Source organism: Flavobacterium sp. GNP002 (genome assembly GCF_054343795.1).
The window spans coordinates 1,211,101-1,441,786 of record NZ_JBTGUW010000001.1; the positions used below are offsets into that span (position 1 = coordinate 1,211,101).

Sequence of the window (230,686 nt, forward strand, 5' to 3'; positions counted from 1 at the left end):
AGTCAGGGATTCTGAAGGATGTTTTGGAGTCATGTTTTTTTATGTAAAAAGGAAATTGTTGTTTTTAAATAATAGTATGGTTTTAGTTTAACCAATAAACTGCTAATATTGCAGGGATAAAATAGATAACAATTGTTCTGGCACCATCGTAATCTTTTGCTAATCGCTGTCCGAAAAGCAACATTAATAAAGTGATACAAGAGAAGACAGCCCCGTAAAAACCGAATATTCTGCCATTATTTACGAATAATTCAATGCAACCCACTACGCATAAAATACCAGAAATTAATTCTAATATTAAAATGTTAAGCAATGCTAACGGAACATGGTTTTTTAATGGAGTTTTGGCAAAATGACCTTTCAGCCAGTCGACATTATCTTTCCAATAAAACAGTTTGTCGTAACCAGATTGCAGGAAAGTAATGGCCAGAAAAATTAAAATTAAAATCGAAGTAATGTTGTTCATTTTTTTATTTTTTGTGAATTAAACGGGTAAGTTTTATAGATAAATCGGTTAAAATAATTTTTGCGTTTCCGTTGCGTTCAATGTGATACATAGCATCCGAAAGTTCTTTGAAAATATCATTTATGTTGTTGCCATTCACGAAAGGGGCAAAATTCTCCAATTTGAATTTTTCCACTTTTGGCTCTATGTAAACTAAACTTGCGGTTTGATAATTCAACAACAAGGCCTGACGGAACATATCGATACAAAAATGTAAAAATTTCTTTTGTGTCTCTCTTCCTAAACCGGCAATTTGCTCACTCCATTGAATCAAATCCTGAATAGCCGCTGCGTTTCCTTTGGCTCTAAAAGCAGCTCGAACCCAATCAACAAACCATTTTTCAAAAAAAACCGATTCGCTGTCCGGTTGTAATAATTGCAATGCTTTGTTATAATTTCCTTGTGCTTGATGCGCTATTTTTAAGGCTTCTCTTGATTCCGTATTTTCTCTTGAAACTAAGGCTTCAGCGATGACGGTTTCACTTAATCCGTTGAAATGTAGGACTTGGCATCGGGAACGAATGGTTTGGATAATATCTTCTTCATTTTCTGAAATCAGAATAAAAACCGTTCTGTCGGTAGGTTCTTCGAGTAGTTTTAATAATTTATTAGAAGCTGCAATGTTTAGTTTATCAGCCATCCAAATGATCATTACTTTGTATCCGCCTTCGTAGGATTTCAATGCTAACGATTTCAAGATTTCCTGTGCATCATCAACCCTAATTTCTCCTTGTTTGTTTTTAACACCTAATATTTGATACCAATCAAACAAACTTCCGTATGGATTTAGGTTTAAAAAGTCTCTCCATTCCGTGATAAAATCGATACTTTTTGGTTTCGTTTTTACATCTTCGGTACTTACGGTTGGGTAAATAAAATGCAAATCGGGATGGGAAGTTTTCTGGAATTTGATGTTGCACGCTTCATTTGAACCCGAGTTTTCTGCGTTTTGATTGTTGCAAATGATGTATTGTGCATAAGCAATAGCCATGGGTAAAGTACCGCTTCCTTCAGGACCAACAAACAGTTGCGCATGTGGAATTCTTCCCAAATTAGCACTTCTTGTCAAATGACTTTTAATGTGTTCTTGTCCTAAAATTTCTGAAAATTGCATAAAGCAAAGATAGCAGAAAATGGTTTAGTCTAAAATTTTCGGATGCAAAGTTTTGTAGTACGAATTTTCAAATTTACAGTTGGATCAGGATATTTTTTAAGACATTTAATTTAACATATTTCAGAATTAAAAACAGTTATACTAATAAAAAGACACATTGTTTATTAATTTACATCGATTTCGTTACTAAAAACGGGATTTATTTGATTTCATCAAATTTATTAATAGTCTAAAAGTTCTATATTTGTTATCATTTTACAAATAAACAAACTAAAAATAGACCTAATGAAAACTTTAAACGATTTTGATTTCAAAAATAAAAAAGCCATAATCCGCGTAGATTTCAACGTGCCTTTAGATGAAAACTTCAATGTAACAGATGCAACTCGTATCGAAGCGGCAAAACCTACAATTGATGCTATTCTGGCTCAAGGCGGAAGCGTAATTTTAATGTCACATTTAGGCAGACCAAAAGGTGTTGAAGAAAAATATTCATTGAAACATATCTTGAAAACAACTTCAGAAGTACTTGGAGTTCCTGTTCAGTTTGCTTCAAACTCTGTTGGTGAGGAAGCTAAAACTGCTGCAGAAAAATTACAAGTTGGAGAAGTTTTATTATTAGAAAATCTACGTTTTCATGAGGAAGAAGAAGCTGGTGATGTTGCTTTCGCAAAAGAATTAGCGTCACTTGGTGATATTTATGTAAACGATGCTTTTGGAACTGCACACAGAGCGCACGCTTCGACTACAATTATCGCTCAGTTTTTCCCAACAGAAAAATGTTTCGGATTGTTATTGGCTAAAGAAATCGAAAGCTTGAACAAAGTTTTGAAAAACAGTGAAAAACCGGTAACAGCAGTTCTTGGTGGATCTAAAGTTTCTTCTAAAATTACGGTTATCGAGAATATTTTAGACAAAGTAGACCACATGATTATTGGGGGAGGAATGACTTTTACTTTTGTAAAAGCATTAGGAGGTAAAATTGGAGATTCTATTTGTGAAGATGACAAACAAGAATTGGCATTGGAAATATTGAGATTGGCTAAGGAAAAAGGAGTTCAAATTCACATTCCAGTTGATGTTGTAGCTGCAAATGCTTTCTCAAATACTGCCGATACTCAAATAGTTGATGTAAAAGAAATTCCTGATGGATGGCAAGGATTGGATGCAGGACCAAAATCTTTGGAAAACTTCAAAAAAGTAATTATGGATTCTAAAACTATCCTTTGGAACGGACCATTAGGTGTTTTTGAAATGGAAAGTTTTGCTAACGGAACCATTGCTTTGGGTAACTTCATTGCTGAATCTACTGCAAACGGAGCGTTTTCACTTGTAGGTGGAGGAGATTCTGTAGCTGCAGTAAAACAATTTGGTTTGGAAGACAAAATGAGCTACGTATCAACAGGTGGTGGTGCCATGCTAGAAATGCTTGAAGGTAGAACATTGCCAGGAATAGCAGCTATTCTTGACTAATACCGTATTGCTAAATAAATATAAACCAGTTTGATTTGTAATGATTTCAAATTAAAAACCGGTAACAAAATTCAATAAAAACCTTAGCGATACTATTTATCGCTGAGGTTTTTTTTTAAAATTTCAAGAATTGATTTTTTAAAGGGATTTTTACCTCTAAAACCTCTGAAAATTCTTTATAAAAGAACTAAAGATTACATTTTTAACAATATTTATAGAATTTTTTAGTTTAAACCTGTTAAGTTTGTAAAAACAAGCTTTGTAATCATTTGAAATATAGGTCTTTGATCGTAAAAATATGAATATAAAAAATACCACCCTATCGTTTTTTCTATTAGCATCCGTGCATTTATTTTCGCAAGAAACAGTTGTAAATAAAGACGTTGTAAAAGTAGAAACAAAATTATCCTATTTAGATTCCATCAAGAAAACCTTCATAAAAGATGACTTAGCATCTTGTGTTGACAGTTTGTGGATGAAAGAATTAACAAACCTAGATTTATACAACAACCTGTCGGATGATATTAAGAACATTAATATTGACCAAATAGTCGATTATGAATTGCCTACTGCCCTTTTGAAAGAAAGATTGGCGGCAATGGATGCCAAATCACCTTTCAATATCGAATACAATCAAGGTCTGGAAAATATCATTAAATCATTTTTAAAGTACAGAAAAAAATCTTTTGAGCGCTTGATGGGCACATCAGAATATTATTTTCCGCTTTTTGAAGAAGCTTTGGCGAAACAAAATGTTCCTTTGGAGATAAAATATTTGGCTATTGTGGAATCGGCTTTGAATCCAAAAGCAGTTTCTAAAATGGGTGCCACAGGACTTTGGCAATTTATGTATCAAACCGGAAAACAGTATGGTTTGAAAATCGATTCTTATGTTGATGAGCGTAGTGATCCATTGAGAGCCAGTGAAGCCGCAGCACAATACATGACAAATATGTATAAAATATTTGGCGATTGGGATTTAGTTTTGGCGTCTTATAATTCTGGTCCGGGTAATGTTGCAAAAGCCATTAGACGTTCCGGAGGGCAACAAAACTATTGGAACATTAGAAAAAATCTTCCTAAAGAAACACAAGGATACGTACCCGCTTTTCTTGCTACAATGTACATTTATGAATACCATAAAGAACACGGAATTGTTCCTAACAGAGCATCAGTGAAGCATTTTGCCACAGATACTATTATGATCAAGAAGCAAATGACGTTCAAGCAAATATCAGATTTATTAGATGTTCCTGTGGCACAATTGCAGGTTTTGAATCCGTCATACAAGCTAAATGTGATTCCGTTTTATCATGATGAAAATCATTATTTGAGGTTGCCACAAGAAAAAATTGCCGTTTTTGCGTCTAATGAAGCTCAGATTTATGCTTACACTCAATATGAATCAGACAAACGTGAAAAGCCATTTCAGATTGAAAAAGCCCTGGCTGTAAAGGACACTGCGAATTACACGATTCAGAAGATTGCACTGCCAAAAACAGCGTATTATAAAGTAAAACGCGGAGATAATCTGACTATGATTGCCAGTAAATATGACGTTGATGTTTCAGACATAAAAAAATGGAATAAACTTAAAAGTAATGCTTTGGCTTATGGAAAAAGTTTAAAAATAGTTATTGGTGCTGATTTGACAACTCTAAAGAAGGAACCTAAAATGGAATTGGTCCCATCAGAGAAAATTTCGAGCAATCAAAGAATAGTTGCTTCTGAAGTGAAAGCCAATAAGGATGAAAAAACTAAAAAAACAACGCAACAAGAACCGATAATATCTAATGCATCTGCATTTTATGTGGTTCAAAAAGGAGATAATTTAGGAAGTATTGCTAAGAAATATGATGTTACTATTGCGGAAATCCAAGAATGGAATCACCTTTCCAATGATAATGTGCAATTAGGAGCTTCATTGCAAGTTGTAAAAAAAGAGTTTGACCGTAAAGAAGAATTAGTTTCAGCTCCAGAGCGAAAAGACATTGAATATGTTGTTTTACAAGGAGATAATTTAGGGAATATCGCTAAGAAATTTGGCGCATCATTAACGGATTTAAAACAATGGAATAATTTACAGGACAATACGATTGGCGTAGGCGCCACTTTGATTGTTGCCAAAGATGAAATTGTGATTAATACCAATAAAGCAACCGTAAGTTCGTTTAAGAAAAAAACGAATATCACCGATTCTTCTAAGAAAGAAGCGATTGATTACTATGTTAAAAAAGGAGATTCCTTGTATAGTATTTCTAAAAAATATCCAGGAGTAACCATTTCTGACTTAAAAAAATGGAACGGTATTCGCAATGAAGAACTCAAGCCTGGAATGAAGTTAAAAATAAACGGATAATACGATAAACTTCTATAAATTTGGGTTTTATTTTATAATTGAATAGCAATGAATAAAGCCCATTTTTTATTTCTTCTGATTTCTCTGATGTTGTTTTCCTGTAAAAAGGAAAATGAATCTTTGCCGCGAAAAACTTCGGGGAAAATCAATACTATTTCAGTTATTATTGACGATCAGTTATGGAATGGTGATGTAGGAGACAGCATTCGAAACAAGTTTGCATCTCCGGTAATTGGATTACCACAGGAAGAACCACTTTTCAACATCAATCAATATCCTGTTAAACTTTTGGAAGGTTTTATGACTGATACCAGAGCGATTATTGTGGTAAAGAAAGGCGATATAAACAAATTTGAGATTGTAAAAGATCAATATGCATCCCCTCAGAATGTATTTCATATTTCCGGTAAAACAAGTGCAGATATTATAGCAAGCATTGAAAAAAATGCGCCCAAAATGATTCAGCTAATCAAGCAGGCAGAAATAGCTGAAACACAGAAGATCAACAGTCAATCCCATATTGACCCTAAGGTAATTTCGAATAAATTCCACATCACATTGCAGGTTCCTTCCGGTTATGCATACGTGCTTCACAAAAGTAATTTTATGTGGTTAAAAAAGGAAATTATCGGTGGAAACACGAGTCTTTTAATTTATCAGGTTCCTTTAAGCTCGATAAAAAAAGATGGGGATTTAATCTCCAGTATTATAAAAATGAGAGATTCCATTGGGAAATTATACATCAGCGGAACCGAACCTAAAACTACTATGATTACAGAGGAGGCCTATGCGCCATACCTTTCTAAGATTACTCTTGACGATAAGGAAACCTTTGAAACGAAGGGAACTTGGGAGTTAAATAATGATTTCATGTCGGGTCCTTTTATCAATTATGCCATTATCGATAAGGAATACAATCGAATACTGGTTTTAGAAGGTTTTTGTTATGCGCCGTCTAAAGAAAAACGCGATCTGATGCATGAATTGGAATCTATTATAAAATCAGTAGATGTATTGAAAAGATAATCTTATTTTCTTTTATTTGTACAATACAAAAAACATAAAAAGAGGCACGATGTTACAATGGAAAATTAAGGCGTTTGACGCACTAACGGTTCACGAACTATATGATTTGTTGCAATTAAGAAGTGAGATCTTCGTAGTGGAGCAAAATTGCGTTTATCTTGATCTTGACGGGAAAGATAAGGTAGCGTTACATCTCATAGGTGAATTTGACGGTAAAATTGTGGCTCATTCCAGATTATTCAAGCCCGGAATCAGTTTTGACAATGCTTCTATCGGAAGGGTAACTGTCGATGCTAATTATCGCGACAGAAAATGGGGGCATGACTTAATGCGAGAATCAATTACCGGAATCGCTCATCATTTTGGCGAAAGTAAAATCACCATTGGAGCACAGTTGTATCTAAAAAAATTCTATGAAAGCCATGGATTTGTACAAACCAGTGAAATGTATCTGGAAGATGATATTCCACATATTGAGATGAAAAGAGAGTAATTAAATTTTCACAATAAGAAATTCGACTCTTCGGTCTAGTTCTTCTCCTAAACCCGTAGGAAATTTATTTCCACACCCTGTGTATTTCATTCTAAGGCTGTTTATACCTTTAGACATGAGGTATTTGTACACATTTTTGGCTCGATTCAAAGAAAGTTTTCTTTCGTGGCTGTCTTTATCGATGGCATCATCGTAATAGCTTGGAGTGCAACATACATGTCCTTTAATCTCGAATTGTATGTTCTTTTGTTTTTGCAAAATTTTTGAAATTTTGTCTAATTCCATTTTGGATTGTTCCGTTAATTTGCTGCTTCCCAAAGGAAATAAAATAGTTTCTAGATAAACTCTGTCACCAACTTTATGATTGTCCTGAAAAGAGTTATAAATTCCTTTTCCAAAACTGTTTTTCTTTACAATTAGTAAATCAACACGCCTATTTTTGGAACGGATTTCCGTTAAATTATCAAAAGCATCATTTGTTAAAATCACCCGCCCTTTCCCTTCGATAATAACAATTTTGTTTTTATTAAAACCATTAGAAGTCAGGATATCTTGAACTGTTTTTACTCTGTTGTCTGATAATTTATAATTGTAATCATTATCCCCTCTATCGTCACAATACCCATAAATCTGAATGGATTCGACTTTTGCAGTATCGACTGTTTTTATAAAATTGACTATAACTTGTACTTGATGGTTATCAAGGTTGTATTTATCAAATTCAAAATATACGGTTTCTGCGGTTTTAATCTGAGCGGTTAAATAACTAAAAAAAAACAAAAAGATTAGACTAAATAAGTTCTTCATTATATTTTTAAAATAGTCTTATACTCAGAGTTGTTGTTCAAAATGCTCACTGCTTTCTTAATCTCCGAATTGTTTTTTATGTAATATTGATACAATCCTTCTTGGTATTGATAACGTTTAATGATTTCATCCAAAATCAGATTTTTAATTTCTTTTTGGTTTTTATCTAATAAAGCATTCTCACTTTTCTGAAGTGCAGTAAGCAATTGTTGGTATTCTACAAGGATGGATTCCTCTATTTTTTCTTTTTTGGCTACAGCCAAAGTGTTTTTCAAAGCGAGTTCCGTTTCGGTATCAAAAGAAAATTTTTGCACTTTTAAAAACTGTTTAAAATCTATAAAATCCGCATCAGTAACGGTAGGAATGCGATTTCCTAAATCGGGATTTTTATAATAATAGCTGGTTACGTAATTAAAAATTCCATCATTTTTTATCAAGGCATCCGTTATTGGACTTGATTTTGCTTCTTCCAGTTCCACATCGGGTTGAATGCCACCGCCATCATAAACCGTCCTTCCTTTTCTGGTTTTAAAAGCATTGAAGTTCTTCTCTTCTGTTTTTATCGCCTTTCCATTTTTGTCTTTTCGGGTGTAATCTAATGCTTGTATGCATCTTCCAGACGGCGTGTAATAGCGAGAAATTGTTACTTTTAGTTGTGTTCCGAAAGTTAAATCTACAGGTCTTTGTACCAATCCTTTTCCAAAACTACGGCTACCTACGACCACTGCACGATCTAAATCCTGCAATGCGCCAGCTACAATTTCTGAAGCAGAAGCACTTCTGCCATTGACAATAATAATCAAAGGGATTTCAGTGTCTACAGGATCTTTGCTTGTTTTATAGGTGCTGTTGTGTTTTTCTATTTTTGATTTTGTAGTAACAATAATCTCGTTTTTCGGAACAAATAAATTACAGATATTCACTGCTTCATTCAAAAGCCCGCCCGGATTGTCTCTTAAATCCAATATAATTCGTTCCGCACCGTCTTTTTTTAATTGTTCCAATGCTTCTTTGGTTTCAAATGACGCTTTTTTGTTAAAATGAGACAATACAATATATCCGGTTTTATCGTCTATTTTTGCAAAAAACGGAACCGATTTAATTTCGACTTCGTCCAGAATAATTTGAGTGGTGCTCATTTTCCCTTGTCGGATGTATTTAATGTCGATTTTAGTGTTTTTAGTACCTTTAAAAAGCTGTGAAGCATCTTCTTTAAAATCGGATAATAATACATCGCCTATTTGAGTAATTTCGTCACCCGCTTTAAGACCGGCTTTATCCGCAGGGAAGTTTTTATAGGCTTCCTTGACGATTAATTTATCTTCTTTTCGAGTCAATAAAGCGCCTATTCCGGTATATTCTCCAGTGTTGTTTATCTTGAATCGCACCACATCCTGTTCGTTGAAATAAACGGTGTAAGGGTCTAAATTAGCCAGCATTCCTTTGATGGCTTTATCCATTAGTTCCGCAGGATTCGTTTCATCGACATAATTTCGGTTCAATTCCTTGAAAAGAGTAGTGAATATCTCGATTTGCTTGGCAATTTCAAAAAAATCATCTTTGAAACTGGCACCAATAAACAGAAATGCCGAAGCAACAACGGGAATTATGAATTTTTTTTTGAAGAAGTTCATAGTTTTAATTAACTAAATTTGAGGCCACTAAAATAACAATAAATCATCAAATAATTAGGCAGGACTAAATCTAAACGCAACTTTGTTTAATTAGAATATATCAAATGTTTAAATTTCAGAAATAGAATCGCTTTCTGATGCTGGTTTTTTAATGTTTTGAGCAATAAACTTCTCAAATAATTGAATGGTTTTGGTATTAATTTCCTCGTACGTCAATCGGTCTTTAGTTTGATAAAAAAACATAAAGGAATACGGTTGGTCCAGATTGTCAATCAATAGGTGTTTATTCAAACGATAGGTTTCGCGCAGTACCCGCTTGAAGTAATTGCGGTCTACGGCTTTCTTAAAATTTTTTTTGGAAACAGAAACGCCCATTTTTATTTTTTCACTCGCGTCAAAAGAACCGGCTTTATACACCAATCGCAACGGATATTTAGATACTGATTTTCCTTCGGTAAATAATAATCCAATGGTTATTTTGCTTTTTAGCTTTTCGTTTTTTGGGTAAGTGAAGTTCATTTTAATATAAAAAAGACATAGATTTTGACTGGCAAAGTTACGATTAAACGTTGAGCCAGTATATTGTTTCGGATTTAAATACCGCTAAAAATATATTCCTTACTTTTGTGACAAATTTTTAAAGCATGCAAAAACTGATTTCGTATCCCATTTCCGTAATTTATTATTTGTGTTTCGGTCTTACATTGGTTATTTTTCACCCAATACAATGGGTTTGTTTCCATGTTTTTGGCTATCAAGCCCATAAAAAAAGTGTGGATTATTTGAATTTTTTCTTGTTGAAATGCACGAATCTTTTAGGAACTACATACAAATTTGAAAATATGGAGTGCATTCCTAAAGATGTACCATTAATTTTTGTGTCCAATCATCAAAGTATGTACGATATTATTGCGATGATTTGGTTTTTCCGCCGTTTTCATTGTAAATTTGTCAGTAAAATAGAATTAGGAAGCGGTATTCCAAGTGTTTCTTTTAATTTACGTCATGGAGGCTCTGTTCTTATTGACCGAAAAGATCCCAAACAAGCCATTCCGGCCATCAAAGGTTTAGCAGAATATATTGAAAAACACAATCGTTCGGCAGTTATTTTTCCGGAAGGAACCCGAAGCAAGACGGGAAAACCAAAAGAGTTCTCGCAAACTGGTCTTAAAATTTTATGCAAGAACGCACCATCGGCATATGTGGTTCCAGTAAGTATAAACAACTCTTGGAAAATAGTTAAATACGGGTTTTTCCCATTAGGTTTAGGAAATCGCCTTACCTTTGTTGTACATAAACCTTTAGCGGTTAAGGATTATGATTTTGCTGATTTAATGGAGAAAACAGAAACAGCAGTAGTTCAAGGAATAAAAATTTAATTTATATATAATGTCAATAAAAAACATTCGATTAGAAGTAATGCAGTTTTTGGAAAAAAACGTAGACAGCTTTGTCGATCAGTATCTAATTCCAGTGGAGAAAATATGGCAACCAACTGATTTTTTGCCTAATTCCCAAAGCGATACTTTTTTTGATGAGGTCAAAGAATTACGCGAAATTGCAAAAGAATTACCGTATGATTTCTGGGTAACTTTAGTAGGTGATACCATTACTGAGGAAGCTTTACCAACTTACGAATCCTGGTTAATGGACGTAGAAGGAATTGATAATGTAGAAAGAAACGGTTGGTCTAAATGGATCAGACAATGGACTGGTGAGGAAAATCGTCACGGTGATTTACTGAACAAGTATTTGTATTTATCAGGTCGTGTAAACATGCGCGAAGTTGAAATGACAACGCAACACTTGATCAACGACGGTTTTGATATTGGAACCGGAAGAGATCCATACAAAAATTTTGTGTATACCAGTTTCCAGGAATTAGCAACGTATGTGTCTCATAACAGAGTAGCGCAAATGGCTAAGAAATACGGGGATAACAAATTGTCTAAAATGTGCAAAATGATTGCTGGTGATGAGATGCGTCATCATCATGCATACAGCGAATTTGTAAACCGAATTTTCCAGATTGATCCAAGTGAAATGATGCTTGCGTTTCAATACATGATGAAAGCAAAAATCGTTATGCCGGCACATTTCTTGAGAGAATCCGGTGAAAAAATAAGCACTGCTTTCGAACAGTTTTCTGATTCGGCACAAAGAATTGGGGTTTATACTGCAGCGGATTATGTGGATATTATGCAAAAATTAATTGACAAATGGGAAATTGATAAGATTTCCGGTTTGACAGATGAAGCAGAAAAAGCCCGTGATTATTTGATGAAATTACCAGGAAGAATGGCAAAAATTTCAGAGAGATTAGTCATTCCACAAGAATCACATATCTTCAAATGGGTTGAGCCAGCTTTAGTACGATAGATTTCTGAATTCTAAATAAAGAATAAAAATGTTGGATTTTGAAGTTGGAGAACTTTGAAATTCAACATTTTTTTTAAAATATAATAAACAATGACAAACCCTGATTTAATAAACAAAACGATTCTTTTTGTAAAAGAAAAATTAGAAAATGCCGAAGGCGGACACGACTGGTTCCATATCGAAAGAGTGTTTAAAAATGCTGTTCTGATTTCAAAAAATGAAGTTTGTGACGTTACGGTTGTGAAACTTGGGGCTTTGCTTCATGATGTTGCTGACAGTAAGTTTCATGATGGTGATGAAACCGTAGGTCCAAGAATTGCTCGAGAATTTTTAGAATCAGAAAACGTTGATGAAGAGATCATCATGCATGTGGTAAATATCATTGAAAACATCTCATATAAAGGCGGTAATTTCGAAAAGAAATTCTCATCGATAGAATTAGATGTGGTTCAGGATGCAGACCGTTTAGATGCGATTGGCGCTATTGGAATCGCTAGAACATTCAATTACGGCGGATTTAAAAATAGAGCGCTATATGACCCTAATATCGCCCCAAATTCCAGTATGACAAAGGAAGAATACAAAAAGAATGATTCTCCAACGCTCAATCATTTTTACGAGAAGTTATTGCTCTTAAAAGATAAGATGAATACCCAAACCGGAAAACAAATTGCACAAGAAAGACATCATTATATGGAAGGATTTCTGGCGCAGTTTTATGCGGAATGGGAAGGGGAAAAGTAATATTTTTGATTGTGAAGACGCACGATAGTAGAGACGCACTGCAGTGCGTCTCTACAATGCAAATTGTTTTTTAAATTCCTTTTTCTTTCATCTCCAGAATAACATCCGAAGCGTTTTTAAAAGTGGGCGCTTGCTCAATAATGGTTCCCACTCTTTTTTTATTGAGTTTAAAGGTGATATCATTCTCCGTTGTAAATAGCAGCGCTGTCAAAAAAGGATTATTCATATACGGAGCCAATATAATAAAAGCTTCATCAAGGGTATGAAAACTTTCTACTTCTTCGGTTTTGTAGCGCGCCGTAACCGAAAGACTAAATACGTCATTTTCCAATAAAACGGGACGCACATAAATATTTTTCAGTTCCGTATCACCAATGGTTTTGGCAAGCGTAAGTTTAGCGTAGGTATGGTTTTCGATACTTTCTTTTACCTTTTCCCAGAAAAGTACAAATACAGGTTGGAAGGACATATGTTGATTTTTAGATGATGTGTTATATTCCGAAACGGGTCTGTAAAATTAAGTGTTGTAAACCAAACAATCTCTTTTAAGGAAAGATTATTTTAAATGATAATCACTTATAAACAAAAAAGAGAACCAATGTGGCTCTCTTTTGTTATTATTTTCCAGTAAAAACTGCTTTTCTTTTCTCTAAGAAAGCCGTTGTTCCTTCTTTAAAATCTTCGGTTCCAAAGCATTTTCCAAAGGCTTTTATTTCGGCTTCATACCCATTTTTTCCTTCTTTGAAATTAGCATTGACTGCTTTTATGGCTTTACCAATAGCATATGGAGAGTTCTTCATTATTTTATTCGCCACACTCACACAATAATCTAAAAGTTCGGCTTCTGGAACTACGTGATTTACCAATCCAGTTCTGTAGGCGTCTTGTGCCGTTACCATTCCTGCGGTCATAATCATTTCCATCGCACGCCCTTTTCCTATTAACTGTGGCAAACGCTGTGTTCCTCCGTAACCCGGAATTACGCCCAGTGAAACTTCAGGCAATCCCATTTTTGCATTTTCTGAAGCGACTCTAAAATGACACGCCATCGCTAATTCTAATCCGCCACCCAATGCAAAACCATTTACGGCTGCAATTACTGGAGTTTTTAAATTCTCTATGAAATCAAATAATTTTTCTTGCCCTTCTGCCGCTAATTGCGTTCCTTCTTCAATTGAGAAATGAGCAAATTCAGAGATGTCAGCACCGGCTACAAACGCTTTTTCACCGCTCCCAGTTAAAATAATAACACGAATTTCATCATTTTTTCCTAAGTTTTTAAACGCTTTGTTCAAATCTGAAATAGTAGCAACATTCAACGCATTTAGTTTTGTAGGACGATTAATGGTAATCGTAGCAATGTTATTTTCGGTTGTAATTAAAAGATTTTCGTAGTTCATAATTGTAATTTTAAGAGTTAATTATTGGAAGTGAAACCGTAAAAGTAGTTCCTTTTCCAAATTCAGTTTCAAAGGTAATCGTTCCTTTATAATTTTCGATTATGTTTTTTATTATTCCAAGACCAAGTCCCATTCCGCTGCTTTTAGTGGTAAATTTAGGTTCGAATATACGGTCAATGTCTTTTGGCTGAATACCAATTCCGTTATCTGCAACAGTAATTAGAACGTTGTTTGATTCTTTCTTTACGGATACAATAATGGACTTGTTTTCCTGCTGTTCCGGAATGGACTGAATGGCATTCTTCGCTAAATTTGTGATAATTCGAATGAGTTGTGTTCGGTCAATTTTCGAAATAATTTCGGGAGAATCACTGTGAAATTCAATGTATTCTTCGTTGAAAATATCCATGGCGAGTTCTACGACTTCCACCACATTCAAGGTTTCATTTTGCTGTGCCGGCATCGATGCAAAATTTGAAAAAGCAGAAGCTACCGCACTCATGGTATCAATTTGTTGAATCAACGTTTCGGAGTAATCGTTCATTTTCTGCTTTACATTGGGATCAGTCGGGTCAAATTTTCGCTGAAAACTCTGTACCGTTAGTCGCATTGGCGTAAGTGGATTCTTGATTTCGTGCGCCACCTGTTTCGCCATTTCGCGCCAAGCTTCTTCACGTTCGCTTTGTGCTAGTTTGATGGCACTTTTCTCGAGTTCATCCACCATTCCGTTGTATGCCTTTATTAAAAGATTAATTTCTTTGCTACTGGCTTCCAAAACAATTTTTTCGTTTTTTTGATTCAAACTCGTTTCGCTTAACTTATCTGAGATTGTTTTTAAGGATTTAGTGATGTAAGAAGAGAGAAAATAGGCTAGTGCAAACGCGACGATAAGCATAAAGGAATACACTTGTCCCAGTCGAATAAGAAAGCTTTTAAGCTCGTTTTCATAATAGCCATCGTCTTCTACATAAGGTAGGTTTAAGATTCCTAATGGTTTAAATTTGTCGTCTTTAATTTGGCTGAAAGCAGAACGATTCTTTTTGCCATCAATAGTTTTAATGTCCACGTATCTTTTTTCAATCGAAGAGCGAACCAGTTTTAAAATGTATTTGGGAATTGGCGGGGCTACTTTATCAACAGAAAATGATTCTTTGGAAGACTTTAGCAACTTTCCGTCCAGACTGTAAATGTTAATTTCAATACTGTGGATTTGAGCTAATTCGTGTATTTTATCTTTGAAAATTAAATCTAAATTTTCATTTGTTAAAGGATATGTCGTGGTCGAAAGCACATAATTGATGTGTTCTTTTATCGCATCTTCTTTTCGTTCTAAACGCTCTTGGTGGTATTCTTTGGCTTCGTTTTTAAACTGAATAATAGAAATGGAAGCCAATAAAACCGAAGCCATTACTATCAATACAATCATCGAAAGGAAAATCCTGATTCGTAATGATAGCATTGATATTTTGAAGCTTTTAAACATATTAAGATTGATTTCTTTCTCTAATTTTTTTATAAAATTTAAACCCAAGCATTATCAAAATGGAAAATAAGAAAATCCCAATCACGCCATAAATCCAGTTGACCGCATTTTTTAAAATTACTAAAAAAACCACTGCAAAAAGTATAATCGTTGCGCCTTCGTTCCACAACCGCATGAAAGTAGTGGTGTATTTTACCTCGTCATTTTGCAATTGCTTGAATATTTGTTGGCATTTGGCATGGTATAAATACAACACAAATACGAAGCCAAGTTTTACATGCATCCACGGCATTTTTAACCACGCTTGCCCTAAATCTGTGAAAAACAGCATCCAAAAAGCAAAAATACTGGCTAAAACTGCTGAAGGCCAAGTGATAATATACCACAAGCGATAGGTCATTATTTTGTACTGTTTTTGTAAAATTTCTTTCTCTGGCGAAGGTTTTTGAGCAGCCTCTATTTGGTAAACAAATAAGCGAACAATGTAAAATAATCCTGCAAACCATGTGATTACAAAGATGAGGTGTAAGGATTTAAGGTAATTATAGTATTCCATCGTTAGTTTGAATCAGTTTTGTATTCATTTCTTTTTTTAGAAAATAGCCAGTTAATAGCGTTGATAAAATATCCGCGATTGGGAATGCAATCCACACGCCAAAAATACCTAAAAAATTTGGTAGAATCAGCACTAGCGGAATTAGGAAAAATCCTTGTTTGCTTAGCGTCAAAAGCAAAGCTTTTTTTGCGTTTCCAGCAGCTTGAAAATAGGCTGCGCCAATCAGTTGAACGGCAATAATTGGCGAAGCCGCAAAAACCCAGCGCAACGCTTCCGGAGTTTGGTCGATTACAAGTGGGTCAGTTGTGAAAACAGCAACAATAGGTTTAGCAAAAATTAGAATTATCACAAAAATCAGCGAGGCTAGAATTGCTGCATATTTTATTGAAAGCAGTACACTTTCTTTTACTCTTGAATAATTTCCCGCGCCATAATTGAATCCGGCAATTGGTAGGAATCCCTGCGTAATTCCCAGAATTGGAAACAAGGCAAACATCAACATTCGGCTGATAATTCCATAAATAGCAACAGAATGTTCTCCTCCATACGTGTATAAAGTATGATTCAAGATTATGGATAAAATACTCACGACTCCTTGTCTCGAAAACGTGACAAAACTCAATTCGGTTATTTCCTTTACAATGGGAATGTTGAATTTAAAATGTCTTGTTTTTAATTTTAGTTCGCTTTTAAAAACAAAAAACCAAAGCACAAACAAAAAGCAAGTAAAATAGGATATGGCGGTTGCTAGAGCAGCGCCAAACATTCCTAAATCTAAGTATTTGATAAAAAGTATGTCCAAGGCAATATTGACAAATGCAGGGATAATCATGGCGACCATTGCAAATTTTGCCTTGCCTTCTGCACGAATCACGTTATTGCCCATCATGCAAAGTGCCAAAAATGGTACACTAATAATTATGGGAATAAAAAATTCTTTGGCGGGTTCCACAATAGCTCCTTTAGCACCAAAAAGCATTAGCATTTCGTCACTAAAAAAAAGACCAAATACCACAAAAACTGATGCCAATAAAAAAGTCATCATTATTTGATTACCAAAGGTATGCAATGCTTTTTCTTTGTGATTGGCTCCCAATGCTCTGGAAAGTACTGAGCCTCCGCCCACACCAATCGCCATTCCCAAAGAAGAAATCAAAAAGGTTATGGGCAAAACTACGGTTACCGCCGCAATGGCCAAAGAACCAATCCATTGACCCACAAATATGGTGTCAATTAAAATATTAACCGACATGAATAAAATCCCAATAGAAGACGGAACTGCTTGTTTTATCAAGAGTTTTTTGATGTCCTGAGTTCCTAACTCATCGGCGGTAACAGCCATTTAAGCATTAATTTTTTCAGAGTCAACTTTAACGGTTGAAGAGGCGTTTGACCAATTTGAAATCCAGTTACTCACGGTTTTACACCAGTCATCACCGTCATTTAAACATGGAATTGCTTTGAAGTTTTCTCCTCCGTGAACTTTAAATTCATGATTGGCTTCCATGGCAATTTCTTCCAAAGTTTCCAAACAATCAGATACAAAAGCAGGTGTTACAACAGCAAGATTTTTAATTCCTTTTTCGGGCATTTTGTTTACTTCAACATCCGTGTAAGGGGTCAACCATTTGTCACCCGCTAGTCGCGATTGAAAAGTCTGGCTGTATTTTCCTTCTGGGATTCCCAGTAATTTTACCACTTGTTTGGTCGTTTCGTAACATTGGTGACGGTAACAAAATTCATGGGCCGGCGAAGGCGTGTTGCAACAAGAACCATCAATTTTACAATGTGATTTCGTAATATCCGTCTTGCGTATGTGACGCTCCGGGATTCCGTGGTATGAGAATAATAAATGATCGTAATCAAAACCTTCTAAATGCCCTTTGATAGAATCAGCCAGGTTTTGTAAATAATCAGGTTTGTTATAAAAAGCAGGAACAATCGTAAATTTCATTTCTGGGAAATATTTTTTACGGTGTTCTTCAGCTAATTCTAGTATAGTAGTCGTAGACGCCATCGCATGTTGTGGGTACAAAGGGAAAAGCAGCACTTCGGTTACGCCTTTGTCATGCAGTTCTTGTAGACCAGATAATAAAGACGGATTTCCGTAACGCATGGCTAAGGAAACGGGAACGTCAACTAATTTTTGTACTTTTTCGTGCATTCTTTTGGAAATAACAACCAATGGAGAACCTTCGTCCCACCATATTTTCGCGTAAGCTGCAGCTGATTTTTTAGGTCTTGTTTGTAAAATTATTCCACGAACTAGTAATGCTCGCAATAAAAACGGAACATCAATTACGTATTTGTCCATTAAAAATTCATCTAAATATGGTTTTACATCTTTAGCAGTTGGACTTTCCGGAGAACCTAAATTAACTAATAATACACCTTTCATGTTGTCTTTTTTTGTTGGTACAAAAGTAATTAAACTTACTTTTTTATAAATTGCGATTAACTATTTTTTATTTATTGTTTAATATAAGAAATCAATTGTTTACGGCATATTTGGGTTGATTGACATCAAATATTTTTTGGGCGTAGTGGCAAATTTCTTTTTGAATGCCGCTATGAAATGACTTCCGGTGCTGTACCCAATTTTCAGTCCTACTTCATTTACGTTATAGGAACCGCTGTCGAGTAATTTTCGGGCAAAATCCATTTTGTAGTCAAATAGAAAACCATAAACCGTATCGCCATAAATTTGTTTGAAACCCATTTTTAGTTTCTTTAAATTCAAGCCTATTTCATCTGCTAATTCCTGTAATCCTGGTGGTTCGGCCATGTTGGCAATGATGATTTCTTTGGCTTTTCTAATTTTCATTACATTTTCCTCGTCTATTAAAAACGGACATTGTTCTGCGTTTGGATCTTCGGTTCTATTGAAATACAAGCTCAATAATTCGTATCCTTTTCCTTTGTAATACAGGTTTTTAATCGACGGATGCAAGCTATAATGGAACAGTTGCGATAAAACAATTGCCATCGATGGACTGATGTTTCCTTCGTTATAATATTTTTTGTCTTTATTATCGGCACTTAAAAAAGTAATATAGTCCGCTTCTGTTGAAAATAAAGCATGAAACTTCTTTATCGATATAATCACAGAAATCACCCAGGAATTTGGGGCTAATTCCAAATTTAAAGGCAATTCCTTTTGTGGGTTGTATAAAAGCAACGATTTTTCCTCTTTCAGTTCCAAAGCATAATTCCCTTGATTAAAGATGAATTTGGCGCTTCCTTTTAATCCAAAATGAAACTGAATCAGGCCACTGCTGACTTCACGTTGGGCGTTAAAATTTTCGATACCGTCATTTTGAAAACGGATAAGCGTAAAGTCATCTTCAATTTTTATAATTTCCTGAGAACCCATAGCGATATTTTTTTAATATGAAAATCATAATTATCAAACCTTTTTATTTAGAACAACTCTAAATAACTTAATTCAAATGACTTGAATTCATTACAAAAATAGATTTTTTTACCATAAAATAAGCCATTAGAATTAAAAAATCACGAAGCGATACAAAAAGAACTTCTAGCGTTACTTTTATAAAAACTATAATGATAATTTTGTTCCACTTTCTTGAAAAGTGCAAATATGGAAAACAATAACACATCAAAGCATCACTATTTTTACGCAGTTGGATTGAGCTATAAAAAAGCAGATGCTGAGATTAGAGGTAAGTTTAGTTTAGACGCTGCTGCAAAAACGCGTTTGCTGGAACAAGCTAAGAATGAAGGAATAGAAAGTTTAATAGTTACTTCTACCTGCAACCGTACTGAAATTTACGGTTATGCGGAACATCCCTTTCAATTAATCAAATTAATTTGCGAGAATAGTCAAGGCTCTGTTGAAGCGTTTCAAAAGGTAGGTTTTGTCTATAAAAATCAAGAAGCCATCAGCCACATGTTTCGTGTAGGAACTGGTTTAGACAGTCAGATTCTGGGTGATTTTGAAATTATCGCACAAATAAGAAATTCCTTTTCACAGTCAAAATCGTTGGGTTTAGCCAATGCTTTTATGGAAAGATTGGTGAATGCCGTTATCCAAGCCAGTAAAAAAATAAAAACAGATACAGAAATTAGTTCTGGCGCTACTTCGGTTTCATTTGCCGCAGTTCGTTATATTATTAACAATGTGCAAGACATTGGGAACAAAAACATTCTTTTGTTTGGTACCGGAAAAATTGGTAGAAATACATGTGAAAATTTAGTAAAACATACTAAAAACGAACATATTACCTTAATCAACAGAACCAAAGAGAAAGCAGAGAAATTAGCCGGAAAATTGAATTTAATCGTAAAAGATTATTCTGAACTGCATTTGGAACTACAAAAAGCAGATGTTGTTGTGGTAGCAACCGGTGCACAAAATCCAACTATTGACAAAGCAATTCTGAATTTGAAAAAACCAATGTTAATTTTGGATTTATCAATTCCGAAAAACGTGCATGAAAACGTGGAAGAAATTGAAGGTGTTACGTTAATTCACATGGATTATTTGTCACAACTAACAGACGAGACTTTAGAAAACAGAAAAAAACACATTCCTGCTGCTGAAGCCATCATTGAAGAAATAAAAGAGGAATTTATAACTTGGACTAAAGGCAGAAAATTTGCACCGACAATCAATGCTTTAAAAGCGAAATTGAATGCAATAAAAACATCCGAATTAGATTTCCAAAGTAGAAAGATTTCAAATTTCAATGAAGAGCAAGCGGAGATTATCAGCAACAGAATTATCCAAAAAATAACGACTCATTTCGCTAATCATTTGAAAGATGATGATACCATGGTAGATGAAAGTATTGAATGGATTGAAAAAGTTTTCAAAATAGGAGCGACTACAAGATAATGAGCAAAACAATACGAATAGGAACTCGCGATAGCGAACTCGCGCTTTGGCAAGCCCATACCGTCGAAAAAAAGCTAAATGATTTAGGCTATAAAACCGAAATTTTAGCGGTAAAATCACAAGGAGATATCATCCTTGACAAACCACTTTACGAATTAGGAATCACAGGAATTTTTACTAAAACGCTAGATATTGCCATGATAAATGGTGATGTTGATATTGCGGTACATTCCATGAAAGATGTTCCTACGGCTTTGCCAATAGGGATTGTTCAGGCAGCAGTTTTGGAAAGAGCGAATACCTTGGATATTTTGGTACACAAAGGAAACCTTAATTTTCTTAGTGGAGAAGGAACAATTGCCACAGGAAGTTTGCGTCGTCAGGCACAATGGCTCAACAAATATCCCAATCACAAAGTAGTGGATTTACGTGGAAACGTGAATACAAGAATGCAGAAATTGCAGGAAAGCGATTGGAACGGAGCTGTTTTTGCAGCAGCAGGATTAGAGAGAATCAACTTGAAACCTTCTAATTATATCGATTTGGATTGGATGATTCCAGCGCCGGCTCAAGGTGCTATGGTTGTTGTTGCTATGGCAAATGATGAATTTTGCAGACAAGCGCTAAACGAACTTAACGATATTGATACTGAAGTTTGTACACATATTGAAAGACAGTTTTTAAAAACCCTCGAAGGCGGTTGTACGGCACCAATTGGCGCTTTAGCAGTTTTTGTAGAAGATGATATTTTGTTTAAAGGTGTTCTGTTTTCTATCGATGGAAAGCAAAAAATAGAAATCGAAAAAACCGTTCCGATGCAAGAATGGAAGAAATTAGGCTTTTATTGCGCCAAAGAAATTTTAGAAAATGGCGGAGCAGAATTGATGACAGCAATTAAAATTAATTTGAAGAAATAATGAGCCAAACAAGCATTTTATCCACCAAAACATTGTCGGCAGAACAAAGACAAGTATTTCTTGATGCTAATTTTGATCTTTTAGAACAGGATTTCATCGAAATCAAAAACAACCTTTTTGAACTGAAAACAATCAACAACAACTTGATTTTTAGTAGCCAAAATGCTGTTTTAAGTTTGATAGAACAAAACGGTTGGGAAGTTTTAAAGACGAAACCTGTTTTTTGCGTAGGCATTAGAACCAAAGAATTACTAGAGTCGCATGGATTTACAGTTGATGTTTATTTAGATTATGCATCTGAATTAGCTGAAATAATCACTTTAATTTACAATAAGGAAAGCTATACTTTTTTGAGCGGAAATTTGCGTAAAGAAACGTTACCACAAGCACTAAAAAGCGCAGGAATAACTTTTAACGAAATTGAAGTGTATCAAACCAAGTTAGCACCTTTTAAAATATCCGACCAAGAAAAATTTGACGGAATTCTATTTTTTAGCCCATCTGGCGTTGAAAGTTATTTGACAAATAATAAAATAAAGAACGAAGTATGTTTTTGCATAGGTACCACTACAGCATCAGCATTAGAAACAAAGAAAATTAAAAACATAGTAATTGCCGAAACGCCAACTATCGAAGAGGTGATTGAGGAAGTTATTGAATATTATAAAACGGAAAGCATCTAGCAATCTGCTAAAATTTAAATACATGATTAAGAACGACCTATTTTTAAGAGCACTAAAAGGAGAAACAGTACAACGTCCACCAGTTTGGATGATGCGTCAAGCCGGAAGATATTTGCCGGAATTCATCGCTTTGCGTGATAAATATGATTTTTTCACCCGTTGTCAAACTCCAGAATTAGCTGCTGAAATCACTGTACAACCCATTAGAAGAATTGCTCCGGATGCTGCGATTTTGTTTTCGGATATATTAGTAATTCCACAAGCAATGGGGATTGATGTGGAGATGAAACCTAATTTTGGTCCGTATTTACCAAATCCTATTCGTACGATTCAGGATGTGGAGAAGGTAATCGTTCCAGATGTAAATGAAACATTAGGTTACGTTTTTGACGCTATCAAATTGACTAAAGAAATGTTGAATGATGAGGTGCCGTTAATTGGTTTCGCAGGTTCTCCTTGGACAATTATGTGTTATGCAGTAGAAGGGAAAGGTTCTAAAAGTTTTGATATGGCTAAAGGATTTTGTTTCCAACATCCAGAAGCAGCGCATGTTTTATTGCAAAAAATTACAGACACTACCATTTTATATTTAAAAGAAAAAGTAAAAGCGGGAGTAAATGCCGTTCAAATTTTTGACTCTTGGGGCGGAATGTTGTCTCCAGTAGATTATCAGGAATTCTCTTGGAAATACATCAACCAAATCATTGAAGCCTTGGCAGATGATGCACCGGTAATTGTTTTTGGAAAAGGATGTTGGTTTGCGTTGGGCGAAATGGGGAAAAGTAGAGCTTCAGCACTAGGTGTTGACTGGACTTGTTCTCCAAGAAATGCAAGATACTTGTCTGGTGGAAACATCACATTACAAGGGAATTTTGATCCATCTAGATTGTTATCTCCAATTCCGGTAATCAAGAAAATGGTACACGAAATGATTGACGAATTCGGAAAAGACAAATACATCGTGAATTTAGGTCACGGAATTTTACCAAATATTCCTGTGGATCACGCAAAAGCGTTTATTGATGCAGTGAAGGAGTATAATCAGTAATATTTATTTTACTATATTTCCTGCAAGGTTTCTTTTGAACCTTGTAGGTGTTTTTTAAAATTTTGCTGACATGGGTTATACCTACAAGGTTAAAAAACCTTGCAGGATCAACTTAAAATGTATAATATGAAATTAGAAGTTTTAGAAAAAGATTGCTATTATCATATTTACAATAAAGGAATTAATGGTGCTCCTATTTTCGAAAATGATGAAAATAAAATTTTCTTTTTAAAACAACTTTCAAAATATTTATTGGGTAAAATCTCAATATTTGGATATTGCTTAATGGATAATCATTTTCATTTAATTATCCGATTAAATGAAGATGAGAAAATAGTGACACAGGCATTTTCTAATTTTTTTAATTCTTATGCTAAAGCTTTTAATAAACATATAGACAGAACCGGAAGCTTATTTGAAAAACATTTTAAGAGGATAAAGCTAAACGATGAAAATTATTTAAAACAATTGATACTATATGTGCATTTGAATCCGAAGCATCATTTAGATTTAAAATTTCAGGATTATAAGTATTTTTCCTATCAAGCTTTTATTTCAAATAAAGAAACAAAAATAGAGAAAGAAGAAGTGTTGAAGCTGTTTGGAGGTATAGAAAATTTCGTTTTTTGTCACAATCAAAAAAATGATTTTTTAACTGAAAAATACACATTTGAGTAATATTGTTGCAATCTTGTAAGGTTTTTTTAACCTTACAGCTAAGTTAGATTAGGAATATCATCACTAGTTATACCTACAAGGTTTTGGAAACCTTGCAGGAAAGCGAGATGTTTACGTTTGAAATATTTAATAAGTTAGTTGCTGCAAAGCAAATTTATAATGAAACAACAATTCTACAACTACATACAAAACCTCCAAGACCAAATCTGTAAAGGATTGGAAGCTGTTGAAGGTCAAGCCAAATTCCGTGAAGACCTTTGGGAACGTCCGGAAGGTGGTGGCGGAAGAACCCGCGTAATTGAAAACGGAACTGTTTTCGAAAAAGGCGGAGTAAATATTTCCGCAGTTCACGGGAAATTGCCCGAAGCCATGCAGAAAATGTTCAATGTAGGCGAAGCTGATTTTTTTGCCTGTGGATTGAGTTTGGTTTTGCACCCAAAAAACCCAATGACACCAACCGTTCACGCAAATTGGCGTTATTTCGAAATGTACGATGAGAACGGAAACGTAATTCAACAATGGTTTGGTGGTGGGCAAGATTTAACACCGTATTATTTGTTTGAAGAAGATGCAATTCACTTTCATCAAACGTGTAAAACCGCTTGCGACAAACATAATCCGGAGTTTTATCCAAAATATAAGAAACAATGTGATGCCTATTTCTGGAATGCTCACCGCAATGAGGCTCGTGGACTAGGCGGATTATTCTTTGATTATTGCAAAGCAACCGAGCAAATGTCGATGGAAAACTGGTTTAACTTTGTAACTGAAGTAGGGAATAGTTTCCTGCAAGCTTATGTTCCAATAGTAGAAAAAAGAAAAGATTTACCGTATACTCCAGAACAAAGAACGTGGCAGGAAATCCGTCGTGGTCGTTATGTGGAGTTTAATTTGGTGCACGATAAAGGCACTTTATTTGGACTAAAAACTAACGGAAGAATCGAAAGTATCCTGATGAGTTTGCCGCCACATGTACAATGGGTATACGACCATCATGCTGAAGCCGGAAGCGAAGAAGAAAAATTACTTAAAGTGTTAGAATCACCAGTTGATTGGATTTAGAAAAAACAAGAAAACATCAAGAGTTAAAACAAGTGTAATAAGATTTAATATTAGTGAAATAAAATATAAAGATTTGATATTAAACTTTTCTTTATAAAAATTATAAAAGCTTACTGTAAATAAAATAAGTGAAACTAAAACGAAGAAAGGCACACCAACATAAATTAAAATTGTAGCTGAAGCTACGTTGCATGTTTCAAAATCTGTTATTTTAAAAATACAAATATAAATAAGTGCAATTACACTAAAAAAAAACTTTTTTTTCATAAGACAAATATATAGTAATTATGTTCCCATTACAAAGAGGACGTCGTTTAAGAGTAAACGAATCCATTAGAAGTTTAGTTCGTGAAACTAGTTTGAGTCCAGCGGATTTTATGTTTCCTATGTTTATTGCCGAAGGCGAAAACGTACAAGTCGAAATTCCATCCATGCCAGGAATTTTTCGTCGTTCTATTGATTTAACGGTAGAAGAAGTCAAAGAAATATTTGCATTGGGAATTCGTGCGGTGAATATTTATGTAAAAGTAAGTGAGGATTTAAAAGATAACGAAGGAAATGAAGCTTGGAATCCAAACGGATTAATGCAAAATGCCATTCGTGCCATCAAAATGGCTTGCCCAGAAATGATTGTAATGCCTGACGTAGCTTTGGATCCGTATTCTATTTATGGCCATGACGGAATCATTGCAAACGGTGATGTTGAAAATGATTCGACGAACGCAGCCTTGGTAAAAATGGCCGTTTCTCATGCACAAGCCGGTGCCGATTTTGTAGCGCCATCAGACATGATGGACGGACGTGTATTGCGTTTGCGTGAAGGTCTGGATGCTGCCGGTTATCATAACGTAGGTATCATGAGTTATTCTGCTAAATATGCTTCTGCATTTTATGGGCCGTTCCGTGATGCATTAGACAGCGCTCCTGTTGACGCCACTGAAATTCCAAAAGACAAAAAAACTTACCAAATGGATTATGCCAATCGCATCGAAGCCATCAAAGAAGCGTTGTGGGACGTGGAAGAGGGCGCCGATATGGTTATGGTAAAACCTGGAATTGCGTATTTAGACATCGTTCGCGAAGTTAAAAACGCGGTAAATGTTCCGGTAACGGTATACCACGTTTCGGGTGAATATGCTATGATTAAAGCCGCTGCCGAAAGAGGTTGGTTGGATCATGATCAGATAATGATGGAACAATTAATGTGTATCAAACGTGCTGGAGCCAGTTTAATTTCGACTTATTTTGCCAAAGAAGCCGCAATACTTTTAAACAAATAAACATGAAAAAATGTTTAATAATAGCGGTTTTATTGCTTTCCAATAGCATTTTTGCACAAGTTGAGGTTGTTGCTACTTTCATCGAGAAATGGGATAATTCCAAAGATTATTTAGTAGCCGTTGCAGAAGCTATGCCTGAAGATAAATATGATTACAAGCCTGCTGCTCGTGAAATGTCGTTTAGAGAACAGTTATTTCACATACAAGACAATATGAATTGGTTGAGTACAACGCATTTTTCGGAAGAGAAATATGATAAAAAAGAAGTTGTAAAAGGACTTTCGAAAGCGCAAATAATCCAAGAAATAAAATCCTCTTTTGATAAAGCAAAGGCATTTGTACAAAAAACCAATGATGCTGAATTATCCCAAAAAGTAGATTTTTTTGCTGGTCCAAAATCAAAATTACAGATACTTAATTTGATGCAAGATCATGTTACCCATCACAGAGCACAAATTTTAGTATATTTGAATCTGAATCAAATTCAGCCACCCAAATATATAGGATGGTAATTTTTAGCAATTTAAATACTTAAAATTAAAGAAATTAATATGAGAAAGACGTTGTTTTTATTTGCCGTTTTAGCCTTTGCTTCTTGTAAAAAAGAAGAAGTCAAAAAAGAATCTTTATACCCAACCACTACCGAAGAAGTTGCCCAAACTCCAGAGGAATTAGGAGAGGAAATTTTCAAAGGAAAAGGAAATTGTGTTGCCTGTCATCAAGTAGACAAGAAAGTGATAGGGCCAAGTCTGCAGGATATTGCTAAGATATACAAAGATAAAAATGCAGATATCGTAACGTTTTTAAAAGGTGAAGGCGAGCCAATCGTTGACCCAAGTCAGTACGAAGTTATGAAAACAAACTTTGCGGTTACTAAAGCGATGTCTGATGAGGAATTAAAAGCATTAGAAGCTTACGTTTACTCACATTTGAAATAATCCTGATATTTTTCAGGAGCTAATCCCGCTATTCGCTGTATTCCCGATAAACAAAAACTACGGCTATAAAGCCTCGTTTTTCTAAATCGGGAGATGTCGCTGCTATCGGGGCTAAAATACAAGAACCATTCGTGTCTGCGAGTGGTTTTTTTATGTTCAAAACGTTCTGATTTTTATTTCTTTCTGAACTTTGTTACTTCTTTGGGAACAATGTGGTTAATTTTTTTATCTTTAAAATATGGAAACAGTATGTATCAAAACACCTTTAGGAATTGCCACAATAATCGGTGATGAAAACGGAATATCCGTAATTTCAGTTTCGGATGAAGGAGAAATTTCAACTGCAATTCCTGCTGTTTTGAAAGAAGCCGTTACGCAACTCAACGATTATTTTGAGGGGAAACGAACCGATTTTGACTTTGCACTGAATCCAAAAGGAACTGAATTCCAACAAAAAGTTTGGAAAGGATTGCTGGAAATTCCATTTGGCAAAACCTGTAGTTATATGGATTTATCTAAAAAACTGGGTGATGTCAAAGCCATTCGAGCCGTTGCTTCTGCTAATGGGAAAAATCCGCTTTGGATTGTTGTTCCTTGTCACAGAGTCATTGGAACAGATGGTTCATTGACCGGTTATGCAGGAGGTTTGTGGCGTAAAAAATGGTTATTAGAACACGAAAACCCAACGAACCAACAAAGTCTATTTTAAAAATAGACTTCTTAGATTTTTAGAAGGTTAGACACATTAGATTTCTTTGATTGTTAGAATTTTAGATTGTCTCAGATTCAAAAAAATCGATCAAGTTTACTAATTTAGGTTTTTGTATTTAATCTAAAAATCTAAGAAGTCAAAAAATCTAACAAATCTAGCTGATGATAGAAAAAATAAACCTCAATAACATCCTGTTTCTCGATATAGAAACCGTTCCGGAAGCCGAAGATTTCAATGCGTTAGATTCTGAAATGAAAGACCTTTGGGAACACAAAACCCAATACCAGCGCAGAGATGAATACACGCCTGAGGATTTTTATGATCGTGCGGGAATTTGGGCCGAGTTTGGTAAAATTGTCTGCATCTCCGTAGGATATTTTACCATCAAAGGCGATATTCGGAATTTTAGAGTGACTTCTTTCTTTGGAGAAGAAAAGAAAATATTGTTGGATTTTAATAATTTATTGAACAATCATTTCAATCAGCCACAACATGTTTTGTGTGGTCACAATGCTAAGGAATTTGATATTCCGTTCCTCGCCAGACGCATGATTATCAACCAAATTGCCATTCCGAACAAGCTGAATTTATTTGGAAAAAAACCTTGGGAAATCCCGCATTTGGACACTTTGGAATTATGGAAATTTGGCGATTACAAGCATTTCACTTCTTTAAAGTTAATGTGTAAAGTCCTTGGAATCCCTTCTCCAAAAGGCGACATCGACGGTAGTCAAGTAGGACATGTATTTTATGTGGATAAAGATATTGATCGTATTGTTACTTATTGTGAGAAAGACACCATTGCGGTAGCACAGATTTTCCTGAGATTACGTAGAGAAGAATTGTTAATTGAAGACGAGATTATTCATGTGTAAGTAACTTCAATGGCAATATTAGTATCAAAATTCAATGGCAAATACAATTTTAAAATTCTTTTATTGAAATTGACATTGCAATTGTTATTGATATTGATTTATTACATTTACAAAAATTATAGATTATGGTATTGAGTAGATTTTGGTTGGTCATTTTTATTTCAGCAATTGTGTTTGTGGTGTTTAGTTTGTTTTCTGGAGACAGTTATACCATTGACCACGTTTTGAATGGAAAGAAAGATGATCCAATTCTGGTTTCGGAGAAATTTGCCGAAGAACTTCCTGCTTTTATAAAAGACAGCATCAAAAAAGCCCCAGAACAAACCATGATTATCAATCGTGATACGTTAAATGCGGACACAACTTATGTTTTTAAAAACAAAACGGTAAAAATCTACAGTGGCGTTCAAAAATCAGATGGTTTATTGCCAACGTGTAAAAGTACTTTGTTAGATTTAGTCCTGCCGTTGATGGCTTATTTGGCTTTTTTCTGTGGATTAATGGAACTGTTAATTATTTCTGGAGCTTCTGGAAAATTGGCTAAAGCTTTGAGTCCTGTTTTTGTAAAAGTATTTCCGAGCATTCCTGAAAACCATCCATCTATTTCTTATATGACCTTAAACTTTGCTGCTAATTTCTTAGGATTAGATTCTGCCGCAACTCCTTTTGGTCTAAAAGCTATGGAGAGTTTACAAGAGATAAACCCAGATAAAGACAAAGCCAGTGATGCGCAAATTATGTTTATGTGTTTGCACGCATCAGGTCTTACTTTAATCGCTACATCTATTATAGGTTATCGTGCTGCGGCTAATGCCAGCAATCCAGCGGATGTAATGTTGCCTTGTATTATCACTTCTTTTATTGGTACTATTGCAGCCTTTTTAATTGTTGGAATCAAACAAAGAATCAATTTCAAAAGCGCTTCTCTAGTTATTGTATTGATGGTTTTAATAGCTGCTATTGTTGGTTTGTTGATGTATGTTAATCATTTGGATTTAATTGGAAAAAACTATTTTACCTCTAATCTTTCGGCTTTAATTTTAATTGGAATTATTGCCTTTACCTTGATTTTTTCGTTCATCCATGAGAAAAAATTTACGGAAGCATCTACAACAGTTTTTGAAAGCTTTGTAGTGGGAGCCAATAATGGAGTGAAAACCGGAGTGACTATTTTTCCTTATGTTTTGGGAATGTTAGTTGCTATTTCTTTATTCAGAAACAGTGGTTTATTTGAAATTATCAGTAATTGGATTGCTTTTATTTTTTCTAATATGGGAGTAAGTAAAGAAATCACTGATGCTTTACCTGTTGCGTTGCTTCGTCCTTTTAGTTCTGCCGGTTCAAGAGGGTTTTTGATTGATTCGATGAATACTTTTGGCGCTGATTCCTTAACGGCACGATTGGCCAGTATTTTTCAATGTAGTGCCGAGAGTACTTTTTATGTGATAGCTGTTTATTTTGGTTCTGTAAACATTAAAAATACCCGCTACGCTCTAGGAACAATGCTTATTGTGGATGTCATTTGTGTGATTACTGCTATTTTTGTGGCGACCTGGTTTTTTTAAAATATTGTGTTGAGCCTATCTCTCTGTGAAATATTTGTATAATTTCCGTAGGAACGATTTATTTTGCAGGAACGGAATTTAATCTGTTAATGAAATTAAATCCTAGGATTTTTAATCAATTTTTCATTCATTTGAAAAGCACAAAAAACGATTTAAAACAACCCTTAAATTCATCAAATATGTCAAAGTATACCAAGTACATCGCGATAGGATTAGTGATTTTATTTTTAGTAACAAGCTTGCTAACATAAAATACTTCTACGATAAAAGAAACACTTTTTAAGAATCCTTTTCATGGTATTTTTTTACAGCTATGAAACGGAAGTTAAGAAGTGTTTGTTATTTAAACCAAATCCGTTTAAGTACTAGCTCCAGCAAATATTTTTTATCTTTGTAAAAACAACAAAACAATGGACTTTATATACCAGGATCCTTATCCAATTTTAAAAGATGATACACAGTATCGAAAAATCACATCTGATTTCGTAAAAGTAGAGCAATTAGTTGACAGAGAAATCTTAACCGTTGATCCCAAAGGTTTGGAGTTGCTTTCGCAAGAAGCCATGAAAGACGTTTCTTTTATGCTTCGTACGTCACATTTAGAAAAATTACGTGCTATTTTGGATGATCCAGAAGCAACCGATAACGACCGTTTTGTGGCGTATAATTTATTGCAAAATGCCGCAGTAGCTATTGATGGACAATTGCCATCTTGTCAGGACACAGGAACAGCGATTGTAATGGCTAAAAAAGGAGAAAATGTATATACAGGTGTCGATGATGCCGAGTGGCTTTCAAAAGGGATTTTCAACACCTATCAAGAGAAAAACCTGCGTTACTCTCAAATTGTTCCGATAAGTATGTTTGAGGAAAAGAATTCTGGTTCTAATCTTCCAGCACAAATTGATATTTATGCCAAAAAAGGAAGTACGTACGAGTTTTTGTTTTTAGCAAAAGGTGGAGGTTCAGCTAATAAAACATATTTGTACCAACAAACAAAATCGCTTTTAAACGAAAAGTCTATGGACGCTTTTGTACGTGCAAAAATTATGGATTTAGGAACTTCTGCTTGTCCGCCATATCACTTGGCATTTGTTATTGGAGGTACTTCGGCTGAGGCTAATTTGGCAGCAGTGAAAAAAGCTTCTGCTGGATATTTTGATCACTTGCCTACCACAGGAAACATGGCTGGTCAAGCATTCCGCGATTTAGAATGGGAAAAAAGAGTACAGCTGATTTGTCAAGAAAGCGCTATTGGAGCACAATTTGGAGGTAAATATTTTACGCATGATGTACGTGTGATTCGTTTGCCGCGTCATGCCGCTTCTTGCCCAGTAGGTTTAGGAGTTTCGTGTTCTGCTGATAGAAATATAAAAGGAAAAATTACTAAGGATGGTATTTTTGTAGAGCAGCTTGAGGTTAATCCAGGACGTTTATTGCCTTCTACTCCACCACATTTAGAACCTGCCGTTGAGATTGACTTGAACCAACCTATGGCTGATATACTAAAAAAGTTATCTCAATATCCTATAAAAACACGTTTGAAACTGAACGGAACTTTAATTGTAGCGCGCGATATTGCACATGCTAAGATCAAAGAATTATTAGACGCAGGTAAACCTATGCCAGAGTATTTTAAAAATCACCCCGTGTATTATGCTGGTCCAGCTAAAACTCCAGACGGAATGCCATCGGGAAGTTTTGGTCCAACCACGGCTGGAAGAATGGATGTGTATGTAGAAGAATTTCAAAAAGCCGGAGGAAGTATGATTATGCTTGCCAAAGGAAATAGAACCAAACAAGTAATGGATGCTTGTAAAACTTACGGTGGTTTCTATCTAGGATCAATAGGTGGTCCAGCGGCTATTTTGGCTCAAGATAACATCTTAAAAGTAGAAGTAGTAGACTTTGAAGAATTAGGTATGGAAGCGGTACGCAAAATTACAGTGAAAAACTTCCCTGCTTTTATTATTACAGACGATAAAGGAAATGATTTCTTTGAAAATTTATAATGAAGATACTAAGTTGCTGAGACTCTAAGATACTTAGCATACAATCATATAAACCGCTGTTTTGCAAATTCAATTTGTGAAACAGCGGTTTGTTTTTGGAGTTAACACCTGCTATACATTACAAGCATCGCTATTTTAAACCTGTTTTTCTAAGCTCTGGCAGGAGCTTCCTTTGGTCGCTCTGCCAGTGCAAGAAAAACGGGTTTTCAATTCGCAATGGCTTTACGCTGCTATCAGGACTAGCAGTTGTCTAGAATTAACAATACGATTTTTCTATTAAAAAATATAACCAAAAAGTTTTGTTGGTAGAAATCGCAATCAAAAATTAAAAAATGAAAACAAAGAATTTGTATTGGGTCTTTATCCTAAATAGATCAGATTAACTACTCTCTTTTTTTATTATTCGTTTCATTCTAAAGACCAATAGTTAGAGTGTGGCCATCAATTGGGCTTTATTTTTTAAAAATGAAAGCACCTAGTTAAAAAGAAGAAATATCTGTCAATATAAATTTAAAAACTAGTTTTACGTAAATTTTTGTTAAAAAATGTCCGAATGGGCTATCGATTTGTCCGAATGGGCTAGTCATATTCAATCAAAAGCAATTATTTTCGCGCCTTAATTTAATTTTCGCCTTCACAAAGGGGTAATAAAACGCAATACAACGAATAAAAATAAACTTAAAATCAATTCATTATGAGAACAAAATTACTTTCATTTTTAATGTTGCTTACAGTAGCAATCAATTACGGGCAAATAACAGCTACATCCTCTAGTGTAGCGATACAAGGAATTGCGAGAGATGACAATGGAAATGCCCGTGCAAACACACAAATTCCGCTTACGCTACAATTGTATTACAAACTGAATGGTACAAACACGACTATTTCTACCCAAACAATAAGCAATGTAACTACCGATGCTTTTGGCGTGTTCTCGACTTTTTTAGATATTGATAAAAACAAATACCCAACTATAGCTGCAAATCAAACTTTTTTAAAGATTAGTGGGAAGAATACTAGTAACCAAGATGTAACAATCTCAGACCAAGCATTTACTCAAGTGCCTTATGCTATAATGGCAAATAACGGAGTACCTACGGGTTCTATTATGCCATACATAGGGACAACAGCTCCTGTTGGTTGGGCTTTGTGTGACGGAGCTAGATTATCTACAGATGGTTCAGCAGCTGCATTAATAACACTTGTTGGGGATTATGCTCCAGATTTACGAGGAATGTTTTTAAGAGGTGCTGGAGAAAATGTGGCTAATGCCGCTGAAATAGAACCAAACACATTAAAAGGTGTACAAACATCAGTGAATAAATCACATAAGCATACAGGTACAACTAATGCTGCAGGTAATCATGATCATAAATATCAATATTATGACAAAAGTACAAATGGTGGAGGTTTTTCTGGAGGGAACAATTGGCTAGGTCTTAATACGTCAGGTCGTACAGATACTACAGGAGATCATACCCATCCTTTTACAACAGATCTTGATGGGAATGCGACAGAATCTCGTCCTATTAACTTCGGTGTGAACTACATAATAAAGCTATAAGCACTTGTTTTTTTCATAAGTAAAGCAATTAAGTACTCACGAAATATGTAGAGTATTGCTTTACTTCTAAAACAGCACTAAAAACATAAATTATGAAATTAATAAAAAAAATAGGCTTTTTTTGCCTGCTGTGGCTTTGGGCTATACCCAGCTTGCATGCCCAAGTGCAAAGCACTGTATCGGGAAGTGCTAGCAGCAAAAGTTATGGCTACACTTTGCAAGTCGGTGTACCTTATTTGGTTCCACAAGCACAAACACAAGGTAATTATAGTATTCGCTTTCCTTGGGAGACACTGTACTTGAACGCCACTTTTAGTAGTCAACTAGTAGTGTCGAAGGGATATTATGGTGATAAAATTCATTTACAATGGGAGGTTACAAATAATTATAACGCAATTCGGTCTTTTAAAGTATTTAGAAAATTACTGGGTTCTCAAGTGTATGAACAAATAGCCAATTTGTCGGCTTCAACCACCAGTTATGAAGATCTTTTGGTTAATGGCGGGCAATTGTATGAGTACAAATTGCTTGCCGTTGGAGTGGTAGATAAGGATAAAGAAATTAATTTAGGAAACACTATTACAGGTATTGGGTATCGCAACCCAACGGCTATTGTTTCAGGTAGAGTTACCTACAGTGGTGGTGGCCCTGTGGCCAATGTAAAAGTAAACGCCAACCCTGAGGGGGCAGTTACTAGTTTAGGATCTTCGGTTTTGTTAAGTAATGGCAAGCAATTGTCAACTTTTTTAGATCCAATTAGCTCACCAATCAACGAGACGCTAATGCTGCAAGCTTGGGTGAAACCAAGCAATGCCAGTGGACAAAACATCACACTTTTTACGGTCAAAGATAATGTGGGTGGAGCAAAAACAGTAACTGTAAATACTATAAATAATACATTAAGAGTTAACATTGCGGGACAAACATTTGTACTCGGAAAACGTTTTCCAACAGGAGAAGTGAATGATAAGGGTATCGAGACATTTTATGATATTGCGGAAGTAAATAGCCAATACACACACTTCACAATTGGTATGCAAAATAACAGCACGCCAGTGCTATATATCAATGGACGAGCGATTACAGCAACCTATATTGATGAGGTAACGAAACAATATAAAAATGATGCAAGCTATTTTACAGCAAGCCTCCCAACCGGAAGTATTACATTAACAAATAGTATAAACGCGCTTGAGGTTGGTGGTAGTACTGATCCGTTTTATATCGATGAATTACGTTTGTGGAATGCTAGTTTAGATGACGCTACGATTCAAAAAGATTATTTACGTTATATTGATGGTAATCATAAAAACTTAATGGCTTACTATCGTATGGACGAAGGAGCTGGGAATTATTTATATGATTTATCACGTACAGGATCTTCCTATCATAAAAATGATACCAATCTTAATACAGCAATTCAATGGGAAAAGGGTGTGACAGCCGTTCCTTCTGCTCAACAATTTGGAATTTTAGGGGTTACTGATGCTCAGGGGTACTATACTATTACGGCTATTCCGTATTCAGGAGCAGGTGAAAGTTTTCGTATTACCCCTTTGTATGGACAGCATTTGTTTGATCCTAATCAACAAAGTGTGTATTTAGGAAAAGGATCTGAAGTAGTCAATAAAATAGACTTTGTAGATAAATCTTCTTTCAATTTTAACGGAGTGGTACGGTATGATACACGTGGTGTCTTTAATGATATAAATGATGCCAATTCTCCAGCTGTTTCACTAGGGACTGCTCCATTAGAAGGCTATAATAGCTATATTGTTGGAGATAAGACTTATGAAAAAGGAGAATATTGGTATGAAGAAACTACAAGGGAAATTAAATTATACCCAAAAATAGGTCTTAAAGGAGCCAATATTTATATTGACGGCCAGATAGTTTTAGACAGCAAAAACATGCCGGTTGAAACAAATGCCGAAGGGGAATTTAGTATTTCGGTACCTATTGGGAAGCACATTATTACAGTAGCCAAAAAAGGGCATACTTTGGAACACCAAGGGAATTACCCCGCTACAGGTGAACAGGAATTTGTAGAAAACCGTGACGATGTTGTTACGTTTATTGACAACTCCCGTGTAACCCTAGTTGGTAAAGTAGTAGGAGGATCAGTAGAAGCTGCGAAAACTATTGGTTTTGGTGAAGTAAATAAAATACGAGAAGTAGCCTATTTTGAAGAAGGTTCAACCGTAGAAAGTAAAGTGCGTATTAGTGCTAAAAACAATATTGGAGTAGCCTCTATATCATTGGGATACGAACCACCATCGGGTACTATTACGCCAAAAACGACTTTTACCTTTTCAACAGATACAAAAACGGGTGAATACCGTGTACGTGTGTTGCCTTTGGAATATAAGCTATCGGAAAATGATGTAAAAGTTAACGATCCTAAGATCAAACTATTGACAGGAAGTGAACAATTAAATTTAGAAGAAATTAAAGCTCTGATTACGCCTGAGTTTACAATGCCAGATACTAACGCTACAATTGTAAAAGGAGAGCCGTACCAATATGTAAAAAACTTTATATATCGTTCTACGCCTGAACTCACCACGATACAGCAAACAAATGATGAAACTGTAACTATTGGGGACAAAACCTTTAATACCAATGGGATTAAAGTGAGTAATGAACCGGTTTATATCTACACGCAAACAAAACCGTATACCATAAAATTAAAGTCTTTGGAGCGTTATGTAAATCAAGATGTAGTTAATAGTCCTATAGAAGATTTGGTTCCCATTACGGATGGTGAATTAAGCGTAACCAATAATTTGGCTTTACCTAATTTCGAGACTTTTAGCAAAGATCCTAAAGACGCAAGTGTTTATATTTATACTTTTCGTGGAGGTTATCCTACTATTTCGTCTCCTTTTACAAAAACACTATCCATTAGTTTAGTGATCAACGAGATATCTTATCCAGCAACGGCTTATGTAAGCAAAGGAATAGTATTAGGAGCATTATCTGATGGTAGTCAAACCTTTGTGACTAATGCTCCGGAACGTCCAGACATTATACTACGTGATCCACCAGGTTCTAATAGTTTTGCTTCTATAGAAAAAGGAGAAAGTATTAGTATAACCAATAGCACAACGATTAGTACCTCAAACAATGCAGGGGTAAATGTGAAAGTTTTAACAGGGGCGAAACTTGAAACAGGAGGATCAATAACAGGTCCTGTCATTTCAGCTGAATCTAGAGCAAATGTAGAGATGGGGCTTGGCGTAACGGTGACTACAGATTATGGAAAATCGAATACTACAACCTACGACTTTAATAAGACCATCAGCACTAGTGATAGTCCTGATTTTGTAGGGGCAGATGGCGATTTGTATATTGGGAATTCGCAAAATGTTTATTATGGTTCCTATGATGATTTAGGAGCGTATGCGGAAGCAAAAGCAGGAACTGATAATTTAGAAATTAAAACCACTGACAATAAGTCTTTTTATATAAGTAAACAAAAAGCGATGTTTTTTGATAAACAACCGTCTAAAACATTTTTTATATATTCACAGCACCATATTTTAAACACCTTAATACCAGAACTAACTCTTATTATTCAAAATATAGAAGATCGTATTATTTTGGAAACTAGCCCAGGAGTACAAAAAAAGAGTTTCTATGTAAATCAAAGAAACATTTGGAAAAAAGTTATTCAGCAAAATGAAAAGACAAAATACACGGCTTTAAATGACAAAAAAGCTATAAAAGATCAGGCGCTAAAATCCTTAGGTGATTTTGATGAAAAAGTAGGGACTTTTAATTTTTACAAAGACATCGAAAAATTGATCGAAGAAAAATACTATGACAATGTATCGTTTGATGCTGGAGTAGGAGAATACACACAAAAAACAGAAACAATCACAGTAAGTCAAGAAAGTTTTGAGGTTGCATTTGATTTTGAAGAATCGGTAAAAGCTGAAGTAGGATTTATTGCCAATGAATCTGTTGGTGTTGTTGTTAGTCCTTATTTAACGCTTAACCAAGGAAGAAGTGATGGTAGTGAAAGTGAAAATGTCAAAACAACTGCTATTTCTTATACATTAAAAGATAACGATCCTAGCAACTTTTTCAGTGTAGATATAATTAATGCTTTTGATGGAAATGGTCCTGTGTTTAGTACTCAGGGTGGACGATCTTCTTGCCCATATGAAGGACCAGAATTATCTAATTTCTACAATAAATCAGATTACGATGCAGCCGCTACGGAAATACCTTTATTAGCAGAAGTTAAACGTGAAAGGCTAAGCTACGCCACACAAGCGGTAGAAAAACCAGTTATTTCGGTAAAAGTAGCTGAAGTATTTGATGTACAAGAAAGTGATAAAGCTGAGTTTGAACTTATACTAGAAAACAACGGCGCAGCAGAGGGTATAGATGCCAACTATCTTTTGGTGGTTGATAACATCTCTAATCCAAACAACGCTATTTTTAATATAGAACAAAACGGAACAGTAGTAAGTGTTCCTTATGGCAAAAAAGTACCTTATCGTTTAACCATGCAAAAATCAAGTGCCAATGTATTTGACTATAAAGATATTATAATTCGTTTGCAATCTTTATGCGATGGTGCAGATATTAGTGCCCAAGTACCCGTAACAGCTCATTTTGTACCAGCGTGTTCTATTGTAAAAGTAGAAGAGCCTAAAGAGAACTGGGTATTCAATAGAACGGTTTCTAAATTCTCAGGGGCATCTGCACGAGATCCTTTGTCTATTAAGTTAGGTGCTTATAATAAAAACTATACAAACTTTAGTCGTATGCAATTGCAATACCGACTAGCCACTTCGACTACGTGGAGTAATTTACATACCTATTATAAGAATCAAACAGATTTAGATCTTGCGGTTTCAAATGGAGCTGATGTAACTACGTTAAGTTTGATAAGTATTGATGAAAAAAATAACCAAGTACCTTTTGAGTGGTATGTTGCAGGGAAAAAAGACGGAGACATTCCGTTACAAGATGGTGCTTACGAAATTAGAGCGATAAGTTATTGTAGTAATAATACACAATACATATCCCCTGTAATAGCCGGAAAAGTAGATTTTACCAGTCCAAGACGTTTTGCTTCTCCAGAACCTACCAATGGTATTTTGAATGCAGGGGATGATATAAAAGTAAGTTTTAACGAACCTATTTTTTACAATTCAGCTATCAGTCAAATTGAAATTTCTGGACGTACGAACCAATTGCCAATAGACAATAATGTTTCCCTACAATTTAGTGGCGCAACTAGTTCTGCAGTTATTGAAAAACCAAATGTTAGTTCAGGTAACATCACTTTTGAATGGTGGATGCTTAACAAAACTCCTATTAACACAGGAGCTACTATTTTGAAACAAACAAATAATTTTCAAGTAGGTCTAACGGCAACAAATAAAATTTATTTTGAACTTGCAGGTAAACGTATTGAAACGGATCTAAATACAAGTGATTTATTTCATCATTATGCGGTTACGTATCGTGCTAGTGATGGTTATATGGGTATCTATAAAGATGATGCGATATTGGTAGAAAACCAATTTGCTAATTTAAAATTTGATTCTAATGAAAGCCTAATTGTGGGTAATAGTGCATTTCAAGGAAATATACATAGTTTACGTTATTGGAACAAATACATCTCAAGTGTAGATGCTGCAGCCAACATGCGTACACAAACACTTGGAAACGAAGCTAACTTGTTAGGTTTTTGGTCTATGCAAGAAGGAAAAGGGATCGTAGCCAAAGATGCGGCACGTTTTAAACATGCAAAAATTACCGCTAGTTGGGATATTAAACCTAAAGGCGAATCATATGCATTTACGGGTCAAAATTATTTGGCAATGGATCAATCAGGTTTTGTTGTATTAAACAAAGAAATGGATGCCACGATAAGTTTTTGGATGAAAGCCAATGCTGGAAATTCAGGAACCCTATTCTCAAACGGTAAAGGGGATGGTACTGATTTGAATCAAGCCAATGGCGGAGACGGTAAGTGGGCTATTACTGTAGATTCAAGTACAGGAAAATTACAGTTTTTGAGCGAAGGAAATAAATTTAACCTTACTGAAAAAGCTGTTAATAATGATGCTTGGCATCATGTAGTAGTGGTATTAAACCGTTTGGGGTCATTAAACACGTATCTAGATGGAGAAAAAGTAACGGCGCTGTCGCCAAAAGGAATCGGTGCGTTTTCTGGAAATAAAATATGGTTTGGTGCACGTGCTTTTACAGATCAAACGGGTTCCGAAACATTTAGTGATCATTACACAGGATTATTGGATGAGTTTACATTTTGGAATTCTGCCAGAACACAAGAGCAATTTTTGCGTGATCAATACTCAGAAATTGATAGAGAGCAATTAGGATTGGTGTTTTATTCCCGTTTCAATAAAGCAACAGATGGTAGTAATAACGCAATAGCGCCTACGTATACAAGATTAATTGCTGGTAACAATGTAGAAGATACAACGGCTAGATTAAACCTTGGTGGAACACTAAGTTATAGTAGCGAAACGCCTGCTTTAATTCCACAACGTCCTCTTATTAAGTTCAAGGTAAATCATGTGGTCAATCAGGATCAAATGATTTTAGAACCGGACGTGACTAATTGGGCGTCTTTAGAAGGACAAGTTTTAGATATTACGGTCCATCGCATGTATGATGCATTAGGAAATGAGCAAAATTCTCCTATAACTTGGACAGCTTTGATCAATAAAAATGATGTTTCATGGTTTGCTGATAAGGCAAATGACGGTGTCTTGGATATTGTAAAACCCCAAGATGAAACTAGCGAGTTTAATATTACTCTTGTAAATAGAGGAGGAAAAAGTCAACCTTATGAAATAACAAACATACCAAACTGGTTAACGTTAAGTAAAAAATCGGGTGTCTTGAATCCAAATAGTACACTTGTAATCAAGGCAACTATATCTGATTTAGTTGCTACCGGTAGCTATTTTGATAACCTGCATCTAAAAACAGATTTTGGTTTTGATAAGTTATTGCAATTAAACTTACGTGTTCTTGCAAAAACCCCAGATTGGACTATTGACCCTACTAAATTTATTTATAGTATGAACATTGTTGGTCAGATCAAAGTAGATGGAATACTATCAGACGATAAGTATGACATGGTTGCAGCTTTTGTAGGAAATGAATTAAGAGGTGTTTCTTCATTAAAAAAAATAGCTAGTGTTGATAAATGGATAACTTATTTTACCATTTACAGTAATGACATAAACACTACTGAACAATTAAGTTTTAAAATTTGGGATGCCTCTAGCGGGCTTGTATTGTTAGCAAATGCAGATACCAAATCAACGATTCCGTTTGAAGAAAATGAAATTCTAGGTAAACTTAGTTCGCCTGTTATTTTTGAAAACTCTGCAGTTGTAGAGCAAAAAATCAATCTTAATTCGGGTTGGACTTGGTTGTCGTTGAATGTGAATGATCCTAATTTTGCTAATCTTAATGTATTGACTAGTGCATTGAAATTAGAAACTTCTGATCGTATGTTGATCAATTCGCCAGCGCGTTTGGAAACCTACTTTAAGAATGAAGCGATACCGGCTAATAGTGGTTGGTCTGGAACTATTTCAGCTAATGGTGGTTTAACTAATTCTAAAATGGTAAAAGTATACTTAACGCATGGGCAACCTTTGACTATTAAAGGAACTGCCATTGATGTTAATAATTGGAGTTTCTCAATGCAAGAAAAATGGAACTGGCTTCCGTATACTTTAGGAGGAAACCAGCAAATAAATGAAGCTTTAGCCTATTTTGAAGCAGCAGATGGAGATGTGATTAAATCACAAAACTTGTTTGCTATTTACGATCCGCTTATTGGATGGAACGGAACCCTTACTTACTTAGAATCTGGTAAAGGTTACATGGTGAAATCTACGAAAGCACAAACGTTTAAATATCCAAGTTATTTAGCAAGTATGAGTAAAATCAAAACGGCTAAAAAGTCGGACAATGCAAATGAAGTTAGTCAAGAACCTATTAGAGCTGAGTTTAAGCAATATGCTGACAACATGAATGCGGTGGTTTTATTACCTGCAGGATACAATGAATTGTTTGTTTATGATGCTCAAGGTGTCTTAAAAGGGTCAGCGACTAATCAATCTGTAAATGATAGTAAACTGAGTTTTATAACGGTTTATGGCGATACTACTGAAGAGCTAGCATTTTACATTGGTAACGGAGTAAGTACTAAGAAAACATCGAAGAAATTTACTTTCAAAGGAAACGATATACTAGGAACAATTTCGAAACCAATCATGTTGGAAGAGATGACAGAGGGTGTTAGTGTCTACCCAAGTCCTTTTGATAATGAAATAACTATAAAAGCGAACGCAGTTCAAGATCAAAATATTAGTATCATACTGTATTCATTATCTGGCAAAGTAGTACTAGATGTTAAACAAAATGTTGTCAAAGGGGAAAATATATTGAAAATCCAACCAACTGTTGCATCTGGTGTTTATGTACTTCAAATTAATATAAATGGAGGAATCATCACTCATAAAGTGATGAAGAACTAGTATTAAATGAATTTAGATGCCAAGACACCATTTTAGGTGTTTTGGCAATTTAAATCAATTTAAAATTTAATCTATGAAAAATTTTATATACAGTACTATTGTACTGTTTCTAGTGAGTTTTAGCACTTTTGGTCAGTCTCCGTCTTGGACTTTGAAGGAAAATAATTTTCAATATACAATGTCTTTTGTTGGATCTTTAAATATTGATGGAGTTCGATTAGCTAATGTTAATGATAAAGTAGCTGCATTTGTAAACGGAGAATGTCGCGGTGTAACTAATTTGATTTATGTAGCAACCGAAAACAAGTACTATGCTAATCTGATTGTTTTTTCGAATACAAATAATGAAACGATAAGTTTTAAAATGTATGATTCGGAAAAAAACGTTGTTAAAGATGTTTTTAAAACAGCAAGTTTTACATCTAATGCCAATTTTGGAAATCTGTCTCAAATGTATATTTTTTCAAACAAAGCTTTACGTCAAGGTGCAGATCTTTTAGATGTTGGTTTTGTTGGCGTGACTCGCAATGACATAACTATTGTAGGTAATAAAGTAACAGTGTATCTAAATCCAGGACAATCGGTAACAGCATTAAATACTACTTTTACAAGTAGCCCTGGGTCTACCGTCTATATTGGAAATGTGCAACAAACTTCAGGTTCAAATAGTTTGGATTTTAGCAATCCGGTTGTTTTTAAAGTCTATTCTGAAGATCTAAATGTTGTGAAGGAATGGACTGTTGCGGTGCAAATGCCCACCTATCCTGTTACCTTACCAACTGTTTTTACTTTGTCAAAATTAACGATAAACGAAAACCAAGCTGTGGGAACTGTAGTAGGCGATTTTAATGTACTGATAGAAGATAGAGTCGTTTCGGATCTTTCGCTTGTTGCTGGTGATGGAGGTTTTGATAATTCTTCATTTGAAATCATAGGAAATAAACTAGTAGTGAAAAGCATCTTCGATTTTGAAACCAAAAGTATTTATAAAATACGTGTTCAAGGGATAAGTAATCGTAAAGAAGTTGTCGAGAAAATTTTTGAAATAACGGTTCTAGACGATAAATTACCAACAGTTTTTACTTTATCTAAATCAACTATCGAGGAGAACAAACCCGTTGGAACTGTTGTAGGTGATTTTACAGTTGCTAACGAAGATAGAACTGCATTTGCCTTGACATTAGTTGACGGTGCAGGCGGTGAGGATAATTCTTCATTTGAAATCACAGGAAATAGTTTGAAGGTGAAGAGCATTTTTGACTTCGAAACTAAAAATATTTACAAAGTTCGTGTTCATGCAGTGAGCAGTCGTGGAGATGTTTTAGATCAAAATTTTACGATCACGGTACTAGATGATAAGTTACCAACGGTTTTTACTTTATCTAAATCAACTATTGATGAGAACAAACCCGTAGGAACTGTTGTAGGAGACTTTACAGTCGCTAAGGAAGATAGAACTGCATTTACCTTATCATTAGTTGACGGCGCAGGCGGTGAGGATAATTCTTCATTCGAAATCGCAGGAAATAGATTGAAGGTGAAGAGCATTTTTGATTTCGAAGCAAAAAGTATTTACAAAGTTCGCGTTCAAGCAGTGAGCAGTCGTGGAGATGTTTTAGAGCAAAATTTTACGATCACGGTACTAGATGATAAATTACCAACGGTTTTTACTTTATCTAAATCAACAATTGATGAGAACAAACCCGTAGGAACTGTTGTAGGAGCCTTTACAGTCGCTAAGGAAGATAGAACTGCATTTACCTTATCATTAGTTGACGGTGCAGGCGGTGAGGATAATTCTTCATTTGAAATCACAGGAAATAGTTTGAAGGTGAAGAGCATTTTTGATTTCGAAGCAAAAAGTATTTACAAAGTTCGCGTTCAAGCAGTGAGCAGTCGTGGAGATGTTTTAGAGCAAAATTTTACGATCACGGTACTAGATGATAAATTACCAACGGTTTTTACTTTATCTAAATCAACAATTGATGAGAACAAACCCGTAGGAACTGTTGTAGGAGACTTTACAGTCGCTAAGGAAGATAGAACTGCATTTACCTTATCATTAGTTGACGGTGCAGGCGGTGAGGATAATTCTTCATTCGAAATCACAGGAAATAGTTTGAAGGTGAAGAGCATTTTTGATTTCGAAGCAAAAAGTATTTACAAAGTTCGCGTTCAAGCAGTGAGCAGTCGTGGAGATGTTTTAGAGCAAAATTTTACGATCACGGTACTAGATGATAAATTACCAACGGTTTTTACTTTATCTAAATCAACCATTGACGAGAACCGAGCTATTGGAACTGTTGTGGCTGACTTTACGGTCGTTAAGGAAGACCGAACAGTATTTGCCTTGACATTAGTTGACGGCGTAGGCGGTGAGGATAATTCTTCATTCGAAATCATTGGAAATATTTTGAAGGTGAAGAGCATTTTTGACTTCGAAACTAAAAATATTTACAAAATTCGTGTGCAAGCAGTAAGCAGTCGTGGAGATGTTTTGGAGCAAGCTTTCACCATTACGGTACTAGACGATAAATTACCAACGGTTTTTACTTTGTCAAAATTAACCATCAACGAAAACCAGCCCGTTGCTACTGTAGTGGGGGATTTTACGGTGATTAAGGAAGATAGAAAGGCATTCGTACTGACTTTGATCGAAGGTGTGGGTGCAGATGATAATGCTTCTTTTGAAATTACAGGGAATAGTTTGAAAGTGAAAAGCGTTTTCGACTTCGAAGCAAAAAGCATTTACAAAATTCGCGTGAAAGCAGTAAGTAGTCGTGGAGATATTTTGGAGCAATCTTTTACCATCACGGTACTAGACGATAAATTGCCAACGATTTTTACCTTGTCTAAAGCAAACATTGATGAAAACCAGCCTATCGCTACTGTAGTGGGGGATTTTACGGTCATTAAAGAAAACCGTACTGTATTTGCCTTAACATTAGTTGATGGTGAAGGCGGAGAGGATAATGCCTCATTCGAAATCACAGGAAATAGCTTGAAGTCTAAAGAAATGTTTGACTTTGAAACTAAAAACAGTTACAAAATTCGTATTAAGGCACAAAATACCTTAGGCGAACTACTGTTTGCTAACTATGTAATTACTATCAATGACATCAATGACACCCCTGTTTTAATCACAATAAGTAATGATAAAATCAATGAAAATCTACCTGCGGGTACTGTCATAGGAACATTAAAGACAAAGGACCAAGATAAGGATTCTAGTATCTATCGTTTTTCTATAAGCGGTTCTGATTATTTGAACTTTGTTCTTGTAGGTGATCAGCTGGTGTTAAAGAAAAGTTTGGATTTTGAAAAGCAAAAAGTTTTTCAATTTGAGCTTATTAGTAATGATCAAAGAGGTGGTGAAGTAAAGGAAAAAATGACTATTTACGCCCTAAACGTAAACGAAAATCCAGTAATCACTAAAAATGTTGGATCAAATGCAGTAGATTTTGTGTTAGCAGGTTTGTCTAATAATGCTACTGATCTTGGTAAAGTAGAAGCAACAGATGTGGATGCAAATAGCGTCCTAAGTTGGGAAATAAGCCCGGGTCAGCAAGTTCCTTTTACCATTACTAAAGACGGAATTATAAGCTTTGATGGTACAATTGATCCTAACAATAAAACGAGCTATAGTTTTACCGTTAAAGTAACAGATAATGGAACTCCTAAACTGTCTGATACCGTTACTGTAAATGTAACTATTGAGTTTACAGTTGATGATACTTTAATGTACAACAATTTGGTTTCGCCAAATGGAGATGGTCTCAATGATCGATTGCTCATTAATAATATACAGTTGTACAGTAATTATGTTTTGGCTATTTATAATTCTAAAGGTCAAATGGTTCTCAGTACGAGCAATTATAAAAATGACTGGACGGGTAATGGCTTAGCAGAAGGAGAGTATTATTTGTATTTTACAGGAATGGACCCTGGCAACAAAGAACGTGTTTACAAAGAGCTTGTTAGGTTGGTTTATAATTAGTGTAACAACCCCAAATAACCCTAAGTTAAACTTTGTAAATGATCAATAATTTAAAAATAAATGAAATATATAGCAAAAAAAATAGTGTACAGCGTAGTTCTTGTCTTGTTCATTATCTCTTCGGGTAAGGCCCAATACCAATTAAACAATCGCTTGATTCAGCAAAATAAGTTGGGTGTCAATGTTGCCTATGCTGGTGAGCTCGATAAAATGCGCATGTCACTAGTAGCAGGATCAACTCCAAACAAAGTCGAAGATGCTAATACACTCAAATGGCATCAACTAACCCTTGATTTGCCACTGGGCAGTAAGTTATCAACAGCAACGGTGTTTACTAAAATAACTGCGGGTAGTTTTTCGCAAATGCAAGTTAAACAAGCCTTCGCTTATCGGGTGGATTTATCCGAAAACCAAACGTTATCCGTTGGTTTTGGACTGAGTTTTAATCAGCAAAATATCGATTTCAAAACTGGCTTTACGCCAAATAGTTTTGTGGATTTAAATGATCCTTATTTGTCTGGAGAGAATTTCTATGAAAACAAACTGGGCTTAGAACTTGGTTTTGTGTACAAGTTTAAAAACTTCCAATTCTCAGTAGCGCTTCCTTCTTTAGGTAAAGAAAAACCGTATAACAATGAAGTCACAGCCTACACAGAGTACAAGTTTAAATTAGGTAAAGAACTTGATCTTGTTCCGTCCATTTTGTATGCACAAACACAAAGCAATCGATATGAACTAACCAATAGTTTGAATTTGAATTATCAAAAAAGAGGTTGGCTACAGGTTGGTTATGTAGATAATGGCCAGATCAATATGGGCTTTGGATTGAATATAAAAGGGCTTGGAGTTGGTTACAATTTCGGCTATGTTCAGCAAGACAAAGTCAGTGCCATTTTTGGAAACAGCCATCAATTTGGCCTGTTCTTCAATTTGTAACTGTAAATGATGGGCTAACATTAGTCTTATCAACTTTTAACCACAGATATTCAAATATTTATTATTTGTGTGTCTGTGGTTTTTTTTAGCATTTTTTCCTGCTCCTCTATGTACGTCTAATGCTCCATTTTCTTTGTTAACATTTTTGAATTCTGCAGCAGTCTAATTATTTGCTGTATCTACAAAGTTGATAGTAGTAGAATAATTTGTTCCTTTTTTCATGTTGTAAGTGATTATTTGGCATCCGTGTGCAGCCTCCGTTAATATGCAGATAGCTCCGCTTAATGTAGTTCTGATGGATTGTTTCCCGGAATTTCGGGTAGCTGCAATAGCTTCGCTTGTATTTTGAGTTTTATTTACTGCTTTATTTTCAGTTGGTGCAAATTTTAAGAAAACTCACGTTTGTCAGGCTAATTCTTTTGTGTTACGGTTTTTCGTTGTAATAAAGTGTAGTAATTAGATTGAAAACAAAAAATGCATCCTGATTAGGGATGCATTTTGTTGTAAAATATTTTCGTTAATTACTATTAATCTATTGCCATTTCTGGAATTTCTCCATCAATGATTAGTATTGCTTCGGTAGAAGCGATGATGTGTTCCACTGTAACGTCTGGCGCACGCTCTAAAAGCTTAAAACCTGCTGGAGTAACTTCTAGTACTGCAAGCTCTGTTACTACCTTTTTAACGCAGCCTACACCCGTTAATGGCAAAGAGCATTTTTTTAGGATTTTTGATTCGCCTGCTTTGTTTACGTGCATCATCGCAACAATAATATTTTCGGCAGAAGCCACTAAATCCATTGCGCCTCCCATTCCTTTGACCATTTTACCAGGGATTTTCCAGTTGGCAATATCACCATTTTCGGCCACTTCCATAGCGCCAAGAATTGTTAAGTCAACATGCTGTCCGCGTATCATTCCAAAACTGAATGCGGAGTCAAAGAAACTTGCTCCGGGCAAAGTAGTGATGGTTTGTTTTCCTGCGTTGATTAAATCAGCGTCTTCATCTCCTTCAAAAGGGAATGGACCCATACCAAGAATTCCGTTTTCGCTTTGAAATTCAACGTCAATTCCTTCTGGAATATAATTAGCCACTAATGTTGGAATTCCGATTCCAAGATTTACGTAATAGTTATGTTTCAATTCTTTTGCAATACGTTTTGCAATTTGGTTTTTATCTAAAGCCATAATTAGAAAATTTTTCTCACGGTTCTTTGTTCAATTCTTTTTTCATATTTCTCGCCTTGGAAAATTCTATTTACAAGTATTCCCGGAATATGAATTTCGTTTGGATCTAAACTTCCTGCAGGCAATAATTCTTCTACTTCGGCAATAGTGATTTTTGCTGCTCCGGCCATGCAAGGGTTGAAGTTTCTTGCTGTTCCTTTGAAAACAAGGTTTCCAGCTTCGTCACCTTTCCATGCTTTTACTATTGCAAAATCAGCGTTGAAAGCGTGTTCCATAACATGCATTTTTCCATTGAATTCGCGAACTTCTTTACCTTCGGCTACTTCAGTTCCATAACCGGCTGGTGTGAAGAAAGCGGGAATTCCTGCTTGTGCTGCACGACATCGCTCTGCTAAAGTTCCTTGAGGAATAAGATCTACTTCGAGTTCTCCAGAAAGCATTTGGCGTTCAAATTCGGCATTTTCGCCTACGTAAGAAGAAATCATTTTTTTGATTTGGCGCTTTTGCAAAAGCAATCCAAGACCAAAATCATCAACACCTGCATTGTTTGAAATACATGTTAAATCCGTAGTTTCTTTTTTTACTAATTCGGCGATGGAATTTTCTGGAATACCACATAATCCAAAACCGCCAAGCATAATAGTCATCCCGTTTTCAATTCCTTGAAGGGCATCCTGAACGTTGTTTACTTTTTTGTTAATCATAAAAATGAGTTGCTATTTGTCGAATTTTATTTAATGAAGAAGTAAGTCTGCTTGTAATACTAAAGACAACAGAATTTCATTTTGAGAACCGAATCCCTAGCCCAGATAAAAGCGACATCCTTTCTAGTCCTGATTTTTTTCAGGACCAGAAAGATATAGCGGTTAGCTGGATTAGCTCCAGATGAAAATTTTACAATTCAAACTCTTCGGTATCTTGTTCTACAGCCGTCGTGTCTACTACTTTTCTAGGTACATAACAGTCTACTTTTATAGAAAGATTTGCAGGTCTTTCAAAGCCTTCCTTAGAAACTTTAAGAGCTGGATCAGCATAACAAAGTTTCATAAAATAACCCCAAACCGGTAATGCGGCTGTGGCTCCCTGACCATAAGTAATGCTTTTGAAACGGGCTGAACGATCTTCACAACCTACCCAAACTCCAGTTACCAGATTAGGAACCATTCCCATGAACCATCCATCAGATTGGTTTTGAGTAGTTCCTGTTTTTCCTGCAATAGGATTTTTAAACGAATATGGATAACCCGTCCAGCGGTTGTCTCCATTACCGCCACCAGTAGTTCGCAAGCGATCTCCAGAACCACCTTCGGTTACACCTTCCAGTAATTTGATGACTGCATAAGCAATGTCTTTATTTAACACATCGTGCGATTCAGGTATTGGTTCGTAGATGATAACACCACTTTTATCTTCAATTTTAGATATAAATTGAGGTTTCATATAAACACCTTGATTGGCAAAAGTGCTGTAGGCTGCAACCATATCTTCAACGGTTATTTCTACAGCTCCTAAAGCAATGGATGGTTGGTTTACAATTTCGGATTTTACGCCTAATTTATGGGTTAAATCGATTACGGCTTCCGGCCCAACTTTATCAATTAATTTTGCTGATACTGTATTTATGGAATTCGCCAAACCTCTTTTCAAGGTAACCATTCCGCGGTATTTGTTGTCTGAATTTCTAGGTTCCCAATCTTCGGTAACATGATGGCGTCCTTTTCTGATTACAAATGGTCCGTCAATAATCGAGTCACATGGAGACATATTCAACTGCTCGATAGCGGTTGCGTAAACAAATGGTTTGAAAGTCGAACCTACTTGTCTGGCGCCTTGTCCTACGTGATCGTATTGAAAATATTTGTAGTTGATACCACCAACCCAAGCTTTTATATTACCGGTTTGTGGTTCCATTGCCATCAACCCAGATTGTAAAAAGTGTTTGTAATACCGAATAGAATCCAATGGTGTCATAATGGTATCTTTTTCTCCTTTCCAAGAAAAGACAGTCATTTTTGCTTTTTCACTGAATGATTTTATAATTTCTTCCTCGCTTTTATCCATTGATTTCATCACAGCCCATCGGTTAGATGATTTCATTGCCTGATTCAGAATTCGTTGTGTTTCTACCGAAGAAATATTGACAAAAGGAGCGTTTTTATTATCCTTAGATTGACTAAAAAACTCTTCTTGAAGGTTTGCCATGTGGGCAGTAACCGCTTCTTCAGCATGCAATTGCATTCTGGAATCAATCGTGGTGTAAATTTTTAGACCGTCTTTATAAATATCATAATCAGAACCGTCCGGTTTTTTATTTTCTTCAGCCCATTTTTTCATGTAATCACGTAGATATTCTCTAAAATACGTAGCCGTTCCGTCTTTATGTGTTTCTAATTTGAAATTTAATTTGATCGGTAAACTTTGCAATCTTTCTTTCTCTTCTTTTGAAATGATTTTCCCTTTTTCCATTTGCAAAAGCACGACGTTTCTACGGTTTTTTACACCTTGTGGGTTTCTGATAGGATTGTATAAACCGGAATTTTTAAACATTCCCACTAATATTGCAGATTCACTGATGGTTAAATCCTTAGGTTCTTTGGAGAAATAGGTTTTTGCCGCTGAACTTACTCCGACAGAATTATTTCCAAAATCATATACGTTACAATACATGGCAATGATTTCATTTTTAGTGTATTGTCTTTCTAATCGAATGGCAATAATCCATTCTTTTATTTTTTGAACGACTCTAAAGGGTAAAAACTTAGACCCTTCACCGTGGAATAATTGCTTGGCTAATTGTTGTGTTAACGTACTCGCTCCACCGCTTGTTCCTAAACTAGAAATCGCTCTTAAAGTTCCTCTTCCGTCAATACCTGAATGCTCATAAAAACGAGCGTCTTCAGTAGCTATTAATGCTTGTACCAAGTTTTTTGGTAAGTCTGAATAGCGTAATTGAGACCTGTTTTTTTCGAAATATTTACCTAAAACTACTCCGTCTGCCGATATGATTTCGGTGGCTAAGTTTGAATCGGGATTTTCTAAATCTTCAAAAGAAGGCATCGAACCAAAAAGTCCCCATGAAGCAAATAAGAAAAACAAACCAACAGCACCCATTCCATAAAAGAAGATTTTCCAAAATTTCTTTTTGTAGTAAGTGATGTCCTTATCAATGTTTTTTGTCTGATTGTTATTTTTTTTGATAGCCATAATACTATTTTATTCTTTTTTTTCTATTCTAAAACCTACCTCTGTAATTCCGTCTAAAGCCGTTACGCCGGGAACTTTACCGTTTTCTCTAACCGCTTGTTTGATATAGACTTTGTATTTTGATTTGAACCGTACATTTTCCTTATAAAAGAGTTTGCTTTCTTTTATATCCGAAAATCCATCGCCTAATAGTGTTCCGTCCGGATCTGCCATTTGGTATTCAAGCGTGTCCACTTTTGTGAAACCATTTGGTAATTCCAATGCCACAATTAAAAACAGATTATTAAATTGATAATTATTATTGGCTCTCAAATTTACAAATAGATTGTATCGTTTTGTAGAATCTAATTCCGGTAAATTGAACGTTACAATGCTGTCTTTGTGCCAAGCACTTCCAACAGATTTATAGTCATCAAAAACTCTTTTTTTATCACATGAAGAAAAGAGAATCACCACTAAAAGAAGTAAAGCGCTATTTTTTATCCACATTTTTAGTAATAATTATAGGTTTTCTTGGCTCGGCAGGCTTTTTGTTATTTGGATTCTGACGGTTATTATTGTTATTGTTTGCGGGCTTGTTGTTTGCTACAGTTACATTTTCACCGGCCGGTTTGCGTTTTTTATGCTGTTTTTTCTTTGGTTTTGGCTGATCAAAACGAGTTAAACTTTCCTGACCCATTGCGTTATTGAAGTTTTTCTCTGGCTCAGCAATAATCTCGATAGCGTAATCTTCTAACGAAGAAACTTTATTTTTTAGTTTGTTTTCGGCAACAATTTCTTTGACTTGTTCGATTTTCAGTACATGCCAATTAGCGAAATTATTGGTGTACGCAAACCACATCAATCCTTTGAAAATATCTTGTTTCTGGCAAATAGCATCTCCTTTTTCAGTCACTAATTTTGTTTCGAAATCAGGGAAATGTTTCAAGGCATCCATGTACGTATCAAGCTCGTAATTCAAGCAGCATTTTAATTTCCCGCATTGTCCAGCCAGTTTTTGTGGGTTTAATGACAGTTGTTGGTATCGTGCCGCTGAGGTGTTTACACTTCTAAAATCCGTCAACCAAGTTGAACAACACAATTCTCTTCCGCAAGAACCTATTCCGCCTAAACGAGCTGCTTCCTGACGGAAACCTACTTGTTTCATCTCGATACGAGTACTGAATTCTTTTGCGAAATCTTTAATTAAGGCTCTAAAGTCAATTCGGTCATTTGCTGTGTAATAAAACGTAGCTTTTGATCCGTCACCTTGAAATTCAATATCCGAAATTTTCATTTCCAGTTTTTGAGCAATCGCCAGTTCACGAGCGCGAACCTTCATTGGTTCTTCACGATCTCTTGCGGTAGACCAAATATCAATATCTTTTTGGGATGCTTTTCTGTAGATTTTTGGAATTTCATTACCCAAGTAATTCGCTCCTTTTTTCTTCATTTGAATTTTAACTAATTCTCCTGTCAAAGTAACAATTCCTATATCATGACCAGGAGAAGCAACAGTAGCAACTATGTCACCCATGCTTAACGTTAATTTCTCAGTATTGCGGTAAAATTCTTTTCTTCCATTTTTGAAACGTACTTCAACACAGTCAAAAGGTGCGTCGCCATTAGGCAAACTCATATTAGAAAGCCAATCGAAAACCGTTAATTTATTGCAGCTATCGGTGCCGCAAGTCCCATTATTTTTACAACCCTTAGGTGCGCCACCATCAGAAGTTGAACAACTTGTACATGCCATAATCTTATATGTAGTGTTGCGACGAGCACAACTTAAGTTCTTAAAACGTTTAATGTGTAAAGATAGTATTTTTTAATTTTATGGAACAACGCATAAAAGCACCAATAAATCATAAAATTTTAATAAAAAAACCCATTACAAATCAGATTGTAATGGGTTAATTTCATAGGATTTTGTCCTAAATATTTATTCGATAATTTTATATAATTTATCAGATAATCGGATTCTGAATGGCAATTTAAACGTACAAGTATCTCCAGAAACTGCTTTTTCTTGTGCCAAATCATTTACCAGCATTTCTTCGATTACTACTTTTTGTTCTCCTGTTGTGGAACCTTTGATTAGAATTGTATCACCAATTTTTATTTCGTTTTCTTCAATTAAAAATTGACCGATACTTGGTTTTGGAAAAAAATGCGTTCCTTTTCCGATATAAACTTTCTTAACTTTTGGTTCTTTTTTGACTACTTTTTTCGGTTTTTCGGCAACAAAAACGCCATGCGTTTCTTCGTTGTTTTTGAAAGTCAAAACATCTGATTTTCCTTTTTTGAAAATCTTATTTCCGTTTTTAATCCCTCTTCGAATTGCTTTTTGCTCTTCTTCCGGCAAATGAATCACGCTCACACATTCAGTAGAACAGCAACCTTCCATTTTTTCCTTGCAAGAGTCACATTGGATGAAAAGCAAATGACAACCTTCATTCACACAATTCGTATGTACGTCACAAGGTTCGCCACATTGATGGCATTGCGAAACAATATCGTCTGTGATTCTTTCGCCTAAGCGATGATCAAACACGAAGTTTTTTCCAACGAATTTACTTTCTAAACCTTCAGCTTTTACTTGTCGTGTGTATTCAATAATTCCGCCTTCGAGTTGGTATACGTTTTCAAAACCTTTGTGTTTGAAATAAGCACTGGCTTTCTCACAACGAATTCCTCCGGTGCAATACATCAATAGTTTTTTGTCTTGTTTGTGTTCAGCAAGTTGCTCTTCGATGATTGGTAAACTTTCACGGAATGTATCAACATCTGGTTTTATAGCTTGGGTAAAATGTCCAATTTCACTTTCGTAATGATTTCTCATATCGACCACAATCGTATTTGGGTCTTCCAAAAGTTCATTGAATTCCTTGGCTTTTAAATGAATTCCAATATTGGTCACATCAAAAGTCTCATCAACCAAACCATCGGCCACAATCTTATCACGCACTTTTACAGTCAGTTTCAAGAACGAGTGATCGTCTTGTTCTACGGCGATATTCAATCGGATTCCTTTCATGAAATCATAGACTTCAATCGAATCTTTGAATGCATAGAAATTATCGGCAGGCAATGATAATTGGGCGTTGATTCCCTCACTGGCTACATAAATTCTGCCCAAAACTTCAAGAGAGTTCCACGCCAGAAATAATTCGTTACGAAATTGTGTTGGATTTGAGATTTGCGCATAAGCATAGAAAGACAGCGTAAGACGTTGTTTTCCGGCATCATCAATCATGATGGCTCTTTCCTCTGCGCTTAATGTGTTATACAGTTGCATGCTATAAACAGTTTTAAGTTAAGAAATATATTTTTTGCAAAAGTAAATAATTTAACCGCAAAGTTCGCAAAGAAGTCGCAAAGTTTATGAATGGTTTCTTTTTCTTGGAGCTATTTAGCTTCGCTGAATCTTCGATGTCCAGCTTTTCGCTATATCTCTTGTTTCCGCTATCGCTTCAACTAGAGGATGTCGCTGTAATCTGGGCTAGGGTAGTTGTGGTAAATAGAAGGTATTAGTTCTCTAAAATCGTATTTACTGCTTAGACACACACGAAAGGATTCGTTCGGTAGCAGGGAGAAATAGTTTTTCTTAACAATTGATTATTTATCTAGCACTTTATTAGTAGTTATCTCTAAGGATTTGATTGCTCCTACCGGAGATATTTTTACATTTTTATTTCCTTTTTCCACATAAAAATAATTGGTACTGTTTGAGCCGATTAAATAAATTTCTTTTGTTTGTCCATCGCCAAAAGTAATTTCATGATTAAACTTCAATTCATTTTTAGAAATTTTACTAGCAACTTTGCTTCCGCTGCCTAGTCCTAATCCCAAAAAAAAGCACACCAAACTAAAAGCAAACATTGAGATAAAATACTTGCCAAAATAAGCTCTTACTTCCTCTTCAGTTATATCTGATAACGGTTTTTTGGAACCAATTTTTTTCTTTAACCACTCTTTATTAAAGTTTTTAGAAATAAGTAAACTGGCTACGTACAATACAAGAATTAAAATAGTAAAACCCAAAAGAATAATGGGTGTCGAAGTTAAGTCAGCAATTGGACTGATTAATACATCCATAATACTCGAATACTTTAGGATATTTATACCTACTTGATAATAATAAATACTTTCTTTTAGTATCCCAAGAACGACTAAGAATAGGTAACCAAATGGTAGTGTTTTTTGTATAATTTCGCTGAGTTTCATTTGTGTTTCTTATGGTATTGCAGTTATTTAAATAGAATAATGTAAGTTATTTAAATCAAATATATACAAATTATCGGATTGATTTTATTTGTTTCTCTGTAATAAATAGCCCAGATAGTCCCGAAGCTTCGGGAGAAATCCTTTTTTATCCGCTTTTTTAGTGGGGAAAAAGATTGAAACGAATAGCTGGAAAAAGCTCCAAATAGAAAAATCATTTAAAGTTTATAAATAAAAAACCCTTTCAGAGTTCTAAACTCTGAAAGGGTTAATACATTCTAAAATGTAAATTTTAGCAATACTCGTTGAAAGCGTCTTTCAAGTTTTCAGCAATTAGTTCCGCTGGGCGACCTTCAATGTGGTGACGCTCTAGCATGTGCACTAATTCTCCGTTTTTGAACAAAGCCATACTTGGCGATGATGGAGGAAAAGGGAACATGTGTTGTCTTGCAGCATCAACTGCATCTTTGTCAACTCCTGCAAAAACAGTGATTAAATGGTCTGGTTTTTTAGCGCCATCTAAACTCATTTTTGCTCCTGGACGTGCGTTTCTAGCAGCACAACCACAAACTGAATTTACAACTACAAGCGTTGTTCCTTCTAATTTCATTGCGTTTTCTACCGCTTCAGCACTATGTAAATCTTGAAAACCTGCAGCAGTTAGTTCCGCTTGCATTGGTTTTACCATTTCTTCTGGATACATATCTTTTTATTTTAAATCAAAATTAATTTTGTCCTGCAAAGTTACAAAGTTTACAGTCAAGAATAGAAGTTCAATTATAAAGTTTTGTTATAGTTTGATTGTTATTTCATTGCTTTGAAAGCCACGTGAAAAATAGCTTTTATAAATAGCATTTTTGGACATTTTAAAATCACCTTAATATCTTCAATAAAAGATGTTTCCTCGTCTAGAAATTTAAAAATCAAGTTTGGATTTCCTTTTTTGAACATCGAAGAAAAAATGTGGGAACCCAATTCGTTTTTTCGGTCTAAAATGTCTAACAAAAGTAAATCGTAAAACCAGAATTTGGTTCTTTTATGAAATTTAGTGAAGTCAGTTTCCCTTTGTAGAAAGACAACCAATTCACTTGATTTTTTATCCGAATTTTTGAAAGTGTAACCCGTACTGGCTTTTGTCCAACCTCCAGAAGTACCTATATTGAGTACGTTTTTAGTATTTGCTTTCCAAAAAGGATAACACGTCATCGGGATGCTGCCTTGTTCTTTTTCGACGATTTCATAGTTCGAAATCCCCAATTTTTTGATGTATTGCTGGATTTCGTTTTCATATTCTTCTTTTTTCAAATGCTGGTGCGAAAACAAGGTGTATTCCAGTAATGCTTCAGTTTTAGATGTTGGTAACACGTACATGAAACGGGTATTTCCTTTTTGTTCTACCGAAAAATCCATGAAAGTTGCTTGCTCCGAATTGAAAACAGCCTGCTCGCTTTTGATAAACCAACCAATAAAATGTTGTTGTAAAACTGGATATTTCGTCTGGCTTTCTGCTTTGTGTTTGTTGTAAATACTGTTTAATAACTTCGAGCACGAAAAGGATTCACTTTCGGTTTGTATCAGAATTATAGTTTCGGATTCTTCGATTTCTAAGACTTTATGAGTTAGGAAAGTGATATTTTCTTGTTTCGAAAGTAAATCAAATACTTGAGTGTAAAAATTCAGTCCTTTCACCATATTGTAGTGATACGGTTGCAAGTCTAAATCCCTGCGAAAATCTTCATTGGCAAACAAAGCCGAATCCCATTTCTTGGAAATTGATTGTTCCCAAACCGAATTGTTTGTTTTCCAAAAACACCAGGTTCTGTCGTTGGTTTTTTTAGTGTTTTCATCCAATAATAAAATACTTTTGTTCTTAAATGTTCCGGATTGCACCATTTTATACACGGTCATCAAAGCCGATAATCCAGCGCCGGTAAAAATATAATCGTAGTGTTTCATTTGGGAATTTGACATTTCCCCCAAAAATAGACAATTTTATTCTTTTAGTTTGGCTAAAATCAGCTTTAATTCTTTTAGTTTTAAGTAGCCGCTGTGCTGAAAAATAATCTCGTTTTCACTGTTCAAAACACATAGAACAGGGAAGTTCAGTTGCTTATTTATTGTTCCCAGTGAGATGGCCAGTTCATGTGTTCCGGAGGTATTTCCTGTGGGTTTGAATTGAAAAGTGGTTTTATTGAAAACTACCGTTCGTTTTTCTTCGGCATTGAAATCAACAAAATAGAAACCAGTGTTAAGCTCCTTGATGATTTCCTCGTTTTTGAAAGTGGTGTTTTTCATCGCATGACAAAATGAGCACCAATCGGTTTGAATGAAAACTATCGTTTTTCTCTTTTCGATACCTTGTAAACTGTCTATTTCTTCGAATGAAACCGAATGCAACTGTGCAAATCCAGCTGGAATTGCACAGCATAATAACAACAGTAAATAAAGATTTTTTCTCATTATTTTAAGGTATAACGCAATCCGAAAAAGCTTCTGATTCCTTGGTTCGGTCCATATACATAAGTCGTATCAAATGTTAATCCATAAGGGTTTTTAGGCGTTGCCAGCACTTGACCGTTCGTATCGTAGGTTACATTTTTATCAAAAGGATCATTGGTTCTTGCAATTAAAAATGGATTGTTTTGTTTAGGCAAAAAGTTCAACAGGTTTTTAATTCCAGCATAGAATTCAAAGTGTTGCAAACCAGAATATGTGAATTGAATGTTTTGCAAACTGTACCAAGGCGATTCCGGAGCACGAGGATCTAAAGCGCTCAAAAGAGGCAATTGCATCGGGCTGTACACATTTCCGGTATAATCTACATTCAAATCAATAGCTTGAATTTTATACGAAACACTCCATGTTGCGGTAAATTTTTCGGTTAGAAAAGGCGTTTCTTTGCGGCCATTTTCAACGTTTTTGTTATCCAGCAAAGAAGCGCCAGTGATAATCTTTAATCCATTTGGAAAATTAAAATCGATATTCGTACTGATTCCTTGGCTTATCGCATAACCGTTGATGTTGTCATAAATAATTTGGTTGGGATTCGTATCGTAATCCGAAACAATTTTATTGCTGAATCGGGTATGAAAAAATGAAGTTTCGATTCCAATAAAGGTTCCGTTATCAAAATTTATTTTCTTGATATAATTTAAATTGGCATTTAATGATTGTTCCGGTTTTAGGTTATTTGCAATTATAATTTCACGAGCGCCAGTCAGAGCAGCGTGATCTTCTGTAAATAAATTTACGACTCTAAAACCTGTTCCTGCATTCAAACGAATGATATTATTGTCGTCCAATTTCCATTTGTAGGCAATTCTTGGCGTTAAGATGCTTCCGTGAAATGAGTTGTAATCGTAACGTATTCCCAGTAATAGCTTGTGTTTTTCAGTGAACGTAATTTCGTCTTGAATAAAAATTCCCGGTAACCACGTTTTCTCCGGATTGTTGGTTCCCAGTTTTGAAGTTGCCGGCGTATTGTCATCGTAATAATTGTATCGGGTGGCGATTCCGGTAAGCAAATCATTTTTTCCTATTTTTTTGTCCCAAGTAAATTGTAGAAAACCAATTTTTTGATTGGCAATATAACTCGTTGTGCCATATCGGCTGTCTTGAAAATGTACGTTTCCTGAAAAAGACAGCATCAGCTTTTCCTGAAAAGGCAGTTGATAACTTCCAATCAATTCTGCCCGTTTGGTATAAATGCTTTCGCCATAGATTTCGTTTCCTCCCCGGTGTTTTTTCTCCCAACGCACATCTCCGCCAAAACGGTCTTCATAAACGCCACGCGCCGCAATGGTAAACAATCGATTTTCCTTTCTTTCAAAAGTCCATTTTTGAAAAAGGGAAATTCGGTCCGAAAGAGAAACATCTGTAAATCCGTCGTTGTCGTTGTCTATTTTTTGATTGTATTTGAAATAATTTAAACCTAAAAGCGCAGTTGCTTTCTTACCAACATTTAGTTTTACTCCTAAATCAACATTGGATTCTAACCAAGAAGTCGCAAACACATCAGCGGAGAATAGGGAAGCGTTTGTTGGATTTTTAGTAATGATATTGATTAAACCGCCCACGGCTTCACTACCGTATAATGAGGATGCGGGACCTTTTACGATTTCTATTCGTTCCACTAGCGAATTTGGTATTCCAGATAATCCATACACCGTAGATAAACTGCTCACGATGGGCATTCCGTCGATTAAAACCAAAGTATACGGACCTTCCAACCCATTAATATGGATGTCGCCCGTGTTGCAAACCCCACAATTCAGTTGCGGCCGAACGCCATTTACATTTTGTAAGGCTTCATAAATACTGGCCGTTGGGTTTTTCTTGAAGAATATTGGAGAATAAACTTCGACTGGAACAGCGCTTTCTAATCTTTTTACCGCTTTCAATGTTCCCGAAACAACGACTTCGTTAAGTTGGTTTTCGGTATTTGAAAGTTCAAAATCCAAAATGTTGTTTTCATTAATTTTGACCGTTATGTTCTTTTTTAAATTTTGAAATCCGCTTGCTGTAATTTGTATTTTATAATTTCCTTCAGCAATATTTGCGATACTGTAATTTCCCAAACTATCCGTTTTGGTCGCATATTTTGTTCCAATTAAAAAAACACGGGCATCCGAAACTCCTTTTTTTTCTGATGAAACATATCCCGAAAGACTTGTTTTTTCTTGGCTGTAGCCAAAGTTAAAGATTAGAAATACGAGTAGCGGAATTATTATTTTCATTATAATTAAATTAAATTTTAGACAAACCTAAAAATTATATTTTGCAAAACAAATTTTTTAATTACATTTGTGTCAATAACTTAATTGATCTCGTTATAAATCTGAAATCAAAAAATGTTAATCTCAAATCAAATGACCTTTTCAGAAGAAAATTATCTCAAGACCATTTACCACCTTACTTCCGTTTCGGATACAGATATTAGCACTAATGCCATTGCTGAAAAAATGGAAACCAAAGCATCGTCCGTTACTGATATGCTTAAGAAACTCTCCGAAAAAGACTTGGTAAACTACGTAAAGTACCAAGGCGTTTCCCTTACTGATAAAGGAAAATTGGCGGCGAAGATGATCGTTAGAAAACACCGACTTTGGGAATGCTTTCTTGTAGAGAAACTTGACTTTTCTTGGGATGAGGTGCATGATATAGCCGAACAATTGGAACACATTAAATCCGAAAAACTCATCAATAAACTGGATGATTTTTTGGGAAATCCTACCGAAGATCCGCACGGCGACCCTATTCCGGATGCTAATGGACGCATAATAAAAGTAGAAAAACAACTGCTTTCTGAATTCGAAAAAAGCCAAATTGGGATTTGTGTGGGCGTAAAAGATACTTCTTCTGATTTTTTAAAATATTTAGACAAACAGGAAATTGCGTTGGGTTCCCAAATTGAAATTATCGAAAAGGAAAGCTTCGATTCCTCTTTCAGAATCCGGGTTGGAACCAAAGAAATAACCATTTCAAATAAAATAGCCAGTAATTTATATATCAAATAATTATGTTTCAATCTATAGTGGATTATTTCACGAGTATCGACCCAATATTAGCCGCATTGTATGCGAGTTTGTTCACTTGGTTTTTAACCGCGTTAGGAGCTTCATTTGTTTTTATGTTTAAAACCATGAATCGAACGGTTCTTGACGGAATGCTCGGGTTTACGGGAGGAGTTATGGTTGCGGCCAGTTTTTGGAGTTTATTGGCTCCAGCCATTGAAATGACGGGCGGCGAAGGATTTGCAAAAGTGATTCCTGCAGCTTTTGGTTTTTTTCTTGGTGCTTTGTTCATTTTCGGAATTGATAAAGTGTTGCCGCATTTGCATATCAATTTTAAAGTTACCGAAGGAATCAAATCACCATGGCAACGTACCACATTATTGGTTTCGGCAATTACACTGCACAATATTCCCGAAGGATTGGCGGTTGGAGTTCTTTTTGGTGGTGTTGCCGCCGGGATTCCGGAAGCTTCCATCGCTGGTGCTGTTACGTTAGCAATTGGTATTGGAATTCAGAATTTTCCGGAAGGAATCGCTGTTGCTATGCCGTTACGCAGAATGGGAATGAGCCGTTGGAAGAGTTTTATGTACGGACAGTCTTCAGCATTAGTTGAGCCGGTTGCCGCTGTTTTAGGTGCTTTTGCAGTCACATTTTTCACTCCAATTTTGCCGTACGCTTTAGCTTTTGCCGCAGGCGCAATGATTTTTGTAGTGGTTGAGGAGGTAATTCCAGAAACACAACAAGATAAAAACACGGATATTGCTACTTTAGGTTTTGTAGGTGGGTTTATTGTGATGATGACACTAGATGTGGCATTAGGATAGCATTTTAGTGAAAAATAAAAGGAATTTTAATCTTTTAAACAGAGCTTATGAAAAAGTCAATTCTATTCCTTTTTATGATGATCAGCAGTGTAGTTTTGGCGCAAAGCCCAGAATCAGAAAAAGTTAAATACATAACTATAAAGCAAAAAGTATGTCCCAATCAAAAAGGATTTCAGCTGGTTTTAAAAGCGATTGCAAATGATTCACGTTGCCCTGAAGGCGTGACTTGCATTTGGGCGGGAGAAGTTAATGTTGTTGTTTCGGTGTACAAAGATTCAAAATTAGTGGAGGACCACACAATGGTTTTTTCGATGAAAAACGAACAAGAAAATAAACAGTGGTTCGCTAAATATTTGCCCGAAAAGCAAAAAAAAATTAAAAGCATTAGTGTTTTTCCTTATCCAAAAGAAGGTGTTAAAATCAACCCGAAAAACTATTATGTAAAAATTGGGTATATAAAATAATCCTTTCTGACACTAGCGAATGATTGCATCTTTAAAGATAGACAGTATAGTAAATGTTATTTTTTGTCACTTTTGAACCCAATTAATTTTCGATATTTCTGTTCGCTTTCTTCTAGAGCGACTTCAAGTTCTTTGTAGTAGGTGATGTCTTTTATATTCGCAACAGCGGCAATAACATAATTGTTTTCATCGATTATTGGTCTGCCGCTGATGATAACCCGTTTTCTGGTTTTAGTTTCTGAATCTTCAATTATTATTTCAACATCATCTGTTGATTCGCCTTTTAACGCTTTTTCCAATGGAAGATTTTGAGCCGGAAAAACAGTTCGCTCATCAGGATAATACAAGTCATATTTAGTGGACCAATCTAGTGTGGTAGGCATTGTAGAGTCTTGTTTTATACCTATGATTTCTTCGGCCATGTGATTGGATAAAACAATTCTTTTCTGACTGTCAGTTACAATAATTCCTTCGCCAATATTTTCTAATATCAATTTCAATTTTAATTCATTAAGACGCACTAATTTATCGGCTTCTATTTTTTCGTCTTCTAGTTTTTTGCTTATTGAAATATCTTTTATAAAAGCAATGAAGATATATTTGCCTAAAATGGTAGCTTGTGATACAGTTAATTCAATATCAAATTCAACATTTTGTTTGTTAAGCGCAGTGGTTTCAAATGTTTTATTAAGAATAGGCCCTTCACCAGTATCTATAAAGTGTTGAAGTCCTTTTGAATGATTCTCTCTATGTTGTTTTGGCATAATTAATTCATGCATTCGTTTGCCTAAGGCTTCTATGATTGTCCAACCAAATATTTTTTCGGCTTGTGGATTCCATCTCATGATGATTCCTTCGTCATTTATTACAATCAAAGCATCAGGCGCTTCATTGAATATGGTTTGCAATTGACCTTCACTTTCTTTTAATTTCTGTTCGGCTGCTTTTCGTTCCGTAATGTCTCTCATGATCGATTTGTGACCGGTAATTCTATTTCCTTCCCTTAACTGCATTACTGTTTGTTCTACCCATTTTTGTTCCCTGTTTTTGGTAATTATTGGAAATGAGAATAATGTTTCGTCTATTTTATGTTTAAATTGATTTAAATAGAATTCAGCCACACGGTCTTTCCACTCCGGAGCCACTAGTTCTGAAAATTGTTTTCCTATAAGTTCATCTTGGGTATAACCTGTCAGTTTTTTACAGGCGGGATTGATGTAAGTAAAATATCCTTTGTAGTCTGATGTATGGACAACATCGCTTATGTTTTCCACAATTTCACGGTATTTTTCCTCGCTTTTGCGAAGTGTTTCTATGGCTTCTGCCAATTGTGCTGTGCGTTCCGTTACTTTTTGTTCCAGTTCTTCATTTAGTTTTTTAATTTCGGTTTCTGCATTTTTTCGTTCTGTGATATCATGGAAAACGGCGACCGCACCAGTGATTTTCCCTACTGAATCTTTTAATGGTCTGGCAGATATCACAACAAAATTACCTTCTGTTTTTTTGTAATTTTGTACAAATACTTCCATGTCATCCACTTCTTCGCCATGTAATGCCTTAACGATGGGAAGTTCATCAGTGGCTAAAATGGCTTTAGTGTCGGGCCACAATATGCCATACGTGTTAGCCCATTTTTCTTCTGGTATATCCAAAAGACCAATTCCAATTATCTTTTCAGAAGCAGGATTCCAAATGATGAATTTTCCATTTTCATCAGCAACGACTAATCCATCGCCCATATTTTGAATCACCGATTGTAAAAGTATATTTTGTTCATTTAACTTTTCTTTGGATTGTGCCACTTCATTGTCTCTTTTTTCAATCGTTGAAAGCATGTCATTAAGGCCTAGGGAAAGAATGCTGATTTCGTCTTTTCCTTCAACTGTCATGCGGGTTGCATAATCACTTGTGTCCTTTATCTGCTGTATAACGGTTACCAAGTTCAACAAGGGTTTTGAGATGTATTTTTTAATAATCATTGCAATCAAGAAAGCCAGCCCAATTCCTACGACCAATAACACTATTCCCAGACGCAGTATATCCATTTTTATTTTATTCAATTCTGATAGTTCAAATCGGATGCAAACTAATCCTACTGTTTTATCGTCTTTTTTGATTTTGCTGAAAACAAAAAGATTTTCATTGGTAAAATGGGAACTTTTTTCATCCATGGCTGGAATAGTAAATCGATAGTTAGGATCAGAACCCGGTTTTGTATAGGAGGCAAAAACGTTACCTTTTTTGTCCAATATGTTTGCATTCAAAATGTCGTTTTGCACGTTTAATTCCGACAGGATTTTATTGGCGGCAGCATTATCTAAAAACTCTAGGGCCGAAACATTATTGAAACCTGCCACTTGAGCAATTGCTATTGAACTAATCACTTTTCGGTCTTTAAATCCTTTAATGTCGATTAGTACAAAAGCAGTAATACAAATTCCTAACACAAATGCAGAGGTAAAAACCTGCATAAGCACCAGCTTATTTTTAATTGATATGTTGCGTAGATTCATCATATATTTATTGTTTTTTCAATATTTATAACATACTAAACATTTTGTTTTTTCTTGATTTTAAAGGTTTTAAGATTGTTCGAATTCAAATATAAAAGGACAATTCAAATATGTGATTTGACACTTTTACTGCACTATAATGGCATGTTGCAATAAGAATGAACTGATTCCTATTCCGGCTTTATTTATTGCTTTTATATTTACTTCAAATTTTAATTTATTATCTAGTGTAACAAAATTCACGTGTGTGCCTTTTTTTCCGTAACCGTTTTGTTCTGTTACAATTAATACGGGTTTACCGGAAAATTTAGAAAGAATGGTTTCTATAGGAATGGAGCTATTGTAAGGAACAAACAGAATGTTGCAAAAACTTAGGTCGTTCAAATTTTTATACTCCTTTACTTCAATTTTTTTGTTTTTAGTAATGTCAAGTAATGAAGAGGTAATTGGACTTCCTTCCAGAATAGCAATCTTGAAATTTTGTTTTTTAGAATAGTTTTTCCAATAGACATAGTCTACAAAACGATACAGAAAATCAGCTTTCAGGGCATATTCTTTCCCACCAGAATTCTCTTGGGCAGCAATAGTATTTCCTCCCATTAGCATGATAATTGCCCCTAGAATAAATATGTGATTTTTAATTTTCATCATGCTGTTTTTAATGAGTTTCTGTTTTGATTTGAAAGATCTGGTTTAAAACTTATAGATAAGGGATAAATTAAATAACGTTCCTAATTGGCTAAAGTGATATCCTTCGTAGGTCATTTGAGAATAACGCCCATTGAATGTGATTAGGTTAAATTGTGATTTTACTTGAGTTGGATTGTTTAAAATGGCTGTTCCAATTGCGTTTTCGGCTTTAAATTTCCATTCCGGGACGACATTTAATAAATTATTCACGTTAAGCGCCACGGTTAATTTATCTGTTGCAGCGTAGTTAATTCCTAAATCAGTGACTATTTTGGGTATAAATTCGGTTCTTAAATTGGAATCTAAACCTTCTTGTTTAAAAGTTGTTTTCCCAAAATACGTGTTGCTAAGCGAGATATCAAATTTACTGATTTTGTAATTTCCTCCCAAAATCCATTTTGTTTTGGGTCTGGAGGTAAACATCAAAGCCTCAAGTGTTGCGCCAAAATTATCACTTGAAACGGGTGAAATCCTTTTGTTTTCAAGAGTAACGTTTCCGGATAAATGGAATCCCATTACTCCGGTTCCTAGTGCTATAGTGCCGTAATTCATGACCACATCTAAACCTGAAGTTCTCGAGTCGAAAGAGTTTTCAAACCAGGCCACACTGCCAAATTGAGTATTAACTTTATCTCCTAAAATGATTCGGTCTTTTACTTTAATGTTGTAATAATCTATAGTGAAATTTAAATTCTTCAAAGGATTGGCACCTATTCCTACAGTCATATTGGTTGATTTTTCGGCATCTAATTTTGGGATGCCTAAAATGCGTGCATTTGCAGAAATATTATTAATTAGGCCGTTGATTTGGATTCCCTGGCCAGCAACGAAAGAATATTGTGATTTTTGAGTGTAAATTTGGTGTAATGTAGGCGCTCTAAATCCAGAGGAAATAGAACCTCTTACGGTAATTTTATCTTTAGAAAATTTATATCTGGAACTCAATTTCCAAACCGTAGCTGCACCAAAATCGCTATAATCTTCATAACGAATGGTACTGTTTACCGAAAAGTCTTTGGTAAAGTCATACGCTAAATCAAAGTATCCACCTAAATTGTATCGATTCCATTTACCAGAATTTTCGGGGCGATTCCCCGCGAATGAGTCTGCGCCAAATCCATCCCAAGAAGCTTTATCGCCTTCGTTAATTACAAATGTTTCGGTTCTGACTTCTGAGCCAAAACCAATACTTATTTTATCAGACAGCACTTTTGAAATATCTAAATTACCTACAACATGATTGAAGGAAGCGCCTCCAGGTTTAAAAAAAATGGGACTGCTCTCACGATATAAATTCACTCCATTTTCATCTTGAATGTCAGATCTGTTATGAGAGTTTTCTATAGCATAAGCTTGTTTGTTTCCGCCTACAGTTATGCTGGCATCAGTATTCCATCCGTTTTTTATGGATTTATACCCTAAAGTGGCATTGTAATCGTTTAAATCGCCTATAAATGTAGGGATATAGCCTTTGTATGAAGCAGCAGTTCCATCTCCAAAAAAGTCCAATAAATAGGGAAGTTCGTTTACACTAGTTCCTCCTCCGTAGCCCCAGTATGGTGTTCTATAATTGGCATAAGAATTCACTTTTTTGTACACATAAGCAGCATTGTAATACATTTGTGTTTCATCGGATAGATTAAATCCACCGTTGACCAAAAATTTTGCTGCAGCAGTTTCTGGGGCTCCATTTATATTTTTAGCATCGGGGTATTTTGTTAGAAAAGTTTTAATATCTGTTGAGGTGTTAATTCCAGAAATAGTGTCTCCAAAATCAGTAAACTCTCCATCTGCATCAATTTTTCCAGGCCTGTTTGCCAGGTTTACTTTCGAAAAATCTAACGTATAATTCACAAAACCTCTGTCGCCTACAGTAGCTCCATCGTTCAAACTTATACCCAGCATTTCGCCGTCACCTTCACCCGTCACGCCTGTTTTAATAGTTACGGAACCGTTATCAGTTCTCTTTTTTAAAATGATATTGAGTACTCCGGCAATAGCATCAGAACCGTATTGCGCCGATGCGCCATCACGAAGAATTTCCACTCTTTCTATGGCATTAATTGGTATTCCAGAAATGTCAACGCCAGTTTCTCCTTGACCGGGTGATGTTTGAACATAAAGTAAAGCGCTTAAATTTTTCCGTTTTCCATTGATGAGTATTAAAGTTCTGCTGGGGCCCATATTTCTAATTTCGTATGGATCAAGTAAGGAAGTAGCATCGTTTACGGGAGTTTGAGCCGTATTAAAAGAAGGGATTTTGTATTGTAATGCTTTGTCAAAAGTTGTTTGTCCTGTTGAAATCAGTTCTTCGGATGATACAATATCAATAGGAAGTGTAGTTGTGGTATTGCTTCTGGGTGTAGCTCTTGTTCCGGTAACGACAACTTGGTTAGGATTTTGTCCGCCTCCTTCAGATAAAACTACATTCAGAATAGATTCGGTTGTGCCATATTCTTGTTTGGAGAAACCAGTATAGCTAAAGACTAAAATAGCACCTTCTTTAGCAGTAATCTTATACGCTCCGATAATATTAGTAGAAACGCTGTTGCTTGTTCCTTTTTCGGTGATATTAACACCTGACATTGGAACACCGGAATTATCTATCACAAAACCAGAGATTTCTTTTTGAGCAAAAAGAAAGGAGATGTTCAGCATAAATAACACTATGGTGACAAACTTTTTCATGATTAGTTGATATTGGTTCGTTTTGGTTTGAAATCAATGGCAACGTAATAAGTGTAAGAAGTTTTCATGGAACTACTTCTTGTGTTTTTTTGAGAAAAGTAATCCGTGAAAAGGATAGTTATGAAATCAAAAGGTAGTTTTCTTTGAGTTATTATAAGAAGTCTATCCAAAAACGAACATTACTTAAGTTTATAACAGAATAGTAAATATTTTATCGGGATTAAAAATATTTACAACTTATATATCAGATTTTTATTAAAAATTATGATTGTATAATCGTATGTGGATTACCAATTCATAATAGTTCTATAATTTCACTTTTTTGTAGGGATAAATTGAAATTATGTCCAAAAGTAAACTTAGAATCAAGTTCAAATCCAAAACCATTTTTTAATCAAAACAATGGAAACGACTGATTTTGAGTCTAAAAACTCATTTTTTATATAGTAAATTTAATCAAAAAAAGGCGTTTTATGAAGTTGTAGAAGGCTTTTTTTTGTTTTTTTAAGGAAAGTTTAACCCTATTGTGTTATAAAGTAGTTCAGATTAAAAACAGAAATAATGAAAATTTTAATTGCAACCGCAATCATCGCCGCTACCACAATTTTTTTCTGATTTTTTCTTTTTGAAAAAGAATTTTTTAATCAAAAAAGCCAGTGCTATTCCGAGTGCTAAAAAAGCTAAAATTTCTTGAATATCCATATCGTAAATATAAGAAAAAGCAACCCGAAAAGGTTGCTTTTTTGCGTTAAACTAATGACAAAGTTTTTACAACTGAGCCATGATTCCAAAGTTAATTCCAAAAGGTTGTCCTGGACGTAAACCTGCAGGAACTCTTGAAACTGCGTATTCTTTGTCCAATAAATTAATGATATTTCCCATCAAACTAATGTTGTTAGTAAGGTGGTATTTAGCCGAGAAATCTATAATGAAATTCGAAGCGACTCTGTTATTCGCCGGAATAGTTCCAACACCCGCTTCAGTTCTGAAAGCATCAACATATTTTCCGCTAAGCGCAAAATTGAATTTTTCAGTTTCAAATGCTGTTGTGATAGCCAGTTGATTTTTAGCAATGTATGGAATTTCATCTCCACTTTCTACAGTTCCCCAAATTGTACTGTTGAAATTGTTTTTCAATTCAGTATCCGTCAAAGTATAGGAAACAGTAAGTGGTATTTTAAACCCTTTTTCTCGGTTGTTGATTACTTCATAGGTTGCCAGTACTTCAATCCCTTTTACTATAGCTTCTCCCGCATTAAATAAATCTCCAGTCCCGGCTCCTCCACCTGACATAGAATCTGAGCCTTGAAGATTTGAAAAGTTGTTGTAATATCCTATGATTTCCCCTTGTAAAGCGTTTTTATGAAAACGGAACCCTAATTCGGTGTTCAAACTGCTTTCTGCGTCTTCGCCAGCTTTCACACCCGGAGGTGAAAACCCTTTGTGAACGCTTGTAAAAATATTGTAATCGTCGTTTATTTTATACAAAATCCCCATTCCTGGAATCCAAACATTTGTTTTGTTATTGGCTTTCGCCAAAGATGTTTCTGCTCTAATCACATCATTTGTACCGTAATTCAACGAATTCAGTTTGATATCTTCGTAACGAATTCCGGGTGTGAAAGTGAATTTATCAATACTCAAATTGTAAAGAATATGAGCTGCAATGGCTTCGGCTTTTACGATAGCATTAGCGTCAGTTCCCGGAGTTCCGTTGCTGGTTCTGTTCATCGCCCCGTTTTGAATTGCATATCCGTCAACCCATTGGAAACGGTCTTCAAAATCTTCATGGTAGCGGATGCCAAAATCAATATCGTGTTTTGTTTTTCCGGTTTCAAAAGTGTAGTTTGCTACGGTTTGAATTCCTTTTGCCTCATACATACGGTTGTTCGCTTTCACCAATAAAGCGTTGTTTATTGTGTTATTGGCACCTGTTATTGCTCGGTATTCTGCATTGTAAGTTGCAGGGTTTGTCAAAATATTGTTAATGCTGATCTTTGATGAGCCAACTCTTACAGCATCTAGTTTGTACCAGTTTCTGGCAAATTCATTTTTGTATGCTTTTGTAGTAATACTGAAGTTTTCAAACGGCTTTATCAAGTGCGTCAGCATGATTTGTTTGTGTTCCGTTTCAATATAATCTTCATTGGATCCTACATATCTTCGGTACGGATTGTTAGCGTAATCGGCATCAGTTAAACCAAGATAGGTTTCGTTTGCCAAATCTTCGCTGTACTGAATTTTGGCGGTTAAGGATTGATATACTTTTGCATCTGCATTTGTATTAATCCTGAATTTTGCCACATAATCATTTCCTTGAAAACCGGTATTTTTTGAGCTATTGTCAATTTTTTTGAATCCATCGGAATTTCGGTTGTTGTATTCTAAAACGTAACCAAAATTTTTGTGCTCATCACCAATATTTACGTATGTTTTTTTGGTGTTAAAGCTACCAATACTTGCTATTACACGACCTGAAAATCGATTTGGTATTTGAGTCGAAACCATATTCATGGCGCCTCCAGTAGTATAAGGACCGTATTGGATTTGGCTTCCGCCTTTCAATATCTCGAAAGATTGCATTCTGTTTACTGTTGGGAAATAATAAGCTGCGGGAGCAGAGTATGGAGCTGGAGCAATAAGAATTCCATCTTCCATCAAGGTTATTTTTTCACTTCGATTGGGGCTGGTTCCTCGCATTCCAATATTTGGACGTAATCCAAAACCGTCTTCTTCCTGAATAGTAACTCCGGGAACAGTTCTCAGAATTCGGGAAACATCGTCGTAGTTGAAGGTTTTTAATTCTTTTGGAGAAATAAAATAAGTGGAACCTGCTTTGTTTTTGGCTTTAAATTTACTTCCAACGATCGCATCAGTAGTGATGATGACTTCATTCAAACTTTCAATACTGTCTTTTTGGGTTTTCGAAAGCTCCTTTTCTTGTGCAAATAATGCTGACGTAACTAATAGTGAAGCTGCAATTATATTATTCTTCATTTTTATTTAGATTAATTCTACGCTGCAAAGATAAAATCGAAATCTTATTTAGACAAATTAAAAATAATAAAAATTGGAAGTTTAACGTTTGTTCAATATTTTATTTTAAGATTTGGTATGCAATTAAAGCAACAACATAAGCAAATCCAGACATGAAGATCAATTGTCCGGCCGGCCATTTCCAGGAATTGGTTTCTTTTTTAGTAACCGCTAACGTACTGGCACATTGCATGGCAAAAGCATAAAACAACAATAATGATATTCCAGAGGCGAAGTTGAAAATCTTTTCTCCGGTAACGGGATTGATTTCGGCAGCCATTTTATTTTTGATAGTAACTTCATTGTCGCTTCCGCCAACGCTGTAAATCGTGGCTAATGTCCCCACAAAAACTTCTCTGGCAGCAAAGGAACTGATAATGGCAATTCCTATTTTCCAGTCGTAACCTAACGGTGAAATGGCAGGTTCAATGGCTTTTCCCATGATTCCAATATAGGAGTTTTCTAGTTTTTGAGAAGCCACAGCATTTTCAAATTCAGCTTTCGGCAACGGATTTTGCTTCGTGTTTTCAACAACAATTTTTTCAGCATTGTTGAATTTTTCTCCTGGACCGTAAGAAGCTAAAAACCATAAAACGATAGAAATAGCTAAAATGATTTTTCCGGCACCAAAAATAAAAGCCTTTGTTTTTTCGATTACATTAATTCCCACGTTCTTGAAAAGTGGTAATTTGTAATTCGGCATTTCTACCACGAAGTATGTTTTTCCTTTAATTTTAAGGATTTTATTCAAAATATAAGCAGAGAAAATAGCCATTCCAAAACCTAGAAGGTATAACAACATCAAGGTCATTCCTTGCATGTTCAGAAATCCAAAAACACGATTGTCGGGAATTACAAGTGCAATAATGATAGCGTAAACAGGTAATCTGGCGGAACAAGTTGTGAAAGGAGTTACCAAAATCGTAATTAATCTTTCTTTCCAGTTTTCAATATTTCGGGTTGCCATAATTGCCGGAATCGCACAAGCGGTACCAGAAATAAGCGGCACCACACTTTTGCCCGATAAACCAAATTTTCGCATGATTTTATCCATCAGGAAAACCACGCGGCTCATATAACCACTTTCTTCAAGAATCGAAATAAACATAAACAGGAAAGCAATTTGTGGAATGAATATCAAAATCCCTCCAATTCCCGGGATGATTCCCTGCGAAATTAAATTGGTTAAAACTCCTGCTGGCAATTCTTCGGCAGCATGCGTGCTCAACGAGGCAAAAGAAGCATCGATGAAATCCATTGGAATTTTAGACCATTCGAAAATAGATTGGAAAATAACAAACAAAATCAAAAAGAAAATGACGTAACCCCAAACTTTATGTGTCAGCACGCGGTCGAGTTTGCTGCGGTAATCTCGTGCAACTGAGGAGTCAATTTTTAAACCTACTTTCAGCACATCATTGATGAATTGATAGCGTTTTATGGTTTCTTTTTGTTGCAGGCGTTTTAAATCTGAGTGCGATTTTGTGAACGAGCTTCGGACTTCATTTCGTTCTAAATTCAGGAAATTTACGTCTTGTGTAATCACCAACCATAATTTATAAAGCAATTGATTTGGGAATGCTTTGCGTAAACTGTTGAAATAGTCCGGATCAATTACGGAGGCATTCAGGCAAGGTTCGCTCGAAATGGTTCGGTAGCTTACAATCAATTTTTTCAACTCATCAATTCCATACCCTTTTCTGGAACTGATTAATGCAATCTTTGTTTTTAAGTGTTCTTCAAGATACGGAATATCCAGCGTAATCCCTTTGAATTTCATTCTGTCAGCCATGTTGATGACTAATATTGTTGGAATTTCAAGGTCTTTTATTTGGGTAAAAAGAAGTAAATTTCGTTTTAAATTTTCCACATCGGTAACGACAAGCGCTACATCAGGATATAATTTGTCATTTTTGTTGAGTAATAATTCAATGACAACATTCTCATCAATGGAACTGGCGTTCAAACTGTATGTTCCGGGTAAATCCAGAATATTTGCCTTTATATTATTGGGCAATTTACAAAAACCTATCTTTTTTTCAACGGTAATTCCGGGATAATTCCCCACTTGTTGATTCAAACCCGTAAGCTGATTGAAAACGGAAGTTTTACCCACATTCGGATTCCCGATCAAAGCGACATTGATGTTTTGTTTGCTTACCATAAGTTGGTTTTTATAATGTCAACCTCAATTTCTTTTGCAGTTTCCACCCGAATTGCTACATGTGAACCATTAATATTCAAATACAAAGGATCTCCAAAAGGAGCAATTTGAAGTAATTCAACCATATTGCCAGGCAAGCAACCCATTTCCAATAATTTTAATGGAACGGTGTCGATGTCAAAGTCTTTTATAATGGCTTTTTCGCCTTTTTTGAGAGAATTTATCGTTGTTTGCAAACCTTATTTAGATTGAATTAAGATTGCAAAAATACACATTTTAATATAAACACAAATGATAATTATCACATTTATACGGTAATTAAAACAAATCAATCCAACAGATAATGCAGCGGTTATCTTTATAAAAACTGGGGTTCGTTTGAATGCTTCTTATTCGTTACTCAAAAAAGTGATGTCTTCAATTAATCGTTTCATATCCTCTTTATTGGTACCGTCATAAAAGCCACGAACTCTTTTTTTGGTATCTACCAAAACAAAATTTTCGGTGTGAACCATATCGTATAATTCGTCTGGTTTTCCAAGTTTCACGGCTAAATAGGATTTTCTGGCCATGGTATAAATTTCTTTTTTATCTCCGGTGACTAAATTCCATTTGGCATCATCAACATGATGTTTTTTGGCGTAAGCCTTTAAAACTGGAACGCTGTCAGTCTCTGGGAAAACGGTAAATGATAATAATTTTACCTTTGGATTAGTAGCGAAAGCTTTTTGAATATCCGATAAATTGGTGGTCATCTTTGGACAAATGGAACCGCAAGTGGTAAAGAAAAAATCAGCTACATATATTTTGCCTTCGTAGTCTTTTTGGGTGATGGTTTTTCCGTTTTGGTTGGTAAACGAGAAATCAGCAATCGTATGATACTTGCTTTTGTATTGAACGGTGCTGTCCACTAATTCAGGATTTACATCCGCAGGATTATAAATGGGGAGTGTTTTTTTTGGCTTTAAAGCCGAATAAAATAAGGATAAAATGATTGCCGAAAGAACAATGAAGACCCCGAAAAAGAGTCGGTATTTTTTGAAAAATTCTAACATAACGCTATTTTAATGCAAAAATACGAAAACGAGATTTGTTTTTAATTCAAATTAACACAATACTCACGTCAAACGCATTATAATTAAAGTTTAAAGCACATAGAAACATAGTGTTTATTCCTGTAAAAATAAATTTTGACGGAGATAAGAGTTTACAATAGAAAAAAGCATTGGCTTTTTTTCTATGTCACCTAAATTTCGAATGTTCGGAACAGATTTAAATCAAAAATTTAATTCTATGTTTCTATGTGGTTCAATTTTTAATGCGTTTGACCTAACACAATACTTAGTTTAGATAGATTCCTTCGAAATATAAGGATATGAAATCAATGCCTTTTATAATTAAACCTTTTAGAAATTTAGGAGTCAAATAAAGATGTATTCGTAAATAATAGATTTTAACTAAAAATCAAATTATTTATTAATAGCTTTGTTAAGATAACTAAAAACCTAAAAAAAATGAAAAAAACCAGCAATAAGCAATTGCTTTTTGTGATTCCCGCAATTATGGGCTTTGCGGTGAGTCAAGCGCAAACCACTCCGGCAGCTAAGGAACCGGGAATCAATGTGAATTACATGGATAAAAACGTGAAACCTAGTAATGATTTCTTTCGCTATGTGAATGGAACTTGGTTGGACAATACGGAGATTCCAGCTGATAGAACCCGTTGGGGTAGTTTTGACGAATTGCGTCAACGAACTGACGCGGATGCCTTGGAAATTCTAAAAGAAGCGACAACAAATCCAAGCTACAAATCCAATACAGATCAAGGAAAAGCGATTAACTTATACAAATCTATTCTTGATACTGTAGGAAGAAATAAGTTGGGTATAGCTCCTTTGAAACCGTATTTGAAAAAAATTGATGCGGTTAAAAATGCTAAAGACCTAGAAGCATTAATGATTGAAATGGAACCTATCGGTGGCATTGGATTTATGGGTGCAGGCGTAGGAACTGATGCAAAGAACAGCAGTAGAAATGTGATTAACTTAGGCCCTGGTGGCGTAGGTTTGCCAGATAGAGATTATTATGTTTCTGAGGATGCCGATTCTAAAGAGAAACGTGCGAAATATGTTTTACACGTTGCTAAAATGTTGCAATACCTTGGGGATAAACCAGCAGTGGCTAAAATAAATGCAGAAAAAATCCTGGCTCTTGAAATTGCTATGTCTAAACCAAGATTGGACAGAGTAGAACGCAGAGATCGTCGTAAGTCTTACAATCCGATGACTTTGAATGATTTGAGTAAATTAACTCCGTCAATCAACTGGAATAATTATTTCACAAAAATTGGTTTGGCGAAAGTAGATACGGTTATTGTATCGCAACCCAAATACATGGTGGCGCTTGAAAGTGTGTTGAAAGAAAACAAAGTAGACGAGTGGAAAGCTTACATGCGTTGGAGTTTGTTGAACAGAGCTTCTAGCCAATTGTCAACTGAAATTGAAAACGCAAACTTTGAGTTTTACGGAAAAACGTTGACTGGTGCAGTAAGCCAAAGACCACGTGATGAAAGAGCACTTCAAACGATCAATGGAGCAGTTGGAGAAGCATTAGGAAAATTATATGTTGAGAAAAAATTTCCGGCTGAAGCCAAAGCCAAAGCGGAGAAAATGATCAAAAACATCTTTTTAGCTTTCGAAAACAGAATCAATAATTTATCTTGGATGTCTGCAGAAACTAAGGTAAGCGCCTTGGCTAAATTGCATAAATCAAGAATTAAAATTGGTTACCCTGACAAATGGAAAGACTATTCAGCCTTGACGATTAAAAGTCCACAAGAAGGCGGAAGCTACTTTGAAAATGCTTTGAGCATGGCCAAATGGCGTTTTCAAGAAAACATTGCTGAGTTGAATAAACCAGTGGATAAAGAAAAATGGGGAATGTCTCCACAAACGGTAAATGCCTATTACAATCCTTCAAATAACGAAATTGTATTCCCGGCAGCGATTTTACAACCGCCTTTTTATAATTATCAAGCGGATGAAGCGGTAAATTACGGTGGAATTGGTGGTGTTATTGGTCACGAAATCTCACATGGTTTTGATGATTCAGGATCTCGTTACAATGCTGATGGAAACTTAGTAGACTGGTGGACGGCTGAAGATTTAAAACAATTCTCTGCTTTAACTGGAGCACTTGCGGCTCAATACAGCGCTTTGGAACCAATTCCAGGAACTTTTGTAGATGGTAAATTTACTCTTGGTGAAAACATTGGAGATTTAGGTGGAGTAAATGCCGCTTATGATGGTTTACAATTGTATTTAAAAGAAAATGGGAATCCAGGATTAATCGACGGATATACTCCAGAACAACGTTTCTTTATTTCTTGGTCAACAATATGGCGTTCAAAAATGCGTGACGAAGCCTTGAAAAATCAAGTAAAAACAGACCCGCATTCTCCAGGAATGTACCGTGCTTATGTTCCTTTGCAAAACATAGATACGTTTTACAAAGCGTTTGATATCAAAGCAACTGACGGAATGTATATTGCACCTGAAAAGCGTGTAAGAATCTGGTAGTCGGTTTTTAAAACTAATAAAAAATCCCATTCGTTTATTCGAATGGGATTTTTTTATATGATTTCGCTACTATTTTTACGTGATTTCCTCAACGAATAATTCACCATATACAATCCAAATAATGTAACTCCACCACCAATGGCAATGGCTGCATTGAGGACTTCACCAAAAATTACAGCACCTAATATCACGGCTATAATTGGGTTGATATATGCGTAAACACTGCTAATTTCAGCAGGAAGATTTTGAAGCGCATAGATAAAGGCAATGAAAGTAAGTACAGAACCAAAAACGACTAAATAGGCAATAGACCACCACGAAATTGCCGGAATAGCACTCAAACTAACGGAAGTTCCTGTTGCTCCATTGTATGCAAAAAGTAAAATACTAGATATAAACATTTGTAGTCCTAAACTAAAATAGGGATTAAAACTGGCTGCCTTTTTCTTAGTGTACAACGAGCCAAATGCCCAAGTTAAAGTTGCGATTAATGACAGTATAATCCCAAATCTAAAATCAGGAATCATAAAATCACTCAAATGATCGTAAAAGATAACGCAAACGCCGCCAAAACTGATAATTAAACCAATAACCGTAAGCCTCGCCAATCGTTCGCCTCTAAAAAAAGTAATGATTACAATCCATAAAGGAACAATAGCGCCAATGATTGCTCCCAGTCCGCTACTTATGTATTTCACGCCCCAAGTGCTTAATCCATTACTCAAAACAAAATTAAGGATGCTTAAAATAATAATAGTTTTCCATTGTTTTCCTTTTGGCCAAGGTGTTTTTTTGAACAAGAAAAAGGAAATATACAGCAATCCGCCAATGAATTGTCTAATGGCAGCAAGTTGTAACGCCGGCATGTGTTTTACACCTTCTTTTGAAGCAATCCAAGTAGTTCCCCAAAAAAAACTGACCCAGCACAATGCTAAAATAGGTAATCCAATGGCGCTAACTTTCGACGAAAAAGCATTTTTAATTTTAGTTCTCACGTTATAAATTTGATTTTGTAAAAGTATAATTTAAAACGGTTTCTATTTTAGTACTCAAAATTGTTTTTCCTATAGATGGGTTTTTATGATTAAACTTTGGCAAAGCCAAATCTAAATCCAATGCTTTTTGAGTATAATACAGTTCTCGTGTAGGATGAGATGGAGTGACCGCATTGAAAGTTTCATTCCACACATCATTTTCTATGATTTTCAGAATTACACCCACACAATCTTCCTGATGAATTAAATTAATAGGTGCATCAGGATTATCTAAATTCTCACGACCAGCCAAGAATTTTATTGGATGACGGTCCTCGCCAATTAAACCACCAAAACGCAATACGGTAGTTTTAAAATGTATGTTGCTTTGCAAAAGCTGTTCGGTCTCCAGTAATTGTTTGCCGCCTTCAGTATCCGGTTTTGCAATTGTTTCTTCAGTAACAAAAGCATCATCATCATTATAAACCGATGTTGAACTGATGAAAAGCACGTTTTCAACTGATGATTTTTCTATAAACGGAATCACGTTTCTTATCTTTGAAACAAAACTTTCTGTCCCTGAACCGCGAAGTTTGGGTGGAACATCGATGATTAAAATTTCAGAATTCTCTAGAAAATCAGTTAGATTTCCAGTCGTTTTATTTTCTGAAAGCGCAATTAAAAAAGGAGCGATTCCTGCGTCTTTTAATGTTGCTAATTTTTCATCAGAAGTTGTCGAACCTTTCACGGAAAATCCTTTTGAAACTAAGGCTTTCGCTAAAGGCAAGCCCAGCCAACCACAACCCAGAATACTAATTTTTGTCATTTTTATGTTTAAATTATTTGACTTTCAAACTGTCGTTTACAACGGTTAAACTATCTTTTATTACAGGATGTGTAATAGCGGTGTCTAGAGGATTTGTAAGAACAACTGGTGTCGGTTTTATTTTTTGTTTGATTACCACAGCATCATTCAAAACAAAAGGTGTTGGCATCATCCAGTTTTCTCTTTTTGTTATTTGGAATAAAGGATTAGTCATTAAATCAAAAGAACTTTCCATCAATTCCATATCTAAAACCGTTGAGGAATTTACACTGAACTGTATTTCCAAAGGTGCGTTTCCAACGACATAGTAACTCAATATTTTCTTTCCTTTGCGTTGGTAAAGCGAATTTTTTTGGCCTAATGTGGTCACACCATTAGCTTTGAAATTATGAATCGCCATTTTTTCATTGGCAAAAATATCATAGCGATTAACGTTTCTATTCGGGGAAATTTTTATTTTCAAATACCTTTGATTGCCTACGATTCTGTCTTCCAGAAATGCTATACTTGGTTTCAGAATGTCTTTTTTAGGAGCTTCGGCAGCATACGTAAAACCTGAATTGTATTTGCTGAATAACGGTGTTCCATTCAACGCGGTTGCATCTTTTGGGTTTTCACCCAAATAGCTTTTGGTCCAGGAATCAAGATTCGTGTCATAAGTTGCCCAATTGGCTTTGTTCGTATCGGCATCGTATATGTACAACAAACTGTTTGATTTTGCTTTTCCGTATTCGTAACCAGATTCAGAGTGTGCTTTCGCAAAAAAGCCAATGGCAAGTACAAAAAACACTAAAGACCAGATTCCCTTTTTGGCGAAAGCCCCAAAAACGGGAAGTAATAATCCAAAGGTCAAAACGGTAAGAATAGCACTTCCAAATAGTACTTTTAATCCCAAACCAATAGGAAACATCTGGATGAAAGGCGCTATGATTAGTAAAGCAGGAATGCTAAAAATAAGACTTAGTATTTTACGGGATTTTTGGGTAATGATAAATGCAGCAAATAAAAATAATCCAAAATAAATCGGAATAATTAAGAATCCGGCTCCTTGTAAACTAAAAGCCAAAGCTCCATTAATCACAATCCAAATAAATAATGGTGCTACAAAATGATTCATGGTCACTTTCTTAGCAGAAAAACGGTTGTAAAATAATAAAGTTATCGCTAATGCCAAAAGTACAAATGCAGCAATATAAGCGTGCCCGTTATAGGTAAATCCGTTCAGCAAATCATTGTATTGCGGGTAAACGGCTAATAATCCTTTCCATCCAAAAAAAGTTATTAATCCGGTAACAATCAAGGAACCTAAAAACGGAATAAATCCTCTACCAATTTCTCGGAATGATAAAATACGCTTTGCTCTTCCTAAAAAAAGCAGAAAAATAAATAGCGCTAATGCGATTACAACCATTGGTAAAACCCAGCTAAAAGGATAACTTATAAATGTATATGGAATGGTAAAATAGACGTAATCTTCGCTGGCCTGCGTCGTACTTAAATCGGCATTTGAGAAATAATTCAACAAAGGCATTAAGTACGTGCCTTGATGCGCTAACGTGTTTTTGTTCAAATGATTGATGTCGTCCTGTGCGGTATGGTAATTAAAATGGTCATCAATAAAAGCAAAATTGTATCCTTGAATGTTTCCTTGTTCTCTGAAAACGGTCAAATCAGTATCGTTAGGTAACATTTTATAAATGCTGTACATCAAGGAATTTGAAACTGGAAAAGTGGCTTTTGCGGCAGCAAACTCTTTTACTAATCCTGCATTTCCCTTGTTGGTTTCCATCAACATATAACTGGGTCCTGAAGAACCACGCGCCTCAAAATTAAGTACTAAGCCTATTTCTTTTGCCCAATGATGTTGGGTTACAAATAGTGCTGCGCCATTTAATCCTAATTCCTCCGCATCTGAAAACAGAATGATAATGTCATTTTTGTGAGGTGTTTTAGAATATAAAAAAGCACGAACACTTTCCAGTATTGTTGCTACACCAGAACCTGCGTCACTCGCCCCTTTAGAGTAGGAATGTGGTGCGCTGTCATAATGGGAAAGCAACAACAAAGCTTTAGAGCTTGAAGTTCCTTTTATACGAACTAGAATGTTTTTTGATTGTACAAGATTTCCCCAATCGCTCAAGGTATATCCTTGCTGAACGGAAGTTTCCAGTCCTAATTTGTTAAGTTCTTTTATGAGATAATTAGCAACCACTTCATGTTCTTTGGAACCTACGTAGTGGGGTTGTTTGGAAATGGCTTCCACTTGGGTTAAAGCTCTTTTGGTCGAAAATTCAGAAAGAGAACCTTCTTCATCGGAAGTCCAATGCGGCATCATGGTAAAGTAAATTAATCCTAGAATTCCTAGGAGAAATAAACTGGCAAAAATGGAGGAATAATCTTTTTTCATGGTAGGTAGGTAGATTTTGGGATGCGTAATTAAATATCTTTTTTGACTAACATATAAAAATCATTGTCCAAAAGCATGTAGCCTTGGTCATACAGGAAATAGTAAGTATTTCCAGTTTTCGTTTGTAAAATATTAGTAAAAAATTCAAAATCAAAGCCTTTACTCAGGAGTTTTGCCCGAGTGGTTTTTGATTTTCCTTCTACATTGATTTCAGATAGAATGCGGTAATTTTTGCGCAACTTATTGTTGATGTTGCGCATAAAATTAGTGCTGTCTTTGTTTATTTTATTATTATAGGCATTACGGCAACCGTCACTACAGAATTTTTTATCCTCGCGACCTACAATTTTCTCTCCACATTCTAAGCAGGTTTTCATGGGTTGATTTTTTTGATGTCGTATAAGTCAGTTCTGCGGTCTTTTAGAATTCGAACACTTCCATGCTCGTGAAGTTCTTTTAGTAAATCTAAATCTACATCGACAATTAATGTCATTTCCGTATTCGGAGTAGCTTCGGCTTTTATTCCGTTACTTGGAAAGGCAAAATCAGAAGGTGTAAATACAGCAGATTGCGCATATTGGATGTCCATGTTGTTCACCTTTGGAAGATTTCCAACGCAGCCTGCTATGGCAACATAACACTCGTTTTCGATCGCTCTTGCTTGTGCGCAATGTTTGACTCTGGTGTAGGCATTTTGAGTATCGGTTAAGAACGGTACAAATAAGATGTTCATTCCTTCATCTGCCATTAATCGAGAAAGTTCTGGAAACTCTACATCATAACAAATTACGATGCCTATTTTACCGCAATCTGTATCAAAAGTCTTAATTTGGGATCCTCCGGTCATTCCCCAATGTTGCACTTCGTTTGGAGTGACGTGAATTTTAGCATACATTTCTGAAGTTCCGTCTCTTTTACAAAGAAAACCAACATTGTATAACAGACCATTTTCTAAATAGGGCATGCTTCCAGTAATAATGTTGATATTGTAAGAAATGGCTAATTCCTGGAAACGTTTGTGAATAGGTTCCGTATGTTTAGCTAATTCCCGTATGGCTTCGGCTTCAGATAAATGGTTGTAATCCGCCATCAACGGCGCAGTAAATAGTTCCGGGAATAAAGCAAAATCACTTCCGTAACCGGAAACAACATCTACAAAAAATTCGCATTGTTCGAACAAAGCTTCTAGATTATTCAATTGACGCATCTGCCATTGAACGAGTCCTAAACGGATGACGCTTTTTGCGAGGTTTATTAATTTTGGACTTTCGTCGTAATATATATTATTCCATTCCAGTAAAACGGCAAATTCTTTGGAATCAGAGTCACCTTCTAAGTAGTTTTTCATTACTCGGATCACGTGGAAATCATTACTCAACTGAAAAGAAAGAACAGAGTCATGCAACTCTTTTCTTTTTACTTTTTCTATATAATCTTTTGGAGTCAGTGTTTCTGCATGTTGTCCGTAATTTGGAATTCTTCCGGCAAAAACAATAGCTTTTAAATTCAATTGTTCACATAATTCTTTTCGGGCATCATATAAACGTCTGCCAAGGCGTAATCCTCTATAATTTGGATGAATAAAAACATCTATTCCATATAAAACATCTCCTTTTGGGTTGTGAGTAGAGAAAGTGTATTTTCCGGTTATATCAGAATAATTATGGTTTTTATCAACTAAACTTTCGTCAACAATTAAGGATAATGCAGAACCTACTACTTTTCCATCAACTAAAATTACCAATTGGCCTTCAGGGAAAATGCTTAATAATTTTTCGATATGATGTTCTCTCCAGTAAGAGCCAACCATTTCCGGATACGATTCTACCATGGAGTTTTTTAACTCTTTGTAGTCATCAAATTTCAGATTTCGTAACTCTACTTTGTTTATTTTGGCTTGCATAAGAATTTGATTTTCATCAAATATAGCTAAATTTTTCCATTTACAAACGTTTACAAATAGTTACAACCGAAAGTAAATAGTTAGTAACCGAATACTTTTTGGAAGCCACCGCATCTTTGCAATGTTGATTTGAAAGAACGATTCAACAAAATATATACTAACATTTAAATTTTATACGCCATGAAAAACAGAGTACAATTAATCGGAAGAGTAGGTCAAGATCCAGAAGTAAAAACATTAGACGGAGGAAAAAAATTAGCCACCGTGAGCATCGCCACAAATGATGTCTATTACAAAGAGAACGGTGATAAAGTGGAGCAAACCGAATGGCATCGTGTTACGGCTTGGGGAAAAACAGCTGATATTATTGAAAAATATGTTGTGAAAGGAAAAGAAATTGCTGTCGAAGGAAAATTGACCCATAGAAGTTATGATGATAAAAATGGCGAAAAGCGCTATGTAACTGAGATTATCGCTAATGAAGTATTGCTTTTAAGTAAATAAGAATGAGATTAAAATGGCACGAAATTCTTCATTAAGATTTCGTGCCATTTTTTTTACTCCAACGCAAAAAACTGTTATGAATTTGAGGCAAGTATCCAAGTATTAAAATAATTTAGAAAATACTTTTTGCAACTCTATACGTATTGGCATGCGCCTCGATAATTGTTTTGATGTCAGGTGAGTAGCCACCACCCATAGAAACTTGTATGGGAATTTGATGTTTTGCACAAAGCTCAAAAACCAATTCATCTCTTTTTTTACAACCTTCCAGCGAGCAACTTAATTTTCCTAACTTGTCTGAAGCTAAAATATCAACTCCTGCTAAATAAAAGATAAAATCAGGTTTTTGTGTTTCAATTAATTTTGGAATTATATTGCCAATAGTTTTTAGAAACGCATCATCAGTTGTTCCATCATCAAAGGCGATGTCTAGATCAGAAGTTTCTTTTTTGAACGGATAATTGGTTTTGCCATGCGTAGAAAAAGTGAACACATTTGGATTATTTTGAAAGATTTCAGCTGTTCCATTTCCTTGATGCACATCTAAATCGATAATTACTATTTTTTTAGCCAGTTTATGATTCAATAAAAATTGAGCAGCAATGGCTTGATCATTCAACAAGCAAAAAGCTTCTCCGTGATCCGTAAAGGCATGATGTGTGCCGCCAGCGATATTAAACGACACCTTGGTATCGAATGATTTTTGTGCGCCTACAATGGTTCCTTGCGCAATTATCAATTCTCGTGCTACCAATTCTTTTGAAAGGGGAAAACCAATTTTGCGTGCTGCTTTTGTATCTAATGTGAGTTGAAGTAAATCATTCAAATAGGTAGTGGTATGAATAGCCAAAACGGGAGCTAAATCACACATTTCAGGTTCGAAAAAATCAGCTACATAGGCAGTTCCTTCATGAACTAATTGTTGGGGGAGCAATTCATATTTCAGCATAGGAAAACGATGTCCCTCAGGCAACGGATGCTGATAAATAGGATGAAATGCTATTGGAAACATAAATATTTTTTGAGCTAGTGGTTCTTCAACAGAAGTAGAAGATAAGTAAAGCGAAATGTAATTCTTAAATAGTCTAGTGTTTTATTGATTCATTATTTCTTGAAAAGTATCGACAAATTTACCTAGAGGTAAGCCATCAACTAGTCCATGATGCACATGAATTGACATTGGCATGGTTCTTTTTCCGTTTTCATTAATTTTCATTTTTCCAAAAGAAATTTTTGGGCAACTATCCGGAAAAGCATAGCTTCTAGCATGCGATAATGAAGTGAAATCTAACCACGGAACCGCCGAAAAATGGATTACATTATCATCTGAAAATGTTCGGGTAAAAAGACCAGTCGTATTTTGTATTCTTTCAATCTCTGCCAATGCACTTTTAGTGAAAATTTCAAAGTCTATATCGTATTCGATTAAGGAAAATCCGAAACTACCGTCTTCACGACCAATAGTCGCAGAAGCATTAATTTGGTCACAAACATATATTTGATCATCCGTAATCCTGTAGCGGAATGATTCGGTACCATTGACAGCAACTAACGTTTTGTGTAAATAATAGATAAAGAAGGAAGTGTTTAGTGATTTTGCAGTTGCATACGCTTTCGTACAATCGATTTCGACAGTGGCACCAAAGAATGGTTCTTCAAATTGTCTAAAGAAATGGAAATGTTCTTTTCTAGGCCAGTTCTCTATATCTAAAAGTGTTTTCAAAATGAGTAATTTTATTTGTTTTTCAAAAGTACTGCTAATCTTTTAAATCATAAATCCGTTTTTTGGAATTTTTATTTTAAAGAAATAAGATGACTTTTTTCAAATGGAAACATAAAGGCATAAAAAAACCCTAAAAGAAATTTCCTTTAGGGTTTTAGAGAATATTGAGAAAGAATTATTTTACTATGAAAGTAACTCTTCTAACTAATTTTCTTGCAGCGTCAGAATTTTTATCAACTGAATTGTCTTCACCAGCAGCAACTACATTCAATCTTGATGCATCGATATTAGCTTTTACTAAAGTGTTTTTTACATTATTTGCTCTTGCAGCAGATAACTTATCATTATATTCAGATCTTCCTAATTCGTCAGCGTGACCAATAATGTCAACTGAAGCAGAAGGATTGTTTCTCAAATATGTTAAGATGAAATCTGTACCTTCTGTAGAAACATTTGTAGGAGTTGATTTGTTGTAGTCAAAATAAACAGCAACATAACCACCGTTGATTAAACTTTTGATTAAATCATTATTGTAAATAATAGATCCGTCACCAGTATTTGCTGCATAATTTTTCAAGATATATGCTTCAGTTTCGTCAGCAACATTGTTGTTGTTCTTGTCAACTGATTTTCCTTTAGTATCAACCATTGCACCTGCAGGTGTATTAGCTTCTTCATCTAAATAATCAGCTACACCATCTTTATCAGAATCTAGCATTTTATTTTCGATAGCCACAAATCTAGCGTCAATTGCGTCAAATTTTCCTTCATTGTCAATAACCCAGTCAGCATGTTTCTCGTTTTTACCTAAGTAAACAGTTAAACCTACTGTACCATTAAAAAGAATTCCACCAAAACCTCTAGTTCCTGATGCACTAGCAGCATCAAAAGCAGCATTTTGAGATGCATTAAGAATAGTTGTGAAATCTCCTGTCAAAGCAATTCTGTTAGATAATTTTATTTGACCTGTTACACCAGCCATAAAGTTACCCATTCTATCTTTCAATGCAGAATTTTGATCTTCTAATTGTGCTAAACCAAAACCAGCATGACCTAATAAACCAAGTGTATTAGTCCAAGTTTCGAAATTCATGATTCTTCCCAAGTTAGCAACACCTTGTAAGTCTACTCTGTAGTATTTAGTGTCAAAATCAATTGAATTTTTTTGTCCTTGAAAACTGTTGTATCCAAAATCAGCTTTCAAACCAAATTTGTTGTTAAACATGTATCTAACTCCAAGATCAACAACATAAGGACTAGGTGTTGAAGTAAATTGGCCTATACTCATAGGTCTTTGTGGTTTGTTTACACCACCAGCTAATTCAACAGACCATTTGTTAAATTCAGTTCCAGTACTTGCGCTTTCTACATTTTCTGTTTGAGCACTCAAAGTTGTCATTGCAGAAGCAAAAACTAACGTAAGTATGATTTTTTTCATAATTTTATTTTTTAAAAATTCTATGCAAAAATACGACATATTGTTAAATATGAAATTTTAAACAGTTAATTATGTAAGAATTAGTTTTAATTCTATAAACTAAGTCAGCAACTGCATTTTTAGCAATATTTTGTATTTTTTTTATAGATTACACAAAGATATTAACTTTAAGTCCGAGTGTTTTTTAGCTGAAAACACTTTTATTAATTATTAAAGAAGTTTAAAACAAGTTTTCTCATTCCAGTTTTTTTAGAACTTCTGCTATTTTTTCGAAAGCACTGAAGTTTTCATGTTCTACTTTGTGATCAATTTTTTCGTGTGCCCAAGTCGTGTGAAACGGAATATGAACAGCGTGTCCACCAATGGCCAAAACTGGTAAAACATCCGATTTTAAAGAATTTCCAATCATAAAAAATTCTTCAGGTTGTATCTCCAGTCGTTTAATCAAATCAGAATAATCAATCTCTTGTTTGTCAGACATCACTTCGATATGGTGAAAATAATGACCCAAACCTGAATTGTGTAATTTACGTCGCTGGTCTAATAAATCGCCTTTAGTGGCAACCACTAATTTGTATTTTCCGTGTAAAGCTTCTAAAGTTTCTTCGACACCTTCCAATAAAACAATGGGTTTCTCCAGCAATTCTTTTCCGTATTGAATGATTTTTTCGATGATTTCTATAGGAAGTGTGTTATTCGAAATAGTCATCGCCGCTTCAATCATAGAAAGAATGTAGCCTTTTATTCCGTAGCCGTATAATTTTAAATTATCGATTTCGACTTTGAATAACTCCTTAGAAATTCCTTGATGTGATAAATAATCTTCCATTAAACCACAGAATTTCTTCTCGGTTTCATCAAAATACGTTTCGTTGATCCATAAGGTATCATCGGCGTCGAAAGCAATTACTTTAAGTTCCATTTTTATTTTATTTTTGATAATAATTGAGGTTTTTCTTTTAACTTTTAACTGTTTTGGAAAAGACTTTCTTCATTGAAATTGTTTTCGAATAAAAGGTAATTCGGATACCCAAAAGTAAAATAATTCCTCCGATAATCATTTGCAGTGTGATTATTTCATCTAAAAATAGCCAAGCTAAAATAGCAGTCAAAACGGCTTGGGCTAGCAAGCTCAGAGATACTCTTGTGGCGCGCATGTGTTGTGTGGCATAACTGAGCGATAACCATGCTAAAAGTTGGCAAACTACTGCCTGGATCAACAATACCAACCAACCAGCATCAGAAAATCCGGAAAACGGTTCTTCTAACATTAAACAGAGAATTCCTAAATATATACTTGAAGAGATTAGGCTGATGGTCATAAATGAAAGCACGTCTACTTTAGAAAGTACTTTTTTGCTGATCAATAAGTAAATAGCGTATAAAATACCGGATAATACGGCTAACAGGAAAGCGGTGTCAAAATTCAGTTCAATAAAAAACTGAAAACCAACCAGCATAATCATTCCGAATAATGAGATTAGAGTTCCAATCCAGAAATTAGTTGCGGGTTTTGTTTTTAAAAATAAAAACGAACCAATGCCCACCCAAAGCGGCGATAAATTAGTAAGCAGTGAAGCCTGAGTAGCGCTGGATTCTTGGATAGCAATATTCCAAACGGCAACATCTGAGGCAAATAAAATTCCGCAAATTATAGCAGGAATTAATACTTTGAAAGTTGGAAGCTTGAATTTTTTTGTGAGGATAACATAAGGCAATAGCAAGGTTACTGCAATTGCCATTCTATAAAAAGCCGAAATTAGTCCGGGAGTTAGCCGAAGTTTTATTAATATAGGAAAAATCGAAATGCAGAGTATCCCAACAATTAAAGCTAATTGCGGCTTTTTTATTTTCATTTTATAATTTCCTTAATTAATTGTCTCTCCATTGGCAACACCATCGGTATCTGGGTTTACAAAAACCAGTTTTCCTTCAGCATTAGTAGTCATTAAAATCATTCCTTGACTTTCGACGCCACGAAGATTTCTTGGTGCTAAATTAACCAAAACAGTAACTCTTTTTCCGATAATATCTTCCGGTTTAAAGCTCTCAGCAATTCCTGATACGATGGTGCGAACATCAATTCCGGTATCCACTTTCAAAATCAAAAGTTTGTTGGCTTTTGGCATTTTTTCGGCTTCCAATATTGTTCCTACACGAATATCCATTTTGGCAAAATCCTCAAATTGAATGGCTTCTTTCTGTGGCTCAGCTTTTTTATTTTCGGCGGTATTAGCCGTTTTAGTTGCTTCCAATTTGTCTATTTGTTTTTGGATTTCCTCGTCTTCAATTTTGGCAAACAATAATTCCGCTTCGCCAATTTGGTGTCCAGCCGGAATCAAATCAGAATTTTGAGCAATAGTATTCCAGTTCAACGGACTTTCTATTTTTAGAATTCTTGATAATTTTTTAGCTGTAAACGGTAAGAAAGGTTCGCAAAGTGAACTCAACGCAGCCGCAATTTGCAACGCCACATACATTTGTGTTTGTACGCGTTCTGGATTGTCTTTGATGACTTTCCAAGGCTCTTCGTCAGCCAAATATTTATTTCCTAAACGAGCTACATTCATCAATTCACTCAACGCTTCGCGGAATCTGTAACGTTCCACAGAACTTGAAATTACTGCTGGATATGCTTTTAATTCGGTTAAAGTTGTTTCATCTACCTCAGAAAGCTCATTTGGTTGAGGTACAATTCCGTTGTAATATTTATTGGTTAAAACCACGACACGATTAATGAAATTCCCGTAAATCGCTACCAATTCATTGTTGTTTCTCGCCTGAAAATCTTTCCAAGTAAAATCGTTATCCTTAGTTTCAGGCGCATTCGATGTCAAAGCGTAACGCAAAACATCTTGCTGATTTGGGAATTCTTCCAAGTATTCGTGCAACCAAACCGCCCAGTTTTTAGACGTAGATAATTTATTTCCTTCTAAGTTCAAGAACTCATTTGCAGGAACATTGTCCGGCAAAATATAGCTTCCTTCGGCTTTCAACATCGCCGGAAAAATGATGCAATGAAAAACAATATTGTCTTTCCCAATAAAGTGAACCAGTTTTGTATCTTGGTCTTTCCAGTACGGTTCCCAATCTTTCCCTTCGCGCAACGCCCATTCTTTTGTAGAAGAAATATAGCCAATTGGCGCATCAAACCACACGTATAATTTTTTCCCTTCGGCACCTTCAACGGGAACATCAATTCCCCAATCCAAGTCACGAGTTACCGCGCGAGGCTCTAAGCCACCGTCAATCCACGATTTTACTTGCCCGTAAACATTCGGTTTCCAGTCATTTTTATGTCCAACGAGAATCCATTCTTTCAAGAAATCTTCATAACGGTCCAAAGGCAAAAACCAGTGTTTTGTTGATTTCATGATTGGAGTTTCTCCGGTGATTGTCGATTTTGGATTAATCAAATCCGTAGCATTCAGTGTAGAACCACATTTTTCACATTGATCACCGTAAGCTTCTTCGTTGCCGCATTTTGGGCAAGTTCCCACCACAAAACGATCTGCTAAGAATTGATCTGCTTTTGCATCATACAATTGCTCGGTCACTTCTTCAATAAAATCGCCTTGTTCATACAGTTTTCTGAAAAATTCCGAAGCCGTATCATGATGTATTTTAGCCGAAGTTCTGGAGTAATTATCAAACGAAATTCCAAAATCAGAGAACGATTTACGGATAATTCCATCATATTTATCGATTACTTCCTGTGGCGTAATGCCTTCTTTTTTGGCTTTCATCGAAATCGCCACGCCGTGTTCGTCACTTCCGCAAACAAACAAAACGTCTCTTCCCTGCAATCTTAAATATCTGGAATATATGTCCGAAGGCACGTAAACACCCGCCAAATGGCCAATGTGAATCGGTCCGTTCGTATACGGCAATGCCGCTGTAATCGTATATCTTTTTGGATTCTGTATCATGATTCAATTTTATTGAGTGCAAAAATAAGATTTTTTATGGTAGTGACAAGTCGCGACTTGTCAGTACTGGCGTAAATAAATTGCATTTTTTGTTTTATTTGGAGCTATTTCCCGTCTCGTTTTAAAGACGAGATTGCAATCTTATTGTTTTTAAAGAAAAAACAATAAGGATTTCCACTTTTATCTGGGCTAGGGGATTTGTTGGTGGAAGACGTTTTTTGAGATAATGTAAAATGATTAATTATATTTGTAACCGTAATTAACGAATCTTCAAAACCATGGCAAAAGGACCCGAAAAAAACACTAAAAATAAGGCGTTGCATACCAAATTGCTAAATCGGAAAAAGACTAAACTTCAAGAAGAAAAAAAAGAAAAAGCAGCACGTTTGAAAGCTTTAGTTACAAAAATGAATCAGAAAAAGAATAGTGAAGAATCTGATAGCATATAAATTGCATTGTATTTCATTTCTGTAATAATTTACCCGAAATTTGCAATACATATTCAAATACAAAACAAATGGAATTCGGTAGAATAATTATTTCAGAAACAGCCTTTAATAGTGAGAACCTTCAAGATGTAATTCACTCTAATATTTCGGTAATCAACTTAATGCGCGAAGAAGGCGTAAACGATGATTTGATTCATGAAGATGCCATAATGAGTTATTATTTAGATTATTATACCTCACAATATACCGAAGGAAATTTTGCTCAATTTGTATATAATTCGGGTTGGGATAAAGAACTGAATGAATTGATCGAAGAAGGCTTGGCATTAATTGGTGCCGAAAAGCATTTGGAATTGTTTCAACAACAATCCAAAAAAGTAAAATTAATGAGCAGCGTAAAGCTAAATAAATTCCTGAAAGGAAAACTGGAAGGTGTAAATCCTATCAGAGATTTGCTTAACAACAACACTTTTTTCGAAATTGAAGAAAATCTAATTAAGTTGAACGCTAATTTCTTAAAAACACACCCCGATTTTGAAGTCCTTTCTGTAGACGACATGTTTGCAACCTTAGAGGAATTTGTGGGGCATGAGATTAAAAGAAACTAAAGTAAGTCAAAAGTCCAATGTCATAAAGTTTTTAAAGTCCTATTTTTATTTGTTTTTTTGAAGTTCTGTTGTCAATGTATATTAAACATTAGTGCATTTGAATCATACATTAATCTTGGACTTTGTGACTTTCGACTTTCGACTAATTTTTTCCCCCGTTTCTATCAAACATTTCCTTAAATTTGCTACCATTATTATAAAATTTAGCGTTAAAAAAATCAAGCTATGTTACAAATCGCATTTATTAGAGAGAATCAAGAAAAAGTAATCAAGGCTTTAGCAAAGAGAAACATCGATGCTACAAGTGTTGTTGAAGAAGTGGTACAACTGGATGAAAAACGTCGCGCTACGCAAGTGGAGCTAGACAATATTTTATCCGAATCTAATAAATTATCCAAAGATATTGGCGAATTGATGAAAGCGGGTGAGAAATCTAAAGCTGCAATTCTTAAAGAAAAAACTGTTTTAAACAAAGAGAAAAGCAAAGCTCTAGCGGAAGCCGCTGATGCACTTGCCGCAGAACTTTTAGAAAAATTATATACGTTACCCAATCTTCCGGCTGATATCGTTCCTGTTGGAAAAACACCAGAGGAAAACCTAAATGTTTTTGAAGAAGGTGAGATTCCAGTTTTGCATGAAGGAGCACAACCGCATTGGGAATTGGTAAAAAAATATGACATCATTGATTTCGAATTAGGAGTAAAAATCACAGGTGCAGGATTTCCGGTTTATAAAGGAAAAGGTGCGAAGTTACAACGTGCCTTAATCAATTATTTCTTGGATAAAAATACAGCTGCAGGGTACAATGAAGTTCAGGTTCCGCACATGGTGAACGAAGCATCTGCTTATGGAACGGGACAATTGCCAGACAAAGAAGGGCAAATGTATCATGATAAAACAGATGATTTATACTTAATTCCAACTGCTGAGGTTCCGGTGACGAATTTGTTCCGTGATGTAATCCTTAACGAAAATGAATTACCAGTTTTAACTACAGCTTACACGCCATGTTTCCGTCGTGAAGCAGGTTCTTATGGGGCGCACGTTCGTGGATTGAACCGTTTGCATCAGTTTGACAAGGTGGAAATCGTTCGTGTAGAACATCCAGATAAATCGTATGAAGCTTTGGACGGAATGGTCGAACACGTTAAAAATATATTACAGGAATTGAAATTACCTTACCGAATATTGCGACTTTGTGGTGGTGATATGGGTTTCACATCGGCTTTGACGTATGATTTCGAAGTGTTTTCTACGGCGCAAGATCGTTGGTTAGAAATCAGTTCGGTTTCTAATTTTGAGACTTTTCAAGCGAATCGTTTGAAATTGCGTTTTAAAGACAAAGACGGAAAAAATCAATTGGCACACACTCTAAACGGAAGTGCATTGGCTTTGCCAAGAGTTTTAGCCGGAATTTTAGAAAATTACCAAACTCCGGAAGGAATTGTAATTCCTGAGGTTTTACGTCCGTATTGCGGATTTGATATTATAAACTAAAAATTTTAACATATAAGTCATATAATTTTTTGCAAAGTTTAAAATTGAAAGCGATGCAAGTCTTAATATGACTTATATGTTTAAAAAAATAGATATTTGACAAGGCAAACTGCAATTAATAATGAAAAAACTCTTTCTACATATCGCCCTGTTTTTTTCATTGGTTTGTTTTTCGCAAAACGAACAATTAGCGCAGTATTATTATGACAAAGGCGATTTTGAAAAAGCAAAAATTAGCTATGAAGAATTGCTGAAAGAGATTCCGTTAAACTCCCAATATTTCTTAAGAATAATAGATTGTTCTCAGCAATTGCAACAGTTTGAAAGTGCCGAAAAAGCCATTCAAGAACGATTCAACAAGTACAATCAAGGGAATCTTCTGGTAGAATTGGGTTATAATTATCAGTTGCAAAAAAATGATGACAAAGCCAAGATGTACTACGAACAGGCTTTGGAACGAATCAAAAAAAATCCAAATGAAGTCTACGGAATATCAAACGCTTTTGAGAAAAAAGTGTTGCTCGAATACGCACTGAAATCCTATAAAACCGCTACAGAATTAGAACCGAATTTCAATTTTAATTATCAAATAGGATTGCTTTACGGTCAATTATCTAATATGGAAATGATGATTTCCACTTTTCTGGATGAAGCATTTGCCAATCCTCAAAACTCCATTAGAATCCAAAATCAACTGGTTCGTTTTATGGTTGACGAAGGTGATGCGAATTTCAATGAACTGTTGCGCAAAGCATTAATTGTTAGAACTCAAAAAAATCAAGATCTCTTTTGGAATCATTATTTGAGTTGGTTTTATGTACAACAAAAAGAATTCGAAAAAGCATTTATACAAGAGAAAGCCATTTACAAACGCAATCCGGAATCACTTGCTAATATTGTGAATTTAGGACAACTTGCCATTGAAGAAGGGAATCAGGAAGCGGCTAAAGAAATTTTGGGATTTGTATTGGAAAACACACAAGATTTAGAATTGATTATCCAAGCGAATTCGTATTTGATAACCATGAAAATTGAAAAAGCATCCGAAAATGACTTTGCAGCTATCAGTGCAGAATTAGACGGTTTGTTGAAACAATTTGAAATAAGTCCTTTTACCTTATCTTTGCAGCTGATTCAGGCGCATTTCACGGCATTTAATTTGAAAAAACCAGAAGAAGGAAAGGCAATAGTCAAGAGAGCGCTGGAATTGCAATTGAATGATTATCAGGTGGCCAATGCCAAAATGGAACTGGCAGATATTCTGCTTTTCGAAGAAAAATTCAATCAGGCTTTGATCTATTATTCCCAGATAGAATTGGATTTGAAGAATGACGTAATGGCGCATGAAGCCAGTTTAAAAGCTGCAAAAACGAGTTATTTCAAAACTGATTTTGCATGGGCATTGAAACAATTTAAGGAATTGAAATCAGCCAATACGCAGTTGATTGCAAATGATGCTTTGGAATATTTCCTGTTAATAAACGACAACACTGCAGCTGATTCAACACAAACAGCTTTGAAACAGTTTGCAAAAGGAGATTATCTGTTGTATCAAAACAGAAATCAGGAAGCTATTGCGCAGTTTCAATTGATTTTGAAAAACCACAAAGGACAGGACTCGAGAGCTGTGCTCGAACAGGCGAAGCAAATAGAGGCTGTGACTTTGTTGCGATTAGGGAAAATATACGAAAAGAAAGGCGATTTTGCTTTGGCATTAAGCCAATACCAAACCATTATTGACCAGCACAGCGACGGAATTTATATAGATGAAGCGTTGTATTTTTCGGCAGAAATTTATAACAAGCAGTTGTTGCCTGAAAAAGCGAAGCCTTTATATGAAAAGGTATTGTTCAATCATCAGGACAGTATATATTTTGTGGAAGCCCGGAAGAAATTCAGGCAATTGCGAGGAGATACTAATTTATAAAAACAGATTATTTAGATCCTTGGATTTTTTGAAAAAGTCTAATAATCTAAAAGTCTACAATCTAAAAAAAAATGATACTATACAACGTTACCACAAACATACACGAAAGCGTTCACGATCAATGGATGATCTGGATGCAATACAAACACATTCCTGAAATTTTGGCAACAGGAAAATTCTCTTCGGCAAGAATGGTAAGGGTTTTAATTGAAGAGGAAATGGGCGGAGTAACCTATTCGGTTCAATATACGACTGACAGTAAAGAAACTTTGGAAAAATATTACCAGGAAGATGCGCCGGCTTTTCGAGAAGAAGGAGCGAAGTTGTTTGGAGATAAAATGCTTGCTTTTAGAACAGAATTAGAATTGATTGCAGATTTTTAGAGTCATCGTAAGGAACGAAGCAATCATATTCAGATTGTCGTTTTGAACCACAATCTTGAAGTAGCAATCTGCGACCTCCAATTTGAAATAAAATACACTTTGTGCCTAGTGCCAAAATAAACCTAAAATACAGCGAGATTGCTTCGTGCCTCGCAATGAAAACATGGAAAAAGTAACAGCCAAAAAACATCTCGGACAACACTTTCTGAAAGATGAAAGCATTGCAAAAGACATTGCTGACACGTTGAACTTAGAAGGATATGATGATGTACTAGAGATAGGTCCGGGAATGGGAGTTTTGACAAAATATATGTTGGATAAACCGGTGAACACGTATGTTATTGAAATCGATACGGAATCAGTGACGTATTTGGACCAGAATTATCCAAAATTAAAAGACAGAATCATTTCCAAAGATTTTTTGAAATACAATGTCAACGATGTTTTTGAAGGGAAACAATTCGCGATTATTGGGAATTTCCCGTATAATATTTCAACTCAAATTGTGTTTAGAACTTTAGAATACCGCGATCAGATTCCGGAATTTGCAGGGATGTTCCAGAAAGAAGTAGCGCAACGTATTTGTGAAAAAAAGGGAACAAAAGCGTATGGAATTCTGTCGGTTTTGGTTCAGGCTTTTTATGATGCCGAATATTTATTCACGGTAGATGAAAATGTATTTATTCCGCCACCCAAGGTAAAATCAGGTGTTTTACGTTTGCGTAGGAAGAAAGATTACAGTTTGCCTTGCGGCGAAAAATTGTTTTTTACGGTAGTTAAAACAGCTTTTCAACAACGACGCAAAACGTTACGAAATAGTTTGAAAACCTTAAATTTGTCGGATAGTTTAAGAGAAGATGAAATTTTCAATCTTCGACCAGAACAATTAGATGTAGAACAGTTTATAGCACTCACCCAAAAAATAGAAGCCGATGGAGTTTAAAATCAGCAAAGAATTAATACAAGAATTAGAGCAGCTCATTCAAAGTAAAAACGACCAGCAACTGGAAGTGTTATTGAATGATATGCACCATGCTGATATTGCTGAAATTCTTGATGAGCTTGATTTTAATGAGGCAACCTATATTTTTAAAGTTTTAGACAGTGAGAAAACCGCCGAAATCCTTCTGGAACTGGAAGACGATTTGCGGGAAAATATATTAAGCAGGCTTTCGCCAAAAGAGATCGCGGAAGAATTAGACGAGCTGGAAACTAATGACGCCGCCGATATTATTGCGGAGCTTTCGAAAGATTTGAAAGCCGAAGTAATATCAGAACTTCAGGATGTTGAGCACGCCAAAGATATTGTTGACTTATTGCGTTATGACGAAGATACCGCAGGTGGAATCATGCACAAGGAATTGGTTAAAGTCAATGAAAATTGGAATGTCCTGACCTGTGTGAAAGAAATGCGCATTCAGGCCGAAAATATTTCTAGAGTCCATTCGATTTATGTTGTGGATGATGAAGACCGACTGAAAGGACGTTTGTCACTCAAGGATTTATTGACCACTTCTTCCAGAACACCAGTAAGTGATGTTTACATTCGGAAATTGAACTCCGTAAAAGTAGATACTGAAGATGTTGAGGTGGCTCGAATCATGCAAAAATACGATTTAGAAGCTATCCCTGTCGTAGATGAAATGGGTCGATTAGTAGGTCGAATCACTATTGATGACATTGTGGATGTAATCAAGGATGAAGCCGATGAGGATTACCAGTTGGCAGCAGGTATCTCGCAGGACGTAGAAGCGGATGACAGTATATTTGAACATACAAAAGCACGATTACCTTGGCTAGTTTTGGCTCTTTTGGGTGGTTTTATCTCCGTAAAAGTGCTCGGATTATTTGAAGGAGCAATGCTTCTGCACGGAAACTTATTCTTTTTCACGCCGCTTATTGCCGCAATGGCAGGAAATGTTGGGGTACAATCATCAGCAATTATAGTACAGGGTTTGGCTAACAATACATTGAGCGGATCCTTGTTTAATAGATTGGTCAAAGAAGTGTCACTAAGTTTATTAAACGGACTGATTTTAGCGACGATATTGTTTTTAGGAAGTCATTTTCTGTTGAATGTCGAGATTATCATTGGCGTGATTGTAACCACAGCGTTAATTTCAGTAATTATAATTGCATCATTAATAGGGACTTTTATTCCGTTATTGCTGGATAAATTCGGTATTGATCCCGCTTTGGCTACTGGGCCGTTTATCACTACAAGCAATGATATTTGCGGAATTCTGATTTATTTTTCGATAGCAAAAATGATTCTGGGATTTTAAGAGAGAATAGAACAAAGAAGAAAGATAATAGAATATTGAGAGGGAATTCAACAACAAACTAATACAACTATAACTACACAACCAACACTTTTTCCTAACTGCTCACTATACTTTGGAGAGGGTTAGGGAGAGGAAAAACCACAACCAGCATGAAAGTACACATCATTGGCGGCGGAAACTTAGGTGTTTCTATCGCATTAGGATTATCAAAATTTTCACCAGAAAATCAGGTTACCGTAACCAGAAGAAATACATCAAGCATTCTTTATCTTGAAAAATTAGGCGCTACAGTTTCTACAAATAACATCCATCAGATTCAGGAAGCCGATGTTATTATTTTGACTATAAAACCGTACCAAGTAGATACCGTTTTAGCCGAAATCCTTCCTGTAATTTCCAATAAAATCATCGCCTCGGCAGTGAGCGGATTATCCATAGAAAATTTACAGAACAAAATAGGTACAGCTAATAGTGCCATCCGAATCATGCCCAATATTGCGGCACAATTTGGCGCATCAGCCACTTGTATTGCGTTCCATGAAAAAGACAAAGAGAAAGCACAAGACGTAGTTTCCCTTTTTCAGAGTTTAGGAACCGCTCCTATTATTGACGAAAAATTAATGGATGCAGCAACCGTTTTGGCAGCTAGCGGAACTGCTTTTGCATTGCGATACATTCGCGCCTCAATGCAAGCTGGAATTGAAATAGGATTTGATTGGCAGACTGCCTTAGCCATCTCGGCACAAACTGTAAAAGGTGCCGCCGAAATGCTGCTGGAAGAAAAAGTACACCCGGAACAATTAATTGACCGTGTGACCACGCCACAAGGCTGCACGATTGCGGGATTGAACGAAATGGAAATGCACGGATTCAGTTCGTCATTAATACGTGGAATCAAAACATCTTTGAAACAAATTAAGGGATAAACGTAAGTAGCGCGAGCCCTGCTCCGCAAATTATTGGGTCAATACTTTGTAAAGGTTTGTTGTTGTGAAGAGGCAATTCTAAAGGTCAAAAAACAATTATCTATAAAACTCCAAATAGAAATTGCTTAACGATTAACCAAGATTCTGATATTTAGTATCTTGGTTAATCGTTAAGCAATTTTTTTACTTGAAATAAATATAACCAACTGGGTAGTAAAATGAATTTTGACTAATGCCCGTTACAACAAACAAAAATTTAAGCCATAAGATTGCTTAGATCTTTTATTTTTTGGTGATTTGCTTTTATAGCAGCACGTTGTTCGTTAATCATCATCAGTTGTTCCGAGGATAAATCTTCAGCATGAGTTAATGAATCATCGTAGGTTTCAAGTGCAGCCTCTTCTCCATATTCACATGAATTGATTATCGCTTTTCTGTCGCTACCTGTCATGGCAGATTTAATGTCCATCCATACTCTAAATAATTTACCTGATGTAGTTGTTCCTTCAGTTGGTGTTCCACCTAATCTTTTTACTTCCGCAACTAGATCTGATTTGCATTTTAAACTTGTTTCAGTAAAATGAGAAAACAATGTTTTCAAGTCTGTTTCATCAGCCTCTTTTGAAGCAGTTTCGTACCCTTGGATTCTATCGTTATTGATCTGGATTAACGAATTTAATATGTCAATTGATTTTTCAGTGTTCATCTTTTTTGTATTTATTGAGCGAATTAATTTTCACTTACACAAATATCAGCATACTTCACAATATAACTTTTACACAATTTTTTTTAAAATTTGTAACATTGACACATTGTTAAGTGTTTGACACACAGAATTTAAAATATAAAGTAATGAAAAGTTTTATTTATGAATTCAAGGTGTTAGTTACGCGCACAATATGCTACATCAGGAATCATTTTATAAAATAAATCTTATATTTGAAAAAAACTATCATGAAAAAACTACTCCTATTAACGCTCGTTTTAATTTTAAGTTACACTGTAAACGCCCAACAAAATAAACAAAAACAAGTGCTAAGGCATGTGGTAATGTTTGGATGGAAACCCGGAACAGATACCGTAGCAATTGACAAAGTGGTAACTGCTTTTGGAAATTTAGAACATAAAATCAAATTGATAAAAGCGTATGAATGGGGAATTAACAACAGTCCTGAAAACTTGAATAATGGTTTGACGCATTGTTTTACTCTAACATTCAACAGTGAAGCGGATAGAGATGCGTATTTGATTCATCCGGATCATAAAGCTTTTGTCTCTGTTTTGAGTCCGCCACCAGATAAAGTCACCGTAGTTGATTATTGGACAAATAAGTAAACAATAACCGATTTAAAAAAGTAAACATGAACCAGAGCAAAATTGTAGTCAGAATGTCTAAGAGTAGTGGAGTTTATAATAAATCCAATTGTTATGTGTTGCGCATAGGTAATGAAATGGATTGTGAGATGAACTACAGCAACAACCGTAAAGAATATATTGTTTTACCCGGAAAACATTGTGTTCAAATTGGAAATGGAATTTCTTTTCAAACAGAAGAAATACTACTTAAAGCGGGAGAAACGAAAGTACTGACCATAAATCCCAGTCTTACGTACAATCTTGGATTCGGAATACTAACCGGAATGGTGGTAACAGGTTTGGTTATTCAATTTGCTGTACTTCAAAAATTTTCTCCTGTGATGATTATTCCATTTATGCCTTATTTATTCATTAAAAAAAGGAATTTTAAAAATAGTTTTGCTATAAGTTATTCAAAATAAAAACAGTTACTGAACATAAAAAAAGCTTCGTTTAATCTCTTGAACGAAGCTTTTTTATAAAATAGATTGTAGCTAAACTTTCTTGGACTGTTTTTTTGCTTTAGCGGGTTTCAAATTAAATTTTAACCATAAGAAACCAATAGTTCCCGCAATAAAAGAAGCAACCAGAATCGCAATTTTTGAATAAGTAATGACTTCTTCTCCGTCGTTTTTAAAGGCAAGTAATGTTATAAAAATAGACATTGTAAACCCTATTCCACCCAGCATTCCAGCGCCTAGAATAGTGCTCCATTTTAAATCTCTTGGCAGCGTACAAATCCCTAAACTCACGGCAAGGAATGAAAACAACCAAATTCCTAATGGCTTTCCTACTACAAGACCTAACATAATTCCAATTGTGTTGGGGTGATTCAATCCTTTATGCCAATCTGAATTTATAGCGATGCACGTATTGGCTATGGCAAATAACGGAAGGATGAAAAACGCTACCGGTTTGTGTAAAAAATGCTGTAATCGGTACGAAGATGTTTTTTTGCCTCCATTCCCAAAGGGAATTACAAAGGCCAATAATACTCCGGTTATCGTCGCATGCACACCTGAATTTAGCATGAAATACCACATTGCCGCTCCACCAATTAAGTAAGGAATAAGGCTGTGTACTTTTCTTCGATTTAAAATAAATAAGCCTCCCATAATGGCAAAAGCAATAAACAAATTCAGATAAGCAATTGTGTCTGTATAAAATATGGCAATTACCATGATGGCGCCTAAATCATCGATTACGGCAAGCGCAGTCAGGAATATTTTCAAAGATGTAGGAACGCGATTTCCTAAAAGTGATAAGATACCAATAGCAAAAGCAATATCGGTCGCCATAGGGATTCCGGCTCCGTTTTGTGTTATAGTTCCAAAATTCAACAGTAAAAAGATTCCCGCAGGGACAACCATACCGCCTAATGCTCCAAAAATAGGTAAAGCCGCATTTTTAATACTAGATAATTCCCCTTGATAGATTTCGCGTTCTAATTCTAACCCAATCAAAAGAAAGAAAATAGCCATTAAACCATCATTGATCCAGTGCGTTATTGAATGACTACCGATATTGGTTTCCCAAAAAGCGATATACTCGGTTTGAATAGAAGAATTGGCTAATAAAAGAGAGAGTATTGTTACAAAAAGCAATAAAAGACCACCTGCTTTTTCACTTTCAAAAAAAGCTTTGAATGTTTTCGTTAATTTCATTTTTTAGTTTTCATTTATTATAATCATCCGATTTATAATAAAAATTTATTAATCGCTAATTTACGATTTTACGACTTAATTTTCTCCGATAAATCAATAAACCGTAATTTTTTTGTTAATTTGAAGGATCAAAAACCGAACAATTATGGATATCAAAATCCTTCATATCGATAGCAATCATTCCTTACTTTGGGATCAATTGCAACAGTCCGAATTTATTAATCACAGTGATTTTTCTTCTTCTAAAGAAGAGATCGAAGTCAAAATTCAGGATTACCAAGGAATTGTGATTCGTAGTAGGTTTAAAATAGACAAGACTTTCTTGGACAAAGCCACTAATTTGCAATTTATTGCGCGTGTTGGAGCCGGATTAGAAAGTATCGATTGTGACTATGCGGAGTCCAAAAACATTACTCTTATTGCTGCTCCGGAAGGAAATAGAAATGCAGTGGCCGAACATACATTGGGAATGATTTTATCCCTTTTTAATAAATTGAACGAAGCTGATAGCGAGATACGAGCGGGACTCTGGAATCGTGAAAGCAACCGCGGTCATGAGTTGGATGGAAAGACAGTTGGGATTATCGGTTACGGAAACATGGGGAAATCATTTGCTAAAAAATTGCGTGGCTTTGATGTGGAAGTCCTTTGTTATGATATTCAGGAAAATGTGGGTGACGCCAATGCGAAACAGGTTTCATTAGCAGAATTTCAACAAAAAGCAGATGTAGTGAGTTTGCATATTCCGTGGACTCCGGATACTGATAAAATGGTTGACAGTGATTTTATCAATGGATTTACCAAACCCTTTTGGATTATAAACACCTCTCGGGGCAAGAATATTGTCACTGCAGATTTGGTAGCTGCTATGCAATCCGGTAAAATTCTCGGCGCTGGTTTGGATGTTTTGGAATACGAGAAGTTGTCTTTTGAAACGCTGTTTAAGGATAAACACACACCGGAAGCTTTTCAATACTTGTTGACAGCAAAGAATGTGATTTTGACACCGCATATTGCTGGTTGGACATTCGAAAGTCATGAGCGATTGGCCCAAGTCATTGTCGATAAAATAAAAGCAAAGTATTTTGGTCAAGCCAAAGTTGAAGCGCTGGAACAACGCGTTACGGGAATTGGTGGTTTCTTTTTTAAATCAAAAACCCCTAAAAAATTGGTGGCTTGGTACGGAAAACACTTGGGTTTAAAAACCGATGATTATGGTTCTACTTTTTGGTGGAAAGATAAAGAAGGAAATGACTGTTCTACCCAATGGTCGCCATTTGCGGAGGACACCACTTATTTTGCGCCAAGCGAAAAACAGTTCATGCAAAACTTCAGAGTGGATGATTTAGAAAAATTATTACAAAAATTATCGGATGAAGGTGTAACAATTGTGGGTGATATGGAGACTTATGAGTATGGAAAATTTGGCTGGATTCTGGATAGCGAAGGAAATAAGATAGAACTTTGGGAACCAATCGATACCGCATTTCAATAATTTTTTTAGTAACTTAAAGACAAACCAATAACAATTAACCAATGGAAAATTTAAAACACGAAGAATGGAACAATCCGAGGCCTATTCAACCAGATAATAAAAAAATTGCAGCAGGATTACTTGCTATTCTTTTAGGTCCTCTAGGGATTCATAAATTCCTGTTGGGTTATACAACAGAAGGGATAATATGGTTGGTAATTAGCCTTTTTACATGTGGAGTAGTAACAAGTGTATTGGGACTTATTGAAGGTATAATATATTTAACAAAATCTGACGAAGAGTTTTATCAAACGTATCAAGTTGGTAAAAAAGCTTGGTTCTAAAATATAAAAAATCCCGATTGAATCGGGATTTTTTATATAATCTGAAATTAATCTTCTTTGTCGTTTAATTTTCGTTCCAGTTCAGCCTGAAACTCTTCCATTACGGGTTTCATGGTGCTTTCCGGAATGTCTGCAATTCTGATATACATTAATCCATCTACAGCATTATTAAACAATGGATCTACATTAAAGGCTACTACTTTTGCGTTTTGTTTGATGTATTTTTTAATCAAAACGGGTAAACGCAAACTTCCTGGTTCCAATTCGTCAATAATTTTATCAAACTTATTCAAATCAGATTCGGCTTCATCGAAAATGAAATCCTTATCGGCATCTTTTAGTTTTACTTTATACGCTTTCTTCGGGTGAATGTACTGCGCAATATACGGATCATAATAATTGGACTTCATGAATTCAATCATCAGTGATTTCGAAAAATCTGAAAATTGATTGCTGATACTCACGCCACCCAGTAAAAATTTATGTTCCGGATAACGCAATGTTGTGTGCATAATCCCTTTCCAAAGCAGGAAAAGCGGCATTGGTTTCTGTTGGTATTCTTTGATGATAAAAGCACGACCCATTTCTATGGATTTGTGCATCATATCATATAATTCAGGTTCAAAACGGAACAAGTCGTTGAGGTAAAAACCATTTATACCGTATTTTGGATAAATTTCTGAACCTAATCCCATTCGGTACGCACCGGCAATTTTATTCGCTTCATTATCCCATAAAAATAGGTGATGGTAATATTGATCGTGCTTGTCTAAATCAATTGATTCATTTGTTCCTTCGCCCACTTCTCTAAAAGTTATTTCTCTGAGGCGTCCTATTTCATGAAGGATATTTGGAATCTTTTTTGCATCTGCGAGAAACACTTCGTAATTTTTACTTTGTAAAAGGCGACAATCCGTACTTCTCAATGCATCTACTTCTTTAGTCATTTTGTCTTGACTGGCAGCAGTGACAATTGTTTTTGGGCTTTTAGGAATTTTTAAAGTAGGCGTTGGCAAAAAAGGAATTTCTTTCTCGAAAGGATTGGCCAACATGTACGTTTTTTTCCTAAGAAACTCAGAGTAATCCTCTAAAGTATTGTGCTCGTTTTGTTCGCTAACTGAAATTGGTTTTCCAATGCGCACTTTAATCACGCGTCGTTTCTGGCTAAACACTTCCGAAGGTAGTTTTGCTGTTCTAAAAGTCCCGCTTATTTTAGAGAGCAAATAAAATAATCGACTGTTTTTTGCATGAAAATAAATAGGAACAACAGGGACTTGGGCTTTTCTGATTACTTTAATAGCACCTTCTTCCCAAGGTTTATCCACCATTAATTTCCCGTCTTTATACGTAGAAACTTCTCCAGCAGGAAACATCCCTAAAGGTTTTCCGTCACTCAAATGACGCAGGGTTTCTTTTATTCCCACCACGCTTGATTTGGCATCCTTATGATTTTCAAAAGGATTTACCGGCATAATGTATTTCTTGAGAGGGGCAATACGATGCAAAAGAAAATTGGCGATAATTTTGAAATTTGGTTCTCTTTCGAGCATTAATTTCAACAATAAAACACCATCAATTCCTCCCAGCGGATGATTTGAAATGGTGATGTAAGCGCCTTCTTTTGGTAAACGTTTTAAATCCTCTTCCGGAATTTCGAATTTTATTTGTAAATCATCTAATATCCCATTTAAAAAGGCAACGTCTTTTAAATGTTTATTTCTGTCGTATACTTTGTTTAAGGTAGAGATTTTTAGTACTTTCATTAGCATCCAGCCAGAAAAAGTTCCCAGAATTCCGTACTTGTCTGCATTTATTGCTTTTGCAACTTCTTTCGCGGTTACTAAACCCATGTATTTTTTGTTTTTTTAGAGCAAGAAACAAAGATAGCAAAAAACTCCATTTTCTCTGTTTTTCTGAATCAAACTTCTACTTTTTTGTTACATTTGGAAATCAAAAAATACTTTAATGAGAATTATTTCATACAACGTAAACGGAATCAGAGCGGCCATTTCAAAAGGATTTATTGACTGGTTGCAGCACGCAAATCCAGATATTATTTGTCTTCAGGAAATTAAGGCAACTGAAGACCAAATCCCAGTCGAAGATATCACAAAAGCTGGATATCCATACCAATATTATTATTCAGCGACCAAAAAAGGATATAGTGGTGTAGCCATTCTATCGAAAATCAAACCCAATAATGTCGTTCACGGAACCGGAATTCATCACATGGATTTCGAAGGAAGAAACCTTCGTGCTGATTTTGATGACTTTTCAGTGATGAGTTTGTACTTGCCATCGGGGACAAATATCGATCGATTGGATCATAAATTCACGTTTATGGATGATTTTCAGAACTACATCAACGAACTTAAAAAAGAAACGCCAAACCTAATTATTTGCGGGGATTACAACATTTGCCACGAAGCAATCGACATTCATGACCCTATCCGAAACAAAAATGTTTCTGGTTTTTTACCACAGGAAAGAACTTGGCTCGATGGATTTATGAAGTCCGGATTTGTCGATAGTTTCCGCCATTTCAACAGTGAGCCGCACCAATATTCGTGGTGGAGTTACCGTGCCGGAGCTAGAGGAAACAACAAAGGGTGGCGTATCGATTATAATTTAGTTGCCGATTCTTTAAAACATAAATTAAAAAGAGCCGTTATTTTATCAGATGCCGTGCATTCAGATCATTGCCCAATTTTAGTGGAAATAGAATAACGTTTTTAGGAGCTGTTTCCCGCTTTTCACTGCAAATGAAATTCACTGAACACCAAAATAGAATATTAACTTAGTGAAGTAATCTTGTTGTTTTTTAAAGAAAAAGACAACAAGGATTTTCGTTTCAAACGAAGTTCACTGAACTCCGCTGAAAATAGAAATTAAGTGAAGTAATCGGGGCTAGGGCATTCGAATACTATTTGATTTTTTGGGTTCAAAACAACATTAGAAACAACATTAGAAACAACATAAATACCATCAAAATGATTAAAAGAGTTTCCATCGGATTATTAGTATTGGCGCTTTCAACTTCTTGTGTATCTAAAAAAATATACAACGACTTAGAAAGTAAATATGCCGATTCCAAAAAAGAAAACCGAAGTTTAGCTGATGAAAATGCTGATTTGCTGAAAGCTAAAAACCAATTAGAATTAGACCGCGACGGTTTAAAAACTGATTTGAGTAAATCCAAAGCCGAACTGGATAAATTGAAAGCAGATTACGCCGCAGCTCAAAATAAATTCAAAGTCTTGCAGGATTCTTACGCCGCTTTAGAAAAAAATAGCGGTGATGCTTTGCAAAGCAACATGAAGAAAAACCGTGATTTGCTGGAGCAATTAGACGAGAAAGGGAAAGCACTAGCATTAGAACAAGAGCGATTGAGCAAAAGCGCACAACGTTTGCAAGAATTGGAAGATTTGATTGCTGCCAAAGAAGCCAGCATGAAAAAACTAAAAGAAACCTTATCTAAAGCCTTGAACAGTTTTGAAGGAAAAGGGTTGACAGTAGAACAAAAAAACGGAAAAGTATATGTTTCTATGGAGAACAAACTACTTTTTAATTCCGGAAGTTGGGCTGTAGGTTCCGAAGGAAAAAAAGCAGTTGTAGAATTGGCAAAAGTTTTGGGCGATAACCCAGATATTTCCGTACTTATTGAAGGTCATACAGATGATGATGCGTTTACAGCTTCTGGACCAATTGCTGACAATTGGGATCTATCAACCAAAAGAGCCACAGCAATTGTAGCTATTTTGAGCGAAAACAAAAAAATCAACAAGCAAAATCTTACTGCGGCAGGAAGAGGAGAATTCTCTCCATTAGGAAGCAATGCAACAGCCGAAGGAAAAGCTAAAAACCGTAGAATCGAAATCATTCTAACGCCAAGATTAGACGAAATTGCCGAAATGTTGAATGAGATAAATTAAAAAAGAAGCAAAGTTTTAAATAGGCAAAGGCTCAGAGTTTTTTACTTTGAGCCTTTTTCTTTTACGACGAATTTGCTAATTTCACCTTTTGATGAAAGGTTTTTAATTGGAGTATTGGCGGTTTTGTTTTTTAAAATACCCCGTTTAGGCTTTAATAAACGTTTCTCAATTTTCTGTTAACTGTAAATCTAAACAACAAACTAATTTTATCTTTGTTTTCGAAAATAAAATACAATTTTCTTAATTATGAAATACACTACTTTACCCAATACTGATATAAAAGTCAGCAAGATTTGCCTTGGAACGATGACTTTTGGAGAACAAAATACGGAAGCTGATGGAGATGCTCAAATGGATTATGCTTTAGAAAACGGCGTCAATTTTTTTGACACTGCCGAAATGTATTCGGTTCCAGCGCGTCAGGAAACCTACGGAAGCACTGAGAAAATCCTTGGAACCTGGTTCAAAAAAACTGGAAAAAGGGAAGAAATAGTTTTGGCTTCTAAAATTGCCGGACCCAATCCAAATTTTGGTTACATGAGAGAGAAGTTAGATTTCTCACCAGCCAGTATCAAGTTTGCATTGGATAATAGTTTACAGCGCTTACAAACAGATTATATTGATGTGTACCAATTGCATTGGCCGGAACGCAAAACTAATTATTTTGGACAACGTGGTTTCAAAGTTCAGGATGATGCTTGGGAAGATAACATTCACAATGTGTTGGAAACATTGGATGGTTTTGTCAAAGAAGGAAAAATCAAACATATCGGACTTTCAAATGAAAATCCTTGGGGAATCATGCGTTTTCTGGAGGAAAGTAAATACAACAATCTGCCAAGAGTTAAAACGATTCAAAATCCATATTCGTTATTAAACAGACTGTTTGAAAACGGTTCTGCTGAAGTTTGCCTAAGAGAAAATGTAGGTTTATTGGCGTATTCGCCGATGGCTTTTGGGGTTTTGTCAGGAAAATTCCTAACTGGTGAAGCGCATCCAAATGCCAGAATCAAATTGTTTCCGCAGTATTCCAGATACAACAGCTCACAAAGTACCGAAGCGACTCGATTGTATCAGGAAATCGCCAAGAAAAACGGACTGACTTTAACGGAATTGTCTTTGGCATTTATAGAGCAACAGCCGTTTGTAACCAGCACAATTATTGGCGCAACAACATTGGAACAATTAAAAGAAAATATTGATACGATTCAGGTTACACTTTCGGATGAAATTCTAAAAGCGATTGATGAAGTACAAGCCCTGATTCCAGATCCGGCACCGTAAAGTAAGAAACCCAGTCAGATTTCTAAACTCTGACTGGGTTGTTTTTAATTAAAGATCAAATTCCACTTCAACGGCTAAGGAATCCACTTTTATTTGCGTTGAATCTTTTACTTTGAATTTGATAAAAGATTTTGCAGGTCCTGAAATCAGTATGGGTAGCGACTTGTAAATCGTGTCTTCAGGAGTCAAAAGTCCTCTTCGAAACATAATATTGGTTAAGAACGATTCTTGTTTAATCGCAAAATCTTTCAACATACCCTGATCGTTGAACTGATACATGAATTTTTTAGGACTTGGGATAATTCGGGCGAGATACAAGCATTCGTTTAGTGATAATTCTGAAGGTGTTTTTTGGAAATAAAACTGACTTGCTTCACCAATTCCATATACATTTGGACCCCATTCGATAATGTTAAAATACACTTCGAGCATGCGTTCCTTGCTTACAATCCGGTTATTTTCCAGAATGTAAACCAATAATATTTCTTCTAGTTTACGGGATACGGTTTTCTCCCGACTCAGAAAAGCATTTTTCACTAGTTGCATGCTGATGGTACTGGCGCCGCGGGAAAACTTTTTGGTTCTGATGTTTTTTACGATGGATTGTTTGAATGCTTCGCTGATGAACCCACGATGCGAAAAGAAAGAAGGATCTTCAGTAGTCAAAACCGACTTTCTTAAATACGGTGAAATTTGGTCTAAAGGCGTGTAATTTGGATTGGCTGAACCAACTAAAACCGGTCGCTGCAATACATTTTTGATAAGTGCACGATATACAAATTCGCCATTAAGTTTGTTGAGATTGGCTTCGCCGTATTTTGTAATTTTTAGATTTTCTTTCTTCAATTTACTGTCAAAAACCAGCTGATTGGGTTTGTTTTGGTTAAAAGCAAAATCCAGTTTGTAATCAAAATTACCTGTAGCTTCCATTCCCTGAAAATGAGTAAATAAACCATCAGGAAGCGAAGTGATAAAATCCTGTGCTTTCATTTTTGGAATATTGACCTTGACTTTGTAAATCGTATCTTTTTCGGTTTCGTACGCCAAGTAAGGGTGAAATTTAATTTTATTCAATTGAACAGTTGAGCTGCTGTCGATAGAAATAAAATCAGAACCTAATAAGAATCGGTAATCAAATTTGGCATTCTTGAGGATTACATCTTTACTGGCAATTTTTGGATGGTTTAGTTTTAAATTGGCAATAGCTATAAAACCATCAATATGCAATTCGTCACCTTCTCTATCGATGTTTTGAACGCTCAATCGGATAGAATCAAAGCTTGATTTCAGATTGAAACGCTCATCTAAATATGGCATTTGGATTGCACCGGTGTCAATATTTACGAAACGAATATCTGCTTTTTTATTTCTTGGATCGGCAAATCCTTTGATTTTCCATCGTTGTGAAATGGTATTGGTTTGAACTTTTATCGAAGTTTCGAGTTGTTTGTTGACCAATCGAAGTTTTTGGAAGTTGATTGTTGCTTTTTTCCCGTTATCATTGAGTCGAAAAGAAAGATTGTCCAAAATCATATCCGTTGGGACTAAATTCAGTGCTTTTGAGATTATTCTGTAGGCAAACTGGGCGTAATCTCTTTTCTCATCGCGTATTTCTGTTTGATTGTCTTTTTTTAGAAAAGCATCAAAATTGCTCACTTTTCCTTTTTTCACTAACTGTACAAAACCGTTTTGGACTTCTAGAGTTCCAAGTTGGACATCGCCTGTTAGGAGATGCCATAAATTGACACTAGTTTTTAGTTTTTGAATTTTAAAAAGAGTATCTCTATTTTTTGGAACCAGAATTATTTCGGTAAGATTCAATCCTGATAATCCGTCAAAAGACGCTTTTTTTATTGAAAAAGTACTGTTGTAATCCACTTCCATCTCGTGTGAGACCTTTGCTATTGTTTGTTGTAAAACGGCATCACGAAATATATAAAAAGCAATAATTAAAGTGACAAATAATACAAAAAGTATTTTGGCTGCTAGAATTAATTTTTGTTTTCCGGTTTTCATAAACAGTTTAATAGGTAATAAAATATAAAATACAACGCGCTTGGAATCTCGGCCATAAAGAAAAGGAAAATAATACTAAAGGAAAGATTTTTATAATTTTCTTTAGCATTTTTGATTGTGGAAAATGATTTTTTAAATAAAAAACTACAACCATAAAGCGTTGTAGTTTCTAAATTATTGTATCGCCGTTAAATTAACTTTATGACTTTGGTTCTTTATACTCAAACGGATTATAGAACTGTCTTACTTTTTCTACAATTTGATTTAAACTCATTTTATCTGCTGTTTCTACAGCTTTTAGTTTTCCGGGTTCAATTAAATGATCCTTCATTAATTTTTGTTCCAGTTTAGTTTTGGTTTGTGCCGGACCAAAAACAATAAGTTCATCTGATTTTTTCACATAGGAAAGAACTGATTTTATAAAATAATCAAGTTGTTGTTCTTTTCGATCGTCAAATTTTTTGTCGCTATTGCCATGATGAGCTCCTGAGAAAGTTCCTTTATTGCCTTCGTCATTATGATGTACACTGTTTTCAACCTCAGAATCTATTTCGGTAATTTTTTCTGTATCACCATCAAGAGCAACAATTATTGCTTTTGAAGAATCTATCCAAATGCCAGTTTGTCTTTTCATGTCTTTGCTTATTAAGTTAAAGTAGATTGTTTTTTACTGTTTTATTGCAATAGAATCGCGCTTAGTTGACTTATTAAAACGTGTTCTGATTTATTTTTTCCTGAAAATGAAGAAGCTATGGCGTTAGCAGTTTTTAGAATTAGGGCATTAATTTCTGGAGTGAACAAGTGTTGATGTTCTTCTCTGAAAATTTTAAAGTCGGGAATCACTTGTTCCAATTCCCAGTCATTGGCAACAAGCCAGTCAAAAACAATTTCGATTTCATAAGCAGTGTCATCCCCAAATTCATTTAAACTATTTTCCAGAGGCAGCCATTCAGTTTTTATGATTTGTTTCAGTTTGTCGATTTCTTCTGTACGAATGGTTTTGTCTATGGCCGCAATAGAATAGAACACTTTGCCTAAGTGTTCGTATAAATGAGTCATAGTTTGGTGAGAGGGTTTCATTTTATTTTCGTAAGATATTGTTAAACATAAAGTTACGAAAAATAATAAGTTTTCTTCTTGATTTGCTATTTAAAATAGGAAATATTTAACATCAATTCCTGGAAAGTAAATCGAAGAAACAGAAGGAGAATTATTTTATTTTTGCCTCCAGAAAAGACAACAAATTGTCTGTTTCCAGTTTTTGATTGGCGTATTTTAATTGAAGTTCAGAACCTTCGCCCATCCTATTGTAGTATTCCAATGCTTTTTTTGCAAAGAAACGTTTGTGAAAATCAGAAAGCTCCGGAATTTGAGGGAATTTTCCGTGAAAAAGCATTTCGTAATAGGCTTGCCATTCTCTTTCATTTTTATCTTCAATCAAGTTTTCTTTCGTTTTTTGACTCACGTGAATCATTTCATGCGCCAGAAGATTGAGCATTAATGCCAGCGGATATTCAAATGTGTTTTCGGGAATTCGGATGATTTGAGGTTCGCCAAGAGCGCCTTCGGTAGTCATTAGGATAAACTCTGGCTTGGCTTTTTCTCTTAATTCGAAACCTTTGAAATTGGGGTTTTCTAAACCGTATTCTTCAATTAAAAACTGGGCAGCAGTAATGGTTTCACCAAGTTCATGAAAGGTATTTACGATTTGTAAGTGTTCTGGAAAGGATTTCATTTTTTATTTTGTTTTAAAATCATCCAAACAATTCACTCGCCACATCTTCAATTTTGGCTACCAATCTGATTTTGATTCCAGTATTTTTCAACGCAATTTTATTGTATTTGGATACAAAAATGGTCGAAAAACCTAATTTCTCCGCTTCCTGAATGCGCTGGTCCACGCGGTTTACAGGACGTATTTCGCCTGAAAGTCCCACTTCGCCTGCAAAGCAAAAATCTTTATTGACTGCAATATCTTCATTTGAAGATAAAATGGCGGCAACAACAGCTAAATCTATCGCAGGATCATCTACTGATATTCCTCCCGTAATGTTTAGGAAAACGTCTTTGGCGCCAAGCCTGAAACCGGCTCTTTTCTCTAAAACGGCCAGAATCATATTGAGTCTTTTGGCATTATAACCCGTGGTGCTGCGTTGCGGTGTTCCGTAAACTGCGGTGCTTACCAAGGCTTGGATTTCAATCATCAAAGGGCGCATGCCTTCTAATGTGGAAGCAATTGCGGTTCCGGATAATTCCTCATCTTTGTGTGAAATCAATATTTCCGAAGGATTCGAAACTTCTCGCAAACCATTACCCAGCATTTCATAAATACCAATTTCGGCCGTGGATCCAAAACGGTTTTTTAAAGAACGCAAAATGCGGTATACGTGATTTCTGTCGCCTTCAAATTGTAAAACCGTATCGACCATGTGTTCCAGGATTTTTGGTCCTGCAATATTTCCGTCTTTAGTGATATGACCAATCAGAATCACGGGAATATTGGTTTCTTTGGCAAATTTAATTAGTTCGGCGGTGGTTTCTCTAATTTGAGAAATACTGCCGGGAGTAGATTCAATATAATCCGTATGCAAGGTTTGAATGGAATCGATAATCACGATTTCCGGTTCGATGGCTTCAATTTGCTTGAAGATATTTTGGGTTTTGGTTTCGGTAAGAATGTAGCAATTGTCGCCGCTTGGCGTGATTCTTTCGGCACGCATTTTTATTTGTTTCTGACTTTCTTCTCCTGAAACATATAAGGTTTTATAAGGTAACTTTAGGGATATTTGAAGTAAAAGCGTACTTTTTCCAATGCCGGGTTCACCTCCCAAAAGAATCAAGGAGCCAGGAACTATTCCACCACCTAATACGCGATTAAGCTCCGCGTCAGTCGTATCCATTCGGATTTCTTGTGCCGAATCAATTTCGTCTATTCGTAAAGGTTTTGGTGCTTTACTGCTGGAAGTAGTTTCGCTTTTCCAAGCTGTTTTTTCTTGTTTTTGAATGATTTCTTCCGCAATGGTATTCCATTCTTTACAAGAATTGCATTGTCCCTGCCATTTTGCATATTGTGCGCCACAGTTTTGGCAAAAAAAAGTTGTTTTTACTTTAGACATTATTTTTTTGGTGTTTGACTTATCATATCATCGTATTTTTCCATCATCATATTTTTTGTAAGATCGCCAATTTCCTCTAATTGAGAAGCACTTTGATAGCGTTTCGCCGCTTTTTTTAGATCGCCCATTTTTTCATACATCAAACCTAATTCATAATCAGCAAGCATTGATTTTGGATAATTTTTATTGGCAATCTCAGCTAATTTATCCAATTCAGGATAGGCTTTATTTTTTAGAATTGCCGCTTCAATGGCTTTGAAATCGTTGACACGAATAGGTATTTTTAAACCTAAACTTTTAGATAAAACAGCATATTTATTGGTCAAATAATCCACATAACCGGATTGAAGCACAGCAATTTTCTCGCTGTATTCAGTAGATGAAATGGGTTTATAGGCATCAAAAAAATGATATAAGGCATTTGGAATCGAATACAGCACGAGTGAATAATGTGACGCACCCTTAAAATTATCGAACTTGTAATTCAATGCGGGATTAGTAACCTGTTTTATGTTTTCGTCTAGTTTTTTTATAGACTCTTGAATTTTTTTTATGTCGCCATCTCCATTGGATTGATAGTAAAAAACAGGTAGTTTTAAATTTGAAAGTTTTTCTGGAATGCGATTTTCCATTTCAGGAGCCAGTTCCGGACTCAATGAAATATATCCATTGAATATAGGATTGTCTTTGTACAGAAAAAAGTTTAGAAATCCCGCAGTAGTGTCGTGCCCTGCAATAATTCGGAATGGTGCAACGGGATATTTTTTCTCGATATAAGGAAGCAACTCGGCGCCAATAAACTCGAAGAATTTTGCGCCTTTTCCCGAAGGAACTCCATCTGCCTCGTCATAAGTGCTGTCGTCAATGCGTTCGTTATTTTTGTTTTGGCTTATGCCAACGACAATCATTTCTGGTAAGTCATCCCAATAGGCACCGTAATTTAAAGCGCCGTAAAAAGGATCAAAAAGGTAGTCTCCATCCAATAAAACGAGAATTGGATATTTTTTATTTGGATTTTTTTCGAAAGAAGGCGGTAAGCCAATCGTGATTTCTCGGGTTTCGCCCAGTGCATTTGAATCGAATGGTATGGTGGTTTTTTGTGAAAATACTGTGATAGAGAAGAATAAGAATAGTAGCAGTTGTTTCATGGTTTGGAGCGTTTAGAAATTAAAGTACTTCTAAATAAGACAGCAATATAATACTTTATTTACTTTTATTTAAAAAACAAGAAAAGTTAAAGCGCTAGAAATGCACTTGTTTTTTAGAAAAATAAATAGGATTTAGTGAGTTGAAAAATGCTCTAAACAAAAATAACTGAATATCTGATTTTGAGTTGTAAAATTAGATATTCAGCGTTTTGTGAAATTAAATACTTTTACTTTGAGTTTTAAATAAGGGGTTTATTTTTTTTAAAAAGTAAGTCAGTACCTATTTATTCTTTGAAGAATTAAGTCAAAGAATTATCATTTTCATTAGGGAAAATAATCCACGGCTTGAAAGTTTTAGCTTCTTCAAATTCTAGGGTTGCGTAGGATATGATAATGATGATGTCATCTTTTTGAACTTTTCTTGCTGCAGGACCGTTGAGTGTAATGGTTCCTGAATTTTTCTCGCCTTTGATGGCGTAAGTTTCAAAACGTTCTCCATTGTTGATGTTTACAATGGAAACTTTTTCGCCTTCAATGATATTGGAGGCTTCCAGTAAAGCTTCGTCTATTGTAATGCTACCGATATAATTTAAATCGGCGCCGGTTACTTTTACTCGGTGTATTTTTGATTTTACGACTTGAATTTGCATGCTACAAAAGTAAATTAATTTAATGAAATGGTGTCAATCAATCGAATATTATTGACAAGTACCGCAATAAAGGCGCGGTATTTTTTATTTTTATTTTTTCGGGTACAAGGTAAAAGTGTTGCCTCATCAGCAATTACAAAATATTCTAATGTGAAGCGCTTGTTTTTGTTGAATGATTTTTGAACCCATTCTGAAATACTTGTAGTACTATTTGTTGCAAATTTTTCTTTTACCGCGGTTAGTGTTTGATAAATAATAGCAGCCTGGTCTCTTTCCTCTGTTGACAAGCGTTCGTTTCTGGAGCTCATGGCAAGATTATTGGATTCTCTGTAAATAGGACAGCCAATCACGTTCACTTTTAAGTGGTTTTTGGCTACCATTTTTTTGACAATTTGTAATTGTTGAAAATCTTTTTCACCAAAATACGCATTTGTTGGTTCCACTATTTCAAAAAGACGTTTTACAATCGTGCCTACGCCATTAAAATGCCCGGGTCTGAATTTGCCTTCCATTTGATTTTCAAGCCCATCAAAATCGAAAGATTGAGAAAGGGGTTTTCCATCATAAATGTCTTCAACAGATGGGGCGTATAGAATTATATTTGGATTTAAAGCAGTAAGTTTTTTTACGTCTTCGTCTAATGTTCTTGGGTATTTCGCTAAATCTTCCGGGTTGTTAAATTGTGTTGGATTTACAAAAATACTCACAACAGTATTTTCATTTTCCAGTTGCGATTTTTGCATTAATGCCAAATGACCTTGATGTAAAGCGCCCATCGTAGGAACAAATCCAATAGTGGAATGGACGGTTTTTATAGATTTCAAATAGTCGATTAAAGATGCTTTTCCGTAGAAAATATGCATGGCAGTATTATTAAAATTAAATGCAAACTTACTATTTTAGTTAATAACTGCATAAAATTTTGTAATTTTGCATGGTTTTTATTGCCAATAAATTAAGTAAATTACAATATGAAAGATAAGAGGATATTATATGTATCATCTGAAGTGGTGCCTTATCTCGCTGAAAATGAGGTCTCTTTAATGTCTTACGACGTGCCTAAAATGATTAATGATCAAGGCGGACAGATAAGAATTTTTATGCCAAGGTATGGAAATATTAACGAGAGAAGACATCAATTGCACGAAGTAATTAGACTTTCGGGGATGAATTTGGTAGTGAATGACTTGGATATGCCGTTGATTATAAAAGTGGCTTCCATACCAAAAGAAAGAATACAAGTTTACTTTATTGATAATGATGAGTATTTTAAAAGGAAGGCCACATTTACTGATGAGGAAGGTGTGATGTATCCTGATAATGACGAACGTGCTATTTTCTTTGCAAAAGGAGTTGTTGAAACCGTGAAAAAACTCAATTGGGTTCCAGATATTATTCACGTTCATGGATGGATGGCTGCTATGTTGCCCATTTATATGAAGCATTTTTATAAAAATGAAGCATTGTTTTCAGAGACCAAGATTGTTACTTCGGTTTACGGTCAGTCTTTTGATGGGACCTTAGATGTAGAGATGATTAATAAGGTAAAATTTGACGGTATTCCTGATGAAGCAATTTCGGATCTGGAAGTTCCAGGCTATGAAAACATCATTAAGGCTACCATTAAGCATTCTGACGCGGTGATTATTGCTTCAGAAAACCTGTCTCCAAGTTTAACAAAATATATAGAATCTTCAGGAAAACCTTTTTTACCTTTCGCACCGAAAGATGCATTCGCGGAAGCGTATACTAATTTCTATAGAAACGAGGTTCTTTAAATTAAACTTTTTTATTAAATATGTACAATAATTCTTTTTTTAAGAAAATTCTGGTAGTTGCGAGTGTTGTTTTTTTATATTCTTGTGATAAAGATTATAATGAAATTGGAGGTGATTTAATTGGTGAAAACAATTTTGACCTCAAAAAAGAAACGTACGATGTTTTAGCTTACAATCAAAAAACAGGGCCTATACAATCGAATAATCTTGTAGTGAGTCCTTTAGGAATTTATAATAATCCAAATTTTGGTGAGACAACAGCCAATTTTGGTACTCAATTAACTTTGCCAGCAACTATAACAACGATTAGTACAAGACCTCATATTGAGAGTGTTGTTTTGACTATTCCCTATTATTATGATGCGTCAAAAACGGTCACAAAAACAGATGGTAGTCATGATTATGTGCTAGATTCTATATATGGACCTGACAAGGCCGAGATGAAACTAAGTGTTTATGAGTCTGGGTATTACATGAGAGATGCAGATCCTATAGGGGGGTTCTTACAACCTCAAAAATATTTTACAAATCAAAACGCAGAATTTGATAATGTTAAAAAACCTAATCGTTTAAATGATGATTCTAATTTAGCTCAAAACGATAAGTTTTTCTTTGATCCAGCAGAACACGTTGTGACTACAACAGATTCAATTACTAAAGTAGTTACAACTACAAGAACTCCTCCGGGAATGAAGTTGAATCTGAATAAAGGTTATTTCAAAACGAGGATAATTGATGCTGTAGCTGCCGGGAAATTGGCTTCAAATGATGTTTTTAAAGAGTACTTCAGGGGGCTTTATTTTAAAATGGAAAAATCAGGAAGCAGTGCAGGAAATTTAGCGATGTTGAATTTTAGATCAAAAGAGGCAAAGATTACAATAAAATACAACGAGGATTTGTCTACAACAACGGGTGGGGTGACTACAATTACACGAATTAAAAAAACGATAGTCCTAGATATGAGTGGAAATTCCGTGAGTTTGTTGAATACTGATTTTGCTGGTAGCGGACTTGCTTATAATGCTTTGCCGAATACTGGAAATACAACTGAAGGTGATGATAAATTGTACTTAAAAGGTGGTGAAGGATCTGTGGCTGTTATAAGTCTTTTTAATACTCCGGGTCAGTTAGAAGCGATTAGAAATAGTGGATGGTTGATTAATGAGGCCAATTTGGTTTTTCATATTGATGCTGCTACGATGGCTAATAATTATGAGCCACAAAGAATTTATTTGTATGATTTTAATAATAACCGACCAATCGTTGATTATTATTCAGATGCAACAACAAATAGTGTTAATGAAAAAAAATCAAAAACTATTTTTGATGGTAATATAAATACAAACGCTACTAGCAAAAGAGGAGTTACGTATAAAATTAGGGTTACAAATCAAATAAGGAATCTTGTTAAATATAAAGATTCAACTAATGTTAAGTTAGGATTGGTAGTTACAGAAGATATTGCGACTATAGCTTCTCATAAGTTAAAAACTCCAAATGCTTTTATTTCTGGAGCGCCAAAAGCATCTGTAATGAATCCTTTAGGAACTATTTTATTTGGAGGTAAATCCACGGTTCCTGATGATAAGAGATTGAAGCTTGAAATTTATTATACAAAACCTAATTAAAATACTATGTGTGGAATCGTTGGATATATCGGTTATAGAGAAGCTTATCCTATTGTAATAAAAGGATTAAAGAGACTTGAATATAGAGGTTATGATAGTGCTGGTGTGATGTTGTATGATGGTGAAAATCTAAAACTATGTAAAACAAAAGGGAAGGTTTCAGATCTTGAGGAGAAAGCTGTTACAGGAATTACAACAAACGGAACTATAGGAATAGGGCATACACGTTGGGCTACTCACGGTGTTCCAAACGACGTAAATTCTCATCCTCATCTTTCTAATTCAGGAGATTTGGCAATAATTCACAATGGAATTATTGAAAATTATGCGCCTTTAAAAGAAGAATTACTAAAACGTGGGTATGTTTTTTATTCGGATACTGATACTGAGGTGTTGGTAAATCTTATTGAAGAGGTACAAAAAAAAGAAAATTTAAAATTAGGTAAAGCAGTTCAGGTTGCCTTGAATCAAGTAGTGGGCGCTTATGCAATCGCTGTGTTTGATAAAAAGAATCCAAATGAAATTGTTGCTGCTAGATTAGGAAGTCCATTAGCGATTGGCGTAGGAGAAGGAGAGTTTTTTATTGCTTCAGATGCGTCACCTTTTATTGAATATACTTCTAATGCAATTTATTTAGAAGATGGTGAAATGGCGAATATTAGATTGCATAAAGCTATGAAAATCAGAAAAATTAAAGATGACTCTTTAGTTGATCCGTATATTCAGGAGCTTCAAATGAACTTAGAGCAAATTGAAAAAGGTGGTTATGATCATTTTATGCTTAAAGAGATTTATGAGCAACCAAGTGTTATAAAAGATACCTATCGCGGAAGACTTCATGCTAATGAAGGTATTATTCAAATGGCTGGGGTTGAGGATAATTTAGAAAAATTCCTTAATGCTGATAGAATTATTATTGTGGCTTGCGGAACTTCATGGCATGCTGGTTTAGTAGCAGAATATGTTTTTGAAGAGTTTGCGCGTATTCCGGTAGAAGTAGAATATGCTTCGGAGTTTAGATATAGAAATCCAATCATAAATAGTAAAGACGTAGTTATTGCTATCTCGCAATCAGGAGAAACAGCAGATACTATGGCTGCAATAAAATTAGCAAAAGAGTACGGAGCATTTGTATTTGGTGTTTGTAACGTAGTGGGTTCTTCTATTTCTAGGGAAACACATGCGGGAGCTTACACACATGCGGGTCCTGAAATTGGTGTTGCATCGACCAAAGCTTTTACTACACAAATTACAGTGTTGACAATGATTGCTTTGCGTTTAGCAAAAGCAAAAGGGACTTTGTCTAACACCGATTTTCATACCTATTTGCAAGAATTGGAAATTATTCCTGAAAAAGTGAAAGAGGCATTAGAAACAAATGAAAAGGCAAAAGAAATTGCTTTAGCTTTTAAGGATGCGCCTAATTGTCTTTATTTAGGAAGAGGGTATAATTTTCCTGTAGCTCTTGAAGGTGCTTTGAAGCTTAAAGAGATATCTTATATTCATGCCGAAGGATATCCTGCAGCTGAAATGAAACACGGACCAATTGCATTAATTGATGAACATATGCCAGTGGTTGTTATTGCGCCAAAGCAAGGGCACTATGACAAAATTGTAAGCAACATTCAGGAAATTAAATCGAGAAGTGGAAAAATTATCGCTGTTGTAACTAAAGGTGATACACAAGTGCGTGAATTAGCTGATTATGTTATTGAAATCCCTGAAACCTCAGATGCTTTGTCACCATTGATTACTACAATCCCATTACAGCTTTTGTCTTATCATATTGCTGTTATGCGTGGTTGTAATGTTGATCAACCTCGTAATTTAGCAAAATCTGTAACTGTAGAATAAATTTTCAAAACAGATTTACATTGTAATATTTTAAACTAAGCCTCGAAAGATTTTCTTTCGAGGCTTTTTTTGAATACATTTTTTTTGGCAGGCACTTTTTTAAATGCTTGAAAAGCGTAAAAAAACGTTAAATTTCCTCCGCTTTATCACTTTTATTAAATATCTAAAAATTAATAATTTTTTTGTGATAAATGTATTTTTTATATGCATGCATAGTGATATTCTATTATTATTACATAATTTTTAACATATAATAATAAAAAACAAATGTAGAATAACTGCGGATGAGGCAAAATAACTGATAAATATTAAATTTTTTAGTCGCTTTTTTATTAATATCAAAAATATTTGTACTTTGGCTTCATAAACCAACAAATTATAACCCAATGAGAGTGTATTTACTTTTTTTGTCATTGTTTTTTTGTAGCCTAACTTTCGCTCAAAACTCAATTTCAGGTATTGTTACAGATGGTAACAACCAACCTATCCCTGGAGCCAATATTAAAATCGTTGGAGATTCTTCGGGTACGATAACCAATTTAGATGGCTCTTTTACTTTGCAATCATCAAAAAAACCTCCTTTTGTTATTGAGGTTTCAAGTGTCGGGTTTACATCTCAAAAAATTTCAGTTTCTTCAGCTAGTCAAAAAATTGCAGTAAAGTTATTGGATGAAGAGAATAAACTAGATGAAATCGTGGTTTCTGCTTCAAGAACACCAGAGCGAGTATTAGAGTCGCCAGTTACGATTGAAAGAATGGGTATTGCTGAAATTAAAAAAACAGCCTCACCTTCTTTTTATGATGGATTAGAAAACATGAAAGAGGTTCAAATGAACACTTCTAGTATGTCGTTTAAATCGATCAACACGCGTGGTTTTGCAACTGTGGCAAATACTCGTTTCATGCAATTAGTAGACGGTATGGATAACTCTTCGCCATTATTAAACTTTGTATTAGGAAACTTAATAGGAGTTTCTGAAATTGATGTGCAGTCAGTTGAGTTACTGCCAGGAGCTTCTTCTGCATTGTATGGTGCTAACGCCTTTAACGGAATTTTGTTTATGACAAGTAAAAGTCCATTTACTAGTGAGGGTATTAGAGCGTATGCTAAGTTTGGTCAAACAAGCCAAAAAGCAGCTGGAACAAATGATTATGTAGATTATGGGGTTCGTATGGCTAAAGCATTTAATAAATATATTGCAGGTAAAGCTAATTTTGCTTACATGAGAGGTACAGAATGGCATGCTGTGAATTATGATGATAAAACGGTAGCAGGTAGAGATAGAACACATTATGGATATGACGGAATCAATGTATATGGTGACGAAGTGGCAACAGTTATTGGCGCGCCTACTTTACCTAGTGATAAAGTTTCAAGAACAGGTTATAATGAGGTGGATTTAACTGATAATAAAGTCTCAAACACAAAAATTGACTTATCATTACATATTCGCCCTTTTGGTGACGAAAGATTAGAAGTAATTGTTCAAAGTAAATTTGGTTTCGGTAATACGGTGTATCAAGGTGCAAATCGTTATTATTTGAATAACTTTTTTATGCAACAGCATAAATTAGAGTTTAAAGGAAAGAATTTCTTTTTGAGAGGGTATACAACTACTGAGGATGGAGGACAGTCTTATGACATGTTATTTACGGGTATCAATATAAATCGTAAATGGAAATCAGACGTACAATGGTTTACAGAATATGGTACAACATATGCTCAATCAACATTGGGAGGTATGTTGCCAGCAGATGCACACAGGGCGGCTAGAGCAAGAGCAGATCAGGGAAGATTTTTGCCGGGTACTCCTGAGTTCAAAAATGCGTTCAATCAAGTAACAAACGAAGCGAGTGTTTTAACCGGATCAAAACTTGTTGATAACTCAAGAATTTATCACTCTGATGCTAATTATAATTTTAAAGATTTGATCAAGTTTGCTGAAATTCAAGTTGGTGGTTCTTACAGAGAATATCAGTTGAATTCATTTGGTCGTATTTATACAGATGCTAATGGTCCTATTAAATACAATGAATATGGAGCATACACGCAGGTGATGAAAAAAATGATGGATGATCGTTTGAAGCTAACGGCTTCACTTCGTTATGACAAAGCGCAAAATTTTGACGGGAATTATTCTCCTAGAATTTCTGCTGTTTATTCTGCAGGACAAAACAAAAATCATAATTTCAGAGGATCTTTTCAAACTGGTTTTAGAAATCCTTCTACACAAGATCAATATATTGGATTTAACGTAGGAAGTGCGATTCTGTTAGGTTCAGCACCTGATAACTTGATTCGATATGTAGAGACTTTGCCAATAAATGGAACAGTAGGTCAAAGTTTTGCTGGTGGAAGTACAGTAACAATTAATGGAACAAATGCTTATAATAATTCATATACAGCTACTTCTGCAGCAGCATTTGCAGCAGCAGGAAATCCAGCTTTGTTACAAAAAACTAATGTTGGTTTAGTTAAGCCAGAAGAAGTTAAAGCAGTTGAATTGGGGTACCGTTCGTTTATCAATAGAACTTCGATAGATTTAAATGGTTATTATAATGTATATAACAATTTTATTGGAAACTTAAATGTAGTCACTCCTTTGTACGGAACAGCTATTGATGGTGGCGGACTGACAAGTGTAGCAGGTCAACAAGCGATACACGCACTTGCTAACGGAAATACCAGAGTTTTTCAATTGTACACAAATACAGCTTTAGAAATTAAATCATTAGGTTTTGGTATTGGGTTGTCTAGAAAAGTATATAAAGATTTTGAAATAGGTGCAAACTATAATTACGCTGAATTTAAATTTGATCAATCTAAAGATCCTAGTTTTGAGGCTGGTTTTAATACGCCAAAACACCGTGTAAAAGCATCTATTGGTAACGAAAAATTGTTCCCTAATTTTGGATTTAACGTGAGTGGAAGATGGAACAGTGAGTATTTGTGGCAGTCTTCTTTTGCTGATGGTACCATTGAGGCGGCAACAGTTATAGATGCACAATTAAATTATAACTTTCCTTCTTTGAAATCTACTCTAAAAGTAGGAGCTTCAAACATAGGAGGTAAAGAATATGGTCAAGTTTTAGGGGCGGGTCTCATAGGGCAGCAGTATTTTGTCTCATGGACAATCAACCCGTAAGGATTAAATTAACAGTAAAATCAAAGAACAATGATAAAAAATTTAAAGTGGCTACTATTTGCTTCGATAGCATTTGTAGCGTGTAATAATAATGAGGATGAAGTAGTAGACACTACTTCATCTGATGGGAAAGCTTTGACTGCTGGTTCAGCAGTAGTAACAAAATATGTAGCACTTGGAGATTCGTATGCTGCTGGTTTTAGTGATAATGCTTTGTTTATTGAGGGGCAAAAAGGTTCTTATGCCAATATTATAGCACAACAATTTGCATTAACGGGTGGAGGAGAATTTAAAACACCATTAATGGCTGATAATGTTGGAGGGTTACTGCTTGGTGGAAATGTGATACTAGGTCAAAGGTTGTTCTTTAATGGAACAGCACCTGCTCCAGTAGCAGGAAGGCCTTCGACAGAAGTTACTACAAAACTTACGGGGCCTTTCGGTAATTTAGGTGTGCCGGGTGCAAAAAGTTACCATTTAGTTGCACAGGGTTATGGGAATGTTGCAAATGTTGCTACGGGTCAAGCAAATCCATATTTTGCGAGATTTTCAACATCAGCTACAACTTCTGTTGTTGCTGACGCAGTTGCTCAAGATCCTACTTTTTTCTCCTTGTGGATTGGGGGCAATGATGTGCTAGGATATGCTACATCTGGGGGGTCAGGAAGAAATCAAACTGGTAACATGAATCCGGCCACATATGCAAGCAATGACATTACTGATCCTGCTGTGTTTGCGGGTGCTTATAATAGCATAGTTAATGCAATGACTGCCAAAGGTGCTAAAGGTGTTGTGGCAAATTTACCTTATGTAACTGCTTTGCCATATTTTACAACTGTGCCATTTAACCCATTGACTGCCTCAGTTTTAGGACGTGGAAATGTTGCTGTAGGGACAGCTACTATACAAGGTTTGAATACGCAGTTATACGGTCCTTTGAAGCAAGCTTTAACAGCATTTGGTGCGGGATCGAGAATAGAATTATTGTCTACTACTGCTGCTAACCCATTATTAATTCTTGATGAGAGTTTACCTAATCTTTCTGCGCAATTAACTGCTGCGTTTACGCCTACGTTAGGAGTTCAAACAGCAACTTTTTATGGTCAAGTTTTTGGTCAGGCTAGACAAGCTACAAAAGAAGATCTTGTTGTGCTTACTGCTCAAACTGTTATTGCATCTGCACCTGCAGGAGTTCCTGCTCCATTGAATGTTTTTGGTGTAACATATCCAATGCAAGATGTACATGTATTAACCAAAGCTGAAGTGGGTGAGGTGAAAGTTGCTACAGATGCTTACAATGCTACTATTAAATCTGTTGCGGATGCAAAAGGTTTGGCATTTGTTGAATTGAAAGGAGTAACGGATCAGTTAGCAAATGGAGGTATAATATACAATAACTACAAAGTTACTTCGGCGTTTGTAACGGGTGGAATGTTTTCTTTAGATGGAGTTCATCCAAGTCCAAGAGGGTATGCTATCATAGCTAATTTGTTTACTGGTGCTATTAATGCAAAGTTTGGAGCTAATTTCAAAAATAAAGATGTAAGCTTGTATCGAATACTGTATCCAGCTACTTTATAAGATTTAAACATAAATAATAACTAATAACCATCTGTTTGTACAGGTGGTTATTTTTTTTGAGGATATTGTTGTTATTGGATTGTTTTAAAGCCTTTTCTTCGGTAGGAAGTAAAAATATCCATTTTTTCTAAAAAATAATTGATTTTATATTTTAAAAAATTATCTTTGCACACTGAAAAAAGCATTTAATCGATACGTTTCGATTGGAACTATTTCATAAACCTAAATAGCTATTTAATAAATACATAAGTAATGTCGAAAGTAATAGGAAAAGTTGCCCAGATCATTGGACCAGTAGTTGATGTAGTTTTCAACGGTAAGGATGTTGAACTTCCAAAAATTTATGATTCGTTAGAAATCACAAAAAAAGACGGTACTTTATTAGTACTTGAAGTACAATCTCACATTGGTGAAAATACAGTACGTACCATTTCGATGGACTCAACAGATGGTTTGAGTAGAGGTTATGAAGTAGTTGGAACAGGAAATCCTATCCAAATGCCAATCGGTGCCGATGTTTACGGTCGTTTATTTAACGTAATTGGAGATGCAATTGACGGTTTAGGTAATTTACCAAAAACAGGAGAAAATGGTATGTCTATTCACAGACAAGCGCCAAAATTCGAAGATTTATCTACTTCTTCTGAAGTTTTATTCACAGGTATTAAAGTAATTGATTTGATTGAGCCTTACTCAAAAGGAGGTAAAATTGGATTGTTCGGTGGAGCTGGTGTTGGTAAAACAGTATTGATTCAGGAGTTGATCAACAATATTGCAAAAGGTCACGGTGGACTTTCAGTATTCGCAGGAGTAGGAGAAAGAACGCGTGAAGGGAATGACTTACTTCGTGAGATGTTAGAGTCAGGAATTATAAAATATGGGGATGAATTCATGCACTCTATGGAAAATGGAGGATGGGATTTATCTAAAGTTGATATGCCAGGAATGAGAGAGTCTAAAGCTACTTTCGTTTTCGGACAAATGAATGAGCCTCCAGGAGCTCGTGCTCGTGTAGCACTTTCTGGATTATCTATCGCTGAATATTTCCGTGATGGAGCAGGAACTGATCAAGGGAAAGATGTATTGTTCTTCGTGGATAACATCTTCCGTTTTACACAAGCAGGTTCTGAGGTTTCGGCACTTTTAGGTCGTATGCCATCTGCGGTTGGATACCAACCAACATTAGCAACTGAAATGGGTGCGATGCAAGAGCGTATTACATCTACTAACAAAGGTTCTATTACATCTGTACAAGCGGTTTACGTGCCAGCGGATGATTTAACGGATCCGGCTCCGGCTACAACTTTTGCTCACCTTGATGCTACTACTGTATTGTCTCGTAAAATTGCTGAGTTAGGTATTTATCCTGCGGTTGATCCATTAGATTCAACTTCAAGAATCCTTACTCCTCAAATTTTAGGTGATGAGCATTATGACTGTGCACAAAGAGTAAAAGAAATTTTGCAAAAATATAAACAATTACAAGATATCATTGCGATCCTTGGTATGGAAGAATTATCAGAAGATGATAAATTAGCCGTTTCAAGAGCGCGTCGTGTACAACGTTTCTTATCTCAACCTTTCCACGTTGCTGAGCAATTTACAGGATTAAAAGGGGTGTTAGTTGATATTAAAGATACTATCAAAGGATTTAATATGATTATTGACGGTGAATTAGATCACTTGCCAGAATCAGCTTTTAACCTGAAAGGTACTATCGAAGAAGCTATCGAAGCTGGAGAAAAAATGTTAGCGGAAGCTTAAAAAAATAATTATGAATTGTGAATTATGAATTATGAATTGAGCATTGCTTACATAATTTATAGTTCATAATCTGTAATTCATAACTCAAAAAGTATGATTTTAGAAATAGTTTCACCAGAAGCAAAATTGTTTTCAGCAGAAGTAACTTCAGTTACATTGCCAGGAGTTGATGGAAGCTTTCAGATTTTGAATAACCACGCGCCAATCGTTTCTATTTTAGAAAAAGGTGTAATAAAAATTACAGCTTCGAACTTTGCTTTTGCAAAAGAAGTGGCGAGTAAATTTACAAAGCTGGATGCTCAAAATTATACACTTGCTATCAATTCAGGAACAATTGAAATGAAAGACAATAAAGTTATTGTTTTAGTTGACTAAAGTAATTTCGACAATAAAAAATGAAAGCCTAACGTAATGTTAGGCTTTTTTTATGCCCAATCCCAAAGCATAATATTCCAAACTATCCCATCTTCTTGATAAGTGTCAATTGTTCTGAACCCAACGGCTTCGTGTGCTTGCATGGAGCGAAGGTTTATAATGGCAACTTCGGTGATTAAAAAATCAAATTCATTGTACAGTTCCTCTTTGTAAAAATGATAAAGTCCTCGAAATATTCCCTGTTTTCTATAGTTTTTATCTACGCAAATTTGCCCCATTACAACATAGGTTGTGTCTTTTGGCACTAATTCATCGATTCTTTCAAACAAGGGTATAAGGACCTCAATTTCGTTTCTAAAGCTAGAAAGCATTACTAATGCAAAACCTACTACGATATCATTGTATTTCGCGATAATATGAGCGCATGCGGAATTCATTTGTTCTAATAAGGCAACGGAGTGTTGTACCGTAACAAATCCTTCTTGAAGTTTTTCTTCAGAACTTATATTCTGAGAGCTATTTTGTAATTGTAGTGTTCTGATTTGTTTCAGTTCGTCTATAGTGGACGCTCTTTTATAATGTATAGTTTTCATTTGATTTTATTGATCACGGGATTAATGAATGGTGTTTTACTATCTGTAATTATAAAATTAGGAAATCTTTGATTATACGAAATGGATTAAGATTTTATTTTTCGCTTAATTTTAAATCCATTTCGGCATAATACTTTTCATTGTATTTTGATGCAATTACAAGTGCTCCACAAATCAGGATGAGATTTTTGATTATGTATTGCCCAGCCAAAGTAGGACAATAAGGAAAAGCATCAAAACAGATTGTTTTTAGAATAAAAACAGGAAGAAATGTGGCGGCCATATGCATTAATAATAATACAATTGTATAAGGTATAAAGCGTTTTATGAGTAAGCCAATACCTATAAGTACTTCGCAAACACCAAGAATTGGAATAAATATTTCGGGTTTAAACCAATATACGGTTTGTTCTACTAATTCGCCGGCAGGACTCATACCGAAAATTTTCAACGCACCAAACCAAACGTAAACTATTGCCAGAGAAATTCGCATCATATTGACACTGTGTTTTTCCATTTTGTTACTGAAAATAAAATAGAAAGTATTGAATGTCTGTTTCATTATTAAAGGGATTTCTAAGTTTCGGTTTTGTTTTAGAATTAATATTCTATTTAATTTTAGGTTATAAAAAATAAAAAAGCCTAACAGGTTTCCAACGTCTGTTAGGCTTGAGCTGATAAAGAATTTTTAAAACAAACCATTAAAACAAAGTATCAACTTAATTATTTTATGTTATTCGGCACCATCAGTAAGTGCTCTTGCTACAGCAAAACCACCTACTTTTTCGCCTAATTCAAGTCCTTTTTCACAATCGCTTCTATAGTGAATGCAACCAAACATTCTAGAATCCGAAGCTTCTTTTGCCATAGCAACAAAACCTTGTGCTTTTGCAGGAACTAGATGTGATAAAACTACACTAGCCGCACCGCTGAAGGTGGAGTGTCCTGATACATAGGATGGGAAATTAGGAGTTCCTGTCAATGTTTTTATAGACGGATCTACTTGTGACGGTCTTGGATTAAAGTACGTGTATTTTGCATCCCAACAGCTGATAGCCGCATCCATCATGGCAATATTTAGCAACGCCAGATTTCTTGCCCATCGTACTTCACTATAATTGAGTGCTACAAATGACTCAGATGCAATTGCATTCCAGTGTCCGGGTGGTGTATAAGTTCCTACACCATCAGCCCAGAAGGTTACGATTTGCATGTTCTTTCTGGTGGCATTTTTTCCATAGCTTTTTACTTCGGCTAATTCTTTTGCAAATTGTTCTGATTTTGTAGAGGGCGGTGGAACCGGGCGACTGGCAACAACCATTTCAGGAGTCATTAAGAATGATTTTACTTTTCCAAATAATGGTAACATTGGAGGTCTTGCAGGTACATCTAATGATTTCCAAGGCGTTTCTCCGGTGGCAGCAGTTTGAGTTTCCATTTGAGTCCAAAGCGCTTGATTGCCTATAGCTGCTCCAGTTCCATCAGAAGCCGCTCTGGCGATAAATTTGCCTGCAATTTTTCTGCCTAGAATAATTCCTGCATCAACATCACTTCGAACATTGGCACCACTGATAATGCGATATAATTTTTGTTCCTCTGCTTTTTCTTGTATGTAAGCAATTTCTGTTGGGAATAATAACTTTAATAATTCAACTGTAACTCCTGCTAAAACAGCGTCTTCAGAGGGATAAGAAGGTAAGGTACTTTTTGGAATTAAAACCGGTAAAGTAGCATCAACCGTAAAAGGTGCAGCTCTATTATATAGTTTTTTATAATGCCAAGTTGCAATCATCGCATCGTATTGCGCCGCACTTACATAAGCATAAGCTCTGGCTGCGTATGGAGGATTTGAAAAAGGAAATTCGGGATTCGCAAATGGACTTGCCGCAGATGGTGCAGGATAAGTTCCGTCTTCATTTTGATACGGCGGACGATTGTGTCTTGCTACTAATGTTCGCATGATTTCATTCCAACGTAAAACACCACCGGCACTCCAGTATTTTATTATTTTTTTCTGCTCTGGCGTTATACTTGCCTGATAACTTTTTATTTCGTTAATTTCTCTTGTAAATGCAGCTGCGGTAGTTGCTATCGGCGGATCCAAAGAAAATTCATTTGGTGTAGTCAATAAGAATGTTTTCCAAGTTCCTGCTAATTCGTCTGTATTGGTTGGATTCAATTGAGGAAATTGTTCGTTGCGTTCTGTTAACTCGTCACTACAAGAATAGTTCAATGTAAGAAACAAAATCAAAAGACTGTTATAGGCTATTTTTTGTATTTTATTTTTCATTTTCTGGTGCTGCTTTTTTTAAATTAAGGATATAAAATAAACCACCATAAAAGGTGTTTGATTGTCCAACATTTCTGCCCTGTGTAACAAAATTGCATCCTCCAATAATAGATAATGCGGGTATTTTTCTGAGCGTGTATTTAGTATTTACTCCTACTTTTAATGCATTCATAGTATTGCTTGGAAAGGGCATGTTGTTTTTTGTAATGTCAAATCCTCCAGATTGCGTAACCCAGTTATCAAGTACTGCTTCGGCGATTAATCTATTGGAACGATATCCTATTCTGTAGTTTACCGAAATAGCGTCTGGCATATCCACTTCATTGGTGTAATGTATTTCGTCTGTGTAATAGGAATTCCTATCGATGGTTATATTGGCTCTTTTTACATACGCTCCAGATAGCGTGGTGAAAAAACGACCTCTTTGATAATCACCCATCAATCGTAAAGACGCTGTCTTGCTTTTTAGACCAAGACTTAAAGGCAAATAATCAGCTGAATAATTAGAAACTGGAGCCGAAAGACCTCCCAAAGCATATATAGAGTAGGTTGCTTTTCCAATTGTTTTTTCGAAAGGCATGTATTTTATTGTTAACGATAGATCTTGCAATCCTTTTTGGCCTTCCATTGTTCCTGCAGAAGCTTTTGTTTCTACGTAAGGAAGACTGAAAATGATATTCAAATTATCAGAAACACCATAGTTTCCATTTAAGGTAACTGATTTTGTAGAAACAGTACCCAGATTAAGATTTTCTCTTTTAAAGGTTCCTTCCCAATATTCGTCCCAGCTGCTATGTTGGTATACAGCTCCAAAACAAAAATTATTCTTGCTCATCATAATGCCATCAATCTCTGTTTGAGCGTTCATAAATAAAGGTGCCAATAGCAGGCAACTTAGATAAAATTTTTTCATCAAAAAAATGGTTTTTGGTTGGTGGTTTGGTGTTTTACTTTTTAAAAATATATTGTTTATATTTTTTTACTGCTTTTAATTTTAAAATCTGGTTGATATACCAATGTTAATGGTATAATCAGCAAATGCCGCGTCACCCTGAACATGAGTTCCTGTTTTTACAGAATTTTCTTTGTCGGTTACACTTTGCGTACGGTTACGAACCACTGCAAACGGTACTGATGCAAACAAGACTACTTTTTTATACTCATAGTTCACAGAAGGTTCTACTGACCAGATATAACCCGGACGACGGAAATCTCCACTTCCGCCCACAAGATCATTTACAGGAATCCCTTCTAATCGTGCGCCTGCGGCTAGAGACAATCCTTTTATTTGATTTACTGAATAATTAAAACCCGCTCTAAACATATATTGATCTGGCACACTCATAATCGCTTCGTTAGCAAGTCGCGATGCTAATGTTTCTCGATATGTACGAGTTCCATTTTGTTCACGTGGATTTATCAAATAATAGAAATTACCGTAAACTCCAAAATTTTCTATGAAGTTGTAAAATGTATTAACTTCAAAAGTAAATCCGGTACCGCCGTCTCCTAACTGGATGGATTGATCTACGGGACGCAATTCTTTTGTTCCGTTTGGACCTACATTGTAAAAATAATCTTTGTAGTTGTAATCACCGGTTGGTAATTTTATCCCTAATCCTAGTTGCATGTTTCCTTTTGTACTTTTTGCTGGGTCTAACATCCATCTATAAGCTGCAAATCTAATGTCGCCAATACCAAACGAGCTTGTAGAATTACGTTCTCTTTTTACGTAAGTGCCATTTACTAATCCATGTTCGTACAATGAAGAACGAACATTGTTTGAAATAGGAAGGTCCACCATAACGGACCAACGGTTGTTTAATATTCTCGTCAATGAAAGATTGAAAACGGAAGTGTAATTGATAACTTCTGTTTTTTGAACTAATCTGTCTTTGTTTTCTTCTGTTCCAGAAAAGTGTCTGAATGATCTAAAATAGCGTCCGCTGCTGGCAAATTGCCATCCAGAAACATTAGTGCTGTCAGCATGAATCGACATGCAACTTGTCGCATTACCTTTGATAGCTACACATCCTTGTGCTGATAAATTTTGGGTGTTAAAAGCAATTGTAAGGAATAGAATAAAAATACAAACGGATTGTAAAGTGGATAAATTTTTCAATTTTTGGTTTTTTGAATGGTTAATGATATAAAATAGGCCTGTACCAACTTCTTCCGAAAAGAAGTTTGGTGTAAAATAATAATGGTTGTTTGATTGTTAGTTTCGCTTTAAAACAAGATTTACTGTTCGCTTTCGCCAAAAAATTTCGTTGGATTTACAAGGCGAAATGGATATATTAAAGGTTGTCTTTGAAATAAAGAACTTTTTTATAAATCCAAATTTGAATTTGTAAATCGATTTAAGTCATGATTCAGAAAGCTAGTTGTACAAAATATACCAGAATAGAAATGCAAAATAAGCCTACGAAATCATTTATAAAAAATGAATTCAGAAAATACAAAAGACTATTTTGCATTTTTAACGAGCATAATTTCTACTAAAAGAATGTAATAATTGTACAGATTTAGCTAAAAAGCAATCATGATTATCTTGACTTTACAAATGCCAGATAAAAGCGAATGATTCCACTAAAATGAAAGAAGATTTAAACGAAATCGGGTGGTGAATAGGATACGGAAATGTATCCGGAATCTAACGCCTGGTTTGGCATAATGATAGATTCATTTGAAAGTACAGTTGTTTTTGGAGAAAAATCTACACAAACAGCACTATTTGCTACATAATCTTTTAGGAAAGATTTTAGTAATTTTTTTACTGGAGACTCTTTTGATGAGGATCCGTTGAATAATTGATTGTCAACAATATCTTTTAAATCCTGACTTATTGCATCTTGATGTGAATTGCGCAGGTAATAAAGACTTAGTATGTTGTTTTGAATTCTTTTCTTGAAAATGTGATAACTCTTGTTGTTGATAACCACATCTTCATTCACATACTCAAAATCAGTGTCTTCGATAAAGGAGTATAACGTGGCGTTTAATTGGATAACTTGAAACTCTGAATCATGTTTTTTCTCCATAGAAGACACCCACGCTTGCTCTTCTTGATAAGCAAACATCAGATAGTATCCCATCACGTTGTAGAACAACGTTACTATTAGAAAAAGTGATGCAATTCGTTTCATATTTGCCGAAAGTAGAAAACAATTTCATTGGTTAACATCTTCGATATTAATTTTAAGTTTTTTTTAACATAATTTTATGAAATAAATAAATCGAAACCGTTTTCGGAAAAAATTATAAGTGTTTTTTTAATTGCTTTAATTAAAATGTTAATTTGTAATAGAATTGTTTTTTTGGTGAACAAGTTGAATGTCGTTTTGAAGAAATGAGTTTTATTTATTTTTAAAATTTGATAAAAAAACTAACAAATAGTTCCCAAAATCCATAAACCAAAAAAGATGCTTATTTTTGTGGACTATGAAACATTTTCCAGAGAATTTATCCGCAAAACTTGAAATTCGAAAGCAGCTTAATGCTTTGCGAAAATTACCTTTGTCAAGTAAAAAGATTGATTTTTCTTCCAATGATTACTTGGGTTTCTCACAATCAGAAATTATTTTTAACGAAACGCATCAGCATTTGATTGCCAACGGAATCATTCAAAACGGAGCAACCGGTTCCCGACTATTATCGGGTAACCATAAACTGTATCAAGAAACAGAAGACTTTATTGCAAGTTTCCACCAATCACAAACAGCGTTAATTTTCAATTCAGGTTATGATGCCAATATTGGTTTCTTTAGTGCTGTTCCACAAAAAGGAGATTTAATTTTATACGATGAATTGTGTCATGCATCTATTCGGGACGGAATTCAACTGTCGAATGCCAAAGCCTATAAATTCAATCACAATGATTTTGAAGACTTAGAAAAATTAATTTTACGGAATCCAAATACCAATATTTATGTTGTCACTGAATCTGTTTTTTCAATGGATGGTGATTGTCCTAATCTGGAAGAATTGGTTTCGGTTTCAACTAAGCACAATTGTTATCTTGTTGTTGATGAAGCACATGCTTTGGGTGTTTTTGGTTCGTCAGGAGAAGGATTCGTTCAGATGCTGGGGTTGCAAGATCACGTTTTTGCCAGAATTATGACTTTCGGTAAAGGTTTGGGATGTCATGGAGCCACGATTTTAGGTTCGGTTGAATTGAGGGATTATTTAATAAATTTCGCCCGAAGTTTTATTTATACCACAGGGCTTTCGCCACATTCCGTTGCCACAATTTTTGTTGCTTATCAGCATTTAAAACAGGATTCAGATTCCATTTTAAAATTAAGAGAAAATATTATTTCTTTTAATCAGCAGAAGAATATGTTGGGTTTGAAGCCGCTTTTTGTCCGAAGCAAATCAGCTATTCAATCTGCCATTATTCCAGGAAATGAAAAAGTAAAAACTATCGCCAACAAACTGCATGAAAAAGGATTTGATGTAAAAGCCATTCTTTCGCCAACTGTTCCAGAAGGCCAAGAACGTCTCCGTTTTTGTTTACACAGTTACAATTCGCGAGAGGAAATCTCTGAAGTCTTGCGATTGTTGAGTACTTTTGTTTTTATGGGACGCGGATAATACGGATTTAACCGATTAGCACGGATTTTAAATTTAAAATATATACGATGGGTGATTTGTTGCATAAGAATTTGAGCGACACTATTTTGAAAATCTATTTTGAAGTTTACAACGAACTTGGTTATGGGTTTCTTGAAAAAGTGTATCAAAACGCAATGTATTTAGAATTAAAATCCCAAGGGTATAAAGTAGAAGCTCAAAAACAAATTAAAGTATATTACAAAAGTCAATTGGTAGGTGATTATTTTGCGGACTTATTGATTGAAGACTCTATTATTCTTGAACTTAAAGCCTGTGGATGTTTGTTAGACGAGCATAAAGCCCAACTTTTAAATTATCTAAAGGCTACTGATGTAGAAATTGGATTGTTATTAAACTTTGGAACAACTCCAGAATTTAAAAGGTCTATTTATACCAACGACAGAAAAAAACTAAAATAAATTTTAAAAAAAATCCGTGACAATCAGTTAAATCTGTGTCATCCGTGTGCCAAACTTATGAAACTATTTATAACAGGAATTGGGACCGATGTAGGTAAAACCATCGCGTCAGCCATTATTACAGAAGCTTTAGAAGCTGATTATTGGAAACCTGTTCAAGCAGGCGATTTGGAGAATTCTGACAGTCATAAAATTAAATCTTTTTTGTCCAATGAAAAAACAGTGATTCATCCTAACAGCTATGCTTTGAACACACCAGCGAGCCCACATCTTGCTGCTGAATTGGACGGAATTGTGATTGATTTAAAGAAAATTATTGAACCCAAAACAGAAAATCATTTGGTTGTTGAAGGAGCGGGAGGTGTTTTCGTACCGTTAAATGATACTGATTGTGTGATTGATTTAATCCAAAATGACTATAAAGTGATTGTGGTTTCCCGACATTATTTAGGAAGCATCAATCATACTTTGCTTACGATTGAAGCCTTACAAAACAGAAAAATAGTAGTTGCAGGGATTGTTTTCTCGGGAGATGAAAATAAAGCGACAGAGAAAATAATCTTGAGTAAAACCGGCATCAAATGTGTTGGAAGAATAGTACAAGAACCCTATTTTGACCAAAATGTAATCAAAGAATATGCTGATTTGTTTAGAGAAAATTTTCTGAAACTTCAATAACAATAGCAGTTTCAATGGTAATTGTAAAATCAAAAAATCAAATGAACTTAACTGATAGAGACCGCCAATATCTTTGGCATCCGTATACCCAACACAAAACTGCAGCGTTACCAATTGCCATTAAAAAAGGAAAAGGCGCTTTGCTTTGGGATGAAAACAATAAAGAATACATTGATGCAATCGCCTCTTGGTGGGTGAATCCCTACGGACATTCGAATACGTTTATAGCCGATGCGATTTACAAACAACTCACGACATTAGAACATGTGTTGTTTGGTGGATTTACACATGAACCCGCTATAGTAGTAGCTGAGAAGTTGATTGAGATTTTACCAAAAAACCAACAAAAAATATTCTTTTCTGACAACGGCTCTACGGCTGTTGAAGTCGCTATTAAAGTTGCGTTACAATATTTTTTCAATAAAGGAGAAAAGAGAACTACCATAATTGCTTTCGAAAATGCTTTTCACGGGGATACTTTTGCAGCCATGGCAGCGAGTGGAATTTCCTTTTATACTCAAGCTTTTCAAGGGATGTTTATTGATGTGGTTCGAATTCCGGTTCCGGTTAAAGGACAGGAGCATGAAAGTTACGATACTTTACAATCGGTTATAAAAAATAATAATTGTGCGGGTTTTATTTTTGAGCCATTGGTTCAAGGAGCCGCAGGAATGGTGATGTACGAACCGGAATCGTTAGATAAATTGATGCAAATTTGTCAGGATAATAATGTCCTAACCATTGCGGATGAAGTAATGACAGGCTTTGGGAAAACCGGTAAAACTTTTGCAACGGATTATTTGGTGGAAAAACCAGATATGATGTGCTTGTCCAAAGCTTTAACCGGAGGAACTATTCCTATGGCGATTACGACTTTTACTCAGGATTTATTCGATGCCTTTTATGATGACGATATCAATAAAGCGTTGTTTCATGGACACACCTTTACAGCAAATCCAACAGGTTGTGCTGCAGCTTTGGCTAGTTTAGAATTGTTGCAAACCGATGAAATGCAAGCGAATATAGTTCGTGTGAATCACAGACATTTGGAGTTTCAAGAGCGCGTGAAAAATCATCCAAAAGTAACTACAACAAGAGTTCTTGGAGTCATTTTTGCTTTGGAAATAGAAACCGAAAGTTCAGCCAGTTACTATGGAACTTTGCGCAATAAACTGTATGATTTTTTTATCGAAAACGGAGTAATTCTGCGTCCGGTTGGTAATATTGTCTACATTTTGCCTCCTTACATTGTTACGGATGAACAATTACAAAAAGTATATCAAGTCGTCGAGAATGCTTTAGAAATAGTTTAATTTTTAGCCACAGATTAAAAAATCCGGTTTTATCGGTTTAGATTAGTATCATCCGCGTGGCATTTTTTGGCCACAGGTTTTACGGATTTTAACGGGTTTCCACAGATTAAAAAAATCCGTTTTTGGCCGCTAAAATCCGTGTCATCCGTGTGCTAATTTCACGAAAAACTTTGCGACCTTTGCGGAAAATAAAATATCTTGTCAACAACAATCTCCATAACCGCCATAGCTTCCATTTCTCCATTGGGTACTGACTCAAAAATAATTTGGGAAAACTATCTCGAGGAAGACCATTGTTTTACCGAACATGTTTTAGACAGTAAGAAAACTTTCGTTGCTAAGTTGGACAATGATTCAAAAGAAGTTATTGATGCTCTACAAAATTCAGATAACAAATATAAGTCTTTAGACAAGTCGGTTTTGTATGCGATGGCAGCTTCGCGAAAAGCGATGCAAAATGCGGGTTGGACACAAAAAGATATTTTTGGGATTAACATTGGTTCGTCTCGTGGCGCAACAGATTTATTCGAAAAACACTATCAGGAGTATTTAAAAACTGGGAAAGCACAAACTTTAGCTTCTCCAACGACGACTTTGGGAAATATTTCTTCTTGGGTTGCCCATGATTTACAAAGTTCTGGCCCTGAAATCTCACATTCTATAACTTGTTCTACTGCTTTACATGCCGTGTTAAACGGCGTGGCGTGGCTTCGAGGCGGAATGGCCGATAAATTTCTTGTTGGTGGTAGTGAAGCGCCTTTAACTGATTTTACAATTGCCCAAATGCGGGCTTTGAAAATTTATTCGAACAGTACAGAAGTATATCCGAATCGGGCGCTTGATTTGGAAAAAAGCCAAAACACCATGATTCTTGGTGAAGGTGCCGGCGTATGTTGTCTCGAAATAGGAAAAAAAGAAAACGCATTAGCTTACATTGAAGGAATTGGTTATGCTACGGAGATTCTGGAGCATAATATTTCTATTTCGGCGGAAGCGACTTGTTTCCAAAAATCAATGAAAATGGCGTTGCAAAATACTGATTTGTCCGAAGTTGATGTCATTGTGATGCATGCACCGGGAACCATAAAAGGTGATTTGACAGAATATAAAGCGATAGAAAAGATCTTTGGCGAAAGCCTGCCTTTATTGACTACCAATAAATGGAAAATTGGACACACTTTTGGAGCATCGGGAATATTGAGTATGGAACTCGCTATATTGATGATGCAGCATAATCGGTTTATTGGAGTTCCTTTTGCGGAAGCACAAAAACAAATAAAACCTATAAAAAAAGTACTGATTAATGCAGTAGGTTTTGGTGGAAACGCAGTGAGCTTGCTTTTGAGTTTGTAATTTTTTGTGATTATTTTATTCTTCTTGTAAATTCTCCAGCTCTTTAATTTTTTCATAAACTAAATTGCTCTCGAATCCCTTGCGTAATAAATAATCACAGCATTTTTTACGTTTTTTTAGCACATTTTTTTCTTGAATGGATTCCCAATTTCTTTCTGAGACGGTATGAAAAGTGGATAAATATTCCTCTGTAGTGATTTCTTTTAGTGCCAAATTAATATTGTACTGCGTGATTTTTCGAAATTTCAATTCATTTACAATTCTGATTTTTCCCCAAAACTTGATGCGGTGTTTTCCTCTTGCGAAACTGCAAGCAAAACGACTTTCATTCAGAAAATTATCACTGATAAGATGTACTAAAATAGCGTCAATTTCATCAGAGTCCATTTTCATGCTTCGTAACTTCTGAACTACTTCTTCGTGACAGCGTTCTTGATAGGCGCAATAATGCTCTAGTTTATGAATAGCCTCTTTTACAGAAAAAACATCTTTCATGATTAAGATTTTTAATGAAAGAGCAAAAATGCAACAATAGCAACTAATAACCTAGTGTAACAGTTTTTGTTAAAAGGAACTTTATCTGTGAAACGATAGATAATATGGATGTGATTAGAGTATAAATTGTTAAAAAACAGAATTTAATAACTAGATCTAAAATCTAAACCTTAAAATTTTTTGTAAATAAGATTAAGTTAAAACAAATTTAAAATCGTTTTACTGTTATTCATCAGCATTTTTTTTATCAAAATTTAATATTTATTTTTTAAACAAAGCTAATTTCTTGGTTCCTTTCATAAGGTATTACTAATGTTGATTTGTTGCGTCTTTAATCGTTAAAACAAGTATTACATCGACTAATTTGTTTTTAATTTAAAACATGATGTTATATTGCTAAAATTTATATTATCTGAAATATTAAACCCAAATATAAAATAAGATTAACCTCTCATAACAATGCCTTATGAATAAAAAAATACTCAGCACAATCTTTTTCTTTTTTCTGATGCTACCGTCTTTTGGACAATGTGTTATTTATACAGCTTCAATCACAAGTACAAGTTCATCTTGCAATATAGGTTCTCCTGGAACAAGCAAATTGAATGTTGTAATATCTGGTGGGGTAAGTCCTTTTACAGTAGTTTATAGAAATGAAATAACAAATGTACAGACTACGGTTCTTAATTACACAAGCAATTCTGATATCGTTATCAATGATGTACTTACTCAAACAACACCATTTACATTGGTTTCGGTAACCGCAAGTAATGGTTGTCCAGCTACTTTACAAAATCCAAATACAAGTGTTTTGTTTTATAAAGTTCCAGCCATCCCTACGGCAAACATAACTAATGCCTCTTGTCCGAATGATTCTAATGGTAGTATAGCTATTACGAATCAATTTTATCCATCATCTTTAGTGTTTAATGGTGTGAAGACAACAACAGCTGCAACACCAGAAGATCCTCACGTTGATTTGGGTGGCAGATTATTATCTAATAGAAGCCGGTTTTCAGCAGAAGGCTGGATAAAATTTGATAAAACCAAGTATAGAAACAGAATGTCATTATTTGGGCAAAACGATGTTGTTGAGTTTGGCTTTGAGGGTGATAATTTATTGTGTTATACTGCTGGAGGTGGGACTGTTACATCTCCATTAGCAAATTATCCAAGTGATAACGCTTGGCATCATATTGCAGCTGTGGGGAATGGTACATCTTTAAAGCTTTATGTTGATGGAAATGAAGTTGGATCTGTAAATAGGACAACATCAAATTACGGTAATAACACAACCTATTCAACAAAAATAGGTTGGGGGGTTTTAGATGTTGGTGGTATTGGTTTTATTGGTGAGATTTCAAATGTGGGTTTTTGGAGTAGAGCGCTATCTATTGATGAAATAAAAGGTTTGGCTTCGGGGTTTACACTATATAATTCTAAACAAGTAGGATTGTTGGCTGGATATAATTTTACTGAAGGTTCAGGAACAAATGTCGCTCCAATAAGTAGTACAACACCCGCTCCTAGTAATGGAGTTTTTAATGGAGTAACATTGCCTCTTTGGGTAGATCAAAGTACATACAATTGGACATCTAGTGTAGCAGGTTTTACTCCTTCAACAAGTAAGTCTTTAACAGGACTTAGACCTGGGGTATATAATTTAAATATTACAGTTAATCAAGGGTGTTCAAGAACAACTCCTTTTACTGTTGGTGCTACAAATAATGTTACAACTCCTGCGACTCCAGGAGCAATTACAGGGGATGTAAGTCAATGCCGTTCTTCTACAGCAAGGTATAGTATTGCTGCGGTGCCTAACGCAGTAAGTTACAATTGGACTACTACTGGTTCAGCAGGATGGACGATTACTCCTGCTGCTAATGGATTGTCAGTTTCGGTGGCTTTTAGCGCTGGAGCTACTTCTGGAAACCTTCAGGTTACGGCTACAAATGGTTGCGGTACATCTACTCCACGAGTAGCTACTGTGACAATAAGTACTGTAGATAATACATGGAATGGAAGTGCGTGGTCTACGGCATCGACACCATCAAGTACACTTAAACAAAGAATTATTTTTATGGGTAATTTTAATCAAGATGTAGATTTAGTAGCTTGCTCTTGTTTAGTGTCAGGGTCTTCAGCAGTTACAATTAGTGAAAACAGGACATTGTTTGTTACTAATGATGTTGAGGTAGCAGTAGGAGCAGTTTTGACTTTTGAAAACAATGCAAGTTTGGTTCAGGAAAATTATAGTCCATCTAACGTTGGGAATATAGTATACAAACGCAGGACCACTTTAATTAATAAGTTTGACTATACGTATTGGTCTTCTCCTGTTTTTAATCAGATACTATTCGATGTATCTCCTAATACATTTTTTGATAAGTTTTTTTCCTTTAATGCAAGTACAGATACTTGGCAACAAGAGAGTACGGCTAATCCAATGGATGTTGGAAAAGGTTACATTATTCGAGGTCCTCAGTTTTTCCCTTCACCAAATCCGCCATCTGGATACCACGTAGCTATTTTTAAGGGGCGTCCAAATAACGGTCCTATTGGAATTGCAATACCGTTTTTAGTTTCTCAGTCATCAAATCTTATTGGGAATCCATATCCTTCGGCTATAGATGCTGACTTGTTTTTAGCGGCGAATAATTTAATTTTAGATGGGACTCTTTATTTTTGGACACATAACACACCGCCAAGTAATGCTATTCCTGGTGATGCAATCTATAATTATACTTCAAATGACTATGCTTCTTATAACGGTGTTGGAGGTACTGCAACATTACCCGCTTACTTGGGAGGGGTAACTCCATCGGGGAAAATTGCAGCAGGACAAGCTTTTTTTGCAACAGGTATAGCTGCTGGTACAGCGGTATTCAACAATGGTATGCGCGTGTCTGGTGGTGCTTCAGGACAGAATAATTCTCAGTTTTTCAAGACAAGTAGTACAAAATCAAAAGAAACTAACTCAGTAGAGAAACACCGTATTTGGCTTAATTTGACTAACACACAAGGAGCTTTCAAACAAACTTTGCTTGGTTATGTTACAAATGCTACTAATGGATTAGATAAGGCTTTTGATGGGCAGAGTTTTGATGGAAATGAGTTTATAGATTTTTATAGCATCAATGATAATAAAAATTTGACAATACAAGGAAGAGCATTGCCATTTGATCAAAATGATGAGGTAGCATTGGGCTATAGTTCAACTATTGAAGGTGCTTTTTCAATAAGTATTGATCAAGTGGATGGAGTACTAACCTCTGAAGATGTTTTTATTGAAGATAAAACGACCAATACAATTAAAAACCTTAAAGAAGGAGCATATAATTTTTCAACAACAGCAGGGTCTTTCAACGATCGTTTTGTATTGCGTTATAAAGATAGAACTTTGGGAACCGATGACTTTGATAAAACAGAAAATCAGGTTTTAATTTCTAAAGATAAAAATGAACTAAAAATAAAATCGGAACTCGAAAGTATAAAACGCATCACAGTTTTTGATTTACTTGGAAGAAAAATCTTTGATAAAGAAGCCGTAAATAGTAATGAATTCCGTACATCAAATATTACTTTAAATAAACAATTAGTAGTAGTCAAAGTAATATTAACCAATGGAAAAGTAATCACTAAAAAAGTTATTTATTAGAACAATAGAATAATTTCACAGTCCTTATTAAAAATCCCACTCTGTTTGTTCAGGATGGGATTTTTTGCTGGAATAAAACAAAAATATTTTTTGATTTAGGCTAAATATCACTAAATGTGGGTATTGTGTAGATTAATCATTGTCTTTACATTTATAGATGCTATTAATCAAAGTTGAAATTATGAGTGGTATTACAATTCATAATAGCAGCCTAAATCCAATCTAAATTTGAAAACAATATTAGTTTACTTTGCTATAGTATTTGGTCTTTTGTTTCAAAATAAAGCTTATTCTCAACAAGGGAAATCAGATGCGACATTTAATGTTTACGATGATGGTTTGCAAGGTGATGGTTTTGATAATACAGTCAGAACGGTCTCTTTGCAAACAGATGGTAAATTGATTGTAGGAGGTGATTATTTTAATTTTATCGGCGCAGTAACACCGTATTTATGTAGGTTGTTTCAAGACGGGTCTAAAGATACTTCCTTTAATCTAGGCACAAGTTTTAATGGTAGAGTGTACTGTTCTTTAATACAATCTGACGGCAAGATTATTTTAGGAGGTTCTTTTACAACCTTTAATGGAATAAGTGCAAACCGATTAATTCGATTGAATAGTGATGGCTCCATTGATACTACATTCAATACATCAGTAGCTGCTAGTAGTGGAATAGTGTATGGACTAGCTTTACAAACTAATGGAAGCGTGGTTATTGTAGGCAGCTTCACGAAATACAACGGAATTACAGCTAATCGAGTAGCCCGGATTTTACCTAACGGGAATTTAGATGCTGGCTTTATCACAGGATTAGCTGCTAATGGATTAGTAGAAGAAGTCCAACTTCAGCCTGATGGCAAGATAATTTTAGCAGGTTCATTTGATTCTTTCAATGCAATTAATAATAGTAAGATAATTAGATTAAATGCGGATGGGAGTTCCGATGCTTCATTTGTTAGTGGCTCGGGTTTTAGTGCTAGTGTGTCAGCTCTTGCTTTACAACCTGATGGGAAAATTATTGCAGGTGGGAATTTTGTAACCTATAACGGAATTACAGCAAATAAAATAGTTCGCCTAAATATAGATGGTTCTGTTGATGCCAGTTTTGTTTCAGGTTTAGGATTTAATACTGGTGTCGTTGAGGTTATTAAACTAAATTCGGTTGGAGCTATTATGGTTGGAGGCTCTTTTACAGGAACTTATGACGGAGTAGATGTAAATCGGTTAACGTGTTTGAGCTCTAATGGAGTTTTAGACCCAATATTTGATATTGGTGCAGGCCCATTTTCTGCATCAGTTCTGGATGTTGCAAATGCATCCGATGGTTCTTGGTATGTTGGAGGCTCTTTTTCCATTTTTGATTCACAAAATCAAGGACGACTAGCTAAAGTTGACCCTTTTGGAGCTTTAGATATTGGGTATCTTACTGCTGGAGTAGGTTTTGATAATTCAGTTTTGAAGGTGCTTTCCTTATCAGATAACAAAACAATGGCATTTGGCAATTTTACTAAGTTCAACGGAACTATTTGTAACAGAATTTCACGTTTGTCTGAGGATGGTTCTATTGATTCTTCATTTAATATGTCTGGTGCTGGCGCAAATAATATTATTAGAAGTGCAATTATACAAACGGATAATAAAATGGTTTTAGCAGGAGCTTTTACAACGTACAATGGTGTAATTGTAAACAGAATTACCAGAATTCTTCCTGACGGGCTTTTAGACCCAACATTTATCACCGGATTAGGTTCAAATAATCAAATTTATGCACTCGCATTACAGTCAGATGGAAAAATAATTATTGCTGGAAATTTCACAAGTTATAATGGGGTTTTAGTAAATAGAATTGCCCGGTTATTACCCAATGGAATTCTTGATCTCACTTTCAATACAGGCATAGGAGCAGATGCTATAGTAGAAGCGGTTTTGTTGCAGCCGGATGGAAAAATAGTTTTAGGGGGACGTTTTGCTACTTTTAATGGTGTTTCTTATAATCGAATGATTCGTTTGAATACTGATGGAAGCATTGATGCAGGATTTGTTACAGGATTGGGTTTTGATAAAAATGTGTATTGTATAGAGAAGCAATCAGACGGAAAGTTAGTAATAGGAGGTTCTTTTTTAAATTATAATGGATCTGCTACAAAACGAATGCTGAGATTGAATTCTGATGGAAGTTTAGATACGGGTTTTGCTACTGGAACTGGCTTTAGTAACGGAGATATCAGAGCTATTTTAATTCAGCCTGACAAACGGATTTTGGTAGGAGGAACTTTCTCTGGAGCTTATAACGGAACGTCTGTAAAGCGAATGATTCGACTTTTGCCTGCTGGTGCTTTTGATGAAACTTTCTCGGCGGATTTAAATAGTCCGCTGTATAGCATGTGTTTTACTCCGGACAATAAAGTGATGATTGCAGGCAATTTCAACTCTGTTTCGGGTGTGGCAAAACATCGGGTTGCTCGGTTACTTTTGTGTTTGGATACTACTGTTTGGGATGGTTTAATTTGGAATAATGGTTTGCCTTCTTCAGAAAAAAGAATTGTTTTCAATGGGAATTATCCTGTTTTAAATTCTGTGAATGCTTGTTCATGTTCTATCAGTTCAGGAATTAGTGTTGGTGTTCCAAATGGAAATACGTTGGGTTTAGTTTTTGATTATTCGGGTTTAGGAACATTAATTTTGGAAAATAATGCCTCACTTTTTCAATCTGAGGATCAAATAACAAATACTGGACTAGTTGTCTATAAACGCGAAACAACTCCAATAGTCAAATTTGATTATACCTATTGGTCTTCTCCAGTTTCTGGCCAAAGATTGGTTGATGTCTCTCCTGATACATTGTCAGATAAGTTTTTTTCTTTTAATGCAGCTTCTGATTCATGGAGCAATGAATCACCAACTAACGTAATGGAGTCCGGTAAAGGATATATCATAAGAGGCCCTCAAAGTTTTTCAACAACTGTTCCAGCTATTTATGGAGGGGTTTTTTCAGGCATTCCTAATAATGGGATTGTCTCAGTTCCTATAAGTATAACAGATACTTCAAATCTCATAGGGAACCCTTACCCATCTGCCATTGATGCGAACCTTTTTTTGAAATTAAATGAAAAAATCATTGATGGGACACTATATTTTTGGACACATAATACACCAATTACAAATAATGAATATGCATCAAATGATTATGCTTCCTATAATTTATTAGGTGGAGCAGGAACAAAAGCCACAAATTTGGGTATTAATAATACAATGCCTGATGGTAAAATAGTGGCTGGTCAAGCTTTTTTTGTTACTAGTGTGAATGGTGGTGGAACTACCTTTTTTAACAACAGTATGCGTGTGATTGGGCAAAATGCGAGTTTTTTTAAATCAAGTACAACTAAAAAATTGAAATCAAATGTGATTGACAAACACCGTATTTGGTTGAATTTGTACAATAATGAAGGTGCTTTCAAACAAGTTTTGATAGGATATGCAACTGACGCCACTAATGATTTTGATAGTTCCTTTGATGGAGAGAGTTTTGATGGGAATGATTATTTAGATTTTTATAGTATTAATCAAAATAAGAAATTAGTAATTCAAGGAAGGTCATTGCCATTTAATGAAACCGACGAAATAAAATTAGGTTACAAAGTTAAGATAGCAGGAGATTTTAAGATTAAAATTGATCACTCAGATGGTCTTCTAGCGGATCAAAATGTTTTTATTGAGGACAAATTGACTAATAGTATTGTTGATATAACAAATGACAGTTTTGCTTTTCATACAACTGTCGGAACATTTGATGATCGTTTTTTATTGCGTTATATAAATAAAACTTTGTCCGTAGTCGATTTTGCCGAACAGAAAGAGTCAATTTCTGTATCAAGTAAAAACAAACAGTTGCAAATTAATTCAACCAAAGGATTTATAAATGAGATTGTTATATACAATTTGGCAGGAAGAAAAATATATCAAAAAAATGATATAAATGATGTTAATTTTTCGGTTTTTAATCTTCCTGTTGGACATCAAGTCTTGCTGGTGAAAATACTTTTGCAGAATGGTCAATCAGTTACCAAGAAAATAATGTTTTAAAGAAAATAGCATAAAAAAACCATCTTTTGAGCCAAGATGGTTTTGTGTATTTGTTCAAAGCAAAGTTTATTTTTCTTTACCGGATGCTTCAAGATTTCTCTCGATAGTGTGTCCTGGTCTTGACCATTTTGGTTTTTCACCTAATGGAGCAAATTGAGAATCTTCCGCCTCAACAGTTTGTGGTTGAGAAACTTTTGTGAATGGTTTTTGTGGATTTAAACCTAACATTTCAAACATTTTCATGTCTTCATTTACATCAGGATTTGGCGTGGTAAGCAATTTATCTCCGGCAAAAATAGAATTGGCACCAGCAAAGAAACACATAGCTTGACCTTCACGGCTCATATTCATTCTTCCGGCTGATAAACGCACTTGAGTTTCCGGCATGATGATTCTCGTAGTGGCTACCATTCGAATCATTTCCCAGATTTCTACTGGTTTTTCTTCTTCCATTGGAGTTCCTTCAACAGCTACCAATGCATTTATTGGTACAGATTCTGGTTGTGGGTTTAATGTAGAAAGTGCTACAAGCATACCTGCTCTGTCTTCGATGCTTTCTCCCATTCCTATAATTCCTCCGCTACAAACGGTAACATTCGTTTTACGAACATTCTCTATCGTTTGCAAGCGGTCTTCAAATCCGCGTGTTGAAATCACTTCTTTATAGTATTCTTCTGAAGTATCTAGATTGTGGTTGTAGGCATATAAACCTGCTTCTGCCAATCGGTGTGCTTGGTTTTCAGTAATCATTCCAAGAGTACAGCACACTTCCATGTCCAGTTTGTTTATGGTACGAACCATTTCAAGGACTTGGTCAAATTCAGGGCCGTCTTTTACGTTTCTCCAAGCTGCTCCCATACATACACGCGAAGATCCGCTTGATTTTGCACGTAAAGCTTGTGCTTTTACTTGGCTAACTGACATTAAATCATTTCCTTCAATTTCAGTATGGTAACGGGCTGCTTGTGGACAATAGCCGCAATCCTCAGGACACCCCCCAGTTTTTATGGACAATAAGGTCGAAACCTGAACTACGTTTGGATCATGGTGTTCTCTATGTATAGAAGCTGCTTCAAAAAGCAAATCCATCATAGGTTTATTATATATTGCGATAATTTCGTCTTTCGTCCAATTGTGTTTTGTAATACTCATCGATGCGATTTTTTGATGCACCAAAAGTAGTTAAATTGTTCTAAAGAAGCAACGCAATACGATTGAAAAGGAATTTAAGTACTATTTTTGTTGAGCTATGGCATTATAAAAATCATAGATTAGTCTATACATAATTTTTGATGTATAATGTTCCTCTTCTGTTATTCACAGTTTAGTATTTACCATCTGAACGGCGTGTGAGAATTTATTGATTGTGACCGAGGTGCTATAAAGATTATTTGCCAATAATATTTTTTTTAAGATTTGCTTCCATGTTTGTCAGAGGAATACCGGGTATCCCAATATAACATTAGCATGAATGTAACGATAACAGCAGATACGATTCCTTCAAATAACAATGAAATCGAATAAGTCATCACCGATGGGTCTCCGCCAAATAAAAAGGTTTTTGATAATGAGCTTACATAAGCATCACCACCTTTTGAGTAGCTGTAAATTATCAGTCCAATGATGCTTAAAAATATACCTGTAAGTGATGTGATTAATGCTGAAACAGCATTGGAAACCAAAATTGTTTTACCTTCGGCAAAATTTGATTTTAAGGTTTTTTGGGTTCCATAAAATACAAACAGCACATTAATCAGACGTAAATAATATAAATCGGCAAGACCTAAAGCCTCCATTAATAAGAAATAAAGTCCAACTCCAATGAAAATAATAAATCCGTTTAATAATTCTTTCGGTAGTTTCATATGGCCAGTTTTAAAATTTAAAAATTACACCTTATATATGAGAAGCAGTGTAGTTTAATCAAATTTACAGAAAAAATAGCAATATTTTATGAAAAAATAAAAGATTTTTATTCTGAATTAAAATTTATTCAAGTAGCTGAGTGATTTTTTTTTGTCTTTTTCAAGTTGTTCTTTTAGGTGCTCTACAGATTCAAACTTTTGTTCTGAACGAATCCTCTGCAATATTGAAACACTGATTTTTTGATTGTATAAATCAGCATTAAAATCAAAGTAATGAATTTCAATAGTCTGTTTTTGTCCGTCAACAGTAGGATTGAAACCAATGTTCATCATTCCAAAAACGGTTATTCCATCAATTATACTTTTTACAATATAAACTCCGTTTTGAGGAATCAGTTTGTAATTTTCTTCAGTTTTTAGGTTGGCCGTTGGAAAACCAATGGTTCTTCCTAGTTGTTTTCCTTTGACAATACTTCCGGTTAGGAAGTAATCATATCCTAAATAATCATTAGCCAAAGCCATATCTCCTTCTAAAAGGGCACTTCTGATTTTTGTAGAACTTACCGAAATGTCATTGATTTCTTGAACTGATATTTGCTCTACTTCAAAACCATATTCTTTTCCATAAGCGATAAGATCATCGATGTTTGCTGTTCGATTTCTTCCAAATCGATGATCGTGACCAATAATTATTTTTTGGATATGAAATCGATCAACAAGAATGTCACTCACAAACTCTTCGGCGGTTAGTCTCGAAAAAGCTTCGTCAAAAGGATGTATAACAAGGTTTTCAATGCCAATATTTTCGAGCAAATCTATTTTTTCGTCTATAGTATTGAGTAGTTTTATATCAGAATGTTCCTGTAATACCATTCTGGGATGCGGAAAAAAAGTAAGAACTAAGCTTTCGTATTTCTGATTTTCGGTATTTTGAGTTATTTTTTTTAGGATTTTTTTATGCCCAATATGTACACCGTCAAAAGTGCCTAAGGTTAGAATCGTTTTTTTTGTGGAGCTGAAATCGTTTATAGAATGGAAAATCTTCAAAGCAAGTGTTTTATAATGGTGCAAATTTAAGGTATCCAATCGATATAACTAAAAAAGGATTGAAAACTTCAATCCTTTTTTAGCTCATTGTATGTTTTTTATTTTTTAATAAACCGAATTGTATTTGTTTCGGATTGATTTTTCGATAGCTTTAAAAAATAAATACCCTGTGTTAAATTGGAAACATTAACACTAAGGTCTTGCTGTGATTCGATTTTTTTCGATTTTATTATTTGACCTAAGCTGTTGATAATAGTGTAAGCCTCTGGAAAATCCAATTTGTTGTCAACAACTATGTTCAATAGATTAGACGTGGGATTTGGATAGAGATAAACTGAATTTAAGTTTTTAACCTCATTTGTTGATAGTGAATTGATGCTGAACTTAGTTGTATCACTAGCTCCAAACTCATCTCCTGAAGCAATAACTTCACCTGACGGAGTATTTAATACATAAGATCCTGCTCCATATTTACAACAAATACCGTCGTCTTGACTGTCAAATATCGAAAAAGTGTAACAGTCGTTACTAGGAAGGTTAAAGCTGGTCGTTATTAGGGCTGGAAGTTGTCCAGCTACCGCAGTATCAGTATAAGGTCCGCCTTCGTACAATATGACTCCAGCTGTATTTGTTAGTTTCCACGTAGTTTCTGTGCCGTAGCGGTCTAATTGTAGTGAGAAGTTTACGGTATTGGATGAATAGTTTAAACTGTTTTCAATGTTAAAATTAACTGTACTGCTGTTATTAGAGGTGTTTTGATCAGTTGTGCTATTGACACTAATTATGGTGGAACTAAAATTATGATTCCCTACTGTTGTTGTTAAGCTGCTTAAAGTAATGTCTTGTGATTGATTATTGGCAAGATTACCAGTCCAGTTGTAAGTTTGTAAGTTTTGATTATCAATGCCATATTGTATAAACGCTTGAGTTAAAGGGGAGGTTCCTTTATTTGTAATTTTTATGACTGGCGAGAAATTGCTACTACAGTTAATATTTAGAGTTACAATCATAGTCGAGGCATCATTGGCAAAAGTGACTCCTGGAACAAGCGCATCAGAAGTTTTTAACGAAACTCTTCTTGTGGAATTGTTCATAACGGTTGTCATACGAGTTTTTTGGTCTGCTGTAAATATATTCATACAAGCATCATTCGTATAGTCCATGTAGTTTTCAATCATGTCTAACTCTGGAGATGTCGGGCAGGAATCAACACCTGTTGGACACCCTTCATTTTTATCTCCTGCATTAGGAGTATCTGCACAAAAATCGTCTATGTCGCACCCTGCGTCATCTCCCCAAATATGTCTTAATCCGAGCCAATGTCCTACTTCGTGTGAGGCAGTTCTGCCTTTGTCGTAATCGGTCCCGTATGTTCCTCCTGGAAAGTAGCTTGATGAGCCAAAAAAGGCATAACCAATAACCACACCATCGGTATTAGCTGGTCCTTCATTTGGAGTTATTCCCGATAAGCCGGATGCGTTTGGAAATTGTGCATATCCTAAAAGATTGTTTCCCGTGAATTTAACTACCCAAATGTTAAAATATTTTTCAGGATCCCATTGTGTCTGGGGTTTTACAATGGCATCAATTTCATCAGTTGACCAGCTTTCTTGTCCTAAGTCTACACGGTTTATGCCATTTGATGAAATCCCGGATGGATCCCGTTTTGCCAAAGCGAATTCAATTTCAACATCGGCTCCTACGGGATTGGTATTAAAACCCGGAGTCCCTGATTTTTTTCTAAAATCCTCGTTTAGTACCTGTATTTGCGAGATTACTTGTTGGTCAAATATGTTTTCCTCGGAACCTATGATATTTCCATTGTGAATAACGTGAACTACAACTGGAATTGTTATGACTGCGTTTTGTCTTAATCCTTTAGGGGTGTTTTTTCTATTTTCTTTTTCAATGGTAATTTTTGGGGTAATCCATTGTTCAAATTCGGAAGTTGACAGTCTATTTGGGTTTTTGGTTTTCAAATATTCTTCGTATTCTGTAGTTGCACAACGAATTAGAGAACCTTCTTTGATGGTTTTCTTTTTTCCAAAAAGGACGACCTCAGTTGAATTGTTTACTTGAGCAAACGAATAATTGACTGAAAAAAAAAAGGAGAGTAGGAGTATAAAAGTAATTTTTTTCATGTTATAAGTTTGTTGTTTTTTATCTAAAAATTTTTGATATGAGGTGTTAATTTTTCTGACAAATAATAAAGAAGCATTAAAATTAATTATTATTATTGTCTAATACAAATTAATTCAAACACCATTTGATTAACAGTCAGTAATGTATCGAGTTTATTTTCCGTTAAATGTAGTCATAGTGTTTTCTAAACCTGCAGTTCCAAATGATTTTATAATCTCCGAAGCCAGTTCTAATCGTTCAGAAAGCGCCAGTTTCTCTGCGTCATCCCATTCGCCAAGAACATAGTCAACTTGTTTTCCTTTTTTGAATTCGTCGCTGATCCCAAAACGGAATCTAGTGTAGTTTTGCGTATTCAAGACAAGATTGATGTTTTTTAAACCGTTGTGTCCGCCATCACTTCCTTTCGGTCTGATGCGGATGGTTCCAAAAGAAAGATTCAAATCATCTGTGATTACAAAAATATTTTCGAGTGGAATTTTTTCTTTTTCCATCCAATACTGTACTGCTTTTCCGCTCAAGTTCATATACGTATTGGGCTTTAGTAGTAGAAAAGTCCTTCCTTTAAACTTATATTCTGCAAGCGCCCCGAGTTTCACGGTTTCGAAGTTTAGGCCTTCTTTTTTAGCAAGGAAATCAACTGCTTTAAAACCAATATTGTGTCGGGTATTGACATATTCGGCGCCAATATTGCCGAGTCCGACGATTAAAAATTTCTTCATATATGCTGTGTTGTCGTCTGTTTCTGTTTTTGAAAACAGGCTGTTGAGCCATTTCATCATGATGCAAAAGTAAACTTAATTTTTGATTGATGATTTTGCTGGAATAAATTTGTGGGTTTTGTTGAAGTCTAAAATGAAAATATTTTAATCATTGGAATTACTTCAAAAAATACAAGAGGACTGTATGTCCTCTTGTATTAGTTTTGATGTTAGGTGCACTCGGTTCCTTTCAACGTGAGTTTCATTGTTTGTGCTGCGCACGCAAAGAAGCATCTAGTTGTTGACGGCAGTTAATTATTTTTTTTCCTGCAAATGAATACATAAGTGACGCTTGATTGTAATGGAGAACATTCTCTATCACTTATTTTTTTGCAATCCATCAATTTGTATAACTTTAGATAAACATCTTTAGATTTTATATTACTAAATTCTAATCTGCTAATATACCGTGGAGACATACCACTTTTTGTATTTGAAAGATAAAATTCCTCAAATTTTATTGTGTTATCATTTACATTAGAACTAATAAAGCTAAAACCTGAATTTACAAACAAGTTTTTAATTCGTTCAGCATCTACCTGAAAATCTGCATTTGTATTAGAAAGATTTGGAATGGGTGTTACATTCGAGGCTAGTTCTATTTTGATTTCCTTATTTGTATTCTCCGCTGACGAATTACTTTGTTTAGCATTACAATTCACATATCCATTTTTGTTACAGTCTTGGTCTTCAAAACAAACTTCAGAGACTTCAATTTTATATTGGTCGGAATTGTTGTTTTCAATTATCGCTTTGGCAGTTTCAAAGTCGTTTGAATAGATTTCACTTGGTTTAATTTAGTAGGTTAGTGTTGCATTTTGTGGATTGTTATTACCAATAATTAGTTTATATTTTAATTGTACTGCTTTTGAATAGTTGTTTTTAACTGCAACACCCCAAGAGTAAAACCCTCCATCTTTATTATATTCATAATTTTTACGGTAAATGCATAATTTTTATAACATTCATTTTGATATGCTCTGTCATTATAGTTTATATTATTATTTATAGGTGGCGGTTCTTGCCTAATTGGTTTGTAATCTCCTGTTGCCATAACTTGATTGCCTTTCTTGTTCTCAGTTTTTACTTGTCCAGAAAAATAGTCAATTGAAATAATAAAATTGTAAGTAAAAATATTTTTTTCATTTCTATAAGTTGTAGTACCGAGTATTCAAAATGCGGATTTCGGCTTTTCCTTTTTTTTGGATAAATATTATGTTTTAGTTCCTAAAATCGATACCCAAAAGACAACCCTGATCGCAATCCTGCCCAAGGACCTGTAAGAGCCATTTTTCCTCCGCGATTATTGGTTGTTATTGTAGTTTCAAATTTTGCGCCAGAAAGATCAATATCTTCTAGCGACTCTTTTAGTTGAACTTGTTCATCTTGAGTCAAAACTCGGTCGGATATTCCATCAAAATTGCCTTCGCTGGTACCATAATGTCCTCCAATTATCCAAAAATCTAAAACCCAGTTATTCTTTTTGCCTAGAAACCACTGACTGCCTAACATAAGTCCAAAGCTGTTTCCAGTCATTTTGCCAGAAAAAGCAACAGGAACGGCATTCTCATCAAAATCATCAATATACAATGTGTAAACAACATTGTCCATTTGTACTTTAGATTGTCTGTAATAGGGAGCTAAATAAAAGCCATGACCATATCCTTTGCCTAAATAAAAACGGGGTTCAATAGTAATTTGTGTATTGGAGAATTTTGCTTCATTAAAATTGTAATCACTATCGTCTTCTTTTAAAAATTTGTTTAATAAAGGAACTTCTCCTTCGGGAATTTTTCCGTAAGAAACAGCAATCGAGAGCCAACTGGTTAGCGATCTTTCATAAGTTAAGTTGTAATTGCGAAAGATATAAGCAGTAAGGTTTGTTTTTACTATGTTTTTTTTATCAATAGGTGATTGTGAGTATGCCGACATAAAAAACAGTAGCAATAATACAGGGATAAGTTTTTTTGTTTTCATAAGATTAAATATTTTGATAGTAATTATTGGTTATTATGTTAGTTTTTGGGAGTTATTTACTCCTTCAAAAATTTAATTTGCTGTTTTTTGTCCTCTGAAACAGCCTGTAACAGATACATTCCCTTAGCCAAATTTTCAACATCGACTTGAGTTGTGTTTTGGTTTTGTTGCAGGATTATTTTCCCTGATATATCCGTTACAATTACTTTGTCAATGGCAGTGTTAGACGCGTTTTGAATGGTTAGAAAATTTTTAGCTGGATTTGGGAATACGGTTATTTTATTATTAGCTATTTCTGGTTGTTCAGTACTCAGGTTAATAGAACTGTTATAATTATAGGTTGTTCTGCTGCTAAGAGTATAGCTACTGGTTGACTGATTATAGGAATAGCTATTATTTCCCTGAACTTTATTAATATGCGGAACATCTTCAAAAATATAATCTAGTCCTGTTTTGTCTTTAAATGGATGTGCAAAACTGGACATTAAGTTGAATGTATCATAAGTATATTCATATTTGTTTTGGGCAAGGCTACCATCGGGATACTTATAATACTCTGTTTCTCGAGTTTTGTTGCCCGTAGCATCCCAGTCGTATTCGGTTTTTGTCCCGTTTTCTACCCATATAGTGTTGAAGTCATCCCATTCTGCACTTTTGGTTGTTATCATTTTGTTGTTAGAATTGTAGGTATATAATGTTCTATATGAATTAACCCATTGTGCACCAATCCATTCTTCGGTTACCTCTGATGTTAGTTTATTGTTCGCGATATAACTTAATGTTATACGATCTTCATTTACCCATTGCGAACCATCCCAGTCATACCATAAAAAACCACTAGGTAAATTGTTAGTATTATAGGTTACGACCGTTTTTCCATCTATTAACCAATTTGAACTCATCCATTCATAATATATAGCTTCCGTAAGTTTTTCGCCAGTATAGATGTAGGTGTCTTTATATGAATTTTCGAGTGTATTGCTAGGTGAATTCCAAGCTGATTTATAAAGTTCTTCCGTAACTTTATTATTGGCATTATAGGTGTAACTTGTTTTTTCCTTAACTTCCCAAGCACCAATAGTATTCCAATCTAGGCGGGTTTCTGTAATTAGGTTGTTATTACTATCGTATTCATAATTGTAGCCACTGCTATTATTCCAAATGCCGTTGTAATATTGTTCGTCAAGACTGGACATTAATTTGTTTTGTCCATGTGCTGCAATCGTAAAAACGATTAGCATCAATAATGTAATTTTTTTCATGATTGTTTGGTTTTTAATTGTTGTCTATTTCTGGAAAACTCACATACAATCCATTTCTCAAAAGTTTTTCATTTAATTTTTTAAATAAAAATTTGATATTTAACTTTTAAGGTTATTTTTTATTTATTTTTAAATAAATTTAATATGTAAAAAACAGTATTTTAACATTTATTGATGAGACAAAGGTAGGGTCACTTATAGACATAAAAAATACCTATTAATAGGTATTTTTAGGGGGTTATATCAAACCTTCATTTATGATTTTAGCGACCAGATCAATGGGAGATCTGCAATTTGCCTTGATAAGTATATTCTTTCGGTGGGTGTTAACGGTGTGTAGACTTATGTTTAAAACGGCGGCTATAGTTTTGCTGCTTTTGCCTTCGACAATATGTTTTAAAATTTCTCTTTCTCGTTTGGTAAATAAATCATACGATTTGGTAAAAACTAGTGTGTCTTGTATGTTATAATAAGAGGGTTCGCCATCTATGCCAATTATAGAAAAACAAGGAATTCCTTCTTTTTTGATATGAGAAATATCGGTATGAATACCTAGGGTACGATAAAAGTTAGTTTCGTCGTAATCTATGGGTACAATTTGTTGCAAGATGCGTACATATTTATTGTTTTTTGCTTTTAACCGATAATCGTATTGCGCTTTGTATTTTTGTATTTTATCAAACGGTAAGGTTTTGAAAAATTCAATACTTTTTTGTTCAAAATTTAGAAAATAGATTTTGTCGTCAGGATGAATATTGTCTACCATTTTTATTGTAGTGTACTCCGCTTCGGGTTCATATTCCAAAATATCCCTTATTTCTTCACTGATAAAGTCAAATGTCCCCTGAAAAACATTAAAAATATAGTAATAATAGTTTCCCACCTGAAAAATATTAAGCAAACGCTTGTGCATTTCGAGTTGTAATTCTAATTCGGCGGTATATTCAGAATCTGTTTTTACAGCAACATCCCATATTTTTTTGGCAGTTAAATAAAAATTGGTAGTAGATTTTTTCATATTTTTTTAAATTTATGATGAATCTGGTTGTGAATTTCCTGTTAGAATTAGGGCTAAAACGTATTTGTAGGTTTTTGTTTAAAAACAAATATAAATAATTTTTTGTTGTAAAGTGCTTATAATCAGCATTAAGTTGTTAAAATAGTTTTTTGGAAATAGACTAGTCGTGGTTAGCCCTGATGTCCAATTGCTCTCGCAATTGCCTTTTGTTCTGGAGATCAGAACAAAAGATATAGTGGATAGCAGGAGTAATGGTTTTTGAGATTCCCAATAGTGGTGCTTCATAAAACAAAAAAAGCACCAGTTTTACAACTGATGCTTTCTTGAATGATTGAAAGAATATTATTTTTTCTTTCCTTTTGCAGGAGCTTTTGCTGCTTTTGCTGCTTCTTGAGCTGCTTTCATAGCCGCACGAGAAATCTTCACTTGACAAATAACTGTGTTGTCTGGGTGCATGATTTTGAAGTTTGGAGTAGGTACTTTAGTAACGTATAATTTGTTACCCATGTCAAGTGGTGTAATGTCAGCTTCAACGAAATCTGGAAGATTTTTAGGTAATGCTTTTACTTTTAATTTACGGTTGTTCAAACGTAAATCTCCACCTGCCATAACTCCTTTAGAGTTACCAACGATTTTTACAGGAACTTCCATAGTGATTTCTTTGTCATCAAAAATTTGAAAGAAGTCAATATGTAAAATCTTGTCAGACACTGGGTGAACCTGAATGTCTTGTAAAATAGCGTTAAATGATTTTCCTTTTCCAAGATCGATCTCAACTGTGTGAGCGTTTGGAGTGTAAACCAAGTTTTTGAAAGCCATAACTTCTGCTGAGAAATGAACTGCCTGATTTCCTCCGTATAATACGCAAGGAACCAATCCAGCATTACGTAGGGCTTTAGTTGCTACTTTACCCACGCTTTCTCTTTCTGATCCTTTAATTGTAATCGATTTCATTGTAAAAAAAATATAGTTATTAAATAATATTACTTGTTTGGCCTTTAGTTTTTGGCTATTGGCATGACTTTATAACTTTAGGACATTTGACTTTACGACTAATGTATTACATTATAAACTTTCCACTAATGGAATTGTTGTGGTGCACCATGTGCATAACTTCTGCAAAAAGTGGCGCACAACTCAACACTCTTATTTTGTTTGATTCTTTCTTCAACGGAATAGAATCGGTAACTATTAATTCGCTCAGTTTTGAGTTTTCTATTTTTTCGTATGCCTCACCAGATAAAATTGCGTGGGTACAAATAGCTCTTACACTCAAAGCTCCTTTTTCGATCATTAAATCGGCGGCTTTCGCCAAAGTGCCTCCGGTATCAATCATGTCATCTACAAGAATCACATTTCTACCTTTAACCTCACCAATTAATTCCATGGTGTCAATCACATTAGCAGCTTTTCTCTGTTTGTAGCAGATAACCACATCTGAATTTAAAAATTTAGAATAGGCGTAAGCTCTTTTAGAACCTCCCATATCAGGAGATGCAATAGTCAAATTGTCTAAACCTAAACTTTCTACATATGGTAAAAAGATAGTTGAAGCAAAAAGATGATCCACTGGTTTTTCAAAGAATCCTTGAATTTGATCAGCATGCAAATCCATTGTCATTACGCGAGTTGCTCCAGCGCTTTCTAATAATTTAGCTGTCAATTTTGCTCCTATCGGAACTCTAGGCTTGTCTTTTCTGTCTTGTCTCGCCCATCCAAAATAAGGAATTACTGCAGTTATATGTCTTGCCGAAGCACGTTTTGCAGCGTCAATCATTAATAACAATTCCATCAAATTATCTGCATTTGGAAAAGTCGAACAAACAATAAAAACGCGTAATCCTCTGATAGACTCTTCGTAAGAAGGTTGAAATTCACCATCGCTGTATTTAGACATGGTAACTTTTCCTAACGGAATTCCATATTGCTCTGCTATTTTTTCTGCAAGATAGACACTTTGTGAACAAGCAAAAATTTTAGCTTCTGGTTCTAGGTGTGACATTAATTTGTTGTTTTTATTCCGCTGCGCTCCATACAGTTCGGCTTTGTGATTTGTATAAAGCCTTATGTGTGTATTTGCCTCGGGTGTAGTTAGTTAGTGTGTTTCGTTTTACCGAGGTGCAAATTTATAAAATTTATTCAACTCTGAAAGAAAAAAATTAAGTATTTTTAGTAGAACATTTAATATTATTTTTTACATTTGCACCGTGTTAAAGGAATTGATGGTTGATTTAAACACAATCACATCTTTTATTGCGTTGAAATGACTGTCGTTATTTCATGTCTGCTAAGCCCGGATGGCGGAATTGGTAGACGCGCTGGTCTCAAACACCTGTGGGAAACCGTGCCGGTTCGACTCCGGCTCCGGGTACATTAACGGAAAAGCTGTCATTTTTGACGGCTTTTCTTTTTTTATAACCTTCCGAACCCTTGCAATTCCTAGTCAAAACCTCAACAACCTCATTCACTTTAGCGGTTCGACAATCATCATTTCCGAAAATCAACTTTTGCGTAAATATTGAACCCGCTACTATTCTTTTCTCTTCGTAATCGCCATTAGCAAACATAATATCCAAGTTTGAGAGTAGCTCTAGTCCTGAATCAACGTATGTTTTGATTGAATCCGTTTTCTTGCTAAGTATTTCGATTTCATTATTGACTTCATTAAGCTGTCCGTTGATACGTTCAATGATATTATTGAATCTTTCTTTAGTGATGTCCTTGCTTAAAAGTAAGTCTTCGCTATCTTCGATTTTGGATTTTAAAACCTTTTGAAGTTCAATTTTGTTTTGCAGTTGAATGGTTCTGTCTCCGTTTATTTGAGATTCAGAATCCTTTAAAACATCTGAGAATAAATCTTTAATATTTTCATTTATTTGTAAGTTGAAAAGAATGCTCCCTATTCTGTTATGAGCTTTATCGACTGAAACTCTAGTTTCACACTTATTTCTACAATGGTAGTAAGGATATTTCTTGCTTCTGCCCTTTGAGTGGCTACCTGTAATTTGGTGACCGCAAACCTCGCACGTTAGAAAATCACGTAATGGAAAGTCTAGGTTTTTGTGTGCTGGTTTTGTTCCGTGCCATCTTTTATCTTTGAAGATAGCTTGTACTTTGTTGAATGTATCCAAGTCTATCAACGCTTCATGTTTGCCTTTTACCTCCATTGCGGATTCCTTTTTGAATTCAGGTACTTTAATCTTACCTATATATACAACGTTTTTAAGCAATTCGCTAAAAGCACTTTTTTCAAGTTTCATTCCTTGTTGTTTGAGTTTCTTGCGAATCGTTTCAACTGATTCAATATTCATTGCGACCTCAACAAATGCTTTTTTGACAAAAAAAGAAAATTGGTTTGGCTTCAATGTTGATTTTTTGGATTCATCTCGAAAATTATCATATCCGTACGGTGCTTTTCCTGTAAAATAACCTTCCTTTTTAGCTTGGTATGTTCCGCTAATCGTTCTACTTGAAATTTTATCTCTTTCGACCTCTCCAGCTGTTAGATAAATTGAAAGTACCATTTTGTTGTCCGAATTGGACATGTCTAAATACTGCTCCGTAGCATTCAATTCAATCCCCATTGAATCGAACTCTCGCAAGACTGTTAAAGCTTGTTCTGTGTTACGTGAGAATCTATCCCACTTGACAAATAATACTTTATGAATTGCTTTCTTGTTAGCTTTTGCGTATGCTTTCAAGTTTGTCCATTCGGGTCTCTTGAAGTTTTTAGCTGAGTGGTCTTCTCTATATGACTTAACTAGATTGTATCCCATTCTTTCGCAATGGCTCATCAATGTTTGTTCTTGGTAGTCAAGACTAAATCCTTTTTGTGCTTGTTCGTCAGTGCTTACACGACTATAAATTATTACGTTTATGTTTTCCATTTTTTTTATTGTTAATTTGATTACGGCACACCTCTGCTAATTTGTAGAGTGTGTTTCTGATAATTTCTATTTCATTATCAGTATATTCTATTCCTTTTTTGTTTAATTTTTTTTTGCATTCAGTTATACTTAACACTTTGTTTCTCAGTCGTCATTTTCCAATTTTTTATTTTGACGGTGGAATTCTCTTTATTTTTGGTCACAGCAAGACCATGTCTAAATAAGTCTCATAAACTGATTTAGATAAACTGTACGTATAGAATCTCCATTTCGAGCGAAATGAGACCAATAGCGAAATAGACATAAATGCCTATTGAAAATTTTGTGTTTTGCTGAAACCACTTTTTGAAATACAAAGTGGGAATTGAAAGTTATCGTCTAAACAGTTTGAACTGTCCTCATGCGGTTCTGAGTAAATTGTTTAAAAAGAGCTGATTTAAGAATCATTTGTAGCTTTTTAAGCAACTTGTTACGAAGTTACGAATTTATTTCGAATAATGCAACTAAAATCTTTAATTATAAATGTGTGTAAATAGAAAAGCCACAGAATCCTGTGGCTTTATTATCAGTACTAAAAAAAATTATGGAATTGCAGTAAATGTACCATTCGTAATATTGAATATTTTCTCTACTATTTTAGTACCATTACAGTAACCTAATGGTAATCCATTGTCATTGGTTAAATTACTTATGCTAAATTCTCCTTTTAAAATCGTTCCGTCAAAACTTGTTATTTTTACTTTACCTGATGTTCCACTTTTGCTCCATAAATTTACTTCTTTATAGCAGAGAGCTGGGTCATTTAGCGGTAAATATGCAGCTATGTTATCTGTGTATAAATCGTAAGTTTTATTTGCAACTAATACATTATCAGTCGTTCTAATTCTCAAAACAAGTATTTCTAAAAAATCACAAGGAACTCCTTTTATTTTTGGGGATGTGACTATTTTAAACTCATTGACACTCGTAGTTGTAGTAGTACTTTTTTCCCAATACATTTCAGAAATTGCGGAATCATGCTCGTATTGTGCATTATTTAGTGTAAAGCTTAATGACGATTTTGAGGAATTGTTGGCATCGTCATTTGAATCATTTGAATCATTTGAATCACTTGAACACCCTATAAACATTGACATGGTTGATAAAACTACCGATGCAATTAATAGATTTTTTTTCATAAAATTTGATTTAATTTAGTGTTAAATTATTTGTTTTTTTGTAAAAAACATCATTTAAAAATAGAATCGTCTATTTTAAATTTTACTGACATTTATTTATTTCATCATCAACGTAATGATATAATTCATCAGCATAACTATCAGGTAAGTCGTTTTCTTCAATTACATTGCGAATTTTTTGCGGTACATATTCAAATCTACTATTCTCAACACGACTTAGTTCTCGTTGTTGATTAGTTTCATTATTGATGTTTTTGACCTTCGCATATCTTTCGCAATAATCTTGAACGATTTCTTTTTGCGCCCATGCTTTTAATTCTTCAATGTTTTGTGTTTTTGGATGGTCTTTATTATAATCATCATCAATACTGTTTTTGAATTTTGTTAATACAATTGCTACAAAAAGAAATATGGCAAACGACATAATTCCTATAATTTTCAAGGCTTGTTTCATTTTAATTTTTTTTAATTAGTTTAAAATCCTGACAAAAATATAAAAAAATCTATAATATAGTACACTATATTATAGAGTACCACAAAAAAGACAAAATATTGAGATTTGGTTTATGGAAAATTCAAGCCAAATAACCAATTTTGAAGAGCTAAAAGCTATTGCGGAACGGCTAAAGTTTTTGAGAAAAGCTAAAGGATACTCAAACTACGAACATATCGCATTCGAGTTAGGCATGAGCCGTTCCGCCTATTGGCGATTAGAAAGCGGAGCTAACTTTGAACTAAAAACGTTAATAAAAATTTGTAGGTTGCTAGACATTAGTTTAGAAGAATTCTTTCAAGGAATAGGCATTCCTAATTCAAAATAATTCCTTTTATAATAGTCTGTTCTTAATTTTTTTAGATAAAGTATTAATCTATCTATTGAATTTCAAATGATTTAGTATTAATTTTAACACAAATTTGCCAAACAATAATTAATACAGATTCGAATGACTATTGATGCGATATTGATAAACTTAGAATATGAAGATAAATTACTTTTTGCTACCGAAGTTCCAGAATGGAGTACTCAGCATGAAATGAAAAGTAACAATTCAACAAGTTGGGTAAGATATCCAAGTCCTAAAGCATGGGACTGGTTGAGATTGCCTTTAAATGAGGATTTTAATATTGTAGGCTTAAGCACACCCAATGGCTTTCGCACACCTGATGGAACTTTTTTAAAGAATGGACATGAAATTTTCGGAACATTTATAAGAAGTCATATTGTAACAAATGCGAAAAAATATAATGTATCATACAAAGAATCTAATGTTTACTTAATATTAGAGATGTTTCTTAAATAAGTTATTCATTGTTAAAAGTACTTAACTGTTCCTTATTATAATTTGAACGTATCAAAACCTCAACTGTATCAAAATATATCTATAATTGAATTGCAATGATACAATTAAATGTATCGAAAATAATCTTTGATTTATTTTGTCATGTCCCGAAATACCTGGACTTTTGGAATATGGAAAAAGCAATCATTATCAGCAGATGTTCAACTAACGAAAACCGTCAAGATGTAACCCGTCAGTCTCAGGAACTTATTTCTAATTATGGAAATCAGTATCAAATCGTCAAAGAGTTTACTTATTACAAATCAGGAACTAAAAATGATGAGGTAAATGCTGAGATTTTGGATTATGCTATTAAAAATGGTGTACAACATATAATCGCCATCGAAATTTCACGTATTTCACGTAAAATCTCATCATTCGCTCTTTTCTTGGAAAAATGCAATGAAAACAAAATCAATATTATTATTGATAATTTCAAGCTTCATACACTTCTACCATCGGGAGAAATTAACGGTATGGTTCAAACAATGCTTAGTATTGCATCAACTTTCGCAAGTTTAGAATTGTCGATGATTAAAGAACGTCTAAACTCTGGTCGTGATAAGTTTATTCGTGATGGTGGCGTACTTGGTCGCAAGATAGGTTCTGAGAAAGAACCCAAACAACTTATTGCTGAGCATTCGGATATTGTAAAGTTTTTAAAGCAAGGTCAATCAGTTCGCAATACCATGAAACTAACAGGAAAATCTAGTGGTACGGTTCAAAAAATAAAAAAATTAGTAGCCTAGATAGCTATAAAAACAAGAATCCTCACAATAATGTGAGGATTCTTATTTTGTAAAACACTTCACGCATCCCTTCGATGGAATGCTCATTTTTTAGTTCTAAAACACTGTTTATACAAATAGACGATAGAATAAATAACGGAGCAGCTCCTTACCAAAAAGAACAATAAGTACCGAAAAAATCTGAGAAAATATTTCTTTTGCCTATTCCAATACCTAGTATTTCAGTAAGTGGGTGCTGAAAAGGAGTTATAGGTAACGAGACCTAAAACATTTCGAATTATGCAGGGAGGGGTGGGTATTGCTACCCTAATTGCTCTATCCTTTTGCGTATTCCCTCAATCTCTTTTTCCAATTGCAATTTCTGTAACTGTTTTTGTAACTCTTGTTTTCGCTGAGGTTCATTCTCTACCTGTATTTGCATTTGTTTCAATCTAATTTTATCATCAGTTGTTATCGTTTCCATCTTTTAGATAATTTATTAAATACTCCTCATCAAAAAGAAAATGGAGTTCGTTATTTTTTTTCAAAAGATTGTATTCCTGTATTAAATGCCAATCATCTAAAATTGCATCCTCTTCATAAGTTCTAATACAGTAATTTACTAACATCCTACGAAGGATAGGATTGTATCTAAAATCGTTTATTTCTATCATGTTTAATTTAATTTTTTAATGTTATTATCTGACTACCGTCTTTCATTATGTAGTCCTTCCAACCATTTAGGTCATAAATCACACTTTCGTGATAACTAATTCTACTAAATCCAAGTTTAAAGCAATCGAGTAGTTTTTTCTTGTTTGAGCATTTAACGAAACAATGTAAGTGATTACGATTATTGCTTTTCTTTTGCTCCACTACATAATTAATCTCTAGTATATCATTCCCCATTTGCTGATAGGCAAACCTCATCACTATATCAATGTCAGCTACTGAATAATCAGCACATGGGTCAATGCTTAGTGCATAGTATTTATTCTTTCTAGTTCGTTGAGGTTTAAACTTTGGAACTAGCAAATGATGTACTTGCCATTCTCCATTTTTATTTTTGTAAAGTGTAGCTTCGCTACAAGTCTCTGTTAGTTTGCTAATTATTTTTCTAACATTTCTAGCACCCATTTCATATTTGATGCTAATTTCTTTTACTGTTAAGTATTCATTTTGTTGCATTTTGTTCTTGATTAAACGCATCATATCTATTAGTGAACTGCTTAAATTCCCTTTGTGATATGTTATTTTATAATAAATATGTCGGAAAGTTGGAAAAGTTCCCTCGGACATAAAATATTTATTCACAATCATAATTGATTGTAGTAATTTGTAAATAGTTTGGGTAAATGTTTTTTTAATTGGTCAGAACGACCATAGTATTTAAGGGGTTTTGTCCTTCGTCAACAATTTATAAGCGTGAGACAATTTCTTCAAATCTTCAATGAAAAGATTCGACAACTCAACTGTTACGGGTACAAAAACCGCTTCGAAAGAAGCGGTTTTTTTGGTTTTATGGGGGTTTCTATTTTTTATTTATTTTTATGACAACCATTTATACTCTGTATTTGCATAAAAAAAGTACATTCAAAAAGATGCAAGTGACAGAAGCTAGGTAAATATTGGAAGATATGCTCTTTTCGCAGCGATGCTTCTTGCTGTTTTGTTTACTTGGAATGATAAATTAGTAATTGGTGGTGTAGGTTTATTTACTTATGTCCAGAAATACAGGTTTTATTAGTCTTGGAGTTTTTGCCAAGTTTTTTCTTGATATTTTCTGGAAAAGAACTATTGATACTACTGCAATAATAGAGGTAATTTCAGTGTTTTTATTGTCGGTTTTGTTTAATGAATTTGTATCGGTATTATTTGGACAGAAACATTACTTTACACGGTTTACGCCAATGGAAAAGGCGGATATGAAATACCATTCCGCATCTGTATGGGATTGTCATTTATGTTTACCATGCTTATAATGATTGCAGTGAGTTTTGCTGGAACAAAAGTGAATCCAAAAGCTTTTGAATTAGATTCTGAAATGTTTAAAGTAAAACCACAAACAACAGTATTAATCGTGATTACATTATTGATTATTTTTGCTTTGTACGCTAAGTTCTGGTAGTATTATAACGACTAATTTCAGTATACAAGAATAACATCATTGCCGTTTAGTTAAGCTCAGTTGGGAATCCCAAAGAACTTAACTAAACGGCATTTGATTTTATATACATTTGTAGTAAGTAGCAATAGCATTTATAAAAGAATCTCTGAATCATTTAAAGTAAAGTAAAGCTCGGTGATACAATTTAAATAGCAGAAGAAGCGCGTATTAATCTTCTGATTTTGGATGTTTATGTGATCGGTAGCTTTGTTTCGTGAGTTTCTAACAAGGTGATTGAAACAATATTATTTGTTGTTTTTTAGCCAATACTAGACATAAAAAAAACTTCCGTTAATTTCGGAAGCTTTTTTTTGTATTTTGATAGGTGTTTTATTAGTCTCTGATAACCAATGCATCTTGTTTCCAAGTTTTTACAGAAGCAATTCTGCTATTAGAATAGTCTACTTCGTTTAAATTTTTACCATTCCAAAAAAGCCATTTTCCAGTTTTTTCTCCATTTTCATAATTAGCAACAGATATTCTGTTACCATTAGTATCATATGAAGTCCAAACTCCGTCTAGTTTTCCGTTTTTGAAGAAACCTTCTTGTTGTACTTTTCCATTTTCAAAGTAGTAAGTTGTTTTTACTAATTCACCTACAGCTTCTAATTTTGGATCATTCTCTTGAGCAAATGCTATTCCTGTGAAGATTAATGCAGTTAAGATTATATATTTTTTCATGGCGTTTGGGTTTTTAAATTCATATTAGCTTAACAAATATATAAAACATTTTACAATAAAAAAACTTTAAGTTAACAATTTAGTAACATTGGAGTAAAATTTAACATTGGGAATAAAATTTTCAGTAAAAATCTAACACTAAAAAATGGTATTTCTCAATTCATTATTCATAATTAGTCCTAAATTTGCACTCGAGCCTAAAGGGCAAAACAATCTAAAATTAGAATAATGTATAGAAGTCATAACTGTGGCGAGTTGAACGCCTCACATATTAATACAGAAGTTACACTTGCGGGATGGGTTCAAAAGTCGCGTGATAAGGGATTTATGAACTGGGTTGATTTACGCGATCGTTATGGGATTACGCAATTGATTTTCGACGAAGGCCGTTCAGAAAAATCAGTTTTTGAATTGGCTAAAACTCTTGGTCGTGAATTTGTGATTCAGGTAAAAGGAACTGTTATTGAGCGTGAAGCCAAAAATATAAATATATCAACTGGTGAGATTGAAATTTTAGTTACTCAACTTACTATTCTTAACGCATCTCTTACGCCTCCTTTTACAATTGAAGATGAAACGGATGGTGGAGAAGACATCAGAATGAAATACCGTTACCTGGACATTCGAAGAAATCCGGTGAAAAACAGTTTGATGTTTCGTCATAAAGTAGCGATGGAAGTTCGTAAATACCTTTCAGATTTAGACTTTTGTGAAGTAGAAACTCCGTATTTGATTAAATCTACTCCCGAAGGAGCCAGAGATTTTGTTGTACCTTCTCGAATGAATGAAGGGCAGTTTTATGCATTACCACAATCACCACAAACTTTCAAGCAATTGTTGATGGTGGGCGGAATGGATAAATATTTCCAAATCGTGAAATGTTTCCGTGATGAAGATTTACGTGCAGACAGACAACCGGAATTTACACAAATCGATTGCGAAATGGCTTTTGTGGAGCAAGAAGATATTTTGAATGTTTTTGAAGGATTGACAAGACATCTATTAAAAGAAATAAAAGGTATTGAAGTAGAAAAATTTCCAAGAATTACCTATGAATATGCCATGAAAACCTACGGAAATGACAAACCGGACATCCGTTTCGGAATGGAGTTTGGGGAATTAAACGAAGTAACACAACACAAAGAATTTCCAGTTTTTAATGCTGCGGAATTAGTGGTGGGAATTGCAGTTCCTGGAGCTGGAAATTATACTCGTAAGGAAATAGATGGATTAATTGACTGGGTGAAGCGTCCTCAAGTAGGTGCATCAGGAATGGTGTATGTAAAATGTAATGAAGATGGAACTTATAAATCATCGGTAGATAAATTCTACGACCAAGACGATTTAGCCCAATGGGCAAAAATTACCGGTGCAAAAGCAGGAGACATGATTTTTGTGCTTTCTGGTCCAGCCGATAAAACTCGTGGACAATTAAGTGCATTGCGCATGGAATTAGCAACACGATTAGGGTTGAGGAACCCAGCTGAATTTGCGCCGCTTTGGGTAGTTGATTTTCCATTATTGGAATTCGATGAAGAAAGTGGTCGTTACCATGCTATGCACCATCCTTTTACTTCTCCTAAGCCTGAAGATATGCACTTATTGGAAACTAACCCAGGAAAAGTTCGTGCTAATGCGTATGATATGGTTTTGAATGGAAATGAAATTGGAGGCGGGTCGATTCGTATTCACGATAAAGCGACACAACAATTGATGTTTAAATATTTAGGTTTCACCGAAGAAGAAGCGAAGGCTCAATTCGGATTCTTAATGGATGCTTTCCAGTTTGGTGCGCCACCACATGGAGGTTTGGCTTTTGGATTGGATAGATTAGTGGCAATTCTTGGTGGTCAGGAAACAATTCGTGACTTTATTGCTTTTCCAAAAAATAATTCTGGAAGAGATGTCATGATTGATGCTCCGTCCTCTATTGATGATTCACAATTAAAAGAGTTGCATATAAAATTGGCGTAGTTGTACATTGTCGTTTAAATTTGTTAGAAAACGTTGAATATCAATATTTTTACAAAATAAAAAGAGAAGAATGTCTTTCGTATTATATTAAATATTACATTTGCTCCATTATAAATTATTATTACTATTACAATGCGTACAGGTACAGTTAAATTTTTCAATGAATCTAAAGGTTACGGATTCATTACAGACGAAGAAACAGGAAAAGACATTTTTGTTCATGCATCAGGAATCAACGCGGAAGAATTACGCGAAGGTGACAGAGTTAGCTATGAAGAAGAAGAAGGAAGAAAAGGAAAAGTTGCTGCGAAAGTAGCAGTGATCTAAGCATAAAAAAATAATTTTTTTTGCCTACGAATGTTTAAAAAACGTTCCGATTTGTTTCGGAACGTTTTTTTTTATTCAAAATTTTCCTCATTTTCGGAATAAATGAACCTTCTTTTTAGGATTGTTAAATTTATTAAACGTTAAACACATCTTAAGATAAAAATCTTTTCTTATTTATAATTAATAAAAATTGTAAATTTACAACGTTGTAGTTGCGATGTATTTTTGAGTTTTTATTGTTATTTAATAATTTGAAAGTTATCTTTGTGGCTTATTTTTATTCAAAAAAACTGATAATATGCAATCCGATCAATTAAATTACATACCAATTTTAATGCAGTTTATCCTAGCTGTAGGATTTGTTGTAGGAACTATATTAGTTTCAGGAAAATTAGGCCCTAAAAGATCTTCTGTAATCAAAGATAAGAACTTTGAATGTGGGATTGAATCCGTGGGGAATGCGAGAATTCCATTTTCGGTAAAATATTTCCTTGTTGCTATCTTGTTTGTTTTGTTTGACGTTGAGGTGATCTTCTTGTATCCATGGGCAATTAACTTCAAGGAGTTGGGAATGGAAGGAATGGTAAAGATGATAATTTTTATGATGTTGCTTTTGGTGGGTTTTTTCTACATCATCAAAAAGAAAGCGTTAGAGTGGGAATAAAGATTAATTAGGAATTAGAAATAACGAATTGTAAAGATTTCAATTTCTAAAGTATTTTAAAAGAATGTTTTTAAAGTTTAAATTATGAACTCATAATTCATAATTCATATTTCATAATTTTACAAAGATGAGTGATTCAAATATAAATATGGTTGCCCCTCCAGAAGGTGTTGTTGGTGAAGGTTTCTTCGCTACAAAACTGAATGATGTTGTGGGATTGGCTCGTGCAAATTCATTGTGGCCTTTGCCTTTTGCAACATCTTGTTGTGGAATTGAATTTATGGCAACAATGGCTTCGCATTATGATTTGGCACGATTTGGTTCTGAGCGAGTGAGTTTTTCTCCTCGTCAAGCGGATATGCTAATGGTAATGGGGACAATTTCAAAAAAAATGGCACCAATTTTACGTCAGGTTTATGAGCAAATGTCTGAGCCTCGTTGGGTTATCGCTGTTGGAGCTTGTGCTTGTTCAGGTGGAATTTTTGATACCTATTCTGTTTTGCAAGGGATTGATAAAGTAATTCCGGTTGATGTTTATGTTCCGGGTTGTCCGCCAAGACCAGAACAAATTGTGGATGGAGTTATGAAATTGCAAGAGTTGGTTAAAACGGAATCGGTAAGAAGAAGAAGTTCTCCAGAATACCAAGAATTATTAGCTTCTTATAACATCAAATAAATAATGGCGCTAGAAACGATACAAATCCAAGAAAAATTAGTTGAAACATTTGATTCAGCTGTTTTTGAATTCAATCAGGAAAGAGATATATTTTCATTTGAAGTCGCTGCCGATAAAATTACGGCGGTGATTCTTTTTTTGAAAAATGACCCAATATTACGTTTTCATTTTTTAACTGATTTGTGTGGGATTCACTATCCTGACAATGATGTTGATCATCAATTTGCAGTGGTGTACCATTTACACAATTGGTATGAAAACAAAAGAATTAAAATTAAGGCATTTATCAACGGTGAAAACCCAGAAATAAAAACGATATCAAACATTTTCTTAAGTTCTAACTGGATGGAAAGAGAAACGTATGATTTTTATGGGATAAACTTCATTGGTCATCCACAATTGAAACGTATTTTGAATATGGATGAAATGATTTCTTTTCCAATGCGAAAAGAATTTCCAATGGAAGATAGCGGAAGAACAGATAAAGATGACCGTTTCTTTGGAAGAACAACCGATAATTATTAAAAATACTCACTATTATAATTTTTCACATTAAATAAATGTCAGAACTATTATTACCACCAGAGCATCGCTATGCTAAAAGAATTGCAGCCCAACTAAATGAAGACGGAAGCGAGCTTTCGATTCTGAATTTAGGGCCAACTCACCCAGCTACACATGGTATTTTTCAAAATATCCTGTTGATGGATGGAGAAAGAATTCTAGAAGCGGAACCAACCATTGGTTACATTCACAGAGCTTTCGAGAAAATCGCTGAAAATCGTCCTTTTTACCAAATCACTCCTCTTACTGATAGAATGAACTATTGTTCATCTCCTATAAACAATATGGGATGGTGGATGACATTAGAAAAATTATTGGATATTGAAGTTCCTAAAAGAGCGCAATATTTAAGAGTTATTGTAATGGAATTGGCAAGAATCACGGATCATATCATCTGTAATTCAATCCTTGGGGTGGATACCGGAGCGTATACCGGATTTTTATATGTGTTCCAATTTAGAGAAAAAGTTTACGAAATCTACGAAGAAATTTGTGGAGCTCGTTTAACAACTAATATGGGAAGAATTGGTGGTTTCGAAAGAGATTGGTCGCCAGAAGCTTTTAGAAAATTAGATGTGTTTTTAGAAGAATTTCCGGCAGCTTGGAAAGAATTTGAAAATTTATTTGAAAGAAATAGAATTTTTATTGATAGAACTGTAAATGTTGGAGCAATAACTGCTGAACAAGCTATGGCTTATGGGTTTACGGGTCCAAATTTACGTGCTGCAGGTGTTGATTATGATGTTCGTGTAGCGCAACCATATTCTTCTTACGAAGATTTTGATTTTATTATTCCTGTTGGAAAATCTGGAGATACTTACGATCGTTTTTGTGTTCGTAATGCCGAAGTTTGGGAGAGTTTGAGTATCATTCGTCAAGCTTTAGCAAAAATGCCGGAAGGAAATGACTTTCATGCTGATGTTCCGGATTATTACCTTCCTCCAAAAGAAGATGTATACACAAGTATGGAATCGTTGATTTACCATTTCAAAATTGTTATGGGTGAAGTTCCTGTTCCAGTTGCCGAAATATATCATCCTGTTGAAGGTGGAAACGGAGAATTAGGTTTCTATTTGGTAACTGACGGAAGTCGTACTCCTTATAGATTGCATTTCCGCAGACCTTGTTTTATTTACTATCAAGCGTATCCAGAAATGATTAAAGGTTCATTACTATCGGATGCAATTGTTATTTTGTCAAGTTTAAATGTTATTGCCGGAGAATTAGACGCTTAATAAAATTATAAATGATGAATTATGAATTTTGAATGAAAGTCAAAAACATTTGAAAATTAGAATTCAAAATTTGAAATAATAAAAAATGGAACGTACGTATCACAAACAAGAAATAAATATGACCGAAGCATTGATGTCCCGCATCAATGAATTAATCAGTCATTATCCTGAAGACAAAAGAAAATCGGCATTATTGCCTGTTTTGCATGAAGTTCAAGATGCTCACGAGAATTGGTTGAGTATTGAATTAATGGATAAAGTAGCCGAAATCCTTTTGATTAAACCAATTGAAGTTTACGAAGTAGTTTCGTTTTATACAATGTACAACCAAAGACCAATTGGAAAATACATGTTCGAATTTTGTCAAACTTCTCCTTGTTGTTTGAATGGAGTGGAGGATTTAATGGATTATACCTGTGAAAAATTAGGTGTAAAAGTGGGAGAACCTACTCCAGACGGTCTGTTTGAAGTGAGAGGAGTTGAATGTTTAGGAGCTTGTGGTTACGCTCCAATGATGCAATTAGGCGATTTTTACAAAGAACATTTGACGGCAGCAAAAATTGACCAGTTAATTGAAGATTGCAAAAACGATACAATAATATTACACGATAAATAATATGTCACAAAAAATATTATTAGACAAAATAAATATTCCAGGAATTAAAACTTACGAAGTGTACCGTCAAAACGGGGGTTATGCTTCAGTAGAAAAAGCCCTAAAAACATTAACACCAGATGAAGTTGTTGAAGAAGTGAAAACTTCAGGATTGCGTGGTCGTGGTGGAGCAGGATTTCCAGCAGGAATGAAATGGAGTTTTATTGATAAAAAATCAGGAAAACCAAGACATTTAGTTTGTAATGCCGATGAATCAGAACCCGGAACTTTCAAAGACCGTTATTTGATGGAATTTATTCCTCATTTATTGATTGAGGGAATGATTACTTCCAGTTATGCATTGGGTGCAAACCTATCCTACATCTACATTCGTGGAGAATACATGTGGGTGTATAAAATATTAGAAAAAGCTATTAACGAAGCAAAAGCTGCTGGATTTTTGGGTAAAAATATATTAGGTTCAGGATACGATTTAGAACTTTATGTTCATTGTGGTGCCGGAGCTTACATTTGTGGTGAAGAAACTGCATTAATCGAATCATTGGAAGGTAAAAGAGGAAATCCTCGTATCAAGCCACCATTTCCCGCAATTTCAGGACTTTGGGCAAATCCAACGGTTGTAAATAATGTAGAAACAATTGCCGCTGTGCCTTGGATTATCAATAATACAGGTGCGGAATATGCTAAAATTGGTATCGGACGTTCTACAGGAACCAAATTAATTTCGGCTTCAGGACATATCAAAAATCCTGGTGTTTACGAAATTGAATTGGGTTTAAGTGTTTACGAATTCATGAATTCAGATGAATATTTAGGCGGAATGAGTTCTGACAGACCTTTGAAAGCATTTGTACCAGGAGGAAGTTCTGTTCCCGTTTTACCTGCTCATTTAATTTATAAAACCGCAAACGGTGAAGATCGTTTGATGTCATATGAATCGTTAAGTGACGGTGGATTTGCAACTGGTTCTATGTTAGGATCAGGTGGATTTATTGTTTACAATGACACATCTTGTATTGTTCGTAATACTTGGAATTTCTCTCGTTTTTATCACCATGAAAGCTGTGGACAATGTTCTCCTTGTCGTGAAGGTACAGGATGGATGGAAAAAGTATTGCACCGAATCGAAAACGGTCATGGTCGTGAAGAAGATATCGATTTGCTATTGAGTATTCAAAGCAAAATTGAAGGAAATACTATTTGTCCTTTAGGTGACGCGGCAGCTTGGCCAGTGGCAGCAGCAATTCGTCACTTTAGAGAGGAGTTTGAATACCATATTCGTTTCCCGGAAAAAATAAAAAATAGAGATCATTTTGTTGCTGAACCTTTTGAAAAAGTGAAGCATTTAGTTTCTAAAGTAATCGTATAAAGTCAAGAATTTCAGAAAATGAAAGTAACCATAGACGGTCAAAGCATAGAAGTAGAACCAGGAACAACAATCCTGCAGGCAGCACGTATGATAGGTGGAGAAGTAGTTCCGCCAGCGATGTGCTATTATTCTAAACTAAAAGGTAGCGGTGGAAAATGCCGTTGTTGTTTAGTGGAAGTTTCCAAAGGAAGTGAAGCCGACCCAAGACCAATGCCTAAATTAATGGCATCTTGTGTAACCGGTTGCATGGACGGAATGGAAGTGAACAGCAAATCTTCACCGAGAGTAACCGAAGCCAGAAAATCAGTAACTGAGTTTTTATTGATCAATCACCCATTAGATTGTCCAGTTTGTGACCAAGCTGGTGAATGTGATTTGCAAAATTTAAGCTTTGAGCACGGGAAATCAGAAACTCGTTTTATCGAAGAAAAAAGAACTTTTGAGCCAGAAAATATTGGTCCAAATATTCAATTGCACATGAACCGTTGCATCCTTTGTTACCGTTGCGTAATGGTGGCAGATCAGTTGACTGACGATCGTGTTCACGGAGTAATGGATAGAGGAGACCATTCTAATATATCGACTTGTATTTCTAAAGCGGTTGATAATGAGTTCTCTGGAAATATGATTGATGTTTGTCCGGTAGGCGCATTGACTGATAAAACATTTAGATTTAAATCTAGAGTTTGGTTCAGTAAGCCTTATAATGCACACAGAAATTGCCCTACTTGCTCTGGAAAAACTACCGTTTGGATGTTTGGTGACGAAATCCAACGTGTTACCGGAAGAAAAGATGAGTACCATGAAGTAGACGAATTTATTTGTAATGGATGTCGTTTTGACCACAAAGACATAGCTGATTGGACTATTGAAGGACCAAGAGCATTCGAAAAAGATTCGGTTATCAACCAAAATAAATACAACAGAAAATTACAGAAAGTTGAAATCGCTACCGAAGATCATATTCTTTTAGGTAGAGAAGAAGACCGTAAGAAAATAAGCATGGTCGAGATTCCATTGACCGAAGAAGACATTATTAATCAAAAAAGCTTGGGTAATAATGGATAGTACTATTATCATAGAAAAAAGTGTCATTATTGTTGCAGTTTTTGCTTTAACAATGTTGATGGCAATGTATTCCACATGGGCTGAACGAAAAGTTGCCGCTTGGCTTCAAGATCGCGTTGGACCAAACAGAGCCGGCCCTTTTGGATTGTTTCAACCGCTTGCCGATGGTTTGAAATTATTCTCGAAAGAAGAATTTGAACCAAATACACCAAACAGATTTTTGTTTTTTGTAGGTCCTGCAATTGCTATGAGTACCGCTTTAATGACGAGTGCCGTAATTCCTTGGGGAGACAGACTGCATTTGTTTGGAAGAGATATTTTATTACAGGCGACTGATTTAAACATTGGGTTGTTATACTTTTTCGGAGTTGTTTCAGTGGGTGTTTATGGAATCATGATTGGTGGATGGGCATCTAATAATAAGTTCTCTTTGATGGGTGCGGTTCGTGCCGCTTCGCAAATGGTATCTTATGAAGTTGCCATGGGACTTTCGATGATTGCTTTGTTGATGATGACCGGAACGTTGAGTTTAAGAGAAATTTCGGCGCAACAAGCAGGTATGAACTGGAATGTATTTTACCAACCGTTATCTTTTATTATATTTTTAATTTGTGCTTTTGCAGAAACAAACAGAACTCCTTTTGACTTAGCGGAATGCGAAAGTGAATTAATTGGAGGATATCATACGGAATATTCATCAATGAAAATGGGATTTTATTTATTTGCTGAATATGCGAATATGTTTATCTCTTCCACGATTTTAGCGGTTTTATTCTTTGGAGGATATAATTATCCTGGAATGAGTTGGGTTGTTGAAAATTGGGGTGTAAATATTGCCAACATTTTAGGATTTGGTGCTTTGTTTATCAAATTGTGTGGATTCATCTTTTTCTATATGTGGGTTCGTTGGACTATTCCAAGATTCAGATATGACCAATTGATGCATTTGGGTTGGAGAATATTAATTCCATTGTCTATCATTAATATTATAATTACTGGAATTGTAATTTTGCGAGCAGAAATTGCTACTTATTTAGGATTTTAATTAGTACCGAAAAAGCCCTAGCCCTGATAGCAGTGGAAATCCTTTATTGTTTTTTCTTTAAAAAACAATAAAGATTGAAACGGATAGCAGGATTAAGCTTCAAATAAAAATAAAAAATGTCAATAGAAAGTATATCCTTATCGGGAAGAAAAAAGCAAGTCTCTAACAAGGAGATGACTTTTTGGGAAAGAATGTATCTTGTTGCGATTGTCAAAGGTTTGATAATTACAATTCAGCATTTGTTTACTAGAAAAGTAACGATTCAATATCCGGAACAAGTACGTGAAATGAGTCCGGTGTATCGCGGTCAGCACATGTTAAAGCGTGATGAACAAGGTCGTGAAAACTGTACGGCTTGTGGTTTATGTGCATTGTCTTGTCCTGCGGAAGCGATTACGATGAAGGCTGAAGAACGCAAAGCTGACGAAAAACATTTGTACAGAGAAGAGAAATATGCATCGATTTATGAAATCAATATGTTGCGTTGTATTTTTTGTGGATTGTGTGAAGAGGCTTGTCCGAAAGATGCAATTTACCTGACGACTTCTAAAGTATTGGTTCCTTCCAGTTATGAAAGAGAAGATTTTATCTTTGGAAAAGATAAATTGGTCATGCCGCTTGAAATGGCAATGAAAAACGCTCAACTTAAAAACGCTAACTAATGTCTACGATACTTATTATTTTTTGTGTATTGGCTGCTATCACATTAGCAACCGCATTTTTGACAATTTTTAGCAAAAATCCGATTCACAGCGCTATTTATTTAGTGATTTGCTTCTTTTCAATTGCAGGTCATTATCTATTATTGAATTCTCAATTCTTGGCGATAGTTCATATTATTGTCTATTCTGGAGCGATTATGATTTTGTTTTTATTCACCATCATGTTGATGAATTTAAATGAGGAAAGAGAAGTGCACCGACCTAGAATTACACGATTAGGAGCTATTGTTTCTTTTTGTTTAATCTGTTTGGTTTTGATAGCTATTTTCGTCAATTCAAAACCTATTGTTGGAGAATACGTAACTACCGGCGAAGATTATCAGTCTATAAAAGTATTGGGTAAAATCCTGCTGAATGAATATATGGTTCCGTTTGAATTTGCTTCTATATTACTTTTGGTTGCTATGATTGGAACTGTGTTATTGTCTAAAAAAGAAAAATTGCAAAAATAAGATGAACAATATTTTAAACCACATTGGTATTGAAAATTATATATTCCTAAGCGTAATACTTTTTTGTATTGGCGTTTTTGGAGTGTTGTACAGACGAAATGCCATTATCGTATTTATGTCAATTGAAATTATGCTGAATGCAGTAAACTTATTGTTTGTAGCATTTTCGACCTATCATCAAGATGCGCAAGGACAAGTTTTTGTGTTCTTTTCGATGGCTGTTGCTGCGGCGGAAGTTGCGGTAGGATTGGCAATTCTGGTTTCTATTTTTAGAAATTTAGGTTCAATTACTATCGATAATTTAAAAAACTTAAAAGGATAAATGGAAATGAATACCAATATAGCTTTAGTTTTAGTTCTCGCTCCTTTTTTAGGATTTTTAATCAATGTTTTCTTTGGCAAAAGCCTTGGAAAATCCCTTTCTGGAATAATCGGAACGCTTTCGGTTTTGGTTTCTTTTATTGCAACTGCTTATTTCTTTGGTGGAATTGCAGCGCAACCGGAAGGAATTCGTATTTCACTTTTTGACTGGATTCAAATCAGTAATTTCAATGTTGATTTTGGATTTCAATTGGACCAATTGTCTATTTTATGGTTGCTTTTTGTAACTGGAATTGGATCTTTGATTCATTTGTATTCCATAAGTTACATGCACGATGATGAAAATATGCACAAGTTTTTCGCGTATTTGAATCTGTTTATATTCTTCATGATTACATTAGTAATAGGAAGTAACTTATTAGTATTGTTCATCGGATGGGAAGGTGTAGGTCTTTGTTCGTATTTGTTAATTGGATTTTGGCATAAAAACCAAGAGTACAATGACGCTGCTAAGAAAGCATTCATTATGAACCGTATTGGTGATTTAGGGTTGTTAGTTGGAATTTTCATTCTTGGGAATTTATTCTCAACTTTAGATTATGCTACTTTAAAAACGGCTATTGGCGGTGCAACAAATCTTGATATGTATTGGCTGTCTGTTGCTGCTTTCGCTTTATTTATTGGAGCTTGTGGTAAATCAGCACAAATACCATTGTATACTTGGTTACCGGATGCGATGGCAGGTCCAACACCGGTTTCAGCATTGATTCACGCGGCTACGATGGTAACTGCAGGGATTTTTATGATTACCAGATTGAATTTCTTATTTGATTTGACTCCGGATGTTCAATCGATAATTGCAATTGTTGGAGCTGTTACTGCTTTAGTTGCTGCTACGATTGGATTAGTTCAAAATGATATAAAGAAAGTTTTGGCTTATTCTACCGTTTCTCAATTGGGATTGATGTTCTTAGCTTTAGGATTAGGCGCTTATGAAGTGGCTGTTTTCCATGTAATCACGCACGCTTTCTTCAAAGCTTGTTTGTTCTTGGGTTCAGGTTCTGTTATTCATGCTTTGCACGGAGAACAAGATATGCGAAATATGGGTGGCTTGAAAAAAGCAATGCCAATTACGTTTGCAACAATGTTGATTGCTTCTTTAGCGATTTCTGGAGTTCCATTATTCTCAGGATTTTTCTCGAAAGACGAAATCTTATTAGTGGCTTTCCATCATAATATTCCGTTATGGGTTGTGGCTTCGGTTGCCTCTATAATGACTGCTTTTTATATGTTCCGTTTAATGTTCTTAACGTTTTTCCAAGAATTCAGAGGAACCGCAGAACAAAAACACCATTTGCACGAAAGTCCTTCATTGATTACCATTCCTTTGATTGTTTTAGCAATTTTGGCTACCATCGGTGGTATGATTAGTTTGCCTGGAAATAGTTGGTTGAATCATTATTTGATTCCAATTTTACCAAAATTAGCTACCGCTGAACACCATTTAGGAACTACTGAATATATCTTGATGGCTATTGCCGTTGTGGGTGGATTAGTAGGAATTGGTATGGCTTACGCCAAATACATCAAACAAAATACAGTTCCAACAGAAGATGCTGCTATTACAGGATTTTCTAAAGTGCTTTACAATAAATATTATGTTGATGAATTTTATGACGCTATTTTTGTTAAACCAATTAATTTCTTGTCTCGTTTTTTCAGGGACACTGTAGAAACTGGTTTGTCAGCTTTAGTTTTTGGATTCGGAAAAGTTACCAACGAAATAAGTTACCAAGGAAAGAAAATACAAAATGGAAGTATTGGTCTTTATCTTTTTGTTTTCGTATTAGGGCTTTGTGCCATTGTTTCTTATTTATTTTTAGCTCAACAATAATCATATATCATGAATGTATCTCTAATATTAATTATACTTTTGGTTGGTGCGTTTGCAACTTTTATTGCAGGCGATAAACTGGCTTCAAAAGTGGCTTTGTTCTTTGGGTTAGCTGCTGCAGGCGCTTCTATCTTATTATTAAATCACTATAATTTAGGTGAAAACATCAGTTTCATCAACCAGTGGATCACACAACCTAATATTTCTTTTGCTCTAAAAGCAGACGGATTATCAATGGCGATGCTGTTATTGACCACAGTTTTGACTCCAATAATCATATTTTCTTCTTTTGGGAATGACTATAAAAATTCAAAATCATTTTATGCGTTAATCTTGTTTATGTCGTTTGCAATGGCAGGAACATTCTTGGCATCAGATGGTTTGTTGTATTATATTTTCTGGGAATTATCATTGATTCCAATTTACTTTATTGCTTTAATTTGGGGTAACGGAGACGCTGAAGAACGCAAAAAAGCGGTAGTGAAATTCTTTATTTACACACTTGCAGGTTCTTTATTTATGTTAGTGGCTTTTGTTTATATGTATCAAAAAGCAGGAAGTCTTTTATTAGAAGATTTATACAAATTGGACCTAACAGCAACGGAACAATTATGGATATTCCTGGCTTTCTTCTTAGCGTATGCCATTAAGATTCCATTAATTCCTTTTCACACTTGGCAAGCAAATGTGTATCAAAAAGCACCAACTGTTGGGACAATGCTTTTATCTGGTATCATGCTAAAAATGGGATTGTACAGTGTTATCCGTTGGCAATTGCCATTGGCGCCATTGGCAGCCAAAGAATACATGTATATTTTCATTGGACTTGGAATTGCAGGTGTGATTTACGGATCTATCGTTGCATTGAAACAAAAAGATTTAAAGAAATTATTAGCGTATTCTTCTTTGGCTCACGTCGGATTAATTGCAGCTGGAACATACACCTTGACATTAGACGGATTGCGTGGTGCAGTTTTACAAATGATTGCTCACGGTTTTGTAGTTGTTGGATTGTTTTATGCCGCTGAAATTATTTTCAGAAGATACGAAACTAGAGCCATTGCTGAAATGGGCGGTATTCGCACACAATCACCAAAATTCACTTCGATGTTTTTGATTTTGGTTTTAGCATCTGTTGCCTTGCCAACTACTTTTAACTTTATTGGAGAATTCACCGTTTTATACAGTCTTTCACAAATCAATATTTGGTTTGCCATTTTAGGAGGAACAACCATAATTTTAGGAGCGTATTATATGTTGAAAATGTTTCAACATGCAATGTTGGGAGAAACCAATAAAAAGCCTTTTGCTGATGTAACTGTCAATGAAGGAATAACATTGGTACTTATAATTGGTGTTTTGTTCTTTTTTGGGATGTATCCAAAACCAATTACCGATTTGATTACGCCAAGTCTGGAAGAAATTCTTAAAGTGATCCATAGAAATTAGGATTTAGGATTTGAGATTTAGGATTTTTGTGGGATGACTAAATAGGAAGATTTTAACCATGACTAAAGAGCAATTAAAAAATAGGACGAAGCAATTTGCATTGGATGTTTTTAAATTCTTAATGAGGTTAAATAAAACTAAAGCTGTCGATGTAGTTTCATACCAGCTTTTTAAATCGTCTTCATCAGTAGCTGCTAATTATAGAGAGTTTGTAGAGGTAAATCTACTGCTGATTTTTTAAATAAATTAAAAGTAGTAGATGAAGAAGCTGATGAAAGTTTATTTTGGTTGGAGTTTATAAAAGGATTAGAAATAGAATGTGACAAAATTGAGCTTGAAAAATTAATAAAAGAAGCTGATGAATTGGTCGCAATTTTCTCAGCAGGGATAAGAACAATAAAAGAAAAAAATAATATAAAAAATTAAGTTTCAGGTAAAAAGAATTAGTCGGTTTTTAAATCCTAATTCGTAAATCCTAAATCAAACAATCAAAAAATGAATACATTAATAGCTATAATAGGATTAGGTGTTTTATGCCTTTTATTTGAAATTTTTAATTTAAGGAAAGCCATTGTTCCAATAACAATACTTGGATTATTGGGAGTGCTGGGTTTAACCATATCTGAATTTAATTCTACGGAGAGTTACTACAACAACATGATAGTTGTGAGTAAATTTTCAAGTACTTTTTCGTCTTTGTTTATCGTGCTTACTATTTTCTTGGTGGCTTTAGGACATAATTTTTACGAAAATCATCAGTCTAAAATCTCTGATTATATTGCCATAAAAATATTTTTATTGGCAGGAGCAGTAGCAATGGTTTCTTTTGGAAATTTAGCAATGTTCTTTTTAGGAATCGAAGTATTATCAATTGCGCTTTATATTCTTGCGGCAAGTGACCGTATGAATTTAAAAAGTAACGAAGCGGGAATGAAGTATTTCTTAATGGGATCTTTTGCTTCGGGTATCATTCTGTTTGGTATCTGTTTAATTTACGGAGCCATGGGAAGTTTTGATGTTACTGAAATCAGCGAATTATCACAATCAGCTGAGTTGCCGGTTTGGTTCCCAATAGGAATTGTATTGGTAACAATCGGAATGTTATTTAAAGTGGCTGCAGTTCCATTCCATTTCTGGGCACCGGACGTTTACGAAGGTTCTCCAGCGTTGACAACAGCGTTGATGAGCACTTTAGCCAAAGTAGTTGCTATGGCAACTTTGTACAAATTATTATCAGTAATGAATGCTGATGTTTCTGAGTCATTCAAAATGGTAGTTGTTATTATTTCTATGGCTTCGATGACCGTTGGTAATATTATGGCATTAAGACAAACGAATGTAAAACGTATGTTGGCTTTTTCAGGGGTTTCTCATGCTGGTTTTATGTTGATGACTTTGTTGAGTTTGTCTACATCAGCAGGAAGCTTGTTGTATTATGCCTCAGCGTATTCTTTATCTGGAATCGCAGCTTTTAGTGTTATTTTATATGTTTGTAAAAATAGAGATAATGAAGATGTTGTAAATTTCCACGGTTTAGGAAAAACCAATCCATTGTTAGCCGCTATTCTTACGGCAGCTTTACTTTCTATGGCTGGTATTCCAATTTTCGCAGGATTCTTTGCTAAGTTGGTTTTGTTTAATCAAACGATTCAAGCGGGTTATTTGGCTTTAGTAATCGTAGCGGTCGTGAATTCTATTATTAGTGTTGGTTACTACTTCAAATTGATTTTAGCGATGTACACTAAAGAGCCAAACGAAGAACGAAAAGGAACTCCGGTTATCATTTACGCAGTTGCTGTTATAGCAATTGTGTTGAATATCGCATTAGGGTTGTTCCCTTCATTTATTTTGGATTTATTGGCATAAGCCTAATCTTTATAATTATACAAAAACCATCAAGAGCAATTTTGATGGTTTTTTTGTTTAAAGGTATTTACTCATTTTGAATAAATATTTACTATTCCAGTATCTATAATTAAATACTAAAACTCTAAAAGCTAAAAACTGAATTGATTAATTTTGTATTACAGAATTAATTTTGAATTTAATTATAGAAAGTAAGATGGGAAATACATTAAAAATACAAATCTGGTCGGATATTATGTGTCCGTTTTGTTATATCGGAAAAAGAAGAATTGAAGATGCTTTACAGAATTTTGAACATAAAGAGGCTGTTGAAATTGAATGGAAAAGCTTTCAGTTAGACGCTGGCTTTGTTGCTTCTCCTGGTGATAACTTGGTAGACCATTTAGCAGAAAAATACCGAAAAGATAACGATTGGGCACAAGAGATGCTTGTTAATATGACTCAAAATGCTAAAAATTCAGGATTGGATTTCCATTTTGAAAAAGCGGTTATGGCCAATTCCTTGAATGCACATCGCTTGTTGCATTTGGCGAAAAAATACAATTTGGCAAATGACTTAGAAGAATTATTGTTCAAAGCCTATTTGACGGATGGCAAGAATATAAATGATTTGGATACATTGAGAGCATTAGGACAGGAAGTAGGACTGCATTCTGAATCCATCGATGAAGTATTGCACTCTAATGCTTACGCCAATGAAGTGCAGCAAGATATTGATGAGTCGCAATTTATCGGTGTTCAAGGTGTTCCCTTCTTTGTTTTCGATAATAAATATGCGGTTTCGGGTGCGCAACATGTCGAAACATTTGTGAAAACATTAGAGAAAGTATGGGAAGAAGGTAAATTTGATTCTAAAGTTACGGTGTTGAACACTACTGATGGTGACAGCTGTGGGTTAGATGGGTGTGATTAAATGTAGAATATTACTTTTTTTTAGTGTTTTGAGACTATATTCTATTAGTCGACACTTTCTTGTTATTCATCGAATAATATTTCTATGTATTTCTTATTAATATTAATTTTATCTCTGTTTAAAGGCTTCTTAAAGGGTTCAAGTAGTTCAAATGATTGTTGAATAATAGGCGTCAGTTTGCAATTTGGCATATTTATACCAATGGGATTTATAAATTAGTCCAATTGTAGTATTATTTTTTTTACCTTGGATAACGTTTTTTAACGTTTATTGTATGCACTTTAACGTTTTTTTTTAAAAAAAAAATGCCTGCTTTAAATAATTGTCAGAAAAAAAACTATTTTTGTTTATAAAAATCAAACCATTAACTCTTTTTTAACGTAAATGAAAAAGAATCGGTTTTCGTAAAGTGTATTTTTTTACTTTACTTAGGGATTATACAAAATATTATATATACAACATTCAATAAATAGCAACCTATGCACAACACTACCCTTAGTGAAAACAAATTTTCAAGTTTTGGAAATAAATTGTTTTTTGGAATTACTTTGTTTTTGTTTTTAGTACTATCATTATTTAGTAAGGTTCAGGCGCAAAATTGTACCACGCTCTATATGATTGACGGGGAAAAAGGTATTGTTTACTCGGTCAATACTGCAAACGGTGCCTTGACTCAAGTGCAGGACTATGCTGATGGCCAAGGGAACTTAGCCGTGGGGCCAAATCCTACTAACCTTTTACAAACCGTTTATACGACCACCAGCATCAATGCTGGTGCTACTGTTTATAGAAACAATGTATCAACAGGCGAAACCGTGGCAACTGCACTATTGGGTATTAGTGCACACCCTACAAACGGAACCGTGTATGGAATAAGCAGTACAAAACGATTGATAAAAGTTACCAGCGGACCAAGTGATTTGGGTGCATTAACAGGCGATGCTACATTTACAGGGGGAGCTGTAGCACCGGATGGTTTTTTTGACAGTACAGGAAATTTATATGTAGTGGTTACTAATGGTGCCGCTGATTATATTTATAAAATAGATACGGGTACATTAGTCGCTACGCAATACGTACAATTATCCGGTACATTGCCAACTACTTTTAGAGGTATGGCATTAATAGGGACGGATGTGTATGTTCTAGATGCAGTTAATGGTACCCAAGCTTGTGGTTTTTTTAGCAGTCAAGCATATATTGATGTGGTGTTGTATAAGTTTAACCTTAATAATGGGGTAAGTACTCAAGTGGGTACTAACCGTTTGCGTACGGAACCATGTGGTACTCGTACTATGACCGGAAGTGCAGTGGCAACCCAGCTCAATATGCTGGATTTAGCATCTTGTGCAACCTTTACACCTACAACTGCGCCTACCTGTAATGAGTTGTTTGGTAGTTCGAATGATGCAAATCTACCTTTGTATACCTATCGAATTAATTTGACAAATATGTCAACTACATTAGTAGCAACTAATGGAGGTTTATCAGTAGGGGCAAATCGGCAGAGTAACTTGGCTTTTGGGCCAACAGTAGGTAACTTAAATCAAAACCAATTTGTAACTTCTCCAACTGCAAATCCGGGTGATATATATGTGGGTAGTGCAATTTCAGCAACTACTGTTTTGACTAACTCCGGTAGAACGTGGGGTTCTCCAATAGGTATAGGTACTGATCCTTCAACAGGTATTGTATATGGTATTAGTACAAGAGTTTTAACACGATGGAATGGTGGTGCAACAAATTCTATAACTGTTGGTACAATTACAGGAGATGCAGAATGGTCAAGTGCATCAATAGTTGTACTTAATGATGTTGCGGTAGATAATGCGGCAAACGTGTATGCAATTGTTAGTAATTCTGCAAACACAGATGTTTATTTGTACCGTATTAATACTAGTACGTTAGTGGCTTCAAAAGTAGTGAAGTTAAATGGTACGGTTCCGAATTTGGGTACTGCAAACGGTAACGGTTTAGCATATCTAGGGGATTATTTCTATTATAGCAGAATTAATAATGTAAGTAATACTGATATATGGAGGTTGAATGCAATGACAGGTTTATCAGAGTTTGTTGGGCAAGTAACTGGTACAGGTGCTGCAGGTGTTGCCACAAGTAGAGGGTTTGGTGACTTAGCTTCGTGCGCAACTGTAACCAATGTGCCTGGTTCTTTTACTTACGATTGTGGTAAAGCAAGTAGTAGTTTGCAAAACGGTGTTGCCTTAGTAGCAAACGGTTCTACGCAAACTGGATTACTTAGAGTTCCAATTACCAATGCTGTAAATGGTTTGGTAGATATTACCATAGCAGGGGCAGGTTTTACGGTAAGCCCATCACCATACCGTTTGTTTGTTGCTCAAGGTGCAACTTACATCGATTTACCTATTACTTTTAACGGTAGTGGACCAGCAGGAACACGACAAATTACTGTAACATCACCACAGAGTACTGGGTCTTGTGTGATTCCGCTTTTTGTGGATTTTGATACTGATGGCGACGGAATAGGAGATATTGTTGATGTGGATGATGATAATGATGGTGTTTACGATTGTGACGAAAGAGGATTGCCTTCTACCGTGGATGTAAGTAATTTGTTTGAGCTAAATGGTAATGCTACCAGAATAGGCCAAAAAGAAGTACAACTTACGCCAGCAGTTGGTAATCAAGCTGGGCAAATGTGGTCGTATTCAAAAGCTGATTTTTCAAAAAATTTCTTTTTCTCTTTTGAAGCGAATTTAGGTACTGTAGATGCAAACGGTGCTGATGGTGTTGCCATTGTTTTTCATAACGATCCATTAGGGGTTAATGCATTAGGTGCTAATGGTGTTGGTTTAGGTGCGCTTGGAATAGATAATGGTCTCGTTCTGGAGTTGGATACTTTTAACAATGGAACTGGTGTTGGGGATGTTGCTGGCGATCACGGTATGATTTGGGATACAGACAATCAAGCTACTACGGGATTGCTAACCACAGCGGTTGCTTTGCCTAATCTTGAAGATGGTTTGTGGAAAAAAGTGTTGGTAAATTGGGATGCAAGTACAAAAACATTATCTTACACGGTTGATGGCACGCTTGCTGGATCATTGACTAATGCAAATTTTACTACTGCTTATTTTGCGGGAGCTGATAAAGTATTTTTTGGTTATACATCTTCAACAGGTGGGTTTAATAATGATCAGCGGGTACGCTATACTGATTTTTGTACTGAGTTGCCTATTACGGTTGACACAGATAATGATGGAATCCCAAACCAGTTAGATCTAGATTCAGATGGTGATGGTTGTTCAGATTCTAATGAATATTACAACTCCGTAACTGCTGATGGTGGTTCAGGACAATATGGTACTGGAACTCCAGCAGCTTCTAATCCAAACGGATCTGTAATCGCAGCAGGCTATAATGGTACTTATGCTAATGCAATTGTTAAAACTATTCCTAGTACAATTTCGTCTCCGCCTGCAAATAGCGCTATACTTGTAGGTGCAAATACAACTTTTTCTGTAACGGCAACTGGTGGAACACCTACAACAACATACCAATGGCAAGTAAGCACCGACAGTGGTGCTAATTGGACAAACATTGTGAATGGTGCTCCATATTCTACCGCTACAACAAGTACACTAAACATAACTGCTGCAACACTAGCGATGAATGGCTATGATTATAGAGTAATAGTCAGTCAAACAAACTTGATTTGTACTGTTAATTCTGCATCAGCTAATTTAACTGTTGATGTAGATACCGATGGTGATGGGGTAGGGAATTTAGCGGATTTAGATGATGATAATGATGGAATTTTGGATACTTTAGAATGTACTACCTCTACAATTGTTCAAAGAGCTTCTTCTGCATCTTCTTCAACTACTGCTATTGTTGGTAATATGTCACAGCTTATTGATGGCGAAGGTCAAGGTGGTTCTGGAGCAGGTGTTTTTCCTTATTTTTATTGGTATCAAAGTCAAAATCCAGTTGTATTTGATATAACAATGCAGTCTGTTTCTACTATTAATAGTATTAAATTTTATGAGCCATGGGGTAATGATGAAGATGTTAAAGACATTGAAGTTAATTTATATAATGGTGCCGTTTTATCGGGAACTGAATTTATTACGTTACCATTAAATTATCCATCTGGATATACGGTAGATTTAACTTCAAATTATTCAAATATTACCAATATTAAGCTTAAAGTAATAAATGATCATAATACAAGTTCTGTAACTCCTAAAAGGACTTCACTAGTTGAAGTTGTTTTCTTATACAAATCTTGTACTGCAGATACCGACAAAGATGGTATCCAAAATTCATTAGACACCGATAGTGATAACGATGGTTGCCCAGATGCAACCGAGGCAGCTACAAATTTACCAACTACCGGCACTTTAGCAGGAGGAAGCAATGGAGGAAGCAATGGTAATCTGGGAACTACGGTTAATGCTAATGGTATTCCAACATCAGCTGCAACCAGTGCAACTACAGGTCAAGCCATTACTACTGGTGTTACCAGTGCAGTGCGAATAAACGCAGGAACAACACCACCAGCTACGCTAACTGCTAATACTGGAACTATGGTAACTTTAACTTCAAATGCAACCGCAGAATCTGCAACTACTTGGGCTGCAACAACACCTTTTGCTCCCAATTATGCCACTGCGGGCAATGCAACATCTGGTTTAACGTATTCTTGGACTAAAGATGGAACAACAATAGCAGGAGCTACAAGTGCTACACTTACTTTAACAGGAGTAACAGCGGCATCTGCAGGAACTTATGTAGTAACAGTGAGACATCCAGGGAATTATTGTGGAACAAGTAAATCTACAGTACTTACTATAACTGATCCTTGTACCACCGGCGCAAGTACAGATGGCAATCCTACAGGAACCGACCGCGATGGAGATGGAATAAATGACTCTTGCGATTTAGATGATGATAATGATGGAATTCGTGATATTGTAGAAGATTGCAAAGGTTATTTTGCTCAAAACTCTAATGGTGTTTGGAAAGGGAGCACTGCTTCAAATGTTACTTACACGTTTACAGGTGCAGCTACTCAAATTAGTGTTGCTACCCTTACAGATAATCAAACAAATTTTTACGTAAATAATTCAGGTGGAGAGCAACGCTATGCTAAAAGTGGAGATGTTAACTTCACAGTTAATTTTAGCACTCCGGTACCAGCCAATCAAATTGCTTTTAATATTGGAGATGTTGATGGTACAATCGGCAGTAGTGCTGCTTCCTATACTTTCAGTGTAAATGGAGGCGCTGCAAATAATAATTTTAGATTAGTAACTCTAGCTAGTGCTTTTCCTGATTTAAATTATAATCCTACATCAGGTGCAATTACTTCTGTTGGAGGTATTGATGATCAAAGGATAATGCTTGCAGGTGTAGGGACCAATTTAATCAGTTCAATAAATGTAACGGGATCTAATATTGGATCAGGAGATAGTATATCTTATTCTTTCTTCGCAAAAGTAGAATGTGATACGGATTTAGATACTATTCCTAATTACTTAGATCTTGATTCAGATAATGACGGTTGTTCAGATTCTAATGAGTACTATAACAATGCTACAAGTGCAGCTTCGGGACAGCAATTTGGTCAAACTGGGGGAGCAACTGCTCCAGTAAATGCTAATGGTACTGTTAATTTACCAGCAGCTACATATACAGGTAGTTATACTAATGTTATTACAGTTGGTACTGCAAGTAATATTACAACTCAACCAGCTGACCAATCTGTAAATGGTGGTGCAAATGCTACTTTTAATGTTGTAGCAACTGGTGGTTCTGGAACAACAAACTACCAATGGCAGATAAGTACTAATAATGGTACATCTTGGACTAATATAACTAACGGAGGAGTATACTCGGGAGCAACGACTAGCACCTTATCTATTACGGGAGCTACAGTATCTATGATAGGTTATGACTATAGAGTTGTGATAACACAATCTAATTTTATTTGTGCTAATGTTATTTCTAGTTCTGCTAATTTATGTGTTATTAATATACCAACAGTTTCAAGTACTACCCAACCAACTTGTGCAGTAACTACTGGAACTATTGTATTTGCAACGCAAACAGGAGTTGAATATAGTATTGATAACGGAACAACTTACCAAGCGAGTCCTGCTTTTGCAGGATTAGCATCAGGTACTTATACTTTACGAGTAAGAAGTACAACAGATACAACTTGTTCAACACAAGCAGCATCTACAGTAACAATCAATGCGGTACCAACTGCACCAGCTGCACCAACAGTTTCAAGTACTACACAACCAACTTGTGCAGTACCATCAGGAACTATTGTATTTGCAACGCAAACAGGAGTTGAATATAGTATTGATAACGGAACAACTTACCAAGCGAGTCCTACTTTTGCAGGATTAGCGGCAGGTACTTATACTTTACGAGTAAGAAGTACAACAGATACAACTTGTTCAACACAAGCAGCATCTACAGTAACAATCAATGCGGTACCAACTGCACCAGCTGCACCAACAGTTTCAAGTACTACACAACCAACTTGTGCAGTACCATCAGGAACTATTGTATTTGCAACGCAAACAGGAGTTGAATATAGTATTGATAACGGAACAACTTACCAAGCGAGTCCTACTTTTGCTGGATTAGCGGCAGGTACTTATACTTTACGAGTAAGAAGTACGACAGATACAACTTGTTCAACACAAGCAGCGTCTACAGTAACAATCAATGCGGTACCAACTGCACCAACTGCACCAACAGTTTCAAGTACTACACAACCAACTTGTGCAGTAACTACTGGAACTATTGTATTTGCAACGCAAACAGGAGTTGAATATAGTATTAATAACGGAACAACTTACCAAGCGAGTCCTACTTTTGCAGGATTAGCGACAGGTACTTATACTTTACGAGTAAGAAGTACGACAGATACAACTTGTTCAACACAAGCAGCATCTACAGTAACAATCAATGCGGTACCAACTGCACCAACAGCACCAACAGTTTCAAGTACTACACAACCAACTTGTGCAGTACCATCAGGAACTATTGTATTTACAACGCAAACAGGAGTTGAATATAGTATTGATAACGGAACAACTTACCAAGCGAGTCCTACTTTTGCAGGATTAGCGGCAGGTACTTATACTTTACGAGTAAGAAGTACGACAGATACAACTTGTTCAACACAAGCAGCATCTACAGTAACAATCAATGCGGTACCAACTGCACCAACTGCACCAACAGTTTCAAGTACTACACAACCAACTTGTGCAGTAACTACTGGAACTATTGTATTTGCAACGCAAACAGGAGTTGAATATAGTATTGATAATGGAACAACTTACCAAGCGAGTCCTACTTTTGCAGGATTAGCATCAGGTACTTATACTTTACGAGTAAGAAGTACAACAGATACAACTTGTTCAACACAAGCAGCATCTACAGTAACAATCAATGCGGTACCAACTGCACCAGCTGCACCAACAGTTTCAAGTACTACACAACCAACTTGTGCAGTACCATCAGGAACTATTGTATTTGCAACGCAAACAGGAGTTGAATATAGTATTGATAACGGAACAACTTACCAAGCGAGTCCTACTTTTGCAGGATTAGCGGCAGGTACTTATACTTTACGAGTAAGAAGTACAACAGATACAACTTGTTCAACACAAGCAGCATCTACAGTAACAATCAATGCGGTACCAACTGCACCAGCTGCACCAACAGTTTCAAGTACTACACAACCAACTTGTGCAGTACCATCAGGAACTATTGTATTTGCAACGCAAACAGGAGTTGAATATAGTATTGATAACGGAACAACTTACCAAGCGAGTCCTACTTTTGCTGGATTAGCGGCAGGTACTTATACTTTACGAGTAAGAAGTACGACAGATACAACTTGTTCAACACAAGCAGCGTCTACAGTAACAATCAATGCGGTACCAACTGCACCAACTACACCAACAGTTTCAAGTACTACACAACCAACTTGTGCAGTACCATCAGGAACTATTGTGTTTACAACGCAAACAGGAGTTGAATATAGTATTGATAATGGAACAACTTACCAAGCGAGTCCTACTTTTGCAGGATTAGCATCAGGTACTTATACTTTACGAGTAAGAAGTACAACAGATACAACTTGTTCAACACAAGCAGCATCTACAGTAACAATCAATGCGGTACCAACTGCACCAGCTGCACCAACAGTTTCAAGTACTACACAACCAACTTGTGCAGTACCATCAGGAACTATTGTATTTGCAACGCAAACAGGAGTTGAATATAGTATTGATAACGGAACAACTTACCAAGCGAGTCCTACTTTTGCAGGATTAGCGGCAGGTACTTATACTTTACGAGTAAGAAGTACGACAGATACAACTTGTTCAACACAAGCAGCGTCTACAGTAACAATCAATGCGGTACCAACTGCACCAACTGCACCAACAGTTTCAAGTACTACACAACCAACTTGTGCAGTAACTACTGGAACTATTGTATTTGCAACGCAAACAGGAGTTGAATATAGTATTGATAACGGAACAACTTACCAAGCGAGTCCTACTTTTGCAGGATTAGCGGCAGGTACTTATACTTTACGAGTAAGAAGTACGACAGATACAACTTGTTCAACACAAGCAGCATCTACAGTAACAATCAATGCGATACCAACTGCACCAGCTGCACCAACAGTTTCAAGTACTACACAACCAACTTGTGCGGTACCATCAGGAACTATTGTATTTACAACGCAAACAGGAGTTGAATATAGTATTGATAACGGAACAACTTACCAAGCGAGTCCTACTTTTGCAGGATTAGCGGCAGGTACTTATACTTTACGAGTAAGAAGTACAACAGATACAACTTGTTCAACACAAGCAGCATCTACAGTAACAATCAATGCGGTACCAACTGCACCAGCTGCACCAACAGTTTCAAGTACTACACAACCAACTTGTGCAGTACCATCAGGAACTATTGTATTTACAACGCAAACAGGAGTTGAATATAGTATTGATAACGGAACAACTTACCAAGCGAGTCCTACTTTTGCTGGATTAGCGGCAGGTACTTATACTTTACGAGTAAGAAGTACAACAGATACAACTTGTTCAACACAAGCAGCATCTACAGTAACAATCAATGCGGTACCAACTGCACCAGCTGCACCAACAGTTTCAAGTACTACACAACCAACTTGTGCAGTACCATCAGGAACTATTGTATTTACAACGCAAACAGGAGTTGAATATAGTATTGATAACGGAACAACTTACCAAGCGAGTCCTACTTTTGCAGGATTAGCGGCAGGTACTTATACTTTACGAGTAAGAAGTACAACAGATACAACTTGTTCAACACAAGCAGCATCTACAGTAACAATCAATGCGGTACCAACTGCACCAACTGCACCAACAGTTTCAAGTACTACACAACCAACTTGTGCAGTAACTACTGGAACTATTGTATTTGCAACGCAAACAGGAGTTGAATATAGTATTGATAACGGAACAACTTACCAAGCGAGTCCTACTTTTGCAGGATTAGCGGCAGGTACTTATACTTTACGAGTAAGAAGAACAACAGATACAACTTGTTCAACACAAGCAGTATCTACAGTAACAATCAATGCGGTACCAACAGCACCAACTGCACCAACAGTTTCAAGTACTACACAACCAACTTGTGCAGTACCATCAGGAACTATTGTATTTACAACGCAAACAGGAGTTGAATATAGTATTGATAACGGAACAACTTACCAAGCGAGTCCTACTTTTGCAGGATTAGCGGCAGGTACTTATACTTTACGAGTAAGAAGTACAACAGATACAACTTGTTCAACACAAGCAGCATCTACAGTAACAATCAATGCGATACCAACTGCACCAACTGCACCAACAGTTTCAAGTACTACACAACCAACTTGTACGGTAACTACTGGAACTATTGTATTTGCAACGCAAACAGGAGTTGAATATAGTATTGATAACGGAACAACTTACCAAGCGAGTCCTACTTTTGCAGGATTAGCGGCAGGTACTTATACTTTACGAGTAAGAAGTACAACAGATACAACTTGTTCAACACAAGCAGCATCTACAGTAACAATCAATGCGGTACCAACTGCACCAGCTGCACCAACAGTTTCAAGTACTACACAACCAACTTGTGCGGTACCATCAGGAACTATTGTATTTACAACGCAAACAGGAGTTGAATATAGTATTGATAATGGAACAACTTACCAAGCGAGTCCTACTTTTGCAGGATTAGCGGCAGGTACTTATACTTTACGAGTAAGAAGTACAACAGATACAACTTGTTCAACACAAGCAGCATCTACAGTAACAATCAATGCGATACCAACTGCACCAGCTGCACCAACAGTTTCAAGTACTACACAACCAACTTGTGCGGTACCATCAGGAACTATTGTATTTACAACGCAAACAGGAGTTGAATATAGTATTGATAACGGAACAACTTACCAAGCGAGTCCTACTTTTGCAGGATTAGCGGCAGGTACTTATACTTTACGAGTAAGAAGTACAACAGATACAACTTGTTCAACACAAGCATCGTCTACAGTAACAATCAATGCGGTACCAACTGCACCAGCTGCACCAACAGTTTCAAGTACTACACAACCAACTTGTGCAGTACCATCAGGAACTATTGTATTTACAACGCAAACAGGAGTTGAATATAGTATTGATAACGGAACAACTTACCAAGCGAGTCCTACTTTTGCAGGATTAGCGGCAGGTACTTATACTTTACGAGTAAGAAGTACGACAGATACAACTTGTTCAACACAAGCAGCGTCTACAGTAACAATCAATGCGATACCAACTGCACCAACTGCACCAACAGTTTCAAGTACTACACAACCAACTTGTGCGGTACCATCAGGAACTATTGTATTTGCAACGCAAACAGGAGTTGAATATAGTATTGATAACGGAACAACTTACCAAGCGAGTCCTACTTTTGCAGGATTAGCGGCAGGTACTTATACTTTACGAGTAAGAAGTACAACAGATACAACTTGTTCAACACAAGCAGCGTCTACAGTAACAATCAATGCGGTACCAACTGCACCAACTGCACCAACAGTTTCAAGTACTACACAACCAACTTGTGCAGTACCATCAGGAACTATTGTGTTTACAACGCAAACAGGAGTTGAATATAGTATTGATAACGGAACAACTTACCAAGCGAGTCCTACTTTTGCAGGATTAGCGGCAGGTACTTATACTTTACGAGTAAGAAGTACAACAGATACAACTTGTTCAACACAAGCATCGTCTACAGTAACAATCAATGCGGTACCAACTGCACCAGCTGCACCAACAGTTTCAAGTACTACACAACCAACTTGTGCGGTACCATCAGGAACTATTGTATTTGCAACGCAAACAGGAGTTGAATATAGTATTAATAACGGAACAACTTACCAAGCGAGTCCTACTTTTGCAGGATTAGCGACAGGTACTTATACTTTACGAGTAAGAAGTACGACAGATACAACTTGTTCAACACAAGCAGCATCTACAGTAACAATCAATGCGGTACCAACTGCACCAGCTGCACCAACAGTTTCAAGTACTACACAACCAACTTGTGCGGTACCATCAGGAACTATTGTGTTTACAACGCAAACAGGAGTTGAATATAGTATTGATAACGGAACAACTTACCAAGCGAGTCCTACTTTTGCTGGATTAGCGGCAGGTACTTATACTTTACGAGTAAGAAGTACAACAGATACAACTTGTTCAACACAAGCAGCGTCTACAGTAACAATCAATGCGGTACCAACTGCACCAACTGCACCAACAGTTTCAAGTACTACACAACCAACTTGTGCAGTAACTACTGGAACTATTGTATTTGCAACGCAAACAGGAGTTGAATATAGTATTGATAACGGAACAACTTACCAAGCGAGTCCTACTTTTGCAGGATTAGCGGCAGGTACTTATACTTTACGAGTAAGAAGTACAACAGATACAACTTGTTCAACACAAGCAGCATCTACAGTAACAATCAATGCGGTACCAACTGCACCAGCTGCACCAACAGTTTCAAGTACTACACAACCAACTTGTGCGGTACCATCAGGAACTATTGTATTTGCAACGCAAACAGGAGTTGAATATAGTATTGATAACGGAACAACTTACCAAGCGAGTCCTACTTTTGCAGGATTAGCGGCAGGTACTTATACTTTACGAGTAAGAAGAACAACAGATACAACTTGTTCAACACAAGCAGCATCTACAGTAACAATCAATGCGGTACCAACTGCACCAGCTGCACCAACAGTTTCAAGTACTACACAACCAACTTGTGCAGTACCATCAGGAACTATTGTATTTACAACGCAAACAGGAGTTGAATATAGTATTGATAACGGAACAACTTACCAAGCGAGTCCTACTTTTGCTGGATTAGCGGCAGGTACTTATACTTTACGAGTAAGAAGTACAACAGATACAACTTGTTCAACACAAGCAGCATCTACAGTAACAATCAATGCGATACCAACTGCACCAACTGCACCAACAGTTTCAAGTACTACACAACCAACTTGTACGGTAACTACTGGAACTATTGTATTTGCAACGCAAACAGGAGTTGAATATAGTATTGATAACGGAACAACTTACCAAGCGAGTCCTACTTTTGCAGGATTAGCATCAGGTACTTATACTTTACGAGTAAGAAGTACAACAGATACAACTTGTTCAACACAAGCATCGTCTACAGTAACAATCAATGCGGTACCAACTACACCAGCAACACCTACTATTACTCCGGGCAGTGCAACTACATTTTGTGATGGCGATACTGTTGTTTTAACTTCAACTGCTTCTTCTGGGAATCAATGGTATAAATATGGGGTTTTAATTCCTTCAGCTACAAACAACACTTATACTGCTACTACTTCGGGTAATTACACTGTAATTGTCACAAGTACAGATGGTTGCGAAAGTTTGTCGTCTTTAGCGGCTGCAGTTACTGTTAAACCGACACCTTCTGTTGTTACAGTAGCGTTAGTTTCTCAACCAAGCTGTGCAACTACCTCAGGTGTTTTTGAAATTACTAATTTCGATTCTTCTTATACTTATACGATAACTCCATCAACAGGAGTGTCTCGTTCTAATCAAGAGGTTACGGCTCCTCCGGGAAGTTATACAGTTATTGCTACTATTGGAGGTTGTAGTTCTGCATCTAGTCAAGCAATAGTACTTACAAGTTATATTTGTGCCAACCAAGAAACAACGACTGCAATTAATGGAAATTCAGGAGGTACTACTGCTGCGTTGACCAATAATGATATTTTAAATGGAAATCCAGTCGTAATTGGTAACCAGCCTGGACAAGTAACTTTGACACCGGGAGTTTTACCAACGGGCTTGACGTTTAATCCAAACGGAACAGTATCCGTTGCACCTAATACGCCAGCTGGAAATTACAATATTAGCTATACTATCTGCGAGGTTTCTAATCCATCAAACTGTAGTACTGTTACAAGTATTTTAGTTGTAAGTACTGCAGGAATAATTGCAGTTTCAGAAACTACAAACACAATCAACGGTATAGTAGGAGGTACTACAACCACAATTTTGACATCTAACGATACTTTGAATGGCTCTCCAGTTGTTATTGGTAACCAACAAGGTGAAGTAGTGCTTACGCCAATTTCTGTTCCTTCTGGATTAATATTGAATGCAGATGGTACTGTCACTGTTGCACCAAATACACATTCTGACTCGTATTCTCTTACGTACTCAATATGTGAAGTTACGAATCCTTCAAACTGCTCAACTACAACTTCTATCGTTGCGGTTAAAAATCCAATTATTGCAGTTAATGATACTACCGCTCCTTTCGCAACTACAGCTGTCCCAGTTGTAGTGTTGAATGTAACGACGAATGATAAAATTGGTGGTTCAGCAGTTACTCCAAGTAACACTACGGTTTCACCCGTAGTAAACGGTCCGCTGAGTATTAATGCCAGCGGCGATTTATCGGTTGCTGCATACACCCCTTCAGGAACTTATATTATTGTGTATGAAATTTGTGAGGACAATACCAACCCAATAAATTGCGGTTCAGCTACTGCGACTATAGTTATTGAAAATGAATTACATGTTGTTGCAGATGCCACTTCTGGTTTACCGGGACAAACTACTGGTTCGGTATTAGATAATGACTCTGTAAATGGTGTGCCTCCAGTAAGTTCGAACGATGGTGTGCCTCCTGTTGATCCTAATGAAGTTGATTTAACACTTGTTTCGAGCGATCCAGCATTAACCTTGAATCCAGATGGGACTATAACCATTGCTCCAGGAACGCCAACCGGTTTCTATTCTCTAGTATATAGAATATGTGAAATAGATGCAGTTCCGGCAAACTGTGGAAATGCTACTGTTACTGTTAATGTTGGTCAGTTTGCAATTGATGCAATTGTTGATGATTTCACAACAGCTCCAATCAATGCTTACGTAGGTGGAACAACTGCTTCCTCAGTTGTAGGAAATGATACATTAAACAGTGCTCCTTTCACTCTTGGTGTTGCTATTGATCAAGTTACATTAACGCTTATTGACGCTCCGGCAGGTTTGACATTAAATGCTGACGGAACTATTTCGGTTGCTGCACATACAGTACCAGGTGATTATATGATTAATTACAAGATTTGTGAAAATCTTAACTCAGATAATTGTGACTCGGCTAACGCATTTGTACGTGTTGTTGCCCCAGTTATTGACGCTGTTACCGAGACTACTTTAGGCATAAATGGAAATACAGGCGGAGTAACATTACCTCTTACTGCTAACGATTATCTTAACGGTAATTTCGTTGTGGTTGGGTTAAATCCAGGTAATGTTGTTGTAACTCCTTTAAGTGTACCAACAGGTTTGACATTAAATTCAAACGGAACGGTAACAGTTGCTCCAAATACGCCTTCTTCTAATTATGTTGTTCATTATAAAATATGTGAAGTTTCTAACCCTGCTAACTGTGATGATGTTTCAAGTACTGTTGTTGTTACATTATCCCCTATTAATGCAGCTCCAGAAACCACAGCGCCAATTAATGGAAATACCGGCGGAACAACTCCAGCGTTAACCTTAAATGATACTTTGAACACTAATCCAGTAGTAATTGGCAACCAGCCAGGACAAGTAACTTTGACCTCGGTAAGTATGCCAATAGGATTGACATTGAATCCAAACGGAACTGTTTCCGTTGCACCAAATACACCAGCAGGGAACTACACGGTAAGCTACAAAATATGTGAAGTAACCAATCCAGCAAACTGCAGTACCGTATCGAGTGTAGTAGAAGTAAGTGCTGCAACAATCGTTGCTGTAACTGAAACGACAGACCCTATTAATGGTACTACTGGTGGCAATACACCAGTGTTAACTTCTAATGACACACTTAATGGAATTCCGGTAGTTATTGGTAATCAACCAGGACAAGTAACTTTGATACCAGTAACTGAGCCAGCAGGAATTACAATAAATCCATTAACGGGAATAGTAACTGTAGCACCAAATACACCAGCAGGTAACTACACAGTAATCTATAAAATATGTGAAGTAACTAATCCAGGAAACTGTAGTACTGTATCGAGTGTAATAATAATAGTAGCTGCTGTACCAGTAACAGATGCTGGAACAGCAGCCTCTACAGGAGGAACAGCAATAGCAAACGTAGCCTTAAATGATAAAGTGAATGGCGTTCCGGCAACATTAGGAACAACAGGAAACGCTACAGTTGCAGAGTCAGGTGTATGGCCAACAGGCATTACATTAAATCCATTAACGGGAGCAGTAACTGTTGCGGTAGGAACAGTACCAGGAGTTTACAATGTAGTTTATACTTTATGTGATAAATTATCACCAACAACTTGTGCTACGGTTTCAGATGAAATCACAGTAACAGCGGTTTCAGGACCAGTAACAGATGCTGGAACAGCAGCCTCTACAGGAGGAACAGCAATAGCAAACGTAGCCTTAAATGATAAAGTGAATGGCGTTCCGGCAACATTAGGAACAACAGGAAACGCTACAGTTGAAGAGTCAGGTGTATGGCCAACAGGCATTACATTAAATCCATTAACGGGAGCAGTAACTGTTGCGGCAGGAACAGTACCAGGAGTTTATAATGTAACTTATGAGTTGTGTGATAAATTAACACCAACAACCTGTGCTACGGTTTCGAATGAAATCACAGTAACAGCGGTTTCAGGACCAGTAACAGAAAACGGAACAGCACCAGCAACCGGAGGAACAGCAATAGCAAACGTAACAGCAAATGATAAAGTGAATGGCGTTCCGGCAACATTAGGAACAACAGGAAACGCTACAGTTGCGGAATCAGGAACATGGCCAGCAGGCATTACATTAGACCCATCAACTGGAGCAGTAACTGTTGCGGCAGGAACAGTACCGGGGACTTATAATGTAGTGTATACTTTATGTGATAAATTAGCTTCACCAACTTGTGCTACGGTTTCAGATGAAATCACAGTAACAGCGGTTTCAGGACCAGTAACAGATGCTGGAACAGCAGCCTCTACAGGAGGAACAGCAATAGCAAACGTAGCCTTAAATGATAAAGTGAATGGCGTTCCGGCAACATTAGGAACAACAGGAAACGCTACAGTTGCAGAGTCAGGTGTATGGCCAACAGGCATTACATTAAATCCATTAACGGGAGCAGTAACTGTTGCGGCAGGAACAGTACCAGGAGTTTACAATGTAGTTTATACTTTATGTGATAAATTATCACCAACAACTTGTGCTACGGTTTCAGATGAAATCACAGTAACAGCGGTTTCAGGACCAGTAACAGATGCTGGAACAGCAGCCTCTACAGGAGGAACAGCAATAGCAAACGTAGCCTTAAATGATAAAGTGAATGGCGTTCCGGCAACATTAGGAACAACAGGAAACGCTACAGTTGCAGAGTCAGGTGTATGGCCAACAGGCATTACATTAAATCCATTAACGGGAGCAGTAATTGTTGCGGTAGGAACAGTACCAGGAGTTTACAATGTAGTTTATACTTTATGTGATAAATTATCACCAACAACCTGTGCTACGGTTTCGAATGAAATCACAGTAACAGCGGTTTCAGGACCAGTAACAGATGCTGGAACTGCACCAGCAACCGGAGGAACAGCAATAGCAAACGTAGCCTTAAATGATAAAGTGAATGGCGTTCCGGCAACATTAGGAACAACAGGAAACGCTACAGTTGCGGAATCAGGAACATGGCCAGCAGGAATTACATTAGACCCATCAACTGGAGCAGTAACTGTTGCGGCAGGAACAGTACCGGGGACTTATAATGTAGTGTATACTTTATGTGATAAATTAGCTTCACCAACTTGTGCTACGGTTTCAGATGAAATCACAGTAACAGCGGTTTCAGGACCAGTAACAGATGCTGGAACAGCAGCCTCTACAGGAGGAACAGCAATAGCAAACGTAGCCTTAAATGATAAAGTGAATGGCGTTCCGGCAACATTAGGAACAACAGGAAACGCTACAGTTGCAGAGTCAGGTGTATGGCCAACAGGCATTACATTAAATCCATTAACGGGAGCAGTAACTGTTGCGGCAGGAACAGTACCAGGAGTTTACAATGTAGTTTATACTTTATGTGATAAATTAACACCAACAACCTGTGCTACCGTTTCGAATGAAATCACAGTAACAGCGGTATCAGGACCAGTAACAGATGCTGGAACAGCAGCCTCTACAGGAGGAACAGCAATAGCAAACGTAGCCTTAAATGATAAAGTGAATGGCGTTCCGGCAACATTAGGAACAACAGGAAACGCTACAGTTGCAGAGTCAGGTGTATGGCCAACAGGCATTACATTAAATCCATTAACGGGAGCAGTAACTGTTGCGGTAGGAACAGTACCAGGAGTTTACAATGTAGTTTATACTTTATGTGATAAATTATCACCAACAACTTGTGCTACGGTTTCAGATGAAATCACAGTAACAGCGGTATCAGGACCAGTAACAGATGCTGGAACAGCAGCCTCTACAGGAGGAACAGCAATAGCAAACGTAGCCTTAAATGATAAAGTGAATGGCGTTCCGGCAACATTAGGAACAACAGGAAACGCTACAGTTGCAGAGTCAGGTGTATGGCCAACAGGCATTACATTAAATCCATTAACGGGAGCAGTAACTGTTGCGGCAGGAACAGTACCAGGAGTTTACAATGTAGTTTATACTTTATGTGATAAATTAACACCAACAACCTGTGCTACCGTTTCGAATGAAATCACAGTAACAGCGGTATCAGGACCAGTAACAGATGCTGGAACAGCAGCCTCTACAGGAGGAACAGCAATAGCAAACGTAGCCTTAAATGATAAAGTGAATGGCGTTCCGGCAACATTAGGAACAACAGGAAACGCTACAGTTGCAGAGTCAGGTGTATGGCCAACAGGCATTACATTAAATCCATTAACGGGAGCAGTAACTGTTGCGGTAGGAACAGTACCAGGAGTTTACAATGTAGTTTATACTTTATGTGATAAATTATCACCAACAACTTGTGCTACGGTTTCAGATGAAATCACAGTAACAGCGGTTTCAGGACCAGTAACAGATGCTGGAACAGCAGCCTCTACAGGAGGAACAGCAATAGCAAACGTAGCCTTAAATGATAAAGTGAATGGCGTTCCGGCAACATTAGGAACAACAGGAAACGCTACAGTTGCAGAGTCAGGTGTATGGCCAACAGGCATTACATTAAATCCATTAACGGGAGCAGTAATTGTTGCGGTAGGAACAGTACCAGGAGTTTACAATGTAGTTTATACTTTATGTGATAAATTATCACCAACAACCTGTGCTACGGTTTCAGATGAAATCACAGTAACAGCGGTTTCAGGACCAGTAACAGATGCTGGAACAGCACCATCAACAGGAGGGACAGCAATACCAAACGTAGCCTTAAATGATAAAGTGAATGGCGTTCCGGCAACATTAGGAACAACAGGAAACGCTACAGTTGCAGAGTCAGGTGTATGGCCAACAGGCATTACATTAAATCCATTAACGGGAGCAGTAACTGTTGCGGCAGGAACAGTACCAGGAGTTTACAATGTAGTTTATACTTTATGCGATAAATTATCACCAACAACTTGTGCTACGGTTTCGAATGAAATCACAGTAACAGCGGTTTCAGGACCAGTAACAGAAAACGGAACAGCACCAGCAACCGGAGGAACAGCAATAGCAAACGTAACAGCAAATGATAAAGTGAATGGCGTTCCGGCAACATTAGGAACAACAGGAAACGCTACAGTTGCGGAATCAGGAACATGGCCAGCAGGCATTACATTAGACCCATCAACTGGAGCAGTAACTGTTGCGGCAGGAACAGTACCGGGGACTTATAATGTAGTGTATACTTTATGTGATAAATTAGCTTCACCAACTTGTGCTACGGTTTCAGATGAAATCACAGTAACAGCGGTTTCAGGACCAGTAACAGATGCTGGAACTGCACCAGCAACCGGAGGAACAGCAATAGCAAACGTAGCCTTAAATGATAAAGTGAATGGCGTTCCGGCAACATTAGGAACAACAGGAAACGCTACAGTTGCGGAATCAGGAACATGGCCAGCAGGAATTACATTAGACCCATCAACTGGAGCAGTAACTGTTGCGGCAGGAACAGTACCGGGGACTTATAATGTAGTGTATACTTTATGTGATAAATTAGCTTCACCAACTTGTGCTACGGTTTCAGATGAAATCACAGTAACAGCGGTTTCAGGACCAGTAACAGATGCTGGAACAGCAGCCTCTACAGGAGGAACAGCAATAGCAAACGTAGCCTTAAATGATAAAGTGAATGGCGTTCCGGCAACATTAGGAACAACAGGAAACGCTACAGTTGCAGAGTCAGGTGTATGGCCAACAGGCATTACATTAAATCCATTAACGGGAGCAGTAACTGTTGCGGCAGGAACAGTACCAGGAGTTTACAATGTAGTTTATACTTTATGTGATAAATTAACACCAACAACCTGTGCTACCGTTTCGAATGAAATCACAGTAACAGCGGTATCAGGACCAGTAACAGATGCTGGAACAGCAGCCTCTACAGGAGGAACAGCAATAGCAAACGTAGCCTTAAATGATAAAGTGAATGGCGTTCCGGCAACATTAGGAACAACAGGAAACGCTACAGTTGCAGAGTCAGGTGTATGGCCAACAGGCATTACATTAAATCCATTAACGGGAGCAGTAACTGTTGCGGTAGGAACAGTACCAGGAGTTTACAATGTAGTTTATACTTTATGTGATAAATTATCACCAACAACTTGTGCTACGGTTTCAGATGAAATCACAGTAACAGCGGTATCAGGACCAGTAACAGATGCTGGAACAGCAGCCTCTACAGGAGGAACAGCAATAGCAAACGTAGCCTTAAATGATAAAGTGAATGGCGTTCCGGCAACATTAGGAACAACAGGAAACGCTACAGTTGCAGAGTCAGGTGTATGGCCAACAGGCATTACATTAAATCCATTAACGGGAGCAGTAACTGTTGCGGCAGGAACAGTACCAGGAGTTTACAATGTAGTTTATACTTTATGTGATAAATTAACACCAACAACCTGTGCTACCGTTTCGAATGAAATCACAGTAACAGCGGTATCAGGACCAGTAACAGATGCTGGAACAGCAGCCTCTACAGGAGGAACAGCAATAGCAAACGTAGCCTTAAATGATAAAGTGAATGGCGTTCCGGCAACATTAGGAACAACAGGAAACGCTACAGTTGCAGAGTCAGGTGTATGGCCAACAGGCATTACATTAAATCCATTAACGGGAGCAGTAACTGTTGCGGTAGGAACAGTACCAGGAGTTTACAATGTAGTTTATACTTTATGTGATAAATTATCACCAACAACTTGTGCTACGGTTTCAGATGAAATCACAGTAACAGCGGTTTCAGGACCAGTAACAGATGCTGGAACAGCAGCCTCTACAGGAGGAACAGCAATAGCAAACGTAGCCTTAAATGATAAAGTGAATGGCGTTCCGGCAACATTAGGAACAACAGGAAACGCTACAGTTGCAGAGTCAGGTGTATGGCCAACAGGCATTACATTAAATCCATTAACGGGAGCAGTAATTGTTGCGGTAGGAACAGTACCAGGAGTTTACAATGTAGTTTATACTTTATGTGATAAATTATCACCAACAACCTGTGCTACCGTTTCAGATGAAATCACAGTAACAGCGGTTTCAGGACCAGTAACAGATGCTGGAACAGCACCATCAACAGGAGGGACAGCAATACCAAACGTAGCCTTAAATGATAAAGTGAATGGCGTTCCGGCAACATTAGGAACAACAGGAAACGCTACAGTTGCAGAGTCAGGTGTATGGCCAACAGGCATTACATTAAATCCATTAACGGGAGCAGTAACTGTTGCGGCAGGAACAGTACCAGGAGTTTACAATGTAGTTTATACTTTATGCGATAAATTATCACCAACAACTTGTGCTACGGTTTCAGATGAAATCACAGTAACAGCGGTTTCAGGACCAGTAACAGATGCTGGAACAGCACCAGCAACCGGAGGAACAGCAATAGCAAACGTAGCCTTAAATGATAAAGTGAATGGCGTTCCGGCAACATTAGGAACAACAGGAAACGCTACAGTTGCAGAGTCAGGTGTATGGCCAACAGGCATTACATTAAATCCATTAACGGGAGCAGTAACTGTTGCGGTAGGAACAGTACCAGGAGTTTACAATGTAGTTTATACTTTATGTGATAAATTATCACCAACAACTTGTGCTACGGTTTCAGATGAAATCACAGTAACAGCGGTATCAGGACCAGTAACAGATGCTGGAACAGCAGCCTCTACAGGAGGAACAGCAATAGCAAACGTAGCCTTAAATGATAAAGTGAATGGCGTTCCGGCAACATTAGGAACAACAGGAAACGCTACAGTTGCAGAGTCAGGTGTATGGCCAACAGGCATTACATTAAATCCATTAACGGGAGCAGTAACTGTTGCGGTAGGAACAGTACCAGGAGTTTACAATGTAGTTTATACTTTATGTGATAAATTATCACCAACAACTTGTGCTACGGTTTCAGATGAAATCACAGTAACAGCGGTATCAGGACCAGTAACAGATGCTGGAACAGCAGCCTCTACAGGAGGAACAGCAATAGCAAACGTAGCCTTAAATGATAAAGTGAATGGCGTTCCGGCAACATTAGGAACAACAGGAAACGCTACAGTTGCAGAGTCAGGTGTATGGCCAACAGGCATTACATTAAATCCATTAACGGGAGCAGTAACTGTTGCGGCAGGAACAGTACCAGGAGTTTATAATGTAACTTATGAGTTGTGTGATAAATTAACACCAACAACCTGTGCTACGGTTTCGAATGAAATCACAGTAACAGCGGTTTCAGGACCAGTAACAGAAAACGGAACAGCACCAGCAACCGGAGGAACAGCAATAGCAAACGTAACAGCAAATGATAAAGTGAATGGCGTTCCGGCAACATTAGGAACAACAGGAAACGCTACAGTTGCGGAATCAGGAACATGGCCAGCAGGCATTACATTAGACCCATCAACTGGAGCAGTAACTGTTGCGGCAGGAACAGTACCGGGGACTTATAATGTAGTGTATACTTTATGTGATAAATTAGCTTCACCAACTTGTGCTACGGTTTCAGATGAAATCACAGTAACAGCGGTTTCAGGACCAGTAACAGATGCTGGAACAGCAGCCTCTACAGGAGGAACAGCAATAGCAAACGTAGCCTTAAATGATAAAGTGAATGGCGTTCCGGCAACATTAGGAACAACAGGAAACGCTACAGTTGCAGAGTCAGGTGTATGGCCAACAGGCATTACATTAAATCCATTAACGGGAGCAGTAACTGTTGCGGTAGGAACAGTACCAGGAGTTTACAATGTAGTTTATACTTTATGTGATAAATTATCACCAACAACTTGTGCTACGGTTTCAGATGAAATCACAGTAACAGCGGTATCAGGACCAGTAACAGATGCTGGAACAGCAGCCTCTACAGGAGGAACAGCAATAGCAAACGTAGCCTTAAATGATAAAGTGAATGGCGTTCCGGCAACATTAGGAACAACAGGAAACGCTACAGTTGCAGAGTCAGGTGTATGGCCAACAGGCATTACATTAAATCCATTAACGGGAGCAGTAACTGTTGCGGCAGGAACAGTACCAGGAGTTTACAATGTAGTTTATACTTTATGTGATAAATTAACACCAACAACCTGTGCTACCGTTTCGAATGAAATCACAGTAACAGCGGTATCAGGACCAGTAACAGATGCTGGAACAGCAGCCTCTACAGGAGGAACAGCAATAGCAAACGTAGCCTTAAATGATAAAGTGAATGGCGTTCCGGCAACATTAGGAACAACAGGAAACGCTACAGTTGCAGAGTCAGGTGTATGGCCAACAGGCATTACATTAAATCCATTAACGGGAGCAGTAACTGTTGCGGTAGGAACAGTACCAGGAGTTTACAATGTAGTTTATACTTTATGTGATAAATTATCACCAACAACTTGTGCTACGGTTTCAGATGAAATCACAGTAACAGCGGTTTCAGGACCAGTAACAGATGCTGGAACAGCAGCCTCTACAGGAGGAACAGCAATAGCAAACGTAGCCTTAAATGATAAAGTGAATGGCGTTCCGGCAACATTAGGAACAACAGGAAACGCTACAGTTGCAGAGTCAGGTGTATGGCCAACAGGCATTACATTAAATCCATTAACGGGAGCAGTAATTGTTGCGGTAGGAACAGTACCAGGAGTTTACAATGTAGTTTATACTTTATGTGATAAATTATCACCAACAACCTGTGCTACGGTTTCAGATGAAATCACAGTAACAGCGGTTTCAGGACCAGTAACAGATGCTGGAACAGCACCATCAACAGGAGGAGAAGCAATAGCAAACGTAGCCTTAAATGATAAAGTGAATGGCGTTCCGGCAACATTAGGAACAACAGGAAACGCTACAGTTGCAGAGTCAGGTGTATGGCCAACAGGCATTACATTAAATCCATTAACGGGAGCAGTAACTGTTGCGGTAGGAACAGTACCAGGAGTTTACAATGTAGTTTATACTTTATGTGATAAATTATCACCAACAACTTGTGCTACGGTTTCAGATGAAATCACAGTAACAGCGGTTTCAGGACCAGTAACAGATGCTGGAACAGCAGCCTCTACAGGAGGAACAGCAATAGCAAACGTAGCCTTAAATGATAAAGTGAATGGCGTTCCGGCAACATTAGGAACAACAGGAAACGCTACAGTTGCAGAGTCAGGTGTATGGCCAACAGGCATTACATTAAATCCATTAACGGGAGCAGTAACTGTTGCGGTAGGAACAGTACCAGGAGTTTACAATGTAGTTTATACTTTATGCGATAAATTATCACCAACAACTTGTGCTACGGTTTCAGATGAAATCACAGTAACAGCGGTATCAGGACCAGTAACAGATGCTGGAACAGCAGCCTCTACAGGAGGAACAGCAATAGCAAACGTAGCCTTAAATGATAAAGTGAATGGCGTTCCGGCAACATTAGGAACAACAGGAAACGCTACAGTTGCAGAGTCAGGTGTATGGCCAACAGGCATTACATTAAATCCATTAACGGGAGCAGTAACTGTTGCGGTAGGAACAGTACCAGGAGTTTACAATGTAGTTTATACTTTATGCGATAAATTATCACCAACAACTTGTGCTACGGTTTCAGATGAAATCACAGTAACAGCGGTTTCAGGACCAGTAACAGATGCTGGAACAGCACCAGCAACCGGAGGAACAGCAATAGCAAACGTAGCCTTAAATGATAAAGTGAATGGCGTTCCGGCAACATTAGGAACAACAGGAAACGCTACAGTTGCAGAGTCAGGTGTATGGCCAACAGGCATTACATTAAATCCATTAACGGGAGCAGTAATTGTTGCGGTAGGAACAGTACCAGGAGTTTACAATGTAGTTTATACTTTATGCGATAAATTATCACCAACAACTTGTGCTACCGTTTCGAATGAAATCACAGTAACAGCGGTTTCAGGACCAGTAACAGATGCTGGAACAGCAGCCTCTACAGGAGGAACAGCAATAGCAAACGTAGCCTTAAATGATAAAGTGAATGGCGTTCCGGCAACATTAGGAACAACAGGAAACGCTACAGTTGCAGAGTCAGGTGTATGGCCAACAGGCATTACATTAAATCCATTAACGGGAGCAGTAATTGTTGCGGTAGGAACAGTACCAGGAGTTTACAATGTAGTTTATACTTTATGTGATAAATTATCACCAACAACCTGTGCTACGGTTTCAGATGAAATCACAGTAACAGCGGTTTCAGGACCAGTAACAGATGCTGGAACAGCACCATCAACAGGAGGGACAGCAATACCAAACGTAGCCTTAAATGATAAAGTGAATGGCGTTCCGGCAACATTAGGAACAACAGGAAACGCTACAGTTGCAGAGTCAGGTGTATGGCCAACAGGCATTACATTAAATCCATTAACGGGAGCAGTAACTGTTGCGGCAGGAACAGTACCAGGAGTTTACAATGTAGTTTATACTTTATGCGATAAATTATCACCAACAACTTGTGCTACGGTTTCAGATGAAATCACAGTAACAGCGGTTTCAGGACCAGTAACAGATGCTGGAACAGCACCAGCAACCGGAGGAACAGCAATAGCAAACGTAGCCTTAAATGATAAAGTGAATGGCGTTCCGGCAACATTAGGAACAACAGGAAACGCTACAGTTGCAGAGTCAGGTGTATGGCCAACAGGCATTACATTAAATCCATTAACGGGAGCAGTAACTGTTGCGGTAGGAACAGTACCAGGAGTTTACAATGTAGTTTATACTTTATGTGATAAATTATCACCAACAACTTGTGCTACGGTTTCAGATGAAATCACAGTAACAGCGGTATCAGGACCAGTAACAGATGCTGGAACAGCAGCCTCTACAGGAGGAACAGCAATAGCAAACGTAGCCTTAAATGATAAAGTGAATGGCGTTCCGGCAACATTAGGAACAACAGGAAACGCTACAGTTGCAGAGTCAGGTGTATGGCCAACAGGCATTACATTAAATCCATTAACGGGAGCAGTAACTGTTGCGGTAGGAACAGTACCAGGAGTTTACAATGTAGTTTATACTTTATGTGATAAATTATCACCAACAACTTGTGCTACGGTTTCAGATGAAATCACAGTAACAGCGGTATCAGGACCAGTAACAGATGCTGGAACAGCAGCCTCTACAGGAGGAACAGCAATAGCAAACGTAGCCTTAAATGATAAAGTGAATGGCGTTCCGGCAACATTAGGAACAACAGGAAACGCTACAGTTGCAGAGTCAGGTGTATGGCCAACAGGCATTACATTAAATCCATTAACGGGAGCAGTAACTGTTGCGGCAGGAACAGTACCAGGAGTTTATAATGTAACTTATGAGTTGTGTGATAAATTAACACCAACAACCTGTGCTACGGTTTCGAATGAAATCACAGTAACAGCGGTTTCAGGACCAGTAACAGAAAACGGAACAGCACCAGCAACCGGAGGAACAGCAATAGCAAACGTAACAGCAAATGATAAAGTGAATGGCGTTCCGGCAACATTAGGAACAACAGGAAACGCTACAGTTGCGGAATCAGGAACATGGCCAGCAGGCATTACATTAGACCCATCAACTGGAGCAGTAACTGTTGCGGCAGGAACAGTACCGGGGACTTATAATGTAGTGTATACTTTATGTGATAAATTAGCTTCACCAACTTGTGCTACGGTTTCAGATGAAATCACAGTAACAGCGGTTTCAGGACCAGTAACAGATGCTGGAACAGCAGCCTCTACAGGAGGAACAGCAATAGCAAACGTAGCCTTAAATGATAAAGTGAATGGCGTTCCGGCAACATTAGGAACAACAGGAAACGCTACAGTTGCAGAGTCAGGTGTATGGCCAACAGGCATTACATTAAATCCATTAACGGGAGCAGTAACTGTTGCGGTAGGAACAGTACCAGGAGTTTACAATGTAGTTTATACTTTATGTGATAAATTATCACCAACAACTTGTGCTACGGTTTCAGATGAAATCACAGTAACAGCGGTATCAGGACCAGTAACAGATGCTGGAACAGCAGCCTCTACAGGAGGAACAGCAATAGCAAACGTAGCCTTAAATGATAAAGTGAATGGCGTTCCGGCAACATTAGGAACAACAGGAAACGCTACAGTTGCAGAGTCAGGTGTATGGCCAACAGGCATTACATTAAATCCATTAACGGGAGCAGTAACTGTTGCGGCAGGAACAGTACCAGGAGTTTACAATGTAGTTTATACTTTATGTGATAAATTAACACCAACAACCTGTGCTACCGTTTCGAATGAAATCACAGTAACAGCGGTATCAGGACCAGTAACAGATGCTGGAACAGCAGCCTCTACAGGAGGAACAGCAATAGCAAACGTAGCCTTAAATGATAAAGTGAATGGCGTTCCGGCAACATTAGGAACAACAGGAAACGCTACAGTTGCAGAGTCAGGTGTATGGCCAACAGGCATTACATTAAATCCATTAACGGGAGCAGTAACTGTTGCGGTAGGAACAGTACCAGGAGTTTACAATGTAGTTTATACTTTATGTGATAAATTATCACCAACAACTTGTGCTACGGTTTCAGATGAAATCACAGTAACAGCGGTTTCAGGACCAGTAACAGATGCTGGAACAGCAGCCTCTACAGGAGGAACAGCAATAGCAAACGTAGCCTTAAATGATAAAGTGAATGGCGTTCCGGCAACATTAGGAACAACAGGAAACGCTACAGTTGCAGAGTCAGGTGTATGGCCAACAGGCATTACATTAAATCCATTAACGGGAGCAGTAATTGTTGCGGTAGGAACAGTACCAGGAGTTTACAATGTAGTTTATACTTTATGTGATAAATTATCACCAACAACCTGTGCTACGGTTTCAGATGAAATCACAGTAACAGCGGTTTCAGGACCAGTAACAGATGCTGGAACAGCACCATCAACAGGAGGAGAAGCAATAGCAAACGTAGCCTTAAATGATAAAGTGAATGGCGTTCCGGCAACATTAGGAACAACAGGAAACGCTACAGTTGCAGAGTCAGGTGTATGGCCAACAGGCATTACATTAAATCCATTAACGGGAGCAGTAACTGTTGCGGTAGGAACAGTACCAGGAGTTTACAATGTAGTTTATACTTTATGTGATAAATTATCACCAACAACTTGTGCTACGGTTTCAGATGAAATCACAGTAACAGCGGTTTCAGGACCAGTAACAGATGCTGGAACAGCAGCCTCTACAGGAGGAACAGCAATAGCAAACGTAGCCTTAAATGATAAAGTGAATGGCGTTCCGGCAACATTAGGAACAACAGGAAACGCTACAGTTGCAGAGTCAGGTGTATGGCCAACAGGCATTACATTAAATCCATTAACGGGAGCAGTAACTGTTGCGGTAGGAACAGTACCAGGAGTTTACAATGTAGTTTATACTTTATGCGATAAATTATCACCAACAACTTGTGCTACGGTTTCAGATGAAATCACAGTAACAGCGGTTTCAGGACCAGTAACAGATGCTGGAACAGCAGCCTCTACAGGAGGAACAGCAATAGCAAACGTAGCCTTAAATGATAAAGTGAATGGCGTTCCGGCAACATTAGGAACAACAGGAAACGCTACAGTTGCAGAGTCAGGTGTATGGCCAACAGGCATTACATTAAATCCATTAACGGGAGCAGTAACTGTTGCGGTAGGAACAGTACCAGGAGTTTACAATGTAGTTTATACTTTATGCGATAAATTATCACCAACAACTTGTGCTACGGTTTCAGATGAAATCACAGTAACAGCGGTTTCAGGACCAGTAACAGATGCTGGAACAGCACCAGCAACCGGAGGAACAGCAATAGCAAACGTAGCCTTAAATGATAAAGTGAATGGCGTTCCGGCAACATTAGGAACAACAGGAAACGCTACAGTTGCAGAGTCAGGTGTATGGCCAACAGGCATTACATTAAATCCATTAACGGGAGCAGTAATTGTTGCGGTAGGAACAGTACCAGGAGTTTACAATGTAGTTTATACTTTATGCGATAAATTATCACCAACAACTTGTGCTACCGTTTCGAATGAAATCACAGTAACAGCGGTTTCAGGACCAGTAACAGATGCTGGAACAGCAGCCTCTACAGGAGGAACAGCAATAGCAAACGTAGCCTTAAATGATAAAGTGAATGGCGTTCCGGCAACATTAGGAACAACAGGAAACGCTACAGTTGCAGAGTCAGGTGTATGGCCAACAGGCATTACATTAAATCCATTAACGGGAGCAGTAATTGTTGCGGTAGGAACAGTACCAGGAGTTTACAATGTAGTTTATACTTTATGTGATAAATTATCACCAACAACCTGTGCTACCGTTTCGAATGAAATCACAGTAACAGCGGTATCAGGACCAGTAACAGATGCTGGAACAGCAGCCTCTACAGGAGGAACAGCAATAGCAAACGTAGCCTTAAATGATAAAGTGAATGGCGTTCCGGCAACATTAGGAACAACAGGAAACGCTACAGTTGCAGAGTCAGGTGTATGGCCAACAGGCATTACATTAAATCCATTAACGGGAGCAGTAACTGTTGCGGTAGGAACAGTACCAGGAGTTTACAATGTAGTTTATACTTTATGCGATAAATTATCACCAACAACCTGTGCTACGGTTTCAGATGAAATCACAGTAACAGCGGTTTCAGGACCAGTAACAGATGCTGGAACAGCACCAGCAATCGGAGGAACAGCAATAGCAAACGTAGCCTTAAATGATAAAGTGAATGGCGTTCCGGCAACATTAGGAACAACAGGAAACGCTACAGTTGCAGAGTCAGGTGTATGGCCAACAGGCATTACATTAAATCCATTAACGGGAGCAGTAATTGTTGCGGTAGGAACAGTACCAGGAGTTTACAATGTAGTTTATACTTTATGCGATAAATTATCACCAACAACTTGTGCTACCGTTTCGAATGAAATCACAGTAACAGCGGTTTCAGGACCAGTAACAGATGCTGGAACAGCAGCCTCTACAGGAGGAACAGCAATAGCAAACGTAGCCTTAAATGATAAAGTGAATGGCGTTCCGGCAACATTAGGAACAACAGGAAACGCTACAGTTGCAGAGTCAGGTGTATGGCCAACAGGCATTACATTAAATCCATTAACGGGAGCAGTAACTGTTGCGGCAGGAACAGTACCAGGAGTTTACAATGTAGTTTATACTTTATGTGATAAATTAACACCAACAACCTGTGCTACCGTTTCGAATGAAATCACAGTAACAGCGGTTTCAGGACCAGTAACAGATGCTGGAACAGCAGCCTCTACAGGAGGAACAGCAATAGCAAACGTAGCCTTAAATGATAAAGTGAATGGCGTTCCGGCAACATTAGGAACAACAGGAAACGCTACAGTTGCAGAGTCAGGTGTATGGCCAACAGGCATTACATTAGATCCATTAACGGGAGCAGTAACTGTTGCGGCAGGAACAGTACCAGGAGTTTATAATGTAGTTTATACGTTATGTGATAAATTAACACCAACAACTTGTGCAACGGTTTCAGATGAAATCACAGTAACAGGGGTTTCAGGACCAGTAACAGATGCTGGAACAGCACCAGCAACCGGAGGAATAGCAATACCAAACGTAGCAGCAAATGATAAAGTGAATGGCGTTCCGGCAACATTAGGAACAACAGGAAACGCTACAGTTGCAGAGTCAGGTGTATGGCCAACAGGAATTACATTAAATCCATCAACTGGAGCAGTAACTGTTGCGGCAGGAACAGTACCAGGAGTTTATAATGTAGTTTATACTTTATGTGATAAATTAACACCATCAACCTGTATAATTGTAATAAACAAAATTACAGTATTGCCAGTAGTTGTACCGGTAACGGAGAGTATGTCAATTTTATCTACAGGAGGAATTGTTTTTGCGAACATTGCGAGTAACGATACTGTAAACGGCGTTCCAGCAACATTAGGAACAACAGGAAACTCCACCGTTGCAGAGTTAGGAACATGGCCAGCAGGAATTACATTAAATTCATTAACTGGAGCAGTAACTGTTACGGCAGGGACTCCAGCAGGAGTTTACAATGTAGTTTATGAGTTGTGTGATAAATTAACACCTATAACTTGTAATACGGTAACCAGTATCATAACAGTAGGGGAATCACCAAAAATAGCCATCATTAAAACGGCATCTTTTGATGATAATAACGGAGATGGTTATGCGCAGGCTGGAGAAACAATAACCTATAAATTTGAGATTTCTAATATAGGAAATGTACCATTAACAAATGTTGTAGTAATCGATCTTTTACCTGGTATTGTCCTTACAGGAGGGCCAATAGCATTGGGTGTGGGACAAACCGATACTACTTCCTTTGAGGCGAAATATAGTCTAACTCAAGCTGATATTAACAAAGGAAATGTTGAAAATCAAGCCAAAGTGACTGCTGTAAGTCCTATTGGAACTTTAGTAAGTGATCTTTCTGATAATGAAATGATTACAGATGATAAGCCTACGGTTTTAGGAATTTCAGGATGTGTAATCGAAGTGTTCAATGCAGTAGCTCCAAATGGAAACGGTGACAACAAAGTTTTCCGCATCAGAGGTCTAGAATGTTATAGTGATAACACGGTAGAAATATACAACCGTTGGGGAGTATTAGTTTTTGAAAGAGCAGGATACAACAATGACGATAGAGCCTTTAGAGGAGTTTCAGAGGGAAGAGTTACCATTAATCAATCCGAAGAGTTACCAGAGGGAACCTATTATTATATCTTGAGATATAAAGATAGTGCTGCCACAAGTTTCGAGAAAGCAGGATACTTATATATTAACAGATAATTGATAAATAAAGCTTATAAGTTTAAAAATAGAAGCAATATGAAAACAAAATTAATAGTGTTTTTGCTCTTACTCTCGGGTTTGGTAAATGCGCAACAAGACGCTCAGTTTACACAGTACATGTACAACACTATAAACGTGAATCCCGCCTATGCGGGATCACGTCAAGCGATGAACATCTTTGCCTTACATCGCACCCAGTGGGTAGGGTTAGATGGAGCACCGGTTACGAATACTGCCTCGATTAATACACCAATCAATGATACTAAAATTGGTTTGGGAGTGTCAGTAATAAATGACAGAATAGGTCCATCAGATGAGAGCAATCTAGCAGTTGATTTTTCATACTACATTAATACCTCAGAAGACTTCAAACTCTCCTTTGGATTGAAAGCATCAGCAAATCTTTTGAATGTCAATTTTGATAAGCTCAATCAGTATGATCCTAATGATTATAGTTTTGAGAATAACATAGACAATAAGTTTTCACCTAATATAGGAGTGGGATTTTATTGGTACTCAGATAAAACCTATGTAGGTCTTTCAGTTCCTAACTTGTTAGAGACAGAGCATTTTGATAAATATGCAGGAGTAGGAGCCAATTCTTATATTGCACGAGAGCGCGTAAACTATTACTTAACAGCAGGTCACGTATTTGAGTTAGATTATAATTTAAAATTCAAACCAGCCATGATGACCAAGCTGGTTCAAGGAGCACCTTTACAGGTAGATTTATCGGCCAATTTTTTGATCAATGACAAGTTTACAGTAGGAGCAGCTTACAGATGGAGTGCAGCCTTGAGTGCAATGGTAGGATTTCAAGTATCTGATTCATGGTTTATTGGATATGGATACGATTTGGAAACCACACGTCTTGCAAATTATAATTCTGGATCTCATGAAATATTTCTTCGATATGAAATATTTAACAAATACAACAGAATTACATCACCTAGATTCTTTTAATTTAATATAACGTTATGAAATTAAGCGCCAAACATTTCTTATGCTGTGCAGTTTTTTTGGTATTCACATTAGTGGGATATACTCAAAAAAAAGGTGTGGCTACTGCAGATAAAAAATTCGATAATTATTCTTACGTTGATGCAATAGCTACTTATGAGAAAGTAGCAGCGAAAGGCTATAAAGACGAAAAGATGTTTCAAAAACTAGGAGACTCCTATTTTTTTATAGCCGATTTGATCAAGGCAGAGAAATGGTACACAGCACTTTTTGAGATGAATGCCTCCCAAGAGCCTGAGTACTATTACAGGTATTCTCAATCTTTAAAAGCAGTAGGAAACTATGCAAAGGCCGATAAAATGTTAGAGCAATTCATAGCGAAATCAGCCACAGACCAGCGTGGGAAACTTTTTGCTAGTCAGCGCGATTACTTGAATGAGATAAAGGAAAATTCAGGAAAATACGAAATTTTTGATGCAGGGATCAACTCCCCGTACTCAGATTACGGTAGTGCTTATTACAACAACACGCTTCTTTTTGCGTCGGCACGAGATACAGGCGGAGTAGAAAAGAAAGTGTTCAAGTGGAACAATGAATCTTTTACCAACTTGTACAGCTCCCAGATAAGCACAGATGGTAGTATGGGCAAGCCAGAGGTGTTCAATAAAAACATTAATAGTAGGTTTCATGAGTCTACACCTGTTTTTACCAAAGATGGCCAAACCATGTATTTCACGCGTAATAATTATCTAAATGGTAAAAAGCAAAAGGACAGCAGACGTGTTATATTATTAAAACTCTACAAAGCCACAAACGAAAATGGAAAATGGGTAAATGTACAAGAATTACCTTTTAATAGTAATGAATATAGTGTAGCTCATCCAGCCTTGAGTGTTGACGAGAAAACCTTGTATTTTGCATCAGACATGCCAGGGACCAAGGGTTTATCAGATCTTTTTAAAGTAAGCATCAATCCCAATGATACTTACGGCACGCCAGAGAATCTAGGATTGCCTATTAACACGGAGTCACGAGAAACGTTTCCGTATATCTCTCCAGATAATAAGATGTATTTTGCCAGTGATGGACATCCTGGACTTGGAGGTTTAGATGTGTTTGTTATGGATTTGTCATCAAAAACCCCAGGAATCACTATTGAAAACTTAGGAACACCTATAAACAGTACCCAAGACGACTTTTCATTTGTGATAGATGCAGAGAATAAAAAAGGATTTGTGACTTCCAATAGAGAGGGTGGATTAGGATCTGATGACATTTATAGATTCAATAAATTTCCTGTTTCTGTTTGTAATCAAGTACTTCAAGGAGTTATCAAGGATCAAGATACAGGTTTAGTCTTGGCCAATGCCAAGGTAAGTTTGTTTGATGCGAATTTTAATTTGATCCAAGAAATTACAACTCCATCATCAGGGGACTATACCTTTGAGGTTGAATGTGGAAAAACGTATTATTTACGTGGAGAAAAACCAGAATATGAAACAAAAGAGAACAAAATCGTTATAGCAAAAGTATCAGGAGAAACGCAAGGACCATTGGCTTTAGAGCCAAGAAAAAGAGCTATTGATGTAGGTACAGATTTAGCTAAGACCTTAGATATTCCAATACTTTATTTTGATTTAGACAAATCAGTTATTCGTAAAGATGCGGCTTTTGAGTTAGAAAAAGTATTAGCAGTGATGCAACAATACCCAAAGATGACCATCGACATTAGATCACATACAGATTGCAGACAAACCATTGCATACAACCAAGCACTATCTGATAGAAGAGCGAATACAACAAAAGCATGGCTGATAAAAAATGGAATAGCTGCAAATCGATTAACAGCTAAAGGATATGGAGAGTCACAACTTGTAAACGATTGTGGATGCGAACCAACGAACAAATCAAACTGTACAGAGGAGCAACATCAAGCCAATAGAAGAAGTGAGTTTTTAATTGTTTCGATGCAATAAATCATTTTTTAAACCAAAAAATGCCCACAAAAAGCAGAACCTTTTTGTGGGCATTTATATTAAATAAAATCAAGTAAGATTACGCATTCAAAAAAAATTCCCACTGATACGTATACCAGTAGGAATTTCAAACAAACCATTTATATAACTAACTAACTATCTTCTGTCTATTCTGATGGCTACACTTCCTGATGCTTTAGTGTCCTCGATTTTGGCTTTTGTACCATTTGTTCTGTAATAGTAGTAATCATCATCATTTGAGTTTTGGCTGTTGCCATAATCATTGTTTCCATAATTGTTTTGACTATATTCATAACGGCTACCACCTTTTACAGCTCCAACAATATCAACAATCTGACCACGACGGTTGTAGATAATTTCTAAACCACCTACTCGTTCCAAAGCATAACGGTTGTAGGTCATATAAACGGAACCTACTCGTTTTACTCTATCATTTGAGTCATAGTTGATCATAACGTTTCCAATACGTCTTACTCTACCCATATTATCGTGTTCTACTTTTACACCATAATTTCCGTTTCGAACATTTGCTGGTGCACCATACGTTTTATTCATGCCGTTTTTTTTGCCTGTTTTATAATACATGCCACCAGTTGAACCGCTTGAAGGACGTGTATTAAAATCAAATTGGCCGTCAGGGAATATGAAGAACTCAATTCCTCTTTCTGTAAATACAATTGGGTCGGCATCTCTAAAATCTATAACAGATCTTTTTTCTACAGAAAAATCGATTTTCTCTGCTGCATTCACTAAACTACCTCCAAATACGAAGATACTAGCTACTAAAAAGGTAATTTTTTTCATGATAATTATATTTTGAATTTTGCCTACTCTTGAGCTTTTCGGCTTTCGCTTTTTTTACTTATTTGATTAGGTATATCCAAGTAGCGTGCCAAAGATTTGAATCACGGTTTTGTGTTTTTAGCTTATAAATTGATTTTAAACATATAATTAGCATTAAATCAAACAATTAAAATATTTAAAAAAATAAAATAATTTTATTGAGAAGGGAATATTAAGATTTTTTTAATACAATTCTTGTTGGGCTCAAATTGCTTTTTTATCGTTTTGATAAAGAACGAATCTCAATAAAAGAGATAGAACCTAATTTTTTAAAATATTTTTATATAAAACTACTTATCAACAATCCCTAAAATTAACTTTAGTTACAAACACGCATCGAGGGATATTGAGTAATTTTGTAACATGTACGCTTTAGTCGATTGTAACAATTTCTATGCTTCCTGCGAACGTGTTTTTCAGCCGAAATTCAACGGGAAACCGGTTGCAATTTTGTCAAATAACGACGGTTGCGTGATTTCCAGAAGTAATGAAGCGAAAGCGGTGGGGATTCCTATGGGTGCGCCAGCATTTCAGATTAAGGAATTGGTAAAAGAGAAAAATGTAAAAGTATTTTCTTCGAATTATCCGCTTTATGGTGATTTGAGTAACCGAGTAATGGCAATTTTAGGTCAGTTTACACCGAATCTAGAAATTTATAGCATTGACGAAGCCTTCCTGAATTTTGATGGTTTGACGATTTTAGATTATCATGATTATGGAATCCAAATGAAAACCCGTGTGCAAAAATGGGTAGGAATTCCAGTTTGTATTGGCTTTGCCGAAACCAAAGCATTGTCAAAAGTAGCCAACAAAATTGCTAAAAAATTCCAAGACAGAACGAAAGGTGTTTACGTTATTGATAGCGAAGAAAAACGAATCAAAGCCTTAAAATGGACAAAGATTGAAGACGTTTGGGGCATTGGTTACCGAATGAATAAAAAGATGAAAGTCAAAAATATTGTGACGGCACTGGATTTTACGGCGCCACAACATGAAGCGTGGATTAAAAAAGAAATGGGTGTGGTTGGTATGCGTTTAAAATACGAACTCGAAGGAAAATCAGTCTTGGATTTAGAGCCTATTGTGGACCAAAAGAAAAGTATCGCCACAACCAGAAGTTTTCCTAAACAAATTGCGGAGTTTGATTTGTTGCGTGAACGTGTAGCTACTTTTGCTGCGGTTTGCGCAGAAAAATTACGAAAACAAAACTCCTGCTGTCATACCATTATTGTGATGCTTGTGGTGGATAAACATACGATACAAACTTCAAAATATTATTTTAACATGGCGATCACACTGCCTTATGCCTCAAATTCTACGTTGACGATTTCTAATGCAGCCATCGATATGTTGAAAAAACTGTACCAAGGGAATGAGCATTTGAAATTCAAGAAAGCAGGCGTCATCGTCACTGAATTGATTGATGAAAATAAGAAACAGTTTCAGTTGTTTGACGAGGAAAACCCAAAACATTTGATGTTGATGAAAGTAATGGATGGTCTCAATAACAAAATTGGTGACAAGAAAGTAAAGTTGGCTACACAGAATTTAAGTCTGACTTGGAACATGAATCAGAATCATCTGTCACCCAGATACACCACTAATTTTAAAGATATACTCGAAATAAAATGTCTATAAATAAAGATCAAAAACTGACTTTTTTTCTGCCGGATTATGAAAGTGAATTGCGAATTCCTTTCATCAGCGAAGGTGTTTCGGCAGGATTTCCATCGCCGGCAGCTGATTTTATGGAAATGAGTATTGATTTGAACAAACAATTGAGTGAAAACCCGCTGGCTACTTTTTACATCAAGGTTAAAGGAAATTCTATGATTGATGCGGGAATCAATGATAAAGATGTTCTCGTGGTGGATAGAAGCTTGGAACCACAAAACAATAAAATTGCCATTTGTTTCATTGATGGTGAGTTTACCGTCAAGCGAATGAAGGTTGAAAAAGATTGTTTGTATCTCATGCCAGAAAATAGTGATTATCCACCCATAAAAGTCACTGAGGAAAACGAACTCATCATTTGGGGTATTGTAACCTACGTGATTAAAAAGCTGTAAGCCATTTAATTTATACTTAATTATTACAAAAAAAACGACCTGCATCTATTAAGAGCAGGTCGTTTTTTTGTTATATGAGAAGGTTTTAGTGTTTTGGAGTAACTCCATCCTCATTTAATTCTCTGTGTTCATAATCAGCGATCATCTCAGCTTCATAATTTACTTTTTGACCTTTAGAGAATTTAGCAATTAATTTCTCCATGATTTCATAAATCACCGGAACAATAATTAAGGTTAGGAATAATGAACTGATTAATCCACCAATAATTACCCATGCCAATCCATTTTTCCATTCGGCACCAGCACCAGATGCTAATGCAATTGGGAACATACCAAATACCATCGCAATGGTTGTCATCAAAATTGGACGAAGACGTGCGTGATTCGCTTGAATTAATGCGGTTCTTATGCTCTCACCCGCAGCTCTTCGCTGATTGGTGTAATCCACAAGCATAATCGCATTTTTACAAACCAGACCAATTAACATAATCACCCCAAGAATAGTAAAAATATTCAACGTATTATTGGTCAAAGCCAAGGCTAATAATGCTCCAATAAACGAAAGCGGAATAGCAAATAATACTACGAATGGATGTACAAAACTGTCGTATAACGAAACCATTACTAGGTAAACCAAGATAATGGCAGCCAATAAAGCAATTCCTAATGTTCCAAATCCTTCTGATTGGTTTTCTTGATCACCTCCCCAAATGTAGTTGACACCAGTAGGTTTTTTTAGTTGATCTATTTTTTCTTGCCATTGCGCAACAATTGTTCCAGAAGCAACTCCCACATTTTGGCCTTTAACAGTTACAGACGCTGTTTTGTCTCTACGTTCTAATTGGCTTGGACCAGAACCTTCAGTTACGGTTGCAAATTGATTTAATTTGATTTGTTGACCCATATCATTAATGAATATCAAGTTGCTTACATCAGCAATGCTTTTTCTATCAAAAGCATTATACTTAATATTGATGTCGTATTCGTATTCTCCAGCTCTAAAACGCCCGTCTGTGTTTCCACTAAAAGCAGTTTGCATTGTCATACCTACGGTTTGTAAACTCAAACCAAGTGCGGCCATTTTATCTCTGTCTACTTTTACGTTTACTTCAGGATTTCCGTCCTCTACCGATAATTCAATTTCTGTAGCACCTGGAATAGTGCGCAATTCTTTTTCGGCAGCAATAGCAAATTTCATAGCACTTTCTACATCTGGACCTGTTACAATAAGTCCTAAAGTAGCATCTTCAGCTGTTCCTAAAATACCTACAGGAACTGTTTTTACTTTGGCACCCACTAGTAATTTTTCTAATTTACGTTTGGTTTTTGCAGCGTAAACATTTGCAGGTTCATCGCGCTGGTCTAATTCAACCATTTTCACGTTAATTTCTGATTTATAAGCAGTTGATTGTGAAGCCCCCATGCCGCCACTAGTTTGACCCACAATAGTAAATTGACTGTGAACAAAATCTTCTTTGTCTAAAAAGGCTTCTGCTTTTTGCGTCATGAAATTGGTTTGTTCTAGCGAAGCATCTTTCGGCATTTCGATTTGAACTAAAAACTCACCACTATCCGATGCTGCAAAGAATTCACCACCAATAAATCCTGCTGGTACCAATGCAATTGAGCTGAAGAATAAAACTAAAACAATGGCAAGTGTTGTTTTATAATGATCCAAAGACCATGTCAGTAATCCTGAGATCCAGTTGATGAAACGGGTTAAATAACTTTCAAAACCAAGAATGATTCGTCCAAAAAGGTTTTTACCTTCAATATGTTCTAATTTTCCGTATCTAGATGATAACCAAGGAATAATAGTAAACGAAGCAACTAATGACAATAAAGTGGATATAATTACTGTGACACAAAATTGCGTAATAATATTAGAAACCAGACCAGAACTCAATGCAATTGGTAAAAACACAACCACAATTACAAGCGTAATCGATACTACAGTTCCACCAATTTCGGCCGTACCATCATAGGCAGCTCGAACTTTGTTTTTGCCCATTTCCATGTGTCGGTAAATATTTTCCAATACCACAATAGCATCATCCACAAGAATACCTACAACGAGTGACAATCCTAACAAACTCATTAAGTTTAAGGTGTAACCCATTAAGTAAATACCAATAAATGTAGCAATTAAGGATGCAGGGATAGATACCATTACAATCAAGGAGTTTCGAATACTATGCAAGAAAAACAGCATGACAAAAGCCACTAAAAGAACGGCAATAAGTAAATCGTGCACTACGGCATCAGCAGCTTCAAGTGTAAATACAGTACTGTCTTTCGCGATTTCTAGTTTTAAATCGGCAGCTTTATATTCTCCTTCCAGTCTCGCAATGGTTTTCACCAATTCTTCACTTACAGCAACTGCGTTGGCATCAGATTGCTTAATAATTTGTAAAATAATGGCACTTTTCTGGTTCACACGAGCCACTTTATCCGTAATTTTTTGCGTGTCTTGTACATCTGCAACATCTCCTAAACGAACTTGGATTCCTCCTCGTGAGGACACAATTAAGTTTTTTAGCTCCTCAACATTTTTATATTTTCCGGCTAAACGAATTAATATTTTTTGCTCTCGAGTTTGAATGTTCCCTGTTGGGAAATCCAAGTTAGAGGATAAAATATTCTGTTGTACCTGTGGAATAGAAAGTCCATAGGCTTGCATTTTTACAGCATCCAGATTCACTTGTATTTCTCGCTCTTGTCCGCCAGTGATATTAACTTGAGCTACTCCTTGCACACGAGAAAGTACCGGTGCAAGTTTCTTGTCTATTAAGTCGTAAAACGCAACTTCGTCCATTTTTCCGTTGGCACCAATGGTCATAATTGGTAAATCGCTTAACGAAAACTTGTTTAATGAAGGTGCCTGAGCGTCATCTGGTAAGTCATTGATGATGGCATTTATTTTACGCTGCGCATCATTCATAGAAATATTTACATCAGCATTAGATGTTAATGTTATCGAAACCGAGGATAAACTTTCAAAAGACTTAGAATCAATTTTTTTGATGTTTTCCAGGGACGAAATCGCATCTTCAATTTTCTTGGTAACGGTATTTTCAACCTCACTAGGTGATGCTCCGGGATAAACCGTTGCAATCGAAATCACATTGGTTTCAAATTTTGGGATCAACTCATAGCCTAATTGGCTATAGCTGAACAGTCCGCCTAGCGTAAGTATTGTGAACAATACGATGACTAACGAAGGACGTTTTATGGATATTTCTGCTAATTTCATGTTGTTAAGGTGCTTTAGGCTTTGAACTGTTTCTTGATGACTTTAAGACTTTCGACTTTAAGACTTATTTAATAACTTCCACTTTGCTTCCGTCTTGCAAATTGATTTGTCCGGTTACAATTACTTGCTCACCATCTTCAAGGCCGTTTAAGATCTCTACTTTATCGCCCAGAATTCTTCCAGCAGTTACTGTTTTTAACTTGGCAGTTCCATTTTCAATTACAAAAATTTGGTTGCTGCTTACACTACCTACAAAGGCATTTCTTGGAACAATTTTTAGAGCTTGTTTTTGTTGGTTAGATGCAAAAGCAGCAGTACCGTACATTCCTGCTTTTAGGTCTTTGTTAGCGTTGTTTGTAATTTCTATTTCCACAGGGAAGTTTAAAGTTTCATCAGCTTTTGCTGCAATGAAAGTTATTTTTCCTGAAAAAGTTTTGTCTGGATACACACTGGCAACTACAGTAGTAGCAGTTCCTACTCTTAATCCAGCAACTTGACTTTCATTTACGTTAACTTTCAATTTTAATTTTGAAACGTTTACAATGTCAAATAATTGTGTTGCAGGCATTCCTGTAATGATAGATCCTACTTCTATGTGTTTTTTATTGATAAACCCACTTATTGGCGCTTTGATTCTAGTATCACCAACGTTAATGTTAGCTTGTGTCAATTGTGACTTAGCATTTACCATTTGTAGTTTGGCTTGGTCTAATTGTTGTTTGGTTACACCACCTGTTTTAAATGCATTTTCAAATCGGTTGTAATCAGCAACTGCGTTTTGATAAATTGCATTTGCGTTTTGAGCATTTACATTAACCACATCACTACGTACAATAGCAAGGGTTTGTCCTACGCTCACGTAATCACCTTCTTTGGCTAATATTTTGGTTATTTTACCTGACTTTTCTGCTGAGAATTTTAATTCTTGAACTGGTTCAAAATTTCCGTTAGAAACAAAGTCAAGAGAAACTTCTTCTGTTTTTACCACATCAGTTCTTACGGATATCGTTGCATTTTTCTCAGCTACAATCGCAGTTTTAGCTTCGTTCTCTTTTTTGTTATTTGTAAGTACGTAAGCAATAATTCCTAGAGAGGCAGCAATTACAACTACGGTTATGATAATTTTTTTCATTTTGATTATTTGTTGGTTAATGTTTTTAGTTCTCCTTTTGCTTTAATTAATTGTATTTCGGCTAATTTATATTCTAATAGCGCTGTAGTGTAATTGTTTTGAGCAACAACAAGTTCGCTTTCTGCTTCAAGTAGATCCGTTAATGATGCTAGGCCTTGAGTATAGTTGTTGTTAGTATTGGTCAAGACTTCTTGCGCTAGTTTTGCATTTTCTTTTTGATTGTTGATAGATACTATGCTATTTTCAATTTGTGTTCTAGCGTTGGTATATTGTAAATCCAGTGCCAGTTTCGTTTCTTCTAAATCAACTTTTATAGAAGCAAGCTTGTTATCAGCTTGGCTTACTCTTGATTTTGTTCCAAATCCAGAAAAGATTGGGATACGTAAATTTAAGCCTACCGAAGCAAAATCAGACCAGTACACTCCATCTGATGGTTTCTTGAACCAAGGCATCTCTGGACCTTGACCAATGAAGTTATATCCTCCAGTAAGTGATAAACTTGGGTAGTAGGCAGCCTCTATAGATTTTTTTTGGTACTCCAATAATTGTTCGTTCTTTTTAAGCAATAAATATTCGGTTCTTGTTGTAGTATCCGGTGTTAACGAAAGAGCATTTGGAGTAATTTCGAATTCCGTTTCTGGAATAGAAATGCGAGTATTCATTGGTAAACCCATGAAAAATTTCAAAGCATTTTCTTGCAGTGTAACGGCATTTATGGTTTGCTGACGTAGCGTATTGATGTTTGATATGCGTACCAAAGTCCTGTCCAAGTCAATTTTTTTGGCCAATCCATTATCGTATTGTCCTTTTATGATGTCCTTAACTTTTGTGGTGTTTTTAAGGTTGTTGTCTAGTACAGTTAAGTTTTGGCGTGTTACGTAAACTTGGTAGTAGGCATTGGCTACACGCTCTATAACTTGCTCTTCAGTTAATTGTGCGTTTATTTGGTAAAACTCACGAGTTGATTTTGCCGCCTTCAAACCTATAAATACAGCTTGGTCGTATAGGGCTTGATTAAGGGAAACTCCTGCAGTTGAGCTCCATTTTTGACCAAAAGCAGCTTGAATAGTAGTTCCAGGTTGACCGAATCCAGCTCCGTCAATTACGGTAGTTTGTAAAATTGGGTTGTAATTTAAGCTACCATTTGCTGCAATTTGAGGCAAAGCCCTTGAACGAACTTCTTGAATTTCGTATTCGCCTCTTTCAACTTGTAATCTTGCCTTTTTTGCATCGGCTTTATTCTCCAAAGCGTATACGACGGCGTCTTGTAAAGTAAGGCTTTTTATTTCTTGTGCATTGATGCTTAAAGAAAGCAGCACGGTCATTAGTATAATTGTTTTTCTCATTTTATAAGCTTGATTTAATTAAATTTCTCTCTAGTTCCAGTATACCATTTTCTGTTGCCATAGCTCTGGTATGGTATTGTAGTGCTTCCATTTCAAGGGCAAATGCTTCTCGTTCTGACCTTATGTTTTCGTTGATCGAAAAAATTAACATGTAATAAAACTTGACGTATGCATCTACATTTAGGTCGTCACGGTATAAACCTTGGGCTATTCCTTTTTCGATGTTTTTTCTAAAACAGGACTCGCACATTTCTACTTGATCAGATAACACTTTTTGGTACACCTCAGGGTAGTGCTTTTTTAATTGGTACACCGGTGAAGTATCAGTAGACTTAAACATGTTTTCAAACATCCGTCTGATTTCAAAATTCTCTTCTATGGCATTAAAATCTTGAGAGGTTATCGTGTTTATGATCGTGTTTACTTCAGTATGAATTACTTGAACACTTTCTTCTATGAGTAACTCTTTATTAGCAAAATATTTATAAATCGTTTTCTTTGAAATGCACATTTCACCGGCAATATCATCCATGGTGATACTTTTGAAACCAAGTTTCAAAAACATCTCTTTTGCTTTGGATATAATTTTCTCTTTCATTTTCTTTAATTTTTAATCAGTTGTGATTCATTTAAACTGTTAAATTTGATGCAAATGTAATTTGGAAACTTTGAAAACCAAAATAGTTTCCTAAAGTTTATGATTATTTAACATTCGCGTTCTTGTTAAGCTGTTAATTCTAAGTTTGCCATAAACTTAATATCTTGTCCTAAAGCCAAACCACCAGTTTGATTAAATGAAGTGAAGTTCAAACCAAAATCCTTGCGATTAATTTGACCTGTTATTTCAAAAGCAGCTTTTTTATCGCCATCATATATATTGAATCCAATGAATTCAGCATCAAGCTCCACTACTTTTGTGATGTTTTTTATGGTTAGATTTCCTTTCAAAAAATTAATATTTTTATTAACTTTTTCAAATGAAGTCGACTTAAAGCTAATAACGGGAAATTTCTTAATGTCAAATAAGTCGTTCAATCCCAGGTAAGTATCTATTTGTTCCAGTTTTGAATCTTTATTATTGACATCCAAAGAGAATTCTATTGAAGCATTTTCTATCTCATTATTCTCAATATCAATATGTCCGTCGAATTTATTTATGGAGCCTGCCAGATACGCAATTATTGAGTGTCTCATTTTTATCAGAACATCTGATTGATTTGAGTCAACTGTCCATTTTGTTTTCATAATTCGTTGTGTTGTATTTGGAATTTAATTATAACCGCTAAAAATTTTAAATGTTAAATTTTCGTTGGCAAATGTAAGGCGGAAACTTTGAATACCAAAATAGTTTCCAATGTATTTTGATTTATTTAACATTTGATAATGAAACGGAGTTTGTAATGCAAATTGAATACTGTAAATTAGCCAAAAAATTATTTTATGCATTCTATTTACCAGTATCAAGAGTTTCTTTCGGATTATTTGCAATCACAATATGAAACCAAAGAACCTAGAAATCTATACGAACCCATACATTACATATTAGATCTTGGAGGTAAAAGAATGCGTCCGGTTCTTACATTGATGAGTGCAGAGATTTTTGATGCCGATTATAAGAAAGCGCTGCCGGCAGCTTTGGCTGTTGAAGTTTTTCATAATTTCTCATTGGTTCAT

Annotated in this window: 171 protein-coding genes, 1 tRNA gene and 2 pseudogenes (2 of these 174 running past the window's edge); 89 read left to right on the forward strand and 85 right to left on the reverse strand. The window is 35.9% G+C overall.

What is annotated here, in order from left to right; genetic code table 11:
• The 3 genes in view from ACXX80_RS05455 to ACXX80_RS05465 are tightly spaced (at most 49 nt apart) and all read right to left on the reverse strand, a layout consistent with a single transcriptional unit that may run on beyond the window.
• A protein-coding gene (locus ACXX80_RS05455) for an acyl-CoA thioesterase (RefSeq protein WP_282714026.1) crosses the window boundary here: on the reverse strand, window positions 1–33 show its 5' end (the start). The gene continues 477 nt to the left of window position 1, outside the view; 33 of the gene's 510 nt are visible here — the first part of the coding sequence; it begins with the start codon at window positions 31–33; its stop codon lies beyond the left edge, outside the window.
• Window positions 34–82: 49 nt separating this feature from the next.
• Entirely contained in the window at window positions 83–466 is a 384-nt protein-coding gene (locus ACXX80_RS05460; protein WP_091166490.1) for a DoxX family membrane protein, read from the reverse strand.
• A 4-nt stretch (window positions 467–470) separates the two neighbouring features.
• Window positions 471–1,619 (reverse strand): DNA polymerase III subunit, encoded by a 1,149-nt coding sequence (locus ACXX80_RS05465; RefSeq protein ID WP_458552333.1) that lies wholly within the window; start codon window positions 1,617–1,619, stop codon window positions 471–473.
• Window positions 1,620–1,904: 285 nt separating this feature from the next.
• Here ACXX80_RS05465 and ACXX80_RS05470 point away from each other — a divergent pair, with 285 nt between their 5' ends.
• The 4 genes from ACXX80_RS05470 (at window position 1,905) to ACXX80_RS05485 (ending at window position 6,970) form a co-directional block, all read left to right on the forward strand.
• A complete protein-coding gene (locus tag ACXX80_RS05470; RefSeq protein ID WP_458552334.1) occupies window positions 1,905–3,092 on the forward strand; it encodes a phosphoglycerate kinase in 1,188 nt (395 codons plus the stop codon).
• Window positions 3,093–3,390: 298 nt separating this feature from the next.
• Entirely contained in the window at window positions 3,391–5,451 is a 2,061-nt protein-coding gene (locus ACXX80_RS05475; RefSeq protein ID WP_458552335.1) for a LysM peptidoglycan-binding domain-containing protein, read from the forward strand.
• A 48-nt stretch (window positions 5,452–5,499) separates the two neighbouring features.
• Window positions 5,500–6,477 carry a DUF4837 family protein gene (locus tag ACXX80_RS05480; RefSeq protein ID WP_458552336.1) on the forward strand — a complete coding sequence of 326 codons (978 nt, stop codon included), beginning with the start codon at window positions 5,500–5,502 and terminating at the stop codon, window positions 6,475–6,477.
• A 49-nt stretch (window positions 6,478–6,526) separates the two neighbouring features.
• Window positions 6,527–6,970: a GNAT family N-acetyltransferase gene (locus ACXX80_RS05485; protein ID WP_417990803.1), complete on the forward strand. Its 444-nt coding sequence runs from the start codon at window positions 6,527–6,529 to the stop codon at window positions 6,968–6,970.
• Here the strand turns inward: ACXX80_RS05485 and ACXX80_RS05490 are convergent, their stop codons facing one another.
• From ACXX80_RS05490 to rnpA, 3 genes are all read right to left on the reverse strand, one after another.
• Window positions 6,971–7,777 (reverse strand): OmpA family protein, encoded by an 807-nt coding sequence (locus tag ACXX80_RS05490; protein ID WP_458552337.1) that lies wholly within the window; start codon window positions 7,775–7,777, stop codon window positions 6,971–6,973.
• The gene (locus tag ACXX80_RS05495) at window positions 7,777–9,411 is read right to left on the reverse strand and encodes a S41 family peptidase (RefSeq protein ID WP_458552338.1); all 1,635 of its coding nucleotides are present in this window, start codon (window positions 9,409–9,411) and stop codon (window positions 7,777–7,779) included. The genes ACXX80_RS05490 and ACXX80_RS05495 overlap by 1 nt, the downstream gene beginning before the upstream one ends.
• Window positions 9,412–9,519: 108 nt before the next feature.
• Window positions 9,520–9,930, reverse strand: a complete 411-nt coding sequence (gene rnpA, locus ACXX80_RS05500) for a ribonuclease P protein component (protein ID WP_417962276.1) — start codon at window positions 9,928–9,930, stop codon at window positions 9,520–9,522.
• 125 nt (window positions 9,931–10,055) lie between these two features.
• Here rnpA and ACXX80_RS05505 point away from each other — a divergent pair, with 125 nt between their 5' ends.
• The 3 genes from ACXX80_RS05505 to ACXX80_RS05515 all read left to right on the forward strand — a co-directional run bounded on the left by ACXX80_RS05505 (window position 10,056) and on the right by ACXX80_RS05515 (window position 12,534).
• Window positions 10,056–10,790, forward strand: a complete 735-nt coding sequence (locus ACXX80_RS05505; protein WP_458552339.1) for a lysophospholipid acyltransferase family protein — start codon at window positions 10,056–10,058, stop codon at window positions 10,788–10,790.
• A 10-nt stretch (window positions 10,791–10,800) separates the two neighbouring features.
• Complete coding sequence (locus ACXX80_RS05510) at window positions 10,801–11,790, forward strand: acyl-ACP desaturase (RefSeq protein WP_113664670.1); 990 nt, start codon at window positions 10,801–10,803, stop codon at window positions 11,788–11,790.
• 90 nt (window positions 11,791–11,880) lie between these two features.
• Window positions 11,881–12,534 carry an HD domain-containing protein gene (locus ACXX80_RS05515; RefSeq protein WP_458552340.1) on the forward strand — a complete coding sequence of 218 codons (654 nt, stop codon included), beginning with the start codon at window positions 11,881–11,883 and terminating at the stop codon, window positions 12,532–12,534.
• 70 nt (window positions 12,535–12,604) lie between these two features.
• On the opposite strand, the gene ACXX80_RS05520 is transcribed toward ACXX80_RS05515, so the two are convergent.
• From ACXX80_RS05520 to ACXX80_RS05550, 7 genes are all read right to left on the reverse strand, one after another.
• Window positions 12,605–13,003 carry a hypothetical protein gene (locus ACXX80_RS05520; RefSeq protein ID WP_315205576.1) on the reverse strand — a complete coding sequence of 133 codons (399 nt, stop codon included), beginning with the start codon at window positions 13,001–13,003 and terminating at the stop codon, window positions 12,605–12,607.
• Between the two features lie 148 nt (window positions 13,004–13,151).
• A complete protein-coding gene (locus tag ACXX80_RS05525) occupies window positions 13,152–13,934 on the reverse strand; it encodes an enoyl-CoA hydratase/isomerase family protein (protein WP_417950960.1) in 783 nt (260 codons plus the stop codon).
• Between the two features lie 10 nt (window positions 13,935–13,944).
• A complete protein-coding gene (locus tag ACXX80_RS05530) occupies window positions 13,945–15,360 on the reverse strand; it encodes an ATP-binding protein (RefSeq protein ID WP_315206214.1) in 1,416 nt (471 codons plus the stop codon).
• A gap of 58 nt (window positions 15,361–15,418) precedes the next feature.
• The gene (locus tag ACXX80_RS05535; RefSeq protein WP_417950961.1) at window positions 15,419–15,973 is read right to left on the reverse strand and encodes a CopD family protein; all 555 of its coding nucleotides are present in this window, start codon (window positions 15,971–15,973) and stop codon (window positions 15,419–15,421) included.
• Entirely contained in the window at window positions 15,960–17,315 is a 1,356-nt protein-coding gene (locus ACXX80_RS05540; protein WP_458552341.1) for an MATE family efflux transporter, read from the reverse strand. Before ACXX80_RS05540 ends, ACXX80_RS05535 begins: the two co-directional genes overlap by 14 nt.
• Entirely contained in the window at window positions 17,316–18,371 is a 1,056-nt protein-coding gene (hemH, locus tag ACXX80_RS05545) for a ferrochelatase (protein ID WP_315205564.1), read from the reverse strand.
• Between the two features lie 99 nt (window positions 18,372–18,470).
• On the reverse strand, window positions 18,471–19,346 hold the full coding sequence (locus ACXX80_RS05550) for a helix-turn-helix domain-containing protein (RefSeq protein ID WP_315205562.1): 876 nt from the start codon (window positions 19,344–19,346) through the stop codon (window positions 18,471–18,473).
• Window positions 19,347–19,574: 228 nt separating this feature from the next.
• Between ACXX80_RS05550 and hemA the strand changes: the two genes are divergently transcribed.
• From hemA to ACXX80_RS05635, 17 genes are all read left to right on the forward strand, one after another.
• On the forward strand, window positions 19,575–20,831 hold the full coding sequence (gene hemA, locus ACXX80_RS05555; protein ID WP_315205559.1) for a glutamyl-tRNA reductase: 1,257 nt from the start codon (window positions 19,575–19,577) through the stop codon (window positions 20,829–20,831).
• Window positions 20,828–21,748, forward strand: coding sequence for a hydroxymethylbilane synthase (gene hemC / locus ACXX80_RS05560; RefSeq protein ID WP_458554078.1), 921 nt, complete (start codon window positions 20,828–20,830; stop codon window positions 21,746–21,748). The genes hemA and hemC overlap by 4 nt, the downstream gene beginning before the upstream one ends.
• A complete protein-coding gene (locus tag ACXX80_RS05565) occupies window positions 21,748–22,431 on the forward strand; it encodes a uroporphyrinogen-III synthase (protein ID WP_458552342.1) in 684 nt (227 codons plus the stop codon). Before hemC ends, ACXX80_RS05565 begins: the two co-directional genes overlap by 1 nt.
• Before the next feature lie 22 nt (window positions 22,432–22,453).
• Window positions 22,454–23,479, forward strand: a complete 1,026-nt coding sequence (gene hemE / locus ACXX80_RS05570; protein ID WP_458552343.1) for a uroporphyrinogen decarboxylase — start codon at window positions 22,454–22,456, stop codon at window positions 23,477–23,479.
• A gap of 126 nt (window positions 23,480–23,605) precedes the next feature.
• Window positions 23,606–24,157, forward strand: coding sequence for a transposase (locus ACXX80_RS05575; RefSeq protein ID WP_458552344.1), 552 nt, complete (start codon window positions 23,606–23,608; stop codon window positions 24,155–24,157).
• A gap of 159 nt (window positions 24,158–24,316) precedes the next feature.
• Entirely contained in the window at window positions 24,317–25,219 is a 903-nt protein-coding gene (gene hemF, locus ACXX80_RS05580; RefSeq protein WP_458552345.1) for an oxygen-dependent coproporphyrinogen oxidase, read from the forward strand.
• 287 nt (window positions 25,220–25,506) lie between these two features.
• Window positions 25,507–26,499 carry a porphobilinogen synthase gene (gene hemB, locus ACXX80_RS05585; protein WP_458552346.1) on the forward strand — a complete coding sequence of 331 codons (993 nt, stop codon included), beginning with the start codon at window positions 25,507–25,509 and terminating at the stop codon, window positions 26,497–26,499.
• 2 nt (window positions 26,500–26,501) lie between these two features.
• Window positions 26,502–27,011 carry a DinB family protein gene (locus ACXX80_RS05590; RefSeq protein WP_458552347.1) on the forward strand — a complete coding sequence of 170 codons (510 nt, stop codon included), beginning with the start codon at window positions 26,502–26,504 and terminating at the stop codon, window positions 27,009–27,011.
• 39 nt (window positions 27,012–27,050) lie between these two features.
• Window positions 27,051–27,437, forward strand: a complete 387-nt coding sequence (locus ACXX80_RS05595; RefSeq protein WP_458552348.1) for a c-type cytochrome — start codon at window positions 27,051–27,053, stop codon at window positions 27,435–27,437.
• A 238-nt stretch (window positions 27,438–27,675) separates the two neighbouring features.
• The gene (locus ACXX80_RS05600) at window positions 27,676–28,146 is read left to right on the forward strand and encodes a methylated-DNA--[protein]-cysteine S-methyltransferase (RefSeq protein WP_458552349.1); all 471 of its coding nucleotides are present in this window, start codon (window positions 27,676–27,678) and stop codon (window positions 28,144–28,146) included.
• A gap of 164 nt (window positions 28,147–28,310) precedes the next feature.
• On the forward strand, window positions 28,311–29,024 hold the full coding sequence (locus ACXX80_RS05605) for a 3'-5' exonuclease (protein ID WP_458552350.1): 714 nt from the start codon (window positions 28,311–28,313) through the stop codon (window positions 29,022–29,024).
• A gap of 125 nt (window positions 29,025–29,149) precedes the next feature.
• On the forward strand, window positions 29,150–30,589 hold the full coding sequence (locus ACXX80_RS05610; protein WP_458552351.1) for a spore maturation protein: 1,440 nt from the start codon (window positions 29,150–29,152) through the stop codon (window positions 30,587–30,589).
• A gap of 410 nt (window positions 30,590–30,999) precedes the next feature.
• Window positions 31,000–32,601: a fumarate hydratase gene (locus tag ACXX80_RS05615; protein ID WP_458552352.1), complete on the forward strand. Its 1,602-nt coding sequence runs from the start codon at window positions 31,000–31,002 to the stop codon at window positions 32,599–32,601.
• A gap of 694 nt (window positions 32,602–33,295) precedes the next feature.
• Entirely contained in the window at window positions 33,296–34,165 is an 870-nt protein-coding gene (locus tag ACXX80_RS05620) for a phage tail protein (RefSeq protein WP_458552353.1), read from the forward strand.
• 92 nt (window positions 34,166–34,257) lie between these two features.
• On the forward strand, window positions 34,258–42,714 hold the full coding sequence (locus ACXX80_RS05625; RefSeq protein ID WP_458552354.1) for a LamG-like jellyroll fold domain-containing protein: 8,457 nt from the start codon (window positions 34,258–34,260) through the stop codon (window positions 42,712–42,714).
• 73 nt (window positions 42,715–42,787) lie between these two features.
• Entirely contained in the window at window positions 42,788–46,711 is a 3,924-nt protein-coding gene (locus ACXX80_RS05630; RefSeq protein ID WP_458552355.1) for a cadherin domain-containing protein, read from the forward strand.
• 60 nt (window positions 46,712–46,771) lie between these two features.
• Entirely contained in the window at window positions 46,772–47,647 is an 876-nt protein-coding gene (locus ACXX80_RS05635; protein ID WP_458552356.1) for a PorP/SprF family type IX secretion system membrane protein, read from the forward strand.
• A gap of 527 nt (window positions 47,648–48,174) precedes the next feature.
• Here the strand turns inward: ACXX80_RS05635 and ACXX80_RS05640 are convergent.
• From ACXX80_RS05640 to ACXX80_RS05690, 11 genes are all read right to left on the reverse strand, one after another.
• Entirely contained in the window at window positions 48,175–48,834 is a 660-nt protein-coding gene (locus tag ACXX80_RS05640; protein ID WP_458552357.1) for a CoA transferase subunit B, read from the reverse strand.
• A gap of 2 nt (window positions 48,835–48,836) precedes the next feature.
• On the reverse strand, window positions 48,837–49,538 hold the full coding sequence (locus ACXX80_RS05645) for a CoA transferase subunit A (protein ID WP_458552358.1): 702 nt from the start codon (window positions 49,536–49,538) through the stop codon (window positions 48,837–48,839).
• A 190-nt stretch (window positions 49,539–49,728) separates the two neighbouring features.
• Entirely contained in the window at window positions 49,729–52,038 is a 2,310-nt protein-coding gene (locus tag ACXX80_RS05650) for a penicillin-binding protein 1A (RefSeq protein ID WP_458552359.1), read from the reverse strand.
• A gap of 9 nt (window positions 52,039–52,047) precedes the next feature.
• A complete protein-coding gene (locus tag ACXX80_RS05655; protein WP_315205523.1) occupies window positions 52,048–52,527 on the reverse strand; it encodes a gliding motility lipoprotein GldH in 480 nt (159 codons plus the stop codon).
• Window positions 52,511–53,773 carry a PSP1 domain-containing protein gene (locus ACXX80_RS05660; RefSeq protein ID WP_458552360.1) on the reverse strand — a complete coding sequence of 421 codons (1,263 nt, stop codon included), beginning with the start codon at window positions 53,771–53,773 and terminating at the stop codon, window positions 52,511–52,513. Before ACXX80_RS05660 ends, ACXX80_RS05655 begins: the two co-directional genes overlap by 17 nt.
• 186 nt (window positions 53,774–53,959) lie before the next feature.
• The gene (gene trhO / locus ACXX80_RS05665; RefSeq protein WP_458552361.1) at window positions 53,960–55,315 is read right to left on the reverse strand and encodes an oxygen-dependent tRNA uridine(34) hydroxylase TrhO; all 1,356 of its coding nucleotides are present in this window, start codon (window positions 55,313–55,315) and stop codon (window positions 53,960–53,962) included.
• 320 nt (window positions 55,316–55,635) lie between these two features.
• The gene (locus tag ACXX80_RS05670; protein ID WP_458552362.1) at window positions 55,636–56,244 is read right to left on the reverse strand and encodes a hypothetical protein; all 609 of its coding nucleotides are present in this window, start codon (window positions 56,242–56,244) and stop codon (window positions 55,636–55,638) included.
• A gap of 289 nt (window positions 56,245–56,533) precedes the next feature.
• On the reverse strand, window positions 56,534–56,944 hold the full coding sequence (locus ACXX80_RS05675) for a BrxA/BrxB family bacilliredoxin (protein ID WP_091172289.1): 411 nt from the start codon (window positions 56,942–56,944) through the stop codon (window positions 56,534–56,536).
• Window positions 56,945–57,045: 101 nt separating this feature from the next.
• Entirely contained in the window at window positions 57,046–58,197 is a 1,152-nt protein-coding gene (locus tag ACXX80_RS05680; RefSeq protein ID WP_458552363.1) for a lycopene cyclase family protein, read from the reverse strand.
• A 36-nt stretch (window positions 58,198–58,233) separates the two neighbouring features.
• Complete coding sequence (locus tag ACXX80_RS05685) at window positions 58,234–58,701, reverse strand: thioredoxin family protein (protein WP_458552364.1); 468 nt, start codon at window positions 58,699–58,701, stop codon at window positions 58,234–58,236.
• A complete protein-coding gene (locus ACXX80_RS05690; protein ID WP_458552365.1) occupies window positions 58,701–60,977 on the reverse strand; it encodes a TonB-dependent receptor in 2,277 nt (758 codons plus the stop codon). Before ACXX80_RS05690 ends, ACXX80_RS05685 begins: the two co-directional genes overlap by 1 nt.
• Before the next feature lie 132 nt (window positions 60,978–61,109).
• On the opposite strand from ACXX80_RS05690, the gene ACXX80_RS05695 reads away from it, so the two are divergent.
• The 3 genes from ACXX80_RS05695 to ACXX80_RS05705 are packed head-to-tail and all read left to right on the forward strand — an operon-like array spanning window position 61,110 to window position 63,042.
• Entirely contained in the window at window positions 61,110–61,757 is a 648-nt protein-coding gene (locus tag ACXX80_RS05695) for a metal-dependent transcriptional regulator (RefSeq protein ID WP_458554079.1), read from the forward strand.
• A gap of 2 nt (window positions 61,758–61,759) precedes the next feature.
• A complete protein-coding gene (locus ACXX80_RS05700; protein ID WP_144893483.1) occupies window positions 61,760–62,578 on the forward strand; it encodes a ZIP family metal transporter in 819 nt (272 codons plus the stop codon).
• A gap of 47 nt (window positions 62,579–62,625) precedes the next feature.
• The gene (locus tag ACXX80_RS05705) at window positions 62,626–63,042 is read left to right on the forward strand and encodes a hypothetical protein (protein WP_458552366.1); all 417 of its coding nucleotides are present in this window, start codon (window positions 62,626–62,628) and stop codon (window positions 63,040–63,042) included.
• A 56-nt stretch (window positions 63,043–63,098) separates the two neighbouring features.
• Here ACXX80_RS05705 and ACXX80_RS05710 read toward each other — a convergent pair whose 3' ends face one another.
• From ACXX80_RS05710 to ACXX80_RS05745, 8 genes are all read right to left on the reverse strand, one after another.
• Window positions 63,099–65,513: a PAS domain S-box protein gene (locus ACXX80_RS05710; RefSeq protein ID WP_458552367.1), complete on the reverse strand. Its 2,415-nt coding sequence runs from the start codon at window positions 65,511–65,513 to the stop codon at window positions 63,099–63,101.
• A gap of 168 nt (window positions 65,514–65,681) precedes the next feature.
• A complete protein-coding gene (locus tag ACXX80_RS05715) occupies window positions 65,682–66,206 on the reverse strand; it encodes a YfiR family protein (protein ID WP_315205492.1) in 525 nt (174 codons plus the stop codon).
• A gap of 42 nt (window positions 66,207–66,248) precedes the next feature.
• Entirely contained in the window at window positions 66,249–68,933 is a 2,685-nt protein-coding gene (locus ACXX80_RS05720) for a TonB-dependent receptor (protein WP_458552368.1), read from the reverse strand.
• A 570-nt stretch (window positions 68,934–69,503) separates the two neighbouring features.
• On the reverse strand, window positions 69,504–69,635 hold the full coding sequence (locus ACXX80_RS05725; protein ID WP_458552369.1) for a FeoB-associated Cys-rich membrane protein: 132 nt from the start codon (window positions 69,633–69,635) through the stop codon (window positions 69,504–69,506).
• Window positions 69,636–69,701: 66 nt separating this feature from the next.
• Window positions 69,702–71,930 (reverse strand): TonB-dependent receptor family protein, encoded by a 2,229-nt coding sequence (locus tag ACXX80_RS05730; RefSeq protein ID WP_458552370.1) that lies wholly within the window; start codon window positions 71,928–71,930, stop codon window positions 69,702–69,704.
• A gap of 100 nt (window positions 71,931–72,030) precedes the next feature.
• Window positions 72,031–74,133, reverse strand: coding sequence for a ferrous iron transport protein B (gene feoB, locus ACXX80_RS05735; RefSeq protein ID WP_458552371.1), 2,103 nt, complete (start codon window positions 74,131–74,133; stop codon window positions 72,031–72,033).
• Entirely contained in the window at window positions 74,127–74,369 is a 243-nt protein-coding gene (locus tag ACXX80_RS05740; RefSeq protein WP_315205478.1) for a FeoA family protein, read from the reverse strand. Before ACXX80_RS05740 ends, feoB begins: the two co-directional genes overlap by 7 nt.
• 153 nt (window positions 74,370–74,522) lie before the next feature.
• Complete coding sequence (locus tag ACXX80_RS05745) at window positions 74,523–75,188, reverse strand: SCO family protein (protein ID WP_458552372.1); 666 nt, start codon at window positions 75,186–75,188, stop codon at window positions 74,523–74,525.
• A 459-nt stretch (window positions 75,189–75,647) separates the two neighbouring features.
• Between ACXX80_RS05745 and ACXX80_RS05750 the strand changes: the two genes are divergently transcribed.
• The gene (locus ACXX80_RS05750; protein WP_458552373.1) at window positions 75,648–77,711 is read left to right on the forward strand and encodes a M13 family metallopeptidase; all 2,064 of its coding nucleotides are present in this window, start codon (window positions 75,648–75,650) and stop codon (window positions 77,709–77,711) included.
• A 53-nt stretch (window positions 77,712–77,764) separates the two neighbouring features.
• Here the strand turns inward: ACXX80_RS05750 and ACXX80_RS05755 are convergent, their stop codons facing one another.
• From ACXX80_RS05755 to ACXX80_RS05775, 5 genes are all read right to left on the reverse strand, one after another.
• A complete protein-coding gene (locus tag ACXX80_RS05755; RefSeq protein ID WP_458552374.1) occupies window positions 77,765–78,706 on the reverse strand; it encodes a DMT family transporter in 942 nt (313 codons plus the stop codon).
• Between the two features lies 1 nt (window position 78,707).
• Window positions 78,708–79,511, reverse strand: coding sequence for an SDR family oxidoreductase (locus ACXX80_RS05760; RefSeq protein ID WP_458552375.1), 804 nt, complete (start codon window positions 79,509–79,511; stop codon window positions 78,708–78,710).
• A gap of 13 nt (window positions 79,512–79,524) precedes the next feature.
• The gene (locus ACXX80_RS05765; RefSeq protein WP_458554080.1) at window positions 79,525–81,846 is read right to left on the reverse strand and encodes a M28 family peptidase; all 2,322 of its coding nucleotides are present in this window, start codon (window positions 81,844–81,846) and stop codon (window positions 79,525–79,527) included.
• A 101-nt stretch (window positions 81,847–81,947) separates the two neighbouring features.
• Complete coding sequence (locus tag ACXX80_RS05770) at window positions 81,948–82,295, reverse strand: hypothetical protein (RefSeq protein ID WP_417962198.1); 348 nt, start codon at window positions 82,293–82,295, stop codon at window positions 81,948–81,950.
• Complete coding sequence (locus tag ACXX80_RS05775; protein WP_458552376.1) at window positions 82,292–83,821, reverse strand: GNAT family N-acetyltransferase; 1,530 nt, start codon at window positions 83,819–83,821, stop codon at window positions 82,292–82,294. Before ACXX80_RS05775 ends, ACXX80_RS05770 begins: the two co-directional genes overlap by 4 nt.
• A gap of 180 nt (window positions 83,822–84,001) precedes the next feature.
• Between ACXX80_RS05775 and ACXX80_RS05780 the strand changes: the two genes are divergently transcribed.
• Window positions 84,002–84,325, forward strand: coding sequence for a single-stranded DNA-binding protein (locus ACXX80_RS05780; RefSeq protein ID WP_458552377.1), 324 nt, complete (start codon window positions 84,002–84,004; stop codon window positions 84,323–84,325).
• A 112-nt stretch (window positions 84,326–84,437) separates the two neighbouring features.
• Here ACXX80_RS05780 and ACXX80_RS05785 read toward each other — a convergent pair whose 3' ends face one another.
• The 6 genes from ACXX80_RS05785 to metG all read right to left on the reverse strand — a co-directional run bounded on the left by ACXX80_RS05785 (window position 84,438) and on the right by metG (window position 91,415).
• On the reverse strand, window positions 84,438–85,337 hold the full coding sequence (locus tag ACXX80_RS05785) for a histone deacetylase family protein (protein WP_458552378.1): 900 nt from the start codon (window positions 85,335–85,337) through the stop codon (window positions 84,438–84,440).
• An 81-nt stretch (window positions 85,338–85,418) separates the two neighbouring features.
• On the reverse strand, window positions 85,419–86,048 hold the full coding sequence (locus ACXX80_RS05790) for a CatA-like O-acetyltransferase (RefSeq protein WP_458552379.1): 630 nt from the start codon (window positions 86,046–86,048) through the stop codon (window positions 85,419–85,421).
• Between the two features lie 175 nt (window positions 86,049–86,223).
• Window positions 86,224–87,486: an OmpA family protein gene (locus tag ACXX80_RS05795; RefSeq protein WP_458552380.1), complete on the reverse strand. Its 1,263-nt coding sequence runs from the start codon at window positions 87,484–87,486 to the stop codon at window positions 86,224–86,226.
• Window positions 87,487–87,721: 235 nt separating this feature from the next.
• Entirely contained in the window at window positions 87,722–88,408 is a 687-nt protein-coding gene (locus tag ACXX80_RS05800) for an HAD family hydrolase (protein ID WP_458552381.1), read from the reverse strand.
• Between the two features lie 37 nt (window positions 88,409–88,445).
• Window positions 88,446–89,342, reverse strand: a complete 897-nt coding sequence (locus tag ACXX80_RS05805) for a DMT family transporter (RefSeq protein WP_458552382.1) — start codon at window positions 89,340–89,342, stop codon at window positions 88,446–88,448.
• Window positions 89,343–89,354: 12 nt separating this feature from the next.
• The gene (gene metG / locus ACXX80_RS05810) at window positions 89,355–91,415 is read right to left on the reverse strand and encodes a methionine--tRNA ligase (RefSeq protein ID WP_458552383.1); all 2,061 of its coding nucleotides are present in this window, start codon (window positions 91,413–91,415) and stop codon (window positions 89,355–89,357) included.
• Between the two features lie 278 nt (window positions 91,416–91,693).
• Between metG and ACXX80_RS05815 the strand changes: the two genes are divergently transcribed.
• The 8 genes from ACXX80_RS05815 (at window position 91,694) to proC (ending at window position 99,490) form a co-directional block, all read left to right on the forward strand.
• On the forward strand, window positions 91,694–91,864 hold the full coding sequence (locus tag ACXX80_RS05815; protein WP_458552384.1) for a hypothetical protein: 171 nt from the start codon (window positions 91,694–91,696) through the stop codon (window positions 91,862–91,864).
• A gap of 68 nt (window positions 91,865–91,932) precedes the next feature.
• Window positions 91,933–92,472, forward strand: coding sequence for a DMP19 family protein (locus ACXX80_RS05820; protein WP_458552385.1), 540 nt, complete (start codon window positions 91,933–91,935; stop codon window positions 92,470–92,472).
• 225 nt (window positions 92,473–92,697) lie between these two features.
• Entirely contained in the window at window positions 92,698–93,969 is a 1,272-nt protein-coding gene (gene serS, locus ACXX80_RS05825; protein WP_458552386.1) for a serine--tRNA ligase, read from the forward strand.
• Window positions 93,970–94,090: 121 nt separating this feature from the next.
• On the forward strand, window positions 94,091–95,896 hold the full coding sequence (locus ACXX80_RS05830) for a tetratricopeptide repeat protein (RefSeq protein WP_458552387.1): 1,806 nt from the start codon (window positions 94,091–94,093) through the stop codon (window positions 95,894–95,896).
• Window positions 95,897–95,967: 71 nt separating this feature from the next.
• On the forward strand, window positions 95,968–96,279 hold the full coding sequence (locus ACXX80_RS05835; protein ID WP_417951006.1) for a DUF4286 family protein: 312 nt from the start codon (window positions 95,968–95,970) through the stop codon (window positions 96,277–96,279).
• A gap of 163 nt (window positions 96,280–96,442) precedes the next feature.
• Window positions 96,443–97,222: a 16S rRNA (adenine(1518)-N(6)/adenine(1519)-N(6))-dimethyltransferase RsmA gene (gene rsmA, locus ACXX80_RS05840; protein ID WP_458552388.1), complete on the forward strand. Its 780-nt coding sequence runs from the start codon at window positions 96,443–96,445 to the stop codon at window positions 97,220–97,222.
• Window positions 97,212–98,564, forward strand: coding sequence for a magnesium transporter (mgtE, locus tag ACXX80_RS05845; RefSeq protein WP_458552389.1), 1,353 nt, complete (start codon window positions 97,212–97,214; stop codon window positions 98,562–98,564). The genes rsmA and mgtE overlap by 11 nt, the downstream gene beginning before the upstream one ends.
• Window positions 98,565–98,713: 149 nt before the next feature.
• Window positions 98,714–99,490 (forward strand): pyrroline-5-carboxylate reductase, encoded by a 777-nt coding sequence (gene proC / locus ACXX80_RS05850; RefSeq protein WP_458552390.1) that lies wholly within the window; start codon window positions 98,714–98,716, stop codon window positions 99,488–99,490.
• A gap of 256 nt (window positions 99,491–99,746) precedes the next feature.
• Here the strand turns inward: proC and ACXX80_RS05855 are convergent, their stop codons facing one another.
• Entirely contained in the window at window positions 99,747–100,196 is a 450-nt protein-coding gene (locus ACXX80_RS05855) for a PA2169 family four-helix-bundle protein (protein ID WP_458552391.1), read from the reverse strand.
• Window positions 100,197–100,444: 248 nt separating this feature from the next.
• Here ACXX80_RS05855 and ACXX80_RS05860 point away from each other — a divergent pair, with 248 nt between their 5' ends.
• A complete protein-coding gene (locus ACXX80_RS05860; protein ID WP_458552392.1) occupies window positions 100,445–100,825 on the forward strand; it encodes a Dabb family protein in 381 nt (126 codons plus the stop codon).
• 26 nt (window positions 100,826–100,851) lie between these two features.
• Window positions 100,852–101,268 (forward strand): hypothetical protein, encoded by a 417-nt coding sequence (locus ACXX80_RS05865; RefSeq protein WP_458552393.1) that lies wholly within the window; start codon window positions 100,852–100,854, stop codon window positions 101,266–101,268.
• A gap of 72 nt (window positions 101,269–101,340) precedes the next feature.
• Here ACXX80_RS05865 and nhaA read toward each other — a convergent pair whose 3' ends face one another.
• Entirely contained in the window at window positions 101,341–102,510 is a 1,170-nt protein-coding gene (gene nhaA, locus ACXX80_RS05870) for a Na+/H+ antiporter NhaA (RefSeq protein ID WP_458552394.1), read from the reverse strand.
• 145 nt (window positions 102,511–102,655) lie between these two features.
• Between nhaA and ACXX80_RS05875 the strand changes: the two are divergent.
• From ACXX80_RS05875 to ACXX80_RS05885, 3 genes and pseudogenes are all read left to right on the forward strand, one after another.
• A pseudogene (locus ACXX80_RS05875) lies at window positions 102,656–103,594 on the forward strand (2-hydroxyacid dehydrogenase); the annotation flags it as partial.
• A gap of 87 nt (window positions 103,595–103,681) precedes the next feature.
• A complete protein-coding gene (locus ACXX80_RS05880) occupies window positions 103,682–104,005 on the forward strand; it encodes a VOC family protein (protein WP_458554081.1) in 324 nt (107 codons plus the stop codon).
• A 41-nt stretch (window positions 104,006–104,046) separates the two neighbouring features.
• Window positions 104,047–104,328: a TM2 domain-containing protein gene (locus ACXX80_RS05885; protein ID WP_458552395.1), complete on the forward strand. Its 282-nt coding sequence runs from the start codon at window positions 104,047–104,049 to the stop codon at window positions 104,326–104,328.
• A gap of 47 nt (window positions 104,329–104,375) precedes the next feature.
• Here ACXX80_RS05885 and ACXX80_RS05890 read toward each other — a convergent pair whose 3' ends face one another.
• A complete protein-coding gene (locus ACXX80_RS05890; RefSeq protein ID WP_458552396.1) occupies window positions 104,376–106,178 on the reverse strand; it encodes a GNAT family N-acyltransferase in 1,803 nt (600 codons plus the stop codon).
• Between the two features lie 115 nt (window positions 106,179–106,293).
• Between ACXX80_RS05890 and ACXX80_RS05895 the strand changes: the two genes are divergently transcribed.
• The 3 genes from ACXX80_RS05895 (at window position 106,294) to ACXX80_RS05905 (ending at window position 109,544) form a co-directional block, all read left to right on the forward strand.
• The gene (locus tag ACXX80_RS05895) at window positions 106,294–107,055 is read left to right on the forward strand and encodes an exodeoxyribonuclease III (RefSeq protein WP_458552397.1); all 762 of its coding nucleotides are present in this window, start codon (window positions 106,294–106,296) and stop codon (window positions 107,053–107,055) included.
• Window positions 107,056–107,318: 263 nt separating this feature from the next.
• Complete coding sequence (locus ACXX80_RS05900; protein WP_458552398.1) at window positions 107,319–108,260, forward strand: OmpA/MotB family protein; 942 nt, start codon at window positions 107,319–107,321, stop codon at window positions 108,258–108,260.
• A 246-nt stretch (window positions 108,261–108,506) separates the two neighbouring features.
• Complete coding sequence (locus ACXX80_RS05905) at window positions 108,507–109,544, forward strand: aldo/keto reductase (RefSeq protein ID WP_458552399.1); 1,038 nt, start codon at window positions 108,507–108,509, stop codon at window positions 109,542–109,544.
• Window positions 109,545–109,592: 48 nt separating this feature from the next.
• On the opposite strand, the gene ACXX80_RS05910 is transcribed toward ACXX80_RS05905, so the two are convergent.
• The 8 genes from ACXX80_RS05910 to panC form a co-directional block, all read right to left on the reverse strand.
• Window positions 109,593–111,560: a transglycosylase domain-containing protein gene (locus tag ACXX80_RS05910; protein ID WP_458552400.1), complete on the reverse strand. Its 1,968-nt coding sequence runs from the start codon at window positions 111,558–111,560 to the stop codon at window positions 109,593–109,595.
• Between the two features lie 199 nt (window positions 111,561–111,759).
• Window positions 111,760–112,194 (reverse strand): hypothetical protein, encoded by a 435-nt coding sequence (locus ACXX80_RS05915; RefSeq protein ID WP_458552401.1) that lies wholly within the window; start codon window positions 112,192–112,194, stop codon window positions 111,760–111,762.
• 41 nt (window positions 112,195–112,235) lie between these two features.
• On the reverse strand, window positions 112,236–112,619 hold the full coding sequence (locus ACXX80_RS05920; protein ID WP_458552402.1) for a hypothetical protein: 384 nt from the start codon (window positions 112,617–112,619) through the stop codon (window positions 112,236–112,238).
• Window positions 112,620–112,770: 151 nt separating this feature from the next.
• Entirely contained in the window at window positions 112,771–113,295 is a 525-nt protein-coding gene (locus ACXX80_RS05925) for a hypothetical protein (protein ID WP_458552403.1), read from the reverse strand.
• A gap of 19 nt (window positions 113,296–113,314) precedes the next feature.
• Entirely contained in the window at window positions 113,315–114,676 is a 1,362-nt protein-coding gene (gene radA / locus ACXX80_RS05930) for a DNA repair protein RadA (RefSeq protein WP_315205368.1), read from the reverse strand.
• Window positions 114,676–115,824 carry an alpha/beta hydrolase gene (locus ACXX80_RS05935; protein ID WP_458552404.1) on the reverse strand — a complete coding sequence of 383 codons (1,149 nt, stop codon included), beginning with the start codon at window positions 115,822–115,824 and terminating at the stop codon, window positions 114,676–114,678. Before ACXX80_RS05935 ends, radA begins: the two co-directional genes overlap by 1 nt.
• Before the next feature lie 299 nt (window positions 115,825–116,123).
• Entirely contained in the window at window positions 116,124–116,474 is a 351-nt protein-coding gene (gene panD, locus ACXX80_RS05940) for an aspartate 1-decarboxylase (RefSeq protein WP_458552405.1), read from the reverse strand.
• A gap of 14 nt (window positions 116,475–116,488) precedes the next feature.
• A complete protein-coding gene (gene panC / locus ACXX80_RS05945; protein WP_458552406.1) occupies window positions 116,489–117,337 on the reverse strand; it encodes a pantoate--beta-alanine ligase in 849 nt (282 codons plus the stop codon).
• Window positions 117,338–117,445: 108 nt separating this feature from the next.
• Between panC and ACXX80_RS05950 the strand changes: the two genes are divergently transcribed.
• The 7 genes from ACXX80_RS05950 (at window position 117,446) to ACXX80_RS05980 (ending at window position 128,600) form a co-directional block, all read left to right on the forward strand.
• Window positions 117,446–118,252 carry a glycogen/starch synthase gene (locus ACXX80_RS05950; RefSeq protein WP_458552407.1) on the forward strand — a complete coding sequence of 269 codons (807 nt, stop codon included), beginning with the start codon at window positions 117,446–117,448 and terminating at the stop codon, window positions 118,250–118,252.
• 20 nt (window positions 118,253–118,272) lie between these two features.
• Window positions 118,273–119,880, forward strand: coding sequence for a BamH family beta-barrel-assembly machinery protein (gene bamH / locus ACXX80_RS05955; RefSeq protein ID WP_458552408.1), 1,608 nt, complete (start codon window positions 118,273–118,275; stop codon window positions 119,878–119,880).
• Between the two features lie 6 nt (window positions 119,881–119,886).
• Window positions 119,887–121,734: a glutamine--fructose-6-phosphate transaminase (isomerizing) gene (gene glmS, locus ACXX80_RS05960; protein ID WP_458552409.1), complete on the forward strand. Its 1,848-nt coding sequence runs from the start codon at window positions 119,887–119,889 to the stop codon at window positions 121,732–121,734.
• Between the two features lie 386 nt (window positions 121,735–122,120).
• Window positions 122,121–124,880 carry a TonB-dependent receptor gene (locus tag ACXX80_RS05965; RefSeq protein ID WP_458552410.1) on the forward strand — a complete coding sequence of 920 codons (2,760 nt, stop codon included), beginning with the start codon at window positions 122,121–122,123 and terminating at the stop codon, window positions 124,878–124,880.
• A 30-nt stretch (window positions 124,881–124,910) separates the two neighbouring features.
• Window positions 124,911–126,461 (forward strand): G-D-S-L family lipolytic protein, encoded by a 1,551-nt coding sequence (locus ACXX80_RS05970; RefSeq protein ID WP_458552411.1) that lies wholly within the window; start codon window positions 124,911–124,913, stop codon window positions 126,459–126,461.
• A 252-nt stretch (window positions 126,462–126,713) separates the two neighbouring features.
• Window positions 126,714–128,225, forward strand: a complete 1,512-nt coding sequence (atpD, locus tag ACXX80_RS05975) for a F0F1 ATP synthase subunit beta (RefSeq protein WP_035668832.1) — start codon at window positions 126,714–126,716, stop codon at window positions 128,223–128,225.
• 93 nt (window positions 128,226–128,318) lie between these two features.
• Window positions 128,319–128,600, forward strand: coding sequence for a FoF1 ATP synthase subunit delta/epsilon (locus ACXX80_RS05980; protein ID WP_458552412.1), 282 nt, complete (start codon window positions 128,319–128,321; stop codon window positions 128,598–128,600).
• 50 nt (window positions 128,601–128,650) lie between these two features.
• Here the strand turns inward: ACXX80_RS05980 and ACXX80_RS05985 are convergent, their stop codons facing one another.
• The 6 genes from ACXX80_RS05985 to ACXX80_RS06010 form a co-directional block, all read right to left on the reverse strand.
• Window positions 128,651–129,193 (reverse strand): GNAT family N-acetyltransferase, encoded by a 543-nt coding sequence (locus ACXX80_RS05985; protein WP_458552413.1) that lies wholly within the window; start codon window positions 129,191–129,193, stop codon window positions 128,651–128,653.
• Window positions 129,194–129,287: 94 nt separating this feature from the next.
• Window positions 129,288–129,755 (reverse strand): DoxX family membrane protein, encoded by a 468-nt coding sequence (locus ACXX80_RS05990; protein WP_458552414.1) that lies wholly within the window; start codon window positions 129,753–129,755, stop codon window positions 129,288–129,290.
• A 171-nt stretch (window positions 129,756–129,926) separates the two neighbouring features.
• Entirely contained in the window at window positions 129,927–131,483 is a 1,557-nt protein-coding gene (locus ACXX80_RS05995) for a vanadium-dependent haloperoxidase (RefSeq protein WP_458552415.1), read from the reverse strand.
• Complete coding sequence (locus ACXX80_RS06000; RefSeq protein ID WP_458552416.1) at window positions 131,473–132,396, reverse strand: hypothetical protein; 924 nt, start codon at window positions 132,394–132,396, stop codon at window positions 131,473–131,475. Before ACXX80_RS06000 ends, ACXX80_RS05995 begins: the two co-directional genes overlap by 11 nt.
• Window positions 132,397–132,477: 81 nt before the next feature.
• On the reverse strand, window positions 132,478–133,605 hold the full coding sequence (locus tag ACXX80_RS06005) for a hypothetical protein (protein ID WP_458552417.1): 1,128 nt from the start codon (window positions 133,603–133,605) through the stop codon (window positions 132,478–132,480).
• Window positions 133,606–134,089: 484 nt separating this feature from the next.
• Window positions 134,090–134,629, reverse strand: a complete 540-nt coding sequence (locus tag ACXX80_RS06010) for a hypothetical protein (RefSeq protein WP_458552418.1) — start codon at window positions 134,627–134,629, stop codon at window positions 134,090–134,092.
• 295 nt (window positions 134,630–134,924) lie between these two features.
• Between ACXX80_RS06010 and ACXX80_RS06015 the strand changes: the two genes are divergently transcribed.
• From ACXX80_RS06015 to ACXX80_RS06035, 5 genes are all read left to right on the forward strand, one after another.
• Entirely contained in the window at window positions 134,925–136,076 is a 1,152-nt protein-coding gene (locus tag ACXX80_RS06015) for an aminotransferase class I/II-fold pyridoxal phosphate-dependent enzyme (RefSeq protein ID WP_458552419.1), read from the forward strand.
• 47 nt (window positions 136,077–136,123) lie between these two features.
• Window positions 136,124–136,516: a GxxExxY protein gene (locus ACXX80_RS06020; RefSeq protein WP_417990873.1), complete on the forward strand. Its 393-nt coding sequence runs from the start codon at window positions 136,124–136,126 to the stop codon at window positions 136,514–136,516.
• 57 nt (window positions 136,517–136,573) lie between these two features.
• The gene (bioD, locus tag ACXX80_RS06025) at window positions 136,574–137,194 is read left to right on the forward strand and encodes a dethiobiotin synthase (protein ID WP_458552420.1); all 621 of its coding nucleotides are present in this window, start codon (window positions 136,574–136,576) and stop codon (window positions 137,192–137,194) included.
• 41 nt (window positions 137,195–137,235) lie between these two features.
• Window positions 137,236–138,507 carry an adenosylmethionine--8-amino-7-oxononanoate transaminase gene (gene bioA, locus ACXX80_RS06030; protein WP_458552421.1) on the forward strand — a complete coding sequence of 424 codons (1,272 nt, stop codon included), beginning with the start codon at window positions 137,236–137,238 and terminating at the stop codon, window positions 138,505–138,507.
• A 198-nt stretch (window positions 138,508–138,705) separates the two neighbouring features.
• Window positions 138,706–139,860, forward strand: a complete 1,155-nt coding sequence (locus ACXX80_RS06035) for a beta-ketoacyl synthase N-terminal-like domain-containing protein (protein WP_458552422.1) — start codon at window positions 138,706–138,708, stop codon at window positions 139,858–139,860.
• A gap of 15 nt (window positions 139,861–139,875) precedes the next feature.
• Here ACXX80_RS06035 and ACXX80_RS06040 read toward each other — a convergent pair whose 3' ends face one another.
• The gene (locus tag ACXX80_RS06040; protein WP_458552423.1) at window positions 139,876–140,355 is read right to left on the reverse strand and encodes a regulatory protein RecX; all 480 of its coding nucleotides are present in this window, start codon (window positions 140,353–140,355) and stop codon (window positions 139,876–139,878) included.
• 466 nt (window positions 140,356–140,821) lie between these two features.
• On the opposite strand from ACXX80_RS06040, the gene ACXX80_RS06045 reads away from it, so the two are divergent.
• Window positions 140,822–144,013, forward strand: coding sequence for a RemA C-terminal-like gliding motility protein (locus ACXX80_RS06045; protein ID WP_458552424.1), 3,192 nt, complete (start codon window positions 140,822–140,824; stop codon window positions 144,011–144,013).
• Window positions 144,014–144,241: 228 nt separating this feature from the next.
• Window positions 144,242–148,096: a RemA C-terminal-like gliding motility protein gene (locus ACXX80_RS06050; RefSeq protein WP_458552425.1), complete on the forward strand. Its 3,855-nt coding sequence runs from the start codon at window positions 144,242–144,244 to the stop codon at window positions 148,094–148,096.
• 66 nt (window positions 148,097–148,162) lie between these two features.
• Here the strand turns inward: ACXX80_RS06050 and bioB are convergent, their stop codons facing one another.
• From bioB to ACXX80_RS06110, 12 genes are all read right to left on the reverse strand, one after another.
• Window positions 148,163–149,248, reverse strand: coding sequence for a biotin synthase BioB (bioB, locus tag ACXX80_RS06055; protein WP_099713823.1), 1,086 nt, complete (start codon window positions 149,246–149,248; stop codon window positions 148,163–148,165).
• A gap of 257 nt (window positions 149,249–149,505) precedes the next feature.
• Window positions 149,506–149,961, reverse strand: a complete 456-nt coding sequence (locus ACXX80_RS06060; RefSeq protein ID WP_458552426.1) for a hypothetical protein — start codon at window positions 149,959–149,961, stop codon at window positions 149,506–149,508.
• 117 nt (window positions 149,962–150,078) lie between these two features.
• On the reverse strand, window positions 150,079–151,008 hold the full coding sequence (locus tag ACXX80_RS06065) for a bifunctional riboflavin kinase/FAD synthetase (RefSeq protein WP_458552427.1): 930 nt from the start codon (window positions 151,006–151,008) through the stop codon (window positions 150,079–150,081).
• 98 nt (window positions 151,009–151,106) lie between these two features.
• A complete protein-coding gene (locus ACXX80_RS06070) occupies window positions 151,107–153,149 on the reverse strand; it encodes a M43 family zinc metalloprotease (protein ID WP_458552428.1) in 2,043 nt (680 codons plus the stop codon).
• A gap of 153 nt (window positions 153,150–153,302) precedes the next feature.
• A complete protein-coding gene (pth, locus tag ACXX80_RS06075; protein WP_458552429.1) occupies window positions 153,303–153,929 on the reverse strand; it encodes an aminoacyl-tRNA hydrolase in 627 nt (208 codons plus the stop codon).
• Window positions 153,930–154,159: 230 nt separating this feature from the next.
• A complete protein-coding gene (locus tag ACXX80_RS06080) occupies window positions 154,160–154,570 on the reverse strand; it encodes a hypothetical protein (RefSeq protein WP_458552430.1) in 411 nt (136 codons plus the stop codon).
• A gap of 191 nt (window positions 154,571–154,761) precedes the next feature.
• On the reverse strand, window positions 154,762–154,962 hold the full coding sequence (locus ACXX80_RS06085; protein ID WP_458552431.1) for a hypothetical protein: 201 nt from the start codon (window positions 154,960–154,962) through the stop codon (window positions 154,762–154,764).
• Between the two features lie 173 nt (window positions 154,963–155,135).
• A complete protein-coding gene (locus tag ACXX80_RS06090) occupies window positions 155,136–155,885 on the reverse strand; it encodes a DUF3575 domain-containing protein (RefSeq protein ID WP_458552432.1) in 750 nt (249 codons plus the stop codon).
• A gap of 56 nt (window positions 155,886–155,941) precedes the next feature.
• Entirely contained in the window at window positions 155,942–157,147 is a 1,206-nt protein-coding gene (locus ACXX80_RS06095) for a T9SS type A sorting domain-containing protein (RefSeq protein WP_458552433.1), read from the reverse strand.
• A gap of 238 nt (window positions 157,148–157,385) precedes the next feature.
• A complete protein-coding gene (locus tag ACXX80_RS06100; protein WP_458552434.1) occupies window positions 157,386–158,165 on the reverse strand; it encodes a LuxR C-terminal-related transcriptional regulator in 780 nt (259 codons plus the stop codon).
• 342 nt (window positions 158,166–158,507) lie between these two features.
• A complete protein-coding gene (locus tag ACXX80_RS06105) occupies window positions 158,508–159,119 on the reverse strand; it encodes a 50S ribosomal protein L25/general stress protein Ctc (protein WP_282713338.1) in 612 nt (203 codons plus the stop codon).
• A gap of 106 nt (window positions 159,120–159,225) precedes the next feature.
• Window positions 159,226–160,167, reverse strand: a complete 942-nt coding sequence (locus tag ACXX80_RS06110; RefSeq protein WP_099713818.1) for a ribose-phosphate pyrophosphokinase — start codon at window positions 160,165–160,167, stop codon at window positions 159,226–159,228.
• A 289-nt stretch (window positions 160,168–160,456) separates the two neighbouring features.
• Between ACXX80_RS06110 and ACXX80_RS06115 the strand changes: the two genes are divergently transcribed.
• A tRNA-Leu gene (locus tag ACXX80_RS06115) sits at window positions 160,457–160,536 on the forward strand.
• On the opposite strand, the gene ACXX80_RS06120 is transcribed toward ACXX80_RS06115, so the two are convergent.
• The 3 genes from ACXX80_RS06120 to ACXX80_RS06130 all read right to left on the reverse strand — a co-directional run bounded on the left by ACXX80_RS06120 (window position 160,490) and on the right by ACXX80_RS06130 (window position 163,684).
• The gene (locus ACXX80_RS06120) at window positions 160,490–162,052 is read right to left on the reverse strand and encodes a recombinase family protein (RefSeq protein ID WP_458554082.1); all 1,563 of its coding nucleotides are present in this window, start codon (window positions 162,050–162,052) and stop codon (window positions 160,490–160,492) included. The two genes, ACXX80_RS06115 and ACXX80_RS06120, sit on opposite strands and share 47 nt — an antisense overlap.
• Window positions 162,053–162,633: 581 nt before the next feature.
• The gene (locus tag ACXX80_RS06125; RefSeq protein ID WP_458552435.1) at window positions 162,634–163,230 is read right to left on the reverse strand and encodes a hypothetical protein; all 597 of its coding nucleotides are present in this window, start codon (window positions 163,228–163,230) and stop codon (window positions 162,634–162,636) included.
• Between the two features lie 82 nt (window positions 163,231–163,312).
• Window positions 163,313–163,684, reverse strand: a complete 372-nt coding sequence (locus tag ACXX80_RS06130; protein WP_458552436.1) for a hypothetical protein — start codon at window positions 163,682–163,684, stop codon at window positions 163,313–163,315.
• A 112-nt stretch (window positions 163,685–163,796) separates the two neighbouring features.
• On the opposite strand from ACXX80_RS06130, the gene ACXX80_RS06135 reads away from it, so the two are divergent.
• The 3 genes from ACXX80_RS06135 (at window position 163,797) to ACXX80_RS06145 (ending at window position 165,319) form a co-directional block, all read left to right on the forward strand.
• Window positions 163,797–164,051 carry a helix-turn-helix domain-containing protein gene (locus ACXX80_RS06135; protein ID WP_282743970.1) on the forward strand — a complete coding sequence of 85 codons (255 nt, stop codon included), beginning with the start codon at window positions 163,797–163,799 and terminating at the stop codon, window positions 164,049–164,051.
• 123 nt (window positions 164,052–164,174) lie between these two features.
• Window positions 164,175–164,531 (forward strand): hypothetical protein, encoded by a 357-nt coding sequence (locus tag ACXX80_RS06140; RefSeq protein ID WP_416834963.1) that lies wholly within the window; start codon window positions 164,175–164,177, stop codon window positions 164,529–164,531.
• Window positions 164,532–164,701: 170 nt separating this feature from the next.
• Window positions 164,702–165,319: a recombinase family protein gene (locus tag ACXX80_RS06145; RefSeq protein ID WP_458552437.1), complete on the forward strand. Its 618-nt coding sequence runs from the start codon at window positions 164,702–164,704 to the stop codon at window positions 165,317–165,319.
• 301 nt (window positions 165,320–165,620) lie between these two features.
• Here ACXX80_RS06145 and ACXX80_RS06150 read toward each other — a convergent pair whose 3' ends face one another.
• Both ACXX80_RS06150 and ACXX80_RS06155 read right to left on the reverse strand, forming a co-directional pair.
• Window positions 165,621–165,782 carry a hypothetical protein gene (locus ACXX80_RS06150; protein WP_282743974.1) on the reverse strand — a complete coding sequence of 54 codons (162 nt, stop codon included), beginning with the start codon at window positions 165,780–165,782 and terminating at the stop codon, window positions 165,621–165,623.
• Window positions 165,783–165,979: 197 nt separating this feature from the next.
• The gene (locus ACXX80_RS06155) at window positions 165,980–166,486 is read right to left on the reverse strand and encodes a hypothetical protein (protein WP_458552438.1); all 507 of its coding nucleotides are present in this window, start codon (window positions 166,484–166,486) and stop codon (window positions 165,980–165,982) included.
• A 760-nt stretch (window positions 166,487–167,246) separates the two neighbouring features.
• On the opposite strand from ACXX80_RS06155, the gene ACXX80_RS06160 reads away from it, so the two are divergent.
• Window positions 167,247–167,426 (forward strand): hypothetical protein, encoded by a 180-nt coding sequence (locus ACXX80_RS06160; RefSeq protein ID WP_458552439.1) that lies wholly within the window; start codon window positions 167,247–167,249, stop codon window positions 167,424–167,426.
• A gap of 372 nt (window positions 167,427–167,798) precedes the next feature.
• Here ACXX80_RS06160 and ACXX80_RS06165 read toward each other — a convergent pair whose 3' ends face one another.
• A complete protein-coding gene (locus tag ACXX80_RS06165) occupies window positions 167,799–168,146 on the reverse strand; it encodes a toxin-antitoxin system YwqK family antitoxin (protein WP_417992410.1) in 348 nt (115 codons plus the stop codon).
• A gap of 228 nt (window positions 168,147–168,374) precedes the next feature.
• Here ACXX80_RS06165 and aspS point away from each other — a divergent pair, with 228 nt between their 5' ends.
• The 22 genes and pseudogenes from aspS (at window position 168,375) to ACXX80_RS06275 (ending at window position 220,348) form a co-directional block, all read left to right on the forward strand.
• Complete coding sequence (gene aspS, locus ACXX80_RS06170) at window positions 168,375–170,120, forward strand: aspartate--tRNA ligase (RefSeq protein ID WP_458552440.1); 1,746 nt, start codon at window positions 168,375–168,377, stop codon at window positions 170,118–170,120.
• A gap of 132 nt (window positions 170,121–170,252) precedes the next feature.
• On the forward strand, window positions 170,253–170,447 hold the full coding sequence (locus ACXX80_RS06175; RefSeq protein WP_007137066.1) for a cold-shock protein: 195 nt from the start codon (window positions 170,253–170,255) through the stop codon (window positions 170,445–170,447).
• 298 nt (window positions 170,448–170,745) lie between these two features.
• Window positions 170,746–171,111: an NADH-quinone oxidoreductase subunit A gene (locus ACXX80_RS06180; protein WP_458552441.1), complete on the forward strand. Its 366-nt coding sequence runs from the start codon at window positions 170,746–170,748 to the stop codon at window positions 171,109–171,111.
• Window positions 171,112–171,238: 127 nt separating this feature from the next.
• A complete protein-coding gene (locus ACXX80_RS06185; protein ID WP_131991280.1) occupies window positions 171,239–171,787 on the forward strand; it encodes an NADH-quinone oxidoreductase subunit B in 549 nt (182 codons plus the stop codon).
• Window positions 171,788–171,790: 3 nt separating this feature from the next.
• The gene (locus ACXX80_RS06190) at window positions 171,791–172,312 is read left to right on the forward strand and encodes an NADH-quinone oxidoreductase subunit C (protein WP_315211025.1); all 522 of its coding nucleotides are present in this window, start codon (window positions 171,791–171,793) and stop codon (window positions 172,310–172,312) included.
• A 35-nt stretch (window positions 172,313–172,347) separates the two neighbouring features.
• Entirely contained in the window at window positions 172,348–173,586 is a 1,239-nt protein-coding gene (locus ACXX80_RS06195) for an NADH-quinone oxidoreductase subunit D (RefSeq protein WP_315211023.1), read from the forward strand.
• Between the two features lie 85 nt (window positions 173,587–173,671).
• Window positions 173,672–174,202, forward strand: a complete 531-nt coding sequence (locus ACXX80_RS06200) for a complex I 24 kDa subunit family protein (protein ID WP_458552442.1) — start codon at window positions 173,672–173,674, stop codon at window positions 174,200–174,202.
• Between the two features lies 1 nt (window position 174,203).
• On the forward strand, window positions 174,204–175,571 hold the full coding sequence (nuoF, locus tag ACXX80_RS06205; RefSeq protein WP_315211022.1) for an NADH-quinone oxidoreductase subunit NuoF: 1,368 nt from the start codon (window positions 174,204–174,206) through the stop codon (window positions 175,569–175,571).
• Window positions 175,572–175,589: 18 nt separating this feature from the next.
• Complete coding sequence (locus tag ACXX80_RS06210; protein WP_315211021.1) at window positions 175,590–176,639, forward strand: NADH-quinone oxidoreductase subunit G; 1,050 nt, start codon at window positions 175,590–175,592, stop codon at window positions 176,637–176,639.
• Window positions 176,632–177,684 (forward strand): NADH-quinone oxidoreductase subunit NuoH, encoded by a 1,053-nt coding sequence (gene nuoH, locus ACXX80_RS06215; RefSeq protein ID WP_458552443.1) that lies wholly within the window; start codon window positions 176,632–176,634, stop codon window positions 177,682–177,684. The genes ACXX80_RS06210 and nuoH overlap by 8 nt, the downstream gene beginning before the upstream one ends.
• Window positions 177,685–177,800: 116 nt before the next feature.
• Complete coding sequence (locus tag ACXX80_RS06220; protein WP_315211019.1) at window positions 177,801–178,346, forward strand: NuoI/complex I 23 kDa subunit family protein; 546 nt, start codon at window positions 177,801–177,803, stop codon at window positions 178,344–178,346.
• Window positions 178,346–178,858 carry an NADH-quinone oxidoreductase subunit J family protein gene (locus ACXX80_RS06225; RefSeq protein ID WP_315211016.1) on the forward strand — a complete coding sequence of 171 codons (513 nt, stop codon included), beginning with the start codon at window positions 178,346–178,348 and terminating at the stop codon, window positions 178,856–178,858. The genes ACXX80_RS06220 and ACXX80_RS06225 overlap by 1 nt, the downstream gene beginning before the upstream one ends.
• Before the next feature lies 1 nt (window position 178,859).
• Window positions 178,860–179,180 (forward strand): NADH-quinone oxidoreductase subunit NuoK, encoded by a 321-nt coding sequence (nuoK, locus tag ACXX80_RS06230; protein ID WP_066079401.1) that lies wholly within the window; start codon window positions 178,860–178,862, stop codon window positions 179,178–179,180.
• 6 nt (window positions 179,181–179,186) lie between these two features.
• Window positions 179,187–181,073, forward strand: coding sequence for an NADH-quinone oxidoreductase subunit L (gene nuoL / locus ACXX80_RS06235; protein WP_458552445.1), 1,887 nt, complete (start codon window positions 179,187–179,189; stop codon window positions 181,071–181,073).
• 9 nt (window positions 181,074–181,082) lie between these two features.
• Complete coding sequence (locus ACXX80_RS06240) at window positions 181,083–182,522, forward strand: complex I subunit 4 family protein (RefSeq protein WP_458552447.1); 1,440 nt, start codon at window positions 181,083–181,085, stop codon at window positions 182,520–182,522.
• A 58-nt stretch (window positions 182,523–182,580) separates the two neighbouring features.
• Window positions 182,581–182,763: a four helix bundle protein gene (locus ACXX80_RS06245; protein ID WP_458552449.1), complete on the forward strand. Its 183-nt coding sequence runs from the start codon at window positions 182,581–182,583 to the stop codon at window positions 182,761–182,763.
• 29 nt (window positions 182,764–182,792) lie between these two features.
• A pseudogene (locus tag ACXX80_RS06250) lies at window positions 182,793–182,948 on the forward strand (four helix bundle protein); the annotation flags it as partial.
• A gap of 69 nt (window positions 182,949–183,017) precedes the next feature.
• A complete protein-coding gene (locus ACXX80_RS06255; protein ID WP_458552450.1) occupies window positions 183,018–184,388 on the forward strand; it encodes an NADH-quinone oxidoreductase subunit N in 1,371 nt (456 codons plus the stop codon).
• Between the two features lie 196 nt (window positions 184,389–184,584).
• Window positions 184,585–185,301, forward strand: coding sequence for a DsbA family oxidoreductase (locus tag ACXX80_RS06260; RefSeq protein ID WP_458552452.1), 717 nt, complete (start codon window positions 184,585–184,587; stop codon window positions 185,299–185,301).
• Window positions 185,302–185,780: 479 nt separating this feature from the next.
• Complete coding sequence (locus ACXX80_RS06265) at window positions 185,781–217,409, forward strand: lectin-like domain-containing protein (RefSeq protein ID WP_458552454.1); 31,629 nt, start codon at window positions 185,781–185,783, stop codon at window positions 217,407–217,409.
• A gap of 39 nt (window positions 217,410–217,448) precedes the next feature.
• Window positions 217,449–218,375, forward strand: coding sequence for a PorP/SprF family type IX secretion system membrane protein (locus tag ACXX80_RS06270; protein WP_458552456.1), 927 nt, complete (start codon window positions 217,449–217,451; stop codon window positions 218,373–218,375).
• 14 nt (window positions 218,376–218,389) lie between these two features.
• Window positions 218,390–220,348 carry an OmpA family protein gene (locus tag ACXX80_RS06275; protein WP_458552457.1) on the forward strand — a complete coding sequence of 653 codons (1,959 nt, stop codon included), beginning with the start codon at window positions 218,390–218,392 and terminating at the stop codon, window positions 220,346–220,348.
• Window positions 220,349–220,504: 156 nt separating this feature from the next.
• Here ACXX80_RS06275 and ACXX80_RS06280 read toward each other — a convergent pair whose 3' ends face one another.
• Window positions 220,505–221,173: a hypothetical protein gene (locus ACXX80_RS06280; protein WP_458552459.1), complete on the reverse strand. Its 669-nt coding sequence runs from the start codon at window positions 221,171–221,173 to the stop codon at window positions 220,505–220,507.
• Between the two features lie 402 nt (window positions 221,174–221,575).
• On the opposite strand from ACXX80_RS06280, the gene ACXX80_RS06285 reads away from it, so the two are divergent.
• Window positions 221,576–222,850, forward strand: coding sequence for a Y-family DNA polymerase (locus tag ACXX80_RS06285; protein WP_458552461.1), 1,275 nt, complete (start codon window positions 221,576–221,578; stop codon window positions 222,848–222,850).
• The gene (locus ACXX80_RS06290; protein ID WP_458552463.1) at window positions 222,841–223,281 is read left to right on the forward strand and encodes a LexA family protein; all 441 of its coding nucleotides are present in this window, start codon (window positions 222,841–222,843) and stop codon (window positions 223,279–223,281) included. The genes ACXX80_RS06285 and ACXX80_RS06290 overlap by 10 nt, the downstream gene beginning before the upstream one ends.
• A gap of 85 nt (window positions 223,282–223,366) precedes the next feature.
• Here ACXX80_RS06290 and ACXX80_RS06295 read toward each other — a convergent pair whose 3' ends face one another.
• The 5 genes from ACXX80_RS06295 to ACXX80_RS06315 all read right to left on the reverse strand — a co-directional run bounded on the left by ACXX80_RS06295 (window position 223,367) and on the right by ACXX80_RS06315 (window position 230,257).
• Window positions 223,367–226,534, reverse strand: a complete 3,168-nt coding sequence (locus ACXX80_RS06295; RefSeq protein ID WP_458552464.1) for an efflux RND transporter permease subunit — start codon at window positions 226,532–226,534, stop codon at window positions 223,367–223,369.
• A gap of 64 nt (window positions 226,535–226,598) precedes the next feature.
• Window positions 226,599–227,666, reverse strand: a complete 1,068-nt coding sequence (locus tag ACXX80_RS06300; protein ID WP_458552466.1) for an efflux RND transporter periplasmic adaptor subunit — start codon at window positions 227,664–227,666, stop codon at window positions 226,599–226,601.
• A gap of 5 nt (window positions 227,667–227,671) precedes the next feature.
• A complete protein-coding gene (locus ACXX80_RS06305; protein WP_458552467.1) occupies window positions 227,672–229,012 on the reverse strand; it encodes a TolC family protein in 1,341 nt (446 codons plus the stop codon).
• Window position 229,013: 1 nt separating this feature from the next.
• The gene (locus ACXX80_RS06310; RefSeq protein WP_458552468.1) at window positions 229,014–229,610 is read right to left on the reverse strand and encodes a TetR/AcrR family transcriptional regulator; all 597 of its coding nucleotides are present in this window, start codon (window positions 229,608–229,610) and stop codon (window positions 229,014–229,016) included.
• A gap of 125 nt (window positions 229,611–229,735) precedes the next feature.
• Window positions 229,736–230,257: a YceI family protein gene (locus ACXX80_RS06315; RefSeq protein WP_458552469.1), complete on the reverse strand. Its 522-nt coding sequence runs from the start codon at window positions 230,255–230,257 to the stop codon at window positions 229,736–229,738.
• 195 nt (window positions 230,258–230,452) lie between these two features.
• Between ACXX80_RS06315 and ACXX80_RS06320 the strand changes: the two genes are divergently transcribed.
• A protein-coding gene (locus ACXX80_RS06320) for a polyprenyl synthetase family protein (RefSeq protein WP_458552471.1) crosses the window boundary here: on the forward strand, window positions 230,453–230,686 show its start. 741 nt of this gene lie beyond the right edge of the window; only the first 234 of its 975 coding nucleotides appear in the window; the start codon lies at window positions 230,453–230,455; its stop codon lies off the right edge, out of view.

What these genes read in the sequence shown, in the direction of transcription:
- ACXX80_RS05460 (WP_091166490.1), bottom strand. Translation starts at nt 466, where the DNA reads ATGAACAACATTACTTCGATTTTAATTTTAATTTTTCTGGCCATTACT.
- ACXX80_RS05465 (WP_458552333.1), bottom strand. Translation starts at nt 1,619, where the DNA reads ATGCAATTTTCAGAAATTTTAGGACAAGAACACATTAAAAGTCATTTG.
- ACXX80_RS05470 (WP_458552334.1), top strand. Translation starts at nt 1,905, where the DNA reads ATGAAAACTTTAAACGATTTTGATTTCAAAAATAAAAAAGCCATAATC.
- ACXX80_RS05475 (WP_458552335.1), top strand. Translation starts at nt 3,391, where the DNA reads ATGAATATAAAAAATACCACCCTATCGTTTTTTCTATTAGCATCCGTG.
- ACXX80_RS05480 (WP_458552336.1), top strand. Translation starts at nt 5,500, where the DNA reads ATGAATAAAGCCCATTTTTTATTTCTTCTGATTTCTCTGATGTTGTTT.
- ACXX80_RS05485 (WP_417990803.1), top strand. Translation starts at nt 6,527, where the DNA reads ATGTTACAATGGAAAATTAAGGCGTTTGACGCACTAACGGTTCACGAA.
- ACXX80_RS05490 (WP_458552337.1), bottom strand. Translation starts at nt 7,777, where the DNA reads ATGAAGAACTTATTTAGTCTAATCTTTTTGTTTTTTTTTAGTTATTTA.
- ACXX80_RS05495 (WP_458552338.1), bottom strand. Translation starts at nt 9,411, where the DNA reads ATGAACTTCTTCAAAAAAAAATTCATAATTCCCGTTGTTGCTTCGGCA.
- rnpA (WP_417962276.1), bottom strand. Translation starts at nt 9,930, where the DNA reads ATGAACTTCACTTACCCAAAAAACGAAAAGCTAAAAAGCAAAATAACC.
- ACXX80_RS05505 (WP_458552339.1), top strand. Translation starts at nt 10,056, where the DNA reads ATGCAAAAACTGATTTCGTATCCCATTTCCGTAATTTATTATTTGTGT.
- ACXX80_RS05510 (WP_113664670.1), top strand. Translation starts at nt 10,801, where the DNA reads ATGTCAATAAAAAACATTCGATTAGAAGTAATGCAGTTTTTGGAAAAA.
- ACXX80_RS05515 (WP_458552340.1), top strand. Translation starts at nt 11,881, where the DNA reads ATGACAAACCCTGATTTAATAAACAAAACGATTCTTTTTGTAAAAGAA.
- ACXX80_RS05520 (WP_315205576.1), bottom strand. Translation starts at nt 13,003, where the DNA reads ATGTCCTTCCAACCTGTATTTGTACTTTTCTGGGAAAAGGTAAAAGAA.
- ACXX80_RS05525 (WP_417950960.1), bottom strand. Translation starts at nt 13,934, where the DNA reads ATGAACTACGAAAATCTTTTAATTACAACCGAAAATAACATTGCTACG.
- ACXX80_RS05530 (WP_315206214.1), bottom strand. Translation starts at nt 15,360, where the DNA reads ATGATTGTATTGATAGTAATGGCTTCGGTTTTATTGGCTTCCATTTCT.
- ACXX80_RS05535 (WP_417950961.1), bottom strand. Translation starts at nt 15,973, where the DNA reads ATGGAATACTATAATTACCTTAAATCCTTACACCTCATCTTTGTAATC.
- ACXX80_RS05540 (WP_458552341.1), bottom strand. Translation starts at nt 17,315, where the DNA reads ATGGCTGTTACCGCCGATGAGTTAGGAACTCAGGACATCAAAAAACTC.
- hemH (WP_315205564.1), bottom strand. Translation starts at nt 18,371, where the DNA reads ATGAAAGGTGTATTATTAGTTAATTTAGGTTCTCCGGAAAGTCCAACT.
- ACXX80_RS05550 (WP_315205562.1), bottom strand. Translation starts at nt 19,346, where the DNA reads ATGGGTTCTCAGGAAATTATAAAAATTGAAGATGACTTTACGCTTATC.
- hemA (WP_315205559.1), top strand. Translation starts at nt 19,575, where the DNA reads ATGGAAAACAATAACACATCAAAGCATCACTATTTTTACGCAGTTGGA.
- ACXX80_RS05565 (WP_458552342.1), top strand. Translation starts at nt 21,748, where the DNA reads ATGAGCCAAACAAGCATTTTATCCACCAAAACATTGTCGGCAGAACAA.
- hemE (WP_458552343.1), top strand. Translation starts at nt 22,454, where the DNA reads ATGATTAAGAACGACCTATTTTTAAGAGCACTAAAAGGAGAAACAGTA.
- ACXX80_RS05575 (WP_458552344.1), top strand. Translation starts at nt 23,606, where the DNA reads ATGAAATTAGAAGTTTTAGAAAAAGATTGCTATTATCATATTTACAAT.
- hemF (WP_458552345.1), top strand. Translation starts at nt 24,317, where the DNA reads ATGAAACAACAATTCTACAACTACATACAAAACCTCCAAGACCAAATC.
- hemB (WP_458552346.1), top strand. Translation starts at nt 25,507, where the DNA reads ATGTTCCCATTACAAAGAGGACGTCGTTTAAGAGTAAACGAATCCATT.
- ACXX80_RS05590 (WP_458552347.1), top strand. Translation starts at nt 26,502, where the DNA reads ATGAAAAAATGTTTAATAATAGCGGTTTTATTGCTTTCCAATAGCATT.
- ACXX80_RS05595 (WP_458552348.1), top strand. Translation starts at nt 27,051, where the DNA reads ATGAGAAAGACGTTGTTTTTATTTGCCGTTTTAGCCTTTGCTTCTTGT.
- ACXX80_RS05600 (WP_458552349.1), top strand. Translation starts at nt 27,676, where the DNA reads ATGGAAACAGTATGTATCAAAACACCTTTAGGAATTGCCACAATAATC.
- ACXX80_RS05605 (WP_458552350.1), top strand. Translation starts at nt 28,311, where the DNA reads ATGATAGAAAAAATAAACCTCAATAACATCCTGTTTCTCGATATAGAA.
- ACXX80_RS05610 (WP_458552351.1), top strand. Translation starts at nt 29,150, where the DNA reads ATGGTATTGAGTAGATTTTGGTTGGTCATTTTTATTTCAGCAATTGTG.
- ACXX80_RS05615 (WP_458552352.1), top strand. Translation starts at nt 31,000, where the DNA reads ATGGACTTTATATACCAGGATCCTTATCCAATTTTAAAAGATGATACA.
- ACXX80_RS05620 (WP_458552353.1), top strand. Translation starts at nt 33,296, where the DNA reads ATGAGAACAAAATTACTTTCATTTTTAATGTTGCTTACAGTAGCAATC.
- ACXX80_RS05625 (WP_458552354.1), top strand. Translation starts at nt 34,258, where the DNA reads ATGAAATTAATAAAAAAAATAGGCTTTTTTTGCCTGCTGTGGCTTTGG.
- ACXX80_RS05630 (WP_458552355.1), top strand. Translation starts at nt 42,788, where the DNA reads ATGAAAAATTTTATATACAGTACTATTGTACTGTTTCTAGTGAGTTTT.
- ACXX80_RS05635 (WP_458552356.1), top strand. Translation starts at nt 46,772, where the DNA reads ATGAAATATATAGCAAAAAAAATAGTGTACAGCGTAGTTCTTGTCTTG.
- ACXX80_RS05640 (WP_458552357.1), bottom strand. Translation starts at nt 48,834, where the DNA reads ATGGCTTTAGATAAAAACCAAATTGCAAAACGTATTGCAAAAGAATTG.
- ACXX80_RS05645 (WP_458552358.1), bottom strand. Translation starts at nt 49,538, where the DNA reads ATGATTAACAAAAAAGTAAACAACGTTCAGGATGCCCTTCAAGGAATT.
- ACXX80_RS05650 (WP_458552359.1), bottom strand. Translation starts at nt 52,038, where the DNA reads ATGGCTATCAAAAAAAATAACAATCAGACAAAAAACATTGATAAGGAC.
- ACXX80_RS05655 (WP_315205523.1), bottom strand. Translation starts at nt 52,527, where the DNA reads ATGTGGATAAAAAATAGCGCTTTACTTCTTTTAGTGGTGATTCTCTTT.
- ACXX80_RS05660 (WP_458552360.1), bottom strand. Translation starts at nt 53,773, where the DNA reads ATGGCATGTACAAGTTGTTCAACTTCTGATGGTGGCGCACCTAAGGGT.
- trhO (WP_458552361.1), bottom strand. Translation starts at nt 55,315, where the DNA reads ATGCAACTGTATAACACATTAAGCGCAGAGGAAAGAGCCATCATGATT.
- ACXX80_RS05670 (WP_458552362.1), bottom strand. Translation starts at nt 56,244, where the DNA reads ATGAAACTCAGCGAAATTATACAAAAAACACTACCATTTGGTTACCTA.
- ACXX80_RS05675 (WP_091172289.1), bottom strand. Translation starts at nt 56,944, where the DNA reads ATGTATCCAGAAGAAATGGTAAAACCAATGCAAGCGGAACTAACTGCT.
- ACXX80_RS05680 (WP_458552363.1), bottom strand. Translation starts at nt 58,197, where the DNA reads ATGAAACACTACGATTATATTTTTACCGGCGCTGGATTATCGGCTTTG.
- ACXX80_RS05685 (WP_458552364.1), bottom strand. Translation starts at nt 58,701, where the DNA reads ATGAGAAAAAATCTTTATTTACTGTTGTTATTATGCTGTGCAATTCCA.
- ACXX80_RS05690 (WP_458552365.1), bottom strand. Translation starts at nt 60,977, where the DNA reads ATGAAAATAATAATTCCGCTACTCGTATTTCTAATCTTTAACTTTGGC.
- ACXX80_RS05695 (WP_458554079.1), top strand. Translation starts at nt 61,110, where the DNA reads ATGACCTTTTCAGAAGAAAATTATCTCAAGACCATTTACCACCTTACT.
- ACXX80_RS05700 (WP_144893483.1), top strand. Translation starts at nt 61,760, where the DNA reads ATGTTTCAATCTATAGTGGATTATTTCACGAGTATCGACCCAATATTA.
- ACXX80_RS05705 (WP_458552366.1), top strand. Translation starts at nt 62,626, where the DNA reads ATGAAAAAGTCAATTCTATTCCTTTTTATGATGATCAGCAGTGTAGTT.
- ACXX80_RS05710 (WP_458552367.1), bottom strand. Translation starts at nt 65,513, where the DNA reads ATGCAGGTTTTTACCTCTGCATTTGTGTTAGGAATTTGTATTACTGCT.
- ACXX80_RS05715 (WP_315205492.1), bottom strand. Translation starts at nt 66,206, where the DNA reads ATGATGAAAATTAAAAATCACATATTTATTCTAGGGGCAATTATCATG.
- ACXX80_RS05720 (WP_458552368.1), bottom strand. Translation starts at nt 68,933, where the DNA reads ATGAAAAAGTTTGTCACCATAGTGTTATTTATGCTGAACATCTCCTTT.
- ACXX80_RS05725 (WP_458552369.1), bottom strand. Translation starts at nt 69,635, where the DNA reads ATGGATATTCAAGAAATTTTAGCTTTTTTAGCACTCGGAATAGCACTG.
- ACXX80_RS05730 (WP_458552370.1), bottom strand. Translation starts at nt 71,930, where the DNA reads ATGAAGAATAATATAATTGCAGCTTCACTATTAGTTACGTCAGCATTA.
- feoB (WP_458552371.1), bottom strand. Translation starts at nt 74,133, where the DNA reads ATGGTAAGCAAACAAAACATCAATGTCGCTTTGATCGGGAATCCGAAT.
- ACXX80_RS05745 (WP_458552372.1), bottom strand. Translation starts at nt 75,188, where the DNA reads ATGTTAGAATTTTTCAAAAAATACCGACTCTTTTTCGGGGTCTTCATT.
- ACXX80_RS05750 (WP_458552373.1), top strand. Translation starts at nt 75,648, where the DNA reads ATGAAAAAAACCAGCAATAAGCAATTGCTTTTTGTGATTCCCGCAATT.
- ACXX80_RS05760 (WP_458552375.1), bottom strand. Translation starts at nt 79,511, where the DNA reads ATGACAAAAATTAGTATTCTGGGTTGTGGTTGGCTGGGCTTGCCTTTA.
- ACXX80_RS05765 (WP_458554080.1), bottom strand. Translation starts at nt 81,846, where the DNA reads ATGATGCCGCATTGGACTTCCGATGAAGAAGGTTCTCTTTCTGAATTT.
- ACXX80_RS05770 (WP_417962198.1), bottom strand. Translation starts at nt 82,295, where the DNA reads ATGAAAACCTGCTTAGAATGTGGAGAGAAAATTGTAGGTCGCGAGGAT.
- ACXX80_RS05775 (WP_458552376.1), bottom strand. Translation starts at nt 83,821, where the DNA reads ATGCAAGCCAAAATAAACAAAGTAGAGTTACGAAATCTGAAATTTGAT.
- ACXX80_RS05780 (WP_458552377.1), top strand. Translation starts at nt 84,002, where the DNA reads ATGAAAAACAGAGTACAATTAATCGGAAGAGTAGGTCAAGATCCAGAA.
- ACXX80_RS05785 (WP_458552378.1), bottom strand. Translation starts at nt 85,337, where the DNA reads ATGTTTCCAATAGCATTTCATCCTATTTATCAGCATCCGTTGCCTGAG.
- ACXX80_RS05795 (WP_458552380.1), bottom strand. Translation starts at nt 87,486, where the DNA reads ATGAAAAAAATCATACTTACGTTAGTTTTTGCTTCTGCAATGACAACT.
- ACXX80_RS05800 (WP_458552381.1), bottom strand. Translation starts at nt 88,408, where the DNA reads ATGGAACTTAAAGTAATTGCTTTCGACGCCGATGATACCTTATGGATC.
- ACXX80_RS05805 (WP_458552382.1), bottom strand. Translation starts at nt 89,342, where the DNA reads ATGAAAATAAAAAAGCCGCAATTAGCTTTAATTGTTGGGATACTCTGC.
- metG (WP_458552383.1), bottom strand. Translation starts at nt 91,415, where the DNA reads ATGATACAGAATCCAAAAAGATATACGATTACAGCGGCATTGCCGTAT.
- ACXX80_RS05815 (WP_458552384.1), top strand. Translation starts at nt 91,694, where the DNA reads ATGGCAAAAGGACCCGAAAAAAACACTAAAAATAAGGCGTTGCATACC.
- ACXX80_RS05820 (WP_458552385.1), top strand. Translation starts at nt 91,933, where the DNA reads ATGGAATTCGGTAGAATAATTATTTCAGAAACAGCCTTTAATAGTGAG.
- serS (WP_458552386.1), top strand. Translation starts at nt 92,698, where the DNA reads ATGTTACAAATCGCATTTATTAGAGAGAATCAAGAAAAAGTAATCAAG.
- ACXX80_RS05830 (WP_458552387.1), top strand. Translation starts at nt 94,091, where the DNA reads ATGAAAAAACTCTTTCTACATATCGCCCTGTTTTTTTCATTGGTTTGT.
- ACXX80_RS05835 (WP_417951006.1), top strand. Translation starts at nt 95,968, where the DNA reads ATGATACTATACAACGTTACCACAAACATACACGAAAGCGTTCACGAT.
- rsmA (WP_458552388.1), top strand. Translation starts at nt 96,443, where the DNA reads ATGGAAAAAGTAACAGCCAAAAAACATCTCGGACAACACTTTCTGAAA.
- mgtE (WP_458552389.1), top strand. Translation starts at nt 97,212, where the DNA reads ATGGAGTTTAAAATCAGCAAAGAATTAATACAAGAATTAGAGCAGCTC.
- proC (WP_458552390.1), top strand. Translation starts at nt 98,714, where the DNA reads ATGAAAGTACACATCATTGGCGGCGGAAACTTAGGTGTTTCTATCGCA.
- ACXX80_RS05855 (WP_458552391.1), bottom strand. Translation starts at nt 100,196, where the DNA reads ATGAACACTGAAAAATCAATTGACATATTAAATTCGTTAATCCAGATC.
- ACXX80_RS05860 (WP_458552392.1), top strand. Translation starts at nt 100,445, where the DNA reads ATGAAAAAACTACTCCTATTAACGCTCGTTTTAATTTTAAGTTACACT.
- ACXX80_RS05865 (WP_458552393.1), top strand. Translation starts at nt 100,852, where the DNA reads ATGAACCAGAGCAAAATTGTAGTCAGAATGTCTAAGAGTAGTGGAGTT.
- nhaA (WP_458552394.1), bottom strand. Translation starts at nt 102,510, where the DNA reads ATGAAATTAACGAAAACATTCAAAGCTTTTTTTGAAAGTGAAAAAGCA.
- ACXX80_RS05885 (WP_458552395.1), top strand. Translation starts at nt 104,047, where the DNA reads ATGGAAAATTTAAAACACGAAGAATGGAACAATCCGAGGCCTATTCAA.
- ACXX80_RS05890 (WP_458552396.1), bottom strand. Translation starts at nt 106,178, where the DNA reads ATGGGTTTAGTAACCGCGAAAGAAGTTGCAAAAGCAATAAATGCAGAC.
- ACXX80_RS05895 (WP_458552397.1), top strand. Translation starts at nt 106,294, where the DNA reads ATGAGAATTATTTCATACAACGTAAACGGAATCAGAGCGGCCATTTCA.
- ACXX80_RS05900 (WP_458552398.1), top strand. Translation starts at nt 107,319, where the DNA reads ATGATTAAAAGAGTTTCCATCGGATTATTAGTATTGGCGCTTTCAACT.
- ACXX80_RS05905 (WP_458552399.1), top strand. Translation starts at nt 108,507, where the DNA reads ATGAAATACACTACTTTACCCAATACTGATATAAAAGTCAGCAAGATT.
- ACXX80_RS05910 (WP_458552400.1), bottom strand. Translation starts at nt 111,560, where the DNA reads ATGAAAACCGGAAAACAAAAATTAATTCTAGCAGCCAAAATACTTTTT.
- ACXX80_RS05915 (WP_458552401.1), bottom strand. Translation starts at nt 112,194, where the DNA reads ATGAAAAGACAAACTGGCATTTGGATAGATTCTTCAAAAGCAATAATT.
- ACXX80_RS05920 (WP_458552402.1), bottom strand. Translation starts at nt 112,619, where the DNA reads ATGACTCATTTATACGAACACTTAGGCAAAGTGTTCTATTCTATTGCG.
- ACXX80_RS05925 (WP_458552403.1), bottom strand. Translation starts at nt 113,295, where the DNA reads ATGAAATCCTTTCCAGAACACTTACAAATCGTAAATACCTTTCATGAA.
- radA (WP_315205368.1), bottom strand. Translation starts at nt 114,676, where the DNA reads ATGTCTAAAGTAAAAACAACTTTTTTTTGCCAAAACTGTGGCGCACAA.
- ACXX80_RS05935 (WP_458552404.1), bottom strand. Translation starts at nt 115,824, where the DNA reads ATGAAACAACTGCTACTATTCTTATTCTTCTCTATCACAGTATTTTCA.
- panD (WP_458552405.1), bottom strand. Translation starts at nt 116,474, where the DNA reads ATGCAAATTCAAGTCGTAAAATCAAAAATACACCGAGTAAAAGTAACC.
- panC (WP_458552406.1), bottom strand. Translation starts at nt 117,337, where the DNA reads ATGCATATTTTCTACGGAAAAGCATCTTTAATCGACTATTTGAAATCT.
- ACXX80_RS05950 (WP_458552407.1), top strand. Translation starts at nt 117,446, where the DNA reads ATGAAAGATAAGAGGATATTATATGTATCATCTGAAGTGGTGCCTTAT.
- bamH (WP_458552408.1), top strand. Translation starts at nt 118,273, where the DNA reads ATGTACAATAATTCTTTTTTTAAGAAAATTCTGGTAGTTGCGAGTGTT.
- glmS (WP_458552409.1), top strand. Translation starts at nt 119,887, where the DNA reads ATGTGTGGAATCGTTGGATATATCGGTTATAGAGAAGCTTATCCTATT.
- ACXX80_RS05965 (WP_458552410.1), top strand. Translation starts at nt 122,121, where the DNA reads ATGAGAGTGTATTTACTTTTTTTGTCATTGTTTTTTTGTAGCCTAACT.
- ACXX80_RS05970 (WP_458552411.1), top strand. Translation starts at nt 124,911, where the DNA reads ATGATAAAAAATTTAAAGTGGCTACTATTTGCTTCGATAGCATTTGTA.
- atpD (WP_035668832.1), top strand. Translation starts at nt 126,714, where the DNA reads ATGTCGAAAGTAATAGGAAAAGTTGCCCAGATCATTGGACCAGTAGTT.
- ACXX80_RS05980 (WP_458552412.1), top strand. Translation starts at nt 128,319, where the DNA reads ATGATTTTAGAAATAGTTTCACCAGAAGCAAAATTGTTTTCAGCAGAA.
- ACXX80_RS05985 (WP_458552413.1), bottom strand. Translation starts at nt 129,193, where the DNA reads ATGAAAACTATACATTATAAAAGAGCGTCCACTATAGACGAACTGAAA.
- ACXX80_RS05990 (WP_458552414.1), bottom strand. Translation starts at nt 129,755, where the DNA reads ATGAAACAGACATTCAATACTTTCTATTTTATTTTCAGTAACAAAATG.
- ACXX80_RS05995 (WP_458552415.1), bottom strand. Translation starts at nt 131,483, where the DNA reads ATGAAAAATAAAATACAAAAAATAGCCTATAACAGTCTTTTGATTTTG.
- ACXX80_RS06000 (WP_458552416.1), bottom strand. Translation starts at nt 132,396, where the DNA reads ATGAAAAAATTTTATCTAAGTTGCCTGCTATTGGCACCTTTATTTATG.
- ACXX80_RS06010 (WP_458552418.1), bottom strand. Translation starts at nt 134,629, where the DNA reads ATGAAACGAATTGCATCACTTTTTCTAATAGTAACGTTGTTCTACAAC.
- ACXX80_RS06015 (WP_458552419.1), top strand. Translation starts at nt 134,925, where the DNA reads ATGAAACATTTTCCAGAGAATTTATCCGCAAAACTTGAAATTCGAAAG.
- ACXX80_RS06020 (WP_417990873.1), top strand. Translation starts at nt 136,124, where the DNA reads ATGGGTGATTTGTTGCATAAGAATTTGAGCGACACTATTTTGAAAATC.
- bioD (WP_458552420.1), top strand. Translation starts at nt 136,574, where the DNA reads ATGAAACTATTTATAACAGGAATTGGGACCGATGTAGGTAAAACCATC.
- bioA (WP_458552421.1), top strand. Translation starts at nt 137,236, where the DNA reads ATGAACTTAACTGATAGAGACCGCCAATATCTTTGGCATCCGTATACC.
- ACXX80_RS06040 (WP_458552423.1), bottom strand. Translation starts at nt 140,355, where the DNA reads ATGAAAGATGTTTTTTCTGTAAAAGAGGCTATTCATAAACTAGAGCAT.
- ACXX80_RS06045 (WP_458552424.1), top strand. Translation starts at nt 140,822, where the DNA reads ATGAATAAAAAAATACTCAGCACAATCTTTTTCTTTTTTCTGATGCTA.
- bioB (WP_099713823.1), bottom strand. Translation starts at nt 149,248, where the DNA reads ATGAGTATTACAAAACACAATTGGACGAAAGACGAAATTATCGCAATA.
- ACXX80_RS06060 (WP_458552426.1), bottom strand. Translation starts at nt 149,961, where the DNA reads ATGAAACTACCGAAAGAATTATTAAACGGATTTATTATTTTCATTGGA.
- ACXX80_RS06070 (WP_458552428.1), bottom strand. Translation starts at nt 153,149, where the DNA reads ATGAAAAAAATTACTTTTATACTCCTACTCTCCTTTTTTTTTTCAGTC.
- pth (WP_458552429.1), bottom strand. Translation starts at nt 153,929, where the DNA reads ATGATGAAATGGCTCAACAGCCTGTTTTCAAAAACAGAAACAGACGAC.
- ACXX80_RS06085 (WP_458552431.1), bottom strand. Translation starts at nt 154,962, where the DNA reads ATGGCAACAGGAGATTACAAACCAATTAGGCAAGAACCGCCACCTATA.
- ACXX80_RS06090 (WP_458552432.1), bottom strand. Translation starts at nt 155,885, where the DNA reads ATGAAAACAAAAAAACTTATCCCTGTATTATTGCTACTGTTTTTTATG.
- ACXX80_RS06095 (WP_458552433.1), bottom strand. Translation starts at nt 157,147, where the DNA reads ATGAAAAAAATTACATTATTGATGCTAATCGTTTTTACGATTGCAGCA.
- ACXX80_RS06100 (WP_458552434.1), bottom strand. Translation starts at nt 158,165, where the DNA reads ATGAAAAAATCTACTACCAATTTTTATTTAACTGCCAAAAAAATATGG.
- ACXX80_RS06105 (WP_282713338.1), bottom strand. Translation starts at nt 159,119, where the DNA reads ATGAAATCGATTACAATTAAAGGATCAGAAAGAGAAAGCGTGGGTAAA.
- ACXX80_RS06110 (WP_099713818.1), bottom strand. Translation starts at nt 160,167, where the DNA reads ATGTCACACCTAGAACCAGAAGCTAAAATTTTTGCTTGTTCACAAAGT.
- ACXX80_RS06120 (WP_458554082.1), bottom strand. Translation starts at nt 162,052, where the DNA reads ATGGAAAACATAAACGTAATAATTTATAGTCGTGTAAGCACTGACGAA.
- ACXX80_RS06125 (WP_458552435.1), bottom strand. Translation starts at nt 163,230, where the DNA reads ATGAAAAAAAATCTATTAATTGCATCGGTAGTTTTATCAACCATGTCA.
- ACXX80_RS06130 (WP_458552436.1), bottom strand. Translation starts at nt 163,684, where the DNA reads ATGAAACAAGCCTTGAAAATTATAGGAATTATGTCGTTTGCCATATTT.
- ACXX80_RS06135 (WP_282743970.1), top strand. Translation starts at nt 163,797, where the DNA reads ATGGAAAATTCAAGCCAAATAACCAATTTTGAAGAGCTAAAAGCTATT.
- ACXX80_RS06140 (WP_416834963.1), top strand. Translation starts at nt 164,175, where the DNA reads ATGACTATTGATGCGATATTGATAAACTTAGAATATGAAGATAAATTA.
- ACXX80_RS06145 (WP_458552437.1), top strand. Translation starts at nt 164,702, where the DNA reads ATGGAAAAAGCAATCATTATCAGCAGATGTTCAACTAACGAAAACCGT.
- ACXX80_RS06150 (WP_282743974.1), bottom strand. Translation starts at nt 165,782, where the DNA reads ATGGAAACGATAACAACTGATGATAAAATTAGATTGAAACAAATGCAA.
- ACXX80_RS06155 (WP_458552438.1), bottom strand. Translation starts at nt 166,486, where the DNA reads ATGCAACAAAATGAATACTTAACAGTAAAAGAAATTAGCATCAAATAT.
- ACXX80_RS06160 (WP_458552439.1), top strand. Translation starts at nt 167,247, where the DNA reads ATGGGATTGTCATTTATGTTTACCATGCTTATAATGATTGCAGTGAGT.
- ACXX80_RS06165 (WP_417992410.1), bottom strand. Translation starts at nt 168,146, where the DNA reads ATGAAAAAATATATAATCTTAACTGCATTAATCTTCACAGGAATAGCA.
- aspS (WP_458552440.1), top strand. Translation starts at nt 168,375, where the DNA reads ATGTATAGAAGTCATAACTGTGGCGAGTTGAACGCCTCACATATTAAT.
- ACXX80_RS06175 (WP_007137066.1), top strand. Translation starts at nt 170,253, where the DNA reads ATGCGTACAGGTACAGTTAAATTTTTCAATGAATCTAAAGGTTACGGA.
- ACXX80_RS06180 (WP_458552441.1), top strand. Translation starts at nt 170,746, where the DNA reads ATGCAATCCGATCAATTAAATTACATACCAATTTTAATGCAGTTTATC.
- ACXX80_RS06185 (WP_131991280.1), top strand. Translation starts at nt 171,239, where the DNA reads ATGAGTGATTCAAATATAAATATGGTTGCCCCTCCAGAAGGTGTTGTT.
- ACXX80_RS06190 (WP_315211025.1), top strand. Translation starts at nt 171,791, where the DNA reads ATGGCGCTAGAAACGATACAAATCCAAGAAAAATTAGTTGAAACATTT.
- ACXX80_RS06195 (WP_315211023.1), top strand. Translation starts at nt 172,348, where the DNA reads ATGTCAGAACTATTATTACCACCAGAGCATCGCTATGCTAAAAGAATT.
- ACXX80_RS06200 (WP_458552442.1), top strand. Translation starts at nt 173,672, where the DNA reads ATGGAACGTACGTATCACAAACAAGAAATAAATATGACCGAAGCATTG.
- nuoF (WP_315211022.1), top strand. Translation starts at nt 174,204, where the DNA reads ATGTCACAAAAAATATTATTAGACAAAATAAATATTCCAGGAATTAAA.
- ACXX80_RS06210 (WP_315211021.1), top strand. Translation starts at nt 175,590, where the DNA reads ATGAAAGTAACCATAGACGGTCAAAGCATAGAAGTAGAACCAGGAACA.
- nuoH (WP_458552443.1), top strand. Translation starts at nt 176,632, where the DNA reads ATGGATAGTACTATTATCATAGAAAAAAGTGTCATTATTGTTGCAGTT.
- ACXX80_RS06220 (WP_315211019.1), top strand. Translation starts at nt 177,801, where the DNA reads ATGTCAATAGAAAGTATATCCTTATCGGGAAGAAAAAAGCAAGTCTCT.
- ACXX80_RS06225 (WP_315211016.1), top strand. Translation starts at nt 178,346, where the DNA reads ATGTCTACGATACTTATTATTTTTTGTGTATTGGCTGCTATCACATTA.
- nuoK (WP_066079401.1), top strand. Translation starts at nt 178,860, where the DNA reads ATGAACAATATTTTAAACCACATTGGTATTGAAAATTATATATTCCTA.
- nuoL (WP_458552445.1), top strand. Translation starts at nt 179,187, where the DNA reads ATGAATACCAATATAGCTTTAGTTTTAGTTCTCGCTCCTTTTTTAGGA.
- ACXX80_RS06240 (WP_458552447.1), top strand. Translation starts at nt 181,083, where the DNA reads ATGAATGTATCTCTAATATTAATTATACTTTTGGTTGGTGCGTTTGCA.
- ACXX80_RS06245 (WP_458552449.1), top strand. Translation starts at nt 182,581, where the DNA reads ATGACTAAAGAGCAATTAAAAAATAGGACGAAGCAATTTGCATTGGAT.
- ACXX80_RS06255 (WP_458552450.1), top strand. Translation starts at nt 183,018, where the DNA reads ATGAATACATTAATAGCTATAATAGGATTAGGTGTTTTATGCCTTTTA.
- ACXX80_RS06260 (WP_458552452.1), top strand. Translation starts at nt 184,585, where the DNA reads ATGGGAAATACATTAAAAATACAAATCTGGTCGGATATTATGTGTCCG.
- ACXX80_RS06265 (WP_458552454.1), top strand. Translation starts at nt 185,781, where the DNA reads ATGCACAACACTACCCTTAGTGAAAACAAATTTTCAAGTTTTGGAAAT.
- ACXX80_RS06270 (WP_458552456.1), top strand. Translation starts at nt 217,449, where the DNA reads ATGAAAACAAAATTAATAGTGTTTTTGCTCTTACTCTCGGGTTTGGTA.
- ACXX80_RS06275 (WP_458552457.1), top strand. Translation starts at nt 218,390, where the DNA reads ATGAAATTAAGCGCCAAACATTTCTTATGCTGTGCAGTTTTTTTGGTA.
- ACXX80_RS06280 (WP_458552459.1), bottom strand. Translation starts at nt 221,173, where the DNA reads ATGAAAAAAATTACCTTTTTAGTAGCTAGTATCTTCGTATTTGGAGGT.
- ACXX80_RS06285 (WP_458552461.1), top strand. Translation starts at nt 221,576, where the DNA reads ATGTACGCTTTAGTCGATTGTAACAATTTCTATGCTTCCTGCGAACGT.
- ACXX80_RS06290 (WP_458552463.1), top strand. Translation starts at nt 222,841, where the DNA reads ATGTCTATAAATAAAGATCAAAAACTGACTTTTTTTCTGCCGGATTAT.
- ACXX80_RS06295 (WP_458552464.1), bottom strand. Translation starts at nt 226,534, where the DNA reads ATGAAATTAGCAGAAATATCCATAAAACGTCCTTCGTTAGTCATCGTA.
- ACXX80_RS06300 (WP_458552466.1), bottom strand. Translation starts at nt 227,666, where the DNA reads ATGAAAAAAATTATCATAACCGTAGTTGTAATTGCTGCCTCTCTAGGA.
- ACXX80_RS06305 (WP_458552467.1), bottom strand. Translation starts at nt 229,012, where the DNA reads ATGAGAAAAACAATTATACTAATGACCGTGCTGCTTTCTTTAAGCATC.
- ACXX80_RS06310 (WP_458552468.1), bottom strand. Translation starts at nt 229,610, where the DNA reads ATGAAAGAGAAAATTATATCCAAAGCAAAAGAGATGTTTTTGAAACTT.
- ACXX80_RS06315 (WP_458552469.1), bottom strand. Translation starts at nt 230,257, where the DNA reads ATGAAAACAAAATGGACAGTTGACTCAAATCAATCAGATGTTCTGATA.